A 228,350-nucleotide genomic window follows, 5' to 3' on the forward strand; every position below is an offset into this window, starting at 1 on the left:
GCATCAATCAGCTTTTGGTGATGACCGCGCGAGAGATCGAAGGACGAGAAGCGCAACCCACGGCGGGGATCATCGACAGYCAAAGCGTYAAAACSACGGAAAGCGGCGGCGTTTGCGGCTATGACGYGGGAAAGAAGATCAAGGGTCGCAAGCGTCACATCGTCACCGATACGTGCGGATTTCTGATCTTCGTGCTAATCCATGGGGCCRACGTGCAGGACCGCGACGGTGCGCCCGATGTTCTCAAGGCCATCCGCTACCGTTTCCCATGGCTGCGCCATATCTTCGCCGATGGCGGCTATGCGGGCGACAAGTTGAAGTTGGCGATGCGCCGTCACGGGCAGTGGACAGTCGAAATCGTTAAGCGCTCGGACAAGGCCGCGGGCTTCGTCTTGCTACCGCGCCGATGGGTTGTGACCCGCTGTACAATGTTGCCAAGTCTGGTTTCGAGTGGCCAGTGCGCATCGAGCGTCCACATCGTAGGCAATCGCCTGTTGAGGATGGCCGTAGTCGGGATGAGAGTCGATTTGTCGCGGCCGAATCAGAGCCGCGGCAGGATTTAATGCGCCATCGACGGTCGAGCTGCGAGTTGGCCGATGGAGGCGCACATGGTCCGGTGCATGGATCGCCCTGTGCTGCACGTGCAAGTGTCGTTCGAAGCGACAAGAACCGGCCCCCAACATCTGCTCGAGGCCTACGCCCAGCTTGTGCCGACAATACGACGCACGAAGCAACGGCCAGAGAGAGCAGGCCCCTCGTCGAAGGTGACGAAAGCGATAGCGAGATCGGGAGGTGAGCGATGACCGAGATGCGATGTGCGCTCTATGCGCGGGTGTCGAGCGAAGCCCAAACGCGCGACAATACGATTGCCAGTCAGGTCGCGGCGTTGCAGGAACATATTGCCACCGACGGCTTCTTGCTTGAGCCAGATGACAGCTACGTGGATGATGGCTACAGCGGTTCGATCTTGCTTCGCCCGGCGTTGGAGCGGTTGAGAGATGCGGTTGCCGCCGGCCATGTCGACCGCCTCTATGTCCACGCTCCCGATCGTCTTGCCCGCCGCTACGCCCATCAGGCGCTGCTGATCGACGAATTCCGTCGCGCCGGTGTGGAGATCGTGTTCCTCAACCGTCCCATCGGCGGCACGGCCGAGGATGACTTGCTGCTCCAGGTTCAGGGCGTGATCGCCGAATACGAGCGGGCCAAGATCCTCGAGCGCAGCCGGCGTGGTCGCCGCCACGCAGCACGCTCCGGCTCCGTCAGCGCTTTGACGGGCGCGCCCTTCGGCTACCGCTACGTGAGCCGATATCAAGGCGGCGGCGTGGCACGCTTCGAGGTGGTGGAGGCGGAGGCGCATATCGTTCGTCTGATCTTCGCATGGGTTGGTCTGGATCGCATGAGCCTGCGGGAGGTATGCCGGCGGCTCGAGCAGATCGGTTGCCAGACGCGGGCAGGTGTCACTCATTGGTATGCTTCCACGATCCACGGCATGCTTACCAATCCTGCCTATGTCGGACGTGCCGCGTTCGGGCGGTGCCGCTACCTACCACCACGACCGCGGTTGCGACCGATCCGCGGCCATTCGCAACCCGCCCCGCACGCCGCGTCCCGTGTTCCCGTTCCGACTGAAGAGTGGATCGAGATTCCTGTTCCTTCGCTCGTCGATCCGATTGTGTTTGAGGCGGTCCGTGCTCAGCTTGAGGAGAACCGCCAACGCAAGCGCCAACGCACGCCAAGCTCAGACTGGTTGCTGCAGGGCCTCACCGTTTGCCATCGTTGCGGCTATGCCTATTATGGCAAGCGCGCTCCTCGTGTTCACAACAAGTACGATCCGACCAACACGTTGCGCTACTATCGCTGTACCGGTGCGGACGGTCACCGTTTCAGCGGCCATCCCGTTTGCAACAACTCACCGGTGCGCGGCGATCATCTGGAAGAAGCGGTTTGGGATCAGGTGAAGGCGCTCATGGAGGACCCACGTCGGATGGCTGAGGAATAACGTCGCCGCCTGCTTCAGGCCCGTAACGAAACCCGTGAAACAGAAGAGATCGCCCGCCTGGAACGACAGATCGCGGCCTTGCATCGGGGCATCGGCCGGCTGATTGACAGCTATGCCGAGGGCGTTATCGACAAGACCGAATTCGAGCCGCGTATCGCTGGCCTGAAACAACGCCTCTCCCACCTTAAGGAGCAGCACCGGGCCGCGGTCAAGGTGGCCGAGAACGAGCGTGAGCTATCACTCCTCGTCAGCCGTCTGGAGGACTTCTCCGCCAAGGTGAAAACAGGGCTCACCAGCCTTGACCGCACCGGCATGCGGCAGATCATCTGTACTGTAGTTCGCCGGGTCGAAATCGACGATGCAGACATCGAGATCATCTTCCGTGTTCCGCCGCTTGATGGCCCAGCCGGCCCAAAATCACCAAGCCAGGCGCCCAGTTCCACGCAACATTGTACAGCGGACCGTCGAAAGAACATTTGCTTGGCTCGGCCGTTGCCGCCGCCTCGCCAAGGACTGGGAAAAATCGCTCGAAAGCGCAACCGCATGGGCGCAAATCGCTTCAATCCGAATGCTCACAAGGCGTATCGCAAGGTATTGGATCTACGAATGAACTTTTGAATCGGGCTCTCAGAAGTCCGCCGGCACCAGCGTGATCCGCCGACTATAAGGGCACCGCCGGGATGCGCCTCGTCCATCCCCTCGGCAAATCGCCGATCCTGGAAGACACCGACGGTGATGTTGGTCATTTGACACTGGTCGAGACGGGCGCGATCTGCGAATATCTCGCGGAGAAAGCGGGCGGTCGTTTGGGCCAAACGACCGGGCAAGCGTTCTGCTTTACAACCAGTTTCTCCACTACGCGGAAGGATCGCTTATGCCCCCGATGGTCGCGACGCTGGTCGTCAGCCGCCTACGGCTGCTTGGCCGCTTGGCCGCCAAGAGGCTGCGGCCGATGCTCGACTTACACCTCGATTTCGTGGAGCAGGAATTGAGACGACGCGCGTGGTTTGCCACCACCGAATTGACCGCCGCCGACATCATGAAGTCGTTCCCGCTCGAAGCCGCACGCTACCAGGCTTCGTCGCCGACGGGAAAAGGCGGCCGTCGCCTGGCTCGAGAGTATTCACGGCCTCGCTGCCTACAAGCCCGCCCTTGACAGGGGTGGCGGGTATGCGCTCTCGGAAATTGTAAAGTAAGGCGATCGAGGTCGCATCATTCGCCGACGGATTGCTCTGTGCGGAGCGAACATCGCCGGGCGGCCCTAGACAACGAAATATCAACGGAAACGATCGCACGCCCTGCGCCCGCTTCGTGGAACAACCCGTCGTGCCGCCAGTTGATGTTTGACGCGGCCTCGCGGAGAACTGTGAAGACGGGTCTCAGAGGTTCTCCGCTTGGCAATCGCCTCATTGGCAACCCAAGGACCCACACGATGGAAGCTCCTCCTCTCGAACAAGCTAGCGGCGATCTTAGCGGCGGACATCGAGGGGTATTCACGTTTGATGCACCTGGACGAGGAACAGACGCTGGCCACGCTCACGTCGCATCGCACCATCGTTGACGGGTTGATAGAAACGGCCCATGGCCAGATTTTTGGCACCGCGGGAGACAGCGTGCTGGCCGAATTCCCGTCCATCGTCCACGCCTTCCAATCAGCGGTCGCGATCCAGCAGGCGATGTGGCGCGCCAACCAGAAGCTACCGGACGATCGCCGCATGAACTTTCGCATCGGGATCAACGTGGGCGATGTGATGGTCAAGAACGGGGATATCTTCGGCGACGGAGTTAACATCGCGGCACGCCTCGAGACGCTGGCCGATGTCGGAGGCATTTGTGTTTCGAGGGGCGTGCGGGATCACTTGCGCGACCGAGTCGACGCCGAGTTCGAAGACCTCGGTGAACAGAACATCAAGAATATCGCGCGCCCCTTGCGGGTGTTCCGTGCCAAGTTCGAACCGGAGGGGGAGCCGATCCTCGAAATCTCGACCGCCCCCCAAAATCGAGAATCGTTCTCCGATATCGGTGATACGCTTTCTCCTCAAGGTAATGGTCAGGACGACGACAATTCAGTCGAAGTCTCGTTTTGGGAAACTGTGCGGGAGAGCGGTGACCCGGTTGAATACGCGATCTATCTGGATCGGTTCCCCGACGGCCAATTCGCAGAATTGGCGAAAGCCCGAATTGAGGGCGGCGGCACCCCCCAGGGCGATCCAGCCATCGAACTGGCCTTTTGGGAAACTGTCCGCGACACTGGCAACAAAGCCATGATCGAAGCTTACCTGGCCAAATTTCCCCGCGGCCAGTTCGTCGCGCTGGCAAACTTGATCCTATCCGATCTCTCTTCCAGAGAACCGGAATGAGATAGGGAGCATGCAGCCCGGTAACCGAGTGGATAAGCCAGCGCGCGGTTCAGGGACGTCGCCCTCGAAGACAACGAAACATGGCGCGACGCCCATTGTAGCTCGCGACTTGGCTCACTGCGCTCCGGCGTTCGGAGCCGATCCTTAGTCGAAATGGCATCGGTCGTCCGTCCCGGCAGTTCCGGCGAGCCGTCCGCGGCTCAATCATTATCGTCACGGGTCCCATCTCCATCTCGCCGAACGGCGACGCGAACGCGATCTCCGCCGCGTCCCGACCGACGCCAATGCGGACCAGGCCGTCGAGGTTTGCCTGGCGCGTTGCTTCGAACAGCCACCATCGTCCGGAAAGGAGGCATTCCAACACGCCAGGGAAGTCCCGTGGTTGGAGACCGTAGGCATAGCAGCCACCGAAACGCGCGGGTATGTGTCTTGTGGCATTTGCTACATGCTTCCGCGTATGTCCGGAAACGGACGGCAAACCAACTGTCGTCAAATTGATTGCCCCGAAATGAACAGCGAACAACTCCCAGCGCCTCGCGACCCGATCGCACTCGTCGTCAACGATGAGCCGCTCATCCTCATGGATGCATCCTGCATCTTGGCCGACGAAGGCTATTCCGTGATCGAGGCCAGCACGGCGGAAGAAGCGTACGCCTTTCTTGTGAAGCATCCGAGCCTTCAACTGGTTACCGCACCTGGAACAATCAGATGCCCCTTGGTGGATTTGAGCATCAAACATGTACGTCGCCGTGGGCAAGTTCCCCCTCTTCGTCGGCGGTGAAGAATACGAGAAAGACCAGGACACAATAAAAGACTGCAACGACTGCGGCAACGACGACACCCGGGACAGGGCCGAGATCGGCGTTTGTGATTGCTTCCAGTACAGAGTGGACGAAATCGCCCTTCGGACCTTGATCCTGCAAGTTGGGGGTCGAGATTTTCAACACCCAGGCAGCCAGCAAGATGGCAAAGACATGGATGTAGTTGCGCTTTAGACGCCTGGCGAACGCCAGCCGCTGTGAGATGAGGAATTTTGGGGTCCTCAGGCTCTCGCCTAGAATGAGCAGCCAATTGGACGCGAAATCCGGCTGTGGGGAAAAAATCTGAGCGAAATAGTAGCGCTCGAACTGGCGGACGCGGGCGCGATAGACGTCGAAGAAGCGATAGCGGCGCGCCTCAATCCAGAGCAAAAGCAGCGTCAGCAGCATAGCGAACAGAACCACGCCATGGTGGGAACTCGGGCTGGAGAGAGAAACCGACAGCATCGCGGCCGCGACTGTAAGCGCCCAGTTCGTCGTGCGGTCGAGACGATCCCGCCATCCGGCCATGCGTGCGATTTCGGCGCGGTGAAAGTGCGACATGGTGTTGACAAGTTCGGAAGATGTCATTGGCGCACTCGGCTTGGGAGTCGCCGGCAACGTCGGTGCGTTCGTCATGACCGTCAAGCTCCTCTGCTCGTTGGCTATAGACGGCACAAGCTAGAGCAACTTCTATGGTTCCAAAAGCCACAAGGTCGGCGCTCCGAGCAGTGTTTCGTGCGACGTTTGAAGAGGCGGCCAAGGTACTTTTCTGGCCGGGCGGAACGCGGGTCTGGATCGAGCGTTGCAGTTTCAATTCCAGCGTCGCGTGGCCTCATGAGCTTTTTTGGAAACAGGATTTTGCCGCGCCATCGTATCCCGATGGCGTCGGTGTTCGTGGCGCTTTGTCTTGTCATCGCTTGTTCTCCAGCCCTGGCGGCCTCGTCCCAAGCTCACGCACCATCCGAGTCCCTTTTCCTGATCCAGATCATCATCCTCGTCGTGATCGGTAGGCTGCTGGGCGAATTGATGGTCCGCATCGGTCAACCCTCGATCATGGGTCAGATCATCGGTGGAATATTGTTGGGTCCGAGCGTGTTCGGCGCTCTTTGGCCCCAGTTGCAGACACAAATATTTCCAAGCTCTGAAGTGCAAAAGAGCATGATGGACGCCGTGGCGCAGCTCGGTATCTTATTCTTGCTGCTGCTCGCCGGAATGGAGACGGACGTGCGCCTTGCCATACGCCTGCGGCGGGCTGCACTTGGCGTATCGCTGACTGGCATCCTCATACCCTTCGTGCTGGGATTCGCCCTCGGCGAGCTGATCCCGGCCGACATCCTTTCGGACCCGAATAAGCGGCTGGTGACCGCACTGTTCCTCGGTACCGCGCTCTCGATCTCTTCCGTCAAGATTGTCGCATCGGTGGTGCGCGAGATGGACTTCATGCGCCGCAACGTGGGCCAGCTGATCGTTGCCTCCGCGATCATCGACGACACCGTCGGCTGGGTGATCATCGCCATCACCTTTGGCCTGGCGGAAAAAGGTTCAGTAGACGTCCGCACCCTCGCCATAAGCGTCATCGGCACTTTGGCTTTCATGGCCTTCAGTTTCACCATCGGACGACGCCTGGTGTTCGAGGCCATCAGGCTTACCAACGACACGTTTCGCAGTGATCTGCCCGTCTTGAGCGCGATAGTTGCGATCATGGGTGGCATGGCGATCATTACCGACCTCATCGGCGTGCACACCGTGCTCGGCGCTTTCGTGGCTGGCATTCTCGTCGGGGAATCGCCAATCCTCACCCGTCAAATAGAGGGGCAGTTGCGCGCATTGACGACCGCACTGTTCATGCCGGTATTTTTTGGTCTGACGGGTCTCAAGACCGATCTCAGCGTGCTCCTCGACCCCCACATTCTCCTGCTTGCGGTCGGCCTTATCGTCATTGCTAGCGTCGGCAAATTCGCCGGCGCATTCACCGGTGCTCGGTTTGGAGGATTTTCCATTGCCGAGGCCATGGCGTTGGGATGTGGCATGAATGCGCGCGGGTCGACGGAAGTGATTGTAGCCTCGATCGGGCTTGCAGTGGGCGTTCTCGACGAAAAGCTGTTCTCTGTGATTGTTGCAATGGCCGTCGTCACCACCATGGCGATGCCGCCCTCGCTCAGATGGGCGTTGGCAAGGTTGCCGATGCGCTCAGAGGAGCGGGACCGGCTCAAACAGGAAGAGTTCGAGGACCAGAGCTATCTGGCGAATTGCGAGCGCATCATGCTCGCTGTCGATCTCACGCCCAGCAGCGACCTCGCGGCCCGCATCGCAGGCCATTTCGTAGTCATGAGGAAGACGCCAGTTACGGTGTTGAATATCATCGAGGACGAGGCGGCCAAAGACTTGCCGGAAGGCACTGATAATTCTCCGACGAACAGCGACGACGCACAGTCGGTCGCCGAACGCGTGAAATCAACTGCGGGCGGGGCAATCGCGTCGGAAGCGGGCACCGGCACCACCGCGCAAGGCGACATTCACGTGATCACCAGGGTCAAGAACGCTGATCTACGCAAAATCCTGGGTGAAGGTTCGGACCAGGGCCACGATCTGTTGTTCATCGGCGTCGAGCCTGTCGCAGCCGCCGACGGCGGGTTTGACGAACAAATCTCGGTCATGACATCTGCCTTCAAGGGCACCACGGTGATCATCTCTTCTCGCGGACAGGGTATCGCCGACGACAGGAACATGCGTATTCTTGTGCCCGTGAGCGGCACCGAACGTTCGACACGTGCGGCCGAGTTCGCCTTTCTCATCGCCAAGGCAACCGGGTGTTCGGTGTCGGTGATCTACATTGTCGGACCGGGGCAGATGCGCTCGCGGTCGCGCGTGAGCGACAATTCGAACATGCATGCAGCCACATCGGACCGGATCGACGAAGTTGCCAACTACTATGGGGTTTCTGCCCAGAAAATCGTTCAACAAGGCGATTCTCCGGAACTGTCCATTCTGCGGCATGCTCGGCGTGGCCGTTACGATCTGATTGTGCTCGGGGTCAGCCGCCGCGTCGGCGATGGGCTTTCCTATGGTCGAATTGCCGACACATTGCTGGAAGCTGCCGATCGGTCGTTTGTGTTCATCGAAACGGAATAGCTTTAATACAGTGCAGGCGGTTTTGCGACGCTGCCTCATCGGGAGTGCCGTCGCAAGATACAGCATCGACCGGGAGCATTCAGCTCGCGTAATTCCTCGATTAGCGTCGCCGACGTTGCCGACGAGAACGCGCGGGCAACGTCCAGGCAGCGTGCTGTCGCCACACATTTAGTTGCCTTCGGCATCCGTATTGAATGTGGAAAGTTCCACTCAGGTGTCCGACGGGCCTCGCCATTAGCGTCGTTGTGCTTCTCCTCGTGGGAGACGACCTCGTTGAGCGTGAAGCCGTCATCCGCCGTGCCTGTTGACTATGTCGGAACTTTAGATGTCACTGGAACAATCTGAGCACGCTGTCGGCCTCGGCGTTGGCGACCGAAAGCGACTGGATACCGAGCTGCTGCCGCGCCTGCAGCGCCCTGATCCTCGCGGAACTCGCGTCCATGTCGGCGTCGACCAGCTTGCCCACTCCCTTCGAGATCGTGTCCATGTTCGACTGGTTCTGTTCCTCGTAGGAGGCGAACGACTTCTGCATGGCACCGAGGGTCGCCATTTGGTCGGTGAGGTAGTTGAGTTTGTCGTCCATCTTCTGGATGTAGTCGTCGTAGATGGCGTTCCGGTCCCCGCCGCAGACGTGCATGCCGCGCTCCAGCTCCCGCAACACTTGAACACCCGATGCTTTAGGGTGGACGTCACGAATGAGCACAAGACGCACGAGGCGTTCAGGGAACGGGATCGGTAAGCTGTCGAATCCTAGATGTGACAGCCGAAGATGCGCGGTGAACCGCTGTATGCATGCAGCCCCAGCAAAGCTAGCTATCGACCGAAGTCAAAACCAAAGTACCATCTGGTGCGCGGACCTATTGTGCTTCTCCAATGTTGTTATGGACGAGCCAGCACCTAAATACTGATCATCGGCAGTCGGAGCTTTACCCTTTCGACGGACAGCGGTCCGCTGCCAGATACTTGGCCGTGGGCCGCACTATCGAAGAACAACGGACCGAAATCTGAAGAAACCACCCGCATGCAACAAGCAGTCTATTCAAGGGTGCGAAAGATGCTACAACAGTTCGGCGGGGTCGCAGTCGAACGCACGATGAACCTGCGGAGATGGCATGAGCAGTGATGCGAAACTTGAACTAGCGTTGAGAGCTGCAAATATCGGCATCTGGGACTGGGATCTTCAAACCAACGAATTCGACTATTCCGAGCGGGCCAGATCGATCTTCGGCTTCGCCCCGTCCGGAGAGATCACGTATGACATGGTCCGAGCCGTCACGCATCCCGATGACTTCCCCCACACTTCCGCGCAGGCCAAACGGGCGATCGACCCCGCGTTGCGAGAAGACATGCCATATGAATACCGCATCTTCCGGGCGGACACGGGCGAACTAAGATGGGTTCGGGCGGAGGGCAACGCGGTCTTTGAGATCGGCAGCGACACGGTCAAGGCCATCCGGTATATCGGCTGCATCCAGGACATAACGGATACCAAGCGGGTGGCGGCAGCTCTTGAGGAGAGCGAACGCAGACAGAGGTTGGCGATCGAGGCCGCCGGCATGGCCGTGTGGGAAATCGATCTTCGAACCAACTCGCTTGCGACATCTCCTGATTTAAAGCGCCTCTTTGGCTTTGCGGCCGAAGAGGAGCCTACCTTGGAAGACTTCAGGGAATGCTACGTGCCCGGAGAACAGGGCAAGACAAGGGAGGCGGCGATTGCAGCGTTGGGCCAGGGAGAAAGCCACTTTGAAGCTGAGTTCCGGATCAACAGGAAAGACGGCCAGGAGCGATGGCTGCTGCTGAGGGCGGAGATACTGCTCTCTGGCGGGGGTGAGCCGCAACGCGTCGTCGGCGTCGTGATGGACATCGACGAGCGCAAGCGGAACGCGGAACGGCAAGTCCTGCTCATGCGGGAACTTAACCATCGGGTGAAAAACTCGCTGAGCGTCGTCCAATCCATAGCCGGCCAGACGTTTCGGCAGGGCATCGACATCTCAGCCGGCCTCGAGGCGTTTCGTTCGAGATTGCGAGCACTCGCAGACGCCAATGACATCCTGATGCAAAGCGAGTGGGCCTCTTTCGATCTCGAGACACTAATCGACAAGGTGACCGCTCCCTACAGGACCCGGGGGCCGGACCCGTTCACGATCACCGGGTCGCACATACTTATCCCGCCTCGCTACAATGTGTCTCTTGCCCTAGCGCTGCATGAGCTCGCGACCAATGCGGCAAAATACGGTGCCTTGGCTGCGCGCGAAGGGAAGGTCATGATCGATTGTCAAAGCAACGACGAAACCGCCTCGATCGAGTGGCTGGAATCCGGCGGGCCACCCGTGACGGAAACGAGCCGCCAAGGCTTCGGCCTCCAACTGCTTACAAAGGTATTGGCACCCGCTTTCAGCAAAATGGATTACGAATTGCGTCCTCAGGGCGCGCGCTGCCGCATAGAGTTCCGCCTGTGAAACATCGAAGGGGCGATGAGGTGAGAAGTGAGTGGTCCGTCGACAAGAGACCGCAGCCACGTCAGTCGTTCGTCGCCGCTAACGGCGGTCTGATCCCGAACGGCACGCTTGTGGCTTGCCCTGAGATCCCGCGCTCTCGACGACGCGGCCGATCGAGACCTATACCCCGTAGATGACATAGCCAGAGAATGGCTCCGGTGTTCAGATGAGACCTCCGTCCAGGGTTTTCGCTTGCCAGGGTTCGAACGGTGGTTTTGATCCAGCTCATGCAGTCCGCCTGAGTGCCAACCCACCCATGCGCGAACACGCGACGATCTATTCACCCCACGCTCATTTCCCGTGTTTGGCGGGCAGCCCGCGAACTCACCATGCTTTCGACAGACAATTACGTGACGGCTGCTCTTGTCCTTGACGGTTTAGAGCTTCCCATTGGCAGGAACCGCACAAGCAGCTCTCCCTGGCTCAACAGCTTCTCCAGCCCGCCTCGGTACTCGCGCCGCTATTCTCCGTCGGCCCCGTCGACCCATGACATAGATCACGACAACCCTATTTTCTTCCGATCTGCCGCCCGACCAGAGTCCTTTCGCGAGTGAGTTCAAGAAAGCCGTCGCGGCGCCGTCGCGGTCCGTCAACTCACGTTGAACGCTGGTTGCGATTTCCTCGCATTTAATGATGTCCTTTGATCTTGCAGGGATAAACAGCTGAACCGAGTGCATACGCCCGGCAAACAGCGAAGCAGGTGGCAATGTTCCGGCGCAGCGGAAACTATGACGTCGTAGTGGTAGGCCGGTGGCCAAAATCGGCTCGGAACGCGCAGACCTCCGCTGCGTTGAACCGATGTCGAGCCGCACCGCTTTTGCCGCGGCGTCCAACATAACAGGAGTTTCCAATGTCACGTGGACCACTGACCGCGCTGCTCGCAGTCCTCGCTGTCGCGGGCTATCAGAACCGCAACAAGATCGCCGAAGTACTCAGAAACCTCGGACAAGGGGCACAGATGCCCGACCGCGATGGCACCATGCCAGCCAACACGGGAGGCATCGGCGATATCCTTGGTCGACTTTCGAATGGCGGTCTCGGAAGCTTACTCGGCGGTACGTCACCAGGCGGCATCCTCAGCGGCGGCTTGGGCGGCCTTCTAGAGCAGTTCCGCAACAATGGTGTCGATAAGGCGGACTCGTGGGTCAACACCGGACCGAACGACACGATCGAAGACCACGAGCTATCCAAGGCGCTCGGGCCGGAAATCATCGATGAACTCGTCGCCAAGACCGGGTTATCGGCGGAGGAAGTCCTCGCCCGCTTGTCTCGTGACCTCCCCAAGGCCGTCGACGACCTGACACCGGACGGTAAGGTCCCGACGGAACAGGAAATGACGGACCTGGCTCCCCCGCCGCCGTCTCGTTCGTCAGTCCCGAACGCTGGCACAGCCTGAGCGGTAAATTAGCAGTCTGTTGACGGACAACTCTTGCTGCGGTGATGAGTCGATACTCATGGGTTCCATAAAACTGGTCGAGGCGGGCCCGCATTCGTTCGTGCGTGGAACCATCTCGGCTCGTCAGCAGTTTGGGGGCGGAAAAGACCACATACGCGATGGGACCTATGACGGACGACGAAAACGACAATCTCAGCCTTGGCGAATCAGATCTCACGAACCTGCGTCCGGACGCCCGACGAGAGAGGACGGACATCCTGTTTAGAGCAATGGCACGCGCCGAAACCGTCAAGCGCCACGAGAAGACTGAGCGCCTAAAGCGCGCGCGTATGGAGGCGGCACGAGATGGCATATGAGAATTCGGCTCTGGGGGAAGATGTATTGAGTTCGCCCGTTTCCTCGCGGTTCGACAAGGTTGTAGGGTTGAACATGGAAGGCGAATGGCTGGCCGTGGACAATGCGATGGACGCCGCGCGTATGTTGGCCGATGCGTGGCCGGACAGATCAGGCCCGTCATATAAGCGGGCGTTGACCGCATGCCGTGCTTATCTCGACCATGGCGGTTCGCCGATCGCGGCAAGGGCTGCCTTCTCAGTCGCGGTGATGGAACTTGGCCTGCCGTTCAGGGTGTTCGACGACATGATGGCCTTCATGGATTTTCAAGTCGAAGTTATGACCGAGGAAGATATCCGGCGCAGCGCAGTTTGACGAGGGAAGTTTCTGGCACCTGTTGCCCGCGCCGGAACATCGCTTGCCGAGGCCGTTGTCGGAACATGCAAACTCTCGAACCACAGATATCGTGCGGCATGAGGACATTGGCGAACTTGTCGATTTTGAGGTCGCGGACATCGTCGCCACAGGAAACGAACAGAGTTATTCCGCCCAGGAAGTGGGGGCGGCATTGACGGATCCGTGAGCGCAAAGTCGGATGCGCTCAAACAAGACCTAACCGGGTAGAGGGTCCTCTCGTCGACCTGGAAGGGCCCCATTCGGGTGAGCTTCCGGCGGGCACCTCCACAGAAGTCGATCTTGGTATCGGATAAAGATGACCCTCAGCCTCCGATCGAGCCTTCTGCGATCTTTCAATAATCGAGACCACATGGACCTGAATCAATTGCTCCGCATGCTGGACGAAATGGAACCGGGAATGTCGATGAGCATTCCCAAGGACTGGATCAGCGCAAACGTGGCGGGCGGAGACGAAACCGAGCGCTACGTGAATACGATTGAATTCGTCCTCGGGCACAACTGCACATGGGAACATGATCCTGAAGGAAAGCGTCTGACGTTCGAGAAACACCCCACCGTATAGCAAGGCCAACAGGCCTGGAAATAGAAAGGCCTCTTTTCATGACAAGCTCCAAGAGATCTCAGGCGCCAAGTCGACGTCGAGGGTGGAGTTCTTGACAGCCGGGTGCGAGAAGTTGCCATTTAGCCTTCCGACTCAACCTTTTCGGCGACGCGGGAACGAAAGCCGTGAATTTTCGCGTCCGTATTCGGGCTCTCGCCCGGCGTAGCCACATCTTCTGCTTGCTGTTCGTACCGATTCAGCACCACTGTCGCCAAGCGGTATTGACTGATTTGGGCGCGCTCTTCATCTGAGATGAATTCGACGGGTGCGCTCGGGTGGTCGTCTACCGGGCACATCCTCGTGCTACGAGACCTCCGTCTTTCGGCACAGAAACATTCATCACTGAAAAGTGTAATGATCGCCAAACCTCGTTATCCGTTGGTCAGCGACACAGACGTTGGAACCAAACGCCGCGTCGAGGATTACGGTAGGCTCCGGGAGAGAACCCCATGGGCCCGTGTCTGACAACCGTCTGCGATACACTTCTAGGTGTTCCCCACACCGAAACGACGGATCGCCGCCGCTTCGGACCTCAACATTGACGCGGTCCGTGCCATTGCGCCGTCTCCCTTGACGAACAGATGAGTGATTCTGGCGGCGCGCCACGCGTCGAGGAGATGCTCGACCATCGTTTCGTCAGTGTTCACGGGACGAAGGATCGTCGTGGTTTGTCCGACGCGCGTCGCGCCCAGCCACACGGGCCGATCGGGGTGCATGAGCGCATGTCTCGGCATCGTCGACAGTGTCGTTTTCGACCAACTGTCGCCGGGCCGCTCGTCCTGCCGACGGCTTGATTGGCCCTGTTCAATACGCTTAGCGACAGCCATGTCAGCCTCATGCCAAACTCTTGCGATGCCTGCGGCGTATCGGCGCCAGGCAACGCAGGTCCAGACGCCGCCTGGGCCGGTCGATGTCACCTGGCGTCTTCCATTCCTCGTGCGCGTCCCAGTCAAGCGACCCAAGGCGGCCAAGACCTCGGCAAGAGACACCTCGCCACTGGAGCCGGGATAATGACGCAGTGTTGGGATTGATTCGACCGTATATTGATCGCTGGCCCAAGACGCCAAGATCGCTCGCTTTTCCTGTGCGGACAAATGCGTCGCGCAAAGCACATCTGTTGGATGCCCGAAATGGGCCGTCCGGTGCAGGAGGTGCGACACGATGAATCCCTCTGGGCCAGCGGTCGTGACGGAATTGTCTACTGGGCCCTTTCTCATTTTTCGCTCCATGGATCGTCACTCAATGGATCGGTGCGTGCCGGGACCGCCCCCGGCACAAATATGAAGTCAGTGTTCTGCTTCAGGCGGCCTGCTTGTCCGCTTCGATTTGCAATGAAGTGGTCGCGGACGAGCCGTTTTCGATCGCGATGCGGCGCGGCTTGGCCTGCTCTGGAATTTCGCGTTTGAGCGTGATCGCCAACAGTCCGTTGGCGAGCGACGCCCCCTCGACATGGACGGGGTCGGCTAGCTCAAAGCGTCGTTCGAACGACTGTGTGCTGATGCCGCGGTGCAGATACTCGCCTTCTCGCTTCTGAGCAGCGCCGCCCTCCACTACGAGGACGTTGCGCTCCCGCGTCACGTCGAGGTCGCCCATGGAGAAGCCGTCGACGGCAAGGCAGATAGCGTAGCGGTTCTCGCCATTTTTTACGATGCCGTAAGGCGGCCAAGCGTCTACGGCCTGAACGCGCTGTGTATTGCTGAGCAGTTTGACGACCTTGTCGAAACCAACAGTCGAGCGGTAAAGCGGTGCGAAATCGCATTCAGCTCTCATAGCCATATCCTCGTAAGCAACATGGTGGGGACGTTGTGTCCAAATATATCAGCCCCACAGAAAGCCGATGGTGCAAGGCTGGCGGCGTTCCCGGATAAAACGCTGCTACTCTGAAATGTAATTCTGCCACTCTTTCAACTGATCGCTGTCCGGCGTTGCGCGGCGGCCTCTCGTCACCGGCGCCAGAATCAGGGAGCAGTCGGCGCTGAGCGTCCAGCGACTTTGCAGATCCGCAGGTCGCCGGCCGCTTCCTCCATAGGCGAAATCCTCGCTCGACCAAACAACCGACCATTGGCTGCCGGTTGGCGGGGCGAGCAGCGGATCCGCGAGGCCGGTGATGGTGATGTCCGGGCCGAGGTTCACTATGAGCAGCCGCTCGTCTTCGGGCATGCTGAGGAAGAAGCGCAGCAAGAAGGCCCTTTCGCCGACTACGCTTCCGTCCAGGCTGCGCCCACCAGAGTTTGGCTCAGCGTTGAATGCTGCCGTGTTGCGCCGGAGCGCGAGAAGGTCGGTATGTAGCCTGACGATTTCGTGGTTTTCTGCATGCTCGGCCCAGTCTAGCTTCGATGTTTCGAAGGTGGAGCGAGCCGAGGGATTGGCCATAGTCTGGGCAAAAACCTCATCCCGAAGGCTGGGGAACTGCTTCAGAAAGTCGAGCCGTCCGGTGCGAACGGCGTCGATCTCGCCGCCGGAAAGGTCGGCGAAATAGAAGAACGGGCTCGATGCGCCGAACTCCTGGCCTTGAAACAGCATGGGTGTTTGTGGGCCGATAAGCAGCAGCGCCGTCAGCGCCCGCACGCGGGCTGGGGAGGCGAGCCGGTCCATGCGGGCGCCTTTGCCGGAATTGGCGATCTGGTCGTGATTCTGCAAGAAGTGCACGAAGTTTTGCGGTCGCAGATCGAAGCCAGCCCGTCCGCGCGGCGCATCCTGCCAGTCGTAACGCTGACCCTGGAAAAGATAGCCGTATTTGGCAGCGGAGATGAACTCCTGTGCCGTGCCTCGATGGTCGTGGTAATAGGCTTCGCTCCTGCCGGTTAATGCCACCATGGCGGAGTGATGAAAATCATCGTTCCACAGCGCATCCAGCCCGTAGCCCGATTGGGCGGATGGCCGCACCAGCCGCGTCTCCTGCGGTTCATTTTCCCCGACTATGTAAATGCTTTTCTTGCTTGCCGCGGCGCGTGCCTCTCGGGCGATGAGAGCGATGATGTGCTCGTCACCGGCATCGAACAGCGCTTGTGTAGCATCCAGGCGCAGTCCGTCGAAGTGGTACTCATCAATCCAATAGGCCGCATTCTTTGAGAAGAATTCCCGCACGCCGTGGCAGTTATTGCCATCGAAATTGATCGAACTGCCCCAGTCATTGGCATAGCGGTCGGTGAAATAGTCGGGGGTGAGGTCGGAAAAACGATGTGTCGTGCCGAGGTGATTGTAGACGACATCGAGGATCACGCCGATGCCGAGCCCATGGGCCGCGTCGACGAAGGCCCGCAGACCGTCAGGCTGGCCGTAGAGGCGTGACGGGGCATAGGGCAAGACCCCGTCGTAGCCCCAGCCGAAGTCACCGCAAAACTCGTTGACGGGCATAATTTCAAGACAAGTGATGCCGATTCCCTTCAATAAGGGCAGTTTTTCAGCCGCCGCCGCATAGCTGCCCTCTGGTGTGAAGGTGCCAAAATGCATTTCGTAGAGCACTTGACGGTCAGCTGTTATCCCTCGCCAGTCTTGATCGCGCCAATCATAGGAATTGGGATCGACAACCATCGACCAACCGCTGGGCCCTGTCGGCTGGAAGCGGGAGGCCGGGTCGGCGGCCAAGTCAGTGACCATATCCAGTCGGAAACGGTACAGCGCACCAGCGCCGAGACCCTGTGCATTGAGGCTGAAGTATCCGCCCTCGCCTGCAGCCATGGCATGCTCGGTACCATCCGCGAGCAAAACAGATACACGGCTGCGGGCCGGTGCCCAAAGGCGGAATGAGACACCACCTTCGCTGCATTCGGCGCCGACCGGATATCTTCTCCTAAGTGTTCCTTGGTAGGGAATCCGTGTCGTCGTCATGGTTCTCCTAAATTGCGCGCGTTGTCGTTGCGATATAGGCGGCCGGAAAGCCCGCGTCTCAATCAAACCTCTGTTTCGATTGAGGACATCCAATCACCATAAACAGGATCAGAGCGGCAGAGTTCCCGGAGCAGGAGGCCCAAATCTCCCCTCCGATCAAAGCGATTACACACACGCGATGGCAGACCCCGCCGGGGCTCTGCGAGGTGCTCTATGGCAGAAGGTGTACGGTCCATTCCGATGATCCTGGAACTGTCAGCGGGTGGGACGAGAGCGGCGGGAACGGCCGTGGGCTCTCTTATCCATGGAACTTTGCCGTCTTTGATCACCGTAAAACTGCAAGCGGCTCGCAAGATGCAGCATCCGAACGGAGCAGCGTCAAGACTTTGAGCGGTCTTTGGTAGGACCGCGGTGATTGACGAGATTATAGGCACTGTTGATCAGGGCGAGGTGCGAAAAGGCAGCCAGTGAGATTGATCTCAGCGCATGCCCCACTCTCGAGCTGACACTGCGTCCCCCGCTGCTTTCGGCAAGGGCACAACCGTCGGCCTCCAACTTATGACTTGCAATTACTCAAGCCCGCTCAGTTGCCGCGGCTCGGGTGCCGCTTGTCCGATGCATGGCGACCACAAAACCATTGGCGATCGGATCCTCGGCCCCCGATCTCGCGGACACACCCTCATCTAATTCGCGATGCGCCGGCTGATACAATTGAAACAAATGAAACAAAGTCAAAGCGGCGTGATCGCCCGTTACTGAGGCAGAGCAACCGAGCAGCCCTATGGCGCCACAGCCACCTGCCCGGCTTACAAGGAACGAAAGCATCATGACATCGACCTACACAGTCACCGGCGATATTCATACCATCGTCGACGCCAATGCCGCGGATACAAAATATATCATTGCCGAAGGCGGAAGCATCACGCTGCCATCGGGCTTTGCCATCGATGCAACTTCGGATGCGGCCGGGCGTTCCTTCGAAATCAATGGTCACCTGTCGGGCAATGTCGGCCTTGCACTGGGCAATGACTATACCCAGCCCTCTGGCGTGCATGTCACGGTCGGCGCAACCGGGCTAATCAACTCGGTCTATGATGGCATCCTTTCCAAGGGAGACGGCGCAGTGATCACCAATCACGGTGAGATCGATTCTTATTGGGGAATCGATGCCCGCGGCGAAAATCTTTCGATTACCAATACAGGAACGATTAACGCGACCGCATATGGCCTCGAGCTCGGCACCCGAAACGCAGATGTGCATAACTCCGGCACGATCTCGGGCGGGGCGGGGATAGGTATTGGAGTTGTCGGCTACTTGGATGGCGCCGTGACCATCGTAAACACCGGCACCATCAGTGGCCAGGCTTGTGGCATCCAGACCTTCTATGGCGACGATACCGTGATCAACAAGGGTATCGTCGACGGCAAAATCGATCTTTATGCGGGCGATGACCTCTACGACGGCAAATACGGCGTGGTCCACGGGCTCATCGATGGCAATGTCGGAGACGACCACCTGAAGGGTGGCAGTCAATCAGACCAGCTTTCCGGCGGCTTGGACCACGATGTCCTGACGGGCCGCGGCGGCGCTGATGTCTTCATCTTCTCCACGGGATTTGATGCCGACGAGTTCACCGACTTCCAGGTGTCCGGCAACGATCACGACAAGATCAATCTCAGCGCTATGAAGGGGTTCGGCAGCTTCGGCGATCTCAAGGGGCACATGCATGAGAACGGCGGCGATGCTGTCCTCGACTTCGGGCACGGCGACGTGCTGACCCTTGACCACGTCAATTTTCACGACTTGTCGAAGGCCGATTTCCTGTTCTGAGGCCGTTGCGGGCGATTCAGCTCTCCGAGGAGGTGCACGGCGATGGTGCCGCCCTTCTGGCGCATGCCTGCTCGATGGGGCTGGAGGGTATCATTGCCAAGCATCGGAATCAGCCCTATCGCGCCGGCCGCACCAGCGACTGGTTGAAGGTCAAATGCATCCAGAGCGAAAGCTTCATGATCGTCGACTATGAACAATCGACCGCAGCCCGCGGCAGCATCGACAACCTGCTCCTGCCGGCAAGGCAGCGCCATGACTGGGCTTACGTCGGTTCCGTCGGGACCGGCTTCAATCTCAGGGATGCGGAGTATCTTAAGAAGACGCTCGACACGCTGAAGAGTAAAAAGCCTACCGTGCCGCTCAAAGGCAAGAACCTAGGAAGCATCGATAAATTTCTGAATCGGGAAGTTGGATATTGTGGATTCCCATTTTCGCGGTTTGTTTGTAGAGCGTGTCGGTGATCGATGTTGCTGGGATAAAACTGCGTTATGAAGCGCTCAGTCCGATGCTGGACGAGCGAGGCCGTCGTCGTTTTGCTGCGGCGGAAGCGCTTGCGGCCGGATGGGGCGGGAGCGCGGCGGTGAGCGCGGCGACGGGGATCGCGCGCAGCACCATCAGCTATGGATTGCGCGAACTGCGCGGCCAAGCGCCGGATTCAGCGCTTGGCGGGGTGCGGCGCAAGGGTGCGGGTCGCAAGCCCCTGACCGAGACGGACCCCACGCATCTGTCCGACCTCGAAGGTCTTGTCGATCCGTCAACGCGCGGCGATCCGATGTCGCGGTGGAAGTGGACCTCGAAAAGCCTGCGCAACTTGTCGAGCGCGCTTTGCGCCATGGGCCATCGGGTCGGCTACGACGTCGTCGGGAGCCTATTGAAAAGACTTGGCTACTCTCTGCAAGCTAATTGAAAGACGCTCGAGGGATCAGGCCATGCCGGCGACGCTCAGTTCCAGCATATCGCCCAGACGGTCAAGGCCGCCATCGCCGCCGACCAGCCGGCGATCTCCGTCGATACGAAGAAGAAAGAACTGGTCGGCGACTTCAGGAATGGCGGCCGTGAATACCAGCCGGCCGGATCGCCCGAAAAGATCCGCGCCCACGACTTCGTCGACCCCAAACTCGGTCGCGCCGCGCCCTACGGTATTTACGACATCGCCGACGACAAGGGATGGGTCAGTGTCGGGATCGATGACACGGCGGCTTTTGCCGTCAATGCAATCCGTTCCTGGTGGAAGAGCATGGGACGCGACCGCCATCCGCACGCCCATACCTTGACGATCACCGCCGATGGCGGGGGAAGCAACGGCTCGCGCGTCCGCCTCTGGAAGGTCGACTGCAAAAGCTCGCCAACGAACTGGGTCTGAACATTATCGTCCTGCACCTGCCGCCCGGAACCAGCAAATCGAACAAGATCGAGCACCGCCTCTTCTCATTCATCTCACGCAATTGGCGGGGACGACCACTTGTCGACTATCGTACCATCGTCGAACTCATCGCAGCGACCACCTCGACCGCCGGCTTGACGGTGCGTTGCGAGCTCGATGAAAATCTCTATCCCGCCGGCATCAAAATCTCCGACGCCGAAATGGCCCAACTCAATATCATCCGCAACACCTTCCACGGCGAATGGAACTACACAATTAGGCCCAAAACCGCAAAAACGAAGCCGTAATTTGTCGACGATTCCCTCGCGTTTGTGCAGCCGACGCTGATTGCCGAAATCGAGTTTCGCGGTTGGACTCATGACGGAAACCTGCGCCACACGTCCTACAAGTGACTGCGAGAGGTTCAGGACGCTGAGTGAGGCGGAGAAAAGGCAGGCATCTATTTTCGCGCGCGGAAGCGGTCGAATGCGGTCAGTCGCTGGATGGGTGGATCGGCGTCCGGCCAGCGGTAGATTTCGGCCCGCAGAAAATGAAGCTCCTCATCCAGGTCTGCTTCGGCGATCTCGATCCACCAGGATTTGGGGCGTCCATCACTACCGTCAGCCCAGCGATAGCCACGCGCCTTGAGATGGTCTTTCAGATCGAAAGGAGAATTTTCCGCAAAGATACGGACGCGTGAAAGCTGGCTGGCATCGTAGAGTGCCGCAAAAGCAGAACGCTCGGCGCCACTGCGCTCTCCGGCCAGAACCTCGAGCAGTGCGAAGCAATCGTCGACGGCGCGGTGTCCGTCGTGGAAATATCCGCTCTGGCCGATGAGATAACCAAGCTTCGTACCTTCATAGCCCCGGCTGCTCCAGTCGATCTCGGAGACCGAGCACGCCCATGCCTTGCGCGCGAAGATGTCGTTGAGGCCTTCGCAGAAGGGCCGGTCGAAGGCGGCATTGTGCGCGATGACGAGATCGGCCGGTTCGACGATGGCGCGCACCGCGCCCATGTCGAGAACCTGACCGACAACCATCTCATCCGTGATCCCGGTAAGCTGGGTGATCTCGGGTGGGATCGGGTTCATCGGCTGCTGCAAGCCACCATAGACGCCAAAGACATCACCGACGTCGCCTTGCTCATTGAACGAAAAGGCCACCAGACCGATTTCGATGATTTCATGCTGGCGAGGATCGAGACCAGTGGTCTCGGTGTCGACGATCACGCCGGTCAGCGGGAAACCCGGGCAGCACACATCAACGACCTGGCGTGGCTCCAGCTTCCTCAGGACGCGATACCGCCCCGTCGCTTCAAGCGCACGCAGCATGTCCTCTTCCGAAAGAAGGGGGTAGGATTGCCGCGCCTTCCTGGTCGTCTCCAGCGCTATGACTCGCGGCCGCTCGTCATCGGAAAACATATCAAGCTGTGATGCCATGCCACCCTGCCCGTTTCGCTGGATATTAAGTCAATGAAATATCCAAGAGAAGCCTCCATCACACTTCTTCCGCAGCCAGCGTGATAGCGCACAAGAGATTGGAGCGGCGCGACGATTGGCCTGGGAAGGCAAGTCCTCTATTGGACAGGATAGCGGAGTATTGGTCTCGTTGCCAAAGGGCGTAAAGGAACGTGGCAGGTTTTGATAAGATCGTCGCTCTCAAGCTCGGCCTGGATTGGGTGCCGGTTGAAAGCGCCGAGCACGCATTGAACTGCCTGTATGAACTCTGGCCCGACGCATCCGGGCCCTCATACCTTCGTGCCGTCAGGAACTGTCAGGCCTATCTCGCAGGGGAAACGACAATGCTGGCTGCGCGAGCAAGCTTCATGGTTGCCGCTATGGAAGCGGGGCTTCCGTTCGAGATAATATCCGGATCACCTCGCTTTCATGGACGCGCAAATCGCGTCGGTCGCTCAGGAGAACGCCGCCAAAGACAGGGATGAGTCGGGCGACGGCGAAGCCGGCACCTGAATTCGCTCCTACTTCAGAGCGAAGCGGTGTCTGGCTTCCTCGACACATTCTTCAAACAGCCGAGCGGGGTCGGTCGTGCCTTGGCGATAACGGCGCATCACCAGATCGGCACAGTCCTGGCGCGTGTCTTCCGAGTCGAAGAACCAAGGCAGCGCTATGATTGCTTGGTAAACCAGTCGGACCTGTTCGAATTGCGAAGGTGTAATCGGATTGTTGATGGCTTCAACGCTCATGAGCCGCCCACTGGATGCCTGGATAATCATCGGAAGCGGAACCCATAGTTTAGCAACGCTGAATTTAGCATGAATACTCGCGCCTGATCGAGATCGAGCAACTGATCAGCCCGGGGCTGCACCGACGCAGGGCCAACGCGCTAAAATGGACAGGGCGCTCGACCCTTCACGGGGAGCGCCCTGTCGACCCGGACGACCACACGCGGCAGCAAACTGCTCGACAAGGCGGTCATCGATACGGGTAGTGAGCGACAAATGATATCCGGCCGTTCGGTTTTCAAGGTCCGTCGACGCGCTCAAGTTCAAAGAAGTAGACCGGCTCCTCGCCCCGGATCGTCATCGCCCCCATGAGTCTCTCCTCATCAATCCGACGGAAATAGTCGACGATCGGCTGGTCGTCGTAGACCATGGCCGCACTCTCAACGCCGCCAAACACGACCGTCTTCAGGGAGGCGACTGGACCCCTCGCCCGCAGTCCGCGCTGGAGATAGGCAAACAGGTTTTTCGCAAGGCGCATCCTGCCGACTTTATGGAAACGAAGCGCCAGCCGTAGCGGAATTCTGGCCGGATCAATGGCAACCAAGCGCCGTTCGTCGAAGCGAAACAGTAATGCATCAGCGCGCATGTCCGGCCTGAACCGCTTGCCGAACCAGCCGAGATTTTCCAGGACGCCATCGAAAGGATGCCCGGCTGGGATGCCACGCCCTTTCCAGAGCCCGCCCATCTCGCGCGGCTCGATCGGCGGCAAGCGTCGAAATTCGTCAAGGGTCGTTTGCTGTGCTCCCACCAGAGGAACCTTCTTGCCGGCGACCTTTGGTGCGCCGCCTGGATTTGGCGCTGCGCCGCGCCGTTCGCAACTCCTCCAGCGTCGGCAGCCACCAGCCTCGCCCGAGCTCGCTTTGTTTGGGTGGCGTCCTGGCGGGCCAGGTCGCCACCAGTTCCTCCAGCGATCCGGACCGCCACGATGCCCAGATGTATTCCTCTCCCTCGCCTGCGGAAAAGTAGAACGCACTGACCGTATCAGAATCCGCCAGTTCACCATCCGTACCGATGAAGAAAACGACGCCGACATGGGTGCCAATCGCGCGCTGGAACGGTGGGCCATCATCGGCGAGCACGGGATAGCGTTTCCGCCGACGCTCCCTTATCCTTGCCTTGGACGCCTCTTCCTCCTCGGCCCCCCTGATGGCGTCCCGCCGCGCGCGTCGCGCCTGCGGCTCAGCGCGCCCGGCCGCCGCCTCGATCGCCCGCCATCGCCGGCGGAGTTCCTCAAGAGAACGGTAAGGCACAGTCCACAGGCGGCGATCGCCGTCCCAACGGGCATGCGGGATTTCCCGGATCTCATTGACGATGGTTCGCGCGTAAGGCGTCCGGATTTCGATAACCGCTGGCATTGCTTCGAGATAGCGGCTTTCGATCGGATCGAAGGTAAAGGCGTCCCTGCCCTTGTCGTCGGCGAAAGCGTCGGCCTCTGCCTCCATCTCGGCTAGCCAGCGGCCGATGCGCCTCTCGGCGGTGCGGCCGGGCACAAACCACGCATTCAGGCTGTCGCTCCACCGAGCGCGCGGGAAAGACTCGCGAAAGCGCTGTACGGTGATACGATCGTGCGGCAGATCAGTCGTTGCGCCAACACGCTGTCCAGCCTGGATTTTGTCGTTCGGTTCCTCTTCCATAGTGCCTTACCGCAGCAATGCAGCTTTTGTTTTGGCTGCGTCGTGCTCGAACGCTCATGCTGCCTGCCTGGATTTCCCGAGACGTTTGATCGCCTGTTCCAGTGGCCGCTGGCCATCACAATAGTCCCGCCATGCGGACGTTTTCGCAAGCAGTGCAGGCACGGTGCGCACCGTAAATCGCTTCGGATCGAGGTCGGATTTCACCTGCGTCCAAGTCAGCGGCATCGACACGGTGGCGCCTGGCCGCGCCCGTGGAGACAACGGCGCCACCGCCGTCGCCATGCGATCGTTGCGCAGGTAGTCGAGAAAGATGCGCCCCTCGCGCTGGTTCTTGGCCATCTTGATCAAGTAGAGATCCGGATTGTGGCGGGCCATCTGCTCGCAGACATCATGGGCAAAGCTCTTCGCTATGTCCCAGCTGAGTTTCTTGCCCATCGACACGGCGAGAGGCGTCACTACGTGCAGTCCCTTGCCACCCGTCGTCTTGCAGAAGCTGACGAGCCCGAGGTCGTACAGCCGATCGCGGATTTCGCGGGCGGCTTCGACGACGGTGGAGAACTCGACATCAGGTCCCGGATCGAGGTCGAACACCAGACGGCCAGGCACTTCTGGCTGACCAGGCTCACAATTCCACGGATGCAGCTCGACGCCGCCGATCTGGGCGATGGCGGCCAAGCCTTCGACGCGGGCGATCTGCAGGTAAGGCTTCTTGTCGCCGAAGACCGTAACCAATTCCAGCAAGTTCGATGTCCCCGGCATGGCATGGCGCTGGAAGAATTGTTCTCCGCCGATTCCGTCCGGTGTGCGTATAATCGAGCAGGGGCGCCCCTTGATGTGGTCGATCAGCCAGGGACCGACGGCTTCGTGATAGCGGGCCAGATCGACCTTTGTCACCGGCTCTCCGTCACCAGCATCCGGCCACAGCGCCTTGTCGGGACTGGAGATCATGACGCCCATAACCTCCACCTTCGCGCCCTTGCGGAAACGCTTTGGCGCTGGTTTCGACGTCTCGGGATCGGGCACCTCAGTCTCGGAAGGTGAAGCCGGCTTCTCGGCCTCGACTTCTGCCGCCGGCTTATCTTCCCGCAAGCCCTTGAATGCCGCCTGCCGAACTTGGCCATCGGCCGTCCATCCGGCAAACTCAATCTCGGCAACCAGCTCTGGCTTCAACCAGACGATATCGGGACTCTTCTTCGGCGCCCCGATCCCTGTGAACGGCGATTTTGACGCCTCCATTTGCTGCAGCTTGGGGAGCAGCGTCTCGACGGTCTTGGCGCCATAGCCCGTACCGACCCGGCCGACATAGACAAAGTGATCGCCGCGATTGACGCCGACGAGCAACGATCGGAACTTGCCATTGGTCTTGGCATAGGCGCCGATGACGACTTCATGCCCTGCCCTGCATTTCGACTTCGCCCAGGTCTCCGTGCGGCCTGACTGATAGGGAGCGTCGCCCTGCTTGGAGACAATCCCTTCCAACGACAAACGGCAGGCAGATCTCAAAACTGCATCGCCACCGGTTTCGAAATGCTCGACGAAGCGCAAACGCGGATCCTCGCCGGCGTCGGACAACAGCGCCGCCAGCCGTTCCTTCCGTTCGGTGAGCGGCAGTTCGCGCAGGTCTTCGTCGCCGACGAATAGCAGGTCGAAAGCGAAGTACACCAGATCGTCGGTCTTTCCTTCCGACAGCGCCGCCTGTAGCGCAGCGAAATGCGGGGCGCCGTTTTCGTCCAGCGCACAGATTTCTCCATCGATGATGGCACCGGGAAGAGCCGAGGCTGACGCGGCGATGGCCGGGTATTTGGCCGTCCAGTCAAGACCCTTGCGGGTTTTCAGGGTTGCGTCACCATCCTCAATCCTCATCTGGATACGATAACCGTCGAACTTGATCTCATGGATCCAGCCATCGGCGGATGGCGGGCGGGCCAGGGTTTCGCAGAGCTGCGGTGGGACAAAATCCGGCATGGCGGATTTTGTCCGCCTGGCGGCAGCCGGCTTTTTCGTGGTCTTCACGCCCGCACTGCGCTTCTCCGCCGCAAGGCCGTGATTGCTGTCCCACACCGCATCCACCTCGACGTCGCCATTCTGCATCATGAATGGCTTGGGTTTCCTGCCCTTTCCGGACGCGATCGTCGACATCGTCCGGCTAGAAGCCACCGACGTATCGTTTTCCTCCAGGACGGCCGCTCCGTTCTCGTCGACCGAAAAGTCGTCATGATGCTTGATCAGCAACCAGTTGGTCCGCTTGCCGCCATCGCGATCATGGCGCATACGCACGAGGACGAAGCTGCCGTGCAGCCGCTTGCCCTCCAGCGTGAATTTGAAATCACCTTTGGCGAGCGCTTCCTCCGGCGACCTGTTACCTTCTGGCTCCCAGTAGCCCCGGTCCCACAGCATCACTGTGCCGCCGCCATATTGGCCTTTTGGGATGGTGCCTTCGAAATCGCCATAGTCGAGCGGGTGATCTTCTACTTCAACGGCCAACCGCTTGTCGTGTGGGTCGAGTGAAGGACCCTTGGTCACCGCCCAGGATTTGAAGACACCATCGAGTTCGAGCCGAAGGTCGTAGTGGAGACGGGTCGCATCGTGCTTCTGGATGACGAACCGCCGACGGTTCGACGGCTTCACCTGAGCTTCGCCGCCCGGTTCACCCGTTTTCTTGAAATCACGCTTGGCACGGTATGTCGAAAGATTGTCGACCATAAACTCCCGGCTCCCTCCTGCTTGTTGATGTCACAGGATCAGAACGCCTCGGCAGGCCAGTAGTTTCACCGCGTGCAAAGGTCGTGCAAATGGATCGTTGATATCGCCGCAAAGACTGCTATGTTCTCTCTTTGTTTCGGGCAAAGCTCTCACACCAGATGCCGAGCCTGCAGCCTATATTGCCGAAGCCGCCATGAACGATATGAGCAACATTCCGGTCCGGAAAATCGTCCACGTCGACATGGACGGTGCGCCGTGAAGGCGCGAGAGAGGTGAAATATGACTTAGCCATCATCTCTCAAGCTTGCTGATTTTCGACCGACGGTTGGAATGCCGTCTCGGCTGTAAGAGCAACAGCCGAAAGGGGGCCGAGAAGCTCGACCGGGCGTCGCCGGTTGGGTGTCATAAGCAGATCAGCCTCAAGTGTACCGGGTGCGAGCCACCACTCGTGGGCCGGGCTACCACAGTGTCTATGACGAGACAACGAAGTGAGCGCCCGGAAGCCTCTGTATTTATCCATACCGCTTCCACTGGTGTGTTGGCACCGGAGGTAACGCGATCCGAAGCGGCAGGGTTCAGTCCATCTCTGCTGCTGGGCACGAACATCGTGCTCGGGACAGGGACCGCTCTCTCAGCCCGTCCTCAGCATCGCCAGGGGTAGAGCTCACCGTCTAACGACACGAAGGTTGGAGATCGGAACACGGGAACTCGGATCGTTTGCCTGGCACGGAACCGGGCTAGCCTCGACGGCAGGAGACGGACGACACCGAGGGCGGAGCTTTCGTAGTAGTCGGAGCGCGGGAAAGCCGCGTGCAGGGCGAAGGGAAGCAGGAAGACGATAGAATTGCACGACGGAGGAGTAATCTGTGGACATGGATTATCAAGCCGACGAGGCTTGGGTACTCGGCGTTCAGCGCAGGCTCTATCAGCAAAGCAAGGCAAATCCCGAAGAAGCGTGGTGCGATCTATGGGGGTGGCTTACAGACGCCCGCATGATCCGTCACGCCTGGCGGCGTGTTTCCACGAATAAAGGAAAACGCTCCGCTGGAGTCGACGGGATCACTGTGGACCACGTTCGCCAAAGGATCGGTGAGCAAGCATTCCTTGAAGGCATTCGGAAGGAATTGCGCTCTGGCGCATATCGTCCGAATCCATCACGGCGAAAGCTCATTCCGAAGGCGGGCAAACCGGGGCAGTTCCGACCCTTGGGCATTCCCACGGTAAAGGATCGCGTCGTCCAAGGCGCGGTCAAAGCAGTTCTCGAGCCAATCTTCGAGGCTCAATTCTGGCCTGTCTCCTACGGGTTTCGGCCCGGAAAGGGCACACACGGGGCCTTGGAGCATATCCGGCTATCTCTCCAACCGCGCAAGCGGGAAGCGGATAGCCGACGGCACCGAATGCCATACAACTGGATAATCGAGGGCGACATAAAGGGCTGTTTCGACAACATCAACCACCACCACCTCCTGGAGAGGGTACGCGCACGCGTGGCCGACCGGCGGGTGACGGGGTTGGTCGGGCAGTTCTTGAAGGCTGGCGTTCTGGCCGAGGATCAATTCCTACGTACAGATAACGGCACGCCTCAGGGTGGGATCATCTCCCCGTTGCTGGCCAACATCGCACTGAGCGCGATCGAGGAACGCTATGAGCGATGGACCTATCACCGCACGAAAATCCGGAACCACCGCCTCTGCGACGAGGCGGCGGCGGCACTAAGCGCACGAGGACGGGATCGCCGGCTAGGACGCTGTGTGTTCTTCCCGATCCGATATGCCGATGACTTTGTCGTGTTGGTTTCAGGCTCGAAGGAAGATGCCGTCGCGGAGAAGTCCGCACTGGCGGATTACCTTCGGCGAACGACCGGTCTCGAACTGTCACCGGAAAAGACCAGGATCACGGCTGTGGCGGAAGGGTTCGAGTTTCTCGGATTTCACGTCGCTATGCGATGGGACAAACGATACGGGTATTTCCCCCGTATCGAGATACCCAAAGCAAAATCCGCTGATCTGCGCCACAAGATAAAGGTCCTCACCAAGGTCAATACGAACTTGGTGCCTCTTGGGCGGAAGCTCGATGAACTGAACTCAATCCTTCGAGGCTGGACTGGCTACTATCGCCACTGCGCCCGAGCCGGGAAAGTGTACGGCCATAGACTGGTTCGTGACACGCCGTATCTGGTGCTGGCTTCGCAAGAAGCGCCGAAAGGCTAGGGTGCGCGACATAATGCGGTCATTCGGGCCGAGCCGTCGCCGCCCGACAAGACGCGTCTGGCGAGAGGGTCTCCACGAGCAATATATTCTCGCTTGGACTCCTATCAGTCGGTTCCTGCTTGGCTGGATGAAAACGCCTGCATTTGCCATGTCTTCTGGAGAGCCGGATGCGTAACGAAAGGCGCAAGTCCGGTTCGGCGAGAGGCGATGAGAGACCACCCGCTGCGAGGCGGCTAGGCGCTCATCGCCTACTCTATCCGTTTTACGCGTCGGTCGAGCAGCGCGATAATCCGGAACTCCGGGGCAAGCCGCTGGCCGTCGGCGGATCGGCGGCGCGCGGCGTGGTGGCCGCCGCCAGCTATGAGGCACGGGCTTTTGGTGTCCATTCGGCCATGCCGTCGGTCACGGCGAAGCGCAAATGTCCAGACCTGATTTTCGTGCCGCCGCGCTTCGAGGTCTATAAGGCGGTTTCCCAGCAAATCCGCGAAATCTTCGCCGAAAATACCCCGCTGATCGAGCCGCTATCGCTGGACGAAGCCTATCTGGATGTGACGGAAAATCTGAAGGGCATGGAAATCACCACCGAGATTGCGCTGGAGATCCGCGCCAAGATCAAGCAGGTCACCGGGCTCAACGCTTCAGCCGGGATTTCCTACAATAAGTTCCTCGCCAAAATGGCCAGCGATCTGAACAAACCCAATGGCCAGGCCGTCATCACGCCGAAGAACGGACCAGGCTTTGTCGAAACCCTGCCCGTTAAAAAATTCCATGGCGTGGGGCCGGCGACGGCCGAGCGTAGCGCAAATACGGGATCGAAACCGGGCTCGACCTGAAATCGAAGTCGCTCGCTTTCCTGCAGGAGCATTTCGGCAAATCCGGTCCTTATTTCTATGGCATCGCGCGTGGCATTGACGAGCGCCAGGTCAGGCCCGACCGCATCCGCAAATCGGTCGGCGCGGAAGACACATTCGTCGAGGATATCGATGACCTCGAACACGCGAAGGCGGAACTGAAGCCGCTTGCCGAGAAGGTCTGGCGCTATTGCGAGGCACAGGGCATCAGCGGGAAGACTGTGACCGTGAAAATCAAATACTCGGACTTCACCCAGGCGACCCGCAGTCGGACGGCCACAGTTCCGTTCACAAGCATGGCCGATGTATTCGACGCGGCATCCGAACTTCTGGCAACTGTCTATCCCTTCAAACGGTCCGTGCGCCTGTTGGGTGTAACACTATCGTCGCTGACCAACGATCAGCCCAGCGACGCGACCGAGGGACAGCCGCAACTCGATCTCAATCTGTAGCAGGAACAAGGCCCTGAGAACGAAAAAGCCTGCCGCGGGAGGAGGTGCGGCAGGCTTTCCGAAAGAACCGAACAGCGGCTAGCAGGAGGAGTGCCGCTGTTCCGACAGACGTCCCTGGGAGGAGGAGTGGGCCGCCTGAAAATCGAAGCTTTGCGGGAGGAGGTGCATTGCTTCGATGCGATTAATCATACACCGATCGCGGACAGCGCCAATGTCTCATGCTGCACTGCAGCTATGCAAGGAACACAAGCCTGAAAGGTCACTTAGCGAACGAGAATCCAAGCGACTTAGACCCGCGAACTTGACGCAAAAACGCCCGCATCATCAGCGGGCGTAGAACAGTCTTAGATACCAGACGCTATGCGGTTAACGCGCGATCGATGCGCGGGCAACGCTGCGGATGTCAGCGCGGTCGATGCCGAGGTCCTGGAGTTCGCGGCCAGTCAAGCGTCCGAGTTCGGTGACGGCCTGGCGATACTTGCGCCAATTGTTGAAAGAGCGTGCTACGTTCATGATAATCCCCTTCCTGAAGGCTATGTGACGTCACCAACCCTGCTTGGTCCCGGCGTCGTTTCGATGATTGGAATATAGGCATTTCAATCGGTTTAAAACAGAGATAATCCCTCACCCCACCTATGCGCAGCACGCATAGGATTTCCTTTTCAACGGGACATACTGATTTTTAGGCCCCGCAATTAAAGGTCGTCGGACGCCGACGCGTGAAAGCGCCGTCTCCGGCAGCGCGATGTCCCGCAGGCGATCAAGCGGCTCGCCCAATCGTCGAAGCAGGCCGCTTGAACGCGCGGTCCGTCAGATACCATAGCGCCGATCGAGTTCTTTCAGCGCGGACTGTATCTCATCGATAGAAATCGGCTCTGGCATTCCCGGCACCTGCCGGAGGGCCGGCTTCGAATCGATAGCGTAAAAGTCGGAGGCCCATGCCGCGAGAGTCGTTCGCTTATCATCGACGGAAAGAGCCGGCGCTCTCACCACATCGATTGGCCGCTGAAGCTGCAGATCCTGAAGCAAGACCGCTGGTCCCATCGCCATGGCGCCGCTAGCCGCCTGCTGCAACATGTCGTGCGTCATCGGGCCACCTCACTGCACGTGTGGATCCCGGTCACGCCGCAGGCGTGAGGCCGCGATCATATTGGTTTCCGGCGCCAGCAGATCGTGTTTCTCGGCGAAGGCCGCAAACAGGCCACGCGCGGTTTCCGCATCAATCTCGCCACGCAGTGCCGCACTGCAGGCCTTGAGGGCAATCGCGTGCGCGCTGTCCCTGAGTGACGTCGGGCACTCGGAAAGATGCCGGTAGGCATCCATGACGCTGCGAACCTCCGCTGGGTAGCCAAGGCCGACGAGAATAGAAACAGGCTGTCTAAACAAATCGGGTTTCATCGCTCTCTCCTTCCCAACCCAGAATGTTGATGGGCGCCGCAGTGACGGCGCCCTTGTGGAGCGGACAATGCAGGTTAAGCCGCCTTGTGCGCTTCGATCTGCGCGGGAGCAGCAGACATCAAGCCAGCAGCGCTCTCGATCGAGATCTTGCGCGGCTTCAGTGCCTCGGGGATCTCCCGAACCAGATCGACCGACAGGAGTCCGTTGCTGAGGTCCGCCCCGTTCACTCTGACATGGTCGGCGAGTTCGAACCGGTGCTCGAACGGCCGGCCGGCAATGCCACGATGCAGGTAGCCCTCGGCAGCCGCTTCCTGCTTCTTGCCTGTGACTGTCAGTAGATTGGATTGGAAGGTGATGTCGAGTTCGTCCTGGGTGAAGCCCGCGACCGCGATCGAAATCCGGTAGGTGTCGTCACCGGTCTTGACGATGTCATAGGGCGGCCAGTCACTGATCGACCGGGCGCGCTGGGCGTTTTCCAGAAGATTGAAAACCCGGTCGAAGCCGACGCTGGAACGGAACAGCGGTGCATAGTCGTAAGATGTTGCCATAGCCATATCCTCCTTGAAGCAACATGGATACGGAAGCGCCGAAAGCGGCGCTCCCAGCAAGGCCAGCCCTCATTCAGCAGCTGGCGACAATCGATTTGGTTTTTGAGAATTTCGGATTCAAGAGCAGCGGCAGAAAAAAATTTGCTCGTTTTCGGCTTCAGCTGTTGGTTTCCAGCACGAATTGATCCACTTTGCCGTTTCTCGTTGATCCGGCAGTTAGCGCAAATTGATGATCTATTTCGGATCTTTGAGGGCCGCAACGTGGATCAGCGCGAAGCAAAAATACGGCTCTAGTTGAGACGAAAATCAACAGACGGGTGCTTGCGTCGAAAACCTGCGGAAAATCGATGGTCAGATCGGCGCTGTTTGTACCAGTCGCACCTTCGGCTGGTTGAAAGTCCCCACCGAAGACGATCTGATTGAAATTGCCCGTGGTGCCTGACGAATTCTCTGGATCGATGACCCAATCCTCTGTCCCGTTGAACAGAATGCTGCTGCCATTTTCCTGATAGACGCCATATTGGTGACCGCCGCCGTACTGCGACGGCAAGCCGGTGAATTCCTGATAGAAGGTGGAAAAGAAGGTCGAAAAATCGACACCTGTTCTATTGCCGTCACTGTCACGGGCGGTGATCGTGATTGTCATGCTCCTGCCTTCCTAACGGTCGTTCCGCACAAAATAGTTTGAACAACAGTATACGAGTTTGGCCGGCGTAGTAATGCCGCTGCCCCTATTCGCAATTCAGGACAGCGGCACTCGCATCGGACTGCTTCGTATTTCCAGTTTAGAAGCAGCGATAGGGACGGAAGCAGCCGCGGCGCCGGTGGGCTTTCAAGAACTTGCTCAGAAATTTGCCCTTGCCATAGGGCGACCGCTCGCGTGTGCCTGGATCAGCCAGACACGTACCACGTTCCAACGATGCCGAGAGCGATGAAGACCCCCCACGAAGGTAAGGCTTCGCCTAGAATATATTTTGTGCCGGCCCGCCCGAAGCCGTGCGTTGTCATCATCAAGATCAAACTCAGCGTCAAAAAGACCCATAGGACGCTAGCAGTCCAGCGACCGCGGCGAGTTGCGAGATATCCCGGCTGATTCTTGAGCGGTTGTCTCAAATTCCGCGCCACGTAAATGAAACCCGAGACGAGGTATGCGGCTATCCATATTAAAGCGGTCGCCATCGCTGGTCCTTCGGTAAATGTAATTCGCTACCGCATGTGTATCATAGATAAACCCTGCAGATGTGGTCATGATAACATTGCTTCCCGTGCGGTAGCGTACATTGAAACGCCGAATTTTCGTCGTAATCTAATCCCCGCACACGTGGGCCCATGAGGTAAGGGCCGGAGCTATAGGGAGGACTACCAGATGCCTATGAGTACCGCTCTGGCGGAAGCCGGAATCTTGCGCGCCGAGGAAATTGCCATGCTCAGCCATATCTATGAGGAAATCACCACTTCGCCCCGCTATCTCGGGGACAAGCCCACTCGCGAGGCGCTCGCCAGGAAAATTCTCCGGTTATACGAGTCGGGGGTGATCGACCCGAACGAGATCAAACGATACTGCTCGACGTAACGGCAAAGCACCCCCCGCAGTCGGAACGGCAAGTCATCTCTCGAACACATCTCCGGCGTCAGCCTTGTCTCGCACGCCCTTAAACGATGCGTGCCGAAGCTTGCCGTCGTCCGTCCATGCTCGGAATTCAATCTCGGCGACGAGCTCCGGCCTAACCCACGTCACGCTCGGTCGCTTCTTGCCGGTGTCGACCGCTGGCGCGGCAATGGCAATCTTGTCCATCTGCTTCCTGAGCGCCGTTGCGGAGGTGCCCGTGAAGCCAGTGCCGACGCCGCCGACATAGGCCAGACCGTCGCCTTGCCGTGTCGCCAGCAGCAGCCGGCCGATACCACCGAAGCCAGCCGTCGAACGCTCGTAGCCGACAATCAGGAAAGATTCGGACTGGACGCATTTGATCTTGAGCCAGTCACCGGAGCGGCCGGATCGGTAAGGACGATCATTGTTCTTGGCGATAATGCCCTCGAGACCGAGCGCGCACGCCTGCTGAAAGAGCTCGTCCCCGTCCGCCTCGATCGTCTCTGAGAGATGTATCGCTCCAATCCGTCCGCCGATAAGATTTTCGAGCATCGCCCGGCGCTCGTCTAGCCCCATTTGCGTCAGGTCGTGGCCGTCCAGATAAAGCAGGTCGAAGGCGTAGAGGATGACGTCACTGGACGCCCGCCGCCCACCACGCCCGCCGAATGCCTTCTGCAGAGCACCGAAATCCGACCGGCCCTGTTCGTCGAGCACGACCGCTTCGCCGTCCAGGATCATCGTGCCGGCGATCTGCCGCACTTCTGCGACAATTGCGGGGACGCGATCTGTCCAGTGCAGGCCGTTGCGCGACAGAACGCGGACCCGCTGCGGCTCGACATGTACAGCCATGCGGTAGCCATCCCATTTGATTTCGAATGACCATTGCTCGCCCTTCGGCGGCTTGTCGACGAGCTGCGCCAGGCACGGCTCAATTCTCGCCGGCATGGGATCGAACGGAAGTTCGGGCTGTTCCGGCCGGCGGACGCGCACAGGGCGCGAGGCAAGCGGCGCCTCGGTATCCCGCAGCAGAGGTGCGGACTTAGGATTTTTCGGAGGTCGCTTTGCCATACTGGCATTGCGACAGAAAATGTTTAAGAATAGCTGACGGCGCGTAAGTATGGGATGTAAGATGCCGTTCACGGGACAAGTGTTGTAGCCACACGAATTAGAAATAGTGCAGGCCGTATTTAAAACTATAGTTGCAGAACCGTGGTTCGATCAATCGGTCGCGACCGAAAAGGAATTCGCGATGTTCGTGCTCGGCGCCTTCCGCGAGGGCGCCACGGAACCTGACTGTTTGGAGGAATATTGCCGAGAAGTTGCCGCTTTACGCTACGCTCGATAATTTAGGGCGGGCAACGCTGTAGGCGCCATGCACCGAAAAGAAGCCCATCGCTCTCGGGGGATTGCGGTGGGCTTAAGAGGCTCGGCACCCTGGAGGGGCGTTGGGGCCGAACTGAACTTGAGCAATCAGCGCCGGCCAATTTCGAAGGTTCCATTGAACCGGCTAACGCTGGCCTGGGAGGAAAAGTGAACCCACATCGGAGCTCGGATCTGGTTTGGCCCATTTTTTGATCGGGCTGATCCCTGTCGCGATAGCCGCTGGCCTTGCGCATAAGTGGGGCTGGTTTGATCTGCCCTGAATATGAACCGAGGCCTCAGAGAATTTTAGGGGTCAGTACAACGACAACAGCTACAACGCCAACGACCCCGAGGAGGGACGTCCATACGATGCGGCTCCTGTGGCGGAAATTCCGGTCCTCGACTACATCCTTCAGGTGTTTGGCCATGTTCCCAAACTCGCCGCCTTGGCCATCATGGTGAGTGATCGATTCTTTCAGATCTTCGGTGCTCGCCTTCATGGCCCGGATGAGCAAGTCGGCAATACTCTCGCCTGGCTTCAATTCGAAGGCCATCCTTCCCCCGTCACTGTACAGCGCGCTCTTCCTTCCGCCATAGCGTTGCCGAACCGCAGCCTATTTACCAATTTAACTCGGCAAGGATGCTGGCAAACTTACCTTAAGAAATCGTGTTAGGCTTGACTTACGAACTGTCCGTGACGATCGACCAATTCCGTTTGCTCTCCGGCCTGCTGGCGCGCGGGTTGAACCCGGACGCTTGACTCTCGTCAGCTTCACCTCCAGCTTTCTCAGGCGTGGCGGCGCCTATCGATCGAAACTGCGGCCTGCGGGTTGGCCGACAAGGAGAACCCGCATGTCTTCCGCCGTTCGAATTCGTACGCTCCGCGACTTGGCGGAGGCAGGGCACTGGCTGACGATCTGCTGCGACCGAGAGACGCCACGTTGCCACCACAGCGCCCACGTTGACGTCAGGTGGCTGGTGCAGCGCGCCGGCCGAGACTATCCGTGCGACGCTGCATCAATCCAAAGGATCGGCTCGAAATGCACCGAATGCGGCTGCAGCAAGGTTACCGTCCGCAGCGCTGCCCGGGGAAAATTCGAGATTGAAGCCGACGAGGATCTGCCGTTCTAAGGCCGCCGCGCTGAAACCTCGCCTTGCCAAGGGTGAAGGCTTGCGGCTTGACTTTCTCGCCGGCGGTGCAAAGTTGCCGGAATTGCAGGAGGGAAATATGAGAAGTCGGACGTTATTTTTGCGACCTCTGCCGCATTATCCCAAAGTTGACAGCTAGGAGGCACAGATGAAAGAGGGGCTTTACAAGATTGAGTTTCAAACGCCGTTGGGCACGGGCACAGGAGTCGTATATCTAAGGGACGGACAGCTGTGGGGTGGCGATGCCGAAGCATACTATATAGGTTCGTATCGGGTCACGGACGAGGAAATCGTCTCGCACGTCTCTATCGACAGGCATTCAGGAAACCCTGACCTGACCCCTTTCATATTTGGCTTCGACAAAGTTTCTATTAAGCTGACCGGTAGGGCTGTCCTGGGAACGATCATGGCGACGGGTACATCCGATCAAGCGCCGGACGTAAGATTCGATTGCGTGCTTAGCTTTTTGTACAATTGAGAAAACGTATGATAGAGCCGGCGGGTATGTGTCATGCACATATCTTGCAAGTGTTGCCTTGACGGCAACAGCTGGACTCTCACCGGATAAATGTCACCGTTAAATGCTGTCGTTTGTGTTGGCACGGGGTGTCGACGATGACCTCAAAGAACGCCGAAACGGTTGAGGGCAATCCCGTTTTGGTCGTCTAACCGCGGCGGTGTTTGTACAGTGTTGATTTCCGCAGACCGGGAACAGCACAGCAAAACGTTCATTAGAGAGGAACATGCGAAAAGCTACGCATCCGGGCAATGGAAACGCCTCAATTGGCCGCAAGAGCAGGATGATGAGTGACAAACCAAGAGATGAGTTGTTCGTAGGAATGGGCATGTCACCCGAAGAGTGCAGCCTCGTGCCAACGACATTCGAAGAAATTGCTCGCCGACCATGGTGTGACAGATCCGATGCCAACGACGCCGAATTCGCCGAAATCATTCTTCGGACCTACCGCAGTGGCAAGACTGATCCCGGCCAGTTGCTCAACTACTGCGAAGCCATCGCCAAGCTCCGGTTTTCCCGCTGAATTGCCGTTTAGAGGCTGCCGTTCAGTTCGGACGCCATCGTAATCATCCTATTAGCGTGTTCATTGCAGCTTTCGAGCTCTGATCGCAGCGGCCACTTCCGGGGCGCCCATTTCTTCCGCCAAGGCTGCGCACGCTTCACGCTCACGCTCTATTGGAGTCGTGACCCTCCTCGGCAGCGGGAGCCTTTCCATTCTGAGCACCGCAATAACTTCTCCAGGGCCGCAGCCAACGTCTTTGGCGATCTGGAAGGATGTCAGCCCTGGATCTCGGTGGTATATTTCGACTATCTTATTTCGATGTAACATCGGGGGAGCCTCTCCCTATCGAGACGACTCACACTATAGCCCCATGCAGTTAATAGTTACATTAGACATTTGAGTTTCAATCAAATGACGAATGTCATCTTGCAGGCCGCACTTTGCCCGCTCGCAATGACATACCCCAACCAGCCTAGCACGATCATACCTCCTGAGAACGAGGCAATATCATATGGGCTTTCCTTGGTCTCCCTCTATCGCCTTACTGGCATTGGGCCAGAAAAGGATTAAATTGGATGAGGAGAAGCTGAGGGGGGTCGCAATGCCGTTTGCTGAACTAACAATGCTGCTTCAGGAAATCGAGGTCGTGCAAGATGTTTTTGAGACGGTAGTTGGTGAGGCCTGGTTTCACCGGACGATGTTCAACGAGAAGGAATTTGCAGAATTTGTTCTTCGCGGGTATCGCTCAGGTATTACGGATCGAGACCGCTTGTTCGTTTATTGTCACGAGGCTGCTGAGCTATTCTTCACCAAAAATGCTTGAGACTTAGGTTCTGCCCGGGCAAAGGCCCACCGCAAAGGGGCTCACGGTGGGCCTCGTACACGGCTCGGAGGCGAATACCTTGAGGGGAACTACGGTAAGCCGAGCCTGGCGTCTGAAGAAACAACGCCAGATGAACTTGAGCGTTCCAGGACCGTCGGATAGCGTACAGAACTAAGAATGCGGCCCGGATTTCGCAAGGCAGAGCTGGGCGGGAGCTTTATCCAGACCAAGAGCGAGTGCTGACAGAGATGAAATGCTCGCGACTTTGATCGTTTGCGCGCCCTTGGCCGTGGTCGACGGCGACACGCTGAAATGCGAAGGGCGGCTGCTCCGCCTTCTCGGTGAAGGCACGCCGTTCGTGAGCGGGATCGATGCCCCGGAATTGCGCACCTGGAAATGTCAAAAGGAACGGAAATTGGCGCATCTGGCACGCATGCGGCTCAAAGATCTGGTGACCGGGCAGACGCTGAAAATCGTTTCCAAGGGCAAAGACGCCACGCCCAAGCACCGTTGGTGAACGTCTATCTGCCGAGCGGAAAGGAAGTCGGACAGATCCTACTCAAGGAGGGCTTCGCTCGGCCGTGGCACCCGCACAATAAAATCGACTGGTGCAACTGATTTGTGGTGCATCGGCAGCAAACGTATTTGTTTGACTCTCGCCTTCATGGCCCTCGTGCCGGCGGCAGCGAAAGCGACAAATTACCCATGCAGCGGGAAGAAGGGTGGCGTCAATCATTGCCAGGGCAGCACCTTCATCGGCAACGACGGGTCGGCGAGCGCCAGCAAGAAGAACTGCTCGGCGGAAATGGGCGCTGTCGGCCTTATGCAGTCGCAGGAAATGCAGCCGACGACGGGCAAGGATTGCGCGTGCGATTCAGGAAAATATTGCATCGGCCCCCGCGACGGACGCTTCTGCTACGAGGATGATGGCCGGAAAAGCTACTTGAGGAAATAGGGCCAGATTTGAACAGTTGCACTGAATATTTTGAAACTTGGTTAGGTTACGAGGTAAGGTTACTTCGTAAAAGCGCTTGCACGACCTCGGCGCTCGTGTCCCCCTGTTCGTGCCGGGCGTGATGCTCGTTACCCCGATCGTCAGGCACCCTTGCCGTCACTCGTTGACCGTCCGGCACCTTCAACTGGCTATGAGCCGGACAAGCCCTTGTGGAACTTACGATTCCTGGCATCATTATCATGTCAGGAGCACGTCCATGAACCCGCCTAGACGCTTGATGCCTTACGAAGACTGCTTGCTTGATTGCGAGGAGGCGCTCGAAGATGACTTTCTTGTCCTGGTGGACAAGGTCTGCGACCACGGCTGGAACGCGGCTGAAATCGCAGTCGCCATTACCAGTCTGGCCGACAACCTCATCCTGAAGCTGGCCGCCGAAGATGAAACGTCGATGCAGATCCTGGCTGCGAAACTCAAGCGGCCTTAGGGACGCTCTCCAACCGGACAAGTTCGTCGTCCGGCAACGGCCGCTGAAGATGCTTCACGTCACTCCAGGGTTTCGTCAGCCATAGATCGATTTCCAGGTCATTGCGGAGAACGACGGGCATGGCTTTCTCATGAACCTCGCCGACGACACGGTTAGGGCTGGTAGTCAGGAACCCGAACAGGTCGATGGTTTCGAGGCCGGTTTTGATCTTTCGCACGGAAGTCCACTGCGGCACCCATATTCCGGCAAACCAGAACAGCGGCTTGTCTTCATTTAATGCAAACCAGGCGTTCGGCGTCCGGGCACCCTCAGGTTTGCTAGCGGGATCAGGTTCGGCGAATTCTGTCACTGGGACGATGCAGCGGTTTTCGACGCCTGACCTGCCTCCGAACTTGCATCCAACGGCGATTAGAGTCTCGGCGGGAAAGCTGCAATATAGGAACGTCGGAACCATGCTCCAGAGCAAGCTGCCATCGATCAACGGCGGCTTCACGACCACAGGAATGACATATGGCGGTGACGAACCACGCGGCGGGCAAGTCGCCGAATGTGATCCTTTTCGCAGCCTCAGAAGCGGCCAAGAGTTCGTTTAGCGTGAAGCCAGTGAAAGGGCCATTGCCGTACAAGAGGCCGCCACAATCAAGCTATTGCTTAACAAGCCTGAGCTTGGGGGGTTGAATTCCATGCCGTTCGCGCAGGCCCGCTAGGTACCACTCGGTTAAGTCCTCACCACGGTCATAGTCACGCTCGAACATCGCCCGCTGATGAGGATTGGCGCGCCTTCGCTCGTAGGCCTTCTGGACTTCATCCGGATAATCAATCAGATCCATGTCGTCCAGGTCTTCGATGTCCATATCCATCCAGTCATAGGGCAGTTTCTGCCAGAGAATGACACGGGAGGCCAAGTAGGCGCGAACAATCTCCTCGTCGCTGGCAGTGGCGACGAATGCGTTCCATTCCTCCTCAGCCTTGTCGAGCATTGCAGCGACTTCCGGCGCTCGTGCCTTCATCCTGTCGTACTCAGCTTCGGTCATGTGCTCGCTATATTGGGAATAGGGGCCGATTGGTTCGTATTTGTCAGACATTGCCATTTCCTTCCGTGCCGAGCTATGTTCTTGTTTTGTTCACGTCATCGCCAATGAGTCAAGAGCCCTGGAGTTGAGTGGCTTAGCAAGAACCAGGCAAGCATCTGCCTCATTGACGCTGCTACACAAAACTTTGCCTGCAGCGCGATTCGCCCGATCACCAAGGGTGTCGCGGGGACTTATCCTGTCATGCCTTCTCGCGGCATCGATCCTATTCGCGGCCCAGCCTCGCGTTGTAGCTACGTCAGGTCGCAGCGCTTGCACATCTCATAGCGAAAGCCCGCCACAGGGGCGGGCTCCAACCATCGGACATTTGGAACACTATTCCTGATATTCGCGCTTGCGAATGACTTTGCGGGGCTCATGATTCCGATCGACGTCCTTGCCGAGCGTGTATCCTGCGACACCACCGACGACTGCACCGACCGGGCCGCCCACGACAGCGCCAGCGACAGCGCCACCGACCAAGCCAGTGTTCTTGCTTGGCGTCACATCCCGACCATCCTTGTCGCAATTTTGGGAATTCGCAGCGTTTCTATCGCACGTGACAGAGCCGGTTTCCATTCGATCGATCGTGACATCGCTGTCGTGGTCGTTGCTACTATTGGAATTGAATCCCGAACGCGGATTGACTCTGCCGTCATTGTTATTGTTGTTTCCAGCGAAGCTGGCATTCGAGCCCATTAGACAAGCTGTAGCGAGCGTTGCTGCGACAGTATATTTCATAAAATGGTTCACAATATTTTCCTTGCGGGCTTTTATTAGTCCCACGTTTCTGACGCAGCCTAGAGAATAACGTTGCAAAATAAGAATTTATATTTTTACGTCAAAGGTTGAGTGGAGAGATTTTCGAGACGATATTTTAGGTTTACTGGTCGCGCCGGTAAAACTTAAGGCTGATCCCCTTCCAGCTTAGTCGCATCCTCGATCGCTGCGGTACCTGCTACGGGCGGTGGTTGTTCGCGATCCGATGTTTCAATCGGCCGCTCTGCCTTCATCGCCTCGTCATTACGAACGGGTGTCGCGCCGCTGTCGCTCTTGGTCGACGAAGCTTGGCTGGAATCTGCATTTTTTGACACGACCGGTCCGCGGGCACCGACTTCGTGACGCTTGTGTTCTTTCAAGATTACGATCCTTCCGAAGTAGATATGGATGAATGCCGCAACCCACCGTTTCCGAATTTCGTGAATGCGATGTTACGGCAGTATTCTTCAAGTGTGTCCGGATCCATTATTCCTTTTCGATATGAATCCATGACGAGGACAGCAAACTGCTCGCGCCTGTCGCAAGAAACGGTGAACCATTGCTGTGATGAGATTTCCGAGAACACTCGGTGAACGACGTCAAATTCAATCGGGGTGAGAATGCCGCTGCCGATGGGGAAAGACATGAGCGTCCTCCTATCCTGGGGCGAAAGGCGCTACCTTCCCGCCACCGACGCCCTTTGAACGTGCCGATGATGTCGACAAGGTGGGCGGCAGCCATCGAGTTTACAAGGAAGGGTACGGCACCGTACAAAAGACCAACTTGTGGAGGGGTTCTTGGCTGCTCAACTGGCGGGTCTGTTCAGGTTCCGCTTCGGTGGTTCCAAACACAGCAAATCTGGTCGAACGGTACGGTTTCGCACATTCGCAGTCAGGAGACGCAATTTTGCTACGTTTGGTGTCGGAAAGGCTATTGTGTGGATCGAGCTTGCGCGGCGCACTCGCGCGGTATGCTGAATGCGGGCGATTTTTTCAAAAGCTAACGCAGTTTGGTCCCATCCTCCGGGGCCGCCCGCTTACGTCGTCAAACTGCATCAGATGTCAACGAAACACCCATTATTTCTGGTCGTCTACATCTTCGTTTCGCTGATCGCCTTGTCTGCGCTGACCGTGTCGAGCCGTATCTGAACAGATTGGCAATTGAGTTTGTGGAAAGTCTAAAATGATTTTGATGGCCCATTTGATCTGAGGGTGGGTGCCTTTGCTGGAACTGTGACGAAACTGTATTGTTAGTCTTCCATGTCGTGTTTTCTCTGAGGCGTGCGCATGGACAAGCCGCTCGAAATGTCACTTGCATTTCTGGAATTCGCAGTCAGGCACGGGGCCGATGCCGATGCTGATCGGATATTGGATGCCGGTGCTGACTTTATATCGAAGTCGCGCACCTTCTCATCGTTGCGTGGTATTGACCCAACGCCTATCCAGACGCTGGAAATCCAACTTCGAGAATTGTGGTTAGCTCTTGTTTCGGGCGGCAAAACTCGCGTGGCAGTCGCTCGAAACTCGACACTGAAAGCTATTTCCAAGATCAGGGACTCCACATGTATTCTAAGCTCGGAGGCCTATGAAGCCAACTTGCTAATAGAGCTTCGCGCGATGTGACCCGACGCGACGGCCGGCCGTTACCAAGCATTAACTGGACTTCGGCCTGAAATGAGCGCGTTATCGTTGCTCACAGGAAACCAGTTCATGTATCTCAAAATCGCGGTCGTCGCCGTCATCGTCGTCGCTGCCGCAGCTTATGTCGAATCAAGAGTTGCCGCTCGTCGGTATCAGGATAGCTCCGCTGGGTTAGAAGCGGCCCGTGTGGCTTCCGTTGCTAATGTCGCTGCGGAGGCGCTTGACCACCGCATTGACAAGCTCAGCGATGACAGGTGCTCAGGTGTCGGGCGCGAGGCTATCCACGCCAACAAGGTGAAGCCGATCATTGTTCCAGAGGACATGGCGCCAGAAATTCTCAGCGATATAAAGCTCTGCTTTCAACGCGGCATCATAAGTCCTAATGTGAGAGATGATCTCGCTGCCGCCGGGCTTTTGAAATTCGCCGAAGCACCGTAAAGAGTTCTAGGGGCGGTGCTGCTGTCTCTGGCGTCGAAAAGGATCCCGTGCATCTAGGCGAGCCGTCGACAGCACCCTCATTTGAGATCCGGTGTTGCTGCAATTAGCCGGATGATCAGAATGACCGACAGCATCCCAGTCGATGAAATCATCGATTACGGCATCGACGAGGGATTTGCTTGAGCGAGATTCAGGGCGCCTTGGTTCATGCCAGCATCAAGGAATGGATTTTGCACGTGGGCGAAAATGTCCACTTGTCGCAGGCTGGGTATCGGCAGATAGGGTCGGCGAACGACAATTAATCGGACTTGCGGCCAAAGCTGGCGATGATGACGTTTCCCTCGACACGCCGGGCTGCGGGCTTCTCCTTCCTAGGCTTGCGCTTTCGCTTCGCAATTGTGAGGGCGACCTCATTGATGGCCCGACGGCTTTCTGACAGCTCCTGTTGGAGGGATGTTATTTGTCGCTGAAGCCTGTCAATTGCGGCCTCATGTTCCCTGCGCGAAATCCATCTCATGACAATCTGCCCCCGATTGTTCCTAAGTTACGATATAGATAACGGGTTAAGATGTTTCCCTATTCCGCCTGCCTGAAAAGAATTCGGTCAGACACGGATTGAGCCATTCCGTGCCGATGAGCCAGTTCAAAGGTCCGCCTCCGTGTAAGCACGCGTGCTCGCCAGCTGCACCTCACGAATGACCATTTCGCTAGTCTGCATGATCAATCCTAATCGGCGCCCTTTCCGCCCCATACGGTGGGTATCTAATGAGGCGCGTTCTTTTGTGGCCACGGAACCAGCCGAGAGGAAGCGCGTTACAAGCACGTGTTCCCCGACACACCCACCCCGACGTTCCTCCCAGTCGTCGGGTCGAGATTTTGGCCCATCTCGTGTCCCTTCCCGGGGTGGGCCTTTTTTCTTACAATCTGGTCACAGTCGAGCCGATGCCGACGCGGTCTTCGTCAATTTCGCGCTGTAATCGTTCTTTTTCGCGTTCGACTCTCAGCTCATCGGCATCACCCTCGAATTTGGTGGTGCGCAGGTTAGTGGCTTCGTCAATGAGGGCGGTCAGCTCGTCCTTTGTATAGTCGGATAGATCACGGTTCTTGCCATGGTTTGTTTCCTCGCGATTGTTCTCACCGTAAACGCACAAACATGCGGAAAAGTCTCCGGTGGCAGTGTAGTTCTTGCGGGGAAGTGTCAGACTGGGCAATCAATTTTGACGTATACTTTATTAACGATGCCTGCACTTTGAGCGGAACTATACAGCCCACCGCCGATTATTAATTTGTGCGTCCCCTACGCACTGCTCCCGGTTCCGCTCGCCCCCCCTCGCGCACCGGGTAAATGTTGAGGCCCGCACCGTCCGCCGGTACGGGCCTTTTTTGTTCGACATCACCATCCGAAGCAGCTACACAGAATTGTCCGCTACCGGACATTTAGCCCAGCATCGCATAAACCATGAAACCCACGGGGAAGGTATGCTGATGCAGGTAAACCTCTATTTGCAGGGCGAAGTCACGCCCGTTGCATACGACTACGGCATGGACGTTGACGGGGTACTCACTCCATCGCCACGTCTGGCGACGCGAAGCAAGGGCATCTGCCTCGTCGTGCTTCAGCGCGGAGCCGTGGTGCCAACGGCACGGCAGCAGGACACTATCAACACTATTCAGACCATCAACCCGAATTGGGATGTTAGGTTCTTCTTCCAACGCGTCCCCGCTATGGCGGCCAATTGATATCGCACCGTACTACACCTCACGCCGGGACAAGACACTTTCGGAACATTCCAAGTCCTTGGCTGTTATGCGGCCAAGTTGATGCTCGGCTCCAACGCCCCCCCGAGAGCCGAGCGATGAAGAAGCCCATCGCCAGCCCCTCGGCGATGGGCTTTTCATTGCGTCAACGCCATCACCGAATGCCACAGGGGCTCGTGCGGGAAAGACACAGCCATGAAAATTTCGCCGGAGTTGTGGTGCGCCAGACACCGCAACGGCACTATGCCCATTCGAGGCCAGAGCGGCCGAACCTGCCTCCGCTCGTGTCTGCGGCTTCACGGGTGAGGAGCTGATCTCCTGGGCAACTGGTCAAAGCCGTGTGGGTGAAACGGATCAATCTTGTAGAGCGGCGTACACATTCCTTTATCGATCATCTCCATTCGTTGCTGTGCTTCGATGCCCTTCAAGGTCATCAGGGTCGCCAGCAGGAAAAATGCCGGAACAACGAGGATGACAACATTCCACGACTCCTGAAAGCTCCGGACCCAATGTATGACCAGAAACACCAACCCGATGAACGAACCAGGCGAGATTGCGTTTGATCCACGCGAGATAAAACACGTCTGTCGTCTCGCCGAAAAGGAAGTGTGAGGCCTTGAATGCGCCTTCCACGACCACAAAGAATGCTAGGAGCGGACCAAGCCGTTCCAGCCATTCCCAAACCCGTTTCCCTGGTCCTCTCAGCGGCGCGAGCCATCGATCAAGATTGGTCATCTCGTTGCCCCCTGTGATCGGCAAGGTGGCGTCGCCTTAACGAAGCTTGAGACGCGGTAGTATCTTCGGCCTGAGTTTCACGCATGAAGCGACAAGGCGATTTCCCGCCAGGTCGAGATGGCGCGGGTGCGAAGCTGGCGATGATCGGCGGCGGTCAAGCATTTGCGGTGAAGAAGAACCAGATTGGCGATTTGGCCGTGAGTTGAGACGAAACGCTGACATTGTCGCGCGGACTTGAAGCGCATCATTCGCCACTCTCGCCGCCGTAGCGGCAAATCGGAATTCTCTGCTCGGTTGTTCAATCCCTTGTGCGAGCGATGCTCGACGCCCGGTATCAGTTCGACCTTCGCGGCCGAGTAGGACCGCAGCTTGTCGATCACCATCACGCGCGGGGTAGTACCCTGGTCCTTGAGCAGCTTTCTCATCAGACGCAGGGCTGCTGCCTTGTTCCTTCGGCTTTGCAGCAGGGCATCGAGGACGTAACCGTTGGCATCGACGGCGCGCCACAGCCAGTACTTCTTTCCCTTGATCGTTACCACCATCTCATCGAGCTGCCACTTGTCGGCAAAGTTGCCTCTTGAGCGCCGTCTGAGCTGATAAGCGAACTTCAACCCGAATTTAGTAGCCCATTCCGAGACGGTCTGGAATGAGACGCTGATGCCGCGCTCCGCCAACACATCCTCGACGTCGCGGAAGCTGAGCGGAAATCGATAGTAGAGCCACACTGCATGGGCAATGATCTCAGCGGGAAAGCGGTGGCGTCTGAAGTGGACAGATGGGGCTTCGGTCATGAAAACCCGAATATCAAATCGATCCCAACCAGTCGGTTAAGGCGACGCCACCCGGTGATCACCAACCACGGTGAGATCGATTCTTATTGGGGAATCGATGCCCGCGGCGAAAATCTTTCGATTACCAATACAGGGACGATCAACGCGACCGCATATCGCCTCGATCTCGGCACCCGGACCGCAGATGTGCACAACTCCGGCACGATCTCCGGGGGAGCGGGTATAGGTATTGGAGTTGTTGGCTATTTGGATGGCGCCGTGACCATCGCAAACACCGGCACCATCAGTGGCCAGGCTTGTGGCATCCAGACCTTCTATGGCGACGATACTGTGATCAACAAGGGAATCGTCGACGGCAAAATCGATCTTTATGCGGGCGATGACCTCTACGACGGCAAATACGGCGTGGTCCACGGGCTCATCGATGGCAATGTCGGAGACGACCACCTGAAGGGTGGCAGCCAATCAGACCAGCTTTCCGGCGGCTTGGACCACGATGTCCTGACGGGCCGCGGCGGCGCTGATGTCTTCATCTTCTCCACGGGATTCGATGCCGACGAGTTCACCGACTTCCAGGCGTCCGGCAACGATCACGACAACATCGATGTCAGCGTGATGAAGGGGTTCGGCAGCTTCGGCGATCTAAAGGGGCACATGCATGAGAACGGCGGCGATGCTGTGCTCGACTTCGGGCACGGCGACGTGCTGACCCTTGACCACGTCAACTTTCACGACTTGTCGAAGGCCGATTTCCTGTTCTAAGGCCGCCCCGACGGCGCCTCATACAGTTCCGCTTGTCTCCATACCGGCCCAAGCGTGCCACTTCCATCCTCTCCGGGACCTCGCCGAACCCATAGCGCCTCGGAACCACATCGAGCTGAACGCCGCCTCGGCTAAGGCAGCGTATAGGCAATGACATAGTCCCCAGGCTTGGTGCCGACCGAGCCGTGCCCGCCGGCGACGATGATGACGTATTGCTTATTGTCTCTGGTCGCATAGGTCATCGGCGTCGCTTGCCCCCCGGCCGGCAGCCGGGCTTCCCAGAGCTCACGCCCCGAAGTGATATCATAAGCGCGCAGGTAGTCATCGACGGCCGCAGCGAGGAAGACGACACCGCCCTTGGTTAGCATCGGTCCACCAATGCCGGGAACGCCGAGCTTGAATGGCAGCGACAAGGGCGTCATGTCGCGCACGGTGCCGTTCTTGTGCATATAGGCGATCTTGCCTGTGCGCAGATCGACGCCGGCGACATAACCCCATGGCGGCGCCTGGCAGGGGATGCCTAGTGGGCCGAGGAAAGGCCCCATATAGACGCCGTAGGGCGCGCCGGTGTTGCGGTTGAGCCCCTGCTCGCTGCCTTTCTCCCCCTGCCCCTTCGGCGGGATTTCCGATGCCGGCACGAGACGCGAGGTGAAGGCGAGATAAGTCGGCATGCCGAACATTACCTGCCGCTCGGGATCGACCGCGACGCTGCCCCAATTGAACGTGCCGAAATTTCCGGGAAAGACGATCGTTCCCTGAAGCGAAGGCGGCGTATAGCGGCCCTCGTAGCGATAGCGATGGAACTTGATGCGGCAGGCGAGTTGGTCGAACAGCGTGACGCCCCACATATCCTTCTCCCGCAGCGGCGGCGGCGAGAAGGTCAGGTCCGAGATAGGCTGCGTCGGTGCGGTATGATCGCCCTTGACCGCACCACCCGGTGCCGGGATTTCCTTGAACGGAATGATTGGCTGGCCCAAGCGGCGGTCGAGCACATAAATATCGCCCTGCTTGGTCGAGGCGACAAGCGCCGGCACCGTCGTGCCATCCGGCTTCTTCAGATCGAGAAGCACGGGCTGAGCCGGCACATCCATGTCCCAGAGATCGTGGTGGACGAATTGCTGCACCCAGCGCAACTGTCCGCTGTTGATGTCGAGCGCCACGACAGAGGAGGAGAAGCGCTCGACATTGGCGCTGCGGTTCATTCCCAGCTGGTCGGGCACCTGGTTGCCGATCGGGATATAGATCATGCCGAGCTTCTCATCGACCGAGAAGACCGACCAGCTGTTGGGCGAATTGGTCGTATACGTCTGGCCTGCGGGCAGCGGCGTGGTCTGGTCGGGATTGCCGGAGTCCCAGTTCCAGATCAGCTTGCCGGAATTGATGTCGAAGGCGCGGATGACGCCGGATTGTTCCTGGGTCGAATAATTGTCATTGACCGCGCCGCCGATGATGATCTTGCCCGCGACGGCGACCGGCGGCGAGGTGGAATAATAGTAGCCGGCTGGATTGTATTTCATCCCGGTTTCGAGGTGCAGCACGCCTTGATCGGCGAAGCCGGTGCAGACCTTGCCACTCGCGGCGTCGAGCGCAATCAGCCGCGCATCGGATGTCGGCAGGTAGATGCGCTGTTTGCATGGTTGGCCCGCGGGCGTTGCTTGATCCTCGTAGTAAGTCACGCCGCGGCAGGTCTGATGCTGACGGTCCGGATTCATGCCGGAATGAGGATCGTATTTCCAATTCTCCTTACCCGTCCTGGCGTCGAGTGCGATGGCCCAGTTATGCGGGGTGCAGAGATAGAGCGTGTCGCCCACCTTGAGCGGTGTCACCTGATAGGTCGTCTCGCCGACATCGTCAGGGCGCTTGACGTCGCCGGTTTCATAATGCCAGGCCTCCCTGAGGGTGGAGACGTTTTCAACATTGATCTGCGTGAGGGGCGAGTAGCGCTGGCCGAACGGGGTGCGGCCATATTGGTGCCAGTCGCCATTCGGCACATTCCCGCCCAATGGGGCGGCCGCCAACGTATCGGTCGGCAGTGAGCCGATGCGATCATGCGGATCCTGGGTCATCGAATAGAAGGCCAGCGTGATCGAGAGGATCACCATAGCGGCGAGCGACCAATAGGCGATCCGGCCGTTGCCGGCACGGGGCAGCAGCGGTCGCCAAACCCATGGCGTGAGCAGCCAAAGGCCGATCAGAATAATGATCCCCCCACGTGGGCCGAGCTGCCACCAATCGAAGCCGACCTCCCAAATGGCCCAGATGAAGGCCACAAGGATGAGCAACGTATAGGCGGATAGTGCAGCGGCCCTGCGCATGAGCAGCAGGATGCCTGTGACGATGAACATGACCCCGGCAAACAGGTAGAAGAGGCTGCCACCGAGTATCACCAGCCAGAGCCCACCACCGCCCAGAAGCAGTCCGAGGACGACGAGAATGGCGGAGGTTAGAACGATCGCCATGGATCGGCACCTTTCAACGGGATTGTCGTGCGGGTGCGGTGAAGATCCATCCCGCCGAGCCGTTTTCAATGATTGATACCAACCATCCGGCCGCAGGTCTTCGCAGCTGCGCGTATGATTGAAGTGGAGCATGAAAACCTGAAGTTGACGCTTCGCCCCAACATGCCAGAAGCGGAATTGTTCCAGGAACGTGGCTGAACACACGATCATCGTTTGGCCGATCATCACTCGGGCGAGGACGATCTTTTCGGTTTTCTCGTGCCAGACCCAATGCAATCAGCAAGCCAATCCGCAAGAAAGCTCGTGCCAGTTGTTCTCGGTTTGGGAATTCGATGTATGTTGACGAAGCCCCTGGAGCGACGTCCGGCTTCAATGACCGTTGCCGGGATAAACTTGTCCGGCTCGAAAGCCTCGCTATGGCCGCTTAAGCTTCGCAGCCATGATCTGCATTGACGTTTCATCCTCTGCAGCAAGCTTCAGGATGAGGTTGTCAGCAAGACTGGTGATCGCAACCGCGGCTTCCGCAGCGTCCCGGCCGTGGTCGCAGGCCTTGTCCACCAGCGCGAGAAGGTCGTCTTCAAGCGCTTCCTCACAGTCAAGCAACCGGTCGTCGTAGGGCGTTATCAGTCACGTCGGTGACCGCCAGGAGCAGGCGAATATGCTGAATGTCGCCGTCATCGAGCGTCCGCGCATTGACGACCAGCTGCCGTGTTTTCTGGCCCGGCCGCCGCAGGTCGATTTCATAGGCTTCGATGTTCGCACTGCCTGAAGCGGTAGCGCTCAGCAGTGAGGCAAGCTTGGGCATCGCCCACTCGCCATTTCCAAGTTCGTTGAGACGTTTTCCGCAAACTGTGCCGGGATCGATTTCGAAGACGCGGCAGAACGATGCGCTCGCGGCGGCCCGATTATCGCAGGCCATTCGATGAAACCGACTGGAGCGACCTGAACGGCAATGTTGCACCCTACCAGAAGTCGAAAACCCTCTCGGAATGTGCCGCCTGGGACTTCATCGCTCGGGAAGGCAAAGGGCTGGAGCTCACGGCAATCAATCCGGTTGCCGTCTACGGACCCGTTCTGGGTGCAGACTATTCACATTCCATCAGGTTGATCACCAATATGCTGAACGGACAGCCGGGATGCCTGAATGTCAATTCCTGTTGCGTGGACGTGCGGGACGTGGCCGACCTGCATCTTCACGCCATGACCAATCCCGCCGCCAAAGGAGAACGGTTTCTGGCCACGGTTGGCGAGAGCCTGTGGATGATCGAAGTTGCAGAACTGCTGCGGCAACGCTTCGGAGAAAAGGCCGGAAAAGTGCCGACGGAGGTATGGTCCGACGAGCAGGTGCGGATCGCCGGTCAGACGAACGCACAGCTCAAGGCGGTCGTGCCGCTGTTGAACTACGACATGAATGCGACTGGCAAGAAGGCAGAGCGCTTGTTTGGATGGGCTCCCCGATCGAGGGAAGAGGCAATTGCCGCCACCGCCGAGAGCTTGATACGGCTTGGCCTGCTCGGCGTTTAGATGGGAGCGAGAAAAGACCAACGCTGACGTCTGCTGGCGACAATGCGATCGATGGGGCGGACATGTCGGCCTTGGGGCCAACAGCAGTCAACATCCCTCTTTGCGCCTCAATCATAACCGGTCATTTCCAGATAACCCCACCCAAGATGACTTCCCTTAAAACTAATCGGCCCTTCCCAATATGGAAATCTCGTTGCCATCCATGCCTTTCTATTCAAGGCCGTCGCGGTGATCGATAACGATTTCGATGGCAGGTCGATTTTCCATTCGATCGGCACGGTATGGCCCGCCACCGTCGTTGTGCCGAGCGGCGTTAATTTGATTTCTCCTTGTTTCAGCGGCGTTGACGTACCGTCTGCGGCGATCCAGGTCCCGGACGTGTACCCGCCACGGCTGTCGCGCAGGCGAAAACACATCAACTTCTCGCCGCTGTCGAGATGAAGGGAGAACCAGTCCCAACCCGACTGGTCCGGAGAAAGCGGTTGCGAGGACCATTCGCGATCCAGCCATGCCTGACCCGTTACGGCGACATCGCCGCCAGGCAATTTCAACGTGCCTTTGACCGCATAGGACGGCTGCGAATAATAATAGCTTGCCTGCCCGGTTTCCGACTTCACCGAAAACCCGCGGTCACCATGCAGGACGAGCGGCTTCGAAGAGTCGAGTTCCAGTTTGTACATGAACTCCGCGCCGCTCGCCGCGAGATCGAGATGGGAGAGGCTGACGTCGGGGAGAGGTTCCCCGGAAGTGGCGCGCGCCGTCATGTTCCAGTCATCGATCCAGGCGCTAAACGGTGATGCGGTGACGCCTGCCTGCAAAATGCCGCCACGCGCGAGCCGTTCTGAGACATAGTGGTGGTCGGGTGTCGTGATCGCTGCGTTGCCGAGCCAGACCTGAGGACTTGACCAATCGGCCTTATCGGTAGGTGCGAGCGCAGAGCGAAACAGAGTCCACTGGACACCGTAGTCTTTGCCGTCATCTCCCTTGATGTTGGCGGTCAGGTACCACCATTCGATTCTGAAGTCCGGATGTGCGCCAAAGTCCCGAGGAAACTGCAGGGGGGTTCCGATCGTCGGCGACTTAAAGCCCTTGGCGTCCGTGCCAAGTCCGGCGAACCCCTGCGCGAGAGCGCTCGATCCGAAGACCATCGTCACAATCGCGGCGCAGAAAACTAGAACCGTTTTAGCGTTCATCGGCAAACACCTTGAGAAGCTCCGACGGTGCGATCCTCGCCATCTGCCTCAGCGGCGCAAGACAGGCAAGAAATGCGGCCAGGAGTGAGTAGACGCCGAGCCTCAGCAAATCCATGGGGAAGACGAAAAGCGGTAATCGCCATCCGAAAGCCTCGACATTGACGACCGCCAGCAACACCCAGGCAAGCGCTATGCCGACCGGAAGCGCCGCCAGCAGTGTGAACAAAGCCAGCCCGATTGTGCGGGCAAGTTCGAGCAGGACCAGCCTTCGTTGCGTCACGCCCATGGCCCAGACGGGCGCAATCTGTGGCAGCCGCATGCTGGACAGTGTCATGAGGCTGGCGAACATGGCAATGCCGGCAACCCCGAGCGTCAGGACGTTGAGCACTCCGGTGACCGCGAAAGTGGTCTCGAAGACCTCAAGCGCCTTCCGCTTCAGGCTCGCCTGATCGATCACCGACTGCGCGGGCAAGCCGAACCGAGCCCGCAGTTCCCGAGCCAGGGCTGCCGCGCGGCTTTGATCCATTCTCAAACCAAACCGCAGCTTCGGAAGATCGGGATAATGCGACGCGAGCGCGTCCACGCCGACGATCGCCTGTCCGATAGGGTTGCCGTAGTCCGAATAGACACCTGCGACCTCCGTCTGCCAGCCTGCCGGCAGCGTGATCCGATCGCCCGGTCGCAAACCGTCTCGGCGCGCCATCTGCTCGTTAATAAGGGCGGCCTTTCCGGCGGCAACCTTGTCCCATGCGTCCTGTTCCCCGGACAGCAAACGCCAATTCTCACGGTATAGCCTGTCGTCCTTCACGCCGACGACCTCCGCGGGCTGGCCGAGTATCTTGCCATCCGTGCTCCAGATCGGAAGAACCGCGTCCACCCGGCCCTCGAGCCAAGCGCGCAACGCGGACGCTTCCTTTTCGGTGCGCGCGGTGACGTAGAGCTGGGCGGCCAACCGTTGATCGAGGAAACCCTCGAATGTCAGGCGGAAACTCGCCACCATGGTGCCGACGCCGACATTGGCCGAAAGGGCCAGCAGCAGGGCCATCAGTGCCAGGGACAGGCCGGGAAGCTGTTGGCGTGCATCGGCCCAAAACCATTGGTGAAGAGGTCGGTGCGCCAATGCCTCAAAGGCGGCCAGGACAAGAGAGAGCGCGACCGGCAGCAGCAGTGCCGATCCGAGCAGCAGCCCCCCAAGGACCGCGAAACCCGCGATCAGTCCCGATCCGAACTGCACGAGCATGACGGCTGATGTCAGTAAGAGAGCGCCTGCCACGGCCTGCATCTGCCTGGTTCGGCCCGAGGCCACCGCCCATGCGCGAGGCTGCGCCGGCGCAAGCAGGGGCATTCGCCAAACCTGCAAGAGACTTTGTCCCGCCGACCCGAGAGCGCCGAGAACCGCAATGCCGAGCCCAGCCACCCACCATTCAGTCCTAAGCGTTAACGTGCCCGGCAGCGTCGCTCCGTAGAGGCCCTGCAACGTGGCGGCAACGCCGGGAAGCAGTAGTGAGGCTATCAAGTAACCGAGCGCGACGCCGACCAATCCGGCAAACACCGAGACCGCCAGCAGCTCGGCAATCAGCAGCCCTGTCAGCGCCGCCGCCGAAACCCCGAGCGCGCGAAGCGTCCTGAATGTCGAGCGTCGTTGTTCGAAAGCCAGGCCGATCGCCGAATAGACGATGAACAGCCCGATTGCGAAGGCAAGAAAACCAAAAGCCGTGAGATTGAGGTGAAAACTGTCGGTCAGGCGCGTCAGGTCCCCTTGGGGATCGGGAGCCTGCAAGGACAGGTCCGGCGCGACGTCTTCAAGCCTACCGCGCCCCGCAGGCTGATGGTCTGCGACGATCAAGCGGCTCAGCCGCAGCGGATGGTCCAAAAGCGTCTGGGCGATACCGATATCGACGAGCGCGGTCCCGGGCGGCAGGCTCTCATCAACACGAAGCGCCGCCGATGTCCGCTCGGCAAGGGCCTTCGCCGTGGCGGAATTTACATACATGACCCCAGGCGGTGTGATGAAAGGCAAAAGGTCGGCACCACTGCCGACCGAGGCGACATTTGCATCAGTCGGGATGCTCACGGGATCGATGCCGATCAGATGCACGGTGGTTGAACCGATTTTCAGATCACCCTCAAGAATCGGCGAAACGAGCCACCCTGCCCTGCGCAATGCGATAAAATGATCCTGGTCGAACAGTTCCCGGTCTTTTGTCACCAGTTGCGAAAGTCTGTTACCGCCGAGCATGGCGGCGGCGCGGTCATAGCTGGCGCGCGCTTCCGCGTTGATCGCCTGGACCCCGGACCAAAGGGCGGTCGCAAGCGACAGACCGAGCAGGAGCACGACGAATTGCATCGGATGCCGACGCCAATGTGAAGACAACGCATCGAGACTGGCCCTCAACATCAGCTGATGCTGCCTCCCCTCAGATGAACTCGGGCATCAAGCCTCTGCGCCAGTCGAGGCGAGTGGGTCACCATCAGCAGGCTCACGCCCCGCTCGGCAACGAGTTCCAACATGAGATCGAGCACCGCATCGCCTGTCGCCTCATCGAGATTGCCCGTCGGTTCGTCGGCAAGCACGAGCTTCGGACGTCCTGCAAGCGCCCGACCGATCGCGACCCGTTGCTGTTGGCCGCCGGAAAGCTGCTCCGGGAACCGTTTGAGCAGTTTGTCCAGTCCCAGTCGATCGACGAGTGTCTTCATCCAAGCGTGATCGTGCGCACCAGCGAGCCGCGCATGAAACGAGAGATTCGCAGCGACATCCAGCGAAGGGATGAGATTGAACTGCTGGAAAACCAACCCCAACGTCCCGCGCCGCAACGCTGCTCTTCCAGCATCGCCTAAGCCCGCAATGTCCGTGCCGGAAACGAAAATCCGTCCGCGCGACGGGGCATCGAGGCCACCGATCAGATGAAGCAGGGTGCTCTTGCCGCTGCCGGACTCCCCCGTGAGCGCAAGGCTTCGGCCGGCCTCCAGGTCGAGGCAGACATCACGAAGGACCTCAAGCGGGCCTTCCGCGGTCTCGAACGATTTGTAGACGTTTTGAACTTGGAGAAGCATTGCGTATCCGGATTCGACGGCCTTCCGTAGCACAGCGCTTCGCGGCATGCGAACTGCCTTCGACATCCGAGTGGTTTGGCTGCCTTTGTCGAGAAGTGATCCGTCGGCCGGGCTCTTTCCACGCCGTTAATGGCGTTAGCTTTGGCCACGATTCGAAGCTAAGAGGTTTAAAAACGGCACTCCCGAGAGCATGATGTACGAAAAGGAGATACTCTATGGCCAAAGGATCAGACCTTCTCGTTCGTGCACTGGAGAACGAAGGTGTCGAGTATGTTTTCGGAATTCCAGGCGAGGCAAATCTCGACTTTGTGGAATCGCTTCGCACGTCTTCGATCAAGCTGGTACTGACACGGCATGAGCAGGCGGCCAATCCGCCCTGCTGGAACCGGTAAGCGATATGCACGACGCTCCCGTCGAGATCCTCCCTTTCCGTCTTATTGTCGATGAGTGGGAATGATTACGCTCCGCCGGCAACCTGGGATAGGAAAAGTTCTGTCTTCAACATTTCGAACCGCCAATCCGGCAATCTCAGTAAGGCGCGGCATCGTGAGTTATTTCGCTTGGGAACTTAGGAGGCGACAACCAGTTGACTCGTGTCTGAATTGGCGTGTCAGCGCAATATTCTGAGATTTGGCAGGTGCATTTTGCTCCAAAGTTTTTCGCCAAGTACCGCCTGTACCGGCTACCTAAAGGTTCGGAGGTTCCACAGCTTATTGGCGTCCGAATTCACGAGATCTGGAATGGTGTGGAAAAGAATTGCGAGCGGATGCCGGTCGGATTCCAGAAAAATTCTGTCTTCATTCCTGTTCTTATGGCTTGCTTCGTGCTCAAGCCAAGATGATCAATTCGACAAGCAAATGGACGGAATTCTTTCATGGAGTGCCACTGCGGAGATGATCCTCGACGGTCGTCTTGGGGCCGAAGTTCCAAAGGGTTTCACCGATCTCGCACTGGAGCGATGTCAGCAGGAGATTTCAAACCTTTCGTCACAGCTCCCGCAAACGTCGAGATTTGGCGATGCCAGAGCGAGTGTTCTTCAACTCAATAGGCTAATCGCCGCGGCGTACGGCGAGGTTGGTCAGGATCGTTTTGAACGAGGTCGTCAGCATCTCGCGGCGCTTCATCAGTACGAGGCGAAGCTACGAAACACCTATCGGCCGGACGGATGAAAAAGCTGCTCCAAATATCGCTGGGGATCGTCACCAGTGTCGGGGGATTTATCGAGACCGGCCAGATCGCAACGTCGGCCCAGGCCGGAGCAGCCTATGGATTCAGCCTGCTCTGGGCCATTGTCATCGGCACGGTCTGCCTCGTCTTCCTGATTGAAATGTCGGGGCGATTTGCTATTGCCAGCCATCATACCGTTGCGGATGGATTGAGGGAACGCTTCGGCTCGAACTATTTCCTGCTCACGCTGCTGATCATTTCGATTGTCAATCTGCTCGTGCTCGCGTCGGAGATCGGCGGCGTTGCGCTGGCATTGCAATTCGTCAGCGGTGTCGGTTTTCAATGGTGGGCCTTGCCGGTGGCCTTCACCGTCTGGCTTCTCCTCTGGAAGGGCACGTTCGGCATGATCGAGGAAGGCGTCGCCATCCTGGGCTTGGTGGCGTTGTGTTTCGTGGTGGGGGTGTTTGTCATGCACCCGCCCTGGCTGGAGGTGGCTAAAGGCCTGGTGCCGACGCTGCCGCACGACGCGCCGCTGCACTATGGTTTCATCGCTGTCAGCATCCTTGGAGCAGTTATAGCGCCATTCCTATTTCTGTTTTACTCCTCCGGCGCTATTGAAGAAAAATGGGATAAGAGTTTCTTCGGCACCAATCGTGTTATCGCGACATTAGGGATGAGCTTTGGCGCCGTCATTGCAGCCGCAATCCTGATCGTAGCGGCCCTCGTCTATCCGCCGCGTGGCATCACAGACATCCAAGGATATGACCAGATCGCACCGATCCTGACCCCGTCTTTGGGCAAATGGGGCTTCTACCTGTTCGCGGCCTCGCTTGGCATTACCTGTTTCGGCGCTGCACTCGAAGCAAGCCTGGGCCAGGCCTATCTGGTCGCCCAAGGTTTCGGCTGGAATTGGTCGGAAGATGCCAAGCCGAGGACCGATCCGGCCTTCGCGCTGGTCTATACGGGTTTCATCACTATCGCCGTCCTGCCGATCGCGATCGGCGTCGATCCCCTGCAGCTGACGATCTTTTCAATGGCAATCACGGCCCTGGCCCTGCCCGTCGGCGTGGTTCCGTTCCTGTTTTTGATGAACGACCGCAATTTCGTTGGAGATCATCGCAATGGATGGATCAGCAATACCGCCGTGCTGGTCATCATCGGCCTGTCGTTCATCGTCGCCCTCATAACTCTTCCCCTGCAAATCTTCGGAGGATGACATGCTTCTGATCCGCGACGTGCTCGACAAGCAATTGGTCGACAGAGAGCAAAATCGCATCGGCAAGGCGGACGGCATCGTCCTGAGCATCTCCGATGGCGACGCGCCGAGGGTCGCCTTCATCGAAATGGGCAGTTTGACGCTGTCGCGACGGCTGGGGCGCCGGCCGCATCGCTTAATGCTTTGGCTTCGCAAGGCGGCAGGCCTGGAGCCTGCGGCAACAGCTTTTCGCGTGCCGTGGATAAAAGTGAGAAATGTTGGTGTCGACATCGAACTGGATGTGGATCGACGCGAGACGCCACTGGAGCACTTTCAGGATTGGCTGAAACGGCACGTGATAAGCTGGATCCCGGGAGGCCAATCATGAATGAAGTTCACCTCGAGCTGCTACTGGGAAGACAGGTCCGTGACCTGGAGGGCAAGGCAGTCGGGCGCCTGGAAGAAATCAGGGCGGAGGCGCGCGGCGCGGATGTTTACGTCGTCGAATATCACGTCGGCGCCTACAGCCTTTTTGAACGGCTGTCTGCACTTGCCATCGGCCGCGCGGTTCTGAGCGCGATCGGTGCGACCAGGTCTGCCAGCAAGAAAGCGGTGCCATGGGACATGCTCGATTTGCATGATCTTGAGCATTTGCGGCTGACATGCCGCAAAGCCGAGCTGCAAGATATTCATTGATGCCGGTGGCCACGTCGCAATCGTCACACTTCTCGTTCGGCTCGAATTGGGCGCGGTGGCCTTGCATCGTTGTCGCGACCGTGCGTTTCAGAGTCACCCAAAACGCACGGCGCGTCGCTTCAATGAGCCGCGCGGGCGACGGGCGCCCCTCGACATGTTTTTCCGCCCCGTCCCAGCGGCTCGCGGCGATGTGTTTGCGATCGTGCTGTCGGGCGTGGTGACCGATTTGCGTAGAAATCTGGTCGTATTCACGGACTCAATGCAGGCGATGCCGGGCAGTTCCGCGTGCGAAATCGTACCAAGCTCGCGCCTGCTGGGAACGAGCAATGCGCTCATCCGCAGCGAGCTATTACTCACCGGAATTCAAACCTTGGATACGAATGAGGTGCTGGTGAATCACCGGGTAAGTTTGGGGGCGAATGCCTTGAGCGCACCGCCTTTGCCATCCTTGGAATAGGCGTCGATTAGCGCTACCGCTGCCGTGCGGACCGAGATCTGCGTAGAGGCGTAAGCAGCGTCGAGTTCAACGCCCCTCAAGGGTTTGAGGGCGGCCAGCTTTTGCTGACGTTCGGGATCCTGCCCAGTTGGCAATATGACGCCCTCTTTCGCTGAGGCGGCCTTGAGCTTGTCGGTGCTTGCGCTGTGGTCCTTGACCATGTCTTTCGCAAATGCCTTGATTTTCTCGCTCTTGCCGTTCTGGACTTCGAGCTTGGCGGCCTGGACTTCGAACATGTCCGACACCGCCGCCTTCTGGGCGATTGTGAAGCTCCCGAGTTGACACCAATCTCGAACATCGTTGCCGTGTCTTCCTTCCAGGCCTTGGGGCCGACGGGCATTGATCTTCTCAAGTCTCCGAAGTCGATTTCCACACTCGAACGCTATATCCGTCCAGTGATCCATGGCTTTGCGACCTCTTTCCCGAATAGATTTCCACGCCTGGCACTGGGGCGATTTCGATCCGATCTTCCGAAAGATTTGCGCGCAGATGAAGAGTGCCCTGGCCGTGTCGCCAGTCGACGAACAGGCAACGCTCCGGCGATTTGACGACCGTGCCGCCCAACATTCGTTTTCCGATGATGGGCACGATTTGGAATGCTCTCACACGAAAGAGATTCTTGAGAAAAGCGCGCCAGTCGCCGGCCTCTGGTCTATCGGCTTCAACCCAGTCGATCCTGCTGTCCTCGAACGTCGAAAGACGAGACGGATCGGGAATGTCTTCGGGTCCGAAATCTGCCGGGAACCCGCCGAAATTTCTCGCCTCAGTTTCACGATTTGCCCAGACGTTCGCGCGAAGCTCGCCTTCATAGTCGGTGAAAAATTGAAACGGCCGCGTGCTCAGATGATCGTCGCCCATAAAAAACAACGGCACTTGCGGCGAAAGGGCCAAGACCTCCACGAGCGCCGCGTACAAGTCTTGGTCTAAGCTCGTGTGCAGTCTGTCTCCGAGAGCGCGGTTGCCGATCTGATCATGGTTCTGAAGAAAATGGACAAAACAGGTGGTGGGCAGCGATGAAGATGGTGGCGGATCGACGTCGAGGATTCGCTTGCCATCCATGATGTAGCCGTGTGCGAGCGCATTTGCCGTTTTCTCCCAGGGTTTGTCCGACAGCGGCGCATAGTGCCCCGTGCTTTCTCCTGTCACAGCAACGTGAAGGGCATGATGGAAGTCATCGTTCCAGTCGGCCTTGAACAGGCGAGTGCCGTCTGGTCGTAACGCCATCAGGTCCGTGCCGTTTGCCGGATTTTCGGTGATCAAGTGTATTTGCCTATCGCGAACCGACGCATACGCCTCGACCGACAATTCTTCGAGGATATGGGTTTCGCTCGGATCTGTAATCATGTCGATGGCGTCGAGACGCAAGCCGTCGAGGTGAAACTCGGTCAGCCAGTAAATTGCGTTCTCGATGAAGAATCGCCGCACAGGCTCGCTTGCAAAGGCGATCCTTGGCCCCCAGGGCGTCGGGTTGTCTTCGAGGAAGAAATCCGGCGCATAGCTGGAGAGGAAATTGCCTGTTGGTCCGAAATGATTGTAGACCACGTCGAGAAAGACCATCAGTCCATGGCCGTGCGCGGCATCGACGAACGCCTTGAAGTCATCCGGTGATCCGTAACCGCTGAAGGGGGCATACTGGAAGACGCCGTCGTAGCCCCATCCTCGCTCGCCCGGAAATTGGGCGAGCGGCATGACCTCGACCGCGGTGAAACCTATATCTGCCAAGTAAGCCAGCCGCTCCATCGCCGATCGAAACGTGCCTTCTTGCGTGAAAGTGCCAATATGAAGCTCATAGAAGAGAGCTTCTTGCCAAGGTCTGCCTTTCCAATGTGAGTGCCTCCATTGATAGGAGGTCGGATCGACCAGAGTTGACAGTCCCCGGACGTCGACCTGATGTCGCGAGGCCGGGTCGGGAACGACGGTGCCGTCCGCAAGAATAAACCCGTAGACTTCGCCAAAGGGACGCGAGCGGATTTCGACTTCGAACCAGCCGTTTCCGGCGGCCTGCATCGGAAGGTTTCGATCACCAATTCGGAGGGAAACACGTTCCTCGGACGGTGCCCAAAGCCGGAAGCCGCTTCCGCCACCGGACGTGAGTGACGGCCCCCATTTGTATCGACGTGTCAGTTCGGTCATCGCAGGAGTCCCTGGCCGCCGTCGATCCAGATTGGTGACCCAGTGATATGGCCAGCTTTGTCGGACGCCAGAAACACGATCATGTTGGCAACGTCTTCGCTTCGGCCCGGCTTGCCGCCTGTAATCGGCACTTGGCCCTCAGGCCAGATGACCGGAATGGCGGTCTCATCTTCGCCACGAAGGGAGGTGTTATGCTCGATGTTGGTGTCGATCTCGCCGGGACACACCGCGTTGATGCGGATGTGATGCCGAGCAAGTTCCAATGCGAGTTGCTGCACCATCGCCACTTGTCCGGCTTTTGTCGCTGTGTAGGCAGTAGCGCCAGGGGTAGTGAACGTTCGAGTGCCGTTGATCGAGGACACGACGGTGATGGAGCCGCCACCTTGAGCCTTGAGCTGCGGCACGGTCGTGTGGATCGTCAGGTATGTTCCCCGAAGATTGACGGCAATCGTGCGATCCCACTCATCCGGCGCCAAGTCGTCGATCGGAGCCCAGACCCCATTTATGCCGGCATTGGCGACCACCGCGTCGAGCCTTCCGAAAGTGCGCACGGTCTGTGCGACCGCCTTTTGCATTTCCATCTCTATGGAAATGTCGGCCTTAACGGCGTGGGCAACGCCGCCAAGGCGCTCGATTTCGGCGGCGACGGGTGTAACGTCATTGAGATCATCACCGAGCAGGCTCACGGCATACCCTTCGTGAACGAAGGCAAATGCCGTCGCTCTGCCGATGCCCGACCCCGCGCCGGTAATCAATGCTGTTCTCCGATTTTCCGTCTTCATTGGCCTGTCCTGACACGATCTTCCACCTGCGATCCCGAAGTTTCGGGATCGACATCTGAACAATCAAAACGCAGTGCGTGGCTACTTTGGCCGAGGCGGCGAAGCTTTGCCCAGCTTAACGGATGGCTCGCGCGCCCAGACCCTGAGCTTGCCGAGTTCCGTGACAAACGCCGAGAGGCTTTCTCCGGGAAGCTCGATTGTGCCTTCATCCAGTTTGTCCGCGATACCTGCTACCTGCATCAGCGGCATGGCATCGGCCGCGTAGCCGATGAACTTGCAGTGCTGGAAGGCATCTGCGACAAAATCGCGGGCAGTGGCTTCCGTGACGAGATCGTCGATTGCCTGCGCAGACGGTAAAAGCACTACGGCGTCGAACAAGACCGAAGGCCCGCCATCAATCATGAACTGGGCTGGCACCAGGCTGCCGTCCGATGCGACTACCCCGGTGACCTTTGGCGCAATGAGGGCGACCTCCGCCCTCTCCGCCGTGATCGCATCCTGCAGGCCTTTGAGAAGATTGGCATCCACCCCGTCGGTCACGAGAATACCAAGCTTGCGCCCTTCAAAGCGCTTCGGCCCGCGCTTGACGATGCTGAGTGCGGGCGATGGATCGAGGTCCTGGCGTGTCGGAATGGCAGCTTCGGCGGGCTTTGGCATCGACTGGAATCCGAGCCTTTCGGCGACTGCGCTCGCCAGCGTCTCGTCGATGTTCATGAGATGCGCCACGACCCGCTCGCGAATGACGGGCGTTTCGAGCTTGGCGAGTTCGAATGTCAATGCCATCTGGATATGACGCTGCTCTGGTGGGGTTTGGCTGATGTAGAATTGCCGCGCCTGGCTATAGTGGTCGGCAAAACTCTCCGGACGAAGCCTGACCTTCTGGGCTTGCTCGTTTGCCGGGAAGTGCGTGAAGCCGCTCATCGGCGATTCGCGTGGCCCTTCGCCCCAGGAATTCGGCTGATAGTTCGCCCGGCCCACCGGATTGCGCATGGCCATGTGGCCATCCTGCTGGAAGTGATGGAATGGGCACTTTGGTGCGTTTATCGGAATATGGGTAAAGTTCGGGCTGCCCAGACGCTTGAGTTGGGTGTCAAGATAGCTGAAGTTCCGACCTTGCAGCAGAGGATCGTTGGAGAAATCGATGCCCGGCGGCACGTTTTGCGTCATGAACGCGACCTGCTCGGTCTCGAAAAAGAAATTGTCGGGCATCCGGTCGAGGACAAGCCGGCCGACGGGCTTCGGCGGCAGGATTTCTTCAGGGATGATCTTAGTCGGGTCGAGGATGTCGAAATCGAAATTGTCCGCAAAATCCTGGTCGAACAGTTGCAGAGAGAGTTCCCATTCAGGGAAGTTGCCGGATTTTATGGCATTCCAGAGATCGCGGCGGTGGAAGTCGGGATCGGCACCGTTGATCTTCACAGCCTCGTTCCAGGCAACGGATTGAAGCCCGAGCTTCGGCTTCCAATGGAATTTGACGAAGGTGGATTCGCCTTTGGCGTTGACCAGCCGGAAGGTGTGAACGCCAAACCCTTCCATGAACCGGAAGGACCGCGGAATGGCGCGGTCAGACATTACCCACATGATCATGTGCATGCTTTCGGGCGTGAGGCTGATGAAGTCCCAGAAATTGTCATGCGCGCTCTGGGCCTGTGGAAAGGCGCGGTCCGGTTCCTGTTTGACCGCATGCACCATGTCGGGGAACTTGATCGCGTCCTGGATGAAGAAAACCGGGATGTTATTGCCGACCAGGTCCCAGTTGCCCTCCTGGGTATAGAGTTTGACGGCGAAGCCGCGGACGTCGCGGGCGAGATCGAACGACCCCTTGTTGCCGGCGACGGTGGAGAAACGGACGAAAGCCGGTGTCCTCTCTCCGGGGCGCTGGAAGAGGTCGGCTTTGGTGTAGGCGGCAAGGGACTCGTATGTCTCGAAGAAGCCATGTGCGCCGTAGCCGCGCGCATGCACGACACGCTCCGGAATGCGTTCATGATCGAAATGGAAAATCTTCTCGCGGAAATGAAAGTCGTCGACGAGCAGGGGGCCGCGGGCGCCGACACGTAGCGAGTTCTGGTCGTCCGCGACGGGACCGCCCTGCGCGGTGGTCAAAACAGGCTGTCCGTCTTCGGCGGTCTGATGCAGCTCGCCTCCGTCCCCTCGCGTCAGAACCTGGTCATGGATCGTCGCATCGACGGGTTTCGGCTGAGACGATTTTGATGGCGGCGACTGAGAAGCGGGTTTTTTGGACATCAGGTACTCCGAATAAGATATGTTGGAAACACTGCGCCAACACGGACGCCAGCACGAAGTTCCCGCGCGTTATCGTACAAACGGCCATAGTTCCTTCTACCGACCGAGGCTAATCGACCCTCCGAATGCCCATCGTTTTGGCGGCCGCGTGCGTCGCCGATCCGTCTGCGGAACCTCGCCAACTTCGAGCCGTTGTTGTTGCATGGATAATTCAAAAACCACTGACGCTGGCGGCGACTCCGAGTTGCGCGAACTTGTCGATTTTGAAATCGGCGACATCGTTTCGACTGCACAGGAGCAAGGATTTACCGAGCGGGCGACCCTCAACGCCCTGGCTGCATCGGTCGCGGCACGTTCGTCCGCGTTGGGGGATAAGCCGGATGCCGAAGGTGAGCATCCGCCAGCTGGTCCTCACTCCAAACCAGAGCTGGTGGATCGGGAAAAGACGCCCGGCACCGGAGCGCTTCCCGAGCCCACCGCCGGAGAAGTCGATCCGGGCGTTGGCTAATCTACTTCGCTATTCTTCACGTCCCCCGCCCCCAGGCGCCTCAACAGCTCCGCAGAGATTGATCCATGGATTTCGACCAGTTGCGTAGAATACTCGACGAGCTTGAACCAGGAATGTCGGTAACGCTTCCGAAGGATTGGATCACCTCGGCAGTGCCGGGGGCAGACGAAACCGAACGGGACGTCAACACGATCGAGTTCGTGCTCGAGCACAACTGCACGTGGGAGCGGGACCCCGAGGGGAAGAAGCTGACTTTCGAAAAGCAGGCGCAACCTCGGGATTGAGGGCTATCAGGAGCAGTGTTGCATCAGCCGGATGAGCTGACCCACTTGAATAGCAGATTTCATCTTCGTTGAGCAGTCGAGCAATCTGGCGCTTCGCGTTTTTCCCATTTTTTCCGAGTTGCGACAAAATACCCGCCTCGAAGTGTTCAAAGACTGGTGGGTGGGATATAGGACGCTCGGCAGACCGAGCGCTTATTTACAAGCTTTGCCGCGACGCTATCGATCACCCAGTAACCCCGAAGGGTGCTGCTACGTTGCATTCTCTCGATTTACAGCGCTCGGCCCAAATATAGACGGCGAGGCCCCCCGGTGACGTTGGAACTCTCTGCGATGGGAACACCGAGCCCGGATCGGTGTTTTGTGCAGGAGTGTCCCTGCAAGGTGCTGTAGAATGCGCATCCCCGTTCCGTTGGCCATCGCGGTTGTCGCATTGGCAGCAATCGGCTCAATCATCTGGGTCGCGACGGCGCCGGCAAAACCGTTTGCGAAGGATGATCCGCTGCTGGCCGGCACCGGCGATCCGGCGCGCGGCCGCCTCGTCTTCGCTGCCGGCGATTGTGCATCCTGCCATGCTGCGCCCGGCCAGCAGGATCGCCTCAGGCTTGGTGGAGGCCTAGCGCTCGCCTCGCCCTATGGGACTTTCCGGGTGCCGAACATCTCGTCCGATATGGCGGACGGTATCGGCGCCTGGAACGTGACGGACCTGGCGAATGCGCTGGTCGCCGGCGTCTCGCCGAAGGACCAGCACTATTATCCAGCATTTCCCTATACCAGTTTCACCGGCATGCAGCCGGGCGATATCAAGGATCTGTTTGCCTATCTCCGGACATTGCCGGCCGTGAAGGGCCGTCCGCCGCCGCATGATCTTGCGATGATCTTCAAGATTAGGCGCGGGCTCGGCATCTGGAAGCTCTTGTTTTTCCGCGAGGGCCAGCCCGCCGCGCAGATTGCGAAAGCTGCACCCGACCGAGGACGCTATCTCGTCGAGGCCGTCACCCATTGCGCGGAGTGTCATTCATCGCGCAACAGCTTTGGCGCGATCAAGGCATCGACATTGTTCGCCGGCGGCGTCGACCCGGAGGGCACGGGCTATATCCCGAATATCACCCCCGCTAGGCTCGCCAAATGGTCGGAGCAAGATATTGCCGAGCTGCTGAAGACCGGGAACACGCCGGATCACGGCCGCGTCGGCTCATCGATGGCAGACGTAGTGACGAATACGGCTATGTTGCCTGAGACCGATCGCGAGGCGATCGCCCGCTACGTCAAGGCCCTGCCCTATCGAGAAACACCGAAACCCTGACCGCCTCACTGCGCGTAGAGATAGGCCGCGAGATCGCGCGCCTCGGCTTCGGTTATGCCCGTTGCCGGCATCGCCACATGCGGCGCGAAGGCCTGCGGCGAGACGATCCAGTGGATGAGATTGTCCGGCGTGTTCTCTATGACGCCGGCAATGTAGACGCGCTTCCTGAGGTCTGCGAGAGGCGCTCCCACCTGGCCGTCGGCGCCGGGAATGCCCGGGATGGTGTGGCAGCCGGTGCAGCCATATTTGCGGAACAGTTCTGGCGCCCGGTCGGGATTGCCGCCGGTCGCTGCCTTGGCAACGTCGCGTGTCTGCTGCCTGTCGTTCAGCGCGTCTGCGCCGATGAAGGCGAGGATGACGGCCAATATACCCGCCACCAAGACCAAGCCGCCAAAGTCATGACGAGCGGATGCTTCGGCCATGTAATGCTCCCGTGCCGGACTTGCTGATCCAGAGCGCCAGCAGAACCAAAGCACCGCCGGCATAAATGGTTCCCGCCGGCACCCACATGACGATGCCCGCAAGCTGCTGATCTTCTAGCGGCGTCACGCCCCAATCCGCCGCCATCCTGGTCTGCGCGACATAGAGCACCCGCGGCGCCAGCGCTATCAGCGCGCCGAGAACGCTCGTATGCATCATCGTGACGAACAGATGCCAGGCCGCGATGCCGCGGTCGCTAACCCAGAGCACCGACCACCAGAAGAGAACGGCAGCCAGGAAGAAACTGAGATGCTGCAGCCGATGCAACGTCGTGTTGGTGACCGCGGCGTCGAACAGCAGGGGCACATGCCAGATCCAGATCACCAGCCCGTGCAGCAAGGTCGAGACATTGCCGCGGGTGATGTACCTCCAGACGTCTCGCAATGCCTGGAAAACCCGCAGCACCGAGTGACGGCCGGTTCGCGGCAAAGCCCAGAAGAACGCACCGATGGGTCGAGCGATGACGATCAGCGGCGCCGCCACCGCCATGACGATCTCGTGTTCGATCATATGAACGGTGAAGAGATGTTCGCCGAGCCAGTGCAAGGGCGACACCAGCGCACCGGCCAGCGCCAGCCAGCCGCTCCAGAAGGCGAGCGCATGGCTGAACCGATGCTTGCCGGCACGCATCCGCAGCGAAAGCCGCATGGAACCCAGGTCATAGAGCAGCCCGGTCAGCAACAACGGGACGACGATCCAGGGATCGAAGGTCCAGGCGAGTTGGAGCCCATGCGTCTCGTCGCCATGCGCCGCCGCAGTGCCGGCAAATGCCCCGATCAGCAGGCTCGATGCGATCAACGTTCGCATGCATTCAACAGCAGGCTTGCCGCTCCCTGGTAAGCGAGTGCGAGCGAGAAGACCAAGCCGGACAGCACGCCCATCCATCCGAAGATCTGCAGCCGCGACGGCGTCGCCTCGCGCATCGCATACGAAAGGAGGGGGCTGCCGAGCGTCAGCACGACCGCTATCCAGGCAACGGCCGCGGTCAGGAGCGCATGCTGCGGGCAATCGACATGCGGCAGGATCAGGCCGAGCTGGGTATTCGCTGCCCATAAGAGCGGCGCCCAGATCAGCCCGGCATATCTGGCGAAAGCGCTACTCATAGCCGTGGCAGCCAGTAGAGGCAGGCATAGATCGGGATCCAGGCGATCACGACGAAATTCCAGTACATGGCATTGTCCTGCACGTCGCCGTAGCGGCGCGGATTGTCGGCGTGGCGCGTGAACATCAGGGCGGTCAGCACCAGCGTGTCCGCTAGGTCGGTGAGGATATGGGTGGTGTGCAGGCCGAGCAGCACCCAGGCCACCGAACCATAGGCATTGTCGTCCCACTTGATCCGAAGCGCCGGGAACTCGAAGATGCGCACGATGAGCGGCAGGATGCCGAGCACCGACATGACGACAAGCCCGATCTTCACCCGGCGCAGATCCTGTTTGCGCGCCCAGGCCGCCACCATCACGTTCGGCACGACGCTCACCAGCAACAACACGGTGAGGATCGTGCCCGGCAGCAGATCGGGCGGCGGCGAATTGATGGGCCAATGCGGCGCAATGCTCATCAGGTAGAGATAGATGGCAATCGTCAGCGCAAAGCCGGTTCCCTCGATCAGTATGAAACCGAGCGTGCCCCACCAGGTGAGGCTGGCTGTGCCCAGGCCGTGCATGGGAAGGTGCGACACATCGAGGACGACACGCTGCTTCATGAATCATCCTCCGGATCGCCTTTCGGCCAGAACCAGCCGATCAGCGCGATGGCCACCGGAATTGCGCCCCAGACGACCGCCCAGGGCGAAAAGATCGACCAGATCAGCAGAACCGTGGTGGCGATCGCGGCCCAGAACGGCCAGATCGAGTTTTGCGGCGAGGATTCGCGTGCCTCCGGCAGTCCCTCGACGACGCTGGTCACCAGAAGTTCGCGCTGGTCCACCTGAAGCCCTGCGGCCACCGGCAATTCATCCGGATCGGACCATAGCGGTTCGCGCGCGCTGATGACCGGTATGGAACGGAAATTATAGGGCGGCGGCGGCGAAGAGGTCGCCCATTCGAGCGTCGCAGCGCCCCACGGATTCGCACCCGCCAGTGCTCCATGCCGGGCGCTCCTGACGATGTCGATGAAGAACATCAGGAAACCGAGTGTGAGAATGCCAGAACTCAAGCTGACAAACAGATTGAGCCCGCCCCAGGGCATTTCCGGCTGATAGGTATAGATGCGCCGCGGCATGCCTTCGAGCCCGAGGATATGCATCGGGAAGAAGGTCAGATTGAAGCCGGCGAAGACCAGGCCGAACACCCATCGGCCCAGCCGCTCACTCATCATCCGCCCGGTCATCTTGGGAAACCAGTAGTAGACGGCGCCGAGCAGCGGAAATACCGCGCCGCCGACCAGCACATAGTGGAAATGTGCGACGACGAAGTAGGTGTCGTGCACCTGCGTATCGAGCGGAACCGAGGCGACCATGACGCCGGTCAGGCCACCGATCACGAATGTAAAGACGAATCCGATGACGAACAGCAGCGGCACCTTGAACACGGGCCGCCCGTCCCAGAGTGTTGCGAGCCAGCAGAAGATCTGCACGCCCGCGGGCACGGCGATCGACATGCTCGATGCGGTGAAGAAGCTCGCCCCCAGCCGCGGCAGGCCGGCGACGAACATGTGGTGCACCCAGAGGCCGAAGGCGAGAATGCCGGTGGCGATCAGCGCCATCACCATCGGCAGGTAGCCGAAGACCGGGCGCCTGGCAAACGTGCCGACCAGGGTGGAGACCATGCCGACCGCCGGCAGGAAAATGATATAGACCTCCGGATGGCCGAAGAACCAGAACAGGTGCTGCCAGAGCAGCACATCGCCGCCCTCGGCGGGATTGTAGAAATGCGTGCCCACCAGCCTGTCCATGATCAATGTCGAACTCGAGACCATGATCGCCGGCATGGCCATGATCACCAGGAAGGAGGTCACCAGCATCGACCAGACGAATAGCGGAATGCGGTCGAGCGACATGCCCGGCGCCCGCTGCTTGAACACGGTGACGACGATCTCGACCGAAATCGCCAACGCCGAGACTTCGGTGAAGGTGATCATCTGCGCCCAGATGTCCGCCCGTTTGCCGGTGCCATATTCCGGTCCGGAGAGCGGCACATAGGCGAACCAGCCGACATCGGGTCCGACATCGAGCGCAAACGCGATCCATAGCAGCAAGCCCCCCGCGAGATACATCCAGTAGGAAAAGGCGTTCAGGCGCGGGAATGCGATGTTGCGCGTGCCGACCATCAGCGGCACGAGATAGACACCCATGGCTTCCATGACCGGCACGGCGAACAGGAACATCATGTTCGAGCCATGCATGGTGAAGATCTGGTTGTAGCGGTCCGGACCGATGAAGCGCGCTTCCGGCTGCGCCAGTTGGATGCGCATCGCCACTGCCAGCAGCCCGCCGAGCAGCAGGAAGACGAAGGCGGTGGCGACATAGCGCTGCCCGATGATCTTGTGGTCCACCGTCGAAAGCGCGCCCCAGATCCCCGGCTTCGTCTGCCAGGTTTTGGCTAGCCTGCGTTCGAGCTCGGCATTGTCGAACACGCTGTCCAATTGCGGGGGTTTGCTGTCCTCAGTCATTTGAGGCTCTCCAGGTAAGCGGAGAGCGCTCGCAATTCGTCGCTCGTCAGCGGCACCAATGGCATGTTGTTCCCCGGTTTGAGGGTTTGCGGATCTGCTATCCAGGCGGCGAGCGAGCCGCGCGTCGTCTCGACAAGGCCTGCAGCGATCGTCGTGCGGCTGCCGACATGCGTCAGGTCTGGACCGGTCTTGCCTGCGGCTAACGTCCCGCGGATCGTGTGGCAGGCGGCGCATGGCTTGCTCAGGAACACTGTGTGGCCGGTGCTGGCCTCGGAGTTGATCGAGGCGACAGCCTGCGCGCGCTGCGCCGCTGCCCAACGTTCGTAGTCCGCCGCGGTCTCGGCGATCACCAGCACCGCCATATGGCTGTGCTGCAGGCCGCAGAATTCAGCGCATTGCCCACGATAGACGCCGGGGCGCTCGGCGCGGATCGTCAGGCTGTTGTGCCGGCCGGGCACGAGATCCTGCTTGCCGGCCAGGCTCGGCACCCAGAAGGAATGAATGACGTCCACCCCCTCCAGTTCGAGCCGGACATTCTTTCCGACCGGAATGTGGATCTCGTTGGCGGTTTCGAAAGCGAGCTCTGGGTTCTTGTCGGGATAGATGACCTGCCACCACCATTGCTGGCCGCGCACCCGGATCGTCAATGCGGCGTCACCCATCAAGGCGATCCGATGGGTTGTGAGAAAACTCGTCAGCGTCAGCCCAGAAATGATCACGACCGTGCCGGCCACGGCGGCCAGGACCGCGAACCGCAGCGTTCGCTCCTGGTCTGCACTGCCCGGCTGTCCGCTGCCCCGCCTGCGTAGCAGCGCCCAGACAAGCACGCCGACAACCGCCAGCCAGACAACCGTGCAGACCACGGCGAAGACCAGGATCAGGTGCCTGAGTTCGACCGCCACCGCCCCCTGCACATCGAGCGCCGATTGCGGATTGTCGCAGCCGGCCAGGATCAAGGCAGAGACCAGAGATGCCAACCGCCCGATCCACTTCATGGAGACGGTCCTTGATCGACCTTCGCCCCCGAAGGCCCCGGATCAAACTGGATCACCGCCGGGCCGCGGTTTTCCGAAGGCCGCGTATGCTTGTCGTCATTGCGGCTCGGCGCTGTCGTCTGCACTGAATAGGCGCCGATGGTGCGGACATAGCCGGCAAGCTGCCAGATCTCATCGCTCGTCATCTTGTCGCGGAAAGCCGGCATGCCGTGCGGACGGCCGTCGCGGATGCAGGCGACGACCGACACCATTTCTGGCCCGTAAAGCCACCAGCCGTCGAGGAAGGATGGCCCGATGCCGCCGCGGCCATCGCCATGGCAGGCCGCGCAGCCGAACCAGGAATAAAGCCGCTTGCCCTGGCTGAGATCATAGGAATCGCCCTCATAGGGCTTGCCCAGGGCGAAATAGACTTCGGGGGGCGCGCCGCCGATGCCGTTCGGCATCAGCCGGAATTTGTCCAGCTCCGCCGAGAGCGGTGGTGCCAGCCGGAATTCGCGCTCGCCGCGCAGCCAGCCCATCAGAACCGCAGCCGTCACACAGCAAAGGATCGCCGCAAGCACCAGCGCTCCTATCCGCAGTTTTTCCGCCGCCGACTCCCAGGTCATCTCAAACCACGCTCAACAAATTCAGTCGACAGGAACCTCGCGCGAAGCCGTCACGAAGACAGGCAGCAATTTGTAGGAAGGCGTCTTCGATTTGGCATCGTGAAGGGACAGCGGGAAAAGCGGATTGCATTCGGGGTAATAACCGGCGCAACAGCCTTTCGGTATACCGTATTCGACGATGCGCAGCCCCCTCACCTGGCGGATCGTCTGCGGTTCGATCGCGGTGGTGAGATCAACACTCTGGCCATCGGCAAGACCAAGCGCCGCAATATCTTCCGCGTTCATGAACAACACCTTTCGTGAGCCTTCCACCCCGCGGAAGCGGTCGCTATAGCCGTAAATCGTGGTGTTGAACTGGTCGTTGGAGCGCAGGGTGGCGAGGTGCAGGGCGTCGCGGCCGTGCTCGATTGCGAATTCCGGAAACAACCGCTCCGGCGTGATGAAATTCGCCTTGCCGTTCGGCGTCACCCATTTCCGCTCCCGGGCGGGCAGAGGCCGGGGGATGCCGCCGGGATGGAACATGCGCCCGTTGAAATTCTTGAACGTCTCGGGATAGGTCCGCTCGATGGCGTTGCGGATCTCCGCATAATTCGCCAGCCACGCCTCCCACGGCACTTTTGTCTCGCCGAGCGTCGCCTTGGCAAGGCCGGCGATGATCGCCGGCTCTGAGAGCAGCTCGGGGCTTGCGGGTGCCGTCATGCCGCGCGAGCCGTGAAAATGCCCCACCGAGCTTTCGATCGACACGGCCTGCGGGCCACTTTCCTGCTTGTCGACCTCGATCCGGCCGAGGCAGGGCAGAAGATAGGCGATTTCGTCATGGATCACATGGTTGCGATTGAGCTTGGTCGCCACCTGCACGGTGAGCCGCAGCTTTCGCCAGGCGCTCTCCATGACCTCCGTGTCCGGCACGGCCCGCAAAAAATTTCCGCCCAGGCCGAAGAAGGCGCGTGTTTCGCCGCTGATGATCGCCTGGCAGGTCTCGATTGAGGAATGGCCGGTCCAGCGCGGCGGCTCGAACTGATAAAGCTCTGCGAGCTTGTCGAGCGGCACGAGGCCGGGCTTTTCGGTAATCCCCACCGTCCGCTGTCCCTGGACATTGGAATGACCGCGCACGGCGCAGATAGCGGCGCCCGGTTTGCCGATATTACCGCGCAGAAGTGCCAGATTGGCCACCATATGCACATTGTCGACGCCCATCACATGCTGTGCCAGGCCCATGCCATAGACGAGCAGCACGGCGTCGGACTTGGCATAGATCCACGCCGCCTCGATCATCTGCTCGCGCGTCAGTCCCGAGACACGCTCCAACTCGGACCATTCATGCTGCCGCGCGGCGGCGGCAAAATCCTCGAAGCCCGCCGTGTGCTGCTTGATGAAATCATGGTCGAGCACATGCTTCTTGTCGGCTGCAGCGATTGCGGCGGCAAAGGCGACGGTGCTGGCCTCCGCCGGATTTTTGGGCACGTCATCGTCACCGGACACCTTGCTGGTGCCGGATGCCTTGAGCCAGTCATCGGCCTCGATCAGCGCCTTGCAGACGCCGAACAGAGCCGCGGTGTCGCCGCCATTCCTTACCTGATAATATTCGGAGGAAATCGGCGTTTCCTTGCCCGTTAGCATCTGGCCGGGCGCCTGCGGATTGACGAACCGCTCCAGGCCCCTTTCCCTCAGCATATTGAAGGTGACGATCTTGACGCCGCGCTCGACCGCATCCTGCAGGTCATGAAGCATGCGCGGCGAGGAAGTGCCGACATTCTGGGCGATGTAGAAAATGCAATCCGTGTTCTGGAAGTCGCTGAGGATCGCCGTGCCGACCGACGCGCCGATGCTTTCCGGCAGTCCCACCGATGAACTCTCGTGGCACATGTTGGAACTATCCGGCAGGTTGTTGCTGCCATAGATGCGCGCGAAGAGCTGGTACATGTAGGATGCTTCCAGCGAAGCGCGGCCGGATGTGTAGAAATCCACCTGCTTGGGCGACAGCGCGCGAAGCTCGCGTCCAATCTCCTCGAAGACAGCCTCCCAGGCCACAGGCACATATTTGTCGCTCGCGGCATCCCAACGCATCGGATGCGTCAACCGGCCCTGTTCTTCGAGGTCATGGTCGCGCCAGCCTTCGAGTTCAACCAGGGTGTGGGCCGCGAAGAAGGCGCGGCCGGCGCGGCGGCTTGTCACCTCCCAGGCCGTGGCCTTTGCGCCGTTCTCGCAGAATTCGAGCGGACGGGTTTTGGCGGGCTTGGCCCAGGCGCAACTGACGCACATATAGCCATCGGGCTTGTTCTGGTGGGCGAGCAGCGCGGGGCCTTTAGCCGATACATGTTCGCGCAACAGGATCTGGCTGACGGATTTCGCCGATCCCCAGCCTCCCGCAGGTCCGGAATAAACTTTGATGTGCGGTTTGGTTGGATGGCCTGACATGCTCTGCTCCCGTATTGTGCATTCCTAACGGGGTACGAAACCGCATGTTCCCGCGCCGCTTCCTGCCGTACAGCCAAAGTGGCTGCGCCATTTCACTGCGGTGATGCGAATATTAGAGGGAGGTCGAGAGACCTTCGACGACCGGCCCGAGTGGAATGAGGTCCACGGATGCCCGTCGAAAAACAAGACCGATGATGAAGATCCGCCATGACCAACATGTAACGTGCCGGACGGAATATCGACGAACTCGAGCTTGGATCTTCATCACGCGCAACTTCGTCGGTCAGCTGCAGCGTGTGTTGTCAGAAGCAACATGGCTTTCCTTGGGCCAGCGGTAGGCAATGCAGTCCTCAATCGAGATGAGGACCTCGTCAAGCTGCCAACCGGCCCGCCTAGCGTAGTCAATGATTTCAACGATTTTGTCGTCGATCACATCCCGCAGATCGGGAATCGTCTGGGGGCCTTGGTCGCGGTTTGCCATAGCAAGAGCTCGTTCAATTCAACGCTGTCTAGTAAACGTTTCCGGATTGGGAGCGTTCGTACGCTTAATTGTAAAAGTGGCATACGGTTCCAGCTGGCGGGGGTGGGATCGCAGGTTCGGTCTGAAAGCGTACAGAAGCTCACGAGAGCTGAATGGGAACCGTTAGAGTGGAAAGCAACTATGGTGGTCATCCGGAGTTTGAAATGCCACGCTATTTTTTCCATATGCGCGAAGGCGATGATTTCATTGAGGACTTGGAGGGTATTGATTTACCTGACGCCGCATCCGTTCACGACGAGGCGATCCAGGCCGCACGGGAAATCATGGCGGATCGGATCAGATCAGGCCAAGTGCTGGACGCACAGGAATTCCTGATCTTCGACGAGAACGGCAAGCAGATTTCCCAGTTTCCGTTCAGAGCGGCTTTGCATCTCGAATAGCGATGAGGTTGGTTCACTGGCCGAGCAGAACACGCCGATACTCCGCCTCAGCCAACCCGTAGCATCCCTCGGCGATCTTTTCCAATCGAGGGCGATCCCGCACTGTGATTAGCCCGCGATCAGCGCGGACCAGATGATCGCCCTCCAGAATATGGATCGCGTTTGTAACGCCGGAGCGACGGACCCCTAGCATCAGGGCCAGGAAATCGTGTGTGAGAGCGATCTCGTCACCCTCGATCCTGTCGTGCGCCATGAGAATCCAGCGTGCCAGTCGTTGGTGGATATCGTACCGGCCGTCCGACAGCGTGGTCGCTGCGATCTGGATCATGAAGACGTGCACGAAGCGGAGTATCAGCGATCTGATTTCGACGCTTTTTTCCATCGCTCCATGAAGATCCGAAGCCCGGACACGCAAGGCGTGTCCGCCGATCTCCATAAAAGCTTTATGAGGGCTGCTCGGCACGCCAAGGACGACCGGCAGCCCTGAGCATCCTTCCTTGCCGATGCAGCCGACCTCGATTTTTTCGCCGGCACTGTCCGTTACGATCTCCGAGGAGAGTCCACCCTCAAAGAAATAAACGTGTTCAATCGGTTCGTACGGCTCATGCAGCACCGCGCGCGTTTCGAGATCAACTGGCGTCAGCAATGGATCAATGTGTGAAGCCTGTTCTGCCGACAAAAGGGAGAGCAGTCCGTTGATGTGGTTATACATTGCATTTTCCTCACAGCCAGGCGGCTCGATTGCGGAAGCAAAATCATCCCTCGATTGAGGTAAAACGGTCGATCTCGAAGCCGGTTCAAAAGCGCTCGGTGGTTACGCGAGCAGCGAGCAAGACAGGCTGCACCGAGCGCCGGTAATCTGGGATCTCCATGGAAAAAGAGGACCGCCGGACGGGATGGGAACTCGCCTGCCATTTGGTTGACCACGGGGAGAAATCACAGAAAATCCCATATCTTTCGTGCCGCCATGTCCCGTTGACATGGGCGCTCCAACCAAGCGCCTGCCGTTTTGATGTTCCTAGTCGATCTCTGCTTCAGCATCACTGTACGCTATCGCTCCATGGTAATTCTCTAGGAACACACCGCCTTGAGGACGGTTGAGCTATGCGAGGCCGCTGTTGGTCTCATCGGGTAATTCAAGGAGAAATAGCATGGCAACTCAAGGTGGATCACACGAGCAGCACGTTAAAGCAGGCCAGCAAACCCACAAGAATGCAGGTGCTTCTTCCTCAAGCTCCAATGATGACAAGTCGGGCAACAGTGCGCGCGGCGGCAAGAACGAGCAGCAGTCGAAGGCTGGTGAGCAAAGCCTTAAGAACAGCAAGTGACACTGCCAGATGAAAGGCCCGCCCGACGCGGGTGTTTCACCCTTATCGCAATGTCCCCGTGAAAATATTGTCGAGCGGTTTGAATGGATGACCAAGGTGAGAATTTTATCCGTGCGCGAGCCCACGCGATCTGGCTCCAAGCCGGCATGCCAGTAGGGCGGGATTTGGAAAACTGGCTACAGGCAGAGAGTGAGCTTGCAGCTTTCACTCAGAGCGTAAACGGGTCGAAGCGAAACCGTTGGCATTGGTACAAGCCACGCCGCAAGACAGATCGGCAAGCGACACCAACACGCATCGCCAGAAACTGACGATCGACGCAATCTCGGTTGCTAGACCACGATCAAAAAGAAGCGCGGGGTCATTTGCTCGATTCTAACCAGCAAAGACGCGTCGGCGTCGAACGGCAGCCGCAAGCGATGATGAGGCGCTCTCTCTGACGCGATTCGATCGCAAAGCAACCAACCCAGTCCAAAGGTAAGATCATGATCGACCGGCACAATGCTACCTCTGAACATCATCGTCTCGATACGGAGGCTAACGGATGCAGCGGCGATGGTTCTCCCCGCGATGAAAGCTCGAAAGAAGACGTTTCGTCACTCGACCAGCGCCGCCCGCCGGGTATATCCCCTCGCGATGCAAGGCTTTTGATCAGCGGCTCCCCGATATCAAATCGTGGGTCGGATCTGGCTAGCGCAAGTCGCCGTAGCGGCGGAAGTGCGAACGACCCTCACGGGGGCCATGAGCGGCCCGACAATGAGTTCAGGACTTCTGAGGCAGATCCCGTCCAGGAGCTTGTTCCCGGTGGCCAAGGCGCCGAGCGGCCGCCATATGGCCAGCAACAATTAGAAGAGGGATTGCGGGACACGAAAACTCCGGAGGCCACTCGCATGACGGATGATGTCGCTACAGCCCCCGACCTAGTTGACGACGACACTCGCTCCTCGGCTCTCGAACCGCGGATCGATCCGACCTCGATCGAGGGAATTTATCGTAAAGGAATGGCCGAGGGTGGTGCGGGAGCGAATGCTGGCAACCCCCGATCTCCACAGGGCGTTGAGATCGTTCCATCTTTCTCATTGGCGTATACAGACAGTCAGAAACCCAACCTGCCGGATGCTGTCGATGAAGAGATGACCCGCATCGCGGACGGAGCCGGTATCGGCCAAGAGCCAGTTGAGCGCCGCGCCAACACTATGATTTTTGACAAGCGCGAGGGCAACTTCGTTATCCAGCACGAGGAGCATGGGACTGGCGTTACGTCACAGGACCATACTGCCTCGTAGACGCTCGACGCCGCTGGCGGCAGTGGCACCTGACCCCAGAACCAGATGTACCGTCGTCCTCAAGCGGGCTTGTCGAACAGCGACGACACGGCGTCTCACTCGAAACACTTAGAAGGCAGGATCGTCGATTGCGTCTTTCTGGATCGGCTTTTCCGCCGTAAGGAAATTGCCGACCGGGTGCAGCGACTCAAAATTGTCGCAAGCGACTTTGATAATCACCAGGATCGGCACTGCCATAAGTGCGCCGACAAAGCCCCAGAGCCAGGACCAGAAAGAGATCGAGATGAACACGAACACGGCGTTCAGTTCCAGTCTCCTTCCCAGAAGCATCGGCGTCAGGAACTGGCCCTCCAGAATATGGACCAATAGAATGAAGCCCGGGGCAATCAAAGCGTAAAAAGTGTCGTCGAATGTGGCGATCGATATCGCGCCCACCAAGACGATGGCGACGAGCGCGCCCACATAGGGCAAGTAGTTGAGGACCGCAGACGCCACGCCCCAAACCAGAGCGTTCGGCATCCCGAGCAGCCACATTCCCGAGCCCACGACGATTCCGACGATGATGTTGATCACCGTGATTGTAAAGAGGTAGCGTGATATCTCCGACTGAACGTTGTAGATGACCTTGAGCGCCTTCTTCTTGTCGCTGAGGTTGGGGAACACCTGGATTATCTTCTGGTAAAACAGGGTTCCGGACGCGAGCAGAAAAAGCGAGAGCACGAAGGTCACTGCAAGCGTGGTGCCTACCGAAAGGAGGTTTCCCGCTGCTCGCGAGACTATGCCTGGCTGAGCAACTACCACCTTCTGGGTGGTGGCGTCGTCGACGTTCTCTGAAACCTTGTCAATTTGGGCGGTCGCCTTTATCGCCTTATCGAACATGTGCCGAACTGTGTCGGCCCGTTCGCGCAGTTTGTCGCCGATTTCAGGCGCGTCGCTTATCATTTGAGAAATGGGGCCACTTGTGAAATAGCCAAGGGTTCCGAGGCAAAAGGCCGAGATGACTATGAGAATAGTCGCCCCCACCGCGGACGGTACGCCCCACTTTCCGATGTACCGTACGACCGGGGTGAGTGTCGTCGCCAAGATGAAAGCAAGGAAGACGGGCGTGAGGAAATCCCGGCCGATGTAAAGGCCATAAACCGCCAACATTAGGAATATGCCGACGATGTAGGGATGGGATCGCTTTGCCGGGGTGAGCCGGCGCGACCACCGCTTCTTGACACTATCCCCGGACATGAGTTTCTCCGTATAGCATTACGCGAATTTGCCGCTGCATTTGGCTGCGGGCATTGTCCGGATCGTCGGGCAGGCCTTTTCGTGCCTGAATAGGTTGTTCGCCCTTTGCGACGATCGCGGCACCGCTCCCGCTTTTCTGACCACCCCAGATCGCACCGTAGCTTGCAGCCTCGATTTCCTCGGCGGAAATTACTGTCGGGAGCATTCAGTTGCTGCAGGCAAACCACTCCGGGAGATGCCTTAGCGAGCCACCGCAGAAATACTTGTAGGCGGACGTGCACGCCGTTGAGATTGTGAGTGGCGATCCTCAAGTCGTGGACTCTTCCGAGCGAAAGAATACCTCCCACAATGATGCATTCGCTCAATGCCCATCGACATGAGAAGGTTCCGGATGCACCAGAACTGCGCAAGTCGAACTGTTAATCTTCGGCCGGCCCCCTGATCCGGTGGCTGCACTGAAACCGACATGAACCGGATTGGAGATTGTGGCGGGCCGCGCCCCGCGCGGGAATGCTCGCGCATCAGCTCTTGATTGCCCTGCCACCGGCTGCAAGCAACGCCGCTGTTACAACCCGCCATAACTCAGCACGATCTAATACCTCATATAAGTTCATCCGATCGGGCAAATCAATTAATTCCAGTCCTCGACAGGCTGAACAGAGAATCGCACTCAGCTTCGGTGCTCTGGTTTCACCAGGGCGGCGGCCCGAAGTTGAACCTACTCTCAAAGCGAATCTGAACATCGGTCAAGCACGACGATTGGCGGCGCTCGTCGTGTACCTTATCAATCGAGAACAACGCAAAGCCGGTGCACAGGGGACGTGCGCCGGCTTTTCTTGTTTCACGCTGAATCTTTTGCCCGAAGACGGCGATTGCAGAGCAGTACCTCTCGATGGCCGAGCACGGATAACCGAGCCACTCGCTACCATGGCATCTCATCGTCATGTTTGATCAGCAGCAAGGTCGCCAACATCTTGGCGTTCTTGATTGCATATCCGTCGCGATCGTTATTGAAGTAGATCCAGACGGTTTTGGCCCCGCTGTCGACGATGCGCGCAGCCCAAACAGCCAGCTCAGCCTCGCTGTAGTCATGGCGGTACCACTGGTTGACGCCGTGAAAACGGATGTAGACATCATCAGCAGTCTTGACCAACTCGTCGGGCAGGCGCGGTCCACTGGGCGAGCAGAATATCGCTCCAGCGGCTCGAAACGCGGCGTAGACGTGCTCATTCCACCAGCTCTTGTGGCGGAATTCCACGACATTGCGATGGCGAGGATCCAATTGTCCGAGGATCAGTTCGAGCTTGCGGGGATCATAGCGAACGCTCGGCGGAAGCTGGAACAGGAAACAACCCATTTGAGGCCCGAGCAAATCCGCAATATATCCGAAATCGTCGACAAGTTCCTGCGTTTCTTCAAATCGCCGCACATGCGTGATCAGTTCGCAAACTTTGATCGTATAGACAAAATCCTCGCGAGCCTGGCGCAGCCATGTCCTGACCGTCGCGACGGTCGGCCAGGAATAAAATGGCGCGTTCAGCTCAACCGTGTGGAATTCACGCTGGTATATCGAGAACCACTCATCGCGCGGCACGTCGTCCGGATAGAACTTACCTTTCCAATGCCAATAGTACCAGCCCGAACAGCCTATATTGACCCGGGACGAAGGATGAGCCGCTCGCCCTGGAGGCGTCGCTTCAGACTGGCTTTTCAGCCTCGCAGCATGCATTCGGCTGGCGCGGTCCAAATTAGCCTGCCTCTGAGCTTCGCGTCGCGCAGCCCGCCGCTCGCGTCGCTGCTGAATTTCCTCTGGCGAGCGATCAGGCATGGATGTTTCCGACTATCTTGTGCGTGAGCTGTTAATATCGTTTGCCAACGCGGCCAATTGGCCGCCTTCGCGCACCAATCCAGGCGACTTGTCAACCACAACTTTTCGACGATGGTCGATAGTTAAATCATGATTTCCCCGCCCGTGACGGGTATGACGGCTCCCGTCATATAGCTGCCGTCCTCGGACGCCAGCAGCACGTAGGCGCCAGCCAGTTCGGCGGGCTGACCCGCACGACCGATTAATGTTTTGCTGCCGAACAATGCCGACTTCTCCGAAGGCATCGTGGAGGGAATCAGCGGCGTCCAAATGGGCCCAGGTGCGACAGCATTGACCCGAATGCCTTTATCGGCGAGCATTTCCGCGAGCCCGGCCGTGAAATTCGAAACAGCTCCTTTGGTCGAGGCGTAGGCGAGAAGATGTGACGATGGCTGCCGAGACTGGATCGACGTCGTATTGATGATCGATGCACCCGGTTTCATATGCGGAACCGCAGCTTTCGCAAGAAAGAACGGCGCGTAGATATTTGTCCGAAACGTCTCGTCCCACTCGTCGGCGGTTATGTCGCTAATGGAAGAATACGTCCTTTGAAAGGCCGCGTTGTTGACGAGGATGTCGATCCCGCCCAACTCGGAAACGGCCCGCTTCACGAGAGAAACGCAGTGGTCCTCGGACTTTATGTCACCGGCCACGACAATAGCGCGGCGTCCGGCGGCTTCGACCCACCTTGCAGTTTCACTCGCGTCTTCGTCCTCGTTCAAATACGAGATTAGTACATCAGCACCCTCACGGGCATACGCTATCGCGACTGCGCGTCCAATTCCCGAGTCCGCCCCTGTGATTACGGCAGCTTTGCCCTTGAGTTTGCCACTGCCCTTGTAACTGTCTTCGCCATGATCGGGCACGGGGTCCATGAGCTTGGTTTCGCCCGGGGGAGACTGTTGTTGCTTCGCTTGCGGAGGCATAGGATATTTGTTGTCTGACATGGTTGTTTCCTTCCAATTGATCGTGACAACAACCCCGCGCTCGAGATGTTCCTGCCGGAAGGCCTTTTCCCCTTTGGTAATCTTCAGCCTGCGTGAAGGCTCTGGCCTGATGCCGCTCGGCCGTCCGGTTGGAGTCGAACGCCGTGTTCGTTTATTTCCATCTCATTCTGGTCGTTGCTCTGGGGATTTGTTGGGGCGCTGATGGCTGTCCATATCCTCGTCATCATCAAGGTGGCCTGCGACAACATTCAAGCTTTGAGCCCTGTCGGAGCTTCCTTCCGGGCGACCCGTTCCGTCCCTGATAGGGCCTCGAACGAATTTGCTGGTGATGCCCATCGAGCAGCTCTGGAACCATCCATGCCTGGCCCCGTTTGCAATGCATAAAATCGCAAAGGAGTCTAAGATGAAGACGGTCATTGGACTTGGCCTCGTTGCCATGTTTTCTTTCGCCAGCATCGCTGCTGCGGACGACGTCACGATTATAAAGCGCCATACCGACCCCGACCCTGATACGACGGGGAGCATTGTGCTGAAGCAACGCAATCCTGACGTCGTGGTCAAGAAGAAGGTGATCATCAAGGAAAACGACGACAATCACGGGGTGGTGATCAAGGGCAACGATGACGAAGATTGAATTTCTTCACGTGCGCCGAACGTGTATGGCGAGGGCCTGACTTAGCCATGGCTTCGCAATCGTTTGCGTACCGTGTCGCCGCCAGCTCGCTTAACCGAGGTGACGGCGACCGTACATTGCGTAATGATTTCATGTCGTTCGTCTACATGCGGCCACGCGCTTGATTTGATTTGCATAGCAACGCTAAGTTCATTTAGAGGGCCATCAAGCTTGGGTTTCGACCAATTTGATCGCAGGGCCATCACCCCTAGCCATGAAATGTTTCAAGCGCACGCTGCGACGTACTCAATCAGAGGGAAGCCGAGCGGTGCAAGGCTGACGGCATCCCTGAATGCAATGTTGCTACTCCGAAATGCGTCTCTGCCACTCTCTCAACTGATCACTGTCGGGTGTTGCGCGGCGGTCCCCCCTCACCGGCGACAGGATTAGGGAGCAGTCGGCCCTGAGCGGCCAGCGACTTTGCAAATCCCCGGGCCGCCGGCCGCTTCCTCGGTAAGCGAAATCCTCGCTCGACCAGACCACGGACCATTGGCTGCGGGTCGGCGGGGCGAGCAGCGGATCGGCGAGGCCGGTGATGGTGATGCCGGGCCGAGGTTCACTATGAGCAGCCGCTCGTCTTCGGGCATCCCGACGAAAACGCGCAGCAAGAATGCCTTTTCACCGATTACGCCTGCGTCCCGGCGGCTGCCAGCAATCGGGGCGCACTGAGCGGGCTAAGACTTCGACGGGAATGCAAAGCGACCACGATGGGAAAGGCGCTCAACACGTTGATCTAATAAGAGCTAGATCGTTTTCAAACTGGACTTTGGACAGCGGCATATCCGCCTCAAGGACAAAGCCGCTTGTTTCGTATGAAAAGTCCAGGTCGCCATAGCTGCGGAGGCTGGCAGAAACCAGCTGTGAGCCAAAACCCTTGCGAACCGGTGCCGACACTGCTGGCCCGCCGATTTCCCTCCACGACGACAAAAGGTGGTCGCCATCGTCACGGCGCTCAATCCGCCACCTGATCTCCACATATCCGCTCTCGTTCGACAGCGCTCCGTATTTGCAGGCGTTGGTCAGAAGCTCGTGAAGCACCATGGAGAACGACAGGGCCGCTTCTGGACCGAGCGTCACTTTCGGACCGCCCGTTTTGATGCGGTCACTCGCTTCCAAGCCGATGGCTGCTTTCGCAGCCTCGACGATATTTTCGAGCGTTGCACTGAGCCATTGTTTCTGAAGTAGGATGTCGTGAGCATTGGAATAGGCCGATATACGGGATTGGATTTTTTCACGCGCGTCGTCGAGCGAAGCCGAGTTTCTCATCGATTGTGTCACAATGGATTGGACGACAGAGAGAGTGTTTTTCATACGATGATTGAGTTCGTGCATCATCAATCGCTGACGTTCTGCCTGTTCCCGCTCTCCGGTTCTGTCGCGAAGAATCTTGACGAAGCCGATTACCTTGTCGTCCACGGTTTTCAACGCCATCATCTCGCCAGACGCCCAGAAGCGCGATCCGTCTGCGCGCAAATGCCACCGCTCGTCACTGCCTCGGCCTCGGTGAAGGGCGGCGGTCATCTCTGACTGGGGCACTCCCCGTTCCCGGTCCTCCTCGATAAAGAAAGACGTAGCCGGTTTGCCGATCATTTCTTCGGCCGTCCAGCCCAGCACCTTGTGGGCGCCCTCGTTCCAGCTCGTAACCAGACCATCGAGATCCATCGAAATTATCGCATAGTCGATGGCGCTCTGCACAATAGCTTCGAGGAAGCGTTCCCGCGAAGAAATCCGGTCAGACGGGAGTTCGATTTTCACGGTATTCCTTTCCAGGCAGTGCACATGAGAAGAGCATCGAAGCAGCTTTGTCCGGCTTGCCAGAATGGTCCTCAGCCTCACTTTTTGGACAACGCGTTTAAGCGAGCGACAATATCCGAGAAGCTGTAGGGTTTCGAGAAGAATTCGGCGTCTGGTGGCAACTCTATGTCACCCGGGGCCAAGCGGCCCGAAGCCACGATGATGCCGGCTTGGGGAAACCTCTCAGCGACGGCGCGCGCCAGATCGACACCCGACAATCTGCCAGGCATCTGGATATCGGTGAAAAGGAAATGGATCGTCTGCTCTTTGATTATGCCGATCGCCTCGTCGGCCGAGGCAGCTTGGATGACTTCGAACCCCGCGTCCTCCAGCGCGTCGATAATGGTCAAGCGAATCAACACCTCGTCCTCGACCACAAGCACTCTGCGCATTTCCACTTTCCTCGGGTGACATGCTGTTCACGACCGAAATGAGATCGCTCCGCTTAAGTTCCCGCACGTTCGGCAGTGCGTTGGCAGAGAACATAACGAACCAGCAACGCGCCGAACGCATAGAGTGTTTTGGCAGCGAATGACGATCGTTGCCAGGCAAAGACGGCTAGCAAGAGTTAGCGATTATGTCTCCCTCGGCTTTCCCTATCCACGAAGAGAGCAATCTTCGACTGCGTCTCCTCCATCCCGAAGAGCTTCAGCATGCAGTTGTCAGCAAGATCGACGATGGCGGCCGCGGCTTCAGCGGGCGTCCAATCTGCGGCGATGCTGCATCCATGATATCGTTGAAATGATCTTCCATGGACTCGTAACACTCCAGGAAGCGATCATCGCAATAGCCTTGTAGGCACGGACGGTTCATTTATTTCTCCTGCCGACCCAACGAAGTCAGGAATCACCGGTTCCCTACAGCGGATTGACGCATCCGGGATCACCGTCGAACTTAGACGAATTCACATCTCGCGACACGCGGTGAAATTGCAGTTGACCGTTCAAATTGTGCCCCGCCAACATCGGCTTGAGATCGGCATGCGGCGTTTCTTTGGACAGCCAAGCGTCGTAAAATTCCGGATCGTGGATGTATGCAATGCGGTCATGAAGCTGGTTCGTGGGCGCGACGGCCTGGCCGGTGATGATCGTGCAGCTGTAGACATCCATTGCAATGTTATAGGCTCAGAGACCCGCAAATGCGAACGGCGTCGGGCCGGGCAGAAAGATGAACCATGGGTCTTTGCCGCCATCCTCGCCTTGGTCCACTCGTAATATCCGTCGGCGGGGATCAAACAGCGCTTCGGTTTCTAAGCGTCTTTGAAGGCGCCCGACGTGTCGACTGTTTCGACCTGGGCATTGAACATCGCAGCCTTCGGCATCTCCTTCGCCCAACTCGGCACAAGCCACCAGCGGCCCTCTCTCAGCACCTGCTGACCGTCGGCGTCATGATGGATGAACGGCACCGTTTGCGTCGGCGCGATGTTATAGCGGGCCGGAACGTTCCGGCCGAACCAGGGATCGGTCAACCGATAGGGTCGGATCAATTCCGGCCACGGCAGCATTTCGGTACAGCGCCCGCACATCTCACCCCTGCTTTGTACGCTATCTGACGGTACCGGAACGCTCCGCAGTCGCAAGCGTTAATCAGAGCTGCCAGGCTCGGTTTACCATCTCCCCTCTACGGTATCCGCCCCCGAGCCGTGTACAAGGCCCACCGCGAGCCCCTCTGCGGTGGGCTTTTTCTCTTGCGCTCGCCTTGAATTGCGGATCAGGGGTGTCGACTGAAGCGCAGCACCGCTGCCTCGTGGCAATAGATCAAAAGGTGGTCTCGATCGGTTATGCCCGCGCGATAAGCGCGAAGCACAAACTCCGCAAATTCCTTGTCGTTCGATGTCGTCCGGAGGAACCAGGGCTCACGGACTACCGCATTGAAGACATCTTGCACGACTTCCATCTCCTGAGGCAGCATCACCAGTCCAGTAAACGGCATTTTCAGCCTCCCTCATTTCCTCCTCAGCCAATTCTAATACGTTTCTGGCGCAATGCCAGGATGGCGAAGAGACCCTCCAAGACTCCGAAATCCGCACCGTTGCTGCGAGACGCTGAAGCGCCGCTCGTTTCGCGTCCTGTCCGCGTCCGGCGGCCGGAGCCGCCTGAACTTCCCTTTGACCCTATGCCAGAGCGAATTGAGCCATGCCTGGCTCAGCTCGTCGACAAGCCACCGTCGGGCGACCAATGGTCTTTCGAAATCAAATGGGATGGCTACCGCATGGCGGTGCGTGTCGAGCCGCAGCGAGTCCGGCATCGTAAACTTAATGGGCGAGAGGCAATGGGAGCCCGCTTGCGTCATGACGGTCACACCCGCGCGATTTCAGCCCACAGGTTCATCGCCTCTGAACGCAGTTCGCGATGGTGGCTGGATGAGATGTCGTGGCGGGGGATGTGGAAGAGGTTGGCGATCGGATCATGGATGGAGACGAAGCGCTGTAGATGTCGCTGYGACTTGAASCGTTTCATGATCCGTTCCCGTCGCCGGAATGGCTGGTGGGAGTTCTCCGCTCGATTGTTCAAGCCTTTGTGGTAACGATGTTCGACACCCGGCATGATCTCGCGCTTTGCAGCGTCGTAGGATCGGAGTTTGTCGGTGATCATCACCCGCGGCGGGTGCCTCTGGCTCTTCAACAGCTTGCGCATCAAGCGCTTGGCTGCCTTGGCGTTGCGACGACTTTGGACCAGAACGTCGAGGACGAAACCATCCTGATCGACTGCGCGCCAGAGCCAGTGCTTCTTGCCGCCGATCGCAACGACGGCCTCGTCAAGGTGCCACTTGTCGCCCAGCCGACCGGCGGAGCGGCTGCGGATCTCATTGGCGAAGGCGCGGCCGAATTTCTCTGCCCACAGACGAACCGTCTGATGCGAGACAATGATGCCTCGGGCCGCCAGCATGTCCTCGACCATCCGCAGGCTGAGGGGAAAACGGAAGTAGAGCCACACAGCATGGGCTATGATCTCGGCTGGGAAACGATGGCGGCGGTAAAGCGGGTCACGGTCTGTCATACCCCGTCATCTCACATCGAAATCCACGATCCGTTAAGTTGACGATGCCCCTTGGATGCCTCCTTGCGTGGTGCTGTCCCCCAGTCCTCGTCCATTGGCAGGCCGTATCTCTGTTTACCGATCGTGAACTCCCACAAGTGAGAGACGAACCAGCCCATCACAGCTTGGATGACGTCGTGCAGCACCTTCAGCGTGATCGACGTCGGCACATCGACTTCGCGCCAGATCAGAGGATCGGTATCCCGCAACTCGATACGGATCGTGGCGATTTCGTTGACGCTATCGGACATGGCAATCTTTGGGGACATGGTCATGCGGCCAATCTCGCAGATTGCGTCTTCCAATTCCAGGGTAGCAGTTCCCCGACCCTGGAGACGGGTATGTCGGCGATGCGGCAGAGCACATCGGCCAGCCAGGCCTGAGGGTCGATGTCATTGAGCTTGGCCGTTTATGCCGACCGGCGAACTATGCCGAGCGCCTCTTCTGATGGAGACGGATCACCGCGCGTTGCCGGGCAGTTCGGCTGGGAGCCGATGGTTGACAGTCGGCATAGTTCTCATGCTCAGAGGGCGTTCAGGAATTCCAGAAGCCGGTCGTTCGGTCGAAATCGCTGAGCCTTGGCACGTTCGTACGGCTTCAGCTTTGCGAGTGCGGATTCCTTCAGTTCAAGATGTGCATGAAGATAGGTCAGCGTTGTCCATCGCCTCGTGGCCCAGCCACAGGGCGATGACCGAGCAGTCGACGCCCGCCTGCTGCAACTCCATTGCAGCGGAGTGCCGCAAGACATGAGGCGACACTCGCTTCGAGCGAAGGGAGATGCAGTGCTCGCGCGCATTGGTGACATATTTGTTCAACAGTGCCTGCACGCCGTCGGCGCTGAGCTTGCCACCGTGCATATTCGGAAAGGGAGCCGTTGCGCCTCGCTTTCCGGGTGGTCGCGTCCCTGGGGGAGGTGTAGCTCGGCGGTAGCGAAGCCGCTCGCGAGCGCGCCCACAACAGCGCCGTAGCGAGTGAGCGGCGTAGCGGGCGGTCATCAGTGTTTTCCGGTAGGCTCGGGTTGTTCAAGCTCAAACCTGATGGAAAGACCACCGATGACCGATGACATGATGACCCTTCGCTCGCTTGTTGAGAAGAGTGCTGATACCGATTTATTGCGCGAGATGATCGGCTTTACGGCCGAGAAGCTGATGGAACTGGAGATTGGCGCCAARACGGGTGCTGCTTATGGCGAGAAGAATGCGTTGCGGCTCGCTCAGCGCAATGGCTACCGCGAGCGCGACTGGGAAACGCGGGCTGGAACGGTTGAGCTGCGGATCCCGAAGCTCAGGACCGGCAGCTATTTCCCAAGCTTCCTGGAGCCGCGCCGGATGGCTGAGAAGGCTCTGACCGCAGTGATCCAGGAAGCCTATATCCAGGGTGTGTCAACCCGTTCGGTCGATGACTTGGTCAAGGCGATGGGAATGTCGGGCATTTCCAAGAGCCAGGTCTCCCGGCTATGCGAAGAGATCGACGACAAGGTCAAGGCTTTCCTGGCTCGGCCGATCGAGGGCGATTGGCCATATCTATGGATCGACGGTGCGCCATGCGGCGCGGGAGGTGCTGATGTTTTAGCGTAACCTCTCAAAGCTTGCCGATTTTTGACCGGCGGCTGCGATGCCGCCCGATCTGCAGGAGCAGTGGGTCGAAGGGGGCCGAGAAGCCGGACCGGGCGTCGCCGGTTGGGTTGCATAAGCAGATTGGCCTTAACTGTACCGGACGCGGGCCATCAACCGCGGGCCGGACTACCGCAGTGCCCATGGCGAGACAACGAAGTGGGCGCCAGAAGCCTCGAAACACAGAAATCGCTTCCATCAGCGTGATGGCGTGGAAGCACGAAAGAGCGATCAGAGGCGGTAAGGTTCGTCGATCCTTACTGCCGGGTTCTCGATGAGACCCGAGATGGGACTGGCTCCAATGCCCCACCTCCCGCATTGCACGGGGCAGAGCTCGCCGCCTAACGGCACGAGGTTGGAAATCGGAACATGGGAACTTGGATCGTCTGCCCGGTCGGAAGCCGGGCTCGCTGCGACGGCCAGATAGGGACGATGCCAAGGGCGGAGCTTTCGTAGTAGTCGGAGTGCGGGAAAACCGCACACAGGGCGAAGGGAAGCAGGAAGACGATAGGCYTGCAAAGACGGAGAAGTGATCTGTGGACATGGATCATCGGACCGACAAGGTCTGGGTACTCGGCATTCAAAGCAAACTCTATCAGTGGAGTAAGGCGAATCCCGACGATCAGTGGCGCGACATGTGGGGTTGGTTGACCGACCTCAGAGTGCTGCGTCATGCCTGGCAGCGCGTCGCCTCTAACAAAGGGGGACGCACGGCCGGGGTTGACGGGATGACGGTGGGACGCATCCGGAATAGGGGTGAATATCGCTTCCTGGTCGATCTTCAAGCTGATCTGCGCAGTGGTGCGTATCGGCCAAGTCCGGCCAGACGCAAGTTCATTCCAAAGGCCGGGAAACCGGGGCAATTCCGGCCCTTGGGTATTCCCACCGTCAGAGACCGCGTCGTACAGGGCGCGGTTAAAATCCTTTTGGAGCCGATCTTCGAGGCGCAATTCTGGCATGTCTCTTACGGGTTCCGGCCCGGCAGGAACACCCATGGTGCCTTGGAGTACATTCGTCGGGCAGCCTTGCCGCAGAAGCGTGACAAGGACACCCGACGAAACCGGTTGCCATACCCTTGGGTTATTGAGGGGGACATCAGAGGATGCTTCGACAATATCAATCATCACCACCTTCTCGATCGAATGCGCAAGCGCATTGCCGATCGGCGAGTGGTGAGATTGGTCGGACTATTCCTGAAGGCCGGTGTTCTGGCGGAGGATCAGTTCCTGCGGACAGACGCCGGTACTCCCCAAGGCGGGATAATCTCACCCTTGCTCGCCAACATCGCGCTCAGTGCGATCGAGGAGCGATATGAGAGGTGGGTCTATCATCGCCGGAAGACCCAGTCCCGTCGCAAGAGCAACGGGGTGGCGGCAGCGGCGAGCGCGCGGGACACGGACCGCATAGCAGGACGCTGTGTGTTTCTGCCGGTGCGCTATGCCGATGACTTCGTGGTTCTGGTGTCCGGATCAATGGAGGAGGCCATGGCAGAGAAATCCGCACTCGCCGACTACCTGATCAAAACCACCGGGCTGACATTGTCGCCGGAAAAGACGAAGGTCACGGCCATGACAGCGGGCTTCGAGTTCCTCGGATTCCGTTTCGGTGCACATTGGGACGAACGTTATGGCTACGGTCCTCGCGTCGAAATACCCAACGCAAAGGCCGCGAACCTACGTCATAAAGTCAAGGAACTGACGCAGCGCGACAGCATCTGCGTCAGCCTTGGCGAAAAGCTCCGAAAGGTGAATGCCATCACCAGCGGATGGGCGAATTATTACCGCTACTGTGTGGGCGCTGGCCGCGTATTTGTCGCTCTCGACTGGTACATCGGCCTGCGTCTTTACTGCTGGCTCCGTAAGAAACGCCCAAAAGCGACGCCGAATGAACTGTGGGGCTCGAAACAGCCAAGCAGACGCCGGCCGACGAGACGGGTCTGGAGAGAAGGATCCATCGAGCAACATGTGCTCTGCTGGACACCTGTCGAGCGATATCGTCTTGCGTGGATGGAAGTGCCTGACTTTGCCATGTCTTCTGGAGAGCCGGATGCGTAACGAAAGGCGCACGTCCGGTTCGGCGAGAGGCGATGCGAGACCTGCCGCCGCAATGCGGTAAGGCTTCTTGCGCAAGCTGACCCGTCGTGGTCTCAGCGGCGTCAAGCTCGTCGTCTCCGATGCCCATGAAGGTATCAAAGCGGCTGTCTCCAAGGTCCTCTCGGCCACCTGGCAGCGCTGCCGGGTGCACTTCATGCGCAACGTTCTGGCGCATGCCGGCAAGAGCGGCCGGCGGGTCGTTTCCGCCTTCATTGCCACGGCCTTTGCCCAGGACACGCCGGAAGCCGCAAGTACTCAGTGGCGTAGCGTCGCCGATCAGATCCGGCCGAAAGTGCCAAAGCTCGCAAATCTCATGGACAATGCCGAAGAAGACGTGCTCGCCTACATGACCTTCCCGAAACAGCATTGGACCAAGCTTCACAGCACCAATCCCATCGAACGCCTCAACGGCGAGATCAAGCGCCGCACCGACGTCGTCGGCATCTTCCCCAACGACGATGCCATCGTCAGGCTCGTCGGTGCACTGCTGCTCGAACAGAACGACGAATGGGCTGTTCAGCGATCCCGTTACATGACCCTTGAGACCATCGCACAAATGAGCGATGATCCGTTAATCAGCCTGCCCGCTGCGGCTCGCTGACCCATTCCCGGCTCAGCCGGAAAGCACGGCGATCACAAAGCCGAGCTACACCACTCCCAGAGACGCGATCATCAGTAAAGCGAATTACTACGTCTGCACCATCGATCAGCGTGATTGCAAAGGATCAGATGTTCCAGTTTGAACGGTAGCGGTCTTTGCGCCATAACCATTTCACAATAATTGCGGATCGGCAACAACAGAGCCGGCACCGGGAGACCAGCCGACTCGGGAGTGGTGCCAAAATCGTGGTGGACGTTATGATAGGCCATCGTTCAGGTCGCTGGACTCCAAGAGCTTCGCGACGGTGAAGATGTCCTTGTCGCCCCGGCCACAAAGATTGAGAATTATCAGATCGCCCGCAGGCATCTGCGGCGCTCTCTTGATCACCTCGGCGAGTGCGTGAGACGGCTCCAATGCGGGAATTATGCCTTCCTCCGTAGCCAGGAACTGGAAGGCGCTCAGCGCTTCGGAATCTGTTGCGGATGTGTAGGAGACGCGACCGTTTTCTTTGAGCCAGGCATGTTCTGGACCTACGCCGGGATAATCCAGCCCAGCTGATATAGAGTGCCCCTCGGCAATTTGGCCATCAAAATCTTGAAGCAGGTATGTTCGATTGCCATGCAGGACGCCGGGCATGCCCATGCTCAACGAGGCGCAGTGTTCTGGCGTATCAAGACCTTTACCGGCCGGCTCGACGCCCAGCATCGTCACCTCGCTGTCAGCCAGGAAAGGATGAAACAAGCCCATCGCGTTTGAGCCGCCACCAACAGCTGCCACAAGCAAGTTCGGCAGACGACCCTCATATTCCAGAATTTGGGAGCGTGCTTCCTTGCCGATGACCGATTGAAGCGTCCTGACCATTTCGGGATATGGATGGGGGCCAGCAGCCGTTCCGATGAGGTAATAGGTGTCCTCAATATTGGTGACCCAGTCGCGCAAAGCCTCGTTCATCGCATCCTTGAGAGTTCCATTTCCGGAGGTAACCGGCCTCAGTTCGGCTCCCAGCAGACGCATCCTGAACACGTTCGGTGCCTGGCGCTCGATGTCTTTTGCCCCCATGTAAATGACGCATTGCAGGCCAAATCGTGCCGCGACCGTGGCGGTTGCCACACCATGCTGTCCGGCGCCAGTTTCTGCGATGATCCGTCGCTTACCCATTCTTTGGGCAATAACGATTTGGCCAATGCAATTGTTGATCTTGTGCGATCCGGTGTGGTTCAGCTCGTCCCTTTTGAGATAAATTTTGGGTCCGCCCAATCGCTTTGTAATACGTTCGGCAAAGTAAAGTGGGCTCGGACGTCCAACATAATTCCGCAGCAGGTCGTGATATGTTTGCCAGAAGCCATGATCGTTCTTGGCCGCGTTCCATTCCTCATTCAGGCTGATCAGGAGCGGCATCAATGTTTCCGCTACAAACCGGCCACCGAATTTTCCAAAAAATCCTTGAGCGTCGGGTAGAGTTTTAGTCGACAAGCTATTCATCGGTGGAAGCCCTCGTTTCAACTCTCTTACGCAGCAGGAAAGTTTTGGATGGTACGAAGGGAGAAAGTATCGGCTCTCCGCCCCATTCAATGAATACAGAGCGATTGCTTGATCCAGGCTCATCGATTTCTCGTACCAGAGGTCAATGATCGGAGACCAGGATGACAATCCGTTTCAAACTTCTCAATTATGCCCTTGGCGTGGCATTAATTGCCCTGACCGCCGCTCCAATCGCCGTCATGGCGGAGTCAGAGGTTGCTCATGTAAGAAGCAGTCACTATAGCGGCACTTGGCTCGAGATCGGCAGGCACCCAATGTGGCTGACAGATGGTTGTGTGGCCGGCTACACGACTTATCGACCTGGCTCCCGGGCCGGCGAGATCATGGTCGAGGACGGCTGTCATCAAGGAACGCCGGCGGGCAAATTGAAAACAATAGAGGGCAAGGGCGACCTCCTCGACGTGAAGACGACCCGCGCCAAGCTGCGGGTGCGGTACCCGCTTCTGATTACTTTCAATTACTGGGTACTGTACGAGTCGCCCGCCCACGACTGGTTCATCAGTGCCGACCCGCAGATGAAGAACCTTTGGATCTATTCGCGCAGGGTTCCAACCAAGCAAAAACTGGCGACTATGGTGAAAAAGGCGAAGTCGCTTGGATATGATGTAAGAAAGCTCGAATTCCCCGCACAGTAGCGCGTCGTTTCGCTATTCCTTGTTTGACAATGCGTCGCCAATGCGGCGGAGCACGTGCTCCAGGGCTCCGGCTTGAACGCTTTCCGAGAGTCCAAGCCCGTCAGTTATGTCCGACTTCAAGATTCCTGCAAGCCCATGCATGGTTCCCCAGACGAAGACAGCGTCTCGGTCTATGCGATCGCCGAGAGCGAACTCTCCATATTTGCGCCGCAGCGCCTCGCGGAGTAAGTCGAAGGCGTGGTGGGCGCTGGCTTTCATCTCCGGGTGGTCAATGGCATTCGGCAGCGTCGTCGAAAACATCAAGCGGTATTGCAGCGGGAAGGCCAAAGCATAGCCGATATAGGCGATCCCCATCGCGGCCATATCCGCATCCGCATCGTCCGAATGCAAGCGGGCATCCAGATGGCGCGCGAATTCCTCGAAGCAGCGACGAATAATTTCCGCCAGGAGGTGATCCCTGCTTGGATAGTGTTTGTAAGGCGCGCCATGTGAGACGCCAAGCCGCCGCGCCACATCCCGGAGGCTCAGTCTGTCGACGCCGTGTTCGGCAATGATGGCCATCGCCTCAGTGACGCAATCGTCTGCGAGGTTTCCAGATCGCCTTGATTCAGTTTGCACCATGCCCCGCCATGCTTCTCATGATGCGTCCCATGATAAGCACCCGAACAAAGCGCGGCAAGGCAATCAGCGAGAAGGTTAGAAAACGGCCGACGCGACCGGGCACCGTCAAGCTTCTGCGACCAAGTGCCGTCAGAGTCTGTGCTGCTACCTGCCACGGTTCATCGGCTGCCCCCATCGACATCCCGGCTCTGGACGCAAACCCGGACCGCACTGGTCCGGGGGCGGATACTAGAATATCGACTGCGCTGGACTTCATCTCGATAGTCAGAGCCTCTCCAAGTGCATGAACATATGCCTTTGTCGCTGCATAGGTGGCAGCAAACGGGGCGCCTTGCCGCCCCACGAGTGATCCCATCATGACCACTCCTCCCCCGCCCCTGCCTGCGAAGTGACCGGCAAGGGAATAGGCCAGTTCCGTGACGACACGGCAGTTGAGATCGACCATCCCCAATTCGCTTTCAAGCTGCTGAGACAGAAACCTGCCGGAACTGCCGAACCCGGCCGCGGCAATCAGCAGCCCAGCATTTTCAGCAATTGCTGCGTCGACGACTGCCTGCACCGCACCTGGGACGCTCAGATCCAGGGCCAACGGCATGGCGCGAACCCCGTTCTGCTCGGCAATCAAATCAGCAAGTTCCGCAAGCTTGTCGCGCCTGCGAGCGACGAGGATGAGGGAAAAACCCAGCCGGGCAAGGTGCTCTGCAAAAGCACGACCTATGCCCTCAGAGGCGCCCGTCACGACGGCCACCGGGCCGTATTTTTTGAAACGCTTGTCAATTTGACCGTCGGATATGATCTGCACAGCGTTCTCCCTCGTACAGTAGACACTGTCTACATTAAAAGGTAGACGGTGTCTACTGAATTGGGGCTACGGGAGAGCCAAATGTCAGCAATTGGATTGTGGTGGACCACCGCCTTGATGCTCTTACTGCTTATGGTCCCGACTTTGATCGCGCTCATTATGGATCGGCGCGAACTTGATAGTGATCGCGTGTGGGCAAAGCCGTTGAAATTCCAACTTTCGCTCGCCGTCCATTTCGCAACCCTGGCTTTGCTGGCGCAGGATTTGCCGACGACCGTTATAGAGGATTGGCCATTCTATGGCGGGGCAGTGCTAAGCGTCGTCGCGACTGTTTTCGAAATCCTTTACATTGGCATCCAGGCGGCCAGGCAGCAAAAGTCCCATTTCAACTTCGAGACCCCGCTGACAGCAATGCTCTATGGCCTCATGGCAATTGGAGCGGTGATGATTACTGCTGCCGCAGCTTTGGTGGGTATCTTGCTGCTGTGCTGCGAAACACCTTCAATCGGCTACGGCCTCAAGATCGGAGGGGGCGTGGGTTTGATTGGTGGCACGGCGCTGACATTTGTTACTGCCTTCCGGATGGGTGCCACCATGACCCGCTACAATGGCGAAGAGAAAGCCGGCGCTGCCAGGATGGCTGTCACGGGCTGGTCGCTCAGCGTGGCAGACCGCCGTATTCCCCATTTCCTGGCAACACATATGATGCAGGTGTTGCCGGCTACTGGCCTTATTGTCGATCCGGTACTGCCCCCTCTCCCGTCGGCGTTCGTGGTTTTGCTCTGCGCCGGTGGCTACGCTTTCGTGACGTTGCAGACATTCCGACGCGTGAACCGTGGCCAAGTGATTGCATGGCCAGGCCCATTCGGGAACCTCTTTGGACGGGGCATCATTGAACCGCGGCAATCGAACGCACGTTCCCGGTCATCTGCAAAACGCTGGCGCTCGTAAGACAGCACAAAAGGAAAGAGAAACCGATGTTGAGCCGCGAATTCAACCACGGCCATGCCTCGAACTCAGTTGTGATCGACAAGGCCAGCGCCGACAAATCCCTTCTGATCGTCGAAGACGATAACGTGTTCCTTAAAAGATTGGCTCGCGCCATGACCTGTCGCGGGTTTTCTGTCGAAACGGCCGCGACCCGTGCAGATGCCATCGCCTTGATCCGCAACAGGCCGCCGCTATACGGCATCATCGATCTCAGATTGACCGATGGTAGCGGACTTGACGTGATCGAAGCGGTGCGCATGCGGCGTGACGATAGCCGCCTGCTGATCCTGACGGGCTACGGAAACATTGCCAATGCGGTAACAGCCGTTAAACTCGGCGCCATTGATTATCTTGCAAAGCCCGTGGATACTGATGAAGTCGTTCGAGCCCTAACTGGAGAAGACGATGTCAAGGCCGATCCGCCGGAACACCCGATGTCCGCGGCCCGTGTCCGTTGGGAGTATATCCAGCGGGTGTACGAGCGTTGTGAGCAAAATATTTCGGAAACCGCGCGTCATCTGAATATGCATCGACGAACCCTGCAGCGGATCTTGTCCAAACATGCTCCGAAATAGATGCTATGTGTCCCTGACCGCGCGAAGTGCATTATTTTGAAAGACACCAGGTGAGCCTGGATGGAAGAAGTTGGAACACTATGTCCACGAGCCGCTCTGCCGAGATAAAGATGCTTTTTCTATTTCTCGTTGTCGTTATCGGAGCTGGGCTTGCCATTGGTCTGACCATACGGCCGGGTTCGTGGTACGGTTCGTTGAACAAGCCCTCCTTCAACCCTCCGAACTGGATTTTTGGTCCGACCTGGACTGTACTCTATGTCCTTATTGCGATTGCAGGATGGCGCACCTGGCGGCGTGATCGATTTTCCGGCTGGCCGATGCGGATGTGGGTCGGCCAAATGATATTGAACTGGCTTTGGACGCCTCTTTTCTTTGGCGCCCATCAGATGTTGGCGGGCTTAGCCGTCATCATCTGCCTGCTTTTTGCCGTCGTTGGTTTCATTGCTGTGTCTCGTGACACCCTCGCGCGACTTTGCTTCTTGCCCTATGCGCTCTGGGTCGGCTTCGCCTCACTTCTCAATGCCGCTCTGCTATCGCTCAACGGGTGATGCACAAGATATCAGAGCGGAGGCTGCGGCGGATCTTGTTCATTTTCCCGTTCGGTACTCGTCGGCACGCTTTGCTGCTTTATCCGATCAAGATAGTCATGCGCGGCCCGCGTCGCCTCTGCTGAGTTTTTGAAAGGCCCAGCCAGGAGAATTGCATCGGAGCCTTGCATGATCACGACCGCTTTGGTGACCGCGTCAAAAATGACTTGCGTTTCTTCCTGAACAGAGTGGGTCATCCCGTGCGCTCGTCAAATGAATTCGACCTGCGATACGGATTGCAGCAATTTCCGGATCGGCTGCCTCATACACAATTTCGTATGCGGTCGACAAATCCAGGAAGTGGCGGACCGCGTAAATCGGTCATGACTGTTCTTGGATCTCTCAACTCTGGTTACAAAGCGCTCGTGATCGGAGCGTCCGGCGGCATTGGCAGCGCGCTAGTCGCCTGTTTTGCCGCTGACCCGAGTTGCGCGGCGGTCCTATCTTTGTCGCGGCGAGGTGACAACGGCGTTGACATAACCGACGAGACGACACTCGCCGATGCCGCAATGCGGCTTTCGCAGCAATACGGGCATTTCGAACTGGTTTTCAATGCCACGGGGGCGTTGACGATCGATTCCATCGGCCCCGAAAAGACGATTAAGTCACTCGACGCTTCCGTCATGGCCAGGCAATTTGCGGTGAACGCTATCGGTCCAGCCTTGCTCCTCAAACATTTTTCGCCGCTTTTGCCAAAGAACCGTCGGAGTATTTTCGGATCGCTGTCTGCAAGAGTGGGTTCGATTGGCGACAACAAGCTTGGCGGCTGGATTTCTTACCGGGCGTCTAAGGCCGCGCAGAACCAAATCGTCAGAACAGCGGCCATTGAACTGAGCCGGACGCATCCGTACTCCGTCGTGGTCGCACTGCACCCAGGAAGTGTCGAAACAGCTCTCTCCGAACCTTTCGCCAGGGGGCACGCGCGGATGACTCCGGAGCAATCGGCCTCATATCTCCTGCAGACGCTGGACAGGCTTGTGCCGGAGGATTCCGGTGGTTTCTTCGCCTATGACGCGTCACGGATAGATTGGTGAATCGAAAGTGCAAATATGTCGGCTTGCGGTTCGGCGTGACTGCACCGAAACGAGGCGATTGGACGCTTAGACTACCGATGTAGCTCCGGGTATACAACGCCTCCGTTAGCAATCGATCGTATCTAAACTGCGCAAGACGGTCGGTGTAAAGCCGGCGCGCGCCTCTGGCGAGCTTTCTGTTCTGGATGGTGATCTGCAGTCGCCAGCATTGGGCATTCTTGCGGATCAGCCAACACTCGAACTCCTCTCTCAGTCGCGCCGGCAAGTGCTGCAGTTCGTCGCTGTCGAGCACGAATGCAGCGCCCGTGCCGAACAACCGTAATCCAACGACGTCGATTATCGCGACTTTGCAGTCTCAGGCGGCTGCGTGCATCGACGCCATCACTTGGGGCACAATGGCACAAGGCACGCAGAAACATGGTAACGTAGGCCGTAATGACATTGCGCTGGGTTGGGAAATGCTACTGTCTGAGGGGTTCGTGGAAGATGAAATCGTCGCTTTTGATCGCAACCGTCACGACGGCCGGGTCATCTGCGATCCGACGATGTCCAACAATTGCTATGTTCATTGCAGCTAAGATCAAGACAACGTTTCCAGGAATTCAGCAGCCTGTCGACGCAATTCTTTTCGGGTCACCTCATCCATTCGGTTCCACGTCGCATAGGCCTGCGAAAGACGATGATTTCCCTTGAGTTTGGACTGATTGCGGATGAGGAAATCCCAATAGAGCGCGTTGAAGGGGCATGCGCCCGTGCCTGTACGCTTGTGAGGATCGTAGTGGCAGCCGTCGCAATAGTCCGACATCCGATTGATATAGTTTCCGCTGGCTGCATACGGCTTCGTGCCGACCACGCCACCATCGGCAAACTGGCTCATGCCAATAACGTTGGGCAGTTCGACCCACTCGTAGGCATCGGCATAGACTTCGAGATACCATTCGTGCACGGCTCTTGGATCGATGCCGGCAAGCAGTGCGAAATTGCCGGTAATCATTAAGCGCTGGATGTGATGGGCGTATGCGTGGGCGATCGTTTCGTTCACTACCGTTGCCATGCAATTCATGTTGGTCTGACCCGTCCAATAGAGCGAAGGCAGAGGTCGCGCATTTTCGAAGAAATTGGCGGAAGCGTAGGTCGGCATCCGCAGCCAGTAGATGCCGCGCACATACTCGCGCCAGCCAATGATCTGGCGGATGAAACCTTCCACCGCGGTAAGCGGCGCCCTTCCCTCCAGATATTGCTGCTCCACCGCACGACAGACGAGTAGCGGATCAAGAAAGCCTATGTTGATGTAGAACGACAGCAGAGAGTGGTTCAGAAATGGATCGTCCTTGAGCATAGCATCCTGCGTCGCACCAAAGTTCGGAAGGAACTCATTAAGGAACGTATCAAGGACAAGTTCGGCATCGTGTTGAGTCACCGCGAACTGAAACGATTGAGTGGTGCCGATATTGTTCGGGAAGAGTCGTTCGACGACCGAGATCACCTCTCGTGTGGTTTCGTCCGGTTCGAGCCGATCACGTCTCGGCCGCAGCAAATCCGGGGTCGCCGGCTTTCGGTTTTCTGCGTCGAAATTCCAACGTCCGCCGACTGGCGCACCGCCGTTCATGAGTAGCCCGGTCTTGCGCCGCATCTCCCGATAGAAGTATTCCATCGTCAGAGTCTTGCGACCGCGCGCCCATTGCGCGAATTCGGCGTGCGAACACAGGAAACGATTGTCTGGCAGAATGACAACCTCTGTGCCCGCTCCTTCATCCCACGACGACATATCCTGAAGAACGCGCCATTCTCCCGGCTCAGTGACTCTGACCGCTTCCGGCTCGAGCGCCGCAACGGCACGAGCAAGTTCCCCGCAAAAAGATCCGGCGTTGTCCGGATCGTCGATGCGGATGTAACGCACGCGAAACCCAGACTTTCGCAGTGTCTCTGCGAAATGCCGCATCGCCGAGAAAATAAAGGCAATCTTCTGCTTGTGATGCCGGACATAACTGGCTTCGGCCATTACTTCGCACATCATCACCACGTCACGATCTTTGTCTGCCTCTGCCAGGCTGGATATGCCCAAGGACAGCTGGTCGCCCAGGATGAATAGAAGATAGCGGACCGCACGAGACAATTTGGAGAACCTCAATTCCGAACTAGCATCATGAACCGCGCCTGCTGAGCCGCATCATTCTCGAATAGACCAGTGAAACTTAGTGTCAGCGTTTTCGCTCCCTGCTTACGGATTCCACGCATGACCATGCACATGTGCTCGGCTTCGACCATCACGGCCACACCTTCTGGCCGAACGACATCGTCGAGCGAACGGGTGATCTGGGCCGTCAGCGCCTCCTGCGTCTGCAGCCTCCTGGCGTAGACATCGACCAGTCGGGCGATTTTTGAGAGGCCAAGCACGCGACCTGAAGGCCAATAGGCTACATGCGCTTTGCCGAAAAACGGCACCATGTGGTGCTCGCAGTGGGAGAAAAATGGGATATCCTTGACAACGATGAGATCGTTATAGCCTGCCACCTCTTCGAATGTGCGCGACAATATGTCTTCCGGCGTCTGCTCGTAACCACCGAAGAGTTCACCATAGGCCTTGGCTATGCGGGCGGGCGTGTCGCGGAGCCCTTCCCTTTGGGGATCTTCACCTGCCCACCGCAGTAGCGTGCACACCGCTTCCTCTGCCTCACGTCGGGACGGTCGGCCCTCGTGGTTCGGATCGATCTTGTTCTCTGCGTAGGCATCCATGTCGACCAACTCCATTTCGAACGCGCTGGTACGTGGCGGAAGCGGGAGTGGATCAAAGAATTCGCCGCCCAATGATCCAGCCGCGATCTTTTGCGTAAGGGGTGCATGACATGCGCGATGCCGCTCCAGAACGGTTCAGACAAGCGATCGGAACCTTGTGTTCCGAAAGGGCGAGCACGCGTTGCAGACGGAGTACGCAGCAGCGTGACTGGGGAGCAACCTGGACTTGACCCGGAGACCATCAATCAACTGATGGCCCGTATCGCCACACATCGTGATATTGATGCTTTCGAGAGCCTTTACCGCTACTTCCGTCCCAAGGTCCGCTCCTACATGCTAAAGGTGACGAAGGACGTCGCAGCCGCCGATGAACTCACCCAGGAAGCGTTGGCAACCGTCTGGATGAAGGCAGCTCAGTTCAAACCGGATCTGGGTCAAGCATCGACCTGGATTTTCACTATCGCACGCAATTTGCGGATCGATGCGTTACGTCGAGGACCGCGGCCGGACTTTGATGATGAGGATCCGATGCTCGCCCCCGAACCGATCGAGCCGGCCGACGTGGGATACCAACGCGTTCAGGAAGCCGAGCAAGTCAGAAACGCCATCAAACACTTGAAGCCTGAGCAGATACAAGTGCTGGAAATGTCGTACTTCGAAGACATGACGCACTCAGCGATTGCGGAGACATTGAACATTCCGCTTGGCACGGTCAAATCAAGGATACGAATGGCATGCGAAAGACTGCGACTGTCTCTCGGGGTCACGATATGACGATTACACATCACCTCGACGATGAATTTTTGATGCGCTATTCAGCTGGCACCCTTTCCGAGGGCTGGAGCATCGGCGTCGCCACGCATTTGACAATGTGCCGGTCCTGCCGCAGCAGGCTGCGAATCTACGATAGTATCGGTGGGTACTTGCTCGACCGGGAGAGTGCCGATCTGAGAGCAGACGATGGCTGGACGGCAATCAAGCAACGAATTCACGCCGGCGAGATGGAAAACGTGGTGCCTCTTCGTATGGACCGGGAGCATGGAGATCCTTTGCTGCCACACCCGCTCTCTTCTTACGTTCGGGAGCAAGGCGGGTTGAGATGGCGGAGTTTGGGGCGCGGACCGTCGCAGATGATCATCCCGACGAACGATCCGACAACGACAGTCAGACTGCTCAAAGTGCCTGCAGGTCAGCCGGTGCCCGAGCACAGTCATGGAGGGACCGAATTCACACTCATTCTCGATGGGAGTTTCACCGATGAGGTCTCGACATTTCGCCGGGGCGACGTCGAACTCGCTGACGGCAGCCTGATGCATACGCCGAGCGCGCATTCTGAAATGGATTGCATATGCCTCGCCGTCACCGATGCGCCGCTCAGATTCAAAAGTCGTCTCTTGCGCCTTCTACAGCCGATGTTGGGGATCTGATTACCATTTTCATCGCCGACGGCCGCCGGCGCTGTCCGCCAAGGAATGTCTTGAACCCCGGCCGGAGACGGCCCTGCCCAACCTTTCAGTTAAGCGGCACGGTGATATGATCGAAAACTCATGCATGACAACCCATTCGTCGAGCATGAATGCCAGATCCGGCTGCACTCCCACAAGGCCTAGACTTTCGGCTTCGCATGCCGGCACCCCCGAAGCCTACGCCTGCGGCGTCGAGGGAAGTGACGCGACATCGTTGTCAGTGCGGCAGACGACACTCTCCTGCATCGACAAACCCACGGCCGCCTTTCGAATTGCGTCACCTTAGTTATCGCCGATGAAGCGGGACATGGGTTGTGGAGATGCAAAACTTTCGGCATTCTTAGACATTAGACGCAAATTCCTCAGCAATCTAGCCGTTCAAGCGGTTGAGACAACGCCATCTCCCTCACGCAATAGATGCTTACTTCACGCTGGAGCCGAAGAAATCTACTAAATCCTGCTTATGGCGTTTGTCCCCGTCGCAATTGATTCCGGCATGGGCGCAATCGCCATAGTTGCTTTTTGTCGACGACACAGTCGCAGGGGACCGAACGTCGTTCGCAGAGGCGCTGGTCTTGTCGTTCCGGTCCTGCCTGGCAAACAGATCGTAAACCCGTTTGTCGCCGTCCTTGCTCATCGCCAGCGCGTCTGCCTCGATCGAGTCGACATGCCATTCATCGAAGACGTCACCAACGCCGAGGGAATGCAGGATCCCGTCGCTATTGTCCTTTATTCGGGCGGTCGTGCCTTCGGGGGTCACGCTGATCCCGAGCAGCCTGATGGAGAAGGTGTCCGCCGGTTGCGGCGTGGTCGCCTTCTCATCGTCGTGCTGATCTTGTGCCGCCCGCCGGTCGGGCGAAAACAGTGGGCGCTCGATGAACGACTTGAACGATGCAGGGTCGAGTTTCGAAAGCGGATTGAGCGCGATCGCGGATCGCAAAGTTTCGCTTGCAGCGGCATGCAAGGCTGCGAGCGTGCAGGCTACGGATAGCAGGGTGGTGAGGGCGCGCCAAAACCTCATGCCGGTTTGACCTTCCATCTGCCCTTCACGGCAAGATCGATCCGTAGCATTACGGCTTTCGCTTTGTCGCCATCGCTGGCGTTCAAGCGACGCATCGAGAGAGTATCCACATCGAGCAGCGGAACACCGGTCTCGATACGATAGAGGAGCTGAAGCAGGCCGCCATTGTCGATATCCAATGTCGCCTTTATCTCCACGATATCGGCCCTATCCGGATTGTCGCTGTCCGTCGGGTCGACCGTCGAGGTTTCGATCAGGTGCCCTGATGAGGCCGATGTCGCATCCACGAGGAGCTGTTGAAGATTGGCGCTGGCAAGCGACCGTGATGCCCCCTCGATATAGATGGCGGAACGGTTCTGCGGTTTGTCTCGCTTCGCCGCGGCGGCCAGACGTCCCGCAAGCGCAGTGATCTGGATCTTCTTTGCCGCAGCGTCGAATCCGGCATCTGCAGCATCGAGAAAATTGAGAACGCCGAGCCCGGTCAGAATGACGGGAAGACCGATGAAGACGAGAACCGCCGACAGCCGCAATAAGGATCCGCTTTGCACTGTTGTCGTCATTGTGATGTCTCGCTCGGGACAGGAAGCGCGCCGGTGATGTCAAACCGGTCCCTGCCGTCGGCCTCACGTGTCACCGGGGCAGAGAACCGGGCGTCGGACAGACCAGCTTTCGACTGCAGGATTTCGATCAAGGAGGACGCCTCGGTCGACGTGCCGGCAATCCGGACGCTACCCGGCTGGATATCCATCTCGTCGAGATAGGTATTGTCCGGCAAAGCGGCGGCCAGGCGATCAATGAGTGAAAGCTTGGTATCGTCGGCTTGCTTTTGCTGGATCAGTGTCAGGTCGCGTTGGCGTTCCGCCGAATTGCCTTCCCCTTCGACCATCTTCTGGCGTATCTGCGCCAGTCTCGCATCCAGGTCGGCGAGCTGTCGATCGCTGTCGAAAAGCACAAACACCGACGCGCCATAGACCAATCCGGAAAGCAGCAGCGCTGTTGCAGCAATGATGCCGACAAACCGACGCTGGGCGTTCCGGCTGGTGTCGTTTCCACCCCTGAACAGATCAATCCTGAGTGGACGCTCGGCCGGCTCCTCGGCCGATCCCATCCGTGATGGCGCCAGGCCGAGGGCGGCGAGCTGCCCGACCGATTTTGCCGCGACATCCCTTGGCGTGGCCGTGAACGACACTTCGAATTGTCCGTCGGCACCGGGCTTCGCAGACACCACATAGCCGTAGAAAACCTTTTCCGGCTTCCAAGGTGTGAGCCGATCGAGGCGGTTCTCGATGATCTGTTCGAGATAGTCCAAACCGCTCATCGGCACTTTTATTGCCGTCGACGTCGTGAGATCGGCGGGTAGACGCAATTCCAGGTCTGCGCCCTTGATCGACATCTGCCGACGGGCGCGTTCATCTATTGCCGCGCTGTTGCCGACCAGCGTCAATCGGCTGGCATCGGCGCGATAGAAATCGATTTCGCCCGACTGCGACTGCAATGCGATCCAGCGCCTGCGGCGCAGAAGTCGGGCGGTGACCGGTTCGACCGTATCGGCGAAAGCGGCAAGCAGGTTCGAAAAAACGCGCAGGAACGTCGAGTGCCGCCCAGGTTTCGCCGGCCCGCCGGCCGATTTGGGACGATCGGCCTGAGGGCCGCTGCCAGGCGGCGCCGAGGCCACGAAGGACTTGCTGTTCAACTCCATGGTCAACCTGTCGCTCGCAGGATTTCCTCGATCGTCGTCAGTCCCTTGGCGCATTTCTGCAGGCCGTCTTCGATCATCAGGGTCATGCCCGACCCACGCGCCATGTCGGCGATGACCTGGGTGTCCGGCTGCTGGCGGATGCGTCCTCTGAGGCTCTCGTCGACGCGCATGACCTCGAAAATGCCGATCCGGCCGCGATAGCCCGAATTGCCGCAAGCCTCGCAGCCAACCGCGGCATGGAAGTGAGCGCTGGCATCCACCGCAATGCCCCTCGCCTCGGCGAGAGCATGCGCCCGACCGGCCGCTTCCCCGTCCGGCGACCTGCAGCGCTCACAGAGCCGACGCACTAGCCTTTGCCCGAGCACGCCGCGCAGGCTCGACGCCAGCAGATAGGGTTCGACACCCATGTCGACCAGGCGGACGACGGCGTCACTGGCCGAATTCGTGTGCAGCGTGGTCAGCACCAGATGCCCCGTCAACGCGGCCTGGACGCCGATGCTGGCCGTTTCCCGGTCGCGCATTTCGCCGACCATGATGATGTCGGGGTCGTGCCGGAGAAACGAGCGCAAGGCTGTTGCAAAGGTAAGGCCGATCGACGGCTTGACCTGCGTCTGGTGGATGCCGGCGATCTGGTATTCGATCGGGTCTTCCACTGTGACGATTTTTCGGCCGGGATCGTTGAGTAGCGAAATTGCCGTCGCCAAAGTCGTGGTCTTGCCGCTGCCGGTCGGACCGGTGACGACGACGATGCCATGCGGCTCGGCCAGCAGCCCTTCGAAACTTTTCTGGTCCCTCGGCGTCATGCCGATGCGGCCGAATTCGAGCAGCCGCGTGTCGCGCAGAAGGATTCGGACGACCGCCGTCTCGCCATGCATGGTCGGCATGATCGCAACACGCAGATCGGCTTCGGCATTGCCGATGCGCAGATTGGCACGGCCATCCTGAGGCAGGCGTCGGTCGGCGATATCCAGCCCGGCCAGGATTTTCAAACGTGAAATGACGGCGGGCGCGAGGTTCAGCGGCAGGCGCTGGTCGCGCCGCAAATATCCGTCGACTCTGAGGCGCACGCGCAACTGATCCCGCTCGGTTTCGAGGTGAATGTCGGTTGCGCCGACGCCGACTGCCCGTTCCAGGATCTCGTCGATGATACGCACCACCGGCGCGCCACGCGCCAGATCCTGCATCGATTGCGCGGTCTCGGCGAGCGCATCTTCGGGCGCGGGTTCGATCGCTCCGACGGCGAACGCGTGATTTTCACGCTCCGCAATGCGCTCGAAAAGCAGGTCGATTTCTTCGAACGAAATGACTTTCACGATCGGAGCGGTGCCGAGCGCCAGTTGAAGCGCCTGGATCACGCCTTCGCGGCCCGGATCTGCGATTGCGACGGCAACAGTGCCGCGGTCCTCGAACGGATAGACAAACTGCTCGCGCAGATAGCGTTGGGACAGATCCCCGACGAGCGGCGGAAGCCTGGATATTTCGTCGAAACTTGTTCGTGGGATGGCGTGAAATTCAGCCAGCGCGTCAGCGATCTCCTTTGCCGTCGCGACGCCGGCGCGCCACAATTCCTCCGCTGTCGACGAGGCTGTTTGAGCGGGCGCACGCCCGTTATTGGCCGGCTGCGTGGTGCCGCGGCTCGTCAGATAGTCAAGAAACGTTATCTGGCCGTCGGGCTGAGCCACTTGAGCGTCCATGAACCCGTTTTCTCCCCTCATCGCATGATGCGGCTTGTCGGCTTTCATTGATAAAGCAGCGGGACATTGCGCCGCTGGCAAATATTGTCCATCGGCGCCCCTGACCTCAGAGCACGAAAGGCGGCCAGCACGTGCCGGCCGCCTCGATGAGCGAAATGTGTGCCTGATCAGCTCACGGCGCCATTCAAGCCCTTGGGGAAGAAGCTTGCATTGCTGGCGCTGTCGCCGAGATAGACGATGTTGAGCACCTGCTGCGGCGTGCGGCTGAAGGCAATGCCGTTGGCGTCCGTCGGGACGATATTGACCTTGCTCTTGGTGCCGATACCCTGGTCGAGATCCGACTTGCCATCGAGGGAATCGCGCGCGTTGGAGATGGCCAAGGCTTCCTTGTAGAAGCCGCCGCCAGCGAGCAGGGTGCGGATTTCGCCTGCATGATAGGCCTCGACGGCCAGGATGCCTGCGGCTGCTTCCAGATAGTCCTTGTTCGAAATGAACCGGGCGGCGCCCTTATAGGCCGTCACGCCGACGTCTTCGAAGATGAAGGCGGCAAGCAGGAAGTTGTTCTGGTTGGCAAAGGCGTCGAAATCGGCCTTCGGTCCGATCAGGCCAGCTGCACGCGCCGCGGCGGTGAAGCTCGTCTTCAGGTTGATGGCTGGACGAGCAACTGCAGACTTGCCGAGAGCAGAGCGCAGGAACTTTACATGCGCCTCTTCGTCGCCGGCGATCTCCTCGGCGAATTGCTGACCGATCTTGGTATCGAAATTGACCTTGCTGCCGCCGGTGACCCCACCCAGCTTGCCCTTGCCATCGATGTCGCCGTTGGAAAGCCCGTTTCCGGTTGTCGCACGGAGATAGAATTCCGCCTCGAGATATTCGAGGTTCAGCGCGAAATTCAGGATCGTCGGATCGTCGATGGTAGCAGCTTCAGCTTCGGACGCGTGACCGACCAGTTTCAGCGTTGCCGCACCGGCGGCAAGCAAGCCAGCCGTTTTCAGGAAGGCGCGACGGCCTGCCTCAAGGTCAATCTTTGCGACGCTCGTCGAGTTCTCATGCGTTTCGTTAGTCATGGTACCTCCCCCTTGGGGTTTGAGTAACTAAGCTGCAGATCGGAGCAAACCAATGTTCACCTGCAAAGTAATACCTCCGATCAATTCGAAGTATTTTTAAGCAAAGCGAACACATTACGCAAAATCATCGACTTTGCGAGGCGATTGTACTGAAATCTACGAAGGTTTACCTCCACGGATAACCGACGAGAGCCATTACGAGATTGAATGATAAAAGTTTCGCCATGCCGAGAAATAAATGATCACGATTTTGTGATGCCATGAACAATTTTCACCGCTTCGAGATTTTCTTACTTTTTCGATGGTAAATTAGCATTTTTATTGGGATAAACTGATCCGACTCCGTCGCCCTTGCGTAGGCAATAATCGCGTAGCGCGTGCTGCGGAGGAGCAATTATTAAAGTGCGTATAATCCTTCAAATTTGTCGTGCCGCCCTGTTGCCTGCTTGTGTGCTGCTCGCGGCATGCCAGGGCAATAATGCAGATCCGGGCAAGAACTCGGTTTTCGCAAACGGCCTTTTCAGCGATCTGACACCCAAGGATCCGAACAGGTCGCGGGGACCGAACAGTTTCTCGACCGGTCAATTGCGGCCCGGCAATAAGCGGCTGACGCAGGACTACCCGGCGGAATTCGGCCTGACGCCGGTGGACACGACCGATGCTTCCACCGCCGGCCAGTACACGCTGAACTTCGAAAATACCGATATCAAGGAAGTCGCGCATGCGATCCTCAATGACGCGCTGCATGTCAACTACACGATCAGTGGCGACGTCTCCGGCCCGGTCACCATTTCGTCGGCCCGCCCCGTCAGCCGCGACGCGCTTCTGTCCGCCCTCGAGGCGTCGCTTTCCTCGTTCAACTTTTCGTTGGTGAAATCCGGCGACAGCTATCGCATCACCGCCAATGGAATGTCGGTGGGCACGCTCGATCGCGGGCGCATCACGACGCCAGGCTATGGCGTTTCGATCATCCCGCTGAAATTCGTGCAGGCCTCGACGATGTCGGATCTCATCTCCGGCTTCGTCGCCCAGGCGGAAGGGCTGAAAGTCAACATTGCCGGCAATATGATCATCGTGCGCGGTTCCGGTCCGCAACGCGCCCAGGTCGTCGATGCCGTGTCATCCTTCGACGCGGATTTCATGCAGAACCAGCGAGTGTCGATCTTCCGCCTCGTGCAGGCCAAGCCGGAGGATGTTGTTCCCGAACTTGAGCGCATCTTCAACGTCAAGGGTGAAAACGGCCTGATCCAGTTCCAGCCGATGAGCCGCATCCGCGGCGTGATGGCCATTTCGAAGAATCCAGCCTTGATCCGACGCGCCGAAACCTGGGCACGGCGCCTGGACCAGGAAGATCCCGATACGAACCAGAACGTTGTCATCTACAAGGCGAAGTACCGCAAATCCGATGAATTGGCGCGCGTGCTGACCACGCTCTTCACCACGGCTGCTGCAACGACCACCCCGACGACGTCGACCACGCCCACCAACGCTGCCGCATCCAGTACGCCGACCTTCAACACGCCGACGAACGGGCAGACGCCGCAGAGCACCACCACATCGCAGAACACCCAGTCAACGTCGCAGACCACCACAGCGAGCAATCCGGCGGATCGCATTGCCTCCGCCTTCAGCGACAGCACGACGCCGACAACCGAGCTTTCGACCGGGCCGAATGTCGTTGATCTGACTTCCGGTGCGACCTCGGCACAGCAATTGCGGATAAGTTCGGACCCGACAAACAACTCCGTGGTGATTTACGGCGATTCAGAACTGGCCGCCCAGGCGCTGGCCACGCTGAAAAAGCTCGATGCTACGCCCACCCAGGTTTCGGTCAATGTGACGATCGCCGAGGTCCGGCTCAACAACGAGCTGAAATATGGCGTGCAATATTTCCTCAAGAGCCGCGACCTAGGCCTGGGCCGCAACCGAGGCTCTCTCAGCCTGATCAACCAGGCAAGCAACGCCATCAGCAAGGATACGCCCGGCCTGAACTTCGTCGCCGGGGCCGACGCCAATCCGGATGTGATCATTTCCGCCCTCAACACGTTGACGGATGTCGAGGTCCTCTCGGCGCCGACGCTTGTCGTGCTGGAAAACCAGACGGCTACCCTGCAGGTCGGCGACGAAGTGCCGATCACCACACAGCAGTCGCAGAGCACGGAAAGCGGCACCGCGCCGCTGATCAACTCGGTCGAATTCAAAGACACCGGCATCATCCTCAACGTGACGCCGCGGATCGGGCAGAACGATGCGGTCACCATGGACATCGATCAGGAGATTTCCAACGTCGTCAGCGGCTCCAACACGCTGACGCCGACGATTTCCAAGCGCAGCATCAAGACCCAGATTTCCGTCAACAACCAACAGACCGTGCTTCTCGGCGGATTGATCAGCGCCACGACGGACAACTCCAAGAGCGGCGTGCCCGGGCTGATGCGTATTCCGGTCGTCGGCGATCTCTTCTCGTCCACGTCCAAAACCAAGGGGCGAACCGAACTGATCATCATGATCCGGCCGGTGGTCATTCGCGATGCACAGGACGCGGCGGACGTGGCGGAAAATCTGCGGTCGCAGATGTCGGTGATCAGGCACCGGAGCATGGATCAAAAATGAGCAAGGTGTTCAGCCATGTCGAACTCGGTGCGATGTTCGGGAGCCTGGTGCTCGCGAGCTTCGCGTCGCTCGACGGCTCGCTGCACGACTTTGCCAATCCGCTCCTGTCGGCGATGGCCCTGATCATGGTTGTCTGGATCGCCGGCCACGATTTCAAGGATTTCACCATCCCGGATGGTCCTCTGGTTTGCCTCGCCATGGTTGGGATCGCGGTCCGGTTGACCGGCCGGGGTGAAAGCCTCGGCTGGACGGCATTATTGATCCTGGTCGATGGCCTGGCCTGTGGCGGCGCCTTCTGGCTGGTGCGGGAAGGATTTTTCCGCTTGCGCGGCTATGACGGGCTCGGCTTCGGCGATGTGAAGCTTGCCGCCGCCGGCGGTATCTTCGTCGGTTCCCTCGGACTGGCCTGGTCGGTCTTCCTTGCCAGCGCCGTGGGACTGCTCTGCGCATTGGTCTTCATGCTCGTCCTGCCGCGACAGCGCCTCGACAAGCTGCCATTCGGCGCCTTGCTGGCGCCGGCTCTTTGGCTGGTGTCGTTTTTCGATTTGAGGCTTGCCTTGTGACCCGCCACGCAAACCTTCAAACCGATCTCATTGCGCAAGCACCCGCGAGACGGGAGCCCGTCGAATGACGCTCTTCGAGTATCGCGCCATCAATGCCAGCGGCAAGATGTTTGTCGGCACGATGGAAGCCGAGACACCCGCCGATGTCAGCTCCCAGCTCGACCGCGCCGGGATCACCACGATATCGATGCGCGAGAAGACCGGCCGTGACGAAGGAACATGGCGCGACTGGCTGACCATCGACCCGGGCTCCGAGGAGATCACCGGTTTCACCGTCGATCTGGCGATGCTGCTCAAAGGCGGCGTCGCGCTCGACGAAGCGCTGGTCATCCTGACCCAGATGGAGACGCGCCGCTGGCTGGTCAAACTCATCCGGGACATTCATGTCGACCTTTCGAGCGGAAAAAGCCTTTCAAAAGTCCTGGCCAAGCATCCGAAGCTGTTTTCGCCGCTTTACATCAAGATGGTCGAGGTGGCGGAAATATCTGGGCGGCTGGAGCCAGCCCTGACCAGCATTGCCCAGGAACGGCAAAGGACCGAGCGGCTGCGCAAGCGGCTGATCTCGGCGATCGCCTATCCCGGCTTCCTGACGGTCGCGGCCTTCGGCGTCCTCGCCTTCGTATTGCTCTATATCATCCCGCAATTCGAAGGCGCGATCGCGGGCTTTCGCAGCAAGATCAGCCCCTCGGCGCTGTTCGTCTTCCAGCTGTCCGAATGGCTGCGCGGCAATGTCGACAATGTGCTGATCGGCATCGCCGTCGTGCTGGTCGTCTTCGTCGCGATAAAGCGCTTCGGGCAGAAACGCTCGGTCTGGATAAACATCCTGACTGTCCTGCCGTTCACCTCGCGCGTTGTGTCCTACCACATGACGCTGAGTTTCTGCCGCACCCTGGAAATACTGCTCGCCAACGGTGTCGACATCTCGACCTCGCTGCGCCTCATCCGCGGCATCGTCAACACGCCCAAGGCCGGTGCGAAAATCGATGCGGTCATCGCCGACGTCCGCGGCGGCAAGCGCCTGTCGCAATCGCTGGCGAGCCAGACCCTGCTGCCCGGTCACGTCGTCCAGATGCTGCGCGTCGGTGAGGAAGCCGGCAATCTTGGCGACAGCGCCGGCAGGATCGCCGGTTTCTATGAAGGCAAGCTCGATACGGCCCTGGGGCGGCTGACCGCGATCCTTGGGCCCGTGATGATGATGGGCGTCAGTGTCCTGATCGGCTGGCTGATCCTGTCGATCATGAGCGCCCTGCTCAGTATCAACGATGTTCTGGCGTGACGGAGAAGACGATGACTGCATCGACCCGATTGATACGAGCGCCCGGACGCGGGCTGCGTGACCGGCATAGCGGATTCACCCTGGTGGAATTGCTCGTCGTGCTTGTCATTCTCGGCCTGATCATGGCGCTCGTCGGTCCGCGCGTTCTGGGCTATCTCTCCAGTTCGCGCACCAAGGCGGCGTCGCTGCAGCTCAGCTCGTTCAAATCCTCGCTCGATCTCTACTATATCGATGTCGGCCGCTATCCGTCGAAGAGCGAGGGGCTGAAGGCGCTGGTGGACAAGCCGCCGGGCGTCGACGGCTGGAACGGACCCTATCTGCAGCAGCAGACGGTGCCCCTCGACCCCTGGGGCAATGCCTACCAATATTCTGTTCCCGGCACCAAAGGTCCCTACCGCATCCTGACCTACGGCGCCAACGGCACCACGGGAGGCACCGGCGCGGATGCCGACATCGCGACCGAATAAGATCCACGGACCGTGCCGACGTGATCGCCGCGGCGGCTTCACGCTGGTGGAAGTCGTGCTGGCCATGTCGATCATGGCCATGCTCGTCGCGCTAGGACTGCCATTCGTCAGGCCGCATATCGGCATGGCCGCACTTCGCTCGAAAGCATTCGAGATCGGCGTGCTTCTGAGGGCAGACCGCAACGCCGCGCTTCGCACAGGTCTGCCGGTCACGGTCTCCGTGGATCTGGCTGCTCAACGCGTCCTGTCGTCAAGACAGAGGGCGCAAATCCTGCTGCCGACGGCGATTCTGCTTCGCACCCAGCCGCGAGACCTGCATGGCGTCGAGTTCCTGCCCGATGGACATGCGAGCGGCGGACGCCTGTTGCTGATCTCGGGCAACCGTGCCGTGGCAATCGACGTCAACAGCCTTTCGGCCGCGATCGATGTCGTGGATATCTCCCAATGACGAACGAAAACCGGTGTCACGCAATGTCGGATCGGCCGCGGCGCGCCCCACGGCGAGCCGGCTTCACCCTGATCGAAGTGCTTGTCGCCATCGCCGTGCTCTGCGTCATTGCCCTCGCCATCCAGCGCGCCGTGGTGGTTGCCGTCAATGGCACCGAACGGGCCGACCGGCATATTGCAGCCGAGATGGTCGCGCGGACATTGTTGAGCGGGCCTCTTGGTGCTGGAACCGATGCCACTCTGTCCAGGAGTGGCAAAATGAACGGATTTGCCTGGACGCTGCGCTTCCAGCCGCTCGACAGATCCTTTCCCGGTGTCGCCTCCGACGGCACCGCGCTTCAGTGGCGACCGGTGCGGATGCTGGTCAGCGTCGGACGATCGGCCGGCACCAGGCCGGATATCAGCATCGAGACGATACGGCTGGTGAGGATTGCATCGCAATGATGGCAATTCCATCTCATCGCGCCAAGCGAGGACCGCCCGCACGGGACCGGCGAGACGGCTATATCCTGGTCGAAGTCCTGGCGACGATGACCATCAGCGCGCTCGTCCTCGTCGGCTTGGTGTCGGTGATGTCCCTGGTCATGCGGACATCCGGGCGAACCGGTGCCGCCAGCCAGGAAGTTGAGGACCGAGGCCGCATCGTCGCGGCGTTGACGCGCGAGATCGAGGGTATCCGGCCGATCCGCTGGGCGGGTCAAAATCCAGGCTTCGTCTTCCAGGGAACGGACCACGGCGTGGTCTTCGCCCGACGGATTGCACTGCCCGACGGCACTGCCGACGATCGYGTGGTCTTCCTGCAAGGCAATCAAAAGCAGTTGATCCGCAAGGACGTGCCGTTGCTGCCCGGTTACCAGGGCTTCGTCGACCTGCCCACCAACGGTCAGCCGGTTCTGCTTCAGGCTCGCTACACCATTCGCTTCGCCTATTTCGCACGCTTGGACGGCGGGCAGGAAGCACTCGTCCCGGCGTGGACACGCACGGATCAATTGCCGGTCGCGATCCGCGTGTCGCTTGTCGATGATCGCGGCTCTCCCATCACGGCAACCCGCATTGCCGTGCATGTGGACGCAGAGCCTGGATGTGCTGCACCTGGGCACGGCGTTTGCGGGCTATACAAGGTCGCTGCCACTGACGATGGCAACACGCCGGCAACCAGCAAGCCGGTCGATGCGGAAGACAGCCTCGGCTGGCTGCGGTACGCCCAATGAAGCAGCTTCGCGAACGCATTGGCTCAAGCCAGGGCTTCGTGCTGATCGCAGTGCTGAGCGTGATGGCGCTTTTGTCTGGCACCGTGATCGCCATGCTACTTCTCTCTCGCACGGCGATCGACTCGGCCGATATTGCAAACTCGAAACTACGCGCCGATGCATTGACGCAATCGGCACTCTCACTGGCCAGCTTCGAATTGCTTGTGCTGAAACTGCCGATGGACAAGGTCGACAACCAGCAGATCCGCCTCGACCAGGGGATCATCAGCCTCAATGTCACCACGGATGCGGCCAAGGCCGACCTCAACGGGTCGAGCGCCAAGCTGCTCGCTGCCGCCTACCAGGCGTCGGGCCTGAAGTCCCTGACGCCGCAAAGCTTCGCAGCACGCGTCGCAGACTGGCGCGACGCCGACGACACTGTGACGGAAAGCGGAGCTGAAAGCAGCTACTATCTCGCCGCCCACATAGACTATGGCCCACGCAACGGGCCGTTCCGCTCGGTCGACGACCTTCGTTGGGTCCTCGGAGTCTCCTCTTCCGATATCACAACGCTGCGCAACTATGTGACGGTCTACAATCCCCGAGGTCGACTCGATGCGTTCTCGGCCGCCCCTGTCCTTATAGCCGCGCTGCCGGGGGTGACCTCCGAGGTCGTGGCCGATAGTCTGGCTGCCAGAGCCACCCGCACCAGTTCGAGCATCGCCAGCCTTGATGACACATTCCTCGTGCAATCATCGATGATCGACACGGAACTGCCCAGGACCTACCGTGTCAGAATTTCGCTTCAGCCACACGGCGCCCGCCCGGTAGTGATCGAGGTCGTGATCTGCGCTGGCGTCTTTGCCAATGACGCTTATGAAATTCTCAGCTGGAACGACCATCCGCGCCCGGGTGGCTGATCGACGGAATTAGTGCTGTCGGTAACAGGGATGGGATCGATCGAACTCGTGGTTTGCAAGCAGTTCGTCACGCGCGGCAGCACGCACCGGCGGGACCGGATTGCAGAACCGATCCGCATCCAGCTTCATCTGAGACGAGATTTCGCGCGCCACGCGCCGCGCGGCTGGCCGCACTTCAGCGCGCAGATCGATCAGCGCTATACGTCTGGCGAGGTACCGAATTTTGGTCTCCGATACAACAAACAGAGCTGCATCACCGCCGATATAGGCCACCCTATAGGATCGCTGCTGACCGAGGATGTTTTCTTCGACCTTGTATGCCACCGCGCCGGGACCTAAAGCCAGCAGGCCATCGCGGTTATCCATCAGTCCGTGGACCATGAGAAACAGCTTCGTCTCCTTACCCTTGCCTTTTCTTGTAAACCCTGGCGTCCGGGTCGGTCTTCGAGGCATGCGTCTTGCTGGAGCGCTTCTCGCCGTGGAAATCCGCTTCTTCATTCCGACCGCCGCCATACGTCGGCGGAGCGTCGGAACCGTTCTTCGACTTGACGCTCGTCATCGACGCCCAGGCCTCAATCAGCTAGCCATCGACAGAGAATGGTCGCTAGACAACAGCCGCTTGACCTTGGGCTGGATCAGAATCGCATTCAAGAACTTCGCCGCGATGCCGCCTTCGAGCAGCCGGTCCCGGTTCTTCCAAGGGGTAGCCCTCGAGCGATGCGGCGTCGGTCGCCGGACCCGTTCAAAGTTAAACTGCTTAAGCCGATGTCAAAATAGCTAGATCATCCCCCGGCTCCTATCAATGGTGGCGGCGAACGAAATGCCAGGGATCGACTATGCAGCCTGAGAGGCAATTCCGAGCCGACTGGGTGACGCCAAAGATTGGAAGGCCGGCTTCGCCAAGAAATATCCCTGGACGAGTTTCACACCCAGATCCTCAAGTGTGGCCAATTCTCCAGCAGTTTCAATACCTTCGCATAAAGGTGTGATGCCAAGGTCATTCAGCATGTTCAAAGTGTGCTTGACCACGGCGCGCCTAATGATATCGATATCGATGTCGCGGATTAGATCCATATCCAGTTTCACGATGTCAGGCTGGAACTTGGTAAGCAACGAGAGCCCCGCATGCCCGGCGCCGAAATCGTCAATCGCCGTCTTAAATCCAATTTCCCGGTACGTGTGCAATATGTTGAGGACGTGCTTGGTATCGAGCACCTCATTTTCGGTAAACTCAAACACAATTTGGTCTAGGGGGAAGCCAACCTTCTCAGCGGTCGCCAATGTGAGGCGAATGCACGCTTGCGGCTCGTAAACCGCATTCGGCATGAAATTGATGGAGAGCTTAATATCCTCTCCCTGCGGAAATAGCTGCGCTGCCAGCTCAATTGCCTTGACGCGGCACTGCTGATCGAACGCGTATCGGTTGACCGGATCGACATGTGCCAACACACTGCCCGCTCCCTCGCTCCTCGGGCCTCGAACCAAGGCCTCGTGGCCGAATATTCTCCCGGAACTGATGTCCACTATCGGTTGAAACGCCATTGAGAACTGTGTTTCGAAATTCTCACCGCGCCGGCATCCTTCGCAACCAATTGCCATTGTCTTTCCTTCTGACCACGAACTTCTAAGTCCGCAATTGTCGCGCCGGAATGTAAATAGACAGCTAAGCGAACAATGGCTGTGTAGCGATCGTACGTTAGCGCACGCGGCTTTGGATTACAGCGTGACATTGGATCGTCGATTGACTGAGAGCCCGAAGCTGCTGACGGAGCATTGGTGCACGGACCAAATTTCAACATTTTGCATCTATGCTGCCGGGATCGAAAATTGGTTGATTGATCCAGCATGCCGCACAAACATAACGCCGCCCGCCGCCATCACATCGGTAAAATGAAGTTCAAGGTGACGAACTGGGCGGAGTATGAGGCGGGCCTTCGCCGCCGTGGCAGTTTAACCCTTTGGATAACGCCGGAAGCGCTGGCGGGCTGGGCAGCCCCACGTCGCAAAACGCGCGGTGGTCAGCCACTCTATTCGGATCTGGCGATCGTAACTGCTCTGATGCTGGGCATGGTGTTTGGGCTGCGTTTGCGCCAGAGCGAAGGGCTTCTGAGTTCGGTGCTTGATATGATGGCATTGGATTTGCCTGTGCCCGATCACACCACTCTGAGCCGACGGGCCAGAACCTGGAAGCCATCGGCCAGAAGCAACGACCGGCAGCATGTGGCGGATGGCCCCATTCACGTTCTGGTCGACAGCACCGGGCTGCAGATCTATGGCGCCGGCCAATGGTTGGAAGAAAAACATGGCGTAAAGTCCCGCCGCAGCTGGCGAAAGCTGCACCTGGCTGTTGATGCCGACAGTGGCGAGATGATTGCACATAGTCTGACAGATCAGGAAGTCGGCGATGTCTCGCAGCTGGAGCCATTGCTTGATCAGATCGACGATGAGATCGACCAATTCACTGCCGATGGAGCCTATGATGGCACTCCCACCTACGACGTTGTTCTGCGTCACAGTGCAGGCGCAAGGGTCGTCATTCCACCGCGCTCGAACGCGGTTGAACGACCCAACGCCCAAGCATGCTGCCAGAGAGACGATCACATAGCATCCATGCAGATAGACGGCCGCCTTAAATGGCAGGCATCTACAGGCTATGGCAAACGAGCTTTGGTTGAAACCGCGATGGGTCGATACAAAGGCGTCATTGGACCGCGGTTGCGCGCCCGGTCATCCCTTGCTCAGCAGACAGAGGCTGCGATCAGCGTCACCATCCTGAACCGAATGCTTGCCTGTGGACGCCCGAAATCCGTTCGTTCCCAAGCCTCAGCGGGAGCAACCAAATGAGCGGCCTATCAAAGACCAAATTCCGCACGTTTGCTGATCCCCGCACCAACGCCGGCTGGCAGCTTTCGGTCGCCCGGTCGATAATACTGGTGGTCGCCTCGCGTTTCACGTGGCTAACGAAGTCTGCCCACTAACGCAGTTCCGATAGTTCGATCGTGGTGCCATTTTGCGTCGCTGTAAGCCGGTCCGTCCATCGGCCAGCTGCCGGATAGATGCCAGTAAACAACGCCACGTAGTCATCTTCATTGTTCTTGAGGATGGTGGCGATCGGTTGGAGAGCGGCCGTTGCAACACTAAGAGTCTCTTCGACAATAGTTTCTGCCGGATTGGAGACGAGCTTCACTAAAACCTTCGCTAGGGAATCGTCGTTTGACAGCTGATCATGTACCTTAGCCATGACTTGGCCGATGTGCCGCAGTCCACGATCAGCGGTGCATACAGTGATGTATACGACAAGCCCGCCGGTGATTGGGCGCGCGGGAAATATCGGCGCACCATCGCCAAGGGAAAACACGATCTTCTCGCCATGCTTGACGCGGAATACCGCGCCCGCGGGAACTTCCTTCGGGGGCAGAACGATTGGTTTGTTCTTGCTAAGGTCGAATGCGATTGAGAGGAAGTAAACGCTCTGCCCACGACCGAGGAAATTCCAGAGGCTATCCCAGGCACCCGTTACGGTTAGCGATCGCAGGGCGAGACCGCGCGGCGTCTCGGAAGAACCGACAGAGACTATCCCTTTTTTTGCACGCTGATGTTGCAGAAGGTCGCGAGGAAGACCTACGGATATACCACCCACGATTTCGCCGGACATCATCATCTCCGCTTGTTTTGCACCACTCTTAGCCGCATTATATCGTAAATGTCCTCGACGGCGCACGCACTTTCTGGGTCTTGTCGCCGCCTAACAACGAGGTCCTCCGATGTCGCCTGTTGCTCAGAGCAGAACGCACCTGCAGGCCGCACTTCGCCGCGCGGTTGAGGCCCATTCAGTGAACCAGTCGCCGACAACGCTTGAAGCGCTCATCCACGCGTATAAGCAATTCATCGTTGTTCTGGACGAGACATTGGTCGAGCACGGCAATGCCGTCCTCGATCTTGCAAAGTTGCTTGGCGAGCGCTGGGCAAAGACGCGCTCCGGTGCTGATTGGGCAGAGGCCGAGTCGTTGATCGACGACTTCCGCGCACGCATTCCGCGATCCGATTGGCGCGAACCGCTCTACGTCCTGGCCCAAGGCGTCCTTCGGTACCAGCGTGCCGACGCGACCGGGCTACCGGAAGACGCTGTCGATGCCGCGGGCAGGCTAGAAGAAGCACGGGCCGAAGTGCGTGCGAATTCGTTTGTCTACAACTTATCCTGCACGTTCTTGGCTGATCTTCGACTGCGCCGATTTGAGGCGGATGGCAATCCGATTGACCTCGAGGCGGCGCTACGCGACGCGGCTGATATATTGGAGGCGGATCGGGCTTTTCCTTGGCAAATCGTTTGGGCAGCCAAGATTTTTGCGCGGGCAGCAACTTTGCACGCAGAAGCGACAGAAACGGGCACGTATCTGGACGTTGCCGTGCAGCAGGCGCGCCGAGCCCTTTCCTTGTCGCGCGACGAAGCGCAGTCGACTGACTTGCATGCCGCTTTGGCATCGACGTTGCGTGCACGCTTTCAACGCGATCGGAATATGGCGGACATTGACGGCGCGATCGCCTCCTATAACGCGGCGCTCGTCCCGCCGGGTCTACCCGACGACATACGAGCTGCACGGCTGGATAATCTGGCCAACGGCCTGGCCGACCGTTACGCAGTCCGTCCCGAGGACGCCGATCTTGACCTTATGATCGATTCCGGCCGGAACGCCTTGGCTTTGTGGTCACTTGATTCGCCAAAGCGCGCGCTGACATGTGCGAATTTTGCGTCAACGCTCCTCGCGCAGTGGCGAACGCGCCGGGAATTGAACGTTCTTGCTGAGGCGCGCCACATCATCGAGAGCGGCTTAGGGATTGAAGACACTCCGCTCGCCTTGAAGTTCCGGCTTTACGGGCAATTGCTTGGCGCGTGCCTTGAATTGGATGCTGCCGAAACCGGCAACTACCTCGATCGGGCGATAAAGGCGGGCAAGATCGCGCTCGGTTTATCCGGACTATCGGAGCAGGATTCTCCCGTTATCTATCGACTGGCCGCTCACGCGCGATGGAGCAAGATCGCCCGCCGCCTTGCAGGTGCTCTCGTCCTTCGAGCGCAGCGCGATGGGCGCTTGCATGATGCAGACTTGCGGTGGGCCGTCGCCGCTGGCGAAGCAACCAAAGCCCCGATACTCACACGGGCATTGCTCCGAAGAACGTTGCCTCCGCCAGCCGGCGCCTCGGAAGGCGACCTTTTCTTTGAACGGCAGGTGCTAGCGGAGATCGCCGTGCATGATACGCACGATATTGTTCCTCCGTCGGCGGTCAGCGATAAGAGATTTCTTCGACGGATGGCGCGTCGTCGCTCCTGTTGGATCGCGCTCCAACGCGTATGGGATGACATAGCGGCGACCGGCCCAGAAGGTGAGCAATATGTCGGAATGCGACGCGACCTGCCTGCCGCATTGGGCGCTGCATTGGAGAGGCCACCCGAAGGCTGGCTGCTGCTTTCGATCCTGGAAACGGAAGCGCTTTCGCCGGCCGGCGACTGGCAGTCGGGCTTCTGCATAATCGCATTGCCGCCAGGAGCAGGACGACCAACGGTCCTGTGCTCCGGTACGTCAGAACAGATACAGGAGACCCAAAACCTCTTCGTCGAACAGGTGCTAAACGTCGCCAATATCAGTTCCGGCTCTGAGACCTGGTGGCGGGCGTTCGGCTCGCTTTTGAAGGGAAAACAAGCGAACGCGGAGTTTCAGATCATGGTGTCGGCGACGGCGCGAAGCCTGAACCTTCCATGGCAGCTTCTACTGGAACGGTCCGGCTGGCGCTCGACCGAAGGCACCGTCCCGCCGGTCACTGTGGTGCCGACGCTCGTGCTCGCAGCCATACAAGAGGCTGACAATCATGAAGGATGGCATGTGGTTCGCAACGCAGCCGAACATTTCGGGCTCCCTGACTTTCCAGATGTTGCCGAAAGCGTGCGCGTTGGAATGCCGTTGCCAACGGCGCCCACGAGGCAAGCGGCGATAGTCGGAGATCCCTTGGCCGACCTTACAGAGGCAAGCGACGAGGCCGTCGTCCTTGGGCGCATGTTTGAGGTGGAGCCTTTGACGCGCGAACGCGCGAACAGAAAATCTGTCCGAGAAGCGTTCAGAAGCGCACGCCTTGTCCATATCGCAGCCCATGCGAGCTTTGACGCAGACGACCCGCTCTCGAGCGTCCTCCATCTCGCCGACGGTGACGTCTCGGCCCGCGACCTCGTTGGGACATGGAGCACGTCGGAGTTGGTGGTGTTATCGGCTTGCGAGAGTGGTGCGGGAGCACCGATCTTGGGGGACGAAGTTCTCGGGTTGGCAGCCGAACTGCTGAGGTCTGGCGTGCGGAGTGTCGTCGCAAGTATATGGCCGGTGGACGACGCTGCTACGGCATTTCTGATGGAGTCGTTCCATGCAGCACGAATGAAGGGCCTCTCGAATGCTCGAGCGTTAGCGAAGGCCATGTCCGCGACGCGATCCGAGCCGGGGTGGAGCCGGCCCTATTATTGGGCGGGTTTCGTGTTGGTGCAGCCGCATGATGTTCGTGAGAGCCTATACGGCAGCGCTTGACTCCGGCGCTAGTGTCCAAAAGCGGGCTTGGCGCTGGTGAGGCTGAACGCATCAATCGCAACTTTCGAAAAGCGCCGGCTCAAAACTGCAGAAACTCTCCACTTGACGGGAGCAGAAGCTGAGACCCCGTCATTCGGCGTTAAGCGCAGATAGGAACCGAACGGGAAGCCCTGCAAATACTTGCCGGCGTCAGCGCAACCTCGTGGACCGTCAGGAGAGCGCGTTGCGAAGCGACCGAAGAAGCGCTTCGGCTTCATCGATTTTCTTCAAGAGCTCCTTGTCGCCTCTCAACGATTGCAAAGCGGTCCAAGGAAGAGTTTTCATCGATTCCATGATGCTATCCAAATCCCCCGGGAGTCCGCCTTTGGGTTTTTTCTCGGCCGGTGCAAGTCGCAGCATAGCAGTGTCGAGATCCCCGACCTCTGCAAGAAAGTTGGCTTTTGCCACAGGATCTGGCAAGATTGACCGTAGCTTCCTCAAGTCCTTGGAATTGGTGATGCGCTTTTGGTTGACCTTTTTGACGACGGCCTCGACCACACTGGGCGTCAACAACTTCTTGCTGACACCCATCAATTCTCGCGACCACGTTATCGCTGCGCTTGGGTCTCGCAAACTAATAAACTTCTCCGAGAGTTCAAAGATATCAACCAGTTTATCGAGTTCACGTACTGTAATGCCGAGGATATTCGCGGCGCTGGTTCGCCCCATGAGGTCGACCAACCGTATCCATACGGGCAAGGCCGCGGAATTGGATCGCGCGCAGGTGCTCGGGCTGATGTATGGTGAGGCTGTCGCTCAGGCGGCGAACCGAGAAGCCGGGTTCTCGGCCTGTCGTAGGCTTTTCCATTGCCAAGGCAGCAATTCGTGCAGGCGGGAGACGGGGAGATCGGCGATGCGGGCCAGCACGTCGGCGAGCCAGGCTTTCGGGTCGATGTCGTTGAGGCGGCAGGTCGTGATGACGGTGAGCATAACGGCGGCACGATCGGCCCCGCGCTGGGAACCGGCGAAGGTCCAATTTCGCCTTCCCAATGCGATACCTCTGAGCGCTCGCTCGGCGGCATTGTTGGTGAGACAAATCCGGCCATCGTCCAGAAAGCCGGCAAAGCCATCCCAGCGTTTGAGCATGTAATCGATCGGCTCGACCACCTCGGAGGCTCTGCTGAGCGTGGCGCGTTCGCGTTTGAGCCATTCGTGCATGTCGTCGAACAACGGCTTGCTGTTTTCCTGCCGCGCGGCCCGGCGTTCTTCGGCGCTCAATCCATTGATCTGCCTCTCGATCTCAAACAGCGCGTCGTAGCGTTGGACAGCCTCCAGGGCGATCGGTGAGATCGGCTTGCCTTTGCGTTTGTGATCGCGGGCATTTTTCTGGATATCGGCCAGTTCAAAGAATTTGCGCCGTGCATGCGCATGGCAAAAGGCAAAGGTGATCGGCACCGCTTTCTTCTCAGCAACACTGAGCGGCTCGAAACCATTGTAGCAATCGCTCTGCAGAATGCCGCCATACCCGGCCAGGTGCTGCTGCGGATGCTCGCCGCGCCGGTTGCTCGACGCATAATATATTGCTGCCGGCGGCGGCGCTCCCCCAAAGGGCCGGTCATCGCGCACGTAGGTCCATATTCGCCCGGTGGTGCATTTGTCTTTGGCCTGGATGGGAATGGTGGTGTCGTCGCCAAAAAGCCGCTCGGCCGCAAAGACATGCGCCTCGATCAGATGAAAGACTGGCATGAGGGCGGCAGTCCCAAACCCGACCTGGTCGGCCAGCGTCGAGGTCGAAAGCTCGATGCCCTCGCATTTGAACCTTGTGCTTTGGCGGTTGAGCGGACTGTGCATGCCGAACTTGTCGAACAGGATCGTCGCCAAAAGATGAGGGCCGATGAAGCCGCGCGGCGTGGCATAGTAGGGTGCAGGCGGCTGGCTGATCGCCTCGCAGTCACGGCAGGTGAACTTTTCCCGCACCGTCTCGATCACTTTGAACCGGCGCGGAATTTCCTCCAGCGTCTCGGTGACGTCCTCGCCCAGTTTCGACAGGCGCGATCCACCGCAGCATGCACAGGTAGCCGGGGGATCGATGATCACGCGCTCGCGCTCGATATCCTCCGGCCAGGGCTTTCGCACCGGCCGTTTGCGCGCAAACAAGCGCACGCTCGATGCCCTGGCGGCCGCCGCCTGAGCAGCAACCTCATCCTCCGTCGCCGCCATTACCAGCTCTTCGAACTGCAATTCCATCTGGTCGATCAGGCGCGCCGTGCGCTCGGAACGTTGGCCGCGCAGTTCGCGCTTGAGCTTTTCGATCGCCAGTTCCAGACTGGCGATCAGGGCCTCGCTGTCCGACAGCATGGCCTGTGCATTGGCGGCTTGCGCCACCGCAATGTCGCGCTCGGCGACGACGCTATCGCGCTCCGAAAGCAGCGCCAGATAGGCGTTCGCAAGGTCTTCGGGAAGTTCGGCAGGCTTTGTAGTCATCAAGCCATTCGATCAGATTCACTCAATATTTTCAATGCAATAATACTATCCGACCTTCGTCGGACGCCAGGTTTCCTGCGGGTTTCGCCAGTCGATCCCAGACAGCAAATAAGATAGCTGTGCAGGCGATATCGCCACCGCGCCACCTTCGGCGGAAGGCCAGACGAACCGGCCGCGGTCCAATTTTTTCGTGAACAGGCAACTGCCCTGGCCGTCACTCCAAATCACTTTTATAAGCGATCCGCTGCGCCCTCGAAAAACGAAAAGGTTTCCATCCAGCGGGTTCAGTTTCAATATCTCCTGCACCCGCAGCGCAAGCGATGGAAACCCACATCGCATGTCGGTATGACCCGTCGCAATCCACACCCGCACATTTTGACCGGATGGAAGCGAGATCATCGCAGCGTTTCCACCCCGCGCATGATCCGAAGCAGCGCATCGACATCAACGTCGCGATCCACAATCACCCGCCTGCCATTCGACGCAACAACCTCGATGCGACCTTCGTTTGATGATGAGCTTGCCTTGCCCGCCAACGGCTCCGTCGTGATAACCGCCGGGATAAATCCCTCAACTGCGTCGATCGTTTCCATGTCACCCAACTCGCCCGCACGGGCGAGCCTGCGCCATTCATAGAGCTGCGAACGGGAAATCCCATGCCGCCGCGCCGTCGACGTACACAATCCCGGCTCCAAAAGGCTCTCCGCGACAATCCGCAGCTTTGCCTCTTTGCTGAAACGGCGACGCCGACCAGTGTCGACAATCTCAAGCCGGTTTTCGTGATGACGGTGCGTAATGATGTCCATACCCACAGTCAGCTACGTTTCCGCACACTTCTCAAGGCGGCCTTGCCCGTAGGGGTACGACCAACCGGTAGGCAACCATCTCCTTTTCCTTGGCGTCCCACTCTTTGCGTGCGGATTCCGAGATGGAACCGGACGGGATTCCGATCAAATACCGGACACCGTTCCAATATGAAGCCGGACAGCATTCCGATTAATTGCCGGACAGAATTTATGGAATGACGGTGCCTTTGGGTCAGCAACCTCGGCATGACGCTCTTTGTGATCAACAGGGAGACGTTCATGCCGGCCAAGAGAAAGCTGACCATGCGACACATCAGACAAATGCTTCGACTGACGGCGGACGGCGTGAGCGTCCGCGATATAGCGGTGATGCTGGGGATTGCCCGCAGCACGGTGCAGGACAATCTGGATCGGGCGAAAGCGGCGGGCTTGACCTGGCCTGTGCCCGGTGATCTCACCGACGACGTTCTGGAGGGCAAGCTTTTCGCGCGCGCCGGCACCAAGCAGGGAATGCGTCGGCGGGTAGAGCCGGATTGGGCGGCTCTCGCCATCGAGCTGAAGAAGCCGGGCGTGACGCTGCTTATCCTGTGGGAGGAATATCGTGCTTCTCATCCGGACGGCTATGGCTACAGCCGGTTCTGCGATCTGTTTCGCGGCTTCGAACAGCGGCTTTCGCCGACGATGCGCCAGGAGCATATAGCCGGCGACAAGGTCTTCGTGGACTATTCCGGCAAGAAGGTTCCGATCGTCGATCGCAAGACCGGGGAGATTCGCGAGGCGGAGCTGTTCGTCGGGGTTCTCGGCGCGTCGAGCTTCACGTTCGCCGAAGCCACATGGACCCAGACCTTGCCGGACTGGATCAGTTCGCATGTGCGGATGTTCAGCTTCTTTGGCGGCGTTCCGCGCCTGATCGTGCCCGACAATCTGAAGTCGGGCGTCAGCCGGGCAAGCTTCTACGATCCCGAGATCAACCGCAGCTATGGAATGATGGCATCGCATTACGGCGTCGGCATCCTTCCGGCCCGGCCGCGCCGTCCCAAGGACAAAGCCAAGGTCGAGAACGGCGTGCGTTTCGCCCAGAGCTGCATTCTCGGCCGCTTTCGCAAGCAGACCTTCTTCTCGCTCGCTGAAGCCAATGCTGCGATCGCTGAAGCGGTCGAGCGCATCAACAATCATGTCATGCGACGGCTGGGTGTCACCCGCCGGCACCTCTTCGAGACGATGGAACGTCCCGCGCTGGCAAGCCTTCCGGCGCAAGACTATGAGTTTGCCGAATGGCGCTTTGCGCGCGTGTCGACAGACTATCACATCGAGTTCGAGCGCTATTTCTATTCCGTGCCTCACAATCTCATCCGTCAGCAGGTGGATGTCAGGGCGACAAGCCGCACGATCGAGGTGTTCTCGAGAGGGCAGCGGGTTGCTGCGCACCAGCGCCGTTATGGCGGATCGCGCTTCGGAACCGATCCCGATCATATGCCAAGCTCCCACCGCCGCTATGCCGAGTGGACGCCGGAGCGGTTCCGGCGCTGGGGTGCATCGATCGGACCGCAGACCGCAGGGCTGATCGTCGCCATCCTGTCCAGCCGTCCGCATCCGGAACAGGGCTTTAGAACATGCCTGGGCGTGTTGAAGCTTTATCGCGCCATCAGTTCTACTCAGGCCGAAGCGGTCTCGGCCCGTGCCGTCGAGATCGGCGGCCTGACCTGCAAGAGCATCGCCTCCCTCATCGCCACCTACAAAGCCGCCAAGCCTTCAGCCGAACCGGCCGCGGTCGTCGAACACGCCAATCTGCGCGGCCCCGGCTACTTTCATTAAGGAGACAAGAAATGCTGACCAACCCCACCATCGACATGCTGCGCGCACTCGGCCTTTCCGGCATGGCCAACGCCTACCAGGAGCTTGAGATGCAACCGGAGGCAAGAAGCCTTCAACATTCGGAATGGCTTGCTTTGCTTCTCGAACGTGAGGCAACGGCACGCCGGCAGAAACGCTTCGAGGCCAGAGCGCGGGCGGCAAAGCTGCGCCATGATGCCCAGATCGAAGATGCCGACTTCCGCACCGTTCGCGGATTGGATCGCAACCTCTTCATGAAGCTAGAGCAGCCTTGAACCATGCCGCACCGCAACAAACAATCGAAATCGCGCTCGACAGTGCCGACATCCGTCTATTGATGATAGCGGCGGAGCAAGCGGCAAGCCAGCCCAAGCTTCTTCACGCAATTGACGTGACGTCGCTGGCTGGACAGGAACTATGGGCGCACGCGATTGCTCTCGACGCCAAGGCTTGGCAGGGTCCGTCCGACCCGCAGGGAGCGCTGATCGCCACGTTGCAAAATTTGCTCGACGGCAAGCCGGTCAGCGCGAAACTCATAGCCGCGCTTTCCACGACGCCACTTGCCGATCTCACTGCTTATCCGCGCCGCTCGGAGGTCTGGCCGCACCTTGCCGCTGACGTCCGAGACAAACTTTTGAATGCCACGGCTGCGGGCTGGATCGAACAGGCGACCACACGTGAAATCCCCTTCACACCCGAGCCAACGCTCGAAGCTGCGATACTTGCTGGAGATCGGCTGGACCGGGCGCTGCGGACCATCGCGACATCGGGCACGCGGGCTGTTTTTTCGATCGTCAGTGCTTTGCCGCTCTTTGACGAGCACCGTTTCCTTCGCTGGCTAAATGAGCCCTCAATGGCTCGCCACCAGTTGAGCCCGGCAGACGCGGAAACCCTTGGCAGGCTTGTTTTGAACCGGCGCTGGCGGCATGTTATCGACAGCTTGGTAGATTTCGCGCGCGCTGGACGAACGGATCTCAGACCTGCTCTTCGCATCTGCCATGAAATGGTCGGTGTCTTCACGCGCTGGTCGCTCAACCTATCGGCGGTTACATTCGATGAGAAATGGGTAGTCTTCGAGGAACTTGCGGTCGACCTTTACCCGACTGGGCCTGACGATAACGAACTCTGGGATCGGGCCGGCGGCAAAAACTGGGACTTGCAAACATTCGGTAGCGGTCGGTCCCGATGGCACGACGCGATCACTCAAATCCGCCGCGGAAAAGGGCCCCGATCCAGCCGTTTGCTTAGCGAAATGAGACGCGATTTTCCGTTAAACGACCAAGTTCGCTATCTAGCGAACGATTCCGACCTCGGCGGCTACCGATAGATGGATGCAGGTGATCATGAGCGAGGCAAACGACGACACTAAACAAGTTGAATTCATTGAGGGGCACGCGTTGCTCATCGCGATCGCAGGGTATACAAAAGTGCGAGCCCTGCCGTCGGCGGTGATCAATGATGGGCGCGAGATTAAGGCCGTGCTCACATCCCCGACACATTGCGGCTACGACCCGCAAAACGTGACACTAGTGCAAGACGAAGAAGCGACGCTCGATAGGATGCGGCACGAACTTGAGACACTTGCCGATCGCACCAAACCAACCGATACAGCGGTGATCTTCTTCTCGGGACACGGCGTACGCATCGGCGATCCGGCAAACCCGGGAAGCGCATTGGTGCCCGTGGATTGCGATCCGGCGAATCTCTTCGCCACCGTCCTACACGAAGCCGAGTTTTCTTCGACGCTTGCGCGCATAACGGCGAGACGGCTGGTGGTTTTCATCGACGCCTGTCATGGAGCAGCGGCCGGCACCTTCAAGGGAGGCGATGAGCTCGCCGATCTGGGTTTCAACGAGAAATCGTTAAGCCGATTGGCGCAAGGGAGCGGTCGCGTGCTGATCGCGTCGTCGCGAGGGTCGGAGACATCGCTGATTTTCAACGGCGCCGCCAATAGTCTCTTTACCGAGCACCTGCTCGGCGCGTTGCGTGGTGCGGCGCACAGCCATGGAGATGGGTTCATCCGGATCTTCGAGGTTTTCAATCATGTCGCAGAAAAGGTCCGCGCTGCCGCGCCGGGTCGTCAGCATCCGGTCTTCAAAGCCAGCGATTTAGAGGACAATTTCCCCTTTGCTCTCGATCGAGGTGGTGTTAAGAGCATCGCGTCTCCTATGATGGCAGAGCTTCACGAAACTTGGCGGCAGTTCGAGGAAATCCTGGCCGATCTCTATCCGGCCGGCCCCTTGGATCAGGAAATCTGGGCGCGCGCGGGGGGCGATGTTTCCCGACTCCGGCTTTCCGCAACAGGCCGCGCAAGTTGGTTTGCGGCGCTCCGGACGATGCGGCAAGGCGGTGGCGGTCCGAACATAACGCGAAGATCACTCCTCGAAACGGCTCTCGAGGATTTCCCTCACCATAGAGAACTCGCACACCTATTGCGGGAGAATTGATGGCGGCGACAACGCATTCATGCGATGTATGTCGACAAACGCGACGGACATATAGATGAGGCTTTTTACAACAAGACACGGCCGCTCCGTGGGAAGGAGATCACCAGGCAATATCAGGGCGGTGGATGGCTGCGTTGGATTCGCTGAGTTCGCGGCCGCGCGACAGTGCTCCGGCTGGGAAGCGCGGTGACCAGCTTACGGTATTTTGATTGCCAGGAGCGAGCAAATCGACACGACTGAACATTGAGTAAGCGTGCACCTTATGCCGGCTTTTGGTTACCAAACCGCACCGCTCGTCGCCGATATAAAACGACCGATAAGATTGCATTATCGGACGTTTTTGTCTCTTTATATAAAGGATGGCCCAAATCATCGACCGGAACAGCGAAAATTACCCTCAGGAGAACTCAGCGCCGTCTGACGGCACGGCGCATTCTGGTGATGTTTCCGTGCCGCGGTCGTCGGCCGGGAACAGCGGTCTCCCCTCCCCCCTGCCAGAGGCGGGCGCCGGCCTGACGGCACACCTGGAACAGCTCGCCGACCGGGCTCGCGGCTATGTCGAAGCCGCCAGCTCCACCAATACCCGGCGCGCCTACGCCGCTGACTGGAAACACTTTGCTGCCTGGTGCCGACGCCAGAATGTTTCGCTCCTGCCCCCGGATCCGCAGGTCGTGGGCCTCTACATCACCGCCTGCGCGTCAGGGACCGCCGAACGCGGCATGAAAGCGAACACGGTTTCGACGATCGAACGGCGCCTGTCCTCCATCAGCTGGAATTGTTCGCAGCGCGGCACTCCGCTCGATCGCAAAGACCGCGCCATTGCCACCGTGATGGCCGGCATTCGCAACACCCATGCGTCCCCTCCCCGGCAGAAGGAAGCTATTTTGCCGGAAGATTTGATCGCCATGCTGGAGACGCTGGACAGGGGAACCCTGCGCGGCTTGCGCGACCGGGCGATGCTGCTGATCGGCTTTGCCGGCGGCCTGCGTCGCTCCGAAATCGTCGGCCTCGACCTTGGCCGCGACCAGACGGAAGATGGTCGCGGCTGGATCGAGATTTTCGACAAGGGCATGCTCGTCGCCCTTCGCGGCAAGACCGGCTGGCGCGAGGTCGAGGTCGGCCGCGGCTCTTCCGACGCCACCTGCCCGGTCATCGCCGTCGAGACCTGGATCAAGTTCGCAAAGCTGGCCAAAGGTCCCCTCTTCCGCCGGGTCACCGGCAAGGGCAAGGACGTTGGACCGGATCGCCTCAACGACAGGCAAGTCGCCCGCCTCGTCAAGGCAGCGGCGCTTGCCGCCGGTGTTCGCGGTGACCTCAGCGAAGGGGAGCGGGCGGCGAAATTCTCCGGCCATTCGCTGCGCGCCGGCCTGGCCTCCTCGGCCGAGGTCGACGAGCGCTACGTCCAGAAGCAGCTCGGTCATGCCAGCGCCGAAATGACCCGCAAGTATCAGCGGCGGCGGGACCGCTTCCGTGTCAATCTGACCAAGGCATCGGGACTTTGAAGGGCACCCTACCTACCCTGCGTGAAGCCGATAGGTCAAAAAAGAGGCTGGGATTTCAGCTTACGGCTTCAATTGAAATCGGGAGGTAAAAGCCAAACCTTGGTTGCGCTGTAGATGGCCCTCTGCGGACCGGGTTGGAAGGCCGCGACCGATGCGATCAGCAGGACTTTTCCCCGGCAGCGATCTGAATAGGCAACCGTATTATCTTCGCTTCGGACGATAGAGCCGACAGCAACGTCACACTACTCCGGGAGCCCCGCGGTCCGAAGTGCATCGCCAAGGGTTGCCGCAAGCGCCGGGGCACAATTCACGCCCGCGAACTGGCGGCTATAGTGGAACGTGGGATGCAGTTCGAGCACCCTCGCGGCGGCGGCCCTCGCCTCTTCCAGCCGTCCGAGTTTGGCAAGCGCAGCGGCCAGTTGCACATAAGTGATGCTGTGCGTGGGATTGGCCTGAACTGACTTGTAGGCCGCACAACAGGATTCGTCATACCGGCCGCGGAGCAGATGGCTCATCGCCTGCGCATCAAAGGCGGCGAAAGCCCATGGGTCGAACGGGCTGAGCCGCATGCCGCGCTCGCTCCATTCGATGGCCCCTTCGGCGTCTCCGCCCCACCCGAGGATGACGCTGCCAAGGATGTAGGTCAACGCTGACGACGGACTGATGGCGAGCGCGGCTTCCAGCGCGGTGAAAGCAGCGCTGCGGTCGTGCCCATCCATGCCAATGGAAAACCCCGCAAGAGTCAGCGCGGTCGCATCGTCGTGCCCGTGGAGAATCGCGGAATAGGCGTGGCGGATCGAAGCGGCGCGGTTGGTTTCCTGCAAGCCGGCGCGGAGGAAGAGGCAATGGTGGCACATCGCCGCGTTGCCGTACGCCAATGCGTAGGCAGGATCGAGTTCGATCGCACGTTCGAGCAACACAAGCGCTCGCGTGACCAGCTCCGGCATGCCGGAATCGACGTCGAGCTGGGCCCGGAGCACGAGATCATAGGCATCGAGACTGTCGGGACGTTTTCGTCTGACACGCTCGATTTCCGCTTTCCGCACGCTCGGCGCAATCGCGCCCACCGCTGAGAGCGCGATCTCGTCTTGAAGCGCGAAAATGTCCTCAGAGCTGCGATCGTAGCGCTCAGCCCATATATGCGCGCCGGTTGATGCATCGATCATCTGCGCTGTCACGCGCACGCTACTACCGGCCTTGCGCACGCTGCCTTCGAGAACATAGCGCACGCCAAGCTCTCGGCCGACCTGCTTCACGTCTATGGCGCGGCCCTTATAGGTGAAAGTCGAGTTTCTCGCGATGACGAAAAGCCAGTTGATGCGCGCCAACCCGGTGATGATGTCGTCGACCATCCCATCGGCGAAGTACTCTTGTTCCGGGTCGCTGCTCAAGTTCGAGAACGGCAGAACGGCGACGGAGGGTTTTTCGGGCAATGTCGGCGCCGATGCGGCGCCGGCGGTAGCAGGTGCATCGCGAACATTTGTGACAACGGCCGGTCCGATATACCGATAGCCGCGCCGCGGCATCGTTTCGATCCAACGCTCGGCGTCCACCGCCTCCGCCAGCGCCCGGCGCAAGGCTGCGATCTGAACCGTCAGATTGTTGTCGGCAACCGCCAATCCGCCCCAGCCGGCGTCGACCAGCGCGTCTTTTGACACGGGTGCCCCCGCGTTTTCGAGCAGCCGGCGCAGCAGCGCGACGGCGCGCCCCCCAAGCATGGTAGGCTCGGCCCCTCGGTATAAGATGCCCGCCGCCGGGTCGAGGCGGAACGGGCCGAACTGGTAGACGTCGCCCCTGATTGTCATTCAACGCTTTTAGCAGATTTTTAGGAACGGATTCACGACTTTCCCGCACGGAGCGCCGATCTTACATACGTGTTTGCAGAAGCAAGCACGTGGTCAATGGAGGATCCCATGAGCGCCGATGCCGTCACTCGCATGCCCGACGAGACGAGGGGGGTAATGCTGCGTGGTCATCCTATGGTCTTCCTCGTCACCGGCGAGCATACCAAGCACACGAGCATGTTTGACTGGACGATCCCGGCCGGCTTCGCCACCGGACGGCATGTTCACCGGGTGCAGGAGGAGACCTTCTACCTGCTCGACGGTGAGTGTGTGTGGCATGTCGGCGAAAAGACGATTCGTGCAACGCCGGGAACCTATCTGTTCATCCCGCCGGGTGTGGCGCACAACATCACAAATGTCAGCGAGAAACCGGCCCGCGTGTTGATGACAGTCTCTCCGCCCGGCCATGAGCACTATTTCGAAGAGCTCGCGAAACTTGCCGCGCAGGGTGCGCCGGATCCAAAGGCGCTTGCCGATCTGCGAAACCGCTATGACACGGATCAGCTATCGACTTTGACAACAGGACCCTGAGATCGATCAGGGTTGCAGCCGCTTTAGCCGGAGCCTTTAAACCATCAGCTGAGGGCCCTCATCCGCGTCGAGAAGGCTTCAACGGCCGGTGCCCGGGGACTATGGGCCACGGGGCATCGTCAATTTAACGAAGCGTGGATGACGCTGTGAGATGACAGGCCATGACAGACCGTGATCCGCTCTATCGCCGCCATCGCTTTCCTGCTGAGGTCATCGCTCACGCTGTGTGGTTCTATTTCCGCTTTCCCCTCAGCCCGCGGAGCGTCGGCGGGACCGGTTTCGGGTGAATCTCACCAGGGCATCCGGACTTTGAAAAGCCCGCCCCTGCTTGGCTAAACGTCCTCACGTCTGTTCTTGCGATCGCGCAAAACGTCGAGGCCACGCCGAAACTTCTCCACGTCGCCCCCGGTTTGATCAGCCTGCCACAGATTGTCCTCTAGGTCGGCCTGTTTGACGGGAAAAGCTAAAGGATTGGCCGCCGCGCGCCTGACAAACTCGTCGTCGGACTCCCCTGACCGGCGTGTCAAAGCAGCCACGGCAGATATGATCGGCGACGGAAAGCCTTCTTCCTTTAGCCGGTCGAGCGTCCATCCCCTTCCTTTTTCGACGATATCATGGAGATAGGCGGTCATTCGTGCCTCGTCACCGGAGACGAGAAGGGCGACCCTCTGGCAATGCTCGAAGTAGGGCCGACCGACCTTGTCTGTCTGGCCCTCATGCGCCTCGAGAGCGATCTGGATGGCATGATCGAGATGTTGCATGGTGGTCACGGCCCTCCGGTCTTCTTGAACTTCTGCCGCGATGGCTTTTCGCCCGTCGTTCCGTCTGGCGCAGCCGGCTTGGTGGATGGCACGCTCTTCTGGCTCTTCTTGGCACGGGGAGATTTTCCGCTGCCCCGATCGATGTCACCACTCTCGCCCGCGCCCTGAAGCAGCGCCGCATCGTCTCGATCGTCCCGCAGATCCTGCGGAATCTCATGCTCATCTTCGCTGCCCAGCTCGTCGCAGGCCTCTTGCCAATTGCGCAGTGCTGCACCCTCCGGGCACCCCTCGCTCTCCCAGATTTCGTACGCGCGACGTCGGATCCGCTCCTTCTTGTCAGAGATCATGATGCTTTCCTCCGAAGCAGGTGGGCACGCTCTGAAAAGATGTAGAGAGAATTGCGGTCGCGTCGATGCCATCAGCCAGCAAATCGCCGCCCGATGGCATTGATTGAACACACCAGCCCCGGCAGTCGTGAAACGCTAAAGTCAAAAATAGTCGCTACATTTTTAGCTTATGGCTTCAATTGAAATCCAGAAGTAAAAGCCACAGCGCCAGCGCCGACCCGGCGTCCGAAATCGGCCGCAGCAGGCTTGAGATGGGCAATTTCGACAAATCGTAAGACATTGAATTCATGGTAAATGATTTGCTAAACGAATGCTATCTCATAGTTAGAGTTCATTACATGCTGCTTTGTCGAAACGATGTCTAACCATCGATAATATTCATGTATCGATAGTGATGGATTTTGGCACTCAGAAGCGCTAGAATCAGGCAAATCACGGCCGCGTCGACCGGTCTGACGCTGGATTTCCGACCTTTCCGATGCCAAAACGTCCCCTCCCGCCGGCTCCCTCCGACGCCGCGCTCAAGCGGTCGGAACAGCTCGACGCTCTGGACGCGATCCTGCCCTTTGATCGTCGCGACCAGCTCGCCGCCATTCTGACCGACGACGATGTCGAGACCCTCAAGCACCTCGCATCTGAAGGCATGGGCCAGAACACGATGCGCGCCTTCGCCTCCGACCTCGCCTATCTCGAGGGCTGGTGTCTGCTCGCCACGGGTAACCCCCTGCCCTGGCCCGCGCCCGAGAGCCTGCTGCTCAAGTTCGTAGCCCATCATCTTTGGGATCCCGCGCGGCGCGCCGAGGATCCGGGCCATGGCATGCCTGCCGATGTCGAGGAAGGGCTTCGTGCCCAAGGCTTGCTCAAATCCCTCGGCCCGCATGCGCCAGGGACCGTGCGTCGGCGCCTGACCTCCTGGTCGATCCTGACCCGCTGGCGCGGGCTCGAAGGAAATTTCTCGGAGCCGTCACTCCAGAGTGCGCTCCGCCTGGCGGTCCGCGCCGCGGCCCGGCCGCGCCAACGCAAGAGCAAGAAGGCCGTGACCGGGGACGTATTGTCTCAGTTGCTTGTTGCCTGCAGTGGTGAGCGTCAGGTCGATCTCCGCGACGGCGCTTTGCTGCTCGTCGCCTTCGCCTCGGGCGGCCGCCGCCGTTCAGAGGTGGCAGCACTTCGGGTTGAGGACCTGCATGACGAGGATCCCGTACCCTTTGATCCCAAGGATCCAACCTCGACCCTCCTGCCCTGTCTGACGATCCATCTCGGCCGCACCAAGACGACCGATGCCGGCGATGATACCTCTGTCGTCCTGCTCGGCCGGCCGGTCCTGGCTCTCAAAAAATGGCTTACGGCCGCCAGCATCCAGGCCGGGCCCATCTTTCGCAAGATTGATCAATGGGGCAACATCGACCGGCGGGCGATCACGCCACAGACCGTCAATCTCGTGGTCAAGACGCGCGCGAAACAAGCGGGGCTCGATCCGGCGATGTTCTCGGCACATGGACTGCGATCGGGCTATCTCACCGAAGCCGCCAATCGCGGCGTTCCTCTTCCCGAGGCGATGCAACAATCACTGCATAAGTCGATCACCCAGGCTGCCGGCTACTATAACGACAGCGAGCGAAAGATGGGGCGGGCGGCGCGCCTGATCACATAGAGTTCGTTCATCACCAGGAAAGCACGACGCGTTGGCTTGAGGCGCACTCCCCTCAGTCACTCAAATGGGTTGGAACCGGCCGCCAACCACGCTGACTAGTCAAATCCTTGGCGAACTCATCCGCATCGCGGCGCGCCCACGGCGGTGGCGTCAATTCGGCAGAATGATCGTTTGGGCGTTATCGTTGGCGGGGTTAAGGAGCTTGTATCCGTCGGCGGTGAGATAGACCTGATCGCCCGCTGCGTGAATCCATCCATTTGAGCTGGCATGGATGATGGCATTTTCCAGCTCGTCCAACTCCACGCCCTGGGCAAAGGCGTATTCCGCCAGGTCGTCGACGCTGACGCGGTCTCCAACCTCCATGTCCAGGCGCTGCATACATTCCAGGACCAGGTGGCCGTGTTGGTTGGTTTCCACAATCGACTCCGGCTTGATGATTCTTAGTCTCTGGGATGGCGCGCACGCCACGAAACAGGCCAAGCTCTCCCGACCTGTTCCCCTCCGGCATCGCAATCGAGGCTTAAGCCTGCAGGTTGTCAGCCGATATCTTGCCGCTACGACGATCCTTGACCAATTCATAGCTGATCTTCTGGCCGTCGTTGAGACCGCGCAGTCCAGCCCGCTCGACGGCGGAGATGTGGACAAAGACGTCGGCGCTCCCATCATCCGGCTGGATGAAACCAAAGCCTTTTGTTGCGTTGAACCATTTGACGGTACCAGTGGCCATCTTTTCTCTTCCCAAAAATTTGCACGAGCCGGCGGCGGGCGATTTGAACGCCGGCACCATGCTGGCTTTTCTCGCGCGATGCAAGCCAGGAAGATCGAAGGCATCCAACGGCATGGCGCTACGCTTCGCGTCACCAAACGAGATGCTCTGTTCGTGGAAGAACCGGGTCGGCCGACCAAAGCGGGGCTTCGCTGCGGCTGGAAATTCGGTGCGGCGGTCAATTGACTCGTATGTGTTGGTTTGCTTGAATGCCAATCTCGGAGGGCGGTCATGGCTTATGATTGGGACGGTCGGCGGACACGCCGAATTCGGTTGTTGCGGCTCGCGACGGCCATTGTGTTCGGCTTGGTGGTGCCGGTCGCCGTTGCGGCCTGGCCGCATATCAGCTGAGCTATTTCAGGCCGGCCATTACTTGCCCTCGCCGCCAAGGCCAGGATTAATCCTCCGGTCCGTTGGCTAAACGACCCGACAGCGTCAGACAGACTCGTTGCCGTTGACTTCTCGGAAGAAGCGCGTACGCAAAACTCAACGCGCATCTGATCGATACCTCCCGAACTGAGAAGAAATCGTAAATGACCGACGAGCCCGTGACCGAAACAATGGCCATCGAAAACCGCAGCGACTTTGCGCAATGGGCGATCGAGCGCGCGCGGGCCATCGTCGCCGACCAGGGTGGCGATCTGGCACTTGCTGCACGCGACATGTCCGATGACAAGATCGCCGACGCCGGCAACGCCCTAGGCCAAGCGATCGTCGATGCGCTGTTGGAAGTGTTCGACGGGCTACTGTCGGACGCCTGATTTTGTCGCCGAGACGACTTCGTGAAACAACGGTCGTCGCTGTGACTTGTTGGTCGGCACCGGCTCACCACCTGAACATGGTCGTTCGGTAAGCTGCCACTTCGGCAGGCTTGATTTCGTCACCAGCCGCTCCCGCAGAGAGAGCTCGCAGAACCGCTTCAGGCTCGCGCGCCATGATCCGCAGTAAGGTCCGAGCAGCACCGGAGGGTTGGCGTTTGCCCTGCTCCCATTTCTTGTATCCAGACAGGCTCGTGCGCAAGATAGCGGCCATTTCATCCTGCGTCAGATTGAGCTTTGGCGAATCGCATTCGCATCAACCGACACGCTCTATAAGCATGTCGCCACCATCGACGTGTTGAGAACACATGTCGATAAATGAGGAAAACATCGGCATGTCATTCAGGCCTGACCGCCCTACAACGAGCTGCGTCCCCTGGGGGGCTACGCCCCTCGCCTCTCTGCGGCATGAAACTGTTAGGTCAAAATCGCGACAGGAATTTCAGTTTAGCTCTTCAATTAAGGCTGCGAAATGAACGCCACACGCGCGCTGGGCGCCAGTCTCGTTTTCTCCGCTAAAGTCGATGCGCGTTATGTGCAGACATGCAAGCGCGGAAATGACCCGCAAATATCCCTGGCAGCGCGACCGCTTCCGCATCAAAGTCACCAAAGCGTCTCGGCTTTAAGATGCTCCCAAGGCGAGCCGTTAAAAACAATCGGCGAAAATTCAGCTTACCGCTCCAACTGAGATCACGGAGAACAGACGGGGCAGCGGCGAGCGCCCATCATTGGGAAGATCGCCGCGATCACTTCGTAACCCTCGACGCAGAACACCGGACGAAAACTCCTGCCGCCCGGATGATCTGGACTTGACCTGTGATTTTGACACGCCCCTATATGCTCTCTAGTGCCGGCAATTTGGCCCAGGAGGGCTTCGCCGTTGAGTGTCCACGACGTTTTGAAAGCTACGAAAATTGACGACGCATTTTCGAAAAGCGACAGTGATGCAATCCGTGGCGTCATCAAGCAGGCCTACAAGGAATCGTCTGTCGCGCGACAGATGTTCGAGCATTGGGTCATGGACGAAAAACACGTCATCAAGTTCAATTACGTTGAAGGTGATTTCGAAGCGTTGCTCAACAAAGGCATCGCCGGCCGGCGACAACCAGCTCTTTGCCAACACAATCTACAAGCAGGCCGGCTACACTCAGGAGCTTTCCTATATGGCTTAGGACGCCCACGGACAGATTATCGAGCGGGGCGTGCATTATACAGACGGCGCCAAGATCGACAGCGCCTGGGTCAAGAAATATCCGGATTTGCCCAACAATTACGACACCACCCATCGCGGCACATTCACCAAGCCATATCGAGACCTCGTTATCGGAAGCGCCGACGAAAACGTGCTCAAGACCGGTGGCGGCGGTGACTATCTCTACGGCCTGGCGGGCGATGACAAACTGGTCGGCGGAACAGGCGGCGATCGACTAAACGGCGGGGCCGGACACGACGAGTTGATCGGGGGCGCAGGTCTCGATTATGCAAGTTACAAACTCGCCACCAAGGGCGTGACCGCCGATATTTCCGATGCGTCGCAAAATACCCACGACGCCGCAGGCGACGTCTTCAAGTCGATAGAAGGATTGACCGGTTCCGGCTTCGCAGACAGGCTGCGAGGCGACGACCAACACAACATGATCGAGGGGCGCGGCGGAAGAGATCGCTTGGAAGGGTTTGGGGGCAACGATGTTCTCGATGGCGGCGAGGGCGTGGACCATGCCTATTACCAGTCCCAATTTGCTTCATACCATTTCGACAAATCCGCAGGTACAATCTCCAGCAAGGCCGAGGGCACAGACCACCTCATCAATGTCGAGTTCGCAGTCTTTTCTGATGGCACACTCAACCTTGTTACCGGAAAATTCGAAAGCAACGCTGCGGAAGAGCACATGCATGCAGAAAGGCTCACAGAAGCATTGGATCTCACGAGTAGAGCGGACTATCTAGTCTGATGCTCGTGCCAGCCTTGGGGATTCGTCCAGCAGATGACGCCAGCTTCTGGAGCATGGAAATTGAGATTGCTGTGTCCGAGCGCAGTGAATGCAGGAAGCTCTATCGCTGAAGTCCGCATCTCTTACCTCTGCCATCCAACTGTTGCGGTGGGTAGGGTAACAGCTGTTACCCTACTGGAATTGGCTCAGTAAGATTGATGGGGGTAACAGCTGTTACCCCCATCAATTGCCGTATCTCGAATCCGCAAGCCCGAACAAACTGCGCTCCAAATTCAGCTTTCCATCGATTGCACGTTCGACCATCGCCCGGAAGTAGCCACCCGGTTTCGAAATATGATCCGGATCGCGAATATACTTCTCCAGAACCGTGGCCAGAATCGCACTTGCTGCAAGAGGGCCGACCTTCGTGTGGCCATCAGCCCATCCGGCCTCGGACAGCCCAATCATCCGCCGGAAAACCTCTCCGGACCGCGCGATTGCGGACCAGCTATCAAATTCGATGCCAGTCATCACCTGCGCTTCACGGCAAGCTGACTTGAGTAGGCCGATAGAAACCGCGCCCAACACGTCAGCTTGGATTGAGCCGACTTGACGCTGTGGTTCAGGCGTCAATTTATCTTGCCAATTTGCCGGCGGTCCGCCAGGCTTTTTTTCTAAAGCCGTTTCGGCAGCGGAGCTGCCGTCAGTTAGTTTGAAGTTCCGCTCGTTAGAGCGGATCCGGTTTTTCTTACTTTCAGAATAAGGTTCTTGGGTTGTAGTCATATTAGGCGTGACGTTGATGTCACCCTCGCATGACAAACTAAGGGTGGTATCTTTCGGTCCGAGCGACACGACCGCCCGAGCATGCAGGGATCTCAAGTGCTCTGCGCGTGCATGCAATCCATCCAAGGAGAGTCCATCCTGCAGCTCTTTTCGAAGAGAGTCCGCTTCGTCGGGATACGCAACGCAAAGATCTTCAATAGCGCGAGAAAGGCGAGCAATGTCCCGTTTCGCTGCAAGATCTTCGTTTAGCTTCGAGTGGTATTCATTGACCGCATTTCGGATCTCGGCTGCGCGTACACGGGCAGGGGTGAAATCGATGCCGTACCCCGTAAGCATTTCACCATTCTCGCTTCGGTAAACAAACCGCCGTCCTGTTGAGCTGTCTCGATAGGCCGCGACGCCGAGTTCAACGAGCCTCCTGATGCAGCGAATGACGGTTCGCTCCGAGCGCATCGTGTATTCAGCCAGTTTCGCATTGGAAATGGCAACTACAGGCCGGCCGTCGCCCTTCCAGTCATCGGTCCGCGACAAGCCGAGGAGAATGTCCATGACGTGATAGGTGGTTCCGTCTATGCCGAGCACTGGCGCGGCACGTTTCAGAAGCAGCGCGATCTCGGCTTTACTTGTATCTGGAATATCGTTGGCCATCGCGAGGCGCGCACTGGCAACGATGCCAGGCGTCACGCGTCTGAATGAAGCTACATGAGCTGGTTCGGTCATAGCAACCCTGCTGCGTCCTCGAGGAAAACGCAGTTCCCATCATCAGATTGTCAGGAAGCCCGCGGCATGCGCGCACAAAAATCCGGCCTCTGGGGTTACAGAGACTTGATTATGAGCGGCGACCGTCTTAGAATCAGTTTGCTAGAGCTGATGCTGACGGTTCGACTACGATCCGTTGGCTAATGGATTGGGGTCTACCGATTGCAGTCGGTGGACCCCCTTCAGTTTCTGGGGTTCAAGTCATCTCAGAATCCTTTTCCTGATTAGCCTGGAATTCGTCCACCAGGTCCGGCAGCCGTTGCAGCAGCCATGCCGAAAGCCCTGGGAGTCGATTGTCTGGAATGGATATTCTTGTCCCCGTTTCTGTCCGCTTTGCCGAGATCAAAGCACCGTTGGCGACCGGGATCTCGATTATTTCCGAGGAAGACTTTGGGGATTTTGCTAACGCGTCCAAGATCAGGCCGAAACGCTGATCGCTGTCGCTCTCGCTCCAGGCCTTCGAAGCTACAAGCTCGTCGATCGTCATCTGCTGCGACGCGCTTAAACTACGATCAATGATGAGGGCGCCGAGCTTTTCCCATCTCGGCCGGCCAACCGCGGGCGCGGAGCCGATCTGTCGAATGAGGCTCTCCGGAATCAAAGCAACGGTGTTCGTTAGAGTCGAAATATAACTTATTTTTTGACCCTCTTTTCGCCCAAGAGCGTTCGAGATCGTTTCGCGCGTATAACCGCGATCCTTCAACGCGAGGGCGAAGAGACCCTGCTCGACAAAGGACAGGTTCAATCGCTCGGAATTTTCAATTCCCTGTGAGACCACCAGTTCTTCATCGGTCATTTCCCGGATGATTGCTTTCACCGGACGCTTGAGGATCTGGCATGCTCGAAGCCGGCGATGACCATAGGCTGCCTGATAGTGACCGGCTTTCCCACCGATGGGACGCACGAGAATAGGAAGCTTCTGTCCGGACTCTTTGATGCCTTCAACGAACGCATCAAAGCTAACATCGCCTTCAATGTCGAGACGATCACTCACGAAGGAGGGGATGACCTTTTCGGGGTCGATCTCCACGATAGATTCAGCCGAGAGAAGCTGATCATGCAGACGCTTGTTTTCCTCCTCAATTGATACGAACGCGCGGTCCATCGACTTGACGGCCGTCGAACCCACACGCTTCTTGTCTGTTTCAGAGGAGGCCGGGGACGATTGCCTGGCAAGCGCATCGGGATCAACGTTCCCGAAAAGAGACTTCATGCGCTGATTTCGTTCGCGCGGATTGACCATCACCTACCCCACACCTGTTTGATGTGCTGGAAGATCTCGTCATTGACGGCATCGACGGATTCAAGCGCCCGGTTCAACGTGTCCCGGCTCACACTACCCCGCGTAAGCTCGTAGAGGCTTTTCTTCTCAAGACCGGCACTTGCGATGGCGGTCGTATCAACGACTGCAGGTGCAAGGACATCGTCCTTGAACAAGGACCGAAGGAGAGTGACGACGTTGACCTGCGGCCCATCGTTCGGATTGTGTCGTGTGATGACGTAACGAATAAAGTCGTGGCTTAGAACGCCCCCACGTTCCTCAATGACGTGCATAAGATCGCTCATCATAGCGAGGAACTGGTTCATACTGGCTACGTCAATCATAGCCGGATGGATCGTAATGAGCAGTCCGGTTGCCGCACACAAGGCGCCAAGTGTCAAATATCCGAGTTGGGGTGGGGCATCGATAAGTACGACGTCATAGTTTTGCTCCACCTCTGCAATTACAGCTGCAAGCCTCCGGAAGAAGATTTCATCTCCTCGGCCATACCCTTCAGCTATCGCCTGCGGCGTCTCATGTTCATATTCCATAAGTTCCAAATTAGCCGGAATCAAATCGATCCCGTCGAAGTAGGTGTTCCGAATGACATCCTGTATTGGGCGGCGGCGATCGTCGTACCGGATTGCCGCATAGACCGTCTCGTTCTCGTCGACATCAAACTCCGGCTGATATCCGAACATTGCTGAGAGAGAAGCTTGAGGATCAAGATCAATGGCGAGGACACGAAGACCTTTGATGGCGAGATAATGAGAAAGATGGACTGTTGTGGTAGTCTTGGCAGATCCACCTTTAAAATTAGCGACGGCTATGACCTGCAGCTTGTCGCCTTCACGGCGCCGCGGGAAGAAATCGAGCGCTTCTCCTGGGCGTTTGCGGGCAAGGTGCTCTCGGATCTGGTTGACCTGCGAAAGGGTATAGATACGCCGCCCGTTGTCCTGCCGATCTGGAATGGCGCTCTCTCCATCCAAGGACATTTGCCGTAAGGTCGATTCCGCGATCCCAAGCAGCATCGCCACCTCGCGTGAAGTAAAGGTCTTCAACGACTTCGCGGTCTCGGGTTCGTACAGACGCTCGCGTATCGACTGCAATTGTGCCGATAGCAATTGGGACTGCCGACTGATCTTGTCCGCAGAGGATTCAAGTGGTTCGCTGAGCCGCGCATTCGTCTTCATTTTGCCTCACGACGGTTTTTTCATGATCGTCGCTAAATTTCCGTCGAGGGCACAGTTACCCGATTCCGTGTTCGCGTCAAACGATAGTTGGTTAACGAAACCTTAACAACGGGAATTGCTCGTCGCACCATTTCGTTAAAATATACAACATTTTCAATGCGTTTCCCGCCAAAGGCCAGACACGTCACAGACGGCCTACTGACACTTTTGTTAGTAAAAAACCCCTCTCAAGACCTCTGGCGAGCCTGCTGGAAGAGAAAAAACCGAGAATCACCGCTAACACTTTTGCGAGTAGATTGGCTGCTCCACCCCGTGCACACCTCCCGCGACGATTCACGCAGGAGGCCCGTTCAATGCACCTAAAAGCGATCCGCCATGCCAAGGCGCCCGAAGATCTTCAACTACTCGACCAAATGCATCGCCTTCGTGCGACGGTATTTGGCGGGCGGCTTTCCTGGAAAGTTCAATGCTTCGATGGCAGAGAATTCGATGAATTCGACGCCTTGTCACCCACTTACATCGTAGCGATCAGTTCCGACGAACGCGTCGTCGGATGTGCCCGATTGCTGCCGGCAACCGGCACGACAATGTTGCAGACAGTCTTCCCACAGCTCCTCCACACTGGTCACCTTGCCTCTCATCAACGCATGATCGAAAGCTCACGATTTTGCGTCGACACTGCTTTCATCGAGGGGAGGGCAGGGGGCTCGCTTCACAATGCGACCTTGGCGATGTTTGCCGGCATCGTCGAGTGGTGCATGCTGAACGGCTATTCCGAAATCGCGACCGCAACCGATCTCCGGTTTGAGCGGATCCTCAAGCGCGCCGGCTGGCCAATGCGCCGCCTCGGCGCCCCGGTAATGATCAATGAAACACACAGTGTCGCTGGCGTCCTCGCAGCCGACCGCGCCAGCTTCGATCTTCTCCGTCCACAAACCTATCGCTCTTCGTTCGCCATCTCTAAACAGAAGGCAGCGTGAGACATGATGAGCTCACACCATCGCTCACTCGCGCGCCTGGTCAGCAAACTCCAGAATGCCCTCGGCGATCGCCTTTGTGTCGCACTCGAGGATCCAAGTGTGGTTGAGATCATGCTCAATCCGGACGGCAAGCTCTTCATCGAGAGATTGGGGCACGGAATCGCGGCCGCAGGCGAGATGCCACAGGCCGCCGCAGAAACCGTCATTGGCAGTGTTGCCCATGTCCTCAACTCTGAAGTCGATGATCGAAGCCCCATCATTTCCGGCGAACTGCCGATTGGCGGCCACCGGTTCGAAGGATTGTTGCCGCCGGTCGTCGCTGGACCTTCGTTTACGATCCGGAGGCGCGCGTCACGACTGATTCCGCTCGACGACTATGTTTCGAACAAGACGATGACGGCAAACCAAGCGGCAATCATCCGGAGCGCCGTCGCCTCGAAACTCAACATCGTCGTGGCCGGCGGCACAGGTTCGGGCAAAACGACCCTTACCAACGCTATCCTCGGTGAGATCGTTCTTCAGGCACCTGAAGACCGGCTAGTCATTCTCGAAGACACTGCGGAAATCCAATGTGCAGCCGACAACGCCGTATGCCTGCATACGAGCGATACCGTCGATATGTCGCGTCTGCTGAAAAGCACGATGCGACTGCGTCCCGACCGCATCATTGTGGGAGAAGTCCGCGATGGTGCGGCGCTTACGTTATTGAAAGCCTGGAATACCGGTCATCCGGGCGGGATAGCGACAATACATTCGAACACCGCACGCTCAGCCCTGCAGCGGCTCGAACAGCTAACCGCTGAAGCCAGTCAGCAGCCGATGCAGGCTGTCATCGGCGATGCCGTCGATCTCGTCATTTCAATCGAGAGAACGCCCAAGGGACGGCGGGTTTCGGAAATCCTCCATGTCAGCCGCTTTGTGGGCGGGCAGTACCAAATCGAACCCTACGCAGAGGAAGCACTCGATGCAGCTTAAATGGAAATTCAGTTCGCTTAGTTTAGCCGCTATCGGTTTGGTTCTTCTGGCTTTCCCCGCACTCGCCAGTTCAGGCGGCAGTCTTCCGTGGGAAAGCCCTCTGCAGCAGATCCAGGCATCCATCACAGGTCCTGTTGCGGGTGCCATCGCCCTGGCTGCCGTCGCGATCGCCGGCGGCATGCTGATCTTCGGCGGCGAACTGAACGACTTCGCCCGGCGGCTCGTCTACATCGTGCTTGTCGCCGGCATCCTACTGGGTGCGACAAACATTGTCGGCTTGTTCGGCGCAACCGGCGCATCGATCAGTGCTGTCGATAATCAGTTGGCACCTCCGCAACCGAATGGCGGGGAGGTTGGTCATGGCTGAGTCATTCACGGGCCTTCAACGAAATCGGATTCATCGCGCTCTTTCACGCCCGAATCTCCTGATGGGCGCCGATCGGGAATTGGTCCTGATCACCGGTCTCGCCGCTGTCATTCTAATCTTCGTTGTGTTGACCACTTATTCCGCGCTCTTCGGCGTGGCTGTGTGGATCGTGATCGTCGGCGCGCTTCGCATGATGGCCAAATCAGATCCTCTGATGCGTCAGGTGTATATCAGGCACATTTCCTACAGACCTTATTACAAGCCAACCGCTTCGCCTTGGCGCAAATACTGAGGAGGCCGTTTTGGTTGCTCTTAAACGCTTTCGTGCCACCGGCCCATCCTTTGCGGATCTCGTTCCCTATGCCGGTCTAGTCGACAATGGCGTCCTTCTTTTGAAAGACGGAAGCCTGATGGCCGGCTGGTATTTTGCCGGGCCTGATTCCGAAAGTGCCACCGACCTCGAGCGCAACGACCTGTCGCGGCAGATCAATGCAATTCTGTCGCGGCTCGGAAGCGGCTGGATGATCCAAGTCGAAGCCGTCCGGGTCTCGACCTTCGACTATCCATCGAATGACCTCTGCCATTTCCCCGATGCCGTCACACGTGCGATCGACGCGGAGCGTCGGGCGCATTTCGAGCGAGAGCGGGGACATTTCGAGAGCAAGCACGCGCTGGTCCTGACCCATCGGCCGCTTGAGTCCAAAAAGACGGCTTTGAGCAAATACATCTATTCCGACGAGGAGAGCCGCAAGCAGACCTATGCGGACACGGCGCTATTCATCTTCAGGAACGCGATCCGCGAGATCGAGCAATACTTCGCCAACACCGTTTCGATTCGGCGGATGGAAACACGTGAGGTTCGCGAGAGGGGAGGGGTGCGCATCTCCCGCTATGACGATTTGCTCCAATTCGTCCGCTTCTGCATCACCGGCGAGAACCACCCGATCCGACTTCCAGATGCTCCCATGTATCTCGACTGGGTTGCCACTGCGGAACTCGAGCACGGGCTGACTCCCAAGGTCGAGAACCGTTTCCTCGGTGTTGTCGCACTCGACGGCCTGCCGTCGGAGAGCTGGCCCGGGATTCTCAACAGCCTCGACCTGATGCCACTCACCTATCGCTGGTCGTCGCGCTTCATCTTCCTCGATGCGCAAGAGGCGCGCCAGAAGCTTGAGAGGACGCGCAAGAAGTGGCAGCAGAAAGTCAGGCCTTTCTTCGACCAACTTTTTCAAACGCAAAGCCGGTCAGTCGATCAGGACGCGATGACGATGGTCGCTGAGACGGAGGACGCGATCGCGCAAGCGTCATCGCAGCTTGTTGCCTACGGCTATTATACGCCCGTGATCGTTCTCTTCGACGGCGATCGCGAAGCGCTGCAGGAAAAAGCCGAGGCGATCCGAAGGCTGATTCAGGCCGAAGGATTCGGGGCAAGGGTCGAAACGCTCAATGCCACCGACGCCTATCTTGGAAGCCTGCCAGGCAACTGGTACGCCAACATTCGCGAACCCCTGATCAATACGAGCAACCTCGCAGACCTGGTCCCGCTCAATTCGGTCTGGTCGGGAAGCCCGGTCGCACCATGCCCATTCTATCCTCCGAATTCGCCACCGCTGCTGCAGGTCGCCAGCGGCTCGACGCCGTTCCGGCTCAACCTGCATGTCGACGACGTCGGCCATACTTTGGTATTCGGACCAACCGGCTCTGGGAAGTCAACGCTTCTGGCACTGATCGCCGCCCAATTCCGGCGCTACGAACGCGCGCAGATATTCGCCTTCGACAAGGGCAGCTCCCTTCTGCCGTTGACGCTGGCCGCCGGCGGCGATCACTACGAGATCGGCGGTGACCATGCGGAGGAGGGGAACGCCTTGGCTTTCTGCCCGCTCTCGGACCTTGCCACCGACGCAGACCGTGCCTGGGCCACCGAATGGATCGAGATGTTGGTGGGGCTGCAGGGCGTCACCATCACGCCCGATCACCGCAACGCAATCTCTCGGCAGGTAGGCCTAATGGGCGGCGCACCCGGGCGCTCGCTGTCGGATTTCGTGAGCGGGGTGCAGATGCGTGAGATCAAGGACGCGTTGCATCATTATACGGTCGATGGTCCCATGGGCCAGCTTCTCGACGCCGAGACCGATGGGCTAACGCTCGGTGCCTTCCAGACTTTCGAAATCGAGCAACTGATGAACATGGGCGAGCGTAATCTCGTGCCCGTCCTCACCTATCTCTTCCGCCGCATCGAAAAGCGCCTCGACGGCTCGCCAAGCCTGATCGTGCTCGATGAAGCATGGTTGATGCTCGGCCACCCGGTGTTCCGAGCCAAGATCCGCGAGTGGCTGAAGGTTCTTCGCAAGGCCAATTGTGCGGTTGTGCTTGCCACACAGTCCATTTCAGACGCAGAGCGCTCCGGGATCATCGACGTGCTGAAAGAATCCTGCCCGACGAAGATCTGCCTTCCGAATGGAGCCGCCCGCGAGCCCGGCACCCGCGAATTCTACGAGCGGTTCGGCTTCAACGCGCGCCAGGTGGAGATCGTTTCGAACGCCATTCCCAAGCGAGAATATTACGTCGTCTCCCCTGAAGGCCGGCGGCTGTTCGACATGGCGCTCGGTCCCGTGGCGCTTAGCTTCATCGGTGCATCCGGCAAGGAAGACCTGAAGCGCATTCGAGCGCTTCGTGCCGAATACGGCCGCGACTGGCCGATTCACTGGCTTCAGATGAGAGGAGTTCACGATGCCGCATCGCTGCTCAACGTCGAATAGAATGATCGCCGCTCTCGCGGCCATTGCCCTGGCGATCGGCAGTACAGTGCCCGCCGATGCCGGCACCGCCACCGGTGCTGCGACCGAATGGACGCAGGTGCTGAACAACGGGGAGCTTGTTGCCCTGGTTGGAAAATCCGGCGAGCAAATCCAGAACCAGCTCACTCAGATCAATCAGTTGGCACAGCAGATCGAAACGCAGTTGAACATATATCAGAACCTGCTGCAGAACACTGCAACCCTTCCGTCGCATATGTGGGGGCAGGTCGAGAGTGACCTCAGTCAGCTCCGGAGCATTGTCGATCGGGGCCAGAGCATCGCATTCTCGATGGGCAATGCCGACGACGTGCTGCAGCAGCGATTCCAGAGCTATTCGACGCTGCAGACCAATCTGCCAAACAATGAAACCTTCTCCTCGACCTATCAAACCTGGTCGGACACCAACCGCGACACGATTGCGAGCACGCTGAAGGCGGCAAGCCTCACGGCCGATCAGTTCGACAGCGAGGAAAACACCATGTCCTCACTGCGGTCCATGTCGGAAACGGCCGACGGCCAGATGAAAGCTCTGCAGGTGGGCCACGAGATCGCCGCGCAACAAGTCGCGCAGATGCAAAAGCTTCGTGGTCTCGTCTCCCAGCAGATGACAATGATGGGAACCTGGCTCCAAACCGAGCAGACCGACAAAGACCTGGCACAGGCACGCCGGGAGAAATTTTTCGGCGCAACCGCGCCTTCCACTTCCGGCGGCGAAAAGATGAAGGTGGAATGGTGAGAACCAAAGTGATCCTGACCGCGATCGCGACCATTCTTGCTCTCGGGAGTGCCGGCATCTGGTTCATCATCCCGGAAAAACAGGCGGCACAAGAGCGTCATGCGAAGTTCTTCGACTCGTCGAAAGATTACGCAACCTCGGGCGGCGAGAAAATGAAGGTCGAATGGTGACGCCCATGAACACGAAACAACTCGCCGCGCTGCACGCGGCATTGTTCGTTGCAGCCTGCGCTACGCTCTCGGCACAGCCCGTACTCGCGCAGGAGGGCTCGGTACTGACCTCCCTTCAAACCCAGATCACGACTGCCGCGAAAGGGTGGGAAACCACCGTCATGGATGCGGCAAAGTCACTGTTCTGGATCCTCGCGACTATTGAGATCGGGATCGCAGCCGTTTGGCTGGCGCTCCAGGCAGCCTCTCTCGATAGCTGGTTTGCCGAGCTAGTCCGAAGGATCATGTTCGTCGGCTTCTTTGCCTTTGTGCTGGCGCAGGGACCGAGTTTCGCCAAAGCGGTCGTCGACAGTCTCTTTCAGATTGGCGCCGGCGGTGGCACCGCATCGCCAGCGGACGTCTTCAACGCGGGACTCGCCGTCGCGACCAAGATGTCGGAGAAGATCCAGTTCGGCCTTTTCGAGGACAATGCGCTGGCGATCTCGGCCGCCTTCGCAATGGTTGTCGTGGTTATTTCGTTTTCGCTCGTCGCAGCAATTTTCGTCTCTGTCATGGTGGAGATGTATCTCGGCCTGCTTGCGGGAATGATCATGCTTGGTCTTGGAGGGTCGTCGTACACGAAGGACTTCGCCATCCGATATCTGATCTACGCCTTCTCGGTGGGCATGAAGCTCATGGCATTGGTCATGATCTCTCGCATCGGTTCGGAAGTGCTCATTGGGTTGGCAAACGAGCCAGACGTCGGCGACCAGTTCCAGACGGCGCTTGCGATTGCCGGCATCGCTGTCGTGGTGTTCATCATCGCAATGTATGTGCCGAACATCATTCAAGGCGTTGTTCAGGGAGCTTCGGTTTCCGGAGGCATGGAAGCGATCCGGCACGGCGGTCAAGCGGCGTCCTTCGGAGCCGGGGCGGGCTTCCTCGCGGGCGGCGCAGTCGGCGCGGGCTTTCAGGCCGGGCAGGCGGCGCGTGCGGCTGGATCGTCGGTCGCGGGCGCTGCGTTGCGAGGGATCGGTGCTGGAATCGGATCGGCGGCCCAAGCTGCCGGCTCCGCAGGGAAGGAGAAGGCGATCGGCGCTCCCGGCGCCTATGCGGGATCGATTCTGGGTCTCGCCAATGCCAAGCTGGCACAGAGCCGCGGAAGTCACGGCGGACCAAAGCCACCTCCCGAACGCAAAGATTAACAGCAATCAGAAAGCGATGACCGATGGAATCGAACCGCGTCCCGGAAAACCCCTACATTGCTGCGCGGCAGGAATGGACGGAACGATACGGATCGTATGTGCGAGCCGCCGCTGGATGGCGCATTGTCGGAATATTGGGCCTGACCATGGCCGTGATTGGCTTTGGATATGCGATGTATCTCAGCACGCAGGTCAAGCTTGTGCCCTACATCGTCGAGGTCGACAAGCTGGGAACCGCCGTGACGGCCGGTTTCCCCGAGCAGATCGAATATGCGGACGTGCGGGTGGTGCGTTCGACGCTCGGCAATTTCGTCACGAGCTTTCGTTCGATCACGCCGGACGCGGTGGTCCAGAAACAATATATCGACCGAACTTATGCGCTGTTGCGAATGTCCGACCCGTCGACCGAGAAGGTCAACGCCTGGTTCAGAGGCAATTCACCGTTCGAGAAAGCAAAGACTGCAACAGTCGCCATAGAAGTCAATAACATCGTGGCGCTCTCCAACCAGACCTACCAGATCGACTGGACCGAATACGAACGGGATCGCAAGGGCAAGGAAACGGGCACACGCAGGTTCCGCGGGATCGCGACGGTAGCACTGACCGCGCCGCAGGACGAGGCGACCATCCGCCTCAATCCGATCGGTCTTTATGTCCGCGATTTCGACTGGACAGCGCAGCTCTAAAGGCAAGGAATTCTTAATGCACAGAACTGGATTGATGGCAGCCGCCGGCTGCATGGCTGGACTCGTTTTCGCGATGGGCGCTCACGCCCAGAGCATGACGGCCGATGAGCTCAAGGCCACCAGGCTATCGAACAAGTGGCGGGGAACGGCTGGCCTCGTCACCACGGGACCGGACGGAAAGGTGATCTTCCTGTTCGGCGAAACGCAGCCCTCCGTCGTCTGCTCGCCACTTCAGGTCTGCGATATCGAGCTGCAGGGCGGCGAAATCGTCCGCGACGTCCTGGTCGGCGACACCGTCCGTTGGAAAGTCGAACCGGCAACATCAGGCGCCACCGGTGGACAAGCGATCCATCTGATCGTGAAGCCATCGGAGCCCGGTCTCATCACCTCGATGGTCGTCACAACGTCGCGGCGCACCTATCATATCCAGCTCAAGTCCCATCCGAGCCAATACATGGCCCGCGTCGGCTTCGAGTACCCAGAAGACGTCTCGACCAAACTCGCTGACATCAACGCGCGGATCGAAACAGGTAGGTTCCCTGGGGCAGCGCCCGACAAGTTGAGCTTCTCTTATTCGATCAGCGGAAGCGCGCCCTGGCGGCCAAAGCGGGTCTATTCGGATGGTGAGAAAACCTACATCCAATTTCCAAGATCGATCTCGGGACAGGATGCACCGGTCTTGTTCGTCGTCTCCGGCGGCCAGAACCGCATCGTCAACTATCGGATGAAAAACGACATGATGATCGTCGACTACGCAGTCGACAGGGCGATCCTCGTGTCCGGTGTTGGCTGGCATCAGCAGAAGATCACGATCAGGCGGGGAGGCTAACCATGCGCAAGCTGATAGTGCTTATCCTGACCGCCGCCGTCATATCGGGCTGCCAAATATCGAAGGACGTGTTCTCCACGAACGCGATGCCCACCACGGTCACCGGAGCGGCCGCGGGCGCTATCGCCGGGGACCTGGCGAGCAGGCTCGTCGAGCAAATCGGCACGTCGCCAAAAGCACCGATCAAGATGGAAACAGATTCCACCGAATTTGCTACGGCACTCGTGGCCGCTCTCAAGGGCTGGGGGTTCACGGTCATCACCGACGGAAAGGCTCCCAAAGACGCAAAGCCCGTGGAACTGACCTATTCGATCCTCAACGTCGATGGCCAGTTTCTCGTTCGCCTGTCGACGCCTTCGATCGCACTTGGGCGTGCATACATCCCGACGGCAGCAGGAGCGACACCTGCCAGTCCGCTTTCGATCATGCAGCACACCTGACCGGAGAAGTTCATGGTTCAGTCGCTTCAGCTTGGTGCCTCCGGCACTACAGACGGCCAGCAAGGCATGCGCCGCCTCAATCGCTTACCGATTATTGTGGCCGTCGCCATTGTGGTGCTGTTCATCGGCGTTGTCGTCATCGGCATCTCTTGGCGCGGCCTCATCTTCAACCGCGACAACGGCCTCGACAGCGCGTCGAACACGCCAGCAACCAACTTCGGTGATCAGCTCAAAAAGGGGATTACTGACGGGATCATCGGCGATCCAGACAAGCAGGAGATGTTTCAGCCAACGCCGGTCGTCGTCGCAAAAGACGACAAGCCGAAAACTGCTATCGAGCGTCCACTGGAACGGCAGAATAATCAAAAATCCCGGATTGAATCGGACGAGGAGTGGAAGGAACGGCTAAAGCGAGAGCAGGACGAACAATATATCCGCGAGGCGCAGCGCCAACGGATGGCGCGGCTTCAGGCTCGCGCCACGGCGCTCGATTCGCCGCTGAAAGTCGACATCTCAGAAGTTGAGAAAACCGCAGCAAATCCCACCGATCCCAGCCGTCAGAATACGACAGCGACTACGAGCAATGCATCCGATCTCTATGCCGCCGCCATGAAATCCGGCCTCGCGGGGCAGACCGTCGATCAGAACGGCCAAGCGACCAAGGAGGATTTCTTCAATCAGGATATCAAAGACCTGGGCTATCTGCCGAACAAGGTTGTACCGCAGATGTCCCTCTACGAGCTGAAGCGCGGCTCGGTCATTCCTGCCACTTTGATCACCGGCCTCAATTCCGATCTTCCGGGCAGGATCACAGCGCAGGTCAGCCAGAGCGTCTACGATAGTGCTACCGGTTACCGCCTGCTCATTCCGCAAGGCGCCAAATTATTCGGCCGTTATGATTCCAAGGTGTCCTTTGGCCAGGAGCGCGTTCTCGTTGTCTGGACCGACCTCATTTTCCCGAATGGATCGACCCTACAAATTGGCGGCATGGCCGGCACCGATGCCGAGGGCTATAGCGGTTTCAGTGACAAGGTCGATCGCCACCTCTGGCGAACATTCGGATCGGCTGCCCTAGTCGCATTGATCGGAACCGGGATCGACATGTCTATGCCTCAAAGTTCGACGCTCGAGACACAAGAGACGGCGTCCGATGCTGCTAGGCGGAATTTCGCGGAATCGTTCAGCCGGGTCGCCGAGCAAACGATCTCGAAGAATCTGGACGTCCAGCCGACGATCCAAATTCGACCTGGCTACAAATTCAATGTCCTTGTCGACCAGGACATCATTTTCCCATCTGCCTACAGGGAAAACTGAGCGGAGCCTATTTCAGAGGTTGAAAACAAATGTTGCGATACAATCACACATTCGCGATAATATTACTAATATAATCATGTTTTCGACGGGAAAGCTTGATCCCTGCGATAGCGCAGTTAGAGCACTAGCATGCCTCGATTTTTGAGGCCCAATAAGAAACATGCAACCTGGTTGCGTTCATTACCTCAAACGGGAGGACGTGAATTGAATCAATGGTTTGAGAAGCTCACTGAAGTGGTCGTGCTTGCCCAGGACGAAAGCGGCGTCAAATTCGCGCTTCAGCGCGCGGCGATGAACGCTGGATTCTGCGCCTATGCCTATCTGAGTTTGCAAGCCGAGATGCCGAAGGCGATCTCCAGCTATGCGCAGGCGTGGCAGCAGCGGTACTTTGAACGCCACTATTCAAAGATCGATCCAATTGTGCGGGACGCGCACAGCAGGATGGAGGCGTTCGCCTGGTCGAATCGAGCGACCCCGAAAATGACGAAAACCCACCGAACGTTCTGCGACGAGGCCTCGGAGTTTGGTATTCGATCCGGCGTCTCAGTCCCAATCAGAACGGGGTTTGGTCGATGGGCCATGCTCACCTTTGCATCCGATGACATTGATTTCGCCGAGCAGCAGTCATTGAATCCAGTTGCTGCGGCTGCGGCTGTCGGTCAGGTTCACTCGCGCCTCGAACTGTTGCGCGTGCGACCAACGCGTCATCAGCCCGTTCGTTTAAAGGCAGATGAACTTACTTGCCTGAGATGGTCTGCGGAAGGCAAATCCATGAAGGCGATTGCCACCATTGAGAACACGTCTTATGCGAATGTTGCCTTCTTCATCCGAAATGCAAAGGCGGCTCTTGGCGTGTCGACGCTTCCTCAAGCGACCGCGATGGCGAAGGAGCTCGGGATCATTTAACAGCTAGTGCGCCTTCGGCTTCGTCATTTCGGGAACATAACCGAGGATGTCGAGAAGGGTAGAGACGACAGTTTGCTGAGCGTGAACTGCGATCATCGCGGTGACGTAAGCTCGATCGATTTCATTGTGTCGATCGCCATCACCGGTCGAGGCTTCGAGCATCGCTTCGAGCCGCACAGCTTCATCCCGTAGGCGGCGGTGTTTTTCGACTTCCTGGACGACTAACTCCTCGACTTCCGACGGATCCCTGCCACGCAGCAAGCCGATCAGGGGCCTCAACACCAATTTATCATGCGAAACCGGGTCGTTGTGTTTTTCGTGCACTCTATCCACCAGCATTAACGGTGCGGGTCGCCACTGCATCTATTTACCAAGCCACGTGCGAAGACCGCAATTTACTCAAGCTACGTCACATCCGTGCGATGCCTATTAGCGAATTTGGACACTTTCGCAAAGGGTTGGCGTCGCCACCTAGGAAGGCGCTTACATACTATAGTTGATAAACTTAAAGTATGTAAACGGCGATCTTCCGCGCATGGATATGCGCAAACTGGTCGGCTCGAACTTCACGCGCCTGCGTCGGGAGAAGGGCCTGACGCAGGAGGAAGTCGCGGCTCGATCTGGCTACAGCCAGCAGTACCTCTCAAGTCTCGAGCGCGGCCGACGCAATCCGACCGTCATAACGCTCTATGAAATTGCTCAGGCTCTGGGAGTAAGCCACGTGGATCTGATCATGCCGGCTGATGACGCCGAACTCCATGGAAAATCCGACCTGTGATATAGAGCTTTCGGCTGAAGACCCGCCTTCATGACATGTGCGTCATATGGACACGTCGGATCGAATTGCAGAGGAAGGGATGTATTTGAGTTGGTTGGTAGAGTTTGGCGCCGAACGCCGCTGGCCCGGGGCTCACATGGTCCACAGTAGCGATAGCGGCGCTGCCTGGAGCTTTTCTCCAAATGGCGTGACTCTGTCGTGATCGTGTAAGACGAGCCCACGCACGAAACGCTCGCCGACCGCGTCTTGTAGCTGGCGCAGCCCGCGAAAATCGTCAGATTTCACCGTTGCTGACGCCTTTACTTCTATGCCAACGATCCTGCCGCGCCGATCCTCGATGATGACGTCGACTTCATCTTGGTCTCTCGTTCGGTAGTGCGAGAAAGATAAGCGCCGGCCTGACCAGGATGCCAGCTTCAGCAGTTCCGAAACCACGAAGCTTTCAAGCAGAGCGCCAAATCGGGTCTTGTTGTCGCGCAACGCATCTGCCTCATCCTCTCGCAAAGTGGCAAGCAATCCCGAGTCCAGGAAGTGAAGCTTTGGTGTCTTGACGAGCCGGCTCAACCGGTTGTTGGACCAGGGGACAAGTGTCCTGATCAGAAAGAGGCGCTCAAGGATAGCAACATATTTCTGTGCTGTAATGTTCGACAATCCAAGCGCTGCGCCGAAACTGCTGTAGTTGACCAATTGTCCGGCGTGCTCCGCAAGGACATCCAGCAACCGTGGGAGCCTGTCTAACTGGTCGATGTTTGCGATGTCGCGCACATCGCGGTCCAGGATCAAATCCACATAGTCTTCGAGCCAAGCGGTCCGCCGGTCGGTCGTCGGCCGGCGCAAAGCTTCTGGATAACCGCCCTGTAGCACCGTCGCTATCAGGTCGTCACCAACCACCGTGTCCTCCCCTGTAGAAGGCTCCTCTCCGGCAAACAGCCGATCCAGCAGATGACCCGGGGTGGATCGGATCTCAGATTGGGCAAATGGCAACAGTGGGACAACAGCCATACGACCAGCGAGCGAGTCTGCAATTGCAGGAACGGTGGCCAGATTGGCTGAGCCCGTGAGCAAGAACCGACCAGGCTCATCATCGCGATCGACGCTTTCCTTGATCGCCAATATCAATTCGGGCGCCCGTTGCACCTCGTCGATCACGGCCCGTTTGATGCCTCGGACAAAGCCGATCGGATCGGTCCTTGCTGCATTAAGCGTACCGAGATCGTCGAGGGTGATAAATGGACGATCGGAGCCAGAGACCTGTCGCGCAAGGGTCGTCTTTCCGGCTTGCCGCGGGCCGGCGATGAGCACGACGCGTGTGTCAGCCAGCGCAGTTTCAACAATCGGTCGGGCTTTTCGTTCTATCAGCTTTTTCGGTGGCGGTGAGTCTGTCATCGGCTATCATTAACCGAGTCGTCGGCCAATTTAAAGTATACGCCCGGCTAATTTTAATTTTCGCCACGGCTAGTTAAAAGCAACGTCAGCCTCGCTCGGACCGCACTCCTGACAAATTGTAAGGGTTGAAGGCCCGGACCAACCTCTGGGGAGTTACACTAATATCATGCTTTTGAATCGCACTAATTTTCTGCATTTTGACCGCATAGAAGGACAACCCAACGCTAATGCTGGCCACCGATCCGAGAAAGATCGATCCGGATGCCAGCGTCTTGCACCTTCGATTGAGAAGACGCGCTTGGCTCAACAGGTTGATCGGCCGTCGTTGGCACGTCGCGCTGGACGGCACCGCTGGGTTGCTCGACTACCGCACTGCCCGGATCCTTAACCTGAAACACGCTCTCTCCCTCGAACTCGCCCGTTTTCCAGGAATAAACGGCGTCCTCGAATATCTGTGGGAAAACGTCCGCACTCTTGGGGTTTCCATACCATTTGGCGACGATCCGAAGGATCTTGGCGAACATCGTGGTGCCCATGCGAAGGTTCGCGCAGGGCTCGACTATATCCGCTTTCAGTTCCGATGCGTCCTGCACGCCGACACCAGCTGGAAACTGCGTGAGGCCCACGCGAACGACTGCATGCCCCACACTCTGCCGGATGATCTCCATTGCCTGATCCGTCGTTGTCGCTTTCGGAACGAGGATCAACCGTCCCCCCGATTTCACCGTGATTGCGAGTGGATCGGGATTTCCTACCGCATCAAGGAATTGCTCGACGATCGCGGGTTTCAGGGAGGGATCCGCGCATTGTTTGATCAAAATGGCGTCCAGCATCGATGGCTCCAGAGCTCAGCTGTTGAAGGAAATGACGAGGGGTTTGGCGAAGAGACGCGCCCAGGCTTCAGAGCTGGCACGTTGAATTGCGACGACGGACGTGCCGGCAGTCCACCAATCGTTGCCTACGGCAACGATGATGTCCGGATCGTGCGTCATCGATTGAAGGATCGGCCAGACGATCAGTTGCTCGTAGCATATCAAGGGCGCAATGCGCGTCCCGGCGACCTGGGTCACTGGGTTTTCGAAGAAATGGGGGTGGGTTTCGCCACTATCGCCCGTCCAGACCTGCCACGGCTGCCACATCGAACCCGGAACAGGCATCCGCTGCCGGTACACGATATCGCTCCGGTGCTCGGTGATGGTCAAAAGAACGTTGTCGTAGCCGGATGCCTGGACGACCGAGGCTCCAGCGAGGACCGTCAATTCGCTACCCTTCAATTCCTGTTGCCAAAGACGGCGCACGGTCGGTGTCCAGAAGCCCAAAGCGCTTTCCGGGAGAACGATATTTTTGATGCTGCCGGATGCATCGTCTCTAACGGTGGCAATCAGGGCACGGTGGTGTTGAATGCTTGCGTCACGTCCGAGAGATGCACCGAGTTCCAGATCGACACCGCGCCAGCCATCGGGTAGAGGCGCCTCGGTCCAGATCGCGGCGGACCAAAGCCAAAAGCCCGTGAAGGCGATGGCGACAGCCGGCCACATGCGGGTTACGAGGCCCATGAGGCCGGCTGTCATTGCCACCAGTCCCCACCACCCCCATCCAGGAAACAGCACGCCGGCCGCCGTCACGGGATGCGCCCAGCCGGTGATGCCGAGGGGCGGAAACGCCATAAGCACCGCCGCCATGAGATAGAGAAATGGACGAAGGCGAGCATGCCTCGTCCAAAGGATCGCATGCACGGTGACAAAACTTAGGGATGCGCAGAGCCACAGAGCAAAGCCCGGCCATAGGTCGGACGCATAGAAAGCCGCGACGCCTTGTGGAAGACCGCGCGATGCCGCCAGGAAATACCCGGCAGAGACGAGCGCCACCACAGATCTGCTTTGCGCTCGCGCCCAAAGAATTGGAAACGCCAATGCGATGGGGAGCAGTAGGACGTGACCACTCCACCCGACCGACCCGGCAATGATCGCAGCGGTGATCAGCAGCGTTGGTTCGAGTTGATCACGGTGCATAGGTCAGGACCTGTTGTGCCAGACCAAGAATGCCGGAGGCTGGGACGGGACCGAAATAGCGGGAATCGTAGGAGCCCCCGAATGACGAGTGCAGGAAGACGCGACCCGCCGGCACGATCCCGCCCCCGAACGGCGTCAACGGTCGTCCCAATCCGTCTCGATGCCGAAGATCGGAGCGAGGAACTGGATGTCCATCGATGCTGACGCTTATGCCGATGTCGACGCGCTGTCCGGCGATGGCGATCACCTTCTTGATCAGCGGGGCGATGCCGCCCGGGCAAAGGCCGGAGCGCAGATAACCGCGACCGCGCGCCTCCTGCATGGCCGCCGTCCGCGGCGGGCAAATGAAGACGACATCGCCAGCGGCAGGTGGGCGATTGAGCTTGACGATACGCCAGAGACCGAGCGGTTCGCTCGGGGTGAGGTTGATCCGATAGCCGCCAAACCCGGCCATCACGATTGCAGCAAGAAGCACTGCTGTGACCGTCGCCACGGCAGGAAGGAGTGGTGTGTGAGGCCGCCGCGCAGGCGCCATTTCCATGTCAGGCTTGTTCATTTCAGCGACAGTCCCTGACCCTTGGTCTGGCGCATCGTCTCTGCCTGTTTCACGGCTTCGACGGTTCGCTCATGCGCACTGAGTTTCTGCACCACGCGCATCAGGCTCCAGGCCGACTGGACTTCTGCCTTCTGACCGGGGCTCATGCCCGCAGTAATCGTCTTGAAGGTTTCACCATTGGTGTCCTTGGCGGCCAAGGGCAGGAAGGTGCGTTCACCGAAACGCTCAGCGACCGCCTTGGCAAATCCCTCCAGTTCCGCCTTCACCATCTTGTCGGCCAGCGCGAATTCGAGTGCCGACGGAAGGTCGTTGCGATCAATGGCGTCGCGCACGCGCTCGAGTGTCTGACGCGCATTCGGAGGGAGTGCCGGAATGTCAATCGACACCTTGCGGCGGACCGCCACTTCCTCCGCCTGATAGCGTTGTTCTGCTAGGCTGCGCTGGCGCATATAGTCGCCAAGGCTTTGGGCCAGCGCGGGAACATTCCGCTCGGCGCGATCGCGGTCATGCTTTTCGACGCGACTTGCGAGCAAGCCGGATTTCCCATTGAGCGGACCAAAGCTTTCCGGCTGGCTGGAAATCTTCGCAAGCGTGTCTTTCGCGACCGCCTCGTCCTTCAGCATGGCGTCGACGTTGACTGATTTGAAAGCGGCTTCGGGCTGCGCATAGACCAGATGGAAACGGGTCGACACGTCCTCCCATTGTTTCTTCAAACCAGGGTCTGCTTCGAGCTTGTCGGCGACCGCCTGTTCGACAGTTTTCGGGAATGTCGCGATACCGGCAACCATCGGCCTGGTCTCCTTGCTGCTTTGCGAGTGGGTTGGTTTGGGGGCTTTGGCGAAGCCGAGTTTGGCGCCAATGGCGAGGAGCCGGTCGGCAAGATCGGCCAGTTTCTGCTTATGGCGGATCGTCCATTCTAGCCGGTCGCGGGCAACGGTTCGGGCCACGTTTACGAGATGCAGGCCGCGCGCTTCTGCAAACCGCAACGCTTGGCGATAGAGGCTGCCCTTCTCGTAATCGAGCGTGGTCTCCTTGGCATTCTTTCGCGACAGGATCTTTATCAGGCCGCCAGCGAAAGCGAAGGATCGAGAGCCGTAATAGACGCGGAGATCCTCACGATGACGCGTCATCGCCACATAGGTCAGATGGCGATCCAGGGAGAGGGACGCGAGCACCTTCACCCTGTCTACAGTGGTGCCCTGGCTCTTATGGATCGTGGTGGCATAGCCATGGTCAAGATTGTTGTAGAAACGCTGTTCGACGGTAACCTGGCGGCGGTGCTCGCCTTCGCCGATCTCTGCGACAATGCGGTCTTGAGCGGCTTCGACGACCTTGGCGAGCATGCCGTTCTTGACGCCCAGCGAGCCCTCGTTCTTCAGGAATACGATCTGGTCGCCGGGCGCGAAATTGCGGTCTCCGTCCTCCGTCCGGAAGGCGAATCCTTCGCCAAGGATGCGGCGCTCGACGAGCTCGGCCCGTGCCATCTCATTGAGCGTGCGCACATCACGACGGAGGTGGGCGAGGATCAATGTCGTCTTGGTCGGATCGTAGTCCCGGTTCCATTCCGCGACGAGGTTTTCGACGGCTTGAGCTTTTAGTTCAGAGCCTACTATCCGGCCACTCGCACGATAAGCATCGACCGCCTTGCTGACATTGCCGCGCGCAAGATCGAGCGACGCGTCGCGCATCCATTACTCGCGCTGACGATAGATGGTTTCGAGTTCGGCATAGCCGATGCGATCGGCAATCGCTCGGAACGCCGCCCCCGCTTCGATCGGCTGAAGCTGTTCCGGATCACCGACCAAGACAAGCTTGGCGCCGGCCTTCGTCACCATCTCGACCAGGTGCGCCATCTGCCGCGACGACACCATGCCCGCCTCGTCGAGAACGAAGACGGTCTTTGCGTCGAGCTGGTTTCGACCTTGGTTCCAGCGAAGCTCCCAGGACGAAAGCGTGCGCGATGCGATCCCCGCTTCCTTCTCCAGTCCCTCCGCCGCCTTGCCGGCGAGCGCGCTCCCAACGACACTATATCCAGCCGCTTCCCACGCCTCGCGCGCTGCCTTCATCATCGTCGTCTTGCCCGCGCCGGCGCGACCGATGACGGCCGCGATCCGCTCGGGTCCCGCCACATGCTCGATCGCTGTCCTCTGCTCCTGCGACAAACGAGAATGGCGCGCAAACGTCGTCTCCAGCACTGCCCCCCGAACGCCATGGGAAGATCGCCCAGAAAGCCAGATTGCGCGGTTTGCCATCTCCGCTTCCAGCCGGATCAGCTCACGCGTCGTGTACTTCGCCGGCACCTGGGTCCCGGTCGCAAACGAGATCCTCTCGCGCTCGAGACGCAGCGCCTCGGGGCTCTGCAGAACGCGAGCCATTAAGCTCTGGAATAGGGCAGCATCGTCGACATAGCGATGCAGAGCTTTTGCCACGTCGCGCGCATCGAAGACGCTTTTCTCACGGGTGATCAGGTCGAGGACGATTTCCGGCCGACGCTGGATGCGACGAGCGTTCTCACTTCGTCGTGCCTCCTGCAGCTCGATCCGCTCAAGCTTAGGTGAGCCTGCCGATGACTGTTTTTCCGCCTGCTCCGCCTTACGGTCGATGGCCGTTGCGCCGACACCGATATGGATCGTCGGCTCAACGTCGATGCCCTGCTTTTCGAAGGATCGGCCATCGATCCGGATATCAAGATCGGCCATCGCCAGATGCCGGTTCTGGCAGGCGAACCAGCCGTCGCGAAACGCGTTGAAGTCGTCGAGGCTTCCGGCCCAGAGTTCATAGACGATCTTGCCAACGTCGTTGCGGATCGGATTGCCGTCCGGCGCGAGAACCGCGACCTTCTTGGCGCCGAACCCGTCTTCGATGAGCGGCCGAAGCGTCGTCATCAGATGCACGTGCGGATTGCCCGGCGCATCATGATAGACCCAATCGGCCACCATGCCCTTCGCGGTGATGTGGTGTTCGACGAAGTCTCGAACAAGCGCGATATTCTGCTCGGCCGTCAGTTCGATCGGCAGCGCAATCGTCACATCCTTGGCGAGCTGGGCATCGGAGCGCTTCTCGAAATCCTCGACCCGATTCCAGAACGCTTCCGACGCACCGGAAACCGAGCGATCGGCGATCATCGCCCGCAGCCATTCAGGTGCATTGGCTGGGACGACGAACTCTTCATGCAGGAGGCCCAGCTTGCGAGTGTAATCGATCGTTCGCGCTTCCCGCTCGTATTCCATCTTGGCGCAGTGCCGATAGGCCGCCGACAGCACGGCGCTGCGGCCGGAACCGCGGGCAACGACACTGACGGAGAAATGAGGAACGGCCACGGCGGTCTGAGCTCCCGATTGCAAACGAAATCGACGCATTCGTCGAGGGCGGCGGCCCCGCCAGGGGACAAAAGCAGAGCGTCGCATCAGCGACGTATAATTGCGCCCTTGGAAGCCGCTCCTTCGGAACGGCCGGGATCATGCTTAAAGGCGTTGGCTCCGCCAACTCGCATTTCTGTTAGTAGATCGGCACGCCGATCTCGTGGAATCTCACGCCGTTCAAACTGTGAAACGGCATGAAAGGACGACCGGGAATGAAGAAGCCTTCCTCCAAGATCCGCGACGAAATCGCCAGACTCCAGGAAAAGCTCAAGGCTGCGGAAACGCGCGAAGCCGAGCGGATTGGTCGGATTGCACTGAAGGCCGGCCTTGGCGAAATCGAGATCGAGGAAGGCGAGCTCCAGGCGGCCTTCGAGAATCTGGCGACACGGTTTCGCGGAGGACAGGGCGTTTCGACCGGAGGGAAGAAGGGCGACGGGGCCGCCAGTACCGGCGCTTCGACCGCGACGGTCCCGCCTGGCGCGGCTCAGAGCGGCAATGGCGAGGCTTGAGCGAATGGCGAGGACGACGACATCCGATGCCCGCAAGAAGGACACTCGCGAGAAGATCGAGCTCGGCGGCCTGATCGTCAAGGCAGGCTTGCGATACGAGAAACGCGCGCTCCTGCTCGGGGCGCTGATTGAACTCAGCTCCCGGCTGAAGGCTGACGAGGGCGAGCGGGCGCGATTGATCGCGATCGGGGCGGAGGCGTTCAGCGATGACGGCGAATAGGTTTGCTCTCGCCGTCGCCCCGGTCGTGCTCATGATGTTGGTCGTCATCGGCATGGCCGGGGTCGAGCAATGGCTTTCGACCTTCGGCAAGACGGAAGCCGCGAGGCTCGCCTTGGGCCGGGCTGGAATCGCCGCTCCCTATGTCGCCGCCGCGGCGATCGGCGTGACCTTCCTGTTCGCAAGCGCCGGCGCGACGAACATCAAGTTCGCAGGCTGGGGCACCGCCACGGGAAGCATCGCGACGATCATGATCGCGGTGATGCGCGAGGCGACACGTCTTGCCGCTTTCACCGGGCGGGTTCCGGTGGGCAAGTCCATCGTCTCCTATCTCGACCCCGCGACGATGATCGGCGCGGCCGCGGCACTGATGGCGGGATGTTTCGCGTTGCGCGTCGCGCTGATCGGCAATGCCGCCTTCGCCCGGGCCGAACCGAAACGGATTCGGGGACAACGGGCGCTCCACGGTGAGGCCGATTGGATGAAGATGCAGGACGCGGCAAAGCTCTTTCCCGACAACGGTGGCATCGTCATCGGCGAACGCTACCGGGTCGACAGAGACAGCGCGGCAGCGCGCTCGTTCCGTGCCGACAACGCCGAGACCTGGGGCGCCGGCGGCAAGTGGCCGCTGCTGTGCTTCGACGGTTCGTTCGGATCCTCGCACGGCATCGTGTTCGCCGGTTCCGGCGGCTTCAAGACGACGTCCGTGACAATTCCGACGGCCCTCAAATGGGGCGGCGGCCTTGTCGTCCTCGATCCGTCGAATGAGGTGGCGCCGATGGTGCTTAAACAACGCAAGAATGCTGCGCGCTTCATTCGTATTCTCGATCCGAAGGAACCGGAAACGGGGTTCAACGCGCTCGACTGGATCGGTCGCTTCGGCGGGACGAAGGAGGAGGATATCGCCTCGGTCGCATCGTGGATCATGAGCGATAGCGGCGGTGCGCGTGGTGTCCGCGACGACTTCTTCCGCGCATCGGCCTTGCAGCTGTTGACCGCGCTGATCGCCGACGTCTGCCTGTCCGGTCACACCGACCAGGAGCACCAGACCTTGCGTCAAGTGCGTTCCAATCTGGCCGAACCCGAGCCGAAACTGCGCGAGCGGTTGCAGGAGATCTACGACAATTCGAACTCGGACTTCGTGAAGGAAAACGTCGCCGCCTTCGTCAACATGACACCGGAAACCTTCTCCGGCGTGTACGCGAATGCGGTCAAGGAAACGCACTGGCTATCCTACACCAACTACGCCGCGCTCGTATCGGGATCGACCTTCTCGACCGACGCGCTCGCGGACGGCAAAACCGACGTGTTCATCAACATCGACCTGAAGACGCTGGAGACGCATTCCGGGCTCGCCCGGGTGATCATCGGCTCGTTTCTCAACGCGATCTATAATCGCGACGGCGCGGTGAAGGGTACGGCGCTCTTCCTCCTCGATGAGGTCGCACGCCTCGGCTACATGCGCATTCTGGAAACCGCGCGTGATGCAGGCCGCAAGTACGGCGTCACGCTCACCATGATCTATCAGTCGATCGGCCAGATGCGCGAAACCTACGGCGGCCGCGATGCGTCGAGCAAATGGTTCGAGAGCGCGAGCTGGATATCCTTCGCCGCGATCAACGATCCGGACACCGCCGACTACATCTCGAAGCGCTGCGGCATGACCACGGTGGAGATCGACCAGGTCAGCCGCAGTTCCCAGTCGAGGGGATCGTCACGGACGCGGTCGAAGCAACTCGCAGCCAGACCGCTGATCCAGCCCCATGAAGTCCTGCGCATGCGCGCCGATGAGCAGATCGTGTTCACGGCCGGGAACCCGCCGCTTCGCTGCGGCCGCGCGATCTGGTTTCGGCGCGAAGACATGAAGGCGTGCGTCGGCACGAACCGGTTTCACAAGATCGGAAAAACGCTCGAAGCCTGACGGATCCGGCCGGCGCGCAGTGCAACGAGCAAGGCTGATCCGGGAAAATGAAGAGTATCGGAGAAATCAGCATAGATGGGGTAATCGGCTTCGTGCCCCATCCTCGCCAACCGGAAAGGAAGGAGAGCGCTGCACTTCGAGCTGATGATAAAACGCGGTCTGTACGAAGCAGCCGCAAGCATCAGAAAGTGAAGCGCAGCCATGAATCATTACGCCGGCCTCGACGTCTCTGTCAAAGAAACAAGCGTTTGTATTGTCGATGCAAACGGAAAGATCTGCCGCGAGAGAAAGGTAGTCTCTCATCCGGAGGATCTGGTCGCCATCCTGAGTGATCCCGCGTTTAGTCTGGAACGAGTTGGCCTCGAAGCCGGACCAATGTCTCAATGGCTGTTCGAAGGGCTGGCGAAGGCCGGCCTTCCGGTATTCTGTATCGAGACACGTCACACAAAAGCGTTCCTAAAGGCTCTGCAAACGAACAAGAGCGACCGCAACGACGCACGCGGCATTGCCCACATGATGCGGGTCGGCCTTTTCAAGGACGTACACGTGAAGACGCTTACGAGCCAGAAGCGCCGCGCCTTGCTGACGGCTCGCTCGCTGTTGCAGGAAAAGGCGATAGCTTTCGAAAACGACATGCGCGGGCTGCTACGCAATTTCGGATTGAAGGTCGGCCAGGTTTCAGGGGGCAAGTTCGAAGAAAGAATTCGCGAACTCGTTGAGGCGGACCCCGATCTGGCAGAAATTATGGAGCCTTTGCTCGCTGGGAGACGCAAGCTGCGCGAAGAATTCGCCAAACTGGAGAAGAAGGTTCTCCAAGAGGCGAGGAATGATAAAATTTGCAGGCGGCTGATGACGGTTCCGGGGGTTGGGCCGGTTGTCTCGCTTGCCTATGTCTCGACCATCGACGTTCCCAGCCGGTTCCGCCATTCGCGGGCAGTGGGAGCCGTACTGGGGCTTACTCCTGTGCTGAACCAGTCCGGTGAAAGCAACCGGGTCGGTCATGTTTCTCTCTGCGGAGATGCCATGATGCGTGTGCTTCTGTATGAGGCGGCACAGACGATGCTGACGCGTGTGGTGAAGTGGTGCTGGCTCAAAACATGGGCGATGAACATCGCCAAGCGGCACGGCAGAAAGAAAGCCACCGTTGCATTGGCGCGCAGGCTTGCCGTGGTGATGCATCGAATGTGGGTGGACGGCTCAGAATTCCGCTGGACGCGGGAGGAGAAGACCGCCCCGGCGGCGGCATAATCCAGTTCGGCAAACAAGGCGACTAAGGGAAGAAGAATTCAAAGTTCTGCCAGGCGGCGGAAGACGTCCTTCGCGGACGATGGTGATGTGAGTTCGTGGCGGCGCTTATACCGATGAAACCTCATCAGGATGCAGCATAGATTGGACCACATCATCTACTGGACCCCATGATGGGAGGGCTGTGTGCCGATCCCGGAGAGAAGCACGGGCCGCGAAGAGGCGTTGAACGTCGCATAAGTGGAAACTTGAAAAGGGCTTGACCTTAACACGCCGATTAGAGAAGTGGCCGCCCAACGGGCGGGATTTCGGGAATTCTCGTCGGTAGAGTCGAGGAAGGGCGCGGTGGCCGGCCCCTTGCGAGGCTCGCTCCGTTTCCCTTCCCCGCTCATCAAACCGGACGTGCGGATTTCCCGCATCCGGCGGCCGGCGTCACTGATATCGCAATCGAGCCCTTCGATGCTTGCGTTCCCTTTGGCAAGGGCGTGACGCGGGACACGGCGATCGACGACGCGATGAAGATGGCGCTCGAGGTCGGCCCGCTACCGCGCGCTCGCTGATCAGCCCCACGACATACGCGCCCGCGCCTCGGCTGCGGTTCGTGCCGCCTTCGCGGACCACCCCGGCGAGCGGTCGGTGATGATTGACGGTCGGCATGGATCGTCACCGCGCGCAATCCGCTATGACCGCAGTTGGCACGTCGGAGACCTGAGGTCTCGGCTCGTCTTGGCCCATTGCGGATATTGGTCATACCGTGGACCTAGGTATTGCAAATAACGTTCGCACTCTAGGCGGCCGCGGACATCGCAAGGGCCCGTTCTCGAAAACTAGCCACGGAACCACCATCCCGCTTCCGACCGGTCCGAGTCTCCTGTGGCGTGCATCCCATGAAAGCCTTGTAGACCTTGGTGAAGTGAGAATGGCTGACAAACCCGGAGGCAACCGCGACGTCGATCAGTGGGATCATGGAGTTTTCCAACAGGGAATGCGCACGTTCGATGCGGAGCTGTCTATAGAATATGCTTGGGGTCATTCCGATTTGAAGTTGGAAGAGCCGTTCAAGATGACGGCGGGTCACCCCGGAGGAAGCGACGAGTTCCTTCATGCTCAACGGATCGGCGACCGTCCGCTCCATGAGCTTCACGACCGGAAGCAGCGGCGAGGATATTCTCTCCAGACGCATGTGCAGCGCCATCGCCTGTCGGTCGGCTCGACCGCGGACCCGACCTTGAAGGGCGATCTCATTGATCGAGTCCCGCAGGTCCTGGCCAAAGTCCTGTTTGATAATTTCGAGAACTAGATCGAACGAGGCCGCTTCGCCTGCGCACGTGTGGAGGAGCCCGTCGATCTCGAAAAACGCCCTCGAGAACACCACATCGGGGAAATTCTCGACGCTCGACCCGAACATGCTCCAGTGCACTGCGCAACGGCGACCGTCGAGGAAACCGTGTTCCGCGAGCATGAGCGCGCCGCGGCCGATGCCGGCCACAGAGCCCCCACGCGTCAACGCCTCTCTTGCCCACGCGATCAAACGTGCTGGAAATGGCTCTCGTCTGTCTCCAGGCAAAAGTGCAAGAAAGCGCGTACGGTCGTGCGCCTTTGTGTTCCGCGCCGCCTCGATATCACGGTCGACCAGGAGGCGCAGCCCACAGCTCGTGTGAACCGACGAGCCCCGTTGAGCGACAATCTCCCAAGAATACGCTCGGTGGCCCAATACCTCGTTGGCGATCCGCAGCGGGGCGGTCAGGGAAGTGAACGCGAGCAGGGAGAAGCCATCAGAAAGGAATATGCTGAAGTGCCGGCGCAAGGTCGAGAGCACTGCGATACCTCCATATCTACCGTTTGAGAGCGCCGCCGAGGCCACCACAAGGAGTGAGCGGATCGGACAAGCCGACAATCATCTGCGACCGGCTGGTTAACCTGCAAGGTCTGGATAAGAAAGGAACCCGCCGATGGCGGGTTCGGAAACATCGACGTCGGCCTATGCCGGATCGGCGTTTAGCCGAGCCATGGCGGCGGGCCTGGTCGCCGCTCTGATGGCCCCAATGATGCCAGCGATGAGGATCAATGACGGGAGCGCGATCGCCAGCGGGCCTGGTGTGCCGGTCAGGATGTCGAAACCAGAAATCCCGAAGTAGGCGACCACGGCAAAGCCGACGGTCGCGAGAGCCGGCATCACCTTGGTCTTGATGGGCTGGTTTGGTTCAAGGGTCGGGTTCTTGGCGAAGTACGCAATGACGGCGACCGAGACGAGCGTCATCAGCACGATGATGCAGATCACCGCGATGTTGGCGACCCATGCGAAGAGGGTGAGCAGCGGGTTGAGGCCGGCGATCGCGAAGATCGAGATGACTGCGAGAGCGATGATCGTTTGGACGACGGTGCCGCGGTGAGGGCTCTGGTGGGTGTCGTGGGTTCGTCCAAGCCAGGAAGGGATCATGCCTTCTTTGCCCAGGTAGTAGAAATAGCGGGCGACGTGATTGTGGAAGGCGAGCAGGCAGGCGAACACGCTGGTCACGAACAGGACGCGCATGGTGACTGCCAGCCAATTGCCGACATACTGGTTCGCGATGTTGAAGACGAACTGGATCGGGTCACCGAGAGCCTGAATCTGACTGACGATCGTCGAGGTTCCGGCGGCTTCCACAATCCAGATCGTCGAGATCGAGTAGAAAGCGCCAATCAGAAGTACTGCGGCGTAAGTGGCGCGGGGAATTGTCTTGCGCGGTTCCCTGGCCTCATCGCTGTAGAGGGTGGTCGCCTCGATGCCGATGTAGCAGCCGAACGCGAAAACGAACGTCACGCCGAGGGCCGACGTGCTGGGCATGCCCGTGAGCGACAGCGGAGCAAGGTCAAACCCTCCCGGGACGCCCTTCAGGACGATCGCGAGGTCAAGGATGAGGATAACAGCGAATTCCGCCAACACCAAAATTCCAAGTACCTTGGCCGAGAGGTCGACGCGGCGGTAAGCAAGCACGCCGATCAGCGCCGACGCGCCGAGGCTGAATGCCCACCAAGGCACATCGAGGCCTGTGAATGTCTTGATGAGGTCGGTGCAGACCGGACCGAACATACCGGACATGCCGATCTGCATGCAGTTGTAGCCGAGCAGGGCGATCAGAGCGGCAGCGCCACCCAAGCTTTTGCCGAGACCCTGAGTGATAAGCGTGTAGAACGCGCCCGCATTTTGCACGTGTCTGGCCATGGTCACATACCCGACCGAGAAGATCAGCACCAAGACCATCATGAGAATGAAGGCAGGTACGATGGCGGTTCCGTTCCCGAACAAGATGGCGACTGGGRGAACCCCCGCCATGTTCGTGAGTGGTGCTACGGCGGACACAACCATGAGCGTGATGGCGGCGACACCGAGTGCGCCAGCCCGCAAGCCACGATCAGCCGGCTCCTGAATTTGTGACATCAAAATTCCCCTTAGCTAGAGTGTCTCGGTGTATTGGTTCATTATTATCACCAATGGTTACTTATCATGTGAAAAATTTTGAGGATGTCAAGGTAGTTTCGTTTAAAACATCCAAGATTTCCAGCGGGTTGAGAGGCATGTCGTGCCGGAAGGAGAAACGTGAAACGCCGCGGCGAGACGACTCTCCACGGTCGATTTGCTAGGGAAGTTTCGCGGCTACGAACCTCCGATCGCGGCCGTCTCTACAGTCCATGTTACGCCGTCGTTTAAGCCCGGGTGGCTCAGGCAGTGGACAGCTCCCTTTTGGCGCGAACGATGTTGGGGTGCGGCTCCGCGCCGATCGCCCTCGAAATCTCGATGGAAGCGCCAACGACGAGATACGCGGCCTTGCGCTGCAGCTCCGGCGTCATCCTCGAGGCAACGCCCGCGATCGCGACCGATCCGAAAGAATAGCCATCGGAGGAGAATATTGGCGAAGCGACACCGCTTGCTTCCGCCTCGAAGGAGCCTGGCGCAAGAGCGTATCCGCGTTCACGTATTTGCTGGAGATGATCGCGCAAGTCGGCCGCGCGGACCGTCGTCTCCGTGTACCGGGGCAGATCATCCGAGAGCAGCGAGTCCTGCTTGTCCTGGGAAGCGAACGAGATATATGCCAGTCCTGACGCAGAGGCATGGAACGGCAAGAGCTGAGAAGGGTTGACCCACACCCGGGTCGAGCGCTTGGGTTCGGTCACGGCCACCGTGATCATCGCTTCGTCGGTCGCCAAAGTCGCGTGGGCGGTCTCCTCGATTTCCTCGGCGATCCGGTCAAGTACCGGGCGGATGAGTTCGATCAAGGGGAAGCTTGCCTCCCGGACACGGGCTAACCTCAGCACCGCGATTCCCAATCGGTACTTTTTGGTCTCCGCATGTTGTTCGATGAAGCCATTGCGGATCAGTGCCACCAGAATCCTCAGAGTTGTCGCCTTATCCAATTTCGCCTTGCGCGCGAGGTCGCTCAGCCCCCATTCCGGTTGTTGCACCGTGAAGAACGAAAGCAAAAATAGTGCCCTGTCCACACTCTTCATCATCTGGGCAGGCTCTGCGGATTCGGGTTTCGCCACGATTTTCTCTCCGTGCTTGGGTGCTACTTGACAGAAGTCCGAACGTATTGCAAGATTTTAGAAACGCTGGTGATAATAATGAACCGATTGTCGCCAGTCAACTCAAAATTCACAATGCGCTTCGCGATTGTCCGAAATTTTCGGACGCCAGCCGGAGACGGCGAATGCGCAGAAAACGAGGACAATAACCCAAATGGACGAGTCGGAAATCGGCCGGCTCCGGGACGCTGCAGTTCCGGGGGATAGATCGCTTGTTGCCAAAGGGTTGGTGAGGGCCGTCCCTGGTAAACCCGTTGACGTAATCTCGCTCTCGCCCCGTCGCATGGTGGGAGGCGCAGCCGGATTTTGGGCTGACCGCTGCCTCCGTGCGCCGACCATGGACCCGCACAGCCGGATTGAACCGTATGGGTGCGGAGCGGACGTGTCCACGTCTGTGCCGCACCAATTCCTTCACCTCAAAACAGCATGGATTAAGCTCTGATGTCTGCCGCAACCGAAAAGCATTTGCCCGAGAAAGCACCGGTGGTCGTGATCGGTGGGGGTATCATCGGGGTATCCTCCCTCTATCACATCGCGAAGAAGGGGGTGGAGGGGGCGGTCCTCATCGAGCGCAAACAACTTGCCAGCGGGACGACCTGGCATGCCGCGGGTATCGTTGGGCAACTTCGGGAATCCGGTGCGCAGACCGCCTTGTCGAAATACACCGCTCGCCTCTTCACTGAACTGGAGGGTGAGACCGGGCAGGCGACCGGGTACAAGCAGAACGGCACCTTGCACCTCGCACTTTCCGACATCCGCATGGAGCAACTCCTGCGAAACCACGATCATGCGAGGAGGATGGAGATCGAGAGTCATATGCTGTCGATCCCGGAACTGAAGGAATTGTGGCCTCTCGTCAGCTACGAGGGGGTGAAGGGTGGTTTCTTCGTGCCTTCCAACGGCCAGGTAAATCCGCTGGATGTCACGCAGGCCATGGCGCGAGGCGCGAAGAACAACGGGTCCATGATATTCGAAAACACCGTGGCGATCAAAATCCTGACGAGGAACGGCCGCGTCGTCGGCGTCGAAACCGATAGAGGTGTCATTGCCACTGAAAAAGTACTGCTCGCCGGAGGCATGTGGTCCGCCCGCTTTGCCAAGAAGCACGGGGTGACCGTGCCGCTTCACGCTGCGGAGCATTTCTACATTGTGACCGAGGCCGTTCCTGACCTGCCTCGCACTTTGCCATGTCTCGTCGTCCAGGAAGAGCGCACCTACTGGAAAGAGGATGCTGGCAAGCTCCTGATCGGCGGCTTCGAGGCCAGGGGCAAGGCGTGGGCTCAGGACGGCATTCCCGAAGACTTCGAATTCGATGAACTGCCTTTCGACATGGAACACGTCGAACCCGTCCTCGAAACCATCTTCGCTCGCATGCCTGCGCTCGCCGAGATGGGCATCAAGACGTTTTTCAACGGACCTGAAGCCTTCACTGTTGACGGTCGTCCGTATTTGGGCCCTGCGCCTGAAATGCCCGGCCTCTATCTTGCGACAGGGATGAATTCGAACGGGATTCTGAACTCGGGCGGCGTGGGATACACCATGGCCGAGTGGCTCACCGACGGCTATCCCAGCCGCTCCATGAGCTCGATGCTGGCCTCGCGTGCGCATCCGTTCCAAGCCAACACGAGGTACAATGTCGACCGTGTCGGTGAATCGGTCGGTTTTCACTACGGGATACATTGGCCTGGCCGACAGATCGAGACCGCTCGCGGTGTGCGACGTGTCCCTCTTCACGACAAGCTTTCCGCCGCCGGTGCGGTTTTCGCAGAGCGCATCGGCTGGGAAGTTCCGATGTTTTTTGACAATTCCGGCGAAGGCTGGCAGGACAAACCTTCGATCGGCGAGCAATACTGGTCGACGTCGGTTGCCGCGGAATGCGCCGCTGCTCGTGACGCGGCGGTCATTCTGGACCAGTCGATGTATGGGAAGCTCATCGTGCAAGGTCCCGACGCCGTGAGGGCGTTGAACCATGTGTGCGGTGCCCAGCTCGATGTTTCCGTTGGGACGTCGGTTTATACGCAGTTTCTCAATCCACGGGGGGGAATCGAGGCTGATGTCACCGTAACCCGGATCGCTTCGGAACGGTTTCTTTTGGTCACGGGACATCCAAGCCAGGTTCGCGACCACGCCTGGATCGAAGCGCACGCCGACAGGTCTTGGCGGTTCGAAGTCTTTGACGCGACTTCAGCGTATGCGCTGCTGACGTTGCATGGCCCGAATTCGCGCCATATCCTTGGATCGATCTCCTCAGACGATCTGGGTAACGACGCGTTTCCCTTCGGGGCTGCCAGAGAGATCGATCTCGCTTATGCCCGAGTTTGGGCAATTCGACGATCGTTTGTCGGCGAGCTCGGCTATGAATTGTTGATCTCGACGGAGTTTTCGCATGGGGTCTACGAAGCTCTGATCAAGGCCGGGAAACCGCATGGCCTCCGCCATATGGGCATGTTCGCCATGGGCAGTTGCAGGTTGGAAAAGGGCTTCAGGCACTTCGGCCATGACATCGGCGAAGACGACACGCCGTATGAAACGGGCCTCGGTTTTGCCGTCGATCTGTCGAAATGCGATCCCTTCCTTGGACGGGAAGCACTTGCCAAGCAGAAGGCGGACGGTGTGGCCACGAAGTTCCGTACGGTCTCGATCGCCGTCGACCAGGCGGACGTGAAGAACGGACCCTATCTCATTCACAATGAGCCGATCTGGCTTGGTGATCGACTCGTAGGCCATGTGACCTCCGGAGGCTGGGGGTACCGACTTGAACGAATGATTGGATTGGCCAGCCTCCACAACGAGGAGGGCGTGTCGAAGACGTGGTTGGACGAGGGATGCTTTGAGGTCCAGATCGCCGGCCGGCGGTATCCGGTCACCGTCCAACTTCAACCGCTCTACGACGCCAAAGGCGAGCGCATGCGTAGCTGACGAACTCCAAAAAAACGAGCGGGAACTAACAATGGAAGACAGCAAGTCAATCCTCATCGTAGGAACCTACGACACCAAGTCGGACGAGCTTCTCTATCTTGAGGAGCGCATCCGCAGCCAGGGTGCTAAAGTCATCGCGATGGATGTCAGCGTACTGGGCGAGGCCAAGGTCTCTACGAAGATCAGCAAGTTCGAAGTAGCGAATGCGGCTGGATCGACGATCCAGCAGGTGATCGAGTCGGGCGATGAAAACAGCGCCATGCAAATCATGGCCGCCGGAGCGAGCTTGATCACATCCAAATTATTCGCCGAGGGTAGGATCGACGGTTTGATTGCCATGGGCGGTACCATGGGGACCGACTTAGCACTCGACTGCGCAAGAGCGCTGCCCCTCGGCGTCCCGAAATATGTGGTCTCGACGGTATCCTTCTCGCCACTCATCCCGGCAGACAGACTTGCCCCGGATGTCCAGATGATCCTGTGGGCGGGCGGGCTCTACGGATTGAACTCGATCTGCAAGTCGTCACTCAGTCAAGCCGCGGGGGCGGTGGTCGGCGCTGTACGCGCCGTCGAGCCTCCGAACAAACAACGCCCTGTCATCGGAATGACGAGCCTTGGCAGTTCGTGCCTGTCATACATGAAGCGCCTGAAGGAGCCGCTCGAAAAGCGCGGCTTCGAGTTGGCGGTGTTCCACGCGACCGGCATGGGAGGCATGGCCTTCGAAAACCTGGCGTCGCAAGGATACTTCGCCGCAGTCATGGATTTCGCGCTGCCCGAATTAGGCAACCTCCTGGTAGGATCGATCATCAACGGTGGGAGGGACCGACTTCTTTCGGCCGGACGGAAGGGCATACCCCAGCTGGTCGCACCGGGATGCGTCGACTTGATCGACTTTCCGGCTTGGCAGGGCGTGCCAGAGCGTTTCGCCGACCGACCTTACCACGCGCACAACAGGCTTATAGCTTCCGCGGCCCTCAACCCGGAAGAACGTCGCCACACCGCGCGCGAAATCGTCGACCGATTGGCGCAGGCGACGGGTCCTGTGCATCTCGTTCTTCCGATCCTCGGCGTCGAGGAATGGGACCGTGAAGGACAGCCAGCCCACGACCCCGAGGGTTTCGCGGCCTTCTTGGACGAGATGCGAACCGTGGCGAAAGATCGCGTCCAGATGACCGAGATCGACGCGCATATCAACGACGCCGCCTTCGCCGACGCCGTCCTCAAGATTTTCGATGAATGGGTCGCTGCCAAGATCATAAGAAGGACCACGGCATGACAGTACATCCCAATCCGGTGGATGCCCGATACGCGGTGTTGTTTGAAGCCGTTCGAATTGGTCCCAAGATCGCACCGAACCGCTTCTTCGCCGTCCCTCACGCCACAGGCCATTCTCCCCTGATGCCCAACGGTTCTATCGGCATGCGCGCGATGAAGGCGGAGGGCGGGTGGGGCACCGTCTGCATGCAGCTCGCGGAAATTGACCCGTCATCCGACATCTCAAATCTCCCGATCGAGAAATTCTGGGACGAGGTCGATGTGCGTAGCCATGCTCGCCTCACAGAGAAGATTCGGGAGCACGGGTCTTTGTCCGCCATCGAGATCGCCCACAGTGGTCTGCGATCCCGCGGTCTCGCCAACGGGTACCCCGTGCTCGGTCCTTCGAGCCTGCCAGTGCTCAAACCTGAGGTGCCCGTTCAAAGCAAGGCGATGGACAAGAGCGACATCGCGGCTTTGCGCCGGAGCTACCGCGCGGCTGTCCAGAGAGCAAAGGAAGCCGGGTACGACATCGTCTATGTCTACGCCGCGCACGACGCCTCGGTTCTCTGGCATTTTTTGACGCCTGTCTACAACCACCGAACAGACGAGTATGGAGGCAACTTCGAGAACCGCGTCCGCCTTCTCAGGGAGGTGTTGGAAGACGCCAAGGAGGAAGCGGGAGACGACATCGCCGTCGCGATCAGATTTGCTGTTCATGAGCTGTCGGGCCCCAAGGCGATTCTGAATACGGGCGAAGGGCGTGACGTCGTCGAGCGTCTCGCCGAAATACCCGACCTGTGGGACGTCAATGTCGCCGGATGGAGCCGTGACTCGGGGACCTCGCGCTTCGATCCCGAAGGCTCGCAGGAGGAGTTCACCAGTTTCGTGAAGAAGGTGACGACCAAGCCCGTCGTCGGGGTAGGGCGCTTCACGTCAGCAGACGCCATGGTCAGCCAGATCAGACGCGGCGTTCTTGATCTCATCGGTGGTGCTCGTCCGTCGATCGCCGACCCTTTCCTGCCTCGCAAAATTCGGGAGGGCAGGATAGATGAAGTTCGCGAATGTATCGGCTGCAATATTTGCGTTGCGTCCGACGCCTATTCGATCCCCTTGAGATGCACGCAGAACCCCACCATGAGCGAGGAGTGGCGGCGCGGGTGGCACCCGGAGAAGATTCCGAAAGTAGCCGAACCTACCAATGTTCTCGTGGTTGGGAGCGGTCCCGCTGGCCTGGAGTGCGCCCTCACTCTCGCTCGCGCGGGTCACACTGTGACGATCGCCGAGAAGGCGACGGAAGCCGGAGGGAGGGTCTCGAAAGAGAGCCGCCTCAAAGGACTGGCGGCTTGGAGCCGCGTTCGCGACTACCGCCTCTATCAACTCCAACAGATGGGTAACGTGGCGATTTTCCTCGGCAGCGAGATCGGCGTCGATGTCGCTCGCGAGTTCGAGCCAGACCACATCTTTGTCGCGACAGGCTCGTCGTGGCGGAACGACGGCTTGGGAAGGAGTCGATATTCGCCCGTTCCCGGATTTGAAAGCACCGTCTTGACGCCCGACGACATCCTCGACGGCCGCGAGGTCGATGGTCCCATCATCGTCTACGACGATGACCACTATTACATGGGCAATGTGATTGCGGAGCACCTGGCTGCGCGAGGCGTCGAAGTCCATCTGGTCTGTCCGCTGCCGTCAATCGCTGCCTGGATGGGATACACACTCGAACAGCCTCGGGTTCTAGCCGCGATGGTGGAGGCGGGCGTGCGGATGTATCCAAACACGACGGCTGTCTCTTGGAGCGGGAACGTGCTCACTGTGAAACGATCGGACACCGATGAGCCACTGCGTTCGATAGAAGCGAAGGCGTTGATCTCGGTCACCGCTCGGTCTCCGAACACCCACCTTGCCGACGAACTCCGGCTGGCCGGGCTATCCTGCTCCCTGATCGGGGACGCGTTGGCTCCGGGGATCATTCAATCGGCAGTCTTCTCAGGACATCGCGTTGCCAGAGAATATCTCGGGACCGAACCCAGGGATGGCATCTTCAGGCGGGAAGCCCCAATCCTGTTCATTTGATGGACGTCCGATGAGCACGATCGACAAGGCTCTTCACATGTTGGATGTGCTGTCCCGCTTGTCGGGCGAAGCTGGGCTGACGGAGCTAGCCGAGCTTGCGTCAATGGACAGCGCGACGGCAAGGCGCTTCCTTTTGGCGCTGGAGCGGCACGGTTACGTCGAACATCTCCGTGGGGATCGAAAGTACAGGCTGGGCGCAGCGCCGCTGCGTCTTGCGCGGATAAGGGAAGACCGGTACCCGCTGTTGAGGAGCGCCATCCCTTACGTGGACAGACTGGCAGAAGATGTCGGCGAGACCGTCCACCTGTCGGAGTATAACGGTCGCTCGCTGTCCATAGTATATTTCCGAAACTCGACACAGGCGAACCGGGTGGCGGTCGACGTTGGGAGTGATCTTCCGTTGCACGCCACTGCTTCGGGCGTGGCTTTCCTCGCGGCGCAGCCGGACCAATTCGTCGACGACGTTCTGTCGTGCCAACTTCTAACGTACACAGAACACACGGTGACTGCACCGGAACTGATCAAGAGGGCGGTTTTCGATGCTAGGGTGGCGGGATTCTCCTGCAACAAACAAGGACTCGATGTCGGCGTGATCAGCACTGCGGCCGCCTTGACTGGATCGGGCGGCAGCTGCATTGGAGCGATATCGATAGCCGCGCCCGTCGAACGAGTTTCGGAGACCAAGGTCTTGGAGTTTGGGAGCAAAGTCGGCAGAGCGGCAAGGGAGTTGTCGACCGTCATTTGTGGGGACAAGAGATCGAGCGGCACTGACCCCGCGCAGAGCTCCAGACCTCGGCGGCGTTCCTGCTGATCATGAACGCTCTGCGCCTCCGGGCGGAATGACCGCAATTGGCGCAAACCGGAAGCGATTGGGTCCCGCCGCGAGAGGATCGTCACCCGAACTAACGGAGACCGTCTGCGGGCTTCGTGAGCGTAGCGAATAGAGCCGTGCGCCTATACGATATCCACAAAATCATCACCGATATGAATCGATCCATGCCCACCGATTCATAAGTGTCGTTGGACGAGATTGCCGACATCGACGATTCTGGGCTCATGATCTCACAGCCCTATCACCTTTATGTCGAACGCTCCGATGTATCGAAAAACATGGCCCGCTACTACGCCATGTCGATCGAGCCGAACCTGTTCGGGGACATCTGCCTGCTGCGTAAATGGGGCCGGATCGGAACCAAGGGACAGATGATGGTCCATCATTTCGGCCGGGAGGAGGAAGCGGTCCGTCTGTTCCTGGATCTGCTCCGGCAGAAACGAAAGCGCGGCTACCGCCCGCGCCCTCCATGTCAATATGAAATGGCCCGTCGGAGCGGCCAGGAAAGCGCTTCACCGGCGCCGGTTCCAGTCCGTCTCGAAGCTATCTAACCTCGATTTCACGCGGACCCGGAGGGAACGCGACCATACCCGGCGGAGCTGCCCGGGGAGCGTCGAGGGGCAAAATCCCTGACAGCCGGGCGGCCGGTCGATCCGGCCGGCCGGCTCATGCGCCAAAAAAGTTGGCCGCCTCAAAAGATCCCATGAGGAATAGCCAGCGCTGCGGTCTGTGGCAAAATCGGCTGGCTTTAAACTCCACGGAGATGACTAAGATGCCAGCAGATAAAACGTATACACCCGCCGCGATCCGGATGGACCTTGGCGCGATCTTTGTCTCACTAGAACTTAGCAAGTCGACCTGGCTGATGACGTCGATTGCGCCAGGCAGCGAGAAGATGTCACGTCATAGCATGCCAGCCGGCGATATCACCGGCCTGCTTTCTCGCTTGATCGAGCTGCGGAAGAAGGTCCTTGCGCGCGAGGGCGAAGCATATCCGTTGATTGTGGTGCAGGAGGCTGGCCTTGACGGCTTCTGGATAGACAGACAGTTGAACCGCGAAGAATGGATCGAAAGCCACATTGTCGACGCCGCCTCGGTTGCGGTTTCGCGTCAACATCGTCGAGCCAAGACCGATCGGCTAGACGGAGAGAGTTTGGTTCGCACGTTGATGGCTTGGAAACGCGGCGAGCCGCGTGTTTGTTCTATGGTGAGGGTTCCGACATACGAACAGGAGGATCAACGACGGATTGGACGCGAGCGCAAAACGCTGATTGCGGAACAAAGCCTCCATGTTAATCGCATAAAAGGATTGCTCTTCAACCAAGGCATCCGCGGCTACGAGCCGCTGCGCCGTGACCGTCGTGAACGACTTGATGATCTCCGGACAGGTGATGGACGCGCTTTGCCTTCTCATCTCAAGGCTCAGGTTGTTCGCGAAATCGAACGCCTGGAACTGCTTTTGCAACAGATCAAGAGCGTCGAGGCGGAGCGCGACGCCATGTTGAAGGCCCAAGCCGAGCAAACACCAGAATTCGGGGCAACGCTTCTCAACCTCAGAGGGATCGGCTCAGAGTTCGCTGCGGTCCTCCATGCGGAAGGCCTTTTCCGCAGCTTTGACAACCGCAGGCAGATTGCTGCCTACGCAGGTTTGGCGCCATCACCATGGCAGAGCGGCACGATTGACCGCGAGCAAGGAGTGTCGAAAGCAGGAAACCCGAGGCTGCGAACAACGATGGTCCAGCTTGCCTGGCTTTGGCTTCGTCATCAGCCTAATTCGGCGCTCGCCCGTTGGTTTCAGCAACGAGTGACGCACGACGGCGGGCGGCGTCGCAAGACCGCTATCGTGGCATTGGCACGGAAGCTTTTGGTCGCGATCTGGAAATTCGTCACCGCGGGTATCATCATCGAGGGTGCCGTCATGAAGTCTTCGTAGTGGTGAAGCTGAATATCCTTTACCAGTTGTGATGCTATTCCTATCCTCAGGCCCCGATCAGTCCTGAAGGATCCAGGCGAACGGACCGGAGCCGCCCGTGGCTTAACCACCGATCAAAAGAATGGTCCCGTTCACCTGAGCCCTGTGCCCGCCGAATGCGGGATATTGGTGCAGCCACCTGGAGTGGCGACCGTATGTGAGGTTGATACGGCTCAGGAACAGAGCTGCGTTATCGAATTGGGCTCAAGCCTTGGATGTAGAGTAGGATTAGCACGAGCTACCGGAAAAAGGATATTGACACCTCATTCCTCATGTGAGGGCGGCTCGGCTTCAATGGCGCCCTCCTGCTCAGCCAGCATGACAACGAGATCGGCCTTAGCGAGTTCGAACTCCACCTCGATCTGGCGGCGTTCGGCAGTATCGTATGCGTTCCTGAGTTCGGCCCGCAGTTCCTCGATGTGTTGTTCGATGGTCATCGTCTCATCTCCTTGATTTCGTGAAAGACGACGATCGGCGGCGGGACGGGATGGCGGGGTCAAGGATCGCGCGAGCGACCGCCAGCGGCGGCGAGTGGGGGAGCCGATTTTGTTGGAGTGGAGGGCACCGAAGCGGAGGCAAAATTGGGGGTACCGCTCGTCCTTGAGGCCGCCATCCCTTCCCGGCAAGATAGACGGATCTGAGCAGACATCCCACCCCACCGTATCGCGACCGGGAAGCAGGGACGGGCTCGATGCCCGGCTCCTGCTTCAACAACAGGCAACGGAGAGGCCCCGCCTTGGCGGCGGGACCTCGGGGCCAATCAGGCGTCCCGCTTCGGGCGGTTCCAGACCAGGCTGTACTCGCCTTCCTTTTCGGCCGGCCACAGCGCCGCGTTGATGGGGGCGGGGAAGCTCGGGTCGTCGAGCTTGACGGAGATGTAGGGCTCGCCGTCGGTCGAGATCTGGTTCCAGGCAGCGCCCACTTCGGCAGCACCTGACATGATGCGGAAGTCGGGAGCGTCGCGGGAGGTACGCTCGATGGGGTTGAGGCGGGCCTTCATGGAGACCGTGAGGGTACGGACGTTGCCGGTGATTGCGTTGCCGTTGGTGGTGAATTCGCCGATGATAGCCATTTTCGAGGTCCTTCCGGGTTGTTCGGGTCGCGACCATCGCGACCTCGATGGCTGTCGAAGGGATCGGGGACGATCGGACCGCACCCTTGGGCCGGAACAGCGTGGAGGGCAGCCGGGACATGCTTTTTGTGCTTCGCGATGCAAAGCGCGCCTGCGCGCGGCGGAAAAAAGCAGGGCACGGCTGTTGCGGGAGGACGATCGAGGCGCAGCCGCTCTCCGATCAGACATGCCACATCGAGGACGTGTTGGCCGCGCCCTGTCGGTCGAACCGGGAGGGTATCGGGAATGGCGGGTTTCTCGGTGCACACCTCAACAGGCTTGGGATGCGATCTTTGGCGACGTCGTTGGGAGCCTCGATCACCGCGCGGTTCGCAATCGCCGTCTTGCCACCGCTGGAACGAACCCTTGCGGCAGGCCGATGCCGGTGCCGCCGGCGTCATGAGCGCCTCGACCTCGCCGAGACAGTCGAGCCGCGACGCTCACAGGATCGTATTCCGTGCCCTGCTGTCCCACTCCGATGTGGTGCGTTGGCTGACCGAGGGCGAGGCCGTCATGCTGTCGGGCACGGCGCACCCGGCACCGCGCCGATCTCCGTTTCCTGCGCGAAGGCGGTCTTTCCCGCGTCAAAATCCGGTCGCCAGTGTGCTAGATGCGGCCACCCGTTTCAGACGCCGCACATGCCCTCGCACTCATTGCCGAACAAATCGAGCTGGCCGTGGTCGGCAGCGGTCGAAAGGTCCACCTGATCCAACGGCACTGCGGAGCGGTGAAGAAATACCTCGCCCCGGATGCCGCGCAGCCCTGTCCGAATTGCCCGGTCGACCGCGATTGCTTCGGTCCACGCGGCAGGATCATGGTCGCGGTTATCCCGCCAGCGGCGATCATCATGGAAGGGACATCCGATGCAGGCGGATTTCGGCGGCTCCGGATATTCGTGCCGCCGCAACCAAGCCAAGCAATCGCGTCTCGTCAAGCGCCGCTCGATGAGCGGCCAGCGATTGATCTGCCAGGCTTCGCGGCTTGGTTTCATACGAATGATCTCGCCGAGCGAAATGCCGATCCATTGCTCGACGACGGGATAATTCGGGGGGCGCCGGCGCGTGAGTCCAGCCAGTTCCCGGACCTTTCGTCGTATGGGGACGATCTTGTAATCCGTCGTGCATTGCCGGCGGATCATCCCGATTGAGACCGCCTCCGCGCCAGCACGACGTGATCCAATCACAACGATCTGGCCGTCCTCGCCCGCGTCGACGACCGGAGTGACCGAACCCGCCGGCGTCACCGTGCGGGTGAAGGCCGGGATCGTGGCCCACCGGCCTCCGGTTCCAGCGTTGAGGAGATCGTCGCGGATGCTGCCTGCCGAAACGCGATGGATGGGGAAGGGAAGAACGTTGCCGGAGGCCAACCAGTCCAGATGCTCGTAGACGGCCTGCGGCTCCCAGCCGGTGTCGGCGAATATGGCGCAGTCCGGCATCGGACCGATTTCGCAATGCGCGGCCATCAAAGCGAGCGTGGTGGATTGCACACCGGCGCCGAGCGATAGAACGCGCAGGCGGATCGAGGAGGTGGGCTCCACCTCCTCCGAGTTCGTCGGAATGTAGAGCATCAGATGTGCTCCTCGAGGTCCCCCTCAAGCCAAAGGCGCAGGTCACGGCGCATCCGTCCGATGGGTCTATTGATCTCGACGACACGGGCCTCGGCTATGACATGCCCGTGTTCACGGAACAGGCCCACGAGGTGCCGCATCACATCGAGACAGAGATGTCCGCCGACCAGAGCCACCTCGGTGAAGGGACGCCTCGCCAAAGCTGTCATGCTGCCGATATGCATGCCCGGATGCTCGCTATCCGGCATCACGCGGCGCTGACTGCGAGGGCGGGGCCAGCGTGTTCCGAGCCCGCCCGCCTTCATCGCCGCGGCGATCGTTTCGGTCATGCGCACGCCGTAGATTTCGATCGGCGTCTTGGCCTCTCGAAACCCGAGATGGGCCGAAAGAAACGCGACTTGTGCCTTTTCGCCAGGCGCGAAGTGTCCGCCACAGCGGACCATCATAGCGATCGATCGCCGGCATATATTTTGGACCGTCGCGTTTGGTCGCGGAGCAGGCAAGGATCAGCAGGCGGGAAGAAGGAAGAACGGCCATCATGCAGCCTCCCGCTCTTCGGAGACGGCAGGCTGCAGGCTGTGCAGGTAGGCGACGGCGCGCTGAGCATGCGCGGCCGCCTGGAAGATCGCCCGCTTATCGTCCGAAAGTATCGTCAACCAGGATTGAAGGTACGAGGCGTGGTCCGGTCGCGGTTGCAGTTCGGGAGCGATGCCGAGATCGGCGCAGAGAAAGCAACTGCCAAGCTCCGCAATCAATTCCTCGCGGGCTCGTTCGGTCTTGTCCTTGGCATATCGGCTCAGGTCGCGTCCGACGCGGAAGGATGGCGCCGTCCAGTGCGTTGCTTCATGGCTGAGCGTGGCCACGTACCCAGCCGCATCCTCGAAGGTCTCGAAGGGTGGCATCTGGATGTGGTCGCTAGCCGGCGAATAATAGGCCCGGTTTCCGCCGTGACGGATCAGGGCGCCGGTGTTGCGGAAGAAGCGGTCGGCATGATCAATCCGCTCGATCGGATCGAGAACCGGAGCAGGGCGGTGGCAATAGTGATCCGGCAGTCCGTCGATTTGCTCGACGTTGAAAACAGTGTATGCCTTCAGGAACGGGATTTCCCGTTCGACCTCGTTGCCGTGATCGTCAGCCTCGGATTTGGTGAATCGGCTGGCAAACACGACCGTCGTGCCCGTTTCACCCTTGCGGACGGCGGCGCCTACCTCGAGCGCCTGCTTGAATGTCATCCAGATCGCCGAGGAATAGCCGCGTGCCAGGCCCTCCGACCAAAGAAGCAGCACATTGACGCCACTGTAGGGCTGGCCGTTGTGGCGCAGCGGCCGGGTGATCCGGCCGTCCGCATGCGCTGTCTTCCAAGGCTGCGTCCACGGGCGGACGCCGTTGGCCAACTCTTCGATGATCTTGTCGGTGATCCTCGCGTAGATGTCGGCACGTTCATTTGCTGGTTTGCTGCTCATATTCGAACCCTCCGTTCAGGAGGCCGCGCCCATCGCGGCCCGTCGCGGAGGGCCGATCGCAGGGGCGCCGAGGCGGCGAGCCGCACCGGAACGGCCGTAACGAAGTGGAGGACGGCGAAGCCGTTGCGGCTCGCCGCCGGCTCCTGCAGGGCCGACGAACCGGACGGGTCGCAGGGCGAAACCTCATCTTCCCGTTTCATTCCTCGGCCTCTTCGTCGCCGGCCTTGGCAGCGACACAGAAAGGGCCAGTCCTACCAAGGCCGGCCTCTCAGATGATCGATGTGGTGGCGGGGCCGAAACCCCGCCAGAGAGCGGCTCACTCGAACGCTGCCAGTTGCGCTGCCGCTGCCTTGCGATCGAGCGATGCACCGGGTTGATCGACCGGCCGGTCGAAGGGCTTCCAGGTTTCGCCGACCACGTGCTCGTAGGCGGCAACTGCGCCTTCGGCCGCCATGCGGAGGGAATGAGCCTGGACACCCATGTCGGCCGCGAACTCCCGCTTGCGCTGGGCGGCGCTGTCGTAGCCGACCGGGCCGTCAAGGTCCTCGTCGCGGGCGTCGTTTGCGGCCTTCGCCGTGGCGTCACGCGCCTCGGTGACGGCCCGCGAGTAAAACTGGCCTGCGCCGTGGGCCGAACCGACATAAGCGCCGACGATCCGCTGGAGATGGATCTGCATTGCCCGCTCACCGAGACCTTCGCTGAGCGTATCGGCGGTTTCGATGATCAGGCGCTCATGCTGGTCGCGGATGCCGTCGCTGTCGACGACGGCGGTGCCGAAACGTTCGGCGATCTTGATCGCCTGGGCGGCATCGGGGCAGGTGAGCCGGACCATTTCGATTGTGGCGCCCTTGCGGAGCTGGACGACGCGGGCGGATTGGCGATTGGTTGAGGGCTTAGCCATGTCTGGTTTCCTTTCGGGTTTACCGAAGGCTTGCGTCGGCCCCTTGCCGGAACGCCCTTCGGTACGGTCGAAAAAAGCAGGCAAAGGACGGGCGCGTTCAGAGGTCCGGAGCCCTTGAGCGAGCGGGACGGCTTTGCGGACAAGCAGGGTAAAGCCCTGCGCGGTCTGCGGAGCCGTCTTGCGAGGGAGGGGGCGGAGGCCGCGACCCGCGGTGCGAAGCAGCCTTGAAACGACCGGCAGCCGGCTTACGACCGTGACAAACCGAAGGTCGATCCGGCAAGGGAACCAACGTTGACTGCACCCCGGATTAGACGAACCGGCCGATGCCCGCTGCCTGTCACGACCGCCGACCGCAGCTCTCATGACCAATCCTTGCAGCTCACGCCGCTGAACTCCGCCGATCCTCCCCGCATTTGTTTCGGGCTGCCGCGCTACCCTATCGCGACGATTTTTATGACGCCGCATGATCTCGTCCTGCGTATTGCTGGGGCGAGGCAACAGTTCAGCAAATGAGGGTCGCGTGCGGTTGAGTCTCCCCAGCCGCGAACTGCCGCAGGGCTGGCCGGATCAAGTGCAATGATTTGTTAACCCACCTGACGGTTATCAGAGAATATTGCACTCCAATCACAGGTAGAATATTGACCGGCGACGATTTTCTAATATTGGATGCCACAACCATCCAGACGCGGCCCGTAGCACCACGAGCCGTCCCCAAAATGCACAATGTTTAGAGAACAGTTCATGATTGTATCAAGGCTGCTCATCGCAGCGCTGTGCGCTCTCGTTGCTGCCGCCGCAGCCGCGCAAACCGAGACCAAATACCTGCCAGCGGTTATGAACGGGCTTGAGGTGGATATCGCCTTGGCGAGCCACTTTCTGCTCAAAGTCCAGGCTACAGACGGGGCCGTAGATGAGCTTGACGGCCCGAGACAGGATCCTGACGAACTCGCGGATCAACTTCGCCGGGCCGGGGTATCGTCAGGCAGGGTTGCGCTACGCGAAGCCGCGTTCGCCATATATTTGGACTGCGCTCAGTCTCGATCCATTCTCGACATTTGTCGGCTGCCCGAGGGGACGACGTCCAGGGCCGAGGCGATCAGTTTTGGTTCCTTACGCCTGAGTGTCCTGCCCGACGGACAATTACCGGCTTTCTTGCGAGACCGATCACTCATTCATCTCACTGCGAAAGTCGGCAGCCATGAGATGGCGGCCCTGGCGACGCCGTCGGGCGAGCGGATCGAGTGCACGACGATGGGAGAATTGAGGAATTGTTCTTATCGGCTCGTAGTCGACCGAAAGCTCCTCGCTTGGATTCAGTTCACCAGTCCGACCAACCGAAAAGACGCAGCCGCAAGCACTGAGGACGCATGCCTGCGGGTACTCAGACACTACGTCCGCTGGCCATAACTCAAGGGGTAAGAATGACCTATACTTTCAGTCAAAATGAGCTCGACGCAATCACAAGTGCTTACAACAACGCCGAGGCCGGAACGGCCCCGTGGTTCAGCGTCTATCAGACAATTTCAAGCGCTATTTCGACCGATGGAGTCGCCGATGCCGGCGTCGATCCTGCCGTCCTGGTTTGGGTAAACGGGGCGACCGAGGTGAACGCAGACACTGGCGTCTTCTCGGAATTCATCCGCAGCTATTCCGTTGCGCAGTACAATTTTCGTTTTGATGGCGCGCCCGCCATGTCTCTTCAAGACGTGTCCAACGCGGTTGCCAAAGGCGTCGCAGAGGACATTCTTACAAACCATCAACTGCCGAGCCTGTACCAAGTGGGGCTGCTCGACGCCGGTCCAGCGATCGCAAACTATTTTCATGGCGATCCCGCTGGTTGGTCCGGAAATCCGCTCTTTCTCTTCCTCGGCGAGGATCGCTTCTTCCGCGGCACGATTCTGCATGAACCGACGAGCACCGAGCCGACCCCTTCCCTTCCGGAGGACCGTTATGACCTATTGGCGTTCATCGAAAGCAGTGTCACCGCATTAGGTGATGTCGACAGCTTGGCGAGCCTTTCCAAGCGCATCTACGACACAACGGTGTCAACCGGCGTTGGCCCGCTCAATACCATCGGCATAGTCTCGAGCGCAATGTTCGACGCTGAGACATTGCTTGAGAAGTATTACGGGCACCCTCTCTCCTACCTCATGACTGGCTGCCATATCGAACTCGGCAAGTCTGGCTCGGACGACATCTCAGCCGGTACGACAAGCTGGCTCATCGATGGAGGAGCGGGTAACGACACCATTTCGGGTGGATCGAGCGACGACATCCTCGACGGCGGTGGCGATTCTGACATCTTGATGGGCCACAACGGGTTCGACAGGATAGTTGGCGGTGATGGTGACGACATTCTCGTCGGAGGTACCGCAACCGGTCTGACGCTGACAACAAACATCAATCTGACGAGTAATCATTCTGAGTGGGATGATGGCGTCGGCGACAGATTGATGGGCGGCAATGGCAACGACACCTATCTCATCCATTTGAAGGAAGGAGACACCTGGGAGTGGGCCGGGCTCTACGACTTCAACCAACAAAAAGCCGCAGCGCTATTAGATGTCATCGATACCGTCGACGAGTATTATGGTGATGGCGTTGGCCAGATCAAAATTCAGCTCTACCATGAGTACTTTGACCCGGGCGAGCAATACCAGGAAATTGGCGTCGCCGGAAACTATCAATATTCGTACACTGACGAGTTTGGTCGTGTGAAGTTCTACACAGACAGTTCCGGACGCGAGCTCGCTCTCTACGACGTCATTGACCCCGAACTTGGCGGTACCTACCCATGCCTGTTCGTTATGGCCGGCTACCCGGCGAGCCCGGTGGTGGCCATCAAGGATTTCTACCAGGGCGACTTCGGCATCACGCTTGATGGCTACACAAACATAAGACCAGAAAACGGCCAGCCTCAGCCAGGGAACGATTTCAATGGCACAGGTTCTCCGGAAGATTTCGCCGGCGGACGAAACGACGATGCCGTGGGCTACGCTGCTTCAAACGAAGGCGTGCACATAGATTTGGCGGCCGGCGCAGGTTCGGGCGGCGACGCCGCTGGCGACCATTATTCTTCAATCGAGAACGCCACCGGCTCGAACCACAACGATGTCATCACCGGAAGCCAAAAGGATAACCAGCTATTTGGCCTGGACGGCAATGACACAATCGATACCGGCACTGGGACCGACTTGGTGGACGGGGGCAGCGGTGACGATCAGATATTACTTGGGACCGGAGAGAAGTACGTCAACGGCGGCAATGGCACTGACATGGTTGTCCTGGCGTTCGATCGAAGCGACTACACCGTCAGCAACAGCAACGGAACGGTCCACATCTCGGGCAATGGCGTGAGCGCATTGATCACGAATGTTGAAGTGCTTCGCTTCAACGATGGCGATGTTAGCGTGGGAACACAAGCCGTTCCGGACATCCTTGGAACACCAAACGACGACACGATTTATGGCACGAACGATGCTGACGTCATTCGTGGTCTCGCGGGCAACGACTATTTGGACGGCATGGAAGGCGCGGACACGATTCATGGCGGAAAAGGCGACGACACCGTTGCAGGCGCGCTGGGTAGTGACGTCTACATTTACGCGAACAATGACGGCAACGATACCGTGTGGGACGGCCCTGAATCGGGCGCGGTCGACGTTCTGCGATTCAAAGACCTGAATCTAAGGGACCTGACGATGACGAGGTCTGGAGAAGATCTCGTCATAACGGTCAACGACACGAACGAGACGATCACCCTCGCCGCTCAGTACCACAACGCCGCGGAAAACTACGCGATCGAAAAGCTCGAATTCGCGGACGGGTCCTCCCTCGATCTTGAACATGGCAACGATACGAATTGGATATATGGCACCGCGGCGGCTGACACCATTTCAGGAAACTGGGGCAAAGACTACGTCATCGGCGGCCTGGGGAATGACACCCTAAGCGGCAGCGCTGGCGGCGACGTCTACATATATTCTCGCGGCGACGGCAACGACGTCATCAACGACGGCACCGGCTTCAGCGACAATGTCGACGTCCTGCATTTCACCAACATCAACGCCGCCGATATCACCCTTGCGAAGCACGGCAACGACTTGATCGTGAGCATCGACGGAAACAGTGCAAGCATCGTGATTGAAGATCAATATCACGCGGCAAATGATCCTTACTGGGGAATAGAGAAGATCGAATTTGCCAATGGCACAGTATGGAACCAGCAGGACATAGCAGAGCACCTGGCCGCCTAACCCCGGTATCTCATCGACCCTTGCACCGCACGTGGTCAGAGCGGCGCAAGTACAGTTTTTAGCCGCTTGGCCGCGCTGCGTCCGCAGAAATCGCGATTCAGGACCCAAGGTCGAAGCGAATGCGCTCCTCACTTTGCCGATGCGAGCGGCCTATTGCGTTGCGCGTGATCGTCAGGCGTTGGGCGCGCCCGGCAATCTGGCGATGCAAGATTGAAGTGCTGACGAGGCTGCCTGTGTGCCGCTACCATAGTCGTGAGCGAGGCCCGCAGGCTGGCCGGCGCCATGTGACGGCCCTTCCTTCCACATGGTCGGCTGCCACCTCGTCGGCCGTCACCTCCTCAAGCACCGCCTGGGGACGGAATTCTCTCCGCCACGCTTCGGCCGCATCGCGATCGTCGGCAAGATGGAGGAGAACGGCGCCTGGTCCAGCGTGCTGATAGATGCGGACCGAACCGACCGGCGGACGTTCGATCACTTCGAATGCCAGACCTGAGTCGAGATCGAACGAGAGATTGGTTCGTGTAAGGACGCCAAACTGTCGTAGACTTCCACCTGCTGCATGATGAACCAGGGCGGTGATGCGTTGTTACCAAGAATATGGGGGCCGAACTTTTGGGCGAGGCGGCCCTGGCTGTTGGATTTTTTCCAACGGATGACTTTTCGCCTGAAATCCTCATTCGGACAAGGTTTGCCGTTGGACCAGGCAATGATCGAACCGATGGGAGCTAGGTCGTAGATGAGAGACACAGACATTGAGTTCCTTCTTGAATCTGCAATGGCTCGAAACAGACCCGCCGCCGGTGGTGGCCGGCGGCGGATGTGTCAGTCGGAGTTGAAAGGCGTGGCTATTCCGCCGCGATGCCGTAGGCGGACTCCTCGTCGCTCTGGCCACCGGGCTCCAGGACGTCCGCCCCTTCGCTGACGTCGGTGGATGCATCAGTCGCATCTGCCGAGGCGTGCTCGTCAGGCTCCGGAACCTCGCCGTGCTTGATCAGTTCAACGAGTTCTTTCGGATCGGGGGCGAACAGCGCCGCCGGATACACGAAATGCCCTTCCTTGAAATGCTCGACCATGGCGGCGCGTGTCTCCCGCACCCGGGCCTTCGGATGGACGGATGTGCCTTTGCACGACGCTTCGAGGGATTGACGGGACAAGCATGCGAGGAACGCCTCCGTTCCCATATTCGGCAGGAAGGCGTCCGCCCCGATCGCATCGCCGGCGATGCGGGAGATGATACCGCTGTTGGAATTGTTCCGCCTGCAGGACAGCACGTCGATCAGGACGGAGCGGGCGGTGACGCGCAAGATATCGATGTCGAAGGCCAGCTTGCCGCCCTGATCGAACAGACTTGCGGCGTGCCGTTTGAACCGGGCGCCGCTGTAGAATGTTCTGTCGGCACCCGAGTCGACGCGGACGTTCAAGCCTGCGAACGCGAGCACCAGCAGTGCCATCAGCATGTCGTCCTCGATCGGCGCACGCCCGAGTGCTTCATGCAGCGCATCCGTGCGATAGTCACCGATCATGTCGAGACCATTTTGAGTGACGTCGGGACGTGACTTCGAGCCGGCGACCGACACCTCATCCACCTCGTCTGCGTCGCCGGCTGACACCGCGCTGTTTCCCTTCGGCTTCTTGGCCTCCGGCAGCCGGTAATGGACCGTCTTCACCTTGCCGTCGCGGTCGAGATACATGGCGGTGTGGTCGGATTTCTGGGGCTTGCCATGGACCTGTTCGGCCTTCTTCGGCAATTCCGGCTGACCCCAGTTGTTTGCCTCAACGATCGATCCCTTCTTGGGGAGATTATTCGTCATCCATTCGTGCTGGGCGCCGAGGAAGGCTTCGACATTGGTCGTGTAGCGGCTGTCTTCATTGCCCGGCGCAAACAGATCCTCGACCCATTCGATGCCGTAAGCCGCCGCCAGGTCATCGCCGAAACTCGCATCCTTGGCGTACATGCGCTTGCGGTTCAACGCATTGGCAATCGACCACCATTGCGCAGTGTCGCCCTTCTTGGGCTTGTTCGCCTTCCAGACCTCGCTCTGCTCGTCGACGCTGGCAGCAGCGATGGTGCGAAGCTGCTGTTCGTTCGGCATGTCGCCAAGCGCGATCTGGTCGAGCATCGCCGGCAGCAGCTTTGCCAGAAGGCGTAGTTTTTTGATCTGGCGGACAGGCAGGGCAAGCGCCACGGCAATCGTGTCCTCATTCCAATCGAGATCAATGAGGCGCTCGATGCCGCGCCACTGGTCGACCGGGTTCAGCGGTTCGCGCGCGATGTTCTCGACGATCGACCGCATGGCGCCGTTGTCGTTCGCCGCTTCGACGACGATGACGTCGATTTCCTCAAGCCCGGCGGCGACGGCCATACGGGTGCGACGATGTCCAGCCTCGATGATGTAGCCGTCACCATTTCGATCATGGAAAATCACCGGTGGCTGGATCACACCGACGGCCTTGATGGTCGCCAGGAGAAGTGCGTCTGCCTGAGATGTTGATTTGGACTGCCTTGTATTGTCGGGATTGGTCTTTAGCGTGCGGGGATCGATCTTCATGAGTTGCATGATTTTTTCCTTTTCAGCTTCCAAGCCGGCCATATGCCGGTCCTTCCTCTCGTCTTCTTTTTCCCGAAGACACTTCCCGGACGGCAGGGCGGTCCGACCGGCGCAACTGCGGCCGAGCATCCCTGCTGCGACGGACGAGCGGGGTGCGAAGCGCCTTGCAAAGGACGAGTGGCCGGGATGTCGAGGCGGCGGTTGAGCGCAAGCGGCGGCGGGCGGGCGGGTCTGCCAATCCGCCTCCTTAAATTCCCCTTCTCATTTTCTCCTTCATTCGAAGGTCACGGTGATTTCTCACCTGGCACCAATGCCGACGATGAAGCTGCAGGGGGATGGCACGCGATACGGCGTCGAGGAGGCGCTCTTGGCCCTTGAACTGCCGCTCGCCAGTCGATATCCGACCTCCGGGATTGATCACAAAGAATAGGTAACCTGCATGACGCCAATGTTCCTCGTAACGCATTCTGGCGGTTTCCATGCAGATGAGCTGCTGTCCAGCGTGATCCTGACACGGCTGTTTCCGGAGGCACGCGTGATCCGTAGCCGCACAGCCGAGTGGATTACGTCCGGCGATGACAGGATCATCTACGATGTCGGCGGAGCCTATGATCCGAATGCGGGGGTCTTCGATCATCATCAGCGCGGCGCGCCTTTGCGAGACGACGGCCAGCCGTTTAGCTCATTCGGACTGATCTGGCGCCAATTCGGGCGGGACTACCTGAGCGCTTCCGGCGTTCCCGCATCAGAAATCGACGCGCTGCATGCGAACTTCGACCATGACTTCGTCTTGCCTGTCGATCTGATGGACAACGGAGCCTTGAGCCCATCCGCTGCCGGTGCTCTGGCTAAGCTGACGCTACCCGTCCTTTTGGAAACCTTGAAGCCTGTCTTCGATGACAAAGAGCCAGGTGCTGACGATCGGGCATTCCATGACGCGCTTTCGATCGCACGCAGTTTTGTCGAAGCGAGCATAAGGCAGGATGCCGCGAAGCTGCGCGCAGAGTCGATCGTGCGCCAGGCGATAGCGGCAACGGGTGACGGTTCTGTGCTGGAACTGCCGATGGGGATGCCGTTCAGGTCGGCGATCGTGAAGGCGGGTGCCGACCATCTGCTGTTCGTCGTCCATCCCCGGGATACCGATTGGTGCGTCACCGGCATCCGGCGGTCGAGCGACAGCTTTGAGCAGCGTGCAGATCTGCCTGCAGCCTGGGCCGGCTTGACCGGCCAGGACCTCGCGGCCGTCTGTGGCGTGGCGGACGCGACGTTCTGCCACAACGGCCTCTTCATCGCCGCGGCAAAAACGCGCGAAGCTGCACTCGAAATGGCGAGCATTGCGGTTACGCATGCCAGGCAGACGAACGTGCAATCGGCGATCTGAGCAAGAAAAAAGGGCCGACGGAAAACCGCGGCCCATAAAGTGTGAAGGTAATTAAAACCTCCAGAGGGGAACAGCTGGTGCGGCGGCACTGGGAGGAGAAGCCGCCATGTGCATCAGCTGCGAGCACTATGCTCGATTTTTGATCAGATGGAAAACATTTCTTGTGCAATGCAGCCATGCACATGCTGCAGCGCATTCAAGCTCCTTCCGAGGCATTGGAAGGATGGATGGCAGCTTACGCCGCCTCCCTGTCGGGTTCGGCGTCCTGGCGAGCCTCCGCTGCCAACGCCTCATCCACGTCCCGAAGCTGTCGGCGCTTCTCGGCGAGCTCGTCCGCGAAAGCGAACGTGCCGCCCTCGCGCGACCGGTAGGAGGTGAGCCGCCGGCGCGCTTCCTCCAGGCGACGGCGATATGCATCCTGTTCCTCCTCGAACCCATCCAGAGCATGTTCGAGCCGCGAGATGGCGCCGAGCGGCGTCACGGTGATGGCGAGGTCGATGTCGAAGTCGGCGCCGGTCCGCCGCAGCATGGTTGCGTAGCGATAGCCGTCGCCCCTGCCGAAACGCTCGCCTTCGAAGACCAGGTCGAAGCCCCCGATCGACGCAAGCACGATCTCTCCCTCCTGCTGCTGCTGGACGAGCGTGAGGATTTCCCTCATCAGCGCGCGTCCGGCATCCTTGCGTTCTTTGAAGCGGTTGCCGGTGACGGCCATGTCAAACGCATCACCTGTGGTCGGAATGAGGCGGTCGATATCCTCAGCGATCTCACCGATGCGGCGGGTGGAGACCTCGATATCACGCTCGGCATCGCGCATCTGCCGACGGACTGCATATTGGTCGTCGTCGTGGGCGGCACGCAAGCGCTCGAGGCGGGCGATATCGGCTTCGAGCCCGGCCTTCTGCATCAGCCGCTCATCGCCGCTGGCAATGGCTTTGGCCATAGCGAACTGATTGGCGGCTCCTCCGCCGAGATCATCGAGGCGGCGAATGGAGGTGTCGCCTGATAGTGCCGCTGCGATGAAGCGCGCCTTGCGCTCGTTGTTCTGCCACATCGATGCGTCGAGCGAGCCTTCGGTGGCATAGGCGAAGATATCGACTTCCTCGTGCTGGTTGCCCTGCCGGACGATGCGGCCCTCGCGCTGCTCGATATGCGACGGCAGCCACGGCACATCGAGGTGATGGAGCGCCTTCAGCCTGAGCTGGGCGTTGACGCCGGTGCCCATCGTCTCAGAGGAGCCGATCAGGAAACGGATCCGGCCGGCGCGAACATCGCCGAACAGGCGCTGCTTCGCTTCTGTCTTCTTGTAATCCTGCATGAAGGCGATCTCGGCCGCGGGAACACCAAGGCGGACAAGCTCGTCGCGGATCCAGCGATAGGCCGAGAACCCGCGGGTTTTCTCGACGTTGATCGTGCCGAGATCGGAAAAGATCATCTGCGCAGCGCCAGGCAGCTCGAACGGCTTGCCGTCCGGCCGGACATAAGAACTTTCGGCGGTCTCCTGCCAAATGCGGAACGCATTTTGGATCAGGAGATTGAGCTTGTTGTCCACCTCGTTGTGGTTGGCCGGCACGACAAGCCGAAGATCGATTGCCGCGTGACGACCGTCGGTGATCACCGAAAGCAGGATGTCGTCGCCGGGCTTGGCCGGTCCCTCGCGCATCTCGATCGCCTTGATGCGCGCATCGAGGACTTGCTGATAGGCTGTGAAGGCAGGCGTCGGCTTGGCGGTGAGGATCTGGCGCCGGCCTGTCGCGATATCAGGAACCTTGACATACTCTCGGAGGTCGGCAGGCAATACCACGTCGGCAAAGCTGCGGAACATGGCGATCAGTTCCGGTACGTTGACGAAGGAGGCAAAGCGGCTAACCGGTTTATATTTGCCGGACGGCTGGATCTCGAGTTCGGTCGTGGTGTCGCCGAAGCATGATGCCCAGGCGTCGAACTCGTGAAGGCCGCGTTCGCGCAAAGCTTCCGAACCGAGCAATCGCTGGATCGAGAACATTTCGCCAAGCGTGTTGGTGATCGGCGTGCCGGAGGCCAGCACCAGCGCGCGTCCGGGATTCTTGCTCTCGATGAAACGCGATTTCACATAGAGGTCCCAGGCGCGCTGCGAACCATTGGGGTCAATGCCCTTCAGCGTCGACATGTTGGTGGCGAAGGAGAGCTTGCGGAATTCCTGCGCCTCGTCGACGACGATCTGGTCGACGCCGATCTCGGAAATGGTGAGAAGATCGTCCTTGCGGGTCGATAACGACTCCAAGCGCTCTTTCAGCCCCTCCTTCAAGCGCTCCAGGCGCTTGCGCGAGACACGATCGTCGCTGTCGACCTTGACCAGCAAATCTTCGTAGAGCTGCAGCTCATCCTGGATCATCTGTTGTTCGAATGCCGAGGGCACGGCAATGAACCTGAAGGCGGAATGCGTGATGATGATCGCGTCCCAGGTCGCTGTTGCGGCGCGGGAAAGGAAGCGGGCCCGTTTGTCCTTGGTGAAGTTGGTTTCGTCGGCGACGAGAACGTTGGCGGAGGGATAGAGCGCCAGGAATTCGCGCGCGGCCTGCGCCAGGCAGTGGCCAGGAACGACGAGCATCGCCTTGGCGATCAGTCCGAGGCGACGCTGTTCCATGATGGCGGCTGCCATCGTCATCGTCTTGCCGGCGCCGACGGCATGCGCGAGGTAGGTCGAACCTGAAGAGATGATCCGCCAGATGCCGCGTTCCTGGTGTCCATAAAGAGTAAAGGCGCCTGAGGCGCCTGGAAGTTTGAGATGCGAGCCATCGAATTTTCGGGCCGCGATGTTGTTGAAGCGGTCGTTGTAGACCCGCGCCAGCCGGTCGGTGCGATCGGGATCGGTCCAGACCCAGTTTTGAAACGCCTCCTTGATCTTCTGAAGCTTGTCGCGCGCCGCCTCCGTATCGACGACATTCAGCACCCGACGCTCCACCTCGCCGTCCCGAAAGGTATCGAAAATCTGCGGGACGCGGCTATTCAGTGCATCGGCGAGTAAGTCCCCGGCATGGCGGCGGCTCGTGCCCCATTCCGAGGTGCCGGCGGCGCTATAGGCGAGCTGCCGAGCCTCGACCGTCCAGGAACCAAGCTCCGGCATGTGTTGGATCCTGATATCGGCAGCCATCGTCTCCTTGACGAAGGCGACGACATCGGCGGCGGGGATCCAGGGTGCGCCGAGGCGAGCGGTAATGTCGGATGGGCTCAGATCGGTCGGCTGGACTGCCTGTAGCGCGCGAACATTCCGTTCAAAACCGGGATCGAGCGCTGCAGCCGCTTCGGCGGCCGCGAGCTTGGTGCGAACTGCGCCTGAGAGATAGGCGTCCGAGGTCTGCCATGAACCGTCTGCCGGATTGCGGAAAATGCTGTCGCCCAGGTCGGCGACGACATCGTCCGGATCAAGATGCACGAGTTCTGCGATATGCTCGATATCGACGCGACCGCGCTCGTTGAGTACGACCGCCAGCGCATCGCCAGCACTTGTGATGACCGGCGGGGTAGGGGGTGAGATCACCCGTTCGGAGAAGACCGGTCCGGGCTTGGCCGTATCGGTGTCGAGGTCGTAGTCTTCAATCGACGCCACCAGCCAGCAATCGGGATCGTCACGGAACGGGTGCAAGTTCGGTTGACGATGGTTTTCGCGAACCTCGCCGGTGTTCTCGTCCTCCACGATCGAGACCGTGGTATGATTGATCGGGCCAAAGTCACGGACGAAGCTCGACCAGGCGATCCGAAGCCGGACCTGAAGATCGCACCAGGGACGGTCCTGTTCCTGTGCCTTCAGCACGTCGCGCAGGGCATCGCGGATTGGGATCAGCTTCCTGATGATCCGGACATGCTTTTCCGACATGCCGTCGCCGTTACGGTCCCTGCCTCTAACTTTAGCCGGCTTACCATCGACCATCTGCATGAGGCCATAGAGCTTGTCGACGAAGAAGCTGCCCTCACGAATCTTCTCAGTGATCGGACGAAGATCAACGATGTCGCCGAGCTGGTCTTCGAGGTGGATGTCGATTTCGGTCGGCTCGCCGTCATAGCGGTCTTCCGGAAGGAGACGGATTGCCGCCCGCAATGCCTGTTCCAAATCGACGCTAGCACGGGGGCGGCATGTATAAGTCTCGCCGAACGGACCGGATGTCAGGGCGTGATCGCCGAGCACGAATTCCGGATGTCGCGCGAACCAGCGGTTCACGCGGATCGCACCCTCGTCCTCTGTTGCAGGACGGACCTCTTCGAGTTCGAGCCAGGTGAGATCGCCCTCTGCCTCCCCCGGCTTGCGTTTGCGGAAGAAGAGCAGGTCGACCACCACGTCGGTGCCCGCATCACGGCGGAAGCTGCCCTCGGGCAAACGGATGGCGGCGATCAGATCCGCTGTCTTGGCGATGTGCTCACGTGCGGTCACGTCGGCCTTGTCCATCGTGCCGGCACTGGTCACGAAGGCGGCAAGCGCGCCTGGTTTCAGGAGATCGATCGATCGCGCGATGAAATAGTCGTGTAGCCGCAGCACAAGCGATCGATATTGCCGGTCAGATCGAACCGTCCGATCAGAGAAAGGCGGGTTGCCGATAGCGAGATCATAGATCGCACTGAGGTCGGTGCGGACAAAATCGCCATTGACGATCCGGGCTTTGGGTTGGAGCAACCGCACGATACGCGCTGTGACCGGATCGAGTTCAATGCCGGTGACGTAGCTCGTTTCCCGGTATTCCCCTGGCATAAGTGCCGGAAAAAGACCGGTGCCAATACCCGGCTCCAGGATCCGACCACCGCGCCAGCCTAGCCGCTGCAGGCCTGCCCAGACCGCCCGGACAATGAACTCGGGCGTGAAGTGGGCATATTGGGTGCAGCGGGCAAGCGACGCATGGTCGGCCTCACTGACCGCGGCCTCCAGCGCGGCGCCGAGATCGTCCCAACCCGGCCGGAAGCCGACTTCGCCCGGCCGCCGGAACATGCCGTTTGCAAGCTCGGACGCCCCGAATCCGGTGAAGCGGATCAGCTTGGCCTGCATGTCCCGAGTTGCCGGTAGATCGTGCTTCTCGAGTTCATTGGCGGTGAGGATAGCTGCAACATTGATCCGCGCCCGTTCCTTCCAGGTCGGGGCGAGGCCACGGTCGCCGGCGTCCAGATAGAAGTTGGCGCGCTGGCCCTGCTTGCGCGTTGCCGGCGTCCTGGCCGCCGGCAGCGGCAGCGCCCCGGCAGGCGCGGGCGGCGCCGGATCGGGTTCGTCATCGTTGGCGGCGAAACCGCCGAACGCGGTGACGCCCAATCCGAGACCAGACGAAAGCGCGCTGGTGCCGAACATGTCGAGAGTGAAAAGATCGTTGCTCATCGAAAGGCTCCTGTTGAGAAGGCAAGTGCCATCGTCCTGCCGTTCCAGGGCAGTCGATGGATGCGAAGGTTGGGAGGATGTCGCTGCGATGCCGCAGGCGCGGTGACCACGTTTGACCACTGACATCGGAGTCGGAAGCGTTGATTACGCGGCGACTTGCGATGGAAGGTGGCGCAGATGCACTGGAATTTTGCCGGCGATCTCATCATCAGTCAGATCACTGAGCAGCTTCAGCCGGGACTCGCCGACAGCATTATAGATTTTGACCAGCCGGCGGCCTGGCAGATGTTCGGGGCATGTCTCGTCGGAGTAGCCACGATAGGCGTCGGCCGTCGCGCTCCAGATATGCTCGAGACGTTCTTCCCGTGTCATGGCTCGAACTGGGCGGCTCTCCCGTTCAATGATGGCAAGCCGCATCCGCTCGACCGAACCGGCATCCGAGAGATCACAATAGCCGTGAAAATGTCGGATCGCAGCGTCGACCCGAAGTGCAAAGAAGACGCTCGTAACAGAACCCATGAGAAACTCGCGCATCGCGAACATCGATCCGCGGATCCATAGCGGTGGCAGGATTTCGAACATGTAATCGTGCTCGGTTTCGTCGATCTCGAACCACTCGCCGGCGTAGAGCGGGGTCGCGTCACCGTCCCAACGGTTCGGGCGCTGGGCATGGCGGTCGAACATGCGGAACATCTGCTGGCGGCTTGCGACACCCTGGAAAACTTTGCGGATTGCGGGAGAGGGGATCATTTTCTGCTCCTTCGAGTATCTGGACCGAAACGCAGCGGATCCTTACGACCTCACCATCCTCTTCAGCCCTTCATGACCCCTTCTGAGCCGCCGACATCGCGACCGGCCGGGTCAAGGGCCGGCTCGTCCGGGCGAAGCCTCCCTTGACGCGGCCGGCGCGAATGCGGCACGCCTCTCTCCTTTCTTTCCCTCTTTTCCTTTTCTCTGACCTTCAGGGTTTCGTTCCAATCCTCCTCAGGCGGGCGGAGACGTGTCCAGTCGCAGCCCACATCGCCGGCAAGCGCACGCAATCGTTCCGCATATATGTCGCCTTGTGAATTGGCGTCCGTCGCTGCGACGAGCTGGAGGCCAGGCCGGGAGGCGAGTGCGCGAAGGGCAGCCTCGGTGGTTGGCGACCATCCACCGCCGGTGCTAAGATAAAGTGTGCCGTCGCGCAGGCCCTCGATGGCTGCGAGGCTCATTGCATCGATCGAGGCTTCAGTGACGGCCAGGCGCAACGCATTACCTGCACCGAGACGGAAAAGGATCTTGGAGCCACCGGTGGCAAAGCCACGCCACTCGGGTCCGCGTTCTTCCCACCCGGCCACGACGCCGCGTTCATCCAAATGGGCAGCCCACATGCTTCCAAACGGCCCTTCCCGAAGCACGCCCCGAGCAAGCGCTTGCCCGATGATGCTGGCGGGAATTGCCCGGTTCCAGCGAAGATAGCACCATGCCCGTGAACCTGGCTCTGGGGCTCGGCGGGCATTCCAGCGATCCGGAATTGAACTATCGGGCTTTGAATCGATCGGTGGGCAGCGCCAGACGGGTTCAGACGGCTCAGATCCGACAAGCGAGGCGACGCGTTCAACGCCTTCCGAAAAACCGGTGCCGTCGAGATGGCTTACGAGCGAGAATACATCGCCCTTGCCGTCGCCAAGCGGGTCGAACCAACCACGCCCCTCATGTGTGACGATGATGATGTCATCGCCCTGGCGAAACTTCACGGCACGCCGGGTGCTTTCCCTCTGATCCACAGCAAAGCCCGAAGCCTCAAGCACCGCTTCGCATCTCACCCGGCCACGCAACTCCTCTATATCCTTCCTCTTCATATTGACCTCGATCGCACGGCGATCCTCCTCTCTTTCCTTTTCCGCACAGTTCGCGGGCACAATCCGGTCCGCCGCGAAGAGCAGAGGGGGCAAGGGCGCGGGTGGCAACTGACAGAAATTGCAGCAAAGACCTGCCAGCCGCGGCGCAGCCTCCCTTGCGGCCTCCGGCTCGCAAGCGGCAGCCGGAACGGCAAAGGCCGGCTCAATGCGCCGGCCAGGGGAAGAATTCATGCACGACCTCGAGATCGTCGCTGCCGTCGAGCTCGTCGGAGGGCAGAACGCCGTACTCTCCGTCGACTTCGAAGACGGTGACCGGAACCATGAGGTCAAGGGCCAGGCGATAAGCATGAGACTGAGCGAGGGAAAGATCGTACGACATTTGAGAGGCTCCATCCTGGAGCGGGGCAATTCCCGCTCGATGGCTCCCCAAAAGGCACGGCTTCGGGCGCGATCACCGCGGAGGCGATAGACAAAGCGGCCGCAGCTTGCTAGCGGACCCCTTGCGGGTTGATCGTGGAAGATCCGAAGACGGGCCAGGACGCCATCACAAGAGAGCGGGATTTGGCCGCTTCTGATGGAAAGAGCTCGCAAACCACCCCGTTCGCACTGATATTCGCCTCGGGGAGGAGCAGCCGTCGGCCAGAAGCGTGGGTACTAACCTAGTCGGGACTAGACATGCCTTAGATTGCACGTCCCAAGTGGATCAAATCAGCCCGATAGTTTTCGCAAGTTCGACAGCATGACGGATTGATTCCGCGCCCAACAATTCGACAGCCCTTCGCAGCTCGCCGCGAATTTCGGCCTCCGACCGGCCTTCCAATGTCGCAATCTCGCTAATTGGTCTGTCATCGGATATCCATCGCAGAAAGGCGATTTGGTCCGTCGAGAGTTGAGACATGCGAAAACCCAACTTTAGCGCCTCATTTGTTTGGGAATACAAGCCAAGTCCACCACTGCGCTCGCACGGTAGGGACGAGCCGCCCTCGTGCAAATGCGCTATGAACACCCGGCTGGCGTTCGATATCGGAGTAGAAGGCGACCAGGCAACCATGCTCTTGACGCTACATTGTTCGATCCACTTTCCAGCGCCTTTCGTGGAGGCCGCCGGTTCCCGGCCGTGTAGAAGAGCGCGCTGGCAGCAGAGAATCCGGCGAACAGAGCAAACATTGCGGGAGCTCCGACAGTACTGAGCGTCAATCCTCCCAGCGTCGGCCCGAGGAAACTGCCCGCACTCGAGAGCGCGTGGGCGCCGTAATAACTTCCTCGGTTTTTGTCGTTCGAAATACCGTCGACCAAGATGTATTCTGACGGAACGACCAGAATCTCGCCGACTGTGAACACCGCCATCGAAATTGCGAAACCCGCCAAACCCGAGGAACAGCCGAAACCAATCTGGCTGATCATGAACATAATGCAGCCGGCTCCAAGCGCACTGAGCGCGCCAACGCGTTCAATGAAGCGCCGAGCGACTGAATTGCCAAGCAGAACGACTGCACCATTGATCGAAACGAGATAGGCGAAGATCTCAGTCCCGCCGGCGATGTTTTGCGCGAGATAGAGGGCCAGCGTAGCCGACCATTGCCCATAGACGGCGATTAGCAGCGTGCCGCCAGCTACGAAATAGATCAGTCGCGGGTCGCGGATCGCGACCTTGATACTGGCAACCAACGGCATCGCAATGGAAGCATGACCGTCATCGGCGTGTTCCGCCGACGGCAGAGGCAGCAGATGAAGCGCGAATGCGAGTGCGGCATAGACGGCGCCGGCAGACATGAACAAAGTGGTCGTCGCAGCACCTGCCGCAACCCCAATCATCGGTCCGATAGTCCATCCAACATTCGATGCGGTGTAGCGCCAGGAAAAATACTTAAGGCGCAGAGGTTCAGGGCAAATGTCGCTCATCAATGCGCGCGACATCGGCCCGTAAATAGAGATCGCGACTGCGGCAACAGTTTGCGCAATAAAGAACATGACCACAGTGCCGGCAAGCCCCATCCCGATCGAGGCGAGCGCGATCGTTATCAGGGTCAATACCAACACGGCCTTTCTTCCGACCCTATCGGAAAGCGAACCAGCAAATGGCGCTGCGATCGCCCCCAGCAGGGGACCGACACCAAGCAAAAAACCAATCATGCCAGCACCGAGACCGAACACTTGCTGGAACTGGATCGCCAAGAAGGTCATGCTCATCGCGCGTGCAACGGTAACGACGCCCGCACCGCCGATGAGAAGCAAGACGCCGCGAGGTCTGTGTCGATGTTTGCCCATTGCTCCACCTGCTATTTCCTGCAGTTTCACCACGGTGCGGCTTCGACTAAAGTCCATGCAATGACAAGCCAGCGCGAAGCCGAAAGACCAATCAATCTGATGCAAAATCGAAAGAGACTGTCTTCATCGCTGTCGATGCTCAGGGCGGCGAAGCATCGCGATCAGCTTGAGCCCGCCCTGGGAGACCTCTGCCTGCGATATGGCCTGTCACACATGACATTTCTTGTGGCTCACATCCGCGGTCGGTCGGCGAGATACCCGTATTTCTGCACCACCTATCCCGCGGCATGGACGGACGCTTATTTCGAGAGAAACTATTTCGACGTCGACCCAGTGATCGGCGTCCTGCGCTGGGGGCATCTGCCGGTAGACTGGTCCTCTCTGGATTGGCGGCCTACGCCAGCAGACCACTTTTTCAAGGAGGCGACGCGCCACGGCATCGGCCCACACGGCTTGACGGTTCCCGTCCGAGGCCCGACGGGAGAGCGCTGCCTCTTCTCAGTCACGTCCAACCGTCCCAAGCGCGATTGGTCGAGTCTCCGCGCTTCCTGCATTCATGAGCTGCATATCCTTTCCCACTATCTGCACGAAACAGTGCTCACTGTCACCGGTCTGCGTGACGCCGGCCGCTATCGGGAGCTCTCGGGGCGCGAGCGGCAATGCCTCCAGTTGCTTGCGATGGGTCGGATCTCCAAGCAGATCGCAGCTGCACTGGGTATTTCGGAAAGCGCCGTCAAATTGTACCTGCGATCGGCAAGAGCTAAGCTCGGCGCCTCGACAAGCCATCAAGCCGTTGCGAAGGCGAGCTTCCTCGAGTTGATCGACCTCTGAAGGGGTCGATCGCGTCGCCCGCTCCCTCATATCGTTCCTCTTTCCGGTCATCGTCAATCTGTCGATTTCGGTAGATTGCCGCGCCTCCTGGTCGGGTTCACAGATAGCAACCTGAGGTTTTCAACCGGCGGGTGCGTGTATCGCAAGCCAAATTGCCCGCCAACGCCGGAAAATGAACCGCACGATCTGCGACCGATGGAGGAGATGGTCATGATGGACCTGGCAACGATCGAAAAGTGGCGGCGCGCTCCGCGAGTGACGTCTTTCGCTCCATTCTTCGAAAGAACTGCGAGCGGGCAAGGTGGGGCGCCGGACCTGGCCGAACCCGCGCTGGACATGAGCTTGCTCGACTTCGATCTCGATGCCGCGGTGTTCGCCGACACGCACCGGCGCCTGTGGGGAACTTTCGACAGCCATTACTTCGCGAGCATTCCTTATCGCCTCGAAGAGGAATGTCGCTTGGGTGCGGCCATGCTTGCCTTTGGATTGAGGGTCTGGGCTCGGGGCACCGGCCCCACCACCATCTACACGCTTGGCACCGGCACGGGCTGTCTGGCGCGCACGTTCGCCACGCTTGGCGACGGTCGTATTGAAGCACTCTGCTGCAGTCCGACGGCCGCCAATCGGACAGCTTTCTATGCGAACCGCGGAAGCGAGCATGCCCACTTTTTCCACGGCCCGTTTTTCGAACTCGATGACGAGCGGTATTCAACCGACGCCGATCTTCTTGCGTTCGGGAACGGGTTCGACGTGCTGTTCGAGGACACGACATTCCAGATGTATGATCGTGACCGGAGCAAGCAATTGGAGTTCGTCGTCCCGCGTATCCGACCCGGCGGCCTTCTCGTGCAGGTGCAGAAGCTTGCGCAACAGGACCCTGACATCTACGAGCAACGTGAGCGCCAGAAAGATGAGCAGTTCAAGTCGCGGTTCTTTTCGCCGAGCCATATCTCTGAGAAGAAGGACGAGGTACTCGCCACGATGACGAACCTTCAGGTCGATCTGGAAACGACGGTGTCGGCTCTCAGGGGCTTTTTCCGCTATTCCGTCGTGACATGGAACAGCGGCAACTTCTACACGATCGTGTCATCCAATTCGAGGGCATCCGTGCTTGAACTTGTTTCGCTGATGCTCAAGCCAGCGATCCCTCCGGGCTATTGCTACGAGCCGTTGCCGGCTGCGATCGTCGACACCGACGCGGAACCGCTCGGATTGGATCTGGCGTGGCGGCGCGCGAACACCATGGCGCTGCTTGCGCCACGGCTTCTCATGGCCTCGTGAAATGTCGGAAAGTCCTCCGGTCGAAACACGGGAATATTGCAGCGCGGCTGATGTCAGACAGGCGCTCTCCGCGCTGCTTCCCGATCTTTCCCGGTACTGGGAGCGGCCACTTCATGCCTATGCGTCGGTGGCCTACGATGCCGATCCCTTTCGCTCCGATTGCGCGAAGCGCAACCATGCTATGGATCGCCTCCGCGGTTGCATCGAACGAGCAGCACTCAGGGCGGGTTTTGAAGCGCAAGATGCTCGAAGCGCCGGCCTTCAAATCCTGGCAGCGCCGGTTCTCCAGACAGGGCCGCACTGCCTGCTGCTGATCGAGCCAGACGCGTTCTACACCCATCTCTTCAGCTTACTTGGCCTGAAAGCCCAGGGCCGGAAATGGCACATCAGCTATTTTGTTTCGACGACGACATTTACAGAGTCGGCAAAAAAGGGACCCGGCTGGCTTCGGCTGGAAGATGAGCCTCTGAACCTGTTCGGATTGCCCCGGAGCCGAATGGATGGTCGCGGCATCTGCTGCCATAATGGTCCCTATCGCTTTTCGCTCACCAACCCGAAAGGCGAAGTGGCGCCCAATGCCTCGGCCGCGCGGCTCCTTTCGGATTTGCCCAACGATGAGTTCGCTTCCGCCGCTGAAGCGATCAAGGCGGCCAATCAAAGCCTTTGGCGCAGCAAAATCGCCTCACCAGTGAATCTGCTGCAGCTCGACGACTTCGATATTGCCGACTTGGTCGCCGACCATCTCGAGGATGCACAATCATGGTTGTCGACCCATTTCGTCGGAGACGGCACGGTTGCCAACTGCATCCTGAATGCGATCGATGACCTCAACGACGGGCCGTGGAATGGCTGGATTCGAAGGACCACCGATCTCTTCTGGCGCGTGGAAAACGATAGAGTTGTGCCGCTGCGACTGCAAGATAACGTCCTCCGGTCGTGCGGATCATCACGCTTTCAAGCGGAGTACCGCTCCGACAGCCTTGCGAGGGCACTTCGTGCGCGTGCAATCCTCCCCAACCTGTTCACAGCATTCCTTGTCATGTCGATCTTGCCTGGGACGAGAGTTCTCGGCGGATGTCGGCAGACGATCTACTATCCCTTGATGCGCTATCTGAGTTCAATAGCCATTGAGCGATCGGGTGATCTCGGTCTTCTGCAGGCGCTTCAGAAAGATCGCCAACCGGGACTATGGGGGCATCGCGTCTTGAGGCCGGCCAACGGCGACTCGTTTCACGAGCTTGAAGTGGCCGGAGGGATCTCACCCCTCCTATCAAAATACGCGCAACTGTGGCTCACCGAGTCGAGCGGCGATCTCGCAAGCTTTACCCAGGATCCGATCTGGGCCAGCCTTTCAGACCATCTCCGCTCCGGCACGATCACCAGAGAGTCCGAGGAATGGCGGTGGTCAGGATTTTGACCGGTGCCCAAAAACACATCCGGGAACGGCCAGTGGTTAAGACCTCCCATGGGTCTGAGCACGATACGGCGATGTGACTGTGTCCGCCTATTTGCCTCAGATGCAGCGAACCTGCCTACGGGAGAAGTGGGCGGCGGCGGGATCAGCAAGAGGCAAACGCTCGCGAAGCGATTACATGGGCGTTGTCTCAAATCCCGCCCATGCAGAGATATTTCATCTCCAGATAATCTTCGAGGCCGTGGCGCGAGCCCTCGCGGCCGATGCCGGATTGCTTCATGCCGCCGAACGGTGCCGCCTCCGATGACATCCGGCCGGTATTGATGCCGACCATGCCATATTCGAGCGCTTCGGCCACCCGCCAGACATGCTTCAGGTTCGAAGAATAGAAATAGGCGGCGAGGCCGTAGATCGTGTCATTGGCCTCGCGCACCACCTGGTCGCCATCCTCGAAACGGATGATCGGCGCCAGCGGCCCGAACGTCTCCTCCTGGGCAGCACGCATTGCATGCGTGATGCCGGTGATCACGGTCGGTTCGAAGAAGGTGCCGGCGCAATCGATGCGGCTGCCGCCGCAGCGGACCTCGCCGCCCTTCTCCTTGGCATCGGCGATGTGGGCTTCGATCTTGGCGATGGCGTGATGATCGATCATCGGGCGGATGGTGATACCCGGCGCAAAGCCGTCGCCCACCTTCAGCTCGGCCACGCGCGCCACGAACTTTTCGGCGAATTCATCATGGGCGGCGGACTGCACAAAGATGCGGTTGGCGGACACACAGGTCTGGCCGGCATTGCGGAATTTCGCCTGGATGGCGCCATCGACGGCTTCGTCGATATCGGCATCGTCGAAGACGATGAACGGCGCATTGCCGCCAAGCTCCAGCGCCACCTTCTTGATCTGGTCGGAACATTGCCGCATCAGCAGTCGGCCGACTTCGGTCGAGCCGGTAAAGCTGATCTTGCGGACTTTCAGATTGCTGCAGAGTTCGCGGCCGACAGCCGCCCCTTCCGACGCATAGATCAGGTTGAGCACGCCTTCGGGAAAGCCCGCCTGCGCGGCCAGGGTGAACATCGCGCCTGCGACGAGCGGAGTCTGCTCGGCAGGCTTCAGCACGATAGCACAGCCGGCAGCGAGCGCCGGCGAGACTTTTCGGGCCACCATCGAGGCCGGAAAATTCCACGGCGTGATCGTGCCGACAAGCCCGACCGGCTGCTTGATCACCAGCATGCGCCGGTCGTTGGACGGTGCCGAGATCGTCTCGCCATAGATGCGGTTGGCTTCTTCGGCATACCATTGCACATAGGCGGCGGCATGCGACACTTCCGACTTGGCTTCGGCGAGCGGCTTGCCCATTTCGGCGGTGAGGATGGCTGCGAGGTCGTCGGTATGCGCTACGATCAACTGATGCCAGCGGCGCATGACCGCGCTTCTGTCTTTGGCGGGCAGGGCGGCCCATGCGGCCTGGCCCTCCGCGGCACGATCGATCGCCTGGCTGGTCTCGGGTATACCCATGTCCGGCAGTGTCGCCAGCAGTTCGCCGGTCGAGGGATTGAAGACCTCGAATGTCGGGCCAGACCATTTGGCATGGAAAAGGGCGATCTTGTCGAGATCGGCGAACAGCTTCGTATCGGTAATATGCCGGGTCATGGCTGGTGAGAGGGGCAAAACAGTCTCCCTTGGAAAGGCCAGCCAAGCTTAACGCACACCTGCCTCTTCCGTCTGTCGTCGCAGTCGGTGTCGCCGGGCAGGGGCCGCTAGATAGCGCCCAGCCGGTGGGGCGTCAATCAACTACGCGACGCACTCGGGCGAGATGACGCAAAGCGCTCCGCTATGTGTGGCGACTTTTCCACGACGACCTTGGGGCCGCCGTTGAGACGATCGGACATCATCATTTCGTATCGCTGACAGTCTTCGGGAGATGCGGTCTTTTTTTGAGCGGCGACTGTTGTGGCAACTCAGACGAATCGGATTTCGACGTCATCACTTTGGATGCCGGAAGCGAACGCCAACCCCACCACCGTTCTCCGGGATGAACTCAATTCCAGCCTCCACGAACGCACTTGAAATGCGCTCAAGTGTGCCTTCACGCAAATCCTCTCCGCGTTCGAGGCGGACTATTGTTTGCGTTGAAACCTTTGCTGCCGTGGCAAGGTCGATTACCCCCCAACCCAATGCGGTACGGGCCATTTTGCACTGGATCGCCTTCATATCACCATACAATGGTGATTTCGGTTGCATTTCATATATCGTTCCTATAGGTTACGCTCGTAAACGGCCGGATGACGTGTTGGAGCACGATATCCGGCCTGACCAAAACCAAGCTGTTTGGGAGCTCGGATCATGGCTGATTCTGAGAATAGCAGAACTTTGCCTGCAATCACGCAAAGAAACCTGCTGCCGATCACCGGGCGTTTTCTGAAAAAGCTGACGGCAGCGCGAGACCATACCACCCATGCGGCCGAAGCACTCACCAGATGGGAAGCTTGGTGGTGCGCACATCGTGAGAGTGCCCGACTCAGCAGTTTGCTGCAGCCGTTAGAGGCTAAGCTATTCCGAACAGTCAGCAGCCCCAGTGTGGAAATTCGCGTGCCGAAGCGAACCGCCCCCATCATGGCTGCAAGTTCGGATGAGATCGACCGCTGGCTTGAGGGCGAGGAATTCGCCGAGATGCGCATACGCGCCAAGGCGGAGCTCGCGAGCCGCCGGCGCGAATGGGAAGCAGCAGATATCGACGTCGGATATAGCCGTGCCAAAGAGGCGGAAGATATCGCCTCTGCCACGGAACACCGGCTCGCGGACGACCTCTTGGCCATAACCGCAGGATCGGTTGTATCTGCAACAGCCAAGCTGCACTGCATTATCGAGCAAGGAGAACCCAAGCCCAACAGCGACGAGTTCCCATGGCCTCAAGTCCGGTCCGTGCTGGCCGATCTCATGATGACAACTGCTCCCGGCATACTTTCCTCGAAGAATCCTTGAAGGAGACCTTAATTTTCGGCGTATTCGGCCGCCGTCGTGAAAAGGGCCTTCCTTGCCGGAGGGCGTCTCAGACACGGCGGGTCGTTAATCGAGATTCCGCCAAGAGCTACGCGGAATACAGGCACTTCATAGGTGAGTTCTCACTCACCCGATCCTGAGTGCCTTACTACAAAGCATACAACGCAAAACGGCAGTGAAGCCTGACCTTCGAAGCGAAACGATCGCTTCGCGGGGACGGGAGCGTGCGCGGTGAGGACATCCCTTTGCCGAAACGGGTTTCGCTGCAAAACAAAGGAGGGAACACCGTAATGCCAATATCGCATAAATTCCGCTCGCTCATGCTCGCAGCGACCATCACCGCGGCGGCGACGATCGCGCCATTCGATGCCGCTGCCATGGCAGAGGAACTGCGCGTCGGAACTCAACTCAAGTTGATGACGCTTGATCCGCAGTATGCCGATCTCAACGAAAACACGTCGCTGCTCTCCCATATCTATGAGCGTCTCGTCTATCAGGACGAGCACCTGGATCCTAAGCCTTGCCTTGCCGTTTCGTGGAAGCGGCTTTCGGAAACGCGCTGGGAATTCAAGCTCCGGCAAGGGGTCCGTTTTCATGACGGATCTCCGTTCAAGGCCGAGGACGTCATCTATTCAATCGCCCGCGTCCGGGATTTTCTCAAATCCCCCAGTGGCGGTTTTCAGTCCTATACGAAGCAGATCAAATCGGTCACAGCGACTGACCCTCTTACCGTCGTCATTGAAACGAAGAGCGATGTTCCGACACTCCCGCTTTCGCTCTCGTCCATCTTCATCATGCCACATAAGGCGAAGGGCTTCGTCACGACCGATGAGCTCAATTCGGGTGTGCCGCCCGTCGGCACCGGCCCTTACAAATTCCAGAGCTGGCAATCGGGAGAAGTCCTCAAGCTTGTCAGAAATAATGCCTATTGGGGAGGAACGCCTGCCTGGTCGAATGTTACCTTCCGGGTCATCGAAAGTCCTGCCGCCCGCGTTGCCGCTTTGACGACCGGTGATGTCGATATTGCAGACTATATTCCGGCGCGTGACGTAGCAGAGCTTGAGAAAGGCGGCGTAAAGATCGAAAGCACCAGCGCCGCCCGGTCGAACTTCTTGCAATTTGATGTGAGCAGGGCCGAGGCGCCGGGCGTGACCGACAAATCCGGCAATCCGATCCAAAATCCATTCCGTGACAAGCGGGTGCGTCAAGCTCTGACCATGGCGACCGACAGAGCGTTCCTATCCGAGAAGATCCTTCTCGGATACGGAACCGCGGCAGCACAGCTTTTCCCAACCGGTTTGTCCGGAACATCGACGAACCTCAAAGTCCAGGCGCCGAACTACGATGGCGCAAAAGCGCTTCTGGCCGAGGCAGGTTTTCCGGATGGCTTCAATGTCGTGCTTGCTGGCCCCACCGGGCGTTATCCGGGCGACGGCGAGTCGTTGCAAGCCATCGCGCAAAACTGGGCCCGGATCGGTGTGACCGTTCAACCCGTCGTCGCGCCATTCTCGGTTTTTGCGACGCAACGGTCGAACGGTGCCTATCCGGTCTGGTACGGCGGCTGCTCTGGCGAAGCCGTCACACTTTGCCTGGACAGCGTTCTTGCCTCGCCGAACACCGAGCTTGGAACGGGTTCGCTGAACTACGGCAAGTACCAGAATACAGCGTTTGACGAAATGCTCGCGAGGGCAAAGGTGCTCGAGGACGGTCCAAAGCGCAACGATGCCCTTGCCCAAGCGACGGAATTCGTCATGGCGGATTACCCCATCATCCCGCTCTATCATTTTCACCTGATCGTCGGATACCGCGAGAAGGTGCGCACATACACCGTGCACCCGCGCGGCTGGACCACGGCGATGCAGGCCGTTCCGTCGGGGGAATAAGTTCAATGATCATGATGAACGCTGTCGCGGGAAGGCTTTTACAAGCATTCCTCCTCCTCCTTGTCATGTCGCTCATCGGCTTCATTGGCATCCACACCGTGGGCAATCCCGTCTACAACATCGTCAACATCGAAACCGCCACCACTGAGGACATCCGCAAGGCGACGATCGCGCTCGGATTGGATCTGCCGCTCTGGCGGCAATACCTGCTCTTCATCGGCAACGTCGGCACCGGTAACTTCGGAACGTCATACATCTATCACCTGCCAGCCTTCGGCCTGGTGATGAGCAAGTTGCCCGCCACGTTGGAACTCGCCTCAATCGCTATGGTGTTCGCGGCCTCTGGCGGAACCTTGCTCGGTGTGCTTGCCGGCCGCCGGCAGGGAGCTTCGGTGGATCGCACCATCCTCTCCGGAAGCGTATTTGCACTGAGCATTCCGTCGTTCTGGTTGAGCATGATGCTTATCCTGCTCGGCGCCATCGTGACCGGCTGGTTTCCATCGGGCGGGCGGGGATCGACGGTCTCGCTGCTCGGCCAGGAATGGAGTTTCCTGACGCTAGATGGACTGAGGCACCTGACACTCCCTGGATTGGCCCTTGCGATTCCCAACGTTGCCCTGATCGCGCGGCTCGCACGATCTGGGACGATCGAGGTGGAGAGCCAAGATTTCATCCGGTTTTGTCGGGCCAAGGGTCTCTCATCAAAGAGGATTTTGTTCCGGCATACCTTGCCGAACATCAGCGTCCCCATCGTAACCATTGTTGGCATGCAGTTCGGCGGCATGCTCGCCTTCGCGGTGGTGGTGGAGACGATTTTCGCCTGGCCGGGCGTCGGCAAACTGCTGATCGACTCCATTCAGCTTCTGGATCGTCCCGTACTGATGGCGACTTTGACTTTCGTCTCCGTCGCCTTCGTTGCACTGAACGCAATCGTCGATCTCTTCTACGCTGTGCTCGACCCGCGCGTGCGCCTATCCGCATGAAAGGAGGGACCTCATGAAAGCCGAAACAATCCGCGCGCTTTGGAAGCGCCCCCGGCGACACCGCGTCAGCCTGTCCACAATCGTGCTTGCCAGCTACATCCTTCTGGCGCTCACGGCATCGATCATCGCACCGCAAAATCCCTACGATCCGTTGCAGATCTACGGATGGGAAGCCTCATCACCTCCGGGGGTGGCGGGAAGCGGGGGCTACATATATCTGCTCGGGACGGACGGTCTCGGACGAGACATCATGAGCACCATTCTCTACGGTCTGCGGATCAGCCTGATCGTCGCCGTCACCAGCACCGCAATCGCGGCGCTGATCGGCCTCGCCGCAGGTGTCAGTGCGGCGTATTTCGGCAAGTGGGTCGATGCCGTCATCATGCGCATCGTCGATCTCCAGCTCAGTCTTCCGACAATCTTGGTGGCCCTTATCGCGATCGTCACGCTCGGACCGGGGATAGATCGCATCATTCTGGCGATCATCATCGTGCAATGGGCAATCTATGCCAGGCTCGCACGCGGGATCGCCCTGAGCGAAATCAGCAAACCCTATCTGGACGCCGCACGCTTACTGCGGCTGCCGACCCGACGGATCATCTTTCAGCACCTGCTTCCCAACAGCATCGCACCGGCCATCACCTTGATTCCGATCGAACTCGGACACGCCGTGGCCCTTGAAGCAACGCTGTCGTTCCTCGGACTGGGCGTTCCAATCGACAAACCCTCGCTCGGTTCCACCGTCGCGAACGGGTTTCAATACCTTATGACCGGCCAATACTGGATCAGCCTGTTTCCGGGCCTCGCACTGTTTGGCCTCATCGCAAGCATCAACTTCGTCGGCGAAGATATCCGACGCCGTCTCGATCCAAGGAGCCGTTCGATATGAGACCCGAGAGCACCCAAGACCCCCTTCTGGTGGTCAGCAATCTCACACTCAAATATCGCGCTGCGACCGGTTCAACGACAATCCTCAGCGATGTCAACCTCAGCCTCCGCCGCCGAGAAATCCTTGGTCTGATCGGTGAATCCGGCGCCGGAAAGTCCACGCTCGGCAACGCGATTCTCGGGTTTCTGCCGCCCGAATTCGAACGCACGGCCGGTACGATCCAATTCGATGGGACGTCGCTCGATGACATGGACGAACGGCAACGGGCTGCCATGAGGGGACGCAGGATATCCGCGATATTCCAGGATCACACCGCCTCGCTTGATCCGTTGATGACCGTCGGCGCCCAGATCGAAGAAACTGTTCAGGCCACCAGCGGACTATCGAGCAGGCAGGCACGCACACGCGCAATCGAGCTGCTGAGCCGCGTCGGCATTCCGGATCCCGGCGAACGATATGCCAACTACCCGCACCAGTTCTCCGGCGGTCAGCGCCAGCGGATCGTCATCGCGATCGCGCTTGCCGGGACACCGGACATCATCGTCGCGGATGAACCGACGTCGGCCCTCGACGCCACGGTTCAGAAACAGATTCTAGGCCTTTTGCGTGACCTTGTGAATGAGACGCGCGTGTCGGTCATTCTCGTCACAGACGACATGGGCGTGATCTCGGAGATCACCGACAGGGTCGTGGTTATGAAACATGGGGAGATCGTCGAGCAGGGCGCCACATCGGCGATCCTAGACGCGCCATGCCAGAACTACACGCGCAGCCTTCTCGCCGCAGTGCCTGTGCTCAAGATTCACAGGTCCGCCGGACCGGGAGAGACCGTCGAGAACTTCGGCAATCGTCGCTTGGAAGACGCGACAATGGAATCCGATTCAGCGCCGCCGATCCTCATCGCTCATGGCGTCACGAAGACCTTTGCAGGGCAGGAGCTACCGTTTTTTCGCAGGAAGACCAGGAAATCTGCGCTGCAGGATGTGTCCGTTCAAATGCGCCGTGGCGAAGTGACAGGGATTGTCGGCGAAAGCGGCAGCGGCAAGAGCACGATCGGTCGGATCATCGCCGGTCTGGAAACGGCCAGCCAGGGAAAGCTCGATATCGATGGGACGTGTTTCGACATTTCTCTTGTCGGCCGCCGCAGCGGGCTGCTCGGCCAGATCCAGATGATTTTCCAGGACCCGGCGGCATCCTTGAATCCCCGAATGCCGGTCGGCGAGACGTTGCAGGAAAGCGTCAGGTTCGGCGCTCCTGGAGCGCAGGACAAACGACCAGATATTGCCGCGATGATGGATCGGCTCGGGCTGGCACGAGGTCTCCTTGCCCGGTATCCGCATCAACTCTCGGGTGGACAGAAGCAGCGTATCTGCATCGCGCGCGCCCTCCTCGCCAACCCGAGGATTATCGTCGCCGACGAACCCACGTCGGCGCTCGACGTGTCCGTGCAGGCGGAGATCGTCACGCTTCTGAAGGAGAATGTGGCGGAGCAGGGGATATCGATGCTCTTCATTTCGCACGATCTCGCTCTCGTGCAAGAGCTCTGCAGTTCGATCTACATTTTTAGGGATGGCAGGGTGGAAGACGCAGGCGCTTCGGAGTTCATCTTCGCACACTCCCAGAATCCCTACACGCGAAGCCTCATTGATGCACGCCCGCGGCGGTTCACGCACTGACCGCAGCGCGTGCGGCGGGGACCGGCAGACAGTCGGCTTCCAGGAATTCGTTCAACTTCATCCACAGCCACGCGAGCGCTCATTCGCAGCGAAGGAAGGTCCGTCATGACAACTATGTTCACAACCGCCGTAACCGGGCAATCTCTCATCAAGCACGATATTCGCGGCATTGACACGCCAGGCTTTCAGGCCGCACGGGAGGTGCTGGGCCGGGCCGATCTTGCATTCACCAACTTTGAAAGCACGATCCAAGGAAGTCATGGCGGATGGCCGCTCAAGGGCTCGTTCTTCGGATGCAGCCAGCCAGTCGTTCTCGACACGCTACAAGCACTGGGATTCCAGGCGCTTTCGCTGTCGAACAATCACGCTTTCGATCTCGGTCCTGCCGGGGTTCTTTCGACCCTTGAAGAGGCAGACAGGCGCGGCTTCCTGCATGCCGGCATCGGGCGCAACCATACTGCAGCGGCTCGTGCCGCCAAAGGTTCGTTCGGTGGCAGGAAGGTGGCCCTCGTCGCGATGGATGGAGGACCCGGACCCGATTTCATGTACGCAGCGGACGCCGCCAATGCGCGACCCGAGCGTCCGGGCGTGAACCGGCTGAGGTTGAGCAAGGTGATCGATGTCGACAGCGACACGTTCGAACAGTTGCGTGCCGTTCGTGACAAGGTTGGCTATACTACGATGGACCTTGCCAATGACAGCCAGCCGGACGACGCGCCGCATGTCGACCCTGAAGCCGAAATCAGCATCGCCCGGGCGATTTTCAGACGCTCCGACAGATGCGGCCGAAATGTCAAAGTCGATGCGGTCGACATGGCGCGAAACCTCGCCGCGATCACGTCTGCGGCTGAAGAGGGGCATCTCGTCATCGCTTACCTGCATCACCACCACTGGGCATCGGACTGGTATCAGGTTCCGGAGTGGGTAGATGCCGTCGCAAAAAAATGCATCGACGCCGGCGCGGCAATGTTCGTCAGCCACGGCGCTCCGGTTCTCCAGCCCGTTGAAATCTATCGACGCCGGCCCATCTTCTACAGCTTGGGCAACTTCATCTTTCATGTGAAATCTGAGAAATCACCATGGAGGGCGCCAGAAGTGTGGGAAAGTGTCATCGGACTATGCTCGTTCGACGAGGATGGTAACTTGGCCGGTATGTCCTTCCATCCGGTCGTCATCGGCGGCAGCAAAACGCCTGACAGTGATGACCTGGAACGACGGCTTGCTCCCGAACTTGCCGGTGCAGCTGACGCCGAGAGGATCCTGCACCGATTTCGGGAACACTCCGCGAAGCTCGGTACCGATATCGAAATCTCCGCTGGCGTTGGTCTTTTGAGACTTTAGTTGACGCGTCGCCAGTGGAATCCAGATCACGGAGAACCCTGGCCCGCTTCGCTCTCTTCACGTCGAGTGGGAGTTTTCGTCGCTTCGGGTCGCTTCGCGGTCTCGACATTGAGGAGATCCGCGGCTTGCACTCCGAGGATCCCCGCAAGACTATCGACCATATCGATGGTGGCGCCATATTGGCAGCGCTCCAGCGAGCTGACATAGGTGCGATGGATATTGGCCCGGTGAGCAAGCTCCTCCTGGGAAAGGCCTCTTGCATGCCGCAAGGCGCGAAGGTTTGACGCAAGAACCTCTCGTATGTTCATGGCGAGAAATATGCGCGTGTTGCAGTGCATACATCTACAGAGTATTCTCTGCATTCGCGTTCATTAGGTACCCTGGGAATGTTGATTTGCAATGAGACCATCGACAAAACCATTCGCACCGGCATCCACGACTATCTTCCATGTTCATGCGAATTTGTGCATAATGCCGTCATGACCGAACTGTTGGAACACGCCATTGAACGGGTCCGCTCCCTCCCTCCGGAGGCGCAGGACGATTTTGCCCGCGTCCTTCTCCGCCTCGCCGGCGAGGAAGACGCCGTCTATCTGCTAACGCCTGAGGAAGAGGCAGACCTTGAAGCGGCGGAGGCCGAAATCGAGCGGGGCGAGATTGCCACCGACGCAGAGGTGGCCGCCGTCTTCGCAAAATATCGGCTGTGAAACTCCGCTATACCCGAACCGCGCTTCTTCAGATTGACAAGGCGCTCAACTATGTACGCCAGCGTTCGCCTCAGGCGGCTGCGCGCATCAACGAGCGGATCGTCGTCGCCGTCAATCTTGTCCTCGATCACCCGAAAGCCGGACAGGCGACAAACCATCCTGGAGTGCGACGTATAGTGCTGAAACCCTATCCATACGTGATCTTCTATCGCGTCGCCGAAACCGAAATTATCGTCCTACGATTCCGGCATACCGCCCGCAAGCCCCAGCCGCCGATGAGCTGAGATTGGCGAAGCCTCCAGGGGTTGACTTCTCGGGAGCCTTCGGACGAAACACGGACATCGTGTCAACCGGCATGCGGGCGTCGCGGCATCTCGATTAAGTTATTGATAATAAACAGGAAAATTGCATAAGATATCTTATGGAACTCCAGAAAGAAAGGCTGCTTGGCTGTCAGGCGCGAGTGGGTCGGCCAGCGCGGGATCCCTCGTTCCAGCCGTGGCGCCAAATCGACCATCTCATTCCCACAAAAGCCGATAAGCCATGATCTATGGAGATTTGCCAGTCATATGCTATCTCCTCTCTAGCCTTGTTTCAAAAGCGAGAGCAGTCACCTGCCCTCCGCCAGTGCGTGTCACCACGCCACGACGAGCGCGGTCCGCAATTGCCGAATGACATCAGGCGACGGCGGATTGCCGTTCAAGATCGACGCCGAAATCCGTCCCGGTCCTGGCTTTGATCTCATCGACGGTGACACCGTCTGCAAGATCGGTCAGCATCATCCGCACAGGGCCACGCTTCTGGATTTCAAATACGCCAAGGTCGGTAATGACAAGGTCTGCCACGCGTCGGCCCGTTAGAGGCAATGTGCATTCGGACAGAAGCTTCGGCTTCCCCTTGGCCTGATGTTCCATCACCACGACAACCTTCTTGACGCCAGCGACAAGGTCCATGGCACCGCCCATGCCCTTGACCATGTGGCCGGGGATCATCCAGTTCGCGAGGTCGCCATTGGAGGCGACCTGCATGGCGCCGAGGATCGACAAGTCGATGTGGCCGCCGCGGATCATCGCGAAACTATCGGCGCTCGAGAAATAGCTCGTCGTCGGCAGTTCGGTTATTGTCTGCTTGCCAGCGTTGATGAGATCGGCATCTTCCTCGCCTTCGTACGGAAAAGGTCCCATTCCGAGCATGCCGTTCTCGCTCTGAAGGCGAACGTCGATCCCCTTGGGAATGAAATTTGCGACGAGGGTCGGAATGCCAATGCCGAGATTGACGTAAAAGCCGTCCTTGAGTTCCAAAGCGGCGCGCGCCGCCATCTGTTCGCGTGTCCAGGCCATCAGAGCGCTCCCTCCAGCTCGGCATTACGTTTACGCGTCGTTGGTTGCTCGATATGTTTGACTGGCCCGGGAACATGGACGAGCCCCGAGATAAAGATGCCCGATGTATGGATCTGATCAGCATAGCCTTGGTGCAGGGATCGTTAAACGCGGTGTCGTAGATGCTGGGCCAGCCCGATAACTGGTCTCCGCCACGATGCCCTTCAAGCACAATGCCTCACGACGCCATCACATAGGCAAGATGAAATTCAAGGTGACGAACTGGCATGAGTACGAGGCAGGGCTTCGTCGACGCGGCAGCCTGACGCTTTGGATGACACCGGAAGCTTTGTCGTCCTGGCGGGCTCCGAAGCGCACGACACGCGGTGGCCAGCCACGCTACTCGGATCTGGCGATAGAGGCCGCTCTGACGCTGGGACTGGTGTTCGGCCTTCGGCTGCGCCAGACGGAAGGTTTTGTCACATCGGTTCTGAAGCTGATGGGACTGGATCTCGCCGTTCCCGATCATACGACCTTGAGTCGTCGGGCAGGCAAGCCGAGAATGCCGGACAAGCGGCAATGTAATCATCCCTCGGAAAAGGGGCCTGTCCACGTCCTGATCGATAGCACAGGGCTGCAAATCTACGGCGCTGGCCAATGGCTGGAGGAAAAGCATGGTGTCAAATCCCGAAGGGGTTGGCGCAAACTGCACCTGGCGCTGGATGCCGATAGCGGCGACATCATCGCTCACGTCATGACCGACCAGGATGCCGGCGACGCCTCGCAGGTGGAGCGGCTACTCGACCAGATCGACACACCGATCAGCCAGTTCACGGCCGATGGAGCCTATGACGGTGAGCCGACCTACGATGCCGTCACCAAGCACACCGCCGATGCCGAGGTGATCATTCCGCCGCGTGCCAATGCGGTGGAGCGTCAGCAAGACGATCCCTCCCGTCAACGCCACCGGCATATCGCGGAGATCAACGCCAATGGTCGAATGAAATGGCAGGCCGCGACCGGTTACGGCAAGCGATCTCTAGTCGAGACCGCGATCGGTCGTTACAAATCGATCATCGGCCGTCGGCTGCGGGCACGTTCATTCGCCGCCCAACAGACGGAAGCTGCCCTCAGCTGCGCAGTCCTCAATCACATGCTGGCCTGCGCACGCCCGAAATCCGTCCGGTGTGGAAAAGCTACCGCATAGCCGCGGCATCGGAGACCGAATTCCGCTCGCAATACGACCGATGCACCAGCGCCATAGAGCGCCAGTTGCTCTTCGCGTTTGCGATCCCAGTGCGACTTCTTCGAGCCGCTGCCGGAAACGCCGCTCGATAACGGTTGTCCGTGTTGGTGGTCTGTGCGGTGTCTGTTGCGCCACGCTTCCAAGCTGTTGAGCTCTTGGTGAGGAATCGTCTTTTCCTGCTTTGGTTCGGCATGAGGGAGTACTCGGTAAATCACTCCGTTGATCTCTGCCTCGATCGCCACGCCGTGTTTCTTGGCCGCCATCGCCATGCGGTTAAGATCGGATTGCTTGATTCCTGCTTTGGCGGTCACGGCCGGCCCTCCGTGGGTTGAGCATCCCAACCAGATACCGCAAGCAGTCTCCCTTTGGCGCGGGGTCACACCACGACGAAGTCGGTCGCAGTTATGTCAGGATGATGCAAGAACGTCGCCAAGAGTTCTGCCTTCCCGCCACCTTTACCGTCGGCATCGTAATACAGGTTGCCGTTGGTCGTGTTGTAGAGGAAGTGATCACCGGCATCTGCTGCTGCGCCGCTCTTGCTTGCCAGAAACGATGAGGCCGCCAGCTTGCCGACGCCAAACCCGAAGATTGTATGATCGAGCGCAATCATGTCATTGTCAGGATCAAAGTCGGTGATCGTGTCGGCGTTCGTGGAACCGTTCGGCGTCGTGTCGAAGTAAAACGTATCGTCGCCAAGGCCACCTGTCAGTCGATCCTGACCATTGCCACCGTGGATTTGATCATCGTCGGCGCCTGTCTTGATTTTGTCGTTTCCATCGCCGCCAAAAACTGCCCCGGTGAGGGAGCCATGTCCACCAATGTAAACGTCATCGCCGCCAGCAAGCATCACAGCCCCCTCCATCGAGCCGCTGTTGGCTATGCGCTGCGAGGCGCCACCGGAGAAGTCTATGAAGCTTGCGCTGTCGCCGCGGATCATCCCGCTATTGGTAATGTTAACAGCCTCAGAGCCCAATACATAAAGTCCATACGTACCGCCAACGATCGAGCCGGTGTTACCGATGGATGATGAGCGCGGCAACTCGTCCAATTGCGTGTCGAGATAGACGCCATAATAGTTTCCCCAAAGCTCTCCAGCATTTTGCACGCTGCTATGAAAACCGGTAATAGATATCGCGCCATAGCCGAAACCGAACCCTGTAACAGTGCCCCCTGAGTAGATCGTGACATTTTCGTCCTGCGGCTGGAAGGGCTTAGTGCCCAAAGTTACGCCAGTGGTGTCGGACAATACGTCGCCTTTGATTGCTGCCGACAGAAAAGAAGTATCGCCGTAGATACCGCCGGATGCAGTGACATCTTGCTCCACGAACGCTTGAAAATTCTCGTCCACAAAGATTGTGGTGTCCCGGTTCTCATGAATAACCGTTATCATAACGGTCTCCCTCCATTGTTGCTCACGACGATGTTCTCAAGCTGATGGCCGCATACTTGCATTGTCTCTAAAGAATGGGAAGGCCGGGCGAGCACAAGGCATCCTCCGGAGAGATGCTTATGAATCTTAGTAAATCAGGTTGTCTGTTCTTTGATGCGAAAACGCCTGCGGGAAATTGCCGACCTGGCGCCTTGAGCTCACGTCATATTCTTCAGCGAGCAAGCCGACATCATTGCAGAGGTCGAGCAGTTGCTCGAAGAGTTTGTGTGCACCCGCCGTTCAAGCAACACGTAGTTGTCCACGAGCCAGAAGCTGCATGCGAGAAAGACGCCCTGACCCGGCGGAAGGGCGTCGGACCCCTGGCCATCCTCATAGCGTAAAAGAAGGCCCTTGCGCATAAGCCGTTTTTCTACCGCCTGGACGGTGCTGACGACCCGCGGATCGTCAGTTGGCAGGAAGCCGACGAGCGGGAGTAGCAGCAGGCTCGCATCCAGGACGGAAGAGCCGTAGGACTGAACGAATGATCCCAGCTCCGCATTATAGCCCTGTTCGCAAACCTGATGGTGGATTTCCTCGCGGATGCTTCTCCATTCTTCAACCGGACCTTCGACCGCGAACTCCTCGACCATGCGGATCGCCCGATCGAAGGCAAGCCAAGCCATGAACTTGGAATGGGTGAAATGCCTTTTCGCGCCTCGGACTTCCCAGATGCCGCGATCGGGCTCATGCCAAACCTTGGCGAGATGGCTGACAAGCACCCGCTCGACTGGCCATGTCGCCTCGTCCGGCGACAGGCCAGCCTTACGCGCCACGTAGAGCGTATCGAGCAGTTCCCCGAACACGTCGAGCTGCAATTGCTCCGAAGCCTTGTTGCCGATGCGGACCGGCTTCGATGCCTCGTAACCACCAAGCCAGGGGATTTCATATTCAGTGAGCCGCCGTTCGCCACCGACGCCATACATGATCTGCAAGTCGTTCGGATCGCCGGCCACGGCCCGCAGCAGCCAGTCACGCCAACGTCGAGCCTCGTCGAGAAAGCCGCCATTGATGAGAGCGTAAATCGTAAATGTCGCGTCCCTGAGCCAGCAGAAGCGATAATCCCAGTTTCTTGGGCCGCCAATCAGCTCAGGCAGCGATGTGGTGGCGGCAGCAACGATGCCGCCGGTTTCGCGGTGCGTCAGCGCCTTCAATGTCAGCAGTGATCGAATGACGGGCTGCGACCAGTTTTCCGCCGGGTTGAAGTGTGAGGCCCAGTGTTCCCACGCCTTCTGCTCCTGCTCCAGAACTTGCATCGGGTCTATCGCGTCCGGAAGTGGACGGAAGGAGAGCGTCCAACTCATCGCAAAACGATGTTCCTCACCGGCGCCTACCGTGAATGTGCCTACCGTCCGCATATCCTCGCCACGCAAGGTCACGGAGGAAGCGAGGACGATCCCGTCGGGGCCGGAGACGAACACCAGCCTTCCGTCCTCGTGCCTGGAAACCCAGGGAATCGTCTTGCCATAGTCGAACCGAAGCACGATCTCCGTATGCATCTCGACCGAGCCGCCCAGGCCTTTGACGATACGAATGAGGTCCGTGACGCCATCGCGTCTGGACAAGACGTCGATAAGCTGCACGGTTCCGGTCTCGGTTTCGAAAGTGGTTTCGAGAACGAGGCTGTTTCCGCGGTAGCGGCGCGTGATGGTGGTTTCCTCAGCGGTGGGCGCAATCAGCCAGCGCCCGTTATCCCCGCCGCCGAGCAGCGCGGCAAAGCAGGCGCTGCTGTCGAAACGCGGCAGGCAGAGCCAATCGATCGAGCCATTCCGGCCTACCAGCGCCATGGTCTCGCAGTTTCCGATGACGGCATAGTCCTCGATGCGTGACGCCATTCCAGACCTCCACTCCACTGATGTTGTCGCGCTCGGTTGAATCGGGGTCGAGCGGCGATGTAACGCGTCAACCACGCCTCCGATCCCGACGGGCGAACTTATCCCACCGAAGCCGGTTAATTGCTTGAGGAGTTGCAAGAGGAGAGGACGGGACAACGCCATGACAATCTCTGAACCTGACGTCGGCGTGATCACCGGAGCGACTGCGGGGGTGGGGCGGTCCACCGTTCGCGCCTTCGCCCGGCGTGGCGTGGCGATAACGCCGAAGATGGCGCGCAATAGGTATCCGCTTAGAGTTGTTTCTCAAAATCGGACTAAGAACTTATCGATCCATCGAAATCGTCTGCGGCGCTTCAGGAACCGAATGTGGCCTGTAGCATCGATGCCCTGCGAAAGAGACGTGCTCCTTTCCACGCCCAAACGGGGGGCCGTGATTAAGGTGACCAGGTCTCCCTCGGATGTACGGGGAGTCGCGCTACGACTTTGTTAGTGCCCTGCGCAGCAATCAATCTCCCATCTTACTTTTTTCCAAGGAGTGGACTAGGAAAATAGGTGCATCCAGGGCGACGTCGCCCCTCCAATCCTGAGGCTCCATGCATTTCGAAGATCTGGACCTGAACTTGCTTCGAGTTTTCGATGTCATGATGCGTGAAGGCAGTGTCACACGCACGGCGGAGCGCTTGGGCAGAACCCAATCTGCCATCAGCCATTCCCTGGGGAAACTGAGAATACTTTTCCGTGACGAGCTGTTCACCCGTGACGGTTCGGTTATGCGCCCCACGGCGCGTGCGGTCGAGCTCGTCTCAGAGGTTTCAGTCGCGTTGAATGCTATACGGTCTTCCATCGATAGACATCAACTCTTTGACCCAGCGACGACACGCCGCAACTTTAGGGTGGGCCTTACCGATTACCATGCAATGGTTTTCATTCCGGGGTTGTTGCGAGAGTTTTCCCGGCGCGCGCCGAATGCGACCCTCAACGTTATTCCCGCCAATGGGATCGAGATAGTCAATGCCATCCAGCTTAGGCAACTGGACTGCGCTGTGACCGGTGCATCGATCAAGGACGACCCACGCGTTCAAAGAATTGAAATGGGTCAGGATCGTTTGTTGTGTGCCGTTTGGAGCAAGAGCGCAATTGCCAGACAAGAGCTGACCTTGGACGCATATCTGGCTGCGTCGCATCTGCAGATTTCAGCGGACGGCGTTTCCGCTGGGCTGGCAGATGCGGCTCTCAACGCGGTCGGCTTGAGACGCAATGTCGTCGCTACAATCTCGAACTATTTGACGTTGCCATGGGTGCTGCGGGGAACGGAGCTTATCACCCACTGCGGCGACGGCATTTTGCAAATCCTTGACGATGCTAGCGAAGTGAAGGTGATCGCTCCTCCACTGAAAATCGAAAACGTCAGCACAGCGTTGCTGTTGCAGCCCCATATGGTTGGGGATCCCGGCATTGTATGGCTCAAGCAGATCCTTTCCGAGATCTATAACGAGTTTCAGCACAAGAAGTCCGAGACTATCAAAGCTCGTTCTCTTTGAGCTTGCACCTGGACTGTGTCCTTTTCATGCGCGACATTCATATAGATAATGACGAATATGAATTTGACTGATGGCGTACATTGCGCGAGGCTCCTGATCGCAACAAAAACGGGGAACCTCTCATGCGAACCATCTTCAAAGCGTTTCTCGGCCTTTCGGCCATCCTATGGGCCTCCACAGCCCATGCAACCACCCTGGAAACCGTGCAGAAACATGGAGTGCTAACATGCGGCACCAACGCTGCCACAGCGGGGTTCAGTCTCCCGGACAATGACGGCAAGTGGACTGGCTTCGTGGTAGACTATTGCCGCGCGGTGGCCGCTGCGGTCTTGGGCGACGCCCAGAAGGTAAAGTTCATCCCGCTGACGCCCAAGGATCGGTTCACTGCCTTGCAGTCCGGCGAGATCGATATCCTGGCGCACAACGCAACCTGGACATCGTCGCGCGACTCGACCTTGGGCATCTTGTTCGCGGGCACATATTTTTATGATGGCCAGGGCTTTTTGGTCCGCAAGGCCGACAATATCAAGGCGATCAAGGACCTCAATGGGGCTTCAATCTGCGTGACGCAGGGAACGACGACCGAATTGAACATCGCCGATTATTTCCGCGCGCAGAAGATCACCTATACGACCGTCGGATTTGCCGACGAGGAATCCGTCGTCAAAGCTTTTGAAGAGGGACGCTGCGACGCGATGTCAGCCGATAGCTCGACATTGAATGCTTCGCGCACGAGGATGGCCAAACCCGATGACAGCGTTGTGCTTCCCGAGTTGATCTCGAAGGAGCCCCTGGGACCGGTCGTGCGTCAGGGTGACGACCGTTGGTTCAACATCGCCAAATGGACCCTGTACGTTTTGGTTGCTGCGGAAGAGTATGGCGTTACGTCGCAAAACGTCGATGAGATGAAATCCTCCTCCAACCCGAATATTCGCCGCCTGCTCGGCGTGGAGGGCAGTATTGGAAAGGATTTCGGCCTCAGCGACACCTGGACGGTCGACGTCATCAAGCAAGTCGGCAACTATGGTGAGATTTTCGACCGTTCGATCGGCAAGGATTCTCCGCTGAAGATCAGCCGTGGCGTCAATGCCCTGTGGAACCAGGGCGGCCTGCAATACGCCCCGCCGATCCGATAAACCGGGACAACTGGCAGATTGGCGCGGAAAGCCGCGCCAATCCCCTCAAAACAGCCAAGAGGATCAGGATATGTCCGATCTTTCGCTCGCAGTGCCGCCGCGCCGCAGTCTATCCCTGCACGATTCTCGACTAAGAGGTATCGTCTATCAGGCGTTGCTTGCCGGGAGTCTTCTGGCCCTCGTCACCGCGATCGGAATCCAGACGGTGTCCAATATGAGCGCGCGGGGAATTCCGCTGTCGCTCGACTTCTGGAACGAAACAGCAGGGTTTGCCATCAACCAAACCCTAATTCCTTACGACTCGCTTTCGACATACGGGCGTGCGTTTTGGGTGGGGGTGGTAAACACGCTGCTGGTCGGCTGTCTTGGTATCGTATTCGCCACCGTTCTCGGCTTTATTGTCGGCGTTGCGCGGCTTTCCGACAATTGGGTCGTGGCGAAGATCTCTGCATTCTATGTGGAAATCATCCGCAACGTTCCGCTGCTTCTGCAACTTCTTTTCTGGTACAACGCAGTCCTCAAGCCGTTGCCTGCGCCGAAGGCATCTATCACAATACCCGGCGGCATCTTCCTCAACAATCGTGGACTGATCATCCCAGAAATCCAGCTTCATTCTGGGGCGGGCCTGGTCGGGCTTGCGATCTTGATCGCTTCGCTCTCGTCATGCGCATTCTACGTCTATGCAAAGGGCGTCCAGAAGCGAACCGGTCAGCAGCTTCCGATCCTGGCATTCTCCGTCGGAATTATGATCGGCTTGCCGCTGCTTGCTTTCATTGCCACCGGCAATCCCGTTTCCTTCCAGGCGCCCAAATTGGTCGGCTTCAATTTCACGGGCGGGCACCAGATATACCCTGAGTTCGCAGCGCTTCTGATTGGGCTATCGGTCTACACGGCATCGTATGTCGCTGAGATCGTCCGGGGCGGGATACAGGCGATACCCAAGGGTCAGACCGAGGCTGCATATGCGCTTGCGCTGCCGCCCGGCAAGACCCTGCGCCTTGTCGTTGTCCCGCAAGCCCTGCGAGTGATCGTTCCTCCACTGACCAGCCAGTATCTCAATCTGATCAAGAATTCATCTTTAGCCGTGTTCATCGGCTATCCCGACCTCGTTCAGGTTTTCGCAGGCACGGTGCTGAACCAGACGGGGGCGGCGATTCAGGTCATGGCCATCACGCTGTCGGTCTATCTCGCCATCTCATTGCTGACGTCGATGGCAATGAATCTGTTCAATCAGCGGTTTGCAATCGTCGAGAGGTGACACATGAACGAAAACTCTCTGACCTCCGACGCCAGTTCGCTTTTGCCCGCCGCGGAACGACCAGCCTTTGCCCGGCTTGGCATCGGTACCTGGTTGATGAAGAACCTGTTCTCAACCCCTTTTTCTGGCGTTCTCACGATCGGTTTTGCACTGATCGGAACATGGCTGCTTCACCAATTTCTCAGTTTCGCAATATTCGGTGCAGTATGGAGCGGGGGCAAGGCAGCCTGCCTCGCAAATCCGCAAGGCGCCT

At 59.0% G+C, this 228,350-nt stretch carries 213 protein-coding genes and 21 pseudogenes (1 of these 234 running past the window's edge); 120 read left to right on the plus strand and 114 right to left on the minus strand.

What is annotated here, in order from left to right; genetic code table 11:
• From AC1DYF_RS13185 to AC1DYF_RS13210, 6 genes and pseudogenes are all read left to right on the plus strand, one after another.
• A pseudogene (locus AC1DYF_RS13185) lies at positions 1–422 on the plus strand (transposase); the annotation flags it as partial.
• A 377-nt stretch (positions 423–799) separates the two neighbouring features.
• Positions 800–1,999 (plus strand): recombinase family protein, encoded by a 1,200-nt coding sequence (locus AC1DYF_RS13190; protein WP_477877193.1) that lies wholly within the window; start codon positions 800–802, stop codon positions 1,997–1,999.
• A gap of 463 nt (positions 2,000–2,462) precedes the next feature.
• A pseudogene (locus AC1DYF_RS13195) lies at positions 2,463–2,609 on the plus strand (IS5/IS1182 family transposase); the annotation flags it as partial.
• A gap of 70 nt (positions 2,610–2,679) precedes the next feature.
• Positions 2,680–2,991, plus strand: a complete 312-nt coding sequence (locus tag AC1DYF_RS13200) for a glutathione S-transferase N-terminal domain-containing protein (RefSeq protein WP_477877194.1) — start codon at positions 2,680–2,682, stop codon at positions 2,989–2,991.
• A complete protein-coding gene (locus tag AC1DYF_RS13205; RefSeq protein ID WP_477877406.1) occupies positions 2,883–3,155 on the plus strand; it encodes a glutathione S-transferase family protein in 273 nt (90 codons plus the stop codon). Before AC1DYF_RS13200 ends, AC1DYF_RS13205 begins: the two co-directional genes overlap by 109 nt.
• Positions 3,156–3,393: 238 nt before the next feature.
• Entirely contained in the window at positions 3,394–4,359 is a 966-nt protein-coding gene (locus AC1DYF_RS13210) for an adenylate/guanylate cyclase domain-containing protein (protein WP_477877195.1), read from the plus strand.
• Positions 4,360–4,473: 114 nt separating this feature from the next.
• On the opposite strand, the pseudogene AC1DYF_RS13215 reads toward AC1DYF_RS13210, so the two are convergent.
• Both AC1DYF_RS13215 and AC1DYF_RS13220 read right to left on the minus strand, forming a co-directional pair.
• Positions 4,474–4,783 (minus strand): annotated as a pseudogene (locus AC1DYF_RS13215) (transglutaminase family protein); the annotation flags it as partial.
• A 307-nt stretch (positions 4,784–5,090) separates the two neighbouring features.
• Positions 5,091–5,747, minus strand: coding sequence for a DUF2270 domain-containing protein (locus AC1DYF_RS13220; protein ID WP_477877196.1), 657 nt, complete (start codon positions 5,745–5,747; stop codon positions 5,091–5,093).
• A gap of 246 nt (positions 5,748–5,993) precedes the next feature.
• Between AC1DYF_RS13220 and AC1DYF_RS13225 the strand changes: the two genes are divergently transcribed.
• A complete protein-coding gene (locus tag AC1DYF_RS13225; RefSeq protein WP_477877197.1) occupies positions 5,994–8,291 on the plus strand; it encodes a cation:proton antiporter domain-containing protein in 2,298 nt (765 codons plus the stop codon).
• Positions 8,292–8,619: 328 nt separating this feature from the next.
• Here the strand turns inward: AC1DYF_RS13225 and AC1DYF_RS13230 are convergent, their stop codons facing one another.
• Positions 8,620–8,928: a flagellin gene (locus AC1DYF_RS13230; RefSeq protein ID WP_477877198.1), complete on the minus strand. Its 309-nt coding sequence runs from the start codon at positions 8,926–8,928 to the stop codon at positions 8,620–8,622.
• A gap of 475 nt (positions 8,929–9,403) precedes the next feature.
• On the opposite strand from AC1DYF_RS13230, the gene AC1DYF_RS13235 reads away from it, so the two are divergent.
• From AC1DYF_RS13235 to AC1DYF_RS13255, 5 genes are all read left to right on the plus strand, one after another.
• On the plus strand, positions 9,404–10,750 hold the full coding sequence (locus tag AC1DYF_RS13235) for a sensor histidine kinase (protein ID WP_477877199.1): 1,347 nt from the start codon (positions 9,404–9,406) through the stop codon (positions 10,748–10,750).
• Between the two features lie 889 nt (positions 10,751–11,639).
• Positions 11,640–12,185 carry a YidB family protein gene (locus AC1DYF_RS13240; RefSeq protein ID WP_477877200.1) on the plus strand — a complete coding sequence of 182 codons (546 nt, stop codon included), beginning with the start codon at positions 11,640–11,642 and terminating at the stop codon, positions 12,183–12,185.
• Between the two features lie 167 nt (positions 12,186–12,352).
• A complete protein-coding gene (locus tag AC1DYF_RS13245) occupies positions 12,353–12,541 on the plus strand; it encodes a hypothetical protein (protein WP_477877201.1) in 189 nt (62 codons plus the stop codon).
• 25 nt (positions 12,542–12,566) lie between these two features.
• Positions 12,567–12,893, plus strand: coding sequence for a DUF982 domain-containing protein (locus AC1DYF_RS13250; protein WP_477877202.1), 327 nt, complete (start codon positions 12,567–12,569; stop codon positions 12,891–12,893).
• A 391-nt stretch (positions 12,894–13,284) separates the two neighbouring features.
• Complete coding sequence (locus AC1DYF_RS13255; RefSeq protein WP_477877203.1) at positions 13,285–13,497, plus strand: hypothetical protein; 213 nt, start codon at positions 13,285–13,287, stop codon at positions 13,495–13,497.
• A gap of 524 nt (positions 13,498–14,021) precedes the next feature.
• Here the strand turns inward: AC1DYF_RS13255 and AC1DYF_RS13260 are convergent.
• The 3 genes from AC1DYF_RS13260 to treZ (AC1DYF_RS13270) form a co-directional block, all read right to left on the minus strand.
• Positions 14,022–14,363: a hypothetical protein gene (locus AC1DYF_RS13260; protein ID WP_477877204.1), complete on the minus strand. Its 342-nt coding sequence runs from the start codon at positions 14,361–14,363 to the stop codon at positions 14,022–14,024.
• A gap of 472 nt (positions 14,364–14,835) precedes the next feature.
• Positions 14,836–15,306 (minus strand): Hsp20 family protein, encoded by a 471-nt coding sequence (locus AC1DYF_RS13265; RefSeq protein WP_477877205.1) that lies wholly within the window; start codon positions 15,304–15,306, stop codon positions 14,836–14,838.
• A 105-nt stretch (positions 15,307–15,411) separates the two neighbouring features.
• Positions 15,412–17,367: a malto-oligosyltrehalose trehalohydrolase gene (gene treZ / locus AC1DYF_RS13270; protein WP_477877206.1), complete on the minus strand. Its 1,956-nt coding sequence runs from the start codon at positions 17,365–17,367 to the stop codon at positions 15,412–15,414.
• A gap of 826 nt (positions 17,368–18,193) precedes the next feature.
• Here treZ (AC1DYF_RS13270) and AC1DYF_RS13275 point away from each other — a divergent pair.
• From AC1DYF_RS13275 to AC1DYF_RS13290, 4 genes and pseudogenes are all read left to right on the plus strand, one after another.
• The gene (locus tag AC1DYF_RS13275) at positions 18,194–19,198 is read left to right on the plus strand and encodes a calcium-binding protein (RefSeq protein WP_477877207.1); all 1,005 of its coding nucleotides are present in this window, start codon (positions 18,194–18,196) and stop codon (positions 19,196–19,198) included.
• Positions 19,199–19,209: 11 nt separating this feature from the next.
• Positions 19,210–19,623, plus strand: a pseudogene (locus tag AC1DYF_RS13280) (ATP dependent DNA ligase); the annotation flags it as partial.
• A gap of 80 nt (positions 19,624–19,703) precedes the next feature.
• Positions 19,704–20,869, plus strand: a pseudogene (locus tag AC1DYF_RS13285) (ISAzo13 family transposase).
• A gap of 15 nt (positions 20,870–20,884) precedes the next feature.
• Positions 20,885–20,974: pseudogene (locus tag AC1DYF_RS13290) on the plus strand (ATP dependent DNA ligase); the annotation flags it as partial.
• Positions 20,975–21,021: 47 nt separating this feature from the next.
• Here AC1DYF_RS13290 and AC1DYF_RS13295 read toward each other — a convergent pair.
• Positions 21,022–21,999 (minus strand): 3'-5' exonuclease, encoded by a 978-nt coding sequence (locus AC1DYF_RS13295; protein WP_477877208.1) that lies wholly within the window; start codon positions 21,997–21,999, stop codon positions 21,022–21,024.
• Positions 22,000–22,190: 191 nt separating this feature from the next.
• On the opposite strand from AC1DYF_RS13295, the gene AC1DYF_RS13300 reads away from it, so the two are divergent.
• Positions 22,191–22,502: a DUF982 domain-containing protein gene (locus tag AC1DYF_RS13300; protein ID WP_477877209.1), complete on the plus strand. Its 312-nt coding sequence runs from the start codon at positions 22,191–22,193 to the stop codon at positions 22,500–22,502.
• Between the two features lie 36 nt (positions 22,503–22,538).
• Here AC1DYF_RS13300 and AC1DYF_RS13305 read toward each other — a convergent pair whose 3' ends face one another.
• From AC1DYF_RS13305 to ligD (AC1DYF_RS13320), 4 genes are all read right to left on the minus strand, one after another.
• Positions 22,539–22,763, minus strand: coding sequence for a hypothetical protein (locus AC1DYF_RS13305; protein WP_477877210.1), 225 nt, complete (start codon positions 22,761–22,763; stop codon positions 22,539–22,541).
• Positions 22,764–23,040: 277 nt separating this feature from the next.
• Positions 23,041–23,487, minus strand: coding sequence for a DUF4334 domain-containing protein (locus AC1DYF_RS13310; protein ID WP_477877394.1), 447 nt, complete (start codon positions 23,485–23,487; stop codon positions 23,041–23,043).
• A 37-nt stretch (positions 23,488–23,524) separates the two neighbouring features.
• A complete protein-coding gene (locus AC1DYF_RS13315; RefSeq protein ID WP_477877211.1) occupies positions 23,525–24,436 on the minus strand; it encodes a hypothetical protein in 912 nt (303 codons plus the stop codon).
• A 54-nt stretch (positions 24,437–24,490) separates the two neighbouring features.
• On the minus strand, positions 24,491–27,139 hold the full coding sequence (gene ligD / locus AC1DYF_RS13320) for a DNA ligase D (protein WP_477877212.1): 2,649 nt from the start codon (positions 27,137–27,139) through the stop codon (positions 24,491–24,493).
• An 872-nt stretch (positions 27,140–28,011) separates the two neighbouring features.
• On the opposite strand from ligD (AC1DYF_RS13320), the gene ltrA (AC1DYF_RS13325) reads away from it, so the two are divergent.
• Both ltrA (AC1DYF_RS13325) and dinB read left to right on the plus strand, forming a co-directional pair.
• Positions 28,012–29,349, plus strand: coding sequence for a group II intron reverse transcriptase/maturase (ltrA, locus tag AC1DYF_RS13325; protein WP_477877213.1), 1,338 nt, complete (start codon positions 28,012–28,014; stop codon positions 29,347–29,349).
• Between the two features lie 167 nt (positions 29,350–29,516).
• Positions 29,517–30,652, plus strand: a pseudogene (gene dinB / locus AC1DYF_RS13330) (DNA polymerase IV).
• 366 nt (positions 30,653–31,018) lie between these two features.
• On the opposite strand, the gene AC1DYF_RS13335 reads toward dinB, so the two are convergent.
• The 5 genes from AC1DYF_RS13335 to AC1DYF_RS13355 all read right to left on the minus strand — a co-directional run bounded on the left by AC1DYF_RS13335 (position 31,019) and on the right by AC1DYF_RS13355 (position 33,244).
• Positions 31,019–31,165 carry a DUF1127 domain-containing protein gene (locus AC1DYF_RS13335; RefSeq protein ID WP_080581738.1) on the minus strand — a complete coding sequence of 49 codons (147 nt, stop codon included), beginning with the start codon at positions 31,163–31,165 and terminating at the stop codon, positions 31,019–31,021.
• A gap of 297 nt (positions 31,166–31,462) precedes the next feature.
• A complete protein-coding gene (locus AC1DYF_RS13340) occupies positions 31,463–31,741 on the minus strand; it encodes a hypothetical protein (protein WP_477877214.1) in 279 nt (92 codons plus the stop codon).
• 9 nt (positions 31,742–31,750) lie between these two features.
• Positions 31,751–32,050 (minus strand): DUF982 domain-containing protein, encoded by a 300-nt coding sequence (locus AC1DYF_RS13345; RefSeq protein WP_477877215.1) that lies wholly within the window; start codon positions 32,048–32,050, stop codon positions 31,751–31,753.
• Between the two features lie 74 nt (positions 32,051–32,124).
• Positions 32,125–32,598 carry an Hsp20 family protein gene (locus tag AC1DYF_RS13350; protein WP_477877216.1) on the minus strand — a complete coding sequence of 158 codons (474 nt, stop codon included), beginning with the start codon at positions 32,596–32,598 and terminating at the stop codon, positions 32,125–32,127.
• Between the two features lie 157 nt (positions 32,599–32,755).
• The gene (locus AC1DYF_RS13355; protein ID WP_477877217.1) at positions 32,756–33,244 is read right to left on the minus strand and encodes a hypothetical protein; all 489 of its coding nucleotides are present in this window, start codon (positions 33,242–33,244) and stop codon (positions 32,756–32,758) included.
• Positions 33,245–33,964: 720 nt separating this feature from the next.
• Here AC1DYF_RS13355 and AC1DYF_RS13360 point away from each other — a divergent pair.
• Positions 33,965–34,171: a hypothetical protein gene (locus AC1DYF_RS13360; protein ID WP_477877218.1), complete on the plus strand. Its 207-nt coding sequence runs from the start codon at positions 33,965–33,967 to the stop codon at positions 34,169–34,171.
• Between the two features lie 33 nt (positions 34,172–34,204).
• Here the strand turns inward: AC1DYF_RS13360 and ligD (AC1DYF_RS13365) are convergent, their stop codons facing one another.
• Positions 34,205–35,254 (minus strand): non-homologous end-joining DNA ligase, encoded by a 1,050-nt coding sequence (ligD, locus tag AC1DYF_RS13365; RefSeq protein WP_477877219.1) that lies wholly within the window; start codon positions 35,252–35,254, stop codon positions 34,205–34,207.
• 590 nt (positions 35,255–35,844) lie between these two features.
• Positions 35,845–36,102 (minus strand): hypothetical protein, encoded by a 258-nt coding sequence (locus AC1DYF_RS13370; protein WP_477877220.1) that lies wholly within the window; start codon positions 36,100–36,102, stop codon positions 35,845–35,847.
• Between the two features lie 298 nt (positions 36,103–36,400).
• Between AC1DYF_RS13370 and AC1DYF_RS13375 the strand changes: the two genes are divergently transcribed.
• The 7 genes from AC1DYF_RS13375 (at position 36,401) to AC1DYF_RS13405 (ending at position 39,978) form a co-directional block, all read left to right on the plus strand.
• Entirely contained in the window at positions 36,401–36,679 is a 279-nt protein-coding gene (locus AC1DYF_RS13375; RefSeq protein ID WP_477877221.1) for a hypothetical protein, read from the plus strand.
• A 166-nt stretch (positions 36,680–36,845) separates the two neighbouring features.
• Positions 36,846–37,175, plus strand: a complete 330-nt coding sequence (locus tag AC1DYF_RS13380) for a hypothetical protein (protein WP_477877222.1) — start codon at positions 36,846–36,848, stop codon at positions 37,173–37,175.
• A gap of 265 nt (positions 37,176–37,440) precedes the next feature.
• A complete protein-coding gene (locus tag AC1DYF_RS13385) occupies positions 37,441–37,737 on the plus strand; it encodes a hypothetical protein (protein WP_477877223.1) in 297 nt (98 codons plus the stop codon).
• A 580-nt stretch (positions 37,738–38,317) separates the two neighbouring features.
• Positions 38,318–38,539: a hypothetical protein gene (locus AC1DYF_RS13390; RefSeq protein ID WP_477877224.1), complete on the plus strand. Its 222-nt coding sequence runs from the start codon at positions 38,318–38,320 to the stop codon at positions 38,537–38,539.
• Positions 38,540–38,822: 283 nt separating this feature from the next.
• Positions 38,823–39,056 carry a thermonuclease family protein gene (locus tag AC1DYF_RS13395; RefSeq protein ID WP_477877225.1) on the plus strand — a complete coding sequence of 78 codons (234 nt, stop codon included), beginning with the start codon at positions 38,823–38,825 and terminating at the stop codon, positions 39,054–39,056.
• A gap of 102 nt (positions 39,057–39,158) precedes the next feature.
• On the plus strand, positions 39,159–39,494 hold the full coding sequence (locus AC1DYF_RS13400; protein ID WP_477877226.1) for a YdcA family protein: 336 nt from the start codon (positions 39,159–39,161) through the stop codon (positions 39,492–39,494).
• A 256-nt stretch (positions 39,495–39,750) separates the two neighbouring features.
• Positions 39,751–39,978 (plus strand): hypothetical protein, encoded by a 228-nt coding sequence (locus tag AC1DYF_RS13405; RefSeq protein ID WP_477877227.1) that lies wholly within the window; start codon positions 39,751–39,753, stop codon positions 39,976–39,978.
• On the opposite strand, the gene AC1DYF_RS13410 is transcribed toward AC1DYF_RS13405, so the two are convergent.
• From AC1DYF_RS13410 to AC1DYF_RS13430, 5 genes and pseudogenes are all read right to left on the minus strand, one after another.
• Entirely contained in the window at positions 39,965–40,459 is a 495-nt protein-coding gene (locus tag AC1DYF_RS13410) for an SOS response-associated peptidase family protein (protein ID WP_477877228.1), read from the minus strand. The two genes, AC1DYF_RS13405 and AC1DYF_RS13410, sit on opposite strands and share 14 nt — an antisense overlap.
• A gap of 163 nt (positions 40,460–40,622) precedes the next feature.
• Positions 40,623–41,063 (minus strand): hypothetical protein, encoded by a 441-nt coding sequence (locus tag AC1DYF_RS13415; RefSeq protein ID WP_477877229.1) that lies wholly within the window; start codon positions 41,061–41,063, stop codon positions 40,623–40,625.
• A gap of 345 nt (positions 41,064–41,408) precedes the next feature.
• Positions 41,409–41,537, minus strand: a pseudogene (locus AC1DYF_RS13420) (DUF1236 domain-containing protein); the annotation flags it as partial.
• A gap of 416 nt (positions 41,538–41,953) precedes the next feature.
• Positions 41,954–42,187 carry a hypothetical protein gene (locus tag AC1DYF_RS13425; RefSeq protein WP_477877230.1) on the minus strand — a complete coding sequence of 78 codons (234 nt, stop codon included), beginning with the start codon at positions 42,185–42,187 and terminating at the stop codon, positions 41,954–41,956.
• A gap of 2 nt (positions 42,188–42,189) precedes the next feature.
• Positions 42,190–42,453, minus strand: a complete 264-nt coding sequence (locus AC1DYF_RS13430) for a hypothetical protein (RefSeq protein WP_477877231.1) — start codon at positions 42,451–42,453, stop codon at positions 42,190–42,192.
• A 640-nt stretch (positions 42,454–43,093) separates the two neighbouring features.
• On the opposite strand from AC1DYF_RS13430, the gene AC1DYF_RS13435 reads away from it, so the two are divergent.
• Together AC1DYF_RS13435 and AC1DYF_RS13440 are read left to right on the plus strand one after the other, a co-directional pair.
• On the plus strand, positions 43,094–43,429 hold the full coding sequence (locus AC1DYF_RS13435; RefSeq protein WP_477877232.1) for a hypothetical protein: 336 nt from the start codon (positions 43,094–43,096) through the stop codon (positions 43,427–43,429).
• Between the two features lie 87 nt (positions 43,430–43,516).
• Positions 43,517–43,885, plus strand: a complete 369-nt coding sequence (locus AC1DYF_RS13440) for a hypothetical protein (RefSeq protein ID WP_477877233.1) — start codon at positions 43,517–43,519, stop codon at positions 43,883–43,885.
• A gap of 917 nt (positions 43,886–44,802) precedes the next feature.
• On the opposite strand, the gene AC1DYF_RS13445 is transcribed toward AC1DYF_RS13440, so the two are convergent.
• The gene (locus AC1DYF_RS13445; RefSeq protein ID WP_477877234.1) at positions 44,803–45,096 is read right to left on the minus strand and encodes a hypothetical protein; all 294 of its coding nucleotides are present in this window, start codon (positions 45,094–45,096) and stop codon (positions 44,803–44,805) included.
• A 172-nt stretch (positions 45,097–45,268) separates the two neighbouring features.
• Between AC1DYF_RS13445 and AC1DYF_RS13450 the strand changes: the two genes are divergently transcribed.
• Complete coding sequence (locus tag AC1DYF_RS13450; protein WP_477877235.1) at positions 45,269–45,625, plus strand: hypothetical protein; 357 nt, start codon at positions 45,269–45,271, stop codon at positions 45,623–45,625.
• A 402-nt stretch (positions 45,626–46,027) separates the two neighbouring features.
• Here AC1DYF_RS13450 and AC1DYF_RS13455 read toward each other — a convergent pair whose 3' ends face one another.
• Complete coding sequence (locus AC1DYF_RS13455) at positions 46,028–46,378, minus strand: hypothetical protein (RefSeq protein WP_477877236.1); 351 nt, start codon at positions 46,376–46,378, stop codon at positions 46,028–46,030.
• Positions 46,379–46,455: 77 nt separating this feature from the next.
• Positions 46,456–47,169, minus strand: a complete 714-nt coding sequence (locus tag AC1DYF_RS13460; RefSeq protein WP_477877237.1) for an IS6 family transposase — start codon at positions 47,167–47,169, stop codon at positions 46,456–46,458.
• Here AC1DYF_RS13460 and AC1DYF_RS13465 point away from each other — a divergent pair.
• Positions 47,107–47,931 carry a calcium-binding protein gene (locus AC1DYF_RS13465; RefSeq protein WP_477877238.1) on the plus strand — a complete coding sequence of 275 codons (825 nt, stop codon included), beginning with the start codon at positions 47,107–47,109 and terminating at the stop codon, positions 47,929–47,931. The two genes, AC1DYF_RS13460 and AC1DYF_RS13465, sit on opposite strands and share 63 nt — an antisense overlap.
• A gap of 131 nt (positions 47,932–48,062) precedes the next feature.
• Here AC1DYF_RS13465 and AC1DYF_RS13470 read toward each other — a convergent pair whose 3' ends face one another.
• The 3 genes and pseudogenes from AC1DYF_RS13470 to AC1DYF_RS13480 all read right to left on the minus strand — a co-directional run.
• Positions 48,063–50,390, minus strand: a complete 2,328-nt coding sequence (locus AC1DYF_RS13470) for a glucose/quinate/shikimate family membrane-bound PQQ-dependent dehydrogenase (RefSeq protein ID WP_477877239.1) — start codon at positions 50,388–50,390, stop codon at positions 48,063–48,065.
• Positions 50,391–50,804: 414 nt separating this feature from the next.
• Positions 50,805–50,993, minus strand: a complete 189-nt coding sequence (locus tag AC1DYF_RS13475; RefSeq protein WP_477877240.1) for a hypothetical protein — start codon at positions 50,991–50,993, stop codon at positions 50,805–50,807.
• 19 nt (positions 50,994–51,012) lie between these two features.
• A pseudogene (locus tag AC1DYF_RS13480) lies at positions 51,013–51,288 on the minus strand (PAS domain-containing protein); the annotation flags it as partial.
• Positions 51,289–51,302: 14 nt separating this feature from the next.
• On the opposite strand from AC1DYF_RS13480, the pseudogene AC1DYF_RS13485 reads away from it, so the two are divergent.
• Positions 51,303–51,914: pseudogene (locus AC1DYF_RS13485) on the plus strand (NAD-dependent epimerase/dehydratase family protein); the annotation flags it as partial.
• A 107-nt stretch (positions 51,915–52,021) separates the two neighbouring features.
• Here the strand turns inward: AC1DYF_RS13485 and AC1DYF_RS13490 are convergent.
• The 3 genes from AC1DYF_RS13490 to AC1DYF_RS13500 are packed head-to-tail and all read right to left on the minus strand — an operon-like array spanning position 52,022 to position 56,161.
• The gene (locus AC1DYF_RS13490) at positions 52,022–53,107 is read right to left on the minus strand and encodes a lipocalin-like domain-containing protein (RefSeq protein ID WP_477877241.1); all 1,086 of its coding nucleotides are present in this window, start codon (positions 53,105–53,107) and stop codon (positions 52,022–52,024) included.
• On the minus strand, positions 53,097–55,454 hold the full coding sequence (locus AC1DYF_RS13495; protein ID WP_477877242.1) for an ABC transporter permease: 2,358 nt from the start codon (positions 55,452–55,454) through the stop codon (positions 53,097–53,099). The genes AC1DYF_RS13490 and AC1DYF_RS13495 overlap by 11 nt, the downstream gene beginning before the upstream one ends.
• Positions 55,455–55,504: 50 nt before the next feature.
• Complete coding sequence (locus AC1DYF_RS13500; RefSeq protein ID WP_477877395.1) at positions 55,505–56,161, minus strand: ABC transporter ATP-binding protein; 657 nt, start codon at positions 56,159–56,161, stop codon at positions 55,505–55,507.
• A 215-nt stretch (positions 56,162–56,376) separates the two neighbouring features.
• On the opposite strand from AC1DYF_RS13500, the pseudogene AC1DYF_RS13505 reads away from it, so the two are divergent.
• From AC1DYF_RS13505 to AC1DYF_RS13525, 5 genes and pseudogenes are all read left to right on the plus strand, one after another.
• Positions 56,377–56,529, plus strand: a pseudogene (locus tag AC1DYF_RS13505) (thiamine pyrophosphate-binding protein); the annotation flags it as partial.
• Positions 56,530–56,901: 372 nt separating this feature from the next.
• On the plus strand, positions 56,902–57,330 hold the full coding sequence (locus AC1DYF_RS13510) for a hypothetical protein (RefSeq protein WP_477877243.1): 429 nt from the start codon (positions 56,902–56,904) through the stop codon (positions 57,328–57,330).
• Complete coding sequence (locus AC1DYF_RS13515; RefSeq protein WP_477877244.1) at positions 57,327–58,544, plus strand: Nramp family divalent metal transporter; 1,218 nt, start codon at positions 57,327–57,329, stop codon at positions 58,542–58,544. Before AC1DYF_RS13510 ends, AC1DYF_RS13515 begins: the two co-directional genes overlap by 4 nt.
• Before the next feature lies 1 nt (position 58,545).
• Positions 58,546–58,911, plus strand: a complete 366-nt coding sequence (locus tag AC1DYF_RS13520) for a hypothetical protein (protein ID WP_477877245.1) — start codon at positions 58,546–58,548, stop codon at positions 58,909–58,911.
• Entirely contained in the window at positions 58,908–59,219 is a 312-nt protein-coding gene (locus AC1DYF_RS13525) for a PRC-barrel domain containing protein (protein WP_477877246.1), read from the plus strand. The genes AC1DYF_RS13520 and AC1DYF_RS13525 overlap by 4 nt, the downstream gene beginning before the upstream one ends.
• Positions 59,220–59,615: 396 nt before the next feature.
• On the opposite strand, the gene AC1DYF_RS13530 is transcribed toward AC1DYF_RS13525, so the two are convergent.
• The 4 genes from AC1DYF_RS13530 to katE form a co-directional block, all read right to left on the minus strand.
• Positions 59,616–60,119 carry a DUF4142 domain-containing protein gene (locus AC1DYF_RS13530; protein ID WP_477877247.1) on the minus strand — a complete coding sequence of 168 codons (504 nt, stop codon included), beginning with the start codon at positions 60,117–60,119 and terminating at the stop codon, positions 59,616–59,618.
• A complete protein-coding gene (gene treZ, locus AC1DYF_RS13535) occupies positions 60,064–61,848 on the minus strand; it encodes a malto-oligosyltrehalose trehalohydrolase (protein WP_477877248.1) in 1,785 nt (594 codons plus the stop codon). The genes AC1DYF_RS13530 and treZ (AC1DYF_RS13535) overlap by 56 nt, the downstream gene beginning before the upstream one ends.
• On the minus strand, positions 61,845–62,630 hold the full coding sequence (locus AC1DYF_RS13540) for an SDR family oxidoreductase (RefSeq protein ID WP_477877249.1): 786 nt from the start codon (positions 62,628–62,630) through the stop codon (positions 61,845–61,847). The genes treZ (AC1DYF_RS13535) and AC1DYF_RS13540 overlap by 4 nt, the downstream gene beginning before the upstream one ends.
• Before the next feature lie 81 nt (positions 62,631–62,711).
• Positions 62,712–64,874, minus strand: coding sequence for a catalase (gene katE, locus AC1DYF_RS13545; RefSeq protein WP_477877250.1), 2,163 nt, complete (start codon positions 64,872–64,874; stop codon positions 62,712–62,714).
• Between the two features lie 202 nt (positions 64,875–65,076).
• Between katE and AC1DYF_RS13550 the strand changes: the two genes are divergently transcribed.
• The 3 genes from AC1DYF_RS13550 to AC1DYF_RS13560 all read left to right on the plus strand — a co-directional run bounded on the left by AC1DYF_RS13550 (position 65,077) and on the right by AC1DYF_RS13560 (position 66,969).
• Entirely contained in the window at positions 65,077–65,382 is a 306-nt protein-coding gene (locus AC1DYF_RS13550; RefSeq protein WP_477877251.1) for a hypothetical protein, read from the plus strand.
• A gap of 65 nt (positions 65,383–65,447) precedes the next feature.
• Positions 65,448–65,666, plus strand: coding sequence for a hypothetical protein (locus AC1DYF_RS13555; RefSeq protein WP_477877252.1), 219 nt, complete (start codon positions 65,448–65,450; stop codon positions 65,664–65,666).
• Positions 65,667–66,057: 391 nt separating this feature from the next.
• A complete protein-coding gene (locus AC1DYF_RS13560; protein ID WP_477877253.1) occupies positions 66,058–66,969 on the plus strand; it encodes a c-type cytochrome in 912 nt (303 codons plus the stop codon).
• A 5-nt stretch (positions 66,970–66,974) separates the two neighbouring features.
• On the opposite strand, the gene AC1DYF_RS13565 is transcribed toward AC1DYF_RS13560, so the two are convergent.
• The 9 genes from AC1DYF_RS13565 to AC1DYF_RS13605 all read right to left on the minus strand — a co-directional run bounded on the left by AC1DYF_RS13565 (position 66,975) and on the right by AC1DYF_RS13605 (position 75,557).
• Positions 66,975–67,391, minus strand: a complete 417-nt coding sequence (locus AC1DYF_RS13565; RefSeq protein ID WP_477877254.1) for a c-type cytochrome — start codon at positions 67,389–67,391, stop codon at positions 66,975–66,977.
• On the minus strand, positions 67,366–68,256 hold the full coding sequence (locus tag AC1DYF_RS13570) for a cytochrome c oxidase assembly protein (RefSeq protein WP_477877255.1): 891 nt from the start codon (positions 68,254–68,256) through the stop codon (positions 67,366–67,368). Before AC1DYF_RS13570 ends, AC1DYF_RS13565 begins: the two co-directional genes overlap by 26 nt.
• Positions 68,244–68,552 carry a hypothetical protein gene (locus AC1DYF_RS13575; RefSeq protein WP_477877256.1) on the minus strand — a complete coding sequence of 103 codons (309 nt, stop codon included), beginning with the start codon at positions 68,550–68,552 and terminating at the stop codon, positions 68,244–68,246. The genes AC1DYF_RS13570 and AC1DYF_RS13575 overlap by 13 nt, the downstream gene beginning before the upstream one ends.
• Positions 68,549–69,151, minus strand: coding sequence for a cytochrome c oxidase subunit 3 (locus tag AC1DYF_RS13580; protein WP_477877257.1), 603 nt, complete (start codon positions 69,149–69,151; stop codon positions 68,549–68,551). The genes AC1DYF_RS13575 and AC1DYF_RS13580 overlap by 4 nt, the downstream gene beginning before the upstream one ends.
• Positions 69,148–71,058, minus strand: a complete 1,911-nt coding sequence (ctaD, locus tag AC1DYF_RS13585) for a cytochrome c oxidase subunit I (RefSeq protein ID WP_477877258.1) — start codon at positions 71,056–71,058, stop codon at positions 69,148–69,150. The genes AC1DYF_RS13580 and ctaD overlap by 4 nt, the downstream gene beginning before the upstream one ends.
• On the minus strand, positions 71,055–72,053 hold the full coding sequence (gene coxB / locus AC1DYF_RS13590) for a cytochrome c oxidase subunit II (RefSeq protein ID WP_477877259.1): 999 nt from the start codon (positions 72,051–72,053) through the stop codon (positions 71,055–71,057). Before coxB ends, ctaD begins: the two co-directional genes overlap by 4 nt.
• Positions 72,050–72,658, minus strand: coding sequence for a c-type cytochrome (locus AC1DYF_RS13595; RefSeq protein WP_477877260.1), 609 nt, complete (start codon positions 72,656–72,658; stop codon positions 72,050–72,052). The genes coxB and AC1DYF_RS13595 overlap by 4 nt, the downstream gene beginning before the upstream one ends.
• Positions 72,659–72,679: 21 nt before the next feature.
• Complete coding sequence (locus AC1DYF_RS13600) at positions 72,680–75,076, minus strand: FdhF/YdeP family oxidoreductase (protein ID WP_477877261.1); 2,397 nt, start codon at positions 75,074–75,076, stop codon at positions 72,680–72,682.
• Positions 75,077–75,359: 283 nt separating this feature from the next.
• Positions 75,360–75,557, minus strand: a complete 198-nt coding sequence (locus tag AC1DYF_RS13605; protein ID WP_477877262.1) for a hypothetical protein — start codon at positions 75,555–75,557, stop codon at positions 75,360–75,362.
• A gap of 167 nt (positions 75,558–75,724) precedes the next feature.
• Between AC1DYF_RS13605 and AC1DYF_RS13610 the strand changes: the two genes are divergently transcribed.
• A complete protein-coding gene (locus tag AC1DYF_RS13610) occupies positions 75,725–75,997 on the plus strand; it encodes a DUF6894 family protein (RefSeq protein WP_477877263.1) in 273 nt (90 codons plus the stop codon).
• 13 nt (positions 75,998–76,010) lie between these two features.
• Here the strand turns inward: AC1DYF_RS13610 and AC1DYF_RS13615 are convergent, their stop codons facing one another.
• Positions 76,011–76,709: a Crp/Fnr family transcriptional regulator gene (locus AC1DYF_RS13615; protein WP_477877264.1), complete on the minus strand. Its 699-nt coding sequence runs from the start codon at positions 76,707–76,709 to the stop codon at positions 76,011–76,013.
• 439 nt (positions 76,710–77,148) lie between these two features.
• On the opposite strand from AC1DYF_RS13615, the gene AC1DYF_RS13620 reads away from it, so the two are divergent.
• From AC1DYF_RS13620 to AC1DYF_RS13630, 3 genes are all read left to right on the plus strand, one after another.
• On the plus strand, positions 77,149–77,325 hold the full coding sequence (locus AC1DYF_RS13620) for a hypothetical protein (RefSeq protein WP_477877265.1): 177 nt from the start codon (positions 77,149–77,151) through the stop codon (positions 77,323–77,325).
• Positions 77,326–77,408: 83 nt separating this feature from the next.
• A complete protein-coding gene (locus AC1DYF_RS13625; RefSeq protein ID WP_477877266.1) occupies positions 77,409–77,633 on the plus strand; it encodes a DUF2934 domain-containing protein in 225 nt (74 codons plus the stop codon).
• Positions 77,634–78,212: 579 nt separating this feature from the next.
• On the plus strand, positions 78,213–78,608 hold the full coding sequence (locus tag AC1DYF_RS13630) for a hypothetical protein (RefSeq protein ID WP_477877267.1): 396 nt from the start codon (positions 78,213–78,215) through the stop codon (positions 78,606–78,608).
• 108 nt (positions 78,609–78,716) lie between these two features.
• Here the strand turns inward: AC1DYF_RS13630 and AC1DYF_RS13635 are convergent, their stop codons facing one another.
• The 3 genes from AC1DYF_RS13635 to AC1DYF_RS13645 all read right to left on the minus strand — a co-directional run bounded on the left by AC1DYF_RS13635 (position 78,717) and on the right by AC1DYF_RS13645 (position 82,658).
• The gene (locus AC1DYF_RS13635; RefSeq protein ID WP_477877268.1) at positions 78,717–79,844 is read right to left on the minus strand and encodes an AI-2E family transporter; all 1,128 of its coding nucleotides are present in this window, start codon (positions 79,842–79,844) and stop codon (positions 78,717–78,719) included.
• 922 nt (positions 79,845–80,766) lie between these two features.
• A complete protein-coding gene (locus AC1DYF_RS13640) occupies positions 80,767–81,672 on the minus strand; it encodes a DUF72 domain-containing protein (protein ID WP_477877269.1) in 906 nt (301 codons plus the stop codon).
• Positions 81,673–81,794: 122 nt separating this feature from the next.
• Positions 81,795–82,658, minus strand: a complete 864-nt coding sequence (locus tag AC1DYF_RS13645; protein WP_477877270.1) for an SDR family oxidoreductase — start codon at positions 82,656–82,658, stop codon at positions 81,795–81,797.
• A gap of 403 nt (positions 82,659–83,061) precedes the next feature.
• Between AC1DYF_RS13645 and AC1DYF_RS13650 the strand changes: the two genes are divergently transcribed.
• Positions 83,062–83,292, plus strand: a complete 231-nt coding sequence (locus tag AC1DYF_RS13650) for a hypothetical protein (RefSeq protein ID WP_477877271.1) — start codon at positions 83,062–83,064, stop codon at positions 83,290–83,292.
• Positions 83,293–84,051: 759 nt separating this feature from the next.
• Here AC1DYF_RS13650 and AC1DYF_RS13655 read toward each other — a convergent pair.
• From AC1DYF_RS13655 to AC1DYF_RS13695, 9 genes and pseudogenes are all read right to left on the minus strand, one after another.
• Complete coding sequence (locus tag AC1DYF_RS13655; protein ID WP_477877272.1) at positions 84,052–85,086, minus strand: sensor histidine kinase; 1,035 nt, start codon at positions 85,084–85,086, stop codon at positions 84,052–84,054.
• Between the two features lie 77 nt (positions 85,087–85,163).
• Positions 85,164–85,517, minus strand: coding sequence for a response regulator transcription factor (locus tag AC1DYF_RS13660; protein ID WP_477877273.1), 354 nt, complete (start codon positions 85,515–85,517; stop codon positions 85,164–85,166).
• 465 nt (positions 85,518–85,982) lie between these two features.
• Positions 85,983–86,234: an SOS response-associated peptidase family protein gene (locus tag AC1DYF_RS13665; RefSeq protein ID WP_477877274.1), complete on the minus strand. Its 252-nt coding sequence runs from the start codon at positions 86,232–86,234 to the stop codon at positions 85,983–85,985.
• A 140-nt stretch (positions 86,235–86,374) separates the two neighbouring features.
• Positions 86,375–86,650 carry an SOS response-associated peptidase family protein gene (locus tag AC1DYF_RS13670; protein WP_477877275.1) on the minus strand — a complete coding sequence of 92 codons (276 nt, stop codon included), beginning with the start codon at positions 86,648–86,650 and terminating at the stop codon, positions 86,375–86,377.
• Positions 86,651–86,835: 185 nt separating this feature from the next.
• Positions 86,836–87,057: a hypothetical protein gene (locus AC1DYF_RS13675; RefSeq protein WP_477877276.1), complete on the minus strand. Its 222-nt coding sequence runs from the start codon at positions 87,055–87,057 to the stop codon at positions 86,836–86,838.
• A 365-nt stretch (positions 87,058–87,422) separates the two neighbouring features.
• Positions 87,423–88,124, minus strand: a complete 702-nt coding sequence (locus tag AC1DYF_RS13680) for an IS6 family transposase (RefSeq protein WP_477877277.1) — start codon at positions 88,122–88,124, stop codon at positions 87,423–87,425.
• An 11-nt stretch (positions 88,125–88,135) separates the two neighbouring features.
• Positions 88,136–88,438, minus strand: coding sequence for a plasmid pRiA4b ORF-3 family protein (locus AC1DYF_RS13685; RefSeq protein ID WP_477877278.1), 303 nt, complete (start codon positions 88,436–88,438; stop codon positions 88,136–88,138).
• A pseudogene (locus tag AC1DYF_RS13690) lies at positions 88,435–88,572 on the minus strand (transposase domain-containing protein); the annotation flags it as partial. The gene AC1DYF_RS13685 and the pseudogene AC1DYF_RS13690, both read right to left, overlap by 4 nt.
• A 217-nt stretch (positions 88,573–88,789) precedes the next feature.
• Positions 88,790–89,158: a tyrosine-type recombinase/integrase gene (locus AC1DYF_RS13695; protein WP_477877279.1), complete on the minus strand. Its 369-nt coding sequence runs from the start codon at positions 89,156–89,158 to the stop codon at positions 88,790–88,792.
• A 57-nt stretch (positions 89,159–89,215) separates the two neighbouring features.
• Between AC1DYF_RS13695 and AC1DYF_RS13700 the strand changes: the two are divergent.
• The 3 genes and pseudogenes from AC1DYF_RS13700 to AC1DYF_RS13710 all read left to right on the plus strand — a co-directional run.
• Positions 89,216–89,698 (plus strand): annotated as a pseudogene (locus tag AC1DYF_RS13700) (transposase); the annotation flags it as partial.
• Between the two features lie 620 nt (positions 89,699–90,318).
• Entirely contained in the window at positions 90,319–91,830 is a 1,512-nt protein-coding gene (gene ltrA, locus AC1DYF_RS13705) for a group II intron reverse transcriptase/maturase (protein ID WP_477877396.1), read from the plus strand.
• A gap of 64 nt (positions 91,831–91,894) precedes the next feature.
• Positions 91,895–92,470: pseudogene (locus AC1DYF_RS13710) on the plus strand (IS256 family transposase); the annotation flags it as partial.
• A gap of 255 nt (positions 92,471–92,725) precedes the next feature.
• Here the strand turns inward: AC1DYF_RS13710 and trpB are convergent.
• The gene (gene trpB, locus AC1DYF_RS13715) at positions 92,726–93,952 is read right to left on the minus strand and encodes a tryptophan synthase subunit beta (RefSeq protein ID WP_477877397.1); all 1,227 of its coding nucleotides are present in this window, start codon (positions 93,950–93,952) and stop codon (positions 92,726–92,728) included.
• 161 nt (positions 93,953–94,113) lie between these two features.
• Between trpB and AC1DYF_RS13720 the strand changes: the two genes are divergently transcribed.
• Positions 94,114–94,647 carry a lipocalin family protein gene (locus AC1DYF_RS13720; protein WP_477877280.1) on the plus strand — a complete coding sequence of 178 codons (534 nt, stop codon included), beginning with the start codon at positions 94,114–94,116 and terminating at the stop codon, positions 94,645–94,647.
• A 12-nt stretch (positions 94,648–94,659) separates the two neighbouring features.
• On the opposite strand, the gene AC1DYF_RS13725 is transcribed toward AC1DYF_RS13720, so the two are convergent.
• On the minus strand, positions 94,660–95,208 hold the full coding sequence (locus AC1DYF_RS13725) for a TetR/AcrR family transcriptional regulator (RefSeq protein WP_477877281.1): 549 nt from the start codon (positions 95,206–95,208) through the stop codon (positions 94,660–94,662).
• Between the two features lie 46 nt (positions 95,209–95,254).
• On the minus strand, positions 95,255–96,070 hold the full coding sequence (locus AC1DYF_RS13730) for an SDR family NAD(P)-dependent oxidoreductase (protein WP_477877282.1): 816 nt from the start codon (positions 96,068–96,070) through the stop codon (positions 95,255–95,257).
• Between the two features lie 81 nt (positions 96,071–96,151).
• Here AC1DYF_RS13730 and AC1DYF_RS13735 point away from each other — a divergent pair, with 81 nt between their 5' ends.
• From AC1DYF_RS13735 to AC1DYF_RS13755, 5 genes are all read left to right on the plus strand, one after another.
• On the plus strand, positions 96,152–97,021 hold the full coding sequence (locus tag AC1DYF_RS13735) for a hypothetical protein (protein ID WP_477877283.1): 870 nt from the start codon (positions 96,152–96,154) through the stop codon (positions 97,019–97,021).
• 26 nt (positions 97,022–97,047) lie between these two features.
• The gene (locus tag AC1DYF_RS13740) at positions 97,048–97,635 is read left to right on the plus strand and encodes an ActR/PrrA/RegA family redox response regulator transcription factor (RefSeq protein WP_477877284.1); all 588 of its coding nucleotides are present in this window, start codon (positions 97,048–97,050) and stop codon (positions 97,633–97,635) included.
• 110 nt (positions 97,636–97,745) lie between these two features.
• Positions 97,746–98,183: a TspO/MBR family protein gene (locus tag AC1DYF_RS13745; protein WP_477877285.1), complete on the plus strand. Its 438-nt coding sequence runs from the start codon at positions 97,746–97,748 to the stop codon at positions 98,181–98,183.
• 362 nt (positions 98,184–98,545) lie between these two features.
• Positions 98,546–99,256, plus strand: coding sequence for an SDR family NAD(P)-dependent oxidoreductase (locus tag AC1DYF_RS13750; RefSeq protein WP_477877398.1), 711 nt, complete (start codon positions 98,546–98,548; stop codon positions 99,254–99,256).
• Between the two features lie 305 nt (positions 99,257–99,561).
• Complete coding sequence (locus AC1DYF_RS13755) at positions 99,562–99,834, plus strand: hypothetical protein (RefSeq protein ID WP_477877286.1); 273 nt, start codon at positions 99,562–99,564, stop codon at positions 99,832–99,834.
• 2 nt (positions 99,835–99,836) lie between these two features.
• On the opposite strand, the gene AC1DYF_RS13760 is transcribed toward AC1DYF_RS13755, so the two are convergent.
• Both AC1DYF_RS13760 and folE read right to left on the minus strand, forming a co-directional pair.
• On the minus strand, positions 99,837–101,372 hold the full coding sequence (locus AC1DYF_RS13760) for a cryptochrome/photolyase family protein (RefSeq protein WP_477877287.1): 1,536 nt from the start codon (positions 101,370–101,372) through the stop codon (positions 99,837–99,839).
• An 11-nt stretch (positions 101,373–101,383) separates the two neighbouring features.
• Positions 101,384–101,992, minus strand: a complete 609-nt coding sequence (gene folE, locus AC1DYF_RS13765; protein WP_477877288.1) for a GTP cyclohydrolase I FolE — start codon at positions 101,990–101,992, stop codon at positions 101,384–101,386.
• A gap of 252 nt (positions 101,993–102,244) precedes the next feature.
• Between folE and AC1DYF_RS13770 the strand changes: the two genes are divergently transcribed.
• Together AC1DYF_RS13770 and AC1DYF_RS13775 are read left to right on the plus strand one after the other, a co-directional pair.
• A complete protein-coding gene (locus AC1DYF_RS13770) occupies positions 102,245–102,766 on the plus strand; it encodes a sigma-70 family RNA polymerase sigma factor (protein WP_477877289.1) in 522 nt (173 codons plus the stop codon).
• The gene (locus AC1DYF_RS13775; RefSeq protein ID WP_477877290.1) at positions 102,763–103,419 is read left to right on the plus strand and encodes a ChrR family anti-sigma-E factor; all 657 of its coding nucleotides are present in this window, start codon (positions 102,763–102,765) and stop codon (positions 103,417–103,419) included. Before AC1DYF_RS13770 ends, AC1DYF_RS13775 begins: the two co-directional genes overlap by 4 nt.
• Before the next feature lie 460 nt (positions 103,420–103,879).
• On the opposite strand, the gene AC1DYF_RS13780 is transcribed toward AC1DYF_RS13775, so the two are convergent.
• The 5 genes from AC1DYF_RS13780 to AC1DYF_RS13800 form a co-directional block, all read right to left on the minus strand.
• Positions 103,880–104,497: a hypothetical protein gene (locus tag AC1DYF_RS13780; protein ID WP_477877291.1), complete on the minus strand. Its 618-nt coding sequence runs from the start codon at positions 104,495–104,497 to the stop codon at positions 103,880–103,882.
• Positions 104,476–105,039 (minus strand): type II secretion system protein GspM, encoded by a 564-nt coding sequence (gspM, locus tag AC1DYF_RS13785; RefSeq protein ID WP_477877292.1) that lies wholly within the window; start codon positions 105,037–105,039, stop codon positions 104,476–104,478. Before gspM ends, AC1DYF_RS13780 begins: the two co-directional genes overlap by 22 nt.
• On the minus strand, positions 105,036–106,178 hold the full coding sequence (locus AC1DYF_RS13790) for a PilN domain-containing protein (RefSeq protein WP_477877399.1): 1,143 nt from the start codon (positions 106,176–106,178) through the stop codon (positions 105,036–105,038). Before AC1DYF_RS13790 ends, gspM begins: the two co-directional genes overlap by 4 nt.
• A 2-nt stretch (positions 106,179–106,180) precedes the next feature.
• The gene (locus AC1DYF_RS13795) at positions 106,181–107,872 is read right to left on the minus strand and encodes a GspE/PulE family protein (RefSeq protein ID WP_477877293.1); all 1,692 of its coding nucleotides are present in this window, start codon (positions 107,870–107,872) and stop codon (positions 106,181–106,183) included.
• 167 nt (positions 107,873–108,039) lie between these two features.
• On the minus strand, positions 108,040–108,939 hold the full coding sequence (locus AC1DYF_RS13800) for a ferritin-like domain-containing protein (protein ID WP_477877294.1): 900 nt from the start codon (positions 108,937–108,939) through the stop codon (positions 108,040–108,042).
• Between the two features lie 585 nt (positions 108,940–109,524).
• On the opposite strand from AC1DYF_RS13800, the gene gspD reads away from it, so the two are divergent.
• The 8 genes from gspD (at position 109,525) to AC1DYF_RS13840 (ending at position 116,415) form a co-directional block, all read left to right on the plus strand.
• Positions 109,525–111,552 carry a type II secretion system secretin GspD gene (gene gspD, locus AC1DYF_RS13805; protein WP_477877295.1) on the plus strand — a complete coding sequence of 676 codons (2,028 nt, stop codon included), beginning with the start codon at positions 109,525–109,527 and terminating at the stop codon, positions 111,550–111,552.
• Positions 111,549–112,115 (plus strand): prepilin peptidase, encoded by a 567-nt coding sequence (locus tag AC1DYF_RS13810; RefSeq protein ID WP_477877296.1) that lies wholly within the window; start codon positions 111,549–111,551, stop codon positions 112,113–112,115. The genes gspD and AC1DYF_RS13810 overlap by 4 nt, the downstream gene beginning before the upstream one ends.
• A 64-nt stretch (positions 112,116–112,179) precedes the next feature.
• Complete coding sequence (locus AC1DYF_RS13815) at positions 112,180–113,391, plus strand: type II secretion system F family protein (protein WP_477877297.1); 1,212 nt, start codon at positions 112,180–112,182, stop codon at positions 113,389–113,391.
• Positions 113,392–113,402: 11 nt separating this feature from the next.
• Positions 113,403–113,858 carry a type II secretion system major pseudopilin GspG gene (gspG, locus tag AC1DYF_RS13820; protein ID WP_477877298.1) on the plus strand — a complete coding sequence of 152 codons (456 nt, stop codon included), beginning with the start codon at positions 113,403–113,405 and terminating at the stop codon, positions 113,856–113,858.
• Complete coding sequence (locus AC1DYF_RS13825) at positions 113,836–114,306, plus strand: pilus assembly FimT family protein (protein WP_477877299.1); 471 nt, start codon at positions 113,836–113,838, stop codon at positions 114,304–114,306. Before gspG ends, AC1DYF_RS13825 begins: the two co-directional genes overlap by 23 nt.
• Positions 114,303–114,749 (plus strand): prepilin-type N-terminal cleavage/methylation domain-containing protein, encoded by a 447-nt coding sequence (locus tag AC1DYF_RS13830; protein ID WP_477877300.1) that lies wholly within the window; start codon positions 114,303–114,305, stop codon positions 114,747–114,749. The genes AC1DYF_RS13825 and AC1DYF_RS13830 overlap by 4 nt, the downstream gene beginning before the upstream one ends.
• Positions 114,746–115,516, plus strand: a complete 771-nt coding sequence (locus AC1DYF_RS13835; RefSeq protein ID WP_477877301.1) for a PulJ/GspJ family protein — start codon at positions 114,746–114,748, stop codon at positions 115,514–115,516. The genes AC1DYF_RS13830 and AC1DYF_RS13835 overlap by 4 nt, the downstream gene beginning before the upstream one ends.
• Complete coding sequence (locus AC1DYF_RS13840; protein WP_477877302.1) at positions 115,513–116,415, plus strand: type II secretion system minor pseudopilin; 903 nt, start codon at positions 115,513–115,515, stop codon at positions 116,413–116,415. Before AC1DYF_RS13835 ends, AC1DYF_RS13840 begins: the two co-directional genes overlap by 4 nt.
• Before the next feature lie 342 nt (positions 116,416–116,757).
• On the opposite strand, the pseudogene AC1DYF_RS13845 reads toward AC1DYF_RS13840, so the two are convergent.
• Both AC1DYF_RS13845 and AC1DYF_RS13850 read right to left on the minus strand, forming a co-directional pair.
• Positions 116,758–117,111: pseudogene (locus AC1DYF_RS13845) on the minus strand (IS5/IS1182 family transposase); the annotation flags it as partial.
• Positions 117,112–117,249: 138 nt separating this feature from the next.
• Positions 117,250–118,014, minus strand: a complete 765-nt coding sequence (locus tag AC1DYF_RS13850; protein ID WP_477877303.1) for an EAL domain-containing protein — start codon at positions 118,012–118,014, stop codon at positions 117,250–117,252.
• A 246-nt stretch (positions 118,015–118,260) separates the two neighbouring features.
• Here AC1DYF_RS13850 and AC1DYF_RS13855 point away from each other — a divergent pair, with 246 nt between their 5' ends.
• Entirely contained in the window at positions 118,261–119,259 is a 999-nt protein-coding gene (locus tag AC1DYF_RS13855; protein ID WP_477877304.1) for an IS5 family transposase, read from the plus strand.
• A gap of 130 nt (positions 119,260–119,389) precedes the next feature.
• Here AC1DYF_RS13855 and AC1DYF_RS13860 read toward each other — a convergent pair whose 3' ends face one another.
• Positions 119,390–120,070 (minus strand): hypothetical protein, encoded by a 681-nt coding sequence (locus AC1DYF_RS13860; RefSeq protein WP_477877305.1) that lies wholly within the window; start codon positions 120,068–120,070, stop codon positions 119,390–119,392.
• A 109-nt stretch (positions 120,071–120,179) separates the two neighbouring features.
• Here AC1DYF_RS13860 and AC1DYF_RS13865 point away from each other — a divergent pair, with 109 nt between their 5' ends.
• Complete coding sequence (locus AC1DYF_RS13865) at positions 120,180–122,981, plus strand: CHAT domain-containing protein (RefSeq protein WP_477877306.1); 2,802 nt, start codon at positions 120,180–120,182, stop codon at positions 122,979–122,981.
• 210 nt (positions 122,982–123,191) lie between these two features.
• Here the strand turns inward: AC1DYF_RS13865 and AC1DYF_RS13870 are convergent, their stop codons facing one another.
• The 4 genes from AC1DYF_RS13870 to tnpA form a co-directional block, all read right to left on the minus strand.
• Positions 123,192–123,701 (minus strand): hypothetical protein, encoded by a 510-nt coding sequence (locus AC1DYF_RS13870; RefSeq protein WP_477877307.1) that lies wholly within the window; start codon positions 123,699–123,701, stop codon positions 123,192–123,194.
• Positions 123,702–123,776: 75 nt separating this feature from the next.
• Positions 123,777–125,444, minus strand: a complete 1,668-nt coding sequence (gene tnpC / locus AC1DYF_RS13875; protein ID WP_477877308.1) for an IS66 family transposase — start codon at positions 125,442–125,444, stop codon at positions 123,777–123,779.
• A 45-nt stretch (positions 125,445–125,489) separates the two neighbouring features.
• Entirely contained in the window at positions 125,490–125,843 is a 354-nt protein-coding gene (tnpB, locus tag AC1DYF_RS13880; protein WP_477877309.1) for an IS66 family insertion sequence element accessory protein TnpB, read from the minus strand.
• A complete protein-coding gene (tnpA, locus tag AC1DYF_RS13885) occupies positions 125,840–126,250 on the minus strand; it encodes an IS66-like element accessory protein TnpA (protein ID WP_477877310.1) in 411 nt (136 codons plus the stop codon). The genes tnpB and tnpA overlap by 4 nt, the downstream gene beginning before the upstream one ends.
• Positions 126,251–126,529: 279 nt before the next feature.
• Between tnpA and istA the strand changes: the two genes are divergently transcribed.
• The 5 genes and pseudogenes from istA (at position 126,530) to AC1DYF_RS13910 (ending at position 132,032) form a co-directional block, all read left to right on the plus strand.
• Complete coding sequence (istA, locus tag AC1DYF_RS13890) at positions 126,530–128,065, plus strand: IS21 family transposase (protein WP_477877311.1); 1,536 nt, start codon at positions 126,530–126,532, stop codon at positions 128,063–128,065.
• 11 nt (positions 128,066–128,076) lie between these two features.
• A pseudogene (locus tag AC1DYF_RS13895) lies at positions 128,077–128,346 on the plus strand (ATP-binding protein); the annotation flags it as partial.
• A gap of 8 nt (positions 128,347–128,354) precedes the next feature.
• A complete protein-coding gene (locus AC1DYF_RS13900) occupies positions 128,355–129,410 on the plus strand; it encodes an effector-associated domain EAD1-containing protein (RefSeq protein WP_477877312.1) in 1,056 nt (351 codons plus the stop codon).
• Between the two features lie 4 nt (positions 129,411–129,414).
• Positions 129,415–130,530, plus strand: coding sequence for a caspase family protein (locus AC1DYF_RS13905; protein WP_477877313.1), 1,116 nt, complete (start codon positions 129,415–129,417; stop codon positions 130,528–130,530).
• 359 nt (positions 130,531–130,889) lie between these two features.
• The gene (locus AC1DYF_RS13910; RefSeq protein ID WP_477877314.1) at positions 130,890–132,032 is read left to right on the plus strand and encodes a site-specific integrase; all 1,143 of its coding nucleotides are present in this window, start codon (positions 130,890–130,892) and stop codon (positions 132,030–132,032) included.
• A 242-nt stretch (positions 132,033–132,274) separates the two neighbouring features.
• Here AC1DYF_RS13910 and AC1DYF_RS13915 read toward each other — a convergent pair whose 3' ends face one another.
• Positions 132,275–133,837: a winged helix-turn-helix domain-containing tetratricopeptide repeat protein gene (locus tag AC1DYF_RS13915; protein ID WP_477877315.1), complete on the minus strand. Its 1,563-nt coding sequence runs from the start codon at positions 133,835–133,837 to the stop codon at positions 132,275–132,277.
• 108 nt (positions 133,838–133,945) lie between these two features.
• Between AC1DYF_RS13915 and AC1DYF_RS13920 the strand changes: the two genes are divergently transcribed.
• The gene (locus tag AC1DYF_RS13920) at positions 133,946–134,407 is read left to right on the plus strand and encodes a cupin domain-containing protein (protein WP_477877316.1); all 462 of its coding nucleotides are present in this window, start codon (positions 133,946–133,948) and stop codon (positions 134,405–134,407) included.
• 161 nt (positions 134,408–134,568) lie between these two features.
• Positions 134,569–134,673: pseudogene (locus AC1DYF_RS13925) on the plus strand (IS6 family transposase); the annotation flags it as partial.
• 66 nt (positions 134,674–134,739) lie between these two features.
• Here AC1DYF_RS13925 and AC1DYF_RS13930 read toward each other — a convergent pair.
• Positions 134,740–135,168 (minus strand): HD domain-containing protein, encoded by a 429-nt coding sequence (locus tag AC1DYF_RS13930; protein WP_477877400.1) that lies wholly within the window; start codon positions 135,166–135,168, stop codon positions 134,740–134,742.
• A gap of 5 nt (positions 135,169–135,173) precedes the next feature.
• Complete coding sequence (locus AC1DYF_RS13935) at positions 135,174–135,515, minus strand: DUF2934 domain-containing protein (protein WP_477877317.1); 342 nt, start codon at positions 135,513–135,515, stop codon at positions 135,174–135,176.
• Positions 135,516–135,993: 478 nt separating this feature from the next.
• Between AC1DYF_RS13935 and AC1DYF_RS13940 the strand changes: the two genes are divergently transcribed.
• Positions 135,994–137,166: a site-specific integrase gene (locus tag AC1DYF_RS13940; protein ID WP_477877318.1), complete on the plus strand. Its 1,173-nt coding sequence runs from the start codon at positions 135,994–135,996 to the stop codon at positions 137,164–137,166.
• 150 nt (positions 137,167–137,316) lie between these two features.
• Here AC1DYF_RS13940 and AC1DYF_RS13945 read toward each other — a convergent pair whose 3' ends face one another.
• A complete protein-coding gene (locus AC1DYF_RS13945; protein WP_477877319.1) occupies positions 137,317–137,583 on the minus strand; it encodes a hypothetical protein in 267 nt (88 codons plus the stop codon).
• Between the two features lie 103 nt (positions 137,584–137,686).
• Positions 137,687–137,893: a cold-shock protein gene (locus tag AC1DYF_RS13950; protein WP_477877401.1), complete on the minus strand. Its 207-nt coding sequence runs from the start codon at positions 137,891–137,893 to the stop codon at positions 137,687–137,689.
• A gap of 572 nt (positions 137,894–138,465) precedes the next feature.
• Here AC1DYF_RS13950 and AC1DYF_RS13955 point away from each other — a divergent pair.
• The gene (locus AC1DYF_RS13955; RefSeq protein WP_477877320.1) at positions 138,466–138,693 is read left to right on the plus strand and encodes a hypothetical protein; all 228 of its coding nucleotides are present in this window, start codon (positions 138,466–138,468) and stop codon (positions 138,691–138,693) included.
• A gap of 64 nt (positions 138,694–138,757) precedes the next feature.
• Here the strand turns inward: AC1DYF_RS13955 and AC1DYF_RS13960 are convergent, their stop codons facing one another.
• Positions 138,758–138,964, minus strand: coding sequence for a helix-turn-helix domain-containing protein (locus AC1DYF_RS13960; RefSeq protein ID WP_477877321.1), 207 nt, complete (start codon positions 138,962–138,964; stop codon positions 138,758–138,760).
• A 273-nt stretch (positions 138,965–139,237) separates the two neighbouring features.
• Between AC1DYF_RS13960 and AC1DYF_RS13965 the strand changes: the two are divergent.
• Positions 139,238–139,376: pseudogene (locus AC1DYF_RS13965) on the plus strand (integrase); the annotation flags it as partial.
• A 633-nt stretch (positions 139,377–140,009) separates the two neighbouring features.
• Positions 140,010–140,702: a hypothetical protein gene (locus AC1DYF_RS13970; RefSeq protein WP_477877322.1), complete on the plus strand. Its 693-nt coding sequence runs from the start codon at positions 140,010–140,012 to the stop codon at positions 140,700–140,702.
• Between the two features lie 222 nt (positions 140,703–140,924).
• Here AC1DYF_RS13970 and repC read toward each other — a convergent pair whose 3' ends face one another.
• The 3 genes from repC to repA form a co-directional block, all read right to left on the minus strand.
• Positions 140,925–142,184, minus strand: a complete 1,260-nt coding sequence (gene repC / locus AC1DYF_RS13975; protein ID WP_477877323.1) for a plasmid replication protein RepC — start codon at positions 142,182–142,184, stop codon at positions 140,925–140,927.
• Positions 142,185–142,419: 235 nt separating this feature from the next.
• Entirely contained in the window at positions 142,420–143,466 is a 1,047-nt protein-coding gene (gene repB, locus AC1DYF_RS13980) for a plasmid partitioning protein RepB (protein WP_477877324.1), read from the minus strand.
• The gene (gene repA, locus AC1DYF_RS13985) at positions 143,466–144,677 is read right to left on the minus strand and encodes a plasmid partitioning protein RepA (RefSeq protein WP_477877325.1); all 1,212 of its coding nucleotides are present in this window, start codon (positions 144,675–144,677) and stop codon (positions 143,466–143,468) included. The genes repB and repA overlap by 1 nt, the downstream gene beginning before the upstream one ends.
• A 353-nt stretch (positions 144,678–145,030) precedes the next feature.
• On the opposite strand from repA, the gene traI reads away from it, so the two are divergent.
• The 13 genes from traI to AC1DYF_RS14050 all read left to right on the plus strand — a co-directional run bounded on the left by traI (position 145,031) and on the right by AC1DYF_RS14050 (position 156,062).
• Entirely contained in the window at positions 145,031–145,657 is a 627-nt protein-coding gene (gene traI, locus AC1DYF_RS13990) for an acyl-homoserine-lactone synthase (RefSeq protein WP_477877326.1), read from the plus strand.
• Positions 145,658–145,660: 3 nt separating this feature from the next.
• A complete protein-coding gene (trbB, locus tag AC1DYF_RS13995; RefSeq protein WP_477877327.1) occupies positions 145,661–146,632 on the plus strand; it encodes a P-type conjugative transfer ATPase TrbB in 972 nt (323 codons plus the stop codon).
• Entirely contained in the window at positions 146,622–146,999 is a 378-nt protein-coding gene (locus tag AC1DYF_RS14000; RefSeq protein ID WP_477877328.1) for a TrbC/VirB2 family protein, read from the plus strand. Before trbB ends, AC1DYF_RS14000 begins: the two co-directional genes overlap by 11 nt.
• Positions 146,992–147,291 (plus strand): conjugal transfer protein TrbD, encoded by a 300-nt coding sequence (locus AC1DYF_RS14005; RefSeq protein WP_477877329.1) that lies wholly within the window; start codon positions 146,992–146,994, stop codon positions 147,289–147,291. Before AC1DYF_RS14000 ends, AC1DYF_RS14005 begins: the two co-directional genes overlap by 8 nt.
• A gap of 10 nt (positions 147,292–147,301) precedes the next feature.
• A complete protein-coding gene (locus AC1DYF_RS14010) occupies positions 147,302–149,758 on the plus strand; it encodes a conjugal transfer protein TrbE (RefSeq protein ID WP_477877330.1) in 2,457 nt (818 codons plus the stop codon).
• The gene (gene trbJ, locus AC1DYF_RS14015; protein ID WP_477877331.1) at positions 149,730–150,533 is read left to right on the plus strand and encodes a P-type conjugative transfer protein TrbJ; all 804 of its coding nucleotides are present in this window, start codon (positions 149,730–149,732) and stop codon (positions 150,531–150,533) included. The genes AC1DYF_RS14010 and trbJ overlap by 29 nt, the downstream gene beginning before the upstream one ends.
• On the plus strand, positions 150,527–150,703 hold the full coding sequence (gene trbK / locus AC1DYF_RS14020; RefSeq protein ID WP_477877332.1) for an entry exclusion protein TrbK: 177 nt from the start codon (positions 150,527–150,529) through the stop codon (positions 150,701–150,703). Before trbJ ends, trbK begins: the two co-directional genes overlap by 7 nt.
• A 5-nt stretch (positions 150,704–150,708) precedes the next feature.
• Positions 150,709–151,887: a P-type conjugative transfer protein TrbL gene (trbL, locus tag AC1DYF_RS14025; RefSeq protein ID WP_477877333.1), complete on the plus strand. Its 1,179-nt coding sequence runs from the start codon at positions 150,709–150,711 to the stop codon at positions 151,885–151,887.
• Between the two features lie 23 nt (positions 151,888–151,910).
• Positions 151,911–152,573 carry a conjugal transfer protein TrbF gene (locus AC1DYF_RS14030; RefSeq protein ID WP_477877334.1) on the plus strand — a complete coding sequence of 221 codons (663 nt, stop codon included), beginning with the start codon at positions 151,911–151,913 and terminating at the stop codon, positions 152,571–152,573.
• Between the two features lie 16 nt (positions 152,574–152,589).
• Positions 152,590–153,402, plus strand: a complete 813-nt coding sequence (gene trbG, locus AC1DYF_RS14035; protein ID WP_477877335.1) for a P-type conjugative transfer protein TrbG — start codon at positions 152,590–152,592, stop codon at positions 153,400–153,402.
• 2 nt (positions 153,403–153,404) lie between these two features.
• Positions 153,405–153,842 (plus strand): conjugal transfer protein TrbH, encoded by a 438-nt coding sequence (trbH, locus tag AC1DYF_RS14040; RefSeq protein ID WP_477877336.1) that lies wholly within the window; start codon positions 153,405–153,407, stop codon positions 153,840–153,842.
• A gap of 12 nt (positions 153,843–153,854) precedes the next feature.
• Positions 153,855–155,156, plus strand: a complete 1,302-nt coding sequence (trbI, locus tag AC1DYF_RS14045) for an IncP-type conjugal transfer protein TrbI (RefSeq protein ID WP_477877337.1) — start codon at positions 153,855–153,857, stop codon at positions 155,154–155,156.
• 204 nt (positions 155,157–155,360) lie between these two features.
• Positions 155,361–156,062 (plus strand): autoinducer binding domain-containing protein, encoded by a 702-nt coding sequence (locus AC1DYF_RS14050; protein WP_477877338.1) that lies wholly within the window; start codon positions 155,361–155,363, stop codon positions 156,060–156,062.
• A 3-nt stretch (positions 156,063–156,065) separates the two neighbouring features.
• Here AC1DYF_RS14050 and AC1DYF_RS14055 read toward each other — a convergent pair whose 3' ends face one another.
• Positions 156,066–156,425: a transcriptional repressor TraM gene (locus AC1DYF_RS14055; protein ID WP_477877339.1), complete on the minus strand. Its 360-nt coding sequence runs from the start codon at positions 156,423–156,425 to the stop codon at positions 156,066–156,068.
• A 172-nt stretch (positions 156,426–156,597) separates the two neighbouring features.
• Between AC1DYF_RS14055 and AC1DYF_RS14060 the strand changes: the two genes are divergently transcribed.
• Positions 156,598–156,840, plus strand: a complete 243-nt coding sequence (locus tag AC1DYF_RS14060) for a helix-turn-helix domain-containing protein (protein ID WP_477877340.1) — start codon at positions 156,598–156,600, stop codon at positions 156,838–156,840.
• Positions 156,841–156,972: 132 nt separating this feature from the next.
• Here AC1DYF_RS14060 and AC1DYF_RS14065 read toward each other — a convergent pair whose 3' ends face one another.
• The 5 genes and pseudogenes from AC1DYF_RS14065 to traA all read right to left on the minus strand — a co-directional run bounded on the left by AC1DYF_RS14065 (position 156,973) and on the right by traA (position 164,114).
• Positions 156,973–158,226: an ATP-binding protein gene (locus tag AC1DYF_RS14065; protein ID WP_477877341.1), complete on the minus strand. Its 1,254-nt coding sequence runs from the start codon at positions 158,224–158,226 to the stop codon at positions 156,973–156,975.
• Positions 158,227–158,450: 224 nt separating this feature from the next.
• Positions 158,451–159,059, minus strand: coding sequence for a TraH family protein (locus AC1DYF_RS14070; RefSeq protein ID WP_477877342.1), 609 nt, complete (start codon positions 159,057–159,059; stop codon positions 158,451–158,453).
• 15 nt (positions 159,060–159,074) lie between these two features.
• On the minus strand, positions 159,075–160,238 hold the full coding sequence (locus AC1DYF_RS14075; RefSeq protein ID WP_477877343.1) for a conjugal transfer protein TraB: 1,164 nt from the start codon (positions 160,236–160,238) through the stop codon (positions 159,075–159,077).
• Positions 160,228–160,794: a conjugative transfer signal peptidase TraF gene (traF, locus tag AC1DYF_RS14080; RefSeq protein ID WP_477877344.1), complete on the minus strand. Its 567-nt coding sequence runs from the start codon at positions 160,792–160,794 to the stop codon at positions 160,228–160,230. The genes AC1DYF_RS14075 and traF overlap by 11 nt, the downstream gene beginning before the upstream one ends.
• Positions 160,791–164,114: pseudogene (gene traA / locus AC1DYF_RS14085) on the minus strand (Ti-type conjugative transfer relaxase TraA). The gene traF and the pseudogene traA overlap by 4 nt, the downstream one beginning before the upstream one ends.
• 254 nt (positions 164,115–164,368) lie before the next feature.
• Between traA and traC the strand changes: the two are divergent.
• The 5 genes and pseudogenes from traC to AC1DYF_RS14110 form a co-directional block, all read left to right on the plus strand.
• The gene (gene traC, locus AC1DYF_RS14090; protein ID WP_477877345.1) at positions 164,369–164,665 is read left to right on the plus strand and encodes a conjugal transfer protein TraC; all 297 of its coding nucleotides are present in this window, start codon (positions 164,369–164,371) and stop codon (positions 164,663–164,665) included.
• 4 nt (positions 164,666–164,669) lie between these two features.
• Positions 164,670–164,885: a type IV conjugative transfer system coupling protein TraD gene (gene traD / locus AC1DYF_RS14095; protein ID WP_477877346.1), complete on the plus strand. Its 216-nt coding sequence runs from the start codon at positions 164,670–164,672 to the stop codon at positions 164,883–164,885.
• The gene (traG, locus tag AC1DYF_RS14100; RefSeq protein WP_477877347.1) at positions 164,872–166,803 is read left to right on the plus strand and encodes a Ti-type conjugative transfer system protein TraG; all 1,932 of its coding nucleotides are present in this window, start codon (positions 164,872–164,874) and stop codon (positions 166,801–166,803) included. Before traD ends, traG begins: the two co-directional genes overlap by 14 nt.
• Positions 166,804–167,004: 201 nt before the next feature.
• The gene (locus AC1DYF_RS14105; protein ID WP_477877348.1) at positions 167,005–168,051 is read left to right on the plus strand and encodes an IS110 family RNA-guided transposase; all 1,047 of its coding nucleotides are present in this window, start codon (positions 167,005–167,007) and stop codon (positions 168,049–168,051) included.
• A gap of 416 nt (positions 168,052–168,467) precedes the next feature.
• Positions 168,468–168,734, plus strand: a pseudogene (locus AC1DYF_RS14110) (SAM-dependent methyltransferase); the annotation flags it as partial.
• Between the two features lie 101 nt (positions 168,735–168,835).
• Here the strand turns inward: AC1DYF_RS14110 and AC1DYF_RS14115 are convergent.
• From AC1DYF_RS14115 to AC1DYF_RS14125, 3 genes are all read right to left on the minus strand, one after another.
• Entirely contained in the window at positions 168,836–169,867 is a 1,032-nt protein-coding gene (locus tag AC1DYF_RS14115) for a GlxA family transcriptional regulator (protein ID WP_477877349.1), read from the minus strand.
• A gap of 162 nt (positions 169,868–170,029) precedes the next feature.
• Positions 170,030–171,469: an APC family permease gene (locus AC1DYF_RS14120; protein ID WP_477877350.1), complete on the minus strand. Its 1,440-nt coding sequence runs from the start codon at positions 171,467–171,469 to the stop codon at positions 170,030–170,032.
• Between the two features lie 281 nt (positions 171,470–171,750).
• Positions 171,751–172,572, minus strand: a complete 822-nt coding sequence (locus AC1DYF_RS14125) for an IclR family transcriptional regulator (RefSeq protein WP_477877351.1) — start codon at positions 172,570–172,572, stop codon at positions 171,751–171,753.
• 480 nt (positions 172,573–173,052) lie between these two features.
• On the opposite strand from AC1DYF_RS14125, the gene AC1DYF_RS14130 reads away from it, so the two are divergent.
• The 6 genes and pseudogenes from AC1DYF_RS14130 (at position 173,053) to AC1DYF_RS14155 (ending at position 181,625) form a co-directional block, all read left to right on the plus strand.
• Positions 173,053–175,530 carry a GcvT family protein gene (locus AC1DYF_RS14130; RefSeq protein WP_477877352.1) on the plus strand — a complete coding sequence of 826 codons (2,478 nt, stop codon included), beginning with the start codon at positions 173,053–173,055 and terminating at the stop codon, positions 175,528–175,530.
• 31 nt (positions 175,531–175,561) lie between these two features.
• On the plus strand, positions 175,562–176,806 hold the full coding sequence (locus AC1DYF_RS14135; RefSeq protein ID WP_477877353.1) for a Tm-1-like ATP-binding domain-containing protein: 1,245 nt from the start codon (positions 175,562–175,564) through the stop codon (positions 176,804–176,806).
• Entirely contained in the window at positions 176,803–178,860 is a 2,058-nt protein-coding gene (locus AC1DYF_RS14140) for an oxidoreductase (protein ID WP_477877354.1), read from the plus strand. The genes AC1DYF_RS14135 and AC1DYF_RS14140 overlap by 4 nt, the downstream gene beginning before the upstream one ends.
• Before the next feature lie 10 nt (positions 178,861–178,870).
• Positions 178,871–179,671, plus strand: coding sequence for an IclR family transcriptional regulator (locus tag AC1DYF_RS14145; RefSeq protein WP_477877355.1), 801 nt, complete (start codon positions 178,871–178,873; stop codon positions 179,669–179,671).
• Between the two features lie 245 nt (positions 179,672–179,916).
• Positions 179,917–180,156 (plus strand): annotated as a pseudogene (locus tag AC1DYF_RS14150) (WGR domain-containing protein); the annotation flags it as partial.
• 308 nt (positions 180,157–180,464) lie between these two features.
• Positions 180,465–181,625: an IS110 family RNA-guided transposase gene (locus tag AC1DYF_RS14155; RefSeq protein WP_477877356.1), complete on the plus strand. Its 1,161-nt coding sequence runs from the start codon at positions 180,465–180,467 to the stop codon at positions 181,623–181,625.
• Between the two features lie 302 nt (positions 181,626–181,927).
• On the opposite strand, the gene AC1DYF_RS14160 is transcribed toward AC1DYF_RS14155, so the two are convergent.
• The 6 genes from AC1DYF_RS14160 to AC1DYF_RS14185 all read right to left on the minus strand — a co-directional run bounded on the left by AC1DYF_RS14160 (position 181,928) and on the right by AC1DYF_RS14185 (position 186,706).
• Positions 181,928–182,101, minus strand: a complete 174-nt coding sequence (locus tag AC1DYF_RS14160; RefSeq protein ID WP_477877357.1) for a hypothetical protein — start codon at positions 182,099–182,101, stop codon at positions 181,928–181,930.
• 323 nt (positions 182,102–182,424) lie between these two features.
• Positions 182,425–182,736 (minus strand): DUF736 domain-containing protein, encoded by a 312-nt coding sequence (locus AC1DYF_RS14165; RefSeq protein WP_477877358.1) that lies wholly within the window; start codon positions 182,734–182,736, stop codon positions 182,425–182,427.
• 664 nt (positions 182,737–183,400) lie between these two features.
• Positions 183,401–184,342 (minus strand): hypothetical protein, encoded by a 942-nt coding sequence (locus AC1DYF_RS14170; protein ID WP_477877359.1) that lies wholly within the window; start codon positions 184,340–184,342, stop codon positions 183,401–183,403.
• On the minus strand, positions 184,342–184,788 hold the full coding sequence (locus AC1DYF_RS14175) for a hypothetical protein (RefSeq protein WP_477877360.1): 447 nt from the start codon (positions 184,786–184,788) through the stop codon (positions 184,342–184,344). Before AC1DYF_RS14175 ends, AC1DYF_RS14170 begins: the two co-directional genes overlap by 1 nt.
• A 90-nt stretch (positions 184,789–184,878) precedes the next feature.
• Entirely contained in the window at positions 184,879–185,805 is a 927-nt protein-coding gene (locus tag AC1DYF_RS14180; RefSeq protein ID WP_477877361.1) for an ArdC family protein, read from the minus strand.
• Positions 185,806–186,121: 316 nt separating this feature from the next.
• Positions 186,122–186,706 carry a hypothetical protein gene (locus tag AC1DYF_RS14185; RefSeq protein ID WP_477877362.1) on the minus strand — a complete coding sequence of 195 codons (585 nt, stop codon included), beginning with the start codon at positions 186,704–186,706 and terminating at the stop codon, positions 186,122–186,124.
• Positions 186,707–188,127: 1,421 nt separating this feature from the next.
• Here AC1DYF_RS14185 and AC1DYF_RS14190 point away from each other — a divergent pair.
• Positions 188,128–190,962: a calcium-binding protein gene (locus AC1DYF_RS14190; RefSeq protein WP_477877363.1), complete on the plus strand. Its 2,835-nt coding sequence runs from the start codon at positions 188,128–188,130 to the stop codon at positions 190,960–190,962.
• 471 nt (positions 190,963–191,433) lie between these two features.
• Here the strand turns inward: AC1DYF_RS14190 and AC1DYF_RS14195 are convergent, their stop codons facing one another.
• Positions 191,434–191,715 (minus strand): hypothetical protein, encoded by a 282-nt coding sequence (locus AC1DYF_RS14195; RefSeq protein WP_477877364.1) that lies wholly within the window; start codon positions 191,713–191,715, stop codon positions 191,434–191,436.
• A gap of 92 nt (positions 191,716–191,807) precedes the next feature.
• Positions 191,808–193,520, minus strand: a complete 1,713-nt coding sequence (locus AC1DYF_RS14200) for a ParB/RepB/Spo0J family partition protein (protein WP_477877365.1) — start codon at positions 193,518–193,520, stop codon at positions 191,808–191,810.
• A gap of 430 nt (positions 193,521–193,950) precedes the next feature.
• Here AC1DYF_RS14200 and AC1DYF_RS14205 point away from each other — a divergent pair, with 430 nt between their 5' ends.
• Positions 193,951–194,892: an MYG1 family protein gene (locus AC1DYF_RS14205; RefSeq protein WP_477877366.1), complete on the plus strand. Its 942-nt coding sequence runs from the start codon at positions 193,951–193,953 to the stop codon at positions 194,890–194,892.
• A 235-nt stretch (positions 194,893–195,127) separates the two neighbouring features.
• On the opposite strand, the gene AC1DYF_RS14210 is transcribed toward AC1DYF_RS14205, so the two are convergent.
• The 5 genes from AC1DYF_RS14210 to AC1DYF_RS14230 form a co-directional block, all read right to left on the minus strand.
• Positions 195,128–200,224: a DEAD/DEAH box helicase family protein gene (locus AC1DYF_RS14210; protein WP_477877367.1), complete on the minus strand. Its 5,097-nt coding sequence runs from the start codon at positions 200,222–200,224 to the stop codon at positions 195,128–195,130.
• Positions 200,225–200,368: 144 nt separating this feature from the next.
• On the minus strand, positions 200,369–200,974 hold the full coding sequence (locus AC1DYF_RS14215) for a DUF1419 domain-containing protein (protein WP_477877368.1): 606 nt from the start codon (positions 200,972–200,974) through the stop codon (positions 200,369–200,371).
• Between the two features lie 62 nt (positions 200,975–201,036).
• Positions 201,037–202,065, minus strand: coding sequence for a DUF3991 and toprim domain-containing protein (locus AC1DYF_RS14220; protein WP_477877369.1), 1,029 nt, complete (start codon positions 202,063–202,065; stop codon positions 201,037–201,039).
• A 202-nt stretch (positions 202,066–202,267) separates the two neighbouring features.
• Positions 202,268–202,444: a hypothetical protein gene (locus AC1DYF_RS14225; RefSeq protein WP_477877370.1), complete on the minus strand. Its 177-nt coding sequence runs from the start codon at positions 202,442–202,444 to the stop codon at positions 202,268–202,270.
• A 617-nt stretch (positions 202,445–203,061) separates the two neighbouring features.
• Positions 203,062–204,249 (minus strand): MFS transporter, encoded by a 1,188-nt coding sequence (locus AC1DYF_RS14230; protein WP_477877371.1) that lies wholly within the window; start codon positions 204,247–204,249, stop codon positions 203,062–203,064.
• On the opposite strand from AC1DYF_RS14230, the gene AC1DYF_RS14235 reads away from it, so the two are divergent.
• From AC1DYF_RS14235 to AC1DYF_RS14245, 3 genes are all read left to right on the plus strand, one after another.
• Complete coding sequence (locus AC1DYF_RS14235; protein WP_477877372.1) at positions 204,220–205,164, plus strand: helix-turn-helix transcriptional regulator; 945 nt, start codon at positions 204,220–204,222, stop codon at positions 205,162–205,164. The two genes, AC1DYF_RS14230 and AC1DYF_RS14235, sit on opposite strands and share 30 nt — an antisense overlap.
• Before the next feature lie 210 nt (positions 205,165–205,374).
• On the plus strand, positions 205,375–206,445 hold the full coding sequence (locus AC1DYF_RS14240) for a class I SAM-dependent methyltransferase (RefSeq protein ID WP_477877373.1): 1,071 nt from the start codon (positions 205,375–205,377) through the stop codon (positions 206,443–206,445).
• A 1-nt stretch (position 206,446) separates the two neighbouring features.
• On the plus strand, positions 206,447–207,862 hold the full coding sequence (locus tag AC1DYF_RS14245) for a hypothetical protein (protein ID WP_477877374.1): 1,416 nt from the start codon (positions 206,447–206,449) through the stop codon (positions 207,860–207,862).
• A 187-nt stretch (positions 207,863–208,049) separates the two neighbouring features.
• On the opposite strand, the gene AC1DYF_RS14250 is transcribed toward AC1DYF_RS14245, so the two are convergent.
• Positions 208,050–209,507 carry an NAD-dependent succinate-semialdehyde dehydrogenase gene (locus tag AC1DYF_RS14250; protein WP_477877402.1) on the minus strand — a complete coding sequence of 486 codons (1,458 nt, stop codon included), beginning with the start codon at positions 209,505–209,507 and terminating at the stop codon, positions 208,050–208,052.
• Between the two features lie 333 nt (positions 209,508–209,840).
• Positions 209,841–210,068 carry a helix-turn-helix domain-containing protein gene (locus AC1DYF_RS14255; protein ID WP_477877403.1) on the minus strand — a complete coding sequence of 76 codons (228 nt, stop codon included), beginning with the start codon at positions 210,066–210,068 and terminating at the stop codon, positions 209,841–209,843.
• A 132-nt stretch (positions 210,069–210,200) separates the two neighbouring features.
• On the opposite strand from AC1DYF_RS14255, the gene AC1DYF_RS14260 reads away from it, so the two are divergent.
• From AC1DYF_RS14260 to AC1DYF_RS14285, 6 genes are all read left to right on the plus strand, one after another.
• Positions 210,201–210,839 carry a hypothetical protein gene (locus AC1DYF_RS14260; protein ID WP_477877375.1) on the plus strand — a complete coding sequence of 213 codons (639 nt, stop codon included), beginning with the start codon at positions 210,201–210,203 and terminating at the stop codon, positions 210,837–210,839.
• A gap of 308 nt (positions 210,840–211,147) precedes the next feature.
• Positions 211,148–212,740, plus strand: a complete 1,593-nt coding sequence (locus AC1DYF_RS14265) for an ABC transporter substrate-binding protein (protein ID WP_477877404.1) — start codon at positions 211,148–211,150, stop codon at positions 212,738–212,740.
• Between the two features lie 5 nt (positions 212,741–212,745).
• Positions 212,746–213,723 carry an ABC transporter permease gene (locus AC1DYF_RS14270; RefSeq protein ID WP_477877376.1) on the plus strand — a complete coding sequence of 326 codons (978 nt, stop codon included), beginning with the start codon at positions 212,746–212,748 and terminating at the stop codon, positions 213,721–213,723.
• Positions 213,724–213,736: 13 nt separating this feature from the next.
• Positions 213,737–214,612, plus strand: coding sequence for an ABC transporter permease (locus tag AC1DYF_RS14275; protein ID WP_477877377.1), 876 nt, complete (start codon positions 213,737–213,739; stop codon positions 214,610–214,612).
• Entirely contained in the window at positions 214,609–216,288 is a 1,680-nt protein-coding gene (locus AC1DYF_RS14280) for a dipeptide ABC transporter ATP-binding protein (protein ID WP_477877378.1), read from the plus strand. Before AC1DYF_RS14275 ends, AC1DYF_RS14280 begins: the two co-directional genes overlap by 4 nt.
• 105 nt (positions 216,289–216,393) lie before the next feature.
• Complete coding sequence (locus AC1DYF_RS14285; RefSeq protein ID WP_477877379.1) at positions 216,394–217,629, plus strand: CapA family protein; 1,236 nt, start codon at positions 216,394–216,396, stop codon at positions 217,627–217,629.
• A gap of 26 nt (positions 217,630–217,655) precedes the next feature.
• Here AC1DYF_RS14285 and AC1DYF_RS14290 read toward each other — a convergent pair whose 3' ends face one another.
• Positions 217,656–217,937 (minus strand): helix-turn-helix domain-containing protein, encoded by a 282-nt coding sequence (locus AC1DYF_RS14290; RefSeq protein ID WP_477877405.1) that lies wholly within the window; start codon positions 217,935–217,937, stop codon positions 217,656–217,658.
• Between the two features lie 171 nt (positions 217,938–218,108).
• Between AC1DYF_RS14290 and AC1DYF_RS14295 the strand changes: the two genes are divergently transcribed.
• Both AC1DYF_RS14295 and AC1DYF_RS14300 read left to right on the plus strand, forming a co-directional pair.
• Positions 218,109–218,336: a hypothetical protein gene (locus AC1DYF_RS14295; protein WP_477877380.1), complete on the plus strand. Its 228-nt coding sequence runs from the start codon at positions 218,109–218,111 to the stop codon at positions 218,334–218,336.
• The gene (locus AC1DYF_RS14300) at positions 218,333–218,620 is read left to right on the plus strand and encodes a type II toxin-antitoxin system RelE/ParE family toxin (RefSeq protein ID WP_477877381.1); all 288 of its coding nucleotides are present in this window, start codon (positions 218,333–218,335) and stop codon (positions 218,618–218,620) included. Before AC1DYF_RS14295 ends, AC1DYF_RS14300 begins: the two co-directional genes overlap by 4 nt.
• A 393-nt stretch (positions 218,621–219,013) precedes the next feature.
• Here the strand turns inward: AC1DYF_RS14300 and AC1DYF_RS14305 are convergent, their stop codons facing one another.
• Positions 219,014–219,676, minus strand: a complete 663-nt coding sequence (locus AC1DYF_RS14305; protein WP_477877382.1) for a 3-oxoacid CoA-transferase subunit B — start codon at positions 219,674–219,676, stop codon at positions 219,014–219,016.
• A 196-nt stretch (positions 219,677–219,872) separates the two neighbouring features.
• Here AC1DYF_RS14305 and AC1DYF_RS14310 point away from each other — a divergent pair, with 196 nt between their 5' ends.
• Positions 219,873–220,862, plus strand: coding sequence for an IS5 family transposase (locus tag AC1DYF_RS14310; RefSeq protein ID WP_477877383.1), 990 nt, complete (start codon positions 219,873–219,875; stop codon positions 220,860–220,862).
• On the opposite strand, the gene AC1DYF_RS14315 is transcribed toward AC1DYF_RS14310, so the two are convergent.
• The 4 genes from AC1DYF_RS14315 to AC1DYF_RS14330 all read right to left on the minus strand — a co-directional run bounded on the left by AC1DYF_RS14315 (position 220,805) and on the right by AC1DYF_RS14330 (position 224,357).
• Positions 220,805–221,212 carry a hypothetical protein gene (locus AC1DYF_RS14315; RefSeq protein ID WP_477877384.1) on the minus strand — a complete coding sequence of 136 codons (408 nt, stop codon included), beginning with the start codon at positions 221,210–221,212 and terminating at the stop codon, positions 220,805–220,807. The two genes, AC1DYF_RS14310 and AC1DYF_RS14315, sit on opposite strands and share 58 nt — an antisense overlap.
• Positions 221,213–221,277: 65 nt before the next feature.
• The gene (locus tag AC1DYF_RS14320) at positions 221,278–222,291 is read right to left on the minus strand and encodes a M10 family metallopeptidase C-terminal domain-containing protein (protein WP_477877385.1); all 1,014 of its coding nucleotides are present in this window, start codon (positions 222,289–222,291) and stop codon (positions 221,278–221,280) included.
• Positions 222,292–222,417: 126 nt separating this feature from the next.
• Entirely contained in the window at positions 222,418–222,513 is a 96-nt protein-coding gene (locus AC1DYF_RS14325) for a hypothetical protein (protein ID WP_477877386.1), read from the minus strand.
• Complete coding sequence (locus AC1DYF_RS14330) at positions 222,489–224,357, minus strand: glycoside hydrolase family 15 protein (protein WP_477877387.1); 1,869 nt, start codon at positions 224,355–224,357, stop codon at positions 222,489–222,491. The genes AC1DYF_RS14325 and AC1DYF_RS14330 overlap by 25 nt, the downstream gene beginning before the upstream one ends.
• Positions 224,358–224,755: 398 nt before the next feature.
• On the opposite strand from AC1DYF_RS14330, the gene AC1DYF_RS14335 reads away from it, so the two are divergent.
• The 4 genes from AC1DYF_RS14335 to AC1DYF_RS14350 all read left to right on the plus strand — a co-directional run.
• Positions 224,756–225,703: a LysR family transcriptional regulator gene (locus AC1DYF_RS14335; protein WP_477877388.1), complete on the plus strand. Its 948-nt coding sequence runs from the start codon at positions 224,756–224,758 to the stop codon at positions 225,701–225,703.
• Positions 225,704–225,825: 122 nt separating this feature from the next.
• A complete protein-coding gene (locus AC1DYF_RS14340) occupies positions 225,826–226,839 on the plus strand; it encodes an amino acid ABC transporter substrate-binding protein (RefSeq protein ID WP_477877389.1) in 1,014 nt (337 codons plus the stop codon).
• A 70-nt stretch (positions 226,840–226,909) separates the two neighbouring features.
• Positions 226,910–228,097 carry an amino acid ABC transporter permease gene (locus AC1DYF_RS14345; RefSeq protein WP_477877390.1) on the plus strand — a complete coding sequence of 396 codons (1,188 nt, stop codon included), beginning with the start codon at positions 226,910–226,912 and terminating at the stop codon, positions 228,095–228,097.
• Between the two features lie 3 nt (positions 228,098–228,100).
• Positions 228,101–228,350, plus strand: partial view of an amino acid ABC transporter permease gene (locus tag AC1DYF_RS14350; RefSeq protein ID WP_477877391.1) — the 5' portion only. It continues 884 nt past the right edge of the window; 250 of the gene's 1,134 nt are visible here — the first part of the coding sequence; its start codon is at positions 228,101–228,103; its stop codon lies off the right edge, out of view.

Source organism: Rhizobium sp. P2_G9 (genome assembly GCF_056403475.1).

Bases quoted from the DNA above. Each gene is read 5' to 3' on its own strand.
- AC1DYF_RS13190 (WP_477877193.1), top strand. From the start codon at position 800: ATGACCGAGATGCGATGTGCGCTCTATGCGCGGGTGTCGAGCGAAGCC.
- AC1DYF_RS13200 (WP_477877194.1), top strand. From the start codon at position 2,680: ATGCGCCTCGTCCATCCCCTCGGCAAATCGCCGATCCTGGAAGACACC.
- AC1DYF_RS13205 (WP_477877406.1), top strand. From the start codon at position 2,883: ATGGTCGCGACGCTGGTCGTCAGCCGCCTACGGCTGCTTGGCCGCTTG.
- AC1DYF_RS13220 (WP_477877196.1), bottom strand. From the start codon at position 5,747: ATGACATCTTCCGAACTTGTCAACACCATGTCGCACTTTCACCGCGCC.
- AC1DYF_RS13225 (WP_477877197.1), top strand. From the start codon at position 5,994: ATGAGCTTTTTTGGAAACAGGATTTTGCCGCGCCATCGTATCCCGATG.
- AC1DYF_RS13230 (WP_477877198.1), bottom strand. From the start codon at position 8,928: ATGCACGTCTGCGGCGGGGACCGGAACGCCATCTACGACGACTACATC.
- AC1DYF_RS13235 (WP_477877199.1), top strand. From the start codon at position 9,404: ATGAGCAGTGATGCGAAACTTGAACTAGCGTTGAGAGCTGCAAATATC.
- AC1DYF_RS13240 (WP_477877200.1), top strand. From the start codon at position 11,640: ATGTCACGTGGACCACTGACCGCGCTGCTCGCAGTCCTCGCTGTCGCG.
- AC1DYF_RS13245 (WP_477877201.1), top strand. From the start codon at position 12,353: ATGACGGACGACGAAAACGACAATCTCAGCCTTGGCGAATCAGATCTC.
- AC1DYF_RS13255 (WP_477877203.1), top strand. From the start codon at position 13,285: ATGGACCTGAATCAATTGCTCCGCATGCTGGACGAAATGGAACCGGGA.
- AC1DYF_RS13260 (WP_477877204.1), bottom strand. From the start codon at position 14,363: ATGGCTGTCGCTAAGCGTATTGAACAGGGCCAATCAAGCCGTCGGCAG.
- AC1DYF_RS13265 (WP_477877205.1), bottom strand. From the start codon at position 15,306: ATGAGAGCTGAATGCGATTTCGCACCGCTTTACCGCTCGACTGTTGGT.
- treZ (WP_477877206.1), bottom strand. From the start codon at position 17,367: ATGACGACGACACGGATTCCCTACCAAGGAACACTTAGGAGAAGATAT.
- AC1DYF_RS13275 (WP_477877207.1), top strand. From the start codon at position 18,194: ATGACATCGACCTACACAGTCACCGGCGATATTCATACCATCGTCGAC.
- AC1DYF_RS13295 (WP_477877208.1), bottom strand. From the start codon at position 21,999: ATGGCATCACAGCTTGATATGTTTTCCGATGACGAGCGGCCGCGAGTC.
- AC1DYF_RS13305 (WP_477877210.1), bottom strand. From the start codon at position 22,763: ATGAGCGTTGAAGCCATCAACAATCCGATTACACCTTCGCAATTCGAA.
- AC1DYF_RS13310 (WP_477877394.1), bottom strand. From the start codon at position 23,487: ATGGGCGGGCTCTGGAAAGGGCGTGGCATCCCAGCCGGGCATCCTTTC.
- AC1DYF_RS13315 (WP_477877211.1), bottom strand. From the start codon at position 24,436: ATGGAAGAGGAACCGAACGACAAAATCCAGGCTGGACAGCGTGTTGGC.
- ligD (WP_477877212.1), bottom strand. From the start codon at position 27,139: ATGGTCGACAATCTTTCGACATACCGTGCCAAGCGTGATTTCAAGAAA.
- ltrA (WP_477877213.1), top strand. From the start codon at position 28,012: ATGGATTATCAAGCCGACGAGGCTTGGGTACTCGGCGTTCAGCGCAGG.
- AC1DYF_RS13335 (WP_080581738.1), bottom strand. From the start codon at position 31,165: ATGAACGTAGCACGCTCTTTCAACAATTGGCGCAAGTATCGCCAGGCC.
- AC1DYF_RS13340 (WP_477877214.1), bottom strand. From the start codon at position 31,741: ATGACGCACGACATGTTGCAGCAGGCGGCTAGCGGCGCCATGGCGATG.
- AC1DYF_RS13345 (WP_477877215.1), bottom strand. From the start codon at position 32,050: ATGAAACCCGATTTGTTTAGACAGCCTGTTTCTATTCTCGTCGGCCTT.
- AC1DYF_RS13350 (WP_477877216.1), bottom strand. From the start codon at position 32,598: ATGGCAACATCTTACGACTATGCACCGCTGTTCCGTTCCAGCGTCGGC.
- AC1DYF_RS13355 (WP_477877217.1), bottom strand. From the start codon at position 33,244: ATGACAATCACGATCACCGCCCGTGACAGTGACGGCAATAGAACAGGT.
- AC1DYF_RS13360 (WP_477877218.1), top strand. From the start codon at position 33,965: ATGCCTATGAGTACCGCTCTGGCGGAAGCCGGAATCTTGCGCGCCGAG.
- ligD (WP_477877219.1), bottom strand. From the start codon at position 35,254: ATGGCAAAGCGACCTCCGAAAAATCCTAAGTCCGCACCTCTGCTGCGG.
- AC1DYF_RS13370 (WP_477877220.1), bottom strand. From the start codon at position 36,102: ATGGCCTTCGAATTGAAGCCAGGCGAGAGTATTGCCGACTTGCTCATC.
- AC1DYF_RS13375 (WP_477877221.1), top strand. From the start codon at position 36,401: ATGTCTTCCGCCGTTCGAATTCGTACGCTCCGCGACTTGGCGGAGGCA.
- AC1DYF_RS13380 (WP_477877222.1), top strand. From the start codon at position 36,846: ATGAAAGAGGGGCTTTACAAGATTGAGTTTCAAACGCCGTTGGGCACG.
- AC1DYF_RS13385 (WP_477877223.1), top strand. From the start codon at position 37,441: ATGCGAAAAGCTACGCATCCGGGCAATGGAAACGCCTCAATTGGCCGC.
- AC1DYF_RS13390 (WP_477877224.1), top strand. From the start codon at position 38,318: ATGCCGTTTGCTGAACTAACAATGCTGCTTCAGGAAATCGAGGTCGTG.
- AC1DYF_RS13405 (WP_477877227.1), top strand. From the start codon at position 39,751: ATGAACCCGCCTAGACGCTTGATGCCTTACGAAGACTGCTTGCTTGAT.
- AC1DYF_RS13415 (WP_477877229.1), bottom strand. From the start codon at position 41,063: ATGTCTGACAAATACGAACCAATCGGCCCCTATTCCCAATATAGCGAG.
- AC1DYF_RS13430 (WP_477877231.1), bottom strand. From the start codon at position 42,453: ATGTCTTTCCCCATCGGCAGCGGCATTCTCACCCCGATTGAATTTGAC.
- AC1DYF_RS13435 (WP_477877232.1), top strand. From the start codon at position 43,094: ATGGACAAGCCGCTCGAAATGTCACTTGCATTTCTGGAATTCGCAGTC.
- AC1DYF_RS13440 (WP_477877233.1), top strand. From the start codon at position 43,517: ATGTATCTCAAAATCGCGGTCGTCGCCGTCATCGTCGTCGCTGCCGCA.
- AC1DYF_RS13455 (WP_477877236.1), bottom strand. From the start codon at position 46,378: ATGACCAATCTTGATCGATGGCTCGCGCCGCTGAGAGGACCAGGGAAA.
- AC1DYF_RS13465 (WP_477877238.1), top strand. From the start codon at position 47,107: ATGGGCAATGATCTCAGCGGGAAAGCGGTGGCGTCTGAAGTGGACAGA.
- AC1DYF_RS13460 (WP_477877237.1), bottom strand. From the start codon at position 47,169: ATGACCGAAGCCCCATCTGTCCACTTCAGACGCCACCGCTTTCCCGCT.
- AC1DYF_RS13470 (WP_477877239.1), bottom strand. From the start codon at position 50,390: ATGGCGATCGTTCTAACCTCCGCCATTCTCGTCGTCCTCGGACTGCTT.
- AC1DYF_RS13490 (WP_477877241.1), bottom strand. From the start codon at position 53,107: ATGAACGCTAAAACGGTTCTAGTTTTCTGCGCCGCGATTGTGACGATG.
- AC1DYF_RS13495 (WP_477877242.1), bottom strand. From the start codon at position 55,454: ATGCAATTCGTCGTGCTCCTGCTCGGTCTGTCGCTTGCGACCGCCCTT.
- AC1DYF_RS13500 (WP_477877395.1), bottom strand. From the start codon at position 56,161: ATGCTTCTCCAAGTTCAAAACGTCTACAAATCGTTCGAGACCGCGGAA.
- AC1DYF_RS13510 (WP_477877243.1), top strand. From the start codon at position 56,902: ATGGTGTGGAAAAGAATTGCGAGCGGATGCCGGTCGGATTCCAGAAAA.
- AC1DYF_RS13515 (WP_477877244.1), top strand. From the start codon at position 57,327: ATGAAAAAGCTGCTCCAAATATCGCTGGGGATCGTCACCAGTGTCGGG.
- AC1DYF_RS13520 (WP_477877245.1), top strand. From the start codon at position 58,546: ATGCTTCTGATCCGCGACGTGCTCGACAAGCAATTGGTCGACAGAGAG.
- AC1DYF_RS13525 (WP_477877246.1), top strand. From the start codon at position 58,908: ATGAATGAAGTTCACCTCGAGCTGCTACTGGGAAGACAGGTCCGTGAC.
- AC1DYF_RS13530 (WP_477877247.1), bottom strand. From the start codon at position 60,119: ATGGATCACTGGACGGATATAGCGTTCGAGTGTGGAAATCGACTTCGG.
- treZ (WP_477877248.1), bottom strand. From the start codon at position 61,848: ATGACCGAACTGACACGTCGATACAAATGGGGGCCGTCACTCACGTCC.
- AC1DYF_RS13540 (WP_477877249.1), bottom strand. From the start codon at position 62,630: ATGAAGACGGAAAATCGGAGAACAGCATTGATTACCGGCGCGGGGTCG.
- katE (WP_477877250.1), bottom strand. From the start codon at position 64,874: ATGTCCAAAAAACCCGCTTCTCAGTCGCCGCCATCAAAATCGTCTCAG.
- AC1DYF_RS13550 (WP_477877251.1), top strand. From the start codon at position 65,077: ATGGATAATTCAAAAACCACTGACGCTGGCGGCGACTCCGAGTTGCGC.
- AC1DYF_RS13555 (WP_477877252.1), top strand. From the start codon at position 65,448: ATGGATTTCGACCAGTTGCGTAGAATACTCGACGAGCTTGAACCAGGA.
- AC1DYF_RS13560 (WP_477877253.1), top strand. From the start codon at position 66,058: ATGCGCATCCCCGTTCCGTTGGCCATCGCGGTTGTCGCATTGGCAGCA.
- AC1DYF_RS13565 (WP_477877254.1), bottom strand. From the start codon at position 67,391: ATGGCCGAAGCATCCGCTCGTCATGACTTTGGCGGCTTGGTCTTGGTG.
- AC1DYF_RS13570 (WP_477877255.1), bottom strand. From the start codon at position 68,256: ATGCGAACGTTGATCGCATCGAGCCTGCTGATCGGGGCATTTGCCGGC.
- AC1DYF_RS13575 (WP_477877256.1), bottom strand. From the start codon at position 68,552: ATGAGTAGCGCTTTCGCCAGATATGCCGGGCTGATCTGGGCGCCGCTC.
- AC1DYF_RS13580 (WP_477877257.1), bottom strand. From the start codon at position 69,151: ATGAAGCAGCGTGTCGTCCTCGATGTGTCGCACCTTCCCATGCACGGC.
- ctaD (WP_477877258.1), bottom strand. From the start codon at position 71,058: ATGACTGAGGACAGCAAACCCCCGCAATTGGACAGCGTGTTCGACAAT.
- coxB (WP_477877259.1), bottom strand. From the start codon at position 72,053: ATGAAGTGGATCGGGCGGTTGGCATCTCTGGTCTCTGCCTTGATCCTG.
- AC1DYF_RS13595 (WP_477877260.1), bottom strand. From the start codon at position 72,658: ATGACCTGGGAGTCGGCGGCGGAAAAACTGCGGATAGGAGCGCTGGTG.
- AC1DYF_RS13600 (WP_477877261.1), bottom strand. From the start codon at position 75,076: ATGTCAGGCCATCCAACCAAACCGCACATCAAAGTTTATTCCGGACCT.
- AC1DYF_RS13605 (WP_477877262.1), bottom strand. From the start codon at position 75,557: ATGGCAAACCGCGACCAAGGCCCCCAGACGATTCCCGATCTGCGGGAT.
- AC1DYF_RS13615 (WP_477877264.1), bottom strand. From the start codon at position 76,709: ATGTATAACCACATCAACGGACTGCTCTCCCTTTTGTCGGCAGAACAG.
- AC1DYF_RS13620 (WP_477877265.1), top strand. From the start codon at position 77,149: ATGGCAACTCAAGGTGGATCACACGAGCAGCACGTTAAAGCAGGCCAG.
- AC1DYF_RS13625 (WP_477877266.1), top strand. From the start codon at position 77,409: ATGGATGACCAAGGTGAGAATTTTATCCGTGCGCGAGCCCACGCGATC.
- AC1DYF_RS13630 (WP_477877267.1), top strand. From the start codon at position 78,213: ATGACGGATGATGTCGCTACAGCCCCCGACCTAGTTGACGACGACACT.
- AC1DYF_RS13635 (WP_477877268.1), bottom strand. From the start codon at position 79,844: ATGTCCGGGGATAGTGTCAAGAAGCGGTGGTCGCGCCGGCTCACCCCG.
- AC1DYF_RS13640 (WP_477877269.1), bottom strand. From the start codon at position 81,672: ATGCCTGATCGCTCGCCAGAGGAAATTCAGCAGCGACGCGAGCGGCGG.
- AC1DYF_RS13645 (WP_477877270.1), bottom strand. From the start codon at position 82,658: ATGTCAGACAACAAATATCCTATGCCTCCGCAAGCGAAGCAACAACAG.
- AC1DYF_RS13650 (WP_477877271.1), top strand. From the start codon at position 83,062: ATGAAGACGGTCATTGGACTTGGCCTCGTTGCCATGTTTTCTTTCGCC.
- AC1DYF_RS13660 (WP_477877273.1), bottom strand. From the start codon at position 85,517: ATGCGCAGAGTGCTTGTGGTCGAGGACGAGGTGTTGATTCGCTTGACC.
- AC1DYF_RS13665 (WP_477877274.1), bottom strand. From the start codon at position 86,234: ATGGATGTCTACAGCTGCACGATCATCACCGGCCAGGCCGTCGCGCCC.
- AC1DYF_RS13670 (WP_477877275.1), bottom strand. From the start codon at position 86,650: ATGTGCGGGCGCTGTACCGAAATGCTGCCGTGGCCGGAATTGATCCGA.
- AC1DYF_RS13675 (WP_477877276.1), bottom strand. From the start codon at position 87,057: ATGCCGTTTACTGGACTGGTGATGCTGCCTCAGGAGATGGAAGTCGTG.
- AC1DYF_RS13685 (WP_477877278.1), bottom strand. From the start codon at position 88,438: ATGACCATGTCCCCAAAGATTGCCATGTCCGATAGCGTCAACGAAATC.
- AC1DYF_RS13695 (WP_477877279.1), bottom strand. From the start codon at position 89,158: ATGACCGCCCGCTACGCCGCTCACTCGCTACGGCGCTGTTGTGGGCGC.
- ltrA (WP_477877396.1), top strand. From the start codon at position 90,319: ATGGATCATCGGACCGACAAGGTCTGGGTACTCGGCATTCAAAGCAAA.
- trpB (WP_477877397.1), bottom strand. From the start codon at position 93,952: ATGAATAGCTTGTCGACTAAAACTCTACCCGACGCTCAAGGATTTTTT.
- AC1DYF_RS13720 (WP_477877280.1), top strand. From the start codon at position 94,114: ATGACAATCCGTTTCAAACTTCTCAATTATGCCCTTGGCGTGGCATTA.
- AC1DYF_RS13725 (WP_477877281.1), bottom strand. From the start codon at position 95,208: ATGGCCATCATTGCCGAACACGGCGTCGACAGACTGAGCCTCCGGGAT.
- AC1DYF_RS13735 (WP_477877283.1), top strand. From the start codon at position 96,152: ATGTCAGCAATTGGATTGTGGTGGACCACCGCCTTGATGCTCTTACTG.
- AC1DYF_RS13740 (WP_477877284.1), top strand. From the start codon at position 97,048: ATGTTGAGCCGCGAATTCAACCACGGCCATGCCTCGAACTCAGTTGTG.
- AC1DYF_RS13745 (WP_477877285.1), top strand. From the start codon at position 97,746: ATGCTTTTTCTATTTCTCGTTGTCGTTATCGGAGCTGGGCTTGCCATT.
- AC1DYF_RS13750 (WP_477877398.1), top strand. From the start codon at position 98,546: ATGACTGTTCTTGGATCTCTCAACTCTGGTTACAAAGCGCTCGTGATC.
- folE (WP_477877288.1), bottom strand. From the start codon at position 101,992: ATGGATGCCTACGCAGAGAACAAGATCGATCCGAACCACGAGGGCCGA.
- AC1DYF_RS13770 (WP_477877289.1), top strand. From the start codon at position 102,245: ATGGCCCGTATCGCCACACATCGTGATATTGATGCTTTCGAGAGCCTT.
- AC1DYF_RS13775 (WP_477877290.1), top strand. From the start codon at position 102,763: ATGACGATTACACATCACCTCGACGATGAATTTTTGATGCGCTATTCA.
- AC1DYF_RS13780 (WP_477877291.1), bottom strand. From the start codon at position 104,497: ATGGAAGGTCAAACCGGCATGAGGTTTTGGCGCGCCCTCACCACCCTG.
- gspM (WP_477877292.1), bottom strand. From the start codon at position 105,039: ATGACGACAACAGTGCAAAGCGGATCCTTATTGCGGCTGTCGGCGGTT.
- AC1DYF_RS13790 (WP_477877399.1), bottom strand. From the start codon at position 106,178: ATGGAGTTGAACAGCAAGTCCTTCGTGGCCTCGGCGCCGCCTGGCAGC.
- AC1DYF_RS13795 (WP_477877293.1), bottom strand. From the start codon at position 107,872: ATGGACGCTCAAGTGGCTCAGCCCGACGGCCAGATAACGTTTCTTGAC.
- AC1DYF_RS13800 (WP_477877294.1), bottom strand. From the start codon at position 108,939: ATGACTAACGAAACGCATGAGAACTCGACGAGCGTCGCAAAGATTGAC.
- AC1DYF_RS13810 (WP_477877296.1), top strand. From the start codon at position 111,549: ATGAGCAAGGTGTTCAGCCATGTCGAACTCGGTGCGATGTTCGGGAGC.
- AC1DYF_RS13815 (WP_477877297.1), top strand. From the start codon at position 112,180: ATGACGCTCTTCGAGTATCGCGCCATCAATGCCAGCGGCAAGATGTTT.
- gspG (WP_477877298.1), top strand. From the start codon at position 113,403: ATGACTGCATCGACCCGATTGATACGAGCGCCCGGACGCGGGCTGCGT.
- AC1DYF_RS13825 (WP_477877299.1), top strand. From the start codon at position 113,836: ATGCCGACATCGCGACCGAATAAGATCCACGGACCGTGCCGACGTGAT.
- AC1DYF_RS13830 (WP_477877300.1), top strand. From the start codon at position 114,303: ATGACGAACGAAAACCGGTGTCACGCAATGTCGGATCGGCCGCGGCGC.
- AC1DYF_RS13840 (WP_477877302.1), top strand. From the start codon at position 115,513: ATGAAGCAGCTTCGCGAACGCATTGGCTCAAGCCAGGGCTTCGTGCTG.
- AC1DYF_RS13850 (WP_477877303.1), bottom strand. From the start codon at position 118,014: ATGGCAATTGGTTGCGAAGGATGCCGGCGCGGTGAGAATTTCGAAACA.
- AC1DYF_RS13855 (WP_477877304.1), top strand. From the start codon at position 118,261: ATGCCGCACAAACATAACGCCGCCCGCCGCCATCACATCGGTAAAATG.
- AC1DYF_RS13860 (WP_477877305.1), bottom strand. From the start codon at position 120,070: ATGTCCGGCGAAATCGTGGGTGGTATATCCGTAGGTCTTCCTCGCGAC.
- AC1DYF_RS13865 (WP_477877306.1), top strand. From the start codon at position 120,180: ATGTCGCCTGTTGCTCAGAGCAGAACGCACCTGCAGGCCGCACTTCGC.
- tnpC (WP_477877308.1), bottom strand. From the start codon at position 125,444: ATGACTACAAAGCCTGCCGAACTTCCCGAAGACCTTGCGAACGCCTAT.
- tnpB (WP_477877309.1), bottom strand. From the start codon at position 125,843: ATGATCTCGCTTCCATCCGGTCAAAATGTGCGGGTGTGGATTGCGACG.
- tnpA (WP_477877310.1), bottom strand. From the start codon at position 126,250: ATGGACATCATTACGCACCGTCATCACGAAAACCGGCTTGAGATTGTC.
- istA (WP_477877311.1), top strand. From the start codon at position 126,530: ATGCCGGCCAAGAGAAAGCTGACCATGCGACACATCAGACAAATGCTT.
- AC1DYF_RS13905 (WP_477877313.1), top strand. From the start codon at position 129,415: ATGCAGGTGATCATGAGCGAGGCAAACGACGACACTAAACAAGTTGAA.
- AC1DYF_RS13910 (WP_477877314.1), top strand. From the start codon at position 130,890: ATGGCCCAAATCATCGACCGGAACAGCGAAAATTACCCTCAGGAGAAC.
- AC1DYF_RS13915 (WP_477877315.1), bottom strand. From the start codon at position 133,837: ATGACAATCAGGGGCGACGTCTACCAGTTCGGCCCGTTCCGCCTCGAC.
- AC1DYF_RS13920 (WP_477877316.1), top strand. From the start codon at position 133,946: ATGAGCGCCGATGCCGTCACTCGCATGCCCGACGAGACGAGGGGGGTA.
- AC1DYF_RS13930 (WP_477877400.1), bottom strand. From the start codon at position 135,168: ATGCAACATCTCGATCATGCCATCCAGATCGCTCTCGAGGCGCATGAG.
- AC1DYF_RS13935 (WP_477877317.1), bottom strand. From the start codon at position 135,515: ATGATCTCTGACAAGAAGGAGCGGATCCGACGTCGCGCGTACGAAATC.
- AC1DYF_RS13940 (WP_477877318.1), top strand. From the start codon at position 135,994: ATGCCAAAACGTCCCCTCCCGCCGGCTCCCTCCGACGCCGCGCTCAAG.
- AC1DYF_RS13950 (WP_477877401.1), bottom strand. From the start codon at position 137,893: ATGGCCACTGGTACCGTCAAATGGTTCAACGCAACAAAAGGCTTTGGT.
- AC1DYF_RS13955 (WP_477877320.1), top strand. From the start codon at position 138,466: ATGACCGACGAGCCCGTGACCGAAACAATGGCCATCGAAAACCGCAGC.
- AC1DYF_RS13960 (WP_477877321.1), bottom strand. From the start codon at position 138,964: ATGGCCGCTATCTTGCGCACGAGCCTGTCTGGATACAAGAAATGGGAG.
- repC (WP_477877323.1), bottom strand. From the start codon at position 142,184: ATGACCGAACCAGCTCATGTAGCTTCATTCAGACGCGTGACGCCTGGC.
- repB (WP_477877324.1), bottom strand. From the start codon at position 143,466: ATGGTCAATCCGCGCGAACGAAATCAGCGCATGAAGTCTCTTTTCGGG.
- repA (WP_477877325.1), bottom strand. From the start codon at position 144,677: ATGAAGACGAATGCGCGGCTCAGCGAACCACTTGAATCCTCTGCGGAC.
- traI (WP_477877326.1), top strand. From the start codon at position 145,031: ATGCACCTAAAAGCGATCCGCCATGCCAAGGCGCCCGAAGATCTTCAA.
- trbB (WP_477877327.1), top strand. From the start codon at position 145,661: ATGATGAGCTCACACCATCGCTCACTCGCGCGCCTGGTCAGCAAACTC.
- AC1DYF_RS14000 (WP_477877328.1), top strand. From the start codon at position 146,622: ATGCAGCTTAAATGGAAATTCAGTTCGCTTAGTTTAGCCGCTATCGGT.
- AC1DYF_RS14005 (WP_477877329.1), top strand. From the start codon at position 146,992: ATGGCTGAGTCATTCACGGGCCTTCAACGAAATCGGATTCATCGCGCT.
- trbJ (WP_477877331.1), top strand. From the start codon at position 149,730: ATGCCGCATCGCTGCTCAACGTCGAATAGAATGATCGCCGCTCTCGCG.
- trbK (WP_477877332.1), top strand. From the start codon at position 150,527: ATGGTGAGAACCAAAGTGATCCTGACCGCGATCGCGACCATTCTTGCT.
- trbL (WP_477877333.1), top strand. From the start codon at position 150,709: ATGAACACGAAACAACTCGCCGCGCTGCACGCGGCATTGTTCGTTGCA.
- AC1DYF_RS14030 (WP_477877334.1), top strand. From the start codon at position 151,911: ATGGAATCGAACCGCGTCCCGGAAAACCCCTACATTGCTGCGCGGCAG.
- trbG (WP_477877335.1), top strand. From the start codon at position 152,590: ATGCACAGAACTGGATTGATGGCAGCCGCCGGCTGCATGGCTGGACTC.
- trbH (WP_477877336.1), top strand. From the start codon at position 153,405: ATGCGCAAGCTGATAGTGCTTATCCTGACCGCCGCCGTCATATCGGGC.
- trbI (WP_477877337.1), top strand. From the start codon at position 153,855: ATGGTTCAGTCGCTTCAGCTTGGTGCCTCCGGCACTACAGACGGCCAG.
- AC1DYF_RS14055 (WP_477877339.1), bottom strand. From the start codon at position 156,425: ATGCAGTGGCGACCCGCACCGTTAATGCTGGTGGATAGAGTGCACGAA.
- AC1DYF_RS14060 (WP_477877340.1), top strand. From the start codon at position 156,598: ATGGATATGCGCAAACTGGTCGGCTCGAACTTCACGCGCCTGCGTCGG.
- AC1DYF_RS14065 (WP_477877341.1), bottom strand. From the start codon at position 158,226: ATGACAGACTCACCGCCACCGAAAAAGCTGATAGAACGAAAAGCCCGA.
- AC1DYF_RS14070 (WP_477877342.1), bottom strand. From the start codon at position 159,059: ATGCTGGACGCCATTTTGATCAAACAATGCGCGGATCCCTCCCTGAAA.
- AC1DYF_RS14075 (WP_477877343.1), bottom strand. From the start codon at position 160,238: ATGCACCGTGATCAACTCGAACCAACGCTGCTGATCACCGCTGCGATC.
- traF (WP_477877344.1), bottom strand. From the start codon at position 160,794: ATGAACAAGCCTGACATGGAAATGGCGCCTGCGCGGCGGCCTCACACA.
- traC (WP_477877345.1), top strand. From the start codon at position 164,369: ATGAAGAAGCCTTCCTCCAAGATCCGCGACGAAATCGCCAGACTCCAG.
- traD (WP_477877346.1), top strand. From the start codon at position 164,670: ATGGCGAGGACGACGACATCCGATGCCCGCAAGAAGGACACTCGCGAG.
- traG (WP_477877347.1), top strand. From the start codon at position 164,872: ATGACGGCGAATAGGTTTGCTCTCGCCGTCGCCCCGGTCGTGCTCATG.
- AC1DYF_RS14105 (WP_477877348.1), top strand. From the start codon at position 167,005: ATGAATCATTACGCCGGCCTCGACGTCTCTGTCAAAGAAACAAGCGTT.
- AC1DYF_RS14130 (WP_477877352.1), top strand. From the start codon at position 173,053: ATGTCTGCCGCAACCGAAAAGCATTTGCCCGAGAAAGCACCGGTGGTC.
- AC1DYF_RS14135 (WP_477877353.1), top strand. From the start codon at position 175,562: ATGGAAGACAGCAAGTCAATCCTCATCGTAGGAACCTACGACACCAAG.
- AC1DYF_RS14140 (WP_477877354.1), top strand. From the start codon at position 176,803: ATGACAGTACATCCCAATCCGGTGGATGCCCGATACGCGGTGTTGTTT.
- AC1DYF_RS14145 (WP_477877355.1), top strand. From the start codon at position 178,871: ATGAGCACGATCGACAAGGCTCTTCACATGTTGGATGTGCTGTCCCGC.
- AC1DYF_RS14155 (WP_477877356.1), top strand. From the start codon at position 180,465: ATGCCAGCAGATAAAACGTATACACCCGCCGCGATCCGGATGGACCTT.
- AC1DYF_RS14160 (WP_477877357.1), bottom strand. From the start codon at position 182,101: ATGACCATCGAACAACACATCGAGGAACTGCGGGCCGAACTCAGGAAC.
- AC1DYF_RS14165 (WP_477877358.1), bottom strand. From the start codon at position 182,736: ATGGCTATCATCGGCGAATTCACCACCAACGGCAACGCAATCACCGGC.
- AC1DYF_RS14170 (WP_477877359.1), bottom strand. From the start codon at position 184,342: ATGCTCTACATTCCGACGAACTCGGAGGAGGTGGAGCCCACCTCCTCG.
- AC1DYF_RS14175 (WP_477877360.1), bottom strand. From the start codon at position 184,788: ATGATGGTCCGCTGTGGCGGACACTTCGCGCCTGGCGAAAAGGCACAA.
- AC1DYF_RS14180 (WP_477877361.1), bottom strand. From the start codon at position 185,805: ATGAGCAGCAAACCAGCAAATGAACGTGCCGACATCTACGCGAGGATC.
- AC1DYF_RS14185 (WP_477877362.1), bottom strand. From the start codon at position 186,706: ATGGCTAAGCCCTCAACCAATCGCCAATCCGCCCGCGTCGTCCAGCTC.
- AC1DYF_RS14190 (WP_477877363.1), top strand. From the start codon at position 188,128: ATGACCTATACTTTCAGTCAAAATGAGCTCGACGCAATCACAAGTGCT.
- AC1DYF_RS14195 (WP_477877364.1), bottom strand. From the start codon at position 191,715: ATGTCTGTGTCTCTCATCTACGACCTAGCTCCCATCGGTTCGATCATT.
- AC1DYF_RS14200 (WP_477877365.1), bottom strand. From the start codon at position 193,520: ATGCAACTCATGAAGATCGATCCCCGCACGCTAAAGACCAATCCCGAC.
- AC1DYF_RS14205 (WP_477877366.1), top strand. From the start codon at position 193,951: ATGACGCCAATGTTCCTCGTAACGCATTCTGGCGGTTTCCATGCAGAT.
- AC1DYF_RS14210 (WP_477877367.1), bottom strand. From the start codon at position 200,224: ATGAGCAACGATCTTTTCACTCTCGACATGTTCGGCACCAGCGCGCTT.
- AC1DYF_RS14215 (WP_477877368.1), bottom strand. From the start codon at position 200,974: ATGATCCCCTCTCCCGCAATCCGCAAAGTTTTCCAGGGTGTCGCAAGC.
- AC1DYF_RS14220 (WP_477877369.1), bottom strand. From the start codon at position 202,065: ATGAAGAGGAAGGATATAGAGGAGTTGCGTGGCCGGGTGAGATGCGAA.
- AC1DYF_RS14225 (WP_477877370.1), bottom strand. From the start codon at position 202,444: ATGTCGTACGATCTTTCCCTCGCTCAGTCTCATGCTTATCGCCTGGCC.
- AC1DYF_RS14230 (WP_477877371.1), bottom strand. From the start codon at position 204,249: ATGACCTTCTTGGCGATCCAGTTCCAGCAAGTGTTCGGTCTCGGTGCT.
- AC1DYF_RS14240 (WP_477877373.1), top strand. From the start codon at position 205,375: ATGATGGACCTGGCAACGATCGAAAAGTGGCGGCGCGCTCCGCGAGTG.
- AC1DYF_RS14245 (WP_477877374.1), top strand. From the start codon at position 206,447: ATGTCGGAAAGTCCTCCGGTCGAAACACGGGAATATTGCAGCGCGGCT.
- AC1DYF_RS14250 (WP_477877402.1), bottom strand. From the start codon at position 209,507: ATGACCCGGCATATTACCGATACGAAGCTGTTCGCCGATCTCGACAAG.
- AC1DYF_RS14255 (WP_477877403.1), bottom strand. From the start codon at position 210,068: ATGAAGGCGATCCAGTGCAAAATGGCCCGTACCGCATTGGGTTGGGGG.
- AC1DYF_RS14260 (WP_477877375.1), top strand. From the start codon at position 210,201: ATGGCTGATTCTGAGAATAGCAGAACTTTGCCTGCAATCACGCAAAGA.
- AC1DYF_RS14265 (WP_477877404.1), top strand. From the start codon at position 211,148: ATGCCAATATCGCATAAATTCCGCTCGCTCATGCTCGCAGCGACCATC.
- AC1DYF_RS14270 (WP_477877376.1), top strand. From the start codon at position 212,746: ATGATCATGATGAACGCTGTCGCGGGAAGGCTTTTACAAGCATTCCTC.
- AC1DYF_RS14275 (WP_477877377.1), top strand. From the start codon at position 213,737: ATGAAAGCCGAAACAATCCGCGCGCTTTGGAAGCGCCCCCGGCGACAC.
- AC1DYF_RS14280 (WP_477877378.1), top strand. From the start codon at position 214,609: ATGAGACCCGAGAGCACCCAAGACCCCCTTCTGGTGGTCAGCAATCTC.
- AC1DYF_RS14285 (WP_477877379.1), top strand. From the start codon at position 216,394: ATGACAACTATGTTCACAACCGCCGTAACCGGGCAATCTCTCATCAAG.
- AC1DYF_RS14290 (WP_477877405.1), bottom strand. From the start codon at position 217,937: ATGAACATACGAGAGGTTCTTGCGTCAAACCTTCGCGCCTTGCGGCAT.
- AC1DYF_RS14295 (WP_477877380.1), top strand. From the start codon at position 218,109: ATGACCGAACTGTTGGAACACGCCATTGAACGGGTCCGCTCCCTCCCT.
- AC1DYF_RS14305 (WP_477877382.1), bottom strand. From the start codon at position 219,676: ATGGCCTGGACACGCGAACAGATGGCGGCGCGCGCCGCTTTGGAACTC.
- AC1DYF_RS14310 (WP_477877383.1), top strand. From the start codon at position 219,873: ATGCCCTTCAAGCACAATGCCTCACGACGCCATCACATAGGCAAGATG.
- AC1DYF_RS14320 (WP_477877385.1), bottom strand. From the start codon at position 222,291: ATGATAACGGTTATTCATGAGAACCGGGACACCACAATCTTTGTGGAC.
- AC1DYF_RS14335 (WP_477877388.1), top strand. From the start codon at position 224,756: ATGCATTTCGAAGATCTGGACCTGAACTTGCTTCGAGTTTTCGATGTC.
- AC1DYF_RS14340 (WP_477877389.1), top strand. From the start codon at position 225,826: ATGCGAACCATCTTCAAAGCGTTTCTCGGCCTTTCGGCCATCCTATGG.
- AC1DYF_RS14345 (WP_477877390.1), top strand. From the start codon at position 226,910: ATGTCCGATCTTTCGCTCGCAGTGCCGCCGCGCCGCAGTCTATCCCTG.